Source organism: Halobacteriovorax sp. HLS, from assembly GCF_004006665.1.
Classification (GTDB): domain Bacteria; phylum Bdellovibrionota; class Bacteriovoracia; order Bacteriovoracales; family Bacteriovoracaceae; genus Halobacteriovorax.
Genome location: NZ_QOCL01000003.1, coordinates 230,466 through 461,151, shown reverse-complemented (window position 1 = coordinate 461,151; position 230,686 = coordinate 230,466). Strand labels below are relative to the sequence as shown.

212 protein-coding genes and 2 tRNA genes (2 of these 214 only partly in view) are annotated in these 230,686 nt (G+C 35.9%); 102 read left to right on the top strand and 112 right to left on the bottom strand.

The features are described from left to right. Window positions 1-825, top strand: the 3' portion of a protein-coding gene (locus tag DPQ89_RS18475; RefSeq protein WP_164848291.1) for a hypothetical protein. Its footprint begins 600 nt before the window's first position; the window shows 825 of its 1,425 coding nt (coding positions 601-1,425); its start codon lies off the left edge, out of view; the stop codon is at window positions 823-825. On the opposite strand, the gene DPQ89_RS06820 is transcribed toward DPQ89_RS18475, so the two are convergent. From DPQ89_RS06820 to DPQ89_RS06810, 3 genes are all read right to left on the bottom strand, one after another. Continuing rightward, a complete protein-coding gene (locus DPQ89_RS06820) occupies window positions 796-1,320 on the bottom strand; it encodes a hypothetical protein (RefSeq protein ID WP_127716174.1) in 525 nt (174 codons plus the stop codon). The genes DPQ89_RS18475 and DPQ89_RS06820 overlap by 30 nt on opposite strands. Window positions 1,321-1,455: 135 nt before the next feature. Continuing rightward, window positions 1,456-2,637 (bottom strand): integrase, encoded by a 1,182-nt coding sequence (locus DPQ89_RS06815; protein ID WP_127716173.1) that lies wholly within the window; start codon window positions 2,635-2,637, stop codon window positions 1,456-1,458. 287 nt (window positions 2,638-2,924) lie between these two features. Next, window positions 2,925-4,307, bottom strand: a complete 1,383-nt coding sequence (locus tag DPQ89_RS06810; protein ID WP_127716172.1) for a hypothetical protein — start codon at window positions 4,305-4,307, stop codon at window positions 2,925-2,927. A gap of 225 nt (window positions 4,308-4,532) precedes the next feature. Between DPQ89_RS06810 and DPQ89_RS06805 the strand changes: the two genes are divergently transcribed. The 3 genes from DPQ89_RS06805 to DPQ89_RS06795 are packed head-to-tail and all read left to right on the top strand — an operon-like array spanning window position 4,533 to window position 8,927. Further along, complete coding sequence (locus DPQ89_RS06805) at window positions 4,533-5,414, top strand: Hint domain-containing protein (protein WP_127716171.1); 882 nt, start codon at window positions 4,533-4,535, stop codon at window positions 5,412-5,414. A 26-nt stretch (window positions 5,415-5,440) separates the two neighbouring features. Beyond that, on the top strand, window positions 5,441-6,085 hold the full coding sequence (locus DPQ89_RS06800) for a hypothetical protein (protein ID WP_127716170.1): 645 nt from the start codon (window positions 5,441-5,443) through the stop codon (window positions 6,083-6,085). 1 nt (window position 6,086) lies between these two features. Then, on the top strand, window positions 6,087-8,927 hold the full coding sequence (locus DPQ89_RS06795; RefSeq protein WP_127716169.1) for a kelch repeat-containing protein: 2,841 nt from the start codon (window positions 6,087-6,089) through the stop codon (window positions 8,925-8,927). Window positions 8,928-8,990: 63 nt separating this feature from the next. Here DPQ89_RS06795 and DPQ89_RS06790 read toward each other — a convergent pair whose 3' ends face one another. Further along, window positions 8,991-9,620, bottom strand: coding sequence for a DUF4360 domain-containing protein (locus DPQ89_RS06790; RefSeq protein WP_127716168.1), 630 nt, complete (start codon window positions 9,618-9,620; stop codon window positions 8,991-8,993). Window positions 9,621-9,872: 252 nt separating this feature from the next. On the opposite strand from DPQ89_RS06790, the gene DPQ89_RS06785 reads away from it, so the two are divergent. From DPQ89_RS06785 to DPQ89_RS06770, 4 genes are all read left to right on the top strand, one after another. Then, entirely contained in the window at window positions 9,873-10,742 is an 870-nt protein-coding gene (locus tag DPQ89_RS06785; protein WP_127716167.1) for a DUF4360 domain-containing protein, read from the top strand. A 122-nt stretch (window positions 10,743-10,864) separates the two neighbouring features. Further along, window positions 10,865-11,629, top strand: coding sequence for a hypothetical protein (locus tag DPQ89_RS06780; RefSeq protein WP_127716166.1), 765 nt, complete (start codon window positions 10,865-10,867; stop codon window positions 11,627-11,629). Beyond that, a complete protein-coding gene (locus DPQ89_RS06775; protein ID WP_127716165.1) occupies window positions 11,626-11,985 on the top strand; it encodes a hypothetical protein in 360 nt (119 codons plus the stop codon). The genes DPQ89_RS06780 and DPQ89_RS06775 overlap by 4 nt, the downstream gene beginning before the upstream one ends. Before the next feature lie 45 nt (window positions 11,986-12,030). After that, on the top strand, window positions 12,031-14,286 hold the full coding sequence (locus DPQ89_RS06770) for a hybrid sensor histidine kinase/response regulator (protein WP_127716164.1): 2,256 nt from the start codon (window positions 12,031-12,033) through the stop codon (window positions 14,284-14,286). On the opposite strand, the gene DPQ89_RS06765 is transcribed toward DPQ89_RS06770, so the two are convergent. The 5 genes from DPQ89_RS06765 to ptsG all read right to left on the bottom strand — a co-directional run bounded on the left by DPQ89_RS06765 (window position 14,287) and on the right by ptsG (window position 20,380). Further along, a complete protein-coding gene (locus DPQ89_RS06765) occupies window positions 14,287-15,240 on the bottom strand; it encodes a hypothetical protein (RefSeq protein WP_127716163.1) in 954 nt (317 codons plus the stop codon). It abuts the gene before it with no gap. A gap of 100 nt (window positions 15,241-15,340) precedes the next feature. Continuing rightward, window positions 15,341-16,438, bottom strand: coding sequence for a hypothetical protein (locus DPQ89_RS06760; RefSeq protein WP_127716162.1), 1,098 nt, complete (start codon window positions 16,436-16,438; stop codon window positions 15,341-15,343). 91 nt (window positions 16,439-16,529) lie between these two features. Continuing rightward, window positions 16,530-18,215, bottom strand: a complete 1,686-nt coding sequence (gene ptsP / locus DPQ89_RS06755; protein WP_127716161.1) for a phosphoenolpyruvate--protein phosphotransferase — start codon at window positions 18,213-18,215, stop codon at window positions 16,530-16,532. Beyond that, window positions 18,215-18,469 (bottom strand): HPr family phosphocarrier protein, encoded by a 255-nt coding sequence (locus tag DPQ89_RS06750; RefSeq protein ID WP_127716160.1) that lies wholly within the window; start codon window positions 18,467-18,469, stop codon window positions 18,215-18,217. Before DPQ89_RS06750 ends, ptsP begins: the two co-directional genes overlap by 1 nt. Window positions 18,470-18,484: 15 nt before the next feature. Further along, window positions 18,485-20,380, bottom strand: a complete 1,896-nt coding sequence (gene ptsG, locus DPQ89_RS06745; RefSeq protein WP_127716159.1) for a PTS glucose transporter subunit IIBC — start codon at window positions 20,378-20,380, stop codon at window positions 18,485-18,487. Between the two features lie 110 nt (window positions 20,381-20,490). Here ptsG and DPQ89_RS06740 point away from each other — a divergent pair, with 110 nt between their 5' ends. Beyond that, window positions 20,491-21,834 (top strand): glycoside hydrolase family 15 protein, encoded by a 1,344-nt coding sequence (locus DPQ89_RS06740; protein ID WP_127716158.1) that lies wholly within the window; start codon window positions 20,491-20,493, stop codon window positions 21,832-21,834. Window positions 21,835-21,866: 32 nt separating this feature from the next. Here the strand turns inward: DPQ89_RS06740 and DPQ89_RS06735 are convergent, their stop codons facing one another. Continuing rightward, on the bottom strand, window positions 21,867-22,502 hold the full coding sequence (locus tag DPQ89_RS06735) for a tRNA-uridine aminocarboxypropyltransferase (RefSeq protein WP_127716157.1): 636 nt from the start codon (window positions 22,500-22,502) through the stop codon (window positions 21,867-21,869). Window positions 22,503-22,579: 77 nt separating this feature from the next. On the opposite strand from DPQ89_RS06735, the gene DPQ89_RS06730 reads away from it, so the two are divergent. Next, complete coding sequence (locus DPQ89_RS06730) at window positions 22,580-22,957, top strand: DoxX family protein (RefSeq protein WP_241558800.1); 378 nt, start codon at window positions 22,580-22,582, stop codon at window positions 22,955-22,957. A gap of 40 nt (window positions 22,958-22,997) precedes the next feature. On the opposite strand, the gene DPQ89_RS06725 is transcribed toward DPQ89_RS06730, so the two are convergent. Then, window positions 22,998-25,016: a hypothetical protein gene (locus DPQ89_RS06725; protein WP_127716155.1), complete on the bottom strand. Its 2,019-nt coding sequence runs from the start codon at window positions 25,014-25,016 to the stop codon at window positions 22,998-23,000. Between the two features lie 151 nt (window positions 25,017-25,167). On the opposite strand from DPQ89_RS06725, the gene DPQ89_RS06720 reads away from it, so the two are divergent. From DPQ89_RS06720 to DPQ89_RS06710, 3 genes are all read left to right on the top strand, one after another. Beyond that, window positions 25,168-26,397 (top strand): hypothetical protein, encoded by a 1,230-nt coding sequence (locus DPQ89_RS06720; protein WP_127716154.1) that lies wholly within the window; start codon window positions 25,168-25,170, stop codon window positions 26,395-26,397. Window positions 26,398-26,519: 122 nt separating this feature from the next. After that, a complete protein-coding gene (locus DPQ89_RS06715; protein ID WP_127716153.1) occupies window positions 26,520-28,430 on the top strand; it encodes a hypothetical protein in 1,911 nt (636 codons plus the stop codon). Between the two features lie 78 nt (window positions 28,431-28,508). Next, window positions 28,509-30,266 carry an acyl-CoA dehydrogenase family protein gene (locus DPQ89_RS06710; RefSeq protein ID WP_127716152.1) on the top strand — a complete coding sequence of 586 codons (1,758 nt, stop codon included), beginning with the start codon at window positions 28,509-28,511 and terminating at the stop codon, window positions 30,264-30,266. A 47-nt stretch (window positions 30,267-30,313) separates the two neighbouring features. Here the strand turns inward: DPQ89_RS06710 and DPQ89_RS06705 are convergent, their stop codons facing one another. Together DPQ89_RS06705 and DPQ89_RS06700 are read right to left on the bottom strand one after the other, a co-directional pair. Then, window positions 30,314-30,931 carry a hypothetical protein gene (locus tag DPQ89_RS06705; protein WP_127716151.1) on the bottom strand — a complete coding sequence of 206 codons (618 nt, stop codon included), beginning with the start codon at window positions 30,929-30,931 and terminating at the stop codon, window positions 30,314-30,316. Window positions 30,932-30,996: 65 nt separating this feature from the next. Then, entirely contained in the window at window positions 30,997-31,731 is a 735-nt protein-coding gene (locus DPQ89_RS06700; protein ID WP_127716150.1) for a hypothetical protein, read from the bottom strand. 125 nt (window positions 31,732-31,856) lie between these two features. Here DPQ89_RS06700 and DPQ89_RS06695 point away from each other — a divergent pair, with 125 nt between their 5' ends. The 4 genes from DPQ89_RS06695 (at window position 31,857) to DPQ89_RS06680 (ending at window position 35,884) form a co-directional block, all read left to right on the top strand. Next, window positions 31,857-32,618, top strand: coding sequence for an MnmC family methyltransferase (locus DPQ89_RS06695; RefSeq protein WP_127716149.1), 762 nt, complete (start codon window positions 31,857-31,859; stop codon window positions 32,616-32,618). Between the two features lie 82 nt (window positions 32,619-32,700). Next, window positions 32,701-34,056, top strand: coding sequence for a hypothetical protein (locus DPQ89_RS06690; RefSeq protein ID WP_127716148.1), 1,356 nt, complete (start codon window positions 32,701-32,703; stop codon window positions 34,054-34,056). Further along, window positions 34,053-35,000 carry a nitronate monooxygenase family protein gene (locus DPQ89_RS06685; RefSeq protein WP_127716147.1) on the top strand — a complete coding sequence of 316 codons (948 nt, stop codon included), beginning with the start codon at window positions 34,053-34,055 and terminating at the stop codon, window positions 34,998-35,000. Before DPQ89_RS06690 ends, DPQ89_RS06685 begins: the two co-directional genes overlap by 4 nt. Further along, window positions 34,997-35,884: a class I SAM-dependent methyltransferase gene (locus DPQ89_RS06680; RefSeq protein WP_127716146.1), complete on the top strand. Its 888-nt coding sequence runs from the start codon at window positions 34,997-34,999 to the stop codon at window positions 35,882-35,884. Before DPQ89_RS06685 ends, DPQ89_RS06680 begins: the two co-directional genes overlap by 4 nt. A gap of 16 nt (window positions 35,885-35,900) precedes the next feature. Here DPQ89_RS06680 and htpX read toward each other — a convergent pair whose 3' ends face one another. After that, window positions 35,901-36,797, bottom strand: a complete 897-nt coding sequence (gene htpX / locus DPQ89_RS06675) for a protease HtpX (RefSeq protein WP_127716145.1) — start codon at window positions 36,795-36,797, stop codon at window positions 35,901-35,903. Window positions 36,798-36,975: 178 nt separating this feature from the next. Between htpX and DPQ89_RS06670 the strand changes: the two genes are divergently transcribed. The 6 genes from DPQ89_RS06670 to DPQ89_RS06645 all read left to right on the top strand — a co-directional run bounded on the left by DPQ89_RS06670 (window position 36,976) and on the right by DPQ89_RS06645 (window position 43,855). Next, window positions 36,976-38,274 carry a cyclic nucleotide-binding domain-containing protein gene (locus DPQ89_RS06670; RefSeq protein WP_127716144.1) on the top strand — a complete coding sequence of 433 codons (1,299 nt, stop codon included), beginning with the start codon at window positions 36,976-36,978 and terminating at the stop codon, window positions 38,272-38,274. Window positions 38,275-38,342: 68 nt separating this feature from the next. Beyond that, window positions 38,343-39,731 (top strand): TldD/PmbA family protein, encoded by a 1,389-nt coding sequence (locus tag DPQ89_RS06665; protein ID WP_127716143.1) that lies wholly within the window; start codon window positions 38,343-38,345, stop codon window positions 39,729-39,731. Then, entirely contained in the window at window positions 39,731-41,068 is a 1,338-nt protein-coding gene (locus tag DPQ89_RS06660) for a TldD/PmbA family protein (RefSeq protein ID WP_127716142.1), read from the top strand. The genes DPQ89_RS06665 and DPQ89_RS06660 overlap by 1 nt, the downstream gene beginning before the upstream one ends. Before the next feature lie 38 nt (window positions 41,069-41,106). Next, complete coding sequence (locus tag DPQ89_RS06655) at window positions 41,107-42,099, top strand: hypothetical protein (RefSeq protein ID WP_127716141.1); 993 nt, start codon at window positions 41,107-41,109, stop codon at window positions 42,097-42,099. Next, complete coding sequence (locus DPQ89_RS06650; RefSeq protein WP_127716140.1) at window positions 42,087-42,845, top strand: hypothetical protein; 759 nt, start codon at window positions 42,087-42,089, stop codon at window positions 42,843-42,845. Before DPQ89_RS06655 ends, DPQ89_RS06650 begins: the two co-directional genes overlap by 13 nt. Further along, entirely contained in the window at window positions 42,842-43,855 is a 1,014-nt protein-coding gene (locus DPQ89_RS06645; RefSeq protein WP_127716139.1) for a hypothetical protein, read from the top strand. The genes DPQ89_RS06650 and DPQ89_RS06645 overlap by 4 nt, the downstream gene beginning before the upstream one ends. On the opposite strand, the gene DPQ89_RS06640 is transcribed toward DPQ89_RS06645, so the two are convergent. Together DPQ89_RS06640 and DPQ89_RS06635 are read right to left on the bottom strand one after the other, a co-directional pair. Further along, window positions 43,856-45,190, bottom strand: a complete 1,335-nt coding sequence (locus DPQ89_RS06640; RefSeq protein WP_127716138.1) for a KamA family radical SAM protein — start codon at window positions 45,188-45,190, stop codon at window positions 43,856-43,858. A gap of 156 nt (window positions 45,191-45,346) precedes the next feature. Then, on the bottom strand, window positions 45,347-46,909 hold the full coding sequence (locus tag DPQ89_RS06635) for a hypothetical protein (RefSeq protein ID WP_127716137.1): 1,563 nt from the start codon (window positions 46,907-46,909) through the stop codon (window positions 45,347-45,349). A 139-nt stretch (window positions 46,910-47,048) separates the two neighbouring features. On the opposite strand from DPQ89_RS06635, the gene DPQ89_RS06630 reads away from it, so the two are divergent. The 5 genes from DPQ89_RS06630 (at window position 47,049) to DPQ89_RS06610 (ending at window position 53,382) form a co-directional block, all read left to right on the top strand. Then, the gene (locus DPQ89_RS06630) at window positions 47,049-47,285 is read left to right on the top strand and encodes a hypothetical protein (RefSeq protein WP_127716136.1); all 237 of its coding nucleotides are present in this window, start codon (window positions 47,049-47,051) and stop codon (window positions 47,283-47,285) included. A 137-nt stretch (window positions 47,286-47,422) separates the two neighbouring features. After that, window positions 47,423-48,385, top strand: coding sequence for a site-specific integrase (locus DPQ89_RS06625; RefSeq protein ID WP_127716135.1), 963 nt, complete (start codon window positions 47,423-47,425; stop codon window positions 48,383-48,385). Between the two features lie 127 nt (window positions 48,386-48,512). Continuing rightward, entirely contained in the window at window positions 48,513-50,351 is a 1,839-nt protein-coding gene (locus DPQ89_RS06620) for a hypothetical protein (protein WP_127716134.1), read from the top strand. 83 nt (window positions 50,352-50,434) lie between these two features. Next, window positions 50,435-51,160 carry a 1-acylglycerol-3-phosphate O-acyltransferase gene (locus DPQ89_RS06615; protein ID WP_127716133.1) on the top strand — a complete coding sequence of 242 codons (726 nt, stop codon included), beginning with the start codon at window positions 50,435-50,437 and terminating at the stop codon, window positions 51,158-51,160. Between the two features lie 8 nt (window positions 51,161-51,168). Next, window positions 51,169-53,382 (top strand): penicillin acylase family protein, encoded by a 2,214-nt coding sequence (locus DPQ89_RS06610; RefSeq protein WP_164848290.1) that lies wholly within the window; start codon window positions 51,169-51,171, stop codon window positions 53,380-53,382. On the opposite strand, the gene DPQ89_RS06605 is transcribed toward DPQ89_RS06610, so the two are convergent. Then, window positions 53,379-53,918, bottom strand: coding sequence for a hypothetical protein (locus tag DPQ89_RS06605; RefSeq protein ID WP_127716131.1), 540 nt, complete (start codon window positions 53,916-53,918; stop codon window positions 53,379-53,381). The genes DPQ89_RS06610 and DPQ89_RS06605 overlap by 4 nt on opposite strands. A 144-nt stretch (window positions 53,919-54,062) precedes the next feature. Between DPQ89_RS06605 and DPQ89_RS06600 the strand changes: the two genes are divergently transcribed. After that, entirely contained in the window at window positions 54,063-55,019 is a 957-nt protein-coding gene (locus DPQ89_RS06600; RefSeq protein ID WP_127716130.1) for a tyrosine-type recombinase/integrase, read from the top strand. Here the strand turns inward: DPQ89_RS06600 and DPQ89_RS06595 are convergent. Further along, window positions 55,016-55,414, bottom strand: coding sequence for a response regulator (locus DPQ89_RS06595; RefSeq protein WP_127716129.1), 399 nt, complete (start codon window positions 55,412-55,414; stop codon window positions 55,016-55,018). The two genes, DPQ89_RS06600 and DPQ89_RS06595, sit on opposite strands and share 4 nt — an antisense overlap. A gap of 625 nt (window positions 55,415-56,039) precedes the next feature. Between DPQ89_RS06595 and DPQ89_RS06590 the strand changes: the two genes are divergently transcribed. From DPQ89_RS06590 to DPQ89_RS06580, 3 genes are all read left to right on the top strand, one after another. Beyond that, on the top strand, window positions 56,040-57,008 hold the full coding sequence (locus tag DPQ89_RS06590) for a ribonucleotide-diphosphate reductase subunit beta (protein WP_127716128.1): 969 nt from the start codon (window positions 56,040-56,042) through the stop codon (window positions 57,006-57,008). Between the two features lie 2 nt (window positions 57,009-57,010). After that, window positions 57,011-59,368, top strand: coding sequence for a ribonucleoside-diphosphate reductase subunit alpha (locus tag DPQ89_RS06585; protein WP_127716127.1), 2,358 nt, complete (start codon window positions 57,011-57,013; stop codon window positions 59,366-59,368). 252 nt (window positions 59,369-59,620) lie between these two features. Further along, window positions 59,621-60,766 carry an ATP-binding protein gene (locus tag DPQ89_RS06580; protein WP_127716126.1) on the top strand — a complete coding sequence of 382 codons (1,146 nt, stop codon included), beginning with the start codon at window positions 59,621-59,623 and terminating at the stop codon, window positions 60,764-60,766. Here DPQ89_RS06580 and DPQ89_RS06575 read toward each other — a convergent pair. Continuing rightward, window positions 60,763-61,350, bottom strand: coding sequence for a FecR domain-containing protein (locus tag DPQ89_RS06575; RefSeq protein ID WP_127716125.1), 588 nt, complete (start codon window positions 61,348-61,350; stop codon window positions 60,763-60,765). The genes DPQ89_RS06580 and DPQ89_RS06575 overlap by 4 nt on opposite strands. 116 nt (window positions 61,351-61,466) lie before the next feature. On the opposite strand from DPQ89_RS06575, the gene DPQ89_RS06570 reads away from it, so the two are divergent. Continuing rightward, window positions 61,467-61,913 (top strand): hypothetical protein, encoded by a 447-nt coding sequence (locus DPQ89_RS06570; protein WP_127716124.1) that lies wholly within the window; start codon window positions 61,467-61,469, stop codon window positions 61,911-61,913. Here the strand turns inward: DPQ89_RS06570 and DPQ89_RS18470 are convergent. After that, window positions 61,910-62,071: a hypothetical protein gene (locus DPQ89_RS18470; protein WP_164848289.1), complete on the bottom strand. Its 162-nt coding sequence runs from the start codon at window positions 62,069-62,071 to the stop codon at window positions 61,910-61,912. The genes DPQ89_RS06570 and DPQ89_RS18470 overlap by 4 nt on opposite strands. 80 nt (window positions 62,072-62,151) lie before the next feature. Between DPQ89_RS18470 and DPQ89_RS06565 the strand changes: the two genes are divergently transcribed. Further along, window positions 62,152-62,727 (top strand): nucleoside triphosphate pyrophosphatase, encoded by a 576-nt coding sequence (locus DPQ89_RS06565; RefSeq protein WP_127716123.1) that lies wholly within the window; start codon window positions 62,152-62,154, stop codon window positions 62,725-62,727. Here DPQ89_RS06565 and DPQ89_RS06560 read toward each other — a convergent pair. The 5 genes from DPQ89_RS06560 to DPQ89_RS06540 form a co-directional block, all read right to left on the bottom strand. Next, window positions 62,714-63,205: a dihydrofolate reductase gene (locus DPQ89_RS06560; RefSeq protein WP_164848288.1), complete on the bottom strand. Its 492-nt coding sequence runs from the start codon at window positions 63,203-63,205 to the stop codon at window positions 62,714-62,716. The two genes, DPQ89_RS06565 and DPQ89_RS06560, sit on opposite strands and share 14 nt — an antisense overlap. Beyond that, window positions 63,205-63,999: a thymidylate synthase gene (locus tag DPQ89_RS06555; protein ID WP_127716121.1), complete on the bottom strand. Its 795-nt coding sequence runs from the start codon at window positions 63,997-63,999 to the stop codon at window positions 63,205-63,207. Before DPQ89_RS06555 ends, DPQ89_RS06560 begins: the two co-directional genes overlap by 1 nt. 160 nt (window positions 64,000-64,159) lie before the next feature. Next, a complete protein-coding gene (locus tag DPQ89_RS06550) occupies window positions 64,160-64,951 on the bottom strand; it encodes a LysM peptidoglycan-binding domain-containing protein (RefSeq protein WP_127716120.1) in 792 nt (263 codons plus the stop codon). A gap of 70 nt (window positions 64,952-65,021) precedes the next feature. Then, complete coding sequence (locus DPQ89_RS06545) at window positions 65,022-66,047, bottom strand: hypothetical protein (RefSeq protein ID WP_127716119.1); 1,026 nt, start codon at window positions 66,045-66,047, stop codon at window positions 65,022-65,024. 4 nt (window positions 66,048-66,051) lie between these two features. Further along, window positions 66,052-69,840 carry a FecR domain-containing protein gene (locus DPQ89_RS06540; RefSeq protein WP_127716118.1) on the bottom strand — a complete coding sequence of 1,263 codons (3,789 nt, stop codon included), beginning with the start codon at window positions 69,838-69,840 and terminating at the stop codon, window positions 66,052-66,054. A 97-nt stretch (window positions 69,841-69,937) separates the two neighbouring features. Between DPQ89_RS06540 and DPQ89_RS06535 the strand changes: the two genes are divergently transcribed. Beyond that, entirely contained in the window at window positions 69,938-72,391 is a 2,454-nt protein-coding gene (locus tag DPQ89_RS06535) for an ATP-binding protein (protein WP_127716117.1), read from the top strand. A gap of 20 nt (window positions 72,392-72,411) precedes the next feature. Here the strand turns inward: DPQ89_RS06535 and DPQ89_RS06530 are convergent, their stop codons facing one another. Then, a complete protein-coding gene (locus tag DPQ89_RS06530; protein ID WP_127716116.1) occupies window positions 72,412-72,816 on the bottom strand; it encodes a response regulator in 405 nt (134 codons plus the stop codon). Window positions 72,817-72,941: 125 nt separating this feature from the next. Between DPQ89_RS06530 and DPQ89_RS06525 the strand changes: the two genes are divergently transcribed. The 7 genes from DPQ89_RS06525 to DPQ89_RS06495 all read left to right on the top strand — a co-directional run bounded on the left by DPQ89_RS06525 (window position 72,942) and on the right by DPQ89_RS06495 (window position 79,358). Beyond that, entirely contained in the window at window positions 72,942-74,117 is a 1,176-nt protein-coding gene (locus DPQ89_RS06525; protein WP_127716115.1) for an exo-beta-N-acetylmuramidase NamZ domain-containing protein, read from the top strand. Between the two features lie 90 nt (window positions 74,118-74,207). Next, complete coding sequence (locus DPQ89_RS06520) at window positions 74,208-75,338, top strand: ABC transporter substrate-binding protein (RefSeq protein ID WP_164848287.1); 1,131 nt, start codon at window positions 74,208-74,210, stop codon at window positions 75,336-75,338. A gap of 59 nt (window positions 75,339-75,397) precedes the next feature. After that, the gene (locus tag DPQ89_RS06515; protein WP_127716113.1) at window positions 75,398-76,297 is read left to right on the top strand and encodes a branched-chain amino acid ABC transporter permease; all 900 of its coding nucleotides are present in this window, start codon (window positions 75,398-75,400) and stop codon (window positions 76,295-76,297) included. Beyond that, window positions 76,297-77,181: a branched-chain amino acid ABC transporter permease gene (locus tag DPQ89_RS06510; protein ID WP_127716112.1), complete on the top strand. Its 885-nt coding sequence runs from the start codon at window positions 76,297-76,299 to the stop codon at window positions 77,179-77,181. Before DPQ89_RS06515 ends, DPQ89_RS06510 begins: the two co-directional genes overlap by 1 nt. After that, window positions 77,178-77,951, top strand: a complete 774-nt coding sequence (locus DPQ89_RS06505; RefSeq protein WP_127716111.1) for an ABC transporter ATP-binding protein — start codon at window positions 77,178-77,180, stop codon at window positions 77,949-77,951. Before DPQ89_RS06510 ends, DPQ89_RS06505 begins: the two co-directional genes overlap by 4 nt. 9 nt (window positions 77,952-77,960) lie before the next feature. Then, window positions 77,961-78,680, top strand: coding sequence for an ABC transporter ATP-binding protein (locus DPQ89_RS06500; protein ID WP_127716110.1), 720 nt, complete (start codon window positions 77,961-77,963; stop codon window positions 78,678-78,680). A gap of 102 nt (window positions 78,681-78,782) precedes the next feature. Beyond that, window positions 78,783-79,358 carry a murein L,D-transpeptidase family protein gene (locus tag DPQ89_RS06495; protein ID WP_127716109.1) on the top strand — a complete coding sequence of 192 codons (576 nt, stop codon included), beginning with the start codon at window positions 78,783-78,785 and terminating at the stop codon, window positions 79,356-79,358. A gap of 39 nt (window positions 79,359-79,397) precedes the next feature. Here the strand turns inward: DPQ89_RS06495 and DPQ89_RS06490 are convergent, their stop codons facing one another. Further along, window positions 79,398-82,898 (bottom strand): DUF2852 domain-containing protein, encoded by a 3,501-nt coding sequence (locus tag DPQ89_RS06490; protein ID WP_164848286.1) that lies wholly within the window; start codon window positions 82,896-82,898, stop codon window positions 79,398-79,400. Window positions 82,899-83,060: 162 nt separating this feature from the next. Between DPQ89_RS06490 and DPQ89_RS06485 the strand changes: the two genes are divergently transcribed. Then, window positions 83,061-85,529: a hypothetical protein gene (locus DPQ89_RS06485; protein ID WP_127716107.1), complete on the top strand. Its 2,469-nt coding sequence runs from the start codon at window positions 83,061-83,063 to the stop codon at window positions 85,527-85,529. On the opposite strand, the gene DPQ89_RS18745 is transcribed toward DPQ89_RS06485, so the two are convergent. Further along, window positions 85,530-85,664 carry a hypothetical protein gene (locus DPQ89_RS18745; protein WP_255411304.1) on the bottom strand — a complete coding sequence of 45 codons (135 nt, stop codon included), beginning with the start codon at window positions 85,662-85,664 and terminating at the stop codon, window positions 85,530-85,532. 227 nt (window positions 85,665-85,891) lie between these two features. On the opposite strand from DPQ89_RS18745, the gene lysS reads away from it, so the two are divergent. Beyond that, the gene (gene lysS / locus DPQ89_RS06480) at window positions 85,892-87,478 is read left to right on the top strand and encodes a lysine--tRNA ligase (protein ID WP_127716106.1); all 1,587 of its coding nucleotides are present in this window, start codon (window positions 85,892-85,894) and stop codon (window positions 87,476-87,478) included. 2 nt (window positions 87,479-87,480) lie between these two features. Here lysS and DPQ89_RS06475 read toward each other — a convergent pair whose 3' ends face one another. The 3 genes from DPQ89_RS06475 to DPQ89_RS06465 all read right to left on the bottom strand — a co-directional run bounded on the left by DPQ89_RS06475 (window position 87,481) and on the right by DPQ89_RS06465 (window position 89,936). Beyond that, window positions 87,481-88,248, bottom strand: a complete 768-nt coding sequence (locus DPQ89_RS06475; protein ID WP_127716105.1) for a matrixin family metalloprotease — start codon at window positions 88,246-88,248, stop codon at window positions 87,481-87,483. 4 nt (window positions 88,249-88,252) lie between these two features. Then, a complete protein-coding gene (locus tag DPQ89_RS06470; RefSeq protein WP_127716104.1) occupies window positions 88,253-88,810 on the bottom strand; it encodes a hypothetical protein in 558 nt (185 codons plus the stop codon). A gap of 88 nt (window positions 88,811-88,898) precedes the next feature. Further along, window positions 88,899-89,936, bottom strand: a complete 1,038-nt coding sequence (locus DPQ89_RS06465; RefSeq protein WP_127716103.1) for an alkene reductase — start codon at window positions 89,934-89,936, stop codon at window positions 88,899-88,901. A gap of 124 nt (window positions 89,937-90,060) precedes the next feature. Here DPQ89_RS06465 and DPQ89_RS06460 point away from each other — a divergent pair, with 124 nt between their 5' ends. Then, window positions 90,061-90,414 (top strand): helix-turn-helix domain-containing protein, encoded by a 354-nt coding sequence (locus DPQ89_RS06460; RefSeq protein WP_127716102.1) that lies wholly within the window; start codon window positions 90,061-90,063, stop codon window positions 90,412-90,414. Between the two features lie 10 nt (window positions 90,415-90,424). Here the strand turns inward: DPQ89_RS06460 and DPQ89_RS06455 are convergent, their stop codons facing one another. The 4 genes from DPQ89_RS06455 to DPQ89_RS06445 all read right to left on the bottom strand — a co-directional run bounded on the left by DPQ89_RS06455 (window position 90,425) and on the right by DPQ89_RS06445 (window position 93,170). Beyond that, window positions 90,425-91,144, bottom strand: coding sequence for an ABC transporter substrate-binding protein (locus DPQ89_RS06455; RefSeq protein ID WP_127716101.1), 720 nt, complete (start codon window positions 91,142-91,144; stop codon window positions 90,425-90,427). A 58-nt stretch (window positions 91,145-91,202) separates the two neighbouring features. Beyond that, window positions 91,203-92,681: a carboxypeptidase M32 gene (locus tag DPQ89_RS06450; protein ID WP_127716100.1), complete on the bottom strand. Its 1,479-nt coding sequence runs from the start codon at window positions 92,679-92,681 to the stop codon at window positions 91,203-91,205. A gap of 101 nt (window positions 92,682-92,782) precedes the next feature. Further along, window positions 92,783-92,956, bottom strand: coding sequence for a hypothetical protein (locus DPQ89_RS18465; RefSeq protein ID WP_164848285.1), 174 nt, complete (start codon window positions 92,954-92,956; stop codon window positions 92,783-92,785). 1 nt (window position 92,957) lies between these two features. Beyond that, window positions 92,958-93,170: a hypothetical protein gene (locus DPQ89_RS06445; RefSeq protein ID WP_127716099.1), complete on the bottom strand. Its 213-nt coding sequence runs from the start codon at window positions 93,168-93,170 to the stop codon at window positions 92,958-92,960. A 330-nt stretch (window positions 93,171-93,500) separates the two neighbouring features. Between DPQ89_RS06445 and DPQ89_RS06440 the strand changes: the two genes are divergently transcribed. The 3 genes from DPQ89_RS06440 to DPQ89_RS06430 all read left to right on the top strand — a co-directional run bounded on the left by DPQ89_RS06440 (window position 93,501) and on the right by DPQ89_RS06430 (window position 95,978). Beyond that, the gene (locus tag DPQ89_RS06440) at window positions 93,501-94,118 is read left to right on the top strand and encodes a hypothetical protein (protein ID WP_127716098.1); all 618 of its coding nucleotides are present in this window, start codon (window positions 93,501-93,503) and stop codon (window positions 94,116-94,118) included. A gap of 97 nt (window positions 94,119-94,215) precedes the next feature. Then, window positions 94,216-95,538, top strand: a complete 1,323-nt coding sequence (locus DPQ89_RS06435; RefSeq protein WP_127716097.1) for an aminopeptidase P N-terminal domain-containing protein — start codon at window positions 94,216-94,218, stop codon at window positions 95,536-95,538. Then, a complete protein-coding gene (locus tag DPQ89_RS06430; protein WP_127716096.1) occupies window positions 95,508-95,978 on the top strand; it encodes a hypothetical protein in 471 nt (156 codons plus the stop codon). Before DPQ89_RS06435 ends, DPQ89_RS06430 begins: the two co-directional genes overlap by 31 nt. On the opposite strand, the gene DPQ89_RS06425 is transcribed toward DPQ89_RS06430, so the two are convergent. Then, window positions 95,975-96,952 carry a polyprenyl synthetase family protein gene (locus DPQ89_RS06425; RefSeq protein WP_164848284.1) on the bottom strand — a complete coding sequence of 326 codons (978 nt, stop codon included), beginning with the start codon at window positions 96,950-96,952 and terminating at the stop codon, window positions 95,975-95,977. The genes DPQ89_RS06430 and DPQ89_RS06425 overlap by 4 nt on opposite strands. Window positions 96,953-97,137: 185 nt before the next feature. Here DPQ89_RS06425 and ubiE point away from each other — a divergent pair, with 185 nt between their 5' ends. From ubiE to DPQ89_RS06385, 9 genes are all read left to right on the top strand, one after another. Next, window positions 97,138-97,851: a bifunctional demethylmenaquinone methyltransferase/2-methoxy-6-polyprenyl-1,4-benzoquinol methylase UbiE gene (gene ubiE, locus DPQ89_RS06420; protein ID WP_164848283.1), complete on the top strand. Its 714-nt coding sequence runs from the start codon at window positions 97,138-97,140 to the stop codon at window positions 97,849-97,851. Then, window positions 97,852-99,201: an isochorismate synthase MenF gene (locus DPQ89_RS06415; protein WP_127716093.1), complete on the top strand. Its 1,350-nt coding sequence runs from the start codon at window positions 97,852-97,854 to the stop codon at window positions 99,199-99,201. Window positions 99,202-99,210: 9 nt separating this feature from the next. Further along, window positions 99,211-100,926 (top strand): 2-succinyl-5-enolpyruvyl-6-hydroxy-3-cyclohexene-1-carboxylic-acid synthase, encoded by a 1,716-nt coding sequence (menD, locus tag DPQ89_RS06410; RefSeq protein WP_127716092.1) that lies wholly within the window; start codon window positions 99,211-99,213, stop codon window positions 100,924-100,926. Window positions 100,927-100,934: 8 nt separating this feature from the next. Continuing rightward, entirely contained in the window at window positions 100,935-101,816 is an 882-nt protein-coding gene (locus DPQ89_RS06405) for a 1,4-dihydroxy-2-naphthoate polyprenyltransferase (protein WP_127716091.1), read from the top strand. Continuing rightward, complete coding sequence (locus DPQ89_RS06400; protein ID WP_127716090.1) at window positions 101,816-102,649, top strand: hypothetical protein; 834 nt, start codon at window positions 101,816-101,818, stop codon at window positions 102,647-102,649. The genes DPQ89_RS06405 and DPQ89_RS06400 overlap by 1 nt, the downstream gene beginning before the upstream one ends. Window positions 102,650-102,700: 51 nt before the next feature. After that, window positions 102,701-102,976, top strand: coding sequence for a hypothetical protein (locus tag DPQ89_RS06395; protein ID WP_127716089.1), 276 nt, complete (start codon window positions 102,701-102,703; stop codon window positions 102,974-102,976). Window positions 102,977-103,067: 91 nt separating this feature from the next. Continuing rightward, window positions 103,068-103,223: a hypothetical protein gene (locus DPQ89_RS18460; RefSeq protein WP_164848282.1), complete on the top strand. Its 156-nt coding sequence runs from the start codon at window positions 103,068-103,070 to the stop codon at window positions 103,221-103,223. 126 nt (window positions 103,224-103,349) lie between these two features. Next, entirely contained in the window at window positions 103,350-104,504 is a 1,155-nt protein-coding gene (locus tag DPQ89_RS06390; RefSeq protein ID WP_127716088.1) for a hypothetical protein, read from the top strand. Window positions 104,505-104,603: 99 nt separating this feature from the next. After that, the gene (locus DPQ89_RS06385) at window positions 104,604-105,383 is read left to right on the top strand and encodes an ABC transporter substrate-binding protein (RefSeq protein ID WP_127716087.1); all 780 of its coding nucleotides are present in this window, start codon (window positions 104,604-104,606) and stop codon (window positions 105,381-105,383) included. On the opposite strand, the gene DPQ89_RS06380 is transcribed toward DPQ89_RS06385, so the two are convergent. Genes DPQ89_RS06380 through DPQ89_RS06360 form a run of 5 tightly spaced genes read right to left on the bottom strand, consistent with a single transcriptional unit; the run spans window position 105,384 to window position 109,013 of the window. Then, entirely contained in the window at window positions 105,384-105,905 is a 522-nt protein-coding gene (locus DPQ89_RS06380; RefSeq protein ID WP_127716086.1) for a response regulator transcription factor, read from the bottom strand. 1 nt (window position 105,906) lies between these two features. Continuing rightward, window positions 105,907-107,064, bottom strand: coding sequence for a HAMP domain-containing sensor histidine kinase (locus DPQ89_RS06375; RefSeq protein WP_127716085.1), 1,158 nt, complete (start codon window positions 107,062-107,064; stop codon window positions 105,907-105,909). Continuing rightward, window positions 107,064-107,999, bottom strand: coding sequence for a hypothetical protein (locus DPQ89_RS06370; RefSeq protein WP_127716084.1), 936 nt, complete (start codon window positions 107,997-107,999; stop codon window positions 107,064-107,066). The genes DPQ89_RS06375 and DPQ89_RS06370 overlap by 1 nt, the downstream gene beginning before the upstream one ends. Beyond that, the gene (locus DPQ89_RS06365; protein ID WP_127716083.1) at window positions 107,968-108,471 is read right to left on the bottom strand and encodes a hypothetical protein; all 504 of its coding nucleotides are present in this window, start codon (window positions 108,469-108,471) and stop codon (window positions 107,968-107,970) included. The genes DPQ89_RS06370 and DPQ89_RS06365 overlap by 32 nt, the downstream gene beginning before the upstream one ends. 2 nt (window positions 108,472-108,473) lie before the next feature. Further along, window positions 108,474-109,013 carry a redoxin domain-containing protein gene (locus DPQ89_RS06360; protein WP_127716082.1) on the bottom strand — a complete coding sequence of 180 codons (540 nt, stop codon included), beginning with the start codon at window positions 109,011-109,013 and terminating at the stop codon, window positions 108,474-108,476. 99 nt (window positions 109,014-109,112) lie between these two features. Between DPQ89_RS06360 and DPQ89_RS06355 the strand changes: the two genes are divergently transcribed. Together DPQ89_RS06355 and DPQ89_RS06350 are read left to right on the top strand one after the other, a co-directional pair. Further along, the gene (locus DPQ89_RS06355) at window positions 109,113-111,026 is read left to right on the top strand and encodes a hypothetical protein (protein ID WP_127716081.1); all 1,914 of its coding nucleotides are present in this window, start codon (window positions 109,113-109,115) and stop codon (window positions 111,024-111,026) included. Beyond that, on the top strand, window positions 111,026-111,436 hold the full coding sequence (locus DPQ89_RS06350; RefSeq protein ID WP_127716080.1) for a hypothetical protein: 411 nt from the start codon (window positions 111,026-111,028) through the stop codon (window positions 111,434-111,436). The genes DPQ89_RS06355 and DPQ89_RS06350 overlap by 1 nt, the downstream gene beginning before the upstream one ends. A 41-nt stretch (window positions 111,437-111,477) precedes the next feature. Here DPQ89_RS06350 and DPQ89_RS06345 read toward each other — a convergent pair whose 3' ends face one another. Both DPQ89_RS06345 and DPQ89_RS06340 read right to left on the bottom strand, forming a co-directional pair. Then, window positions 111,478-114,492 carry a hypothetical protein gene (locus DPQ89_RS06345; protein ID WP_127716079.1) on the bottom strand — a complete coding sequence of 1,005 codons (3,015 nt, stop codon included), beginning with the start codon at window positions 114,490-114,492 and terminating at the stop codon, window positions 111,478-111,480. 24 nt (window positions 114,493-114,516) lie between these two features. Further along, window positions 114,517-115,488 (bottom strand): hypothetical protein, encoded by a 972-nt coding sequence (locus tag DPQ89_RS06340; RefSeq protein ID WP_127716078.1) that lies wholly within the window; start codon window positions 115,486-115,488, stop codon window positions 114,517-114,519. A 210-nt stretch (window positions 115,489-115,698) separates the two neighbouring features. Here DPQ89_RS06340 and DPQ89_RS06335 point away from each other — a divergent pair, with 210 nt between their 5' ends. From DPQ89_RS06335 to DPQ89_RS06325, 3 genes are read left to right on the top strand one after another with little or no spacing between them, the layout of a single operon-like run. Further along, window positions 115,699-116,823 (top strand): hypothetical protein, encoded by a 1,125-nt coding sequence (locus DPQ89_RS06335; protein WP_127716077.1) that lies wholly within the window; start codon window positions 115,699-115,701, stop codon window positions 116,821-116,823. A gap of 39 nt (window positions 116,824-116,862) precedes the next feature. Further along, window positions 116,863-117,783 carry a class I SAM-dependent methyltransferase gene (locus tag DPQ89_RS06330; protein ID WP_127716076.1) on the top strand — a complete coding sequence of 307 codons (921 nt, stop codon included), beginning with the start codon at window positions 116,863-116,865 and terminating at the stop codon, window positions 117,781-117,783. Further along, entirely contained in the window at window positions 117,780-118,508 is a 729-nt protein-coding gene (locus DPQ89_RS06325; RefSeq protein WP_127716075.1) for a sulfite exporter TauE/SafE family protein, read from the top strand. Before DPQ89_RS06330 ends, DPQ89_RS06325 begins: the two co-directional genes overlap by 4 nt. On the opposite strand, the gene DPQ89_RS06320 is transcribed toward DPQ89_RS06325, so the two are convergent. The 7 genes from DPQ89_RS06320 to DPQ89_RS06290 all read right to left on the bottom strand — a co-directional run bounded on the left by DPQ89_RS06320 (window position 118,505) and on the right by DPQ89_RS06290 (window position 124,721). Continuing rightward, window positions 118,505-119,419 (bottom strand): spore coat protein U domain-containing protein, encoded by a 915-nt coding sequence (locus tag DPQ89_RS06320; protein WP_127716074.1) that lies wholly within the window; start codon window positions 119,417-119,419, stop codon window positions 118,505-118,507. The genes DPQ89_RS06325 and DPQ89_RS06320 overlap by 4 nt on opposite strands. Next, window positions 119,416-121,803 (bottom strand): fimbrial biogenesis outer membrane usher protein, encoded by a 2,388-nt coding sequence (locus DPQ89_RS06315; RefSeq protein WP_127716073.1) that lies wholly within the window; start codon window positions 121,801-121,803, stop codon window positions 119,416-119,418. The genes DPQ89_RS06320 and DPQ89_RS06315 overlap by 4 nt, the downstream gene beginning before the upstream one ends. Next, the gene (locus tag DPQ89_RS06310; protein ID WP_127716072.1) at window positions 121,796-122,503 is read right to left on the bottom strand and encodes a molecular chaperone; all 708 of its coding nucleotides are present in this window, start codon (window positions 122,501-122,503) and stop codon (window positions 121,796-121,798) included. The genes DPQ89_RS06315 and DPQ89_RS06310 overlap by 8 nt, the downstream gene beginning before the upstream one ends. A gap of 35 nt (window positions 122,504-122,538) precedes the next feature. Beyond that, on the bottom strand, window positions 122,539-122,793 hold the full coding sequence (locus tag DPQ89_RS06305; RefSeq protein WP_127716071.1) for a hypothetical protein: 255 nt from the start codon (window positions 122,791-122,793) through the stop codon (window positions 122,539-122,541). Window positions 122,794-122,875: 82 nt separating this feature from the next. Continuing rightward, the gene (locus tag DPQ89_RS06300) at window positions 122,876-123,349 is read right to left on the bottom strand and encodes a fimbrial protein (protein ID WP_127716070.1); all 474 of its coding nucleotides are present in this window, start codon (window positions 123,347-123,349) and stop codon (window positions 122,876-122,878) included. A gap of 269 nt (window positions 123,350-123,618) precedes the next feature. Further along, the gene (locus DPQ89_RS06295) at window positions 123,619-124,122 is read right to left on the bottom strand and encodes a hypothetical protein (protein WP_127716069.1); all 504 of its coding nucleotides are present in this window, start codon (window positions 124,120-124,122) and stop codon (window positions 123,619-123,621) included. Between the two features lie 41 nt (window positions 124,123-124,163). Then, window positions 124,164-124,721 (bottom strand): hypothetical protein, encoded by a 558-nt coding sequence (locus DPQ89_RS06290; protein ID WP_127716068.1) that lies wholly within the window; start codon window positions 124,719-124,721, stop codon window positions 124,164-124,166. Window positions 124,722-124,808: 87 nt separating this feature from the next. Between DPQ89_RS06290 and DPQ89_RS06285 the strand changes: the two genes are divergently transcribed. From DPQ89_RS06285 to DPQ89_RS06265, 5 genes are all read left to right on the top strand, one after another. Then, window positions 124,809-125,612 (top strand): serine aminopeptidase domain-containing protein, encoded by an 804-nt coding sequence (locus DPQ89_RS06285; protein WP_370350691.1) that lies wholly within the window; start codon window positions 124,809-124,811, stop codon window positions 125,610-125,612. Between the two features lie 112 nt (window positions 125,613-125,724). Continuing rightward, window positions 125,725-126,225: an HNH endonuclease gene (locus DPQ89_RS18815; RefSeq protein ID WP_127716066.1), complete on the top strand. Its 501-nt coding sequence runs from the start codon at window positions 125,725-125,727 to the stop codon at window positions 126,223-126,225. Between the two features lie 54 nt (window positions 126,226-126,279). After that, the gene (locus DPQ89_RS06275) at window positions 126,280-127,296 is read left to right on the top strand and encodes an MBL fold metallo-hydrolase (RefSeq protein WP_241558797.1); all 1,017 of its coding nucleotides are present in this window, start codon (window positions 126,280-126,282) and stop codon (window positions 127,294-127,296) included. Window positions 127,297-127,299: 3 nt separating this feature from the next. Further along, window positions 127,300-128,283 (top strand): succinylglutamate desuccinylase, encoded by a 984-nt coding sequence (locus tag DPQ89_RS06270; protein ID WP_127716065.1) that lies wholly within the window; start codon window positions 127,300-127,302, stop codon window positions 128,281-128,283. A gap of 56 nt (window positions 128,284-128,339) precedes the next feature. Continuing rightward, on the top strand, window positions 128,340-129,107 hold the full coding sequence (locus tag DPQ89_RS06265) for a hypothetical protein (RefSeq protein WP_127716064.1): 768 nt from the start codon (window positions 128,340-128,342) through the stop codon (window positions 129,105-129,107). Here the strand turns inward: DPQ89_RS06265 and DPQ89_RS06260 are convergent. Continuing rightward, window positions 129,097-130,356 carry a hypothetical protein gene (locus tag DPQ89_RS06260; protein ID WP_127716063.1) on the bottom strand — a complete coding sequence of 420 codons (1,260 nt, stop codon included), beginning with the start codon at window positions 130,354-130,356 and terminating at the stop codon, window positions 129,097-129,099. The genes DPQ89_RS06265 and DPQ89_RS06260 overlap by 11 nt on opposite strands. Window positions 130,357-130,425: 69 nt before the next feature. Between DPQ89_RS06260 and DPQ89_RS06255 the strand changes: the two genes are divergently transcribed. After that, window positions 130,426-131,178 (top strand): N-acetylmuramoyl-L-alanine amidase, encoded by a 753-nt coding sequence (locus DPQ89_RS06255; RefSeq protein ID WP_164848281.1) that lies wholly within the window; start codon window positions 130,426-130,428, stop codon window positions 131,176-131,178. Here DPQ89_RS06255 and DPQ89_RS06250 read toward each other — a convergent pair. The 3 genes from DPQ89_RS06250 to DPQ89_RS06240 are packed head-to-tail and all read right to left on the bottom strand — an operon-like array spanning window position 131,173 to window position 132,725. Then, entirely contained in the window at window positions 131,173-131,871 is a 699-nt protein-coding gene (locus DPQ89_RS06250) for a penicillin-insensitive murein endopeptidase (protein ID WP_127716061.1), read from the bottom strand. The genes DPQ89_RS06255 and DPQ89_RS06250 overlap by 6 nt on opposite strands. A 43-nt stretch (window positions 131,872-131,914) precedes the next feature. Further along, the gene (locus tag DPQ89_RS06245) at window positions 131,915-132,346 is read right to left on the bottom strand and encodes a YcgN family cysteine cluster protein (RefSeq protein ID WP_127716060.1); all 432 of its coding nucleotides are present in this window, start codon (window positions 132,344-132,346) and stop codon (window positions 131,915-131,917) included. 46 nt (window positions 132,347-132,392) lie between these two features. Continuing rightward, a complete protein-coding gene (locus DPQ89_RS06240) occupies window positions 132,393-132,725 on the bottom strand; it encodes an SWIB/MDM2 domain-containing protein (protein ID WP_127716059.1) in 333 nt (110 codons plus the stop codon). A gap of 199 nt (window positions 132,726-132,924) precedes the next feature. On the opposite strand from DPQ89_RS06240, the gene DPQ89_RS06235 reads away from it, so the two are divergent. After that, a complete protein-coding gene (locus tag DPQ89_RS06235) occupies window positions 132,925-134,220 on the top strand; it encodes an AarF/UbiB family protein (protein WP_127716058.1) in 1,296 nt (431 codons plus the stop codon). Window positions 134,221-134,259: 39 nt separating this feature from the next. Continuing rightward, complete coding sequence (locus DPQ89_RS18810; protein ID WP_206611141.1) at window positions 134,260-134,379, top strand: ORF6N domain-containing protein; 120 nt, start codon at window positions 134,260-134,262, stop codon at window positions 134,377-134,379. Here the strand turns inward: DPQ89_RS18810 and DPQ89_RS06225 are convergent. From DPQ89_RS06225 to DPQ89_RS06205, 5 genes are all read right to left on the bottom strand, one after another. After that, complete coding sequence (locus DPQ89_RS06225; protein WP_127716057.1) at window positions 134,363-134,713, bottom strand: DNA-binding transcriptional regulator; 351 nt, start codon at window positions 134,711-134,713, stop codon at window positions 134,363-134,365. The two genes, DPQ89_RS18810 and DPQ89_RS06225, sit on opposite strands and share 17 nt — an antisense overlap. Beyond that, window positions 134,688-135,038, bottom strand: a complete 351-nt coding sequence (locus DPQ89_RS06220) for a type II toxin-antitoxin system RelE/ParE family toxin (protein ID WP_127716056.1) — start codon at window positions 135,036-135,038, stop codon at window positions 134,688-134,690. The genes DPQ89_RS06225 and DPQ89_RS06220 overlap by 26 nt, the downstream gene beginning before the upstream one ends. 84 nt (window positions 135,039-135,122) lie before the next feature. Further along, the gene (locus DPQ89_RS06215; protein ID WP_127716055.1) at window positions 135,123-135,755 is read right to left on the bottom strand and encodes a transposase; all 633 of its coding nucleotides are present in this window, start codon (window positions 135,753-135,755) and stop codon (window positions 135,123-135,125) included. Window positions 135,756-135,898: 143 nt separating this feature from the next. Beyond that, a complete protein-coding gene (locus DPQ89_RS06210; protein ID WP_127716054.1) occupies window positions 135,899-136,477 on the bottom strand; it encodes a hypothetical protein in 579 nt (192 codons plus the stop codon). Window positions 136,478-136,744: 267 nt separating this feature from the next. Then, window positions 136,745-137,371: a hypothetical protein gene (locus DPQ89_RS06205; protein WP_127716053.1), complete on the bottom strand. Its 627-nt coding sequence runs from the start codon at window positions 137,369-137,371 to the stop codon at window positions 136,745-136,747. 389 nt (window positions 137,372-137,760) lie between these two features. Between DPQ89_RS06205 and DPQ89_RS06200 the strand changes: the two genes are divergently transcribed. Next, window positions 137,761-140,262: an FG-GAP-like repeat-containing protein gene (locus tag DPQ89_RS06200; protein WP_127716052.1), complete on the top strand. Its 2,502-nt coding sequence runs from the start codon at window positions 137,761-137,763 to the stop codon at window positions 140,260-140,262. 4 nt (window positions 140,263-140,266) lie between these two features. Here the strand turns inward: DPQ89_RS06200 and DPQ89_RS06195 are convergent, their stop codons facing one another. From DPQ89_RS06195 to DPQ89_RS06180, 4 genes are all read right to left on the bottom strand, one after another. Continuing rightward, a complete protein-coding gene (locus DPQ89_RS06195) occupies window positions 140,267-141,319 on the bottom strand; it encodes a hypothetical protein (RefSeq protein WP_127716051.1) in 1,053 nt (350 codons plus the stop codon). Between the two features lie 62 nt (window positions 141,320-141,381). Continuing rightward, window positions 141,382-141,723, bottom strand: a complete 342-nt coding sequence (locus DPQ89_RS06190; RefSeq protein WP_127716050.1) for a hypothetical protein — start codon at window positions 141,721-141,723, stop codon at window positions 141,382-141,384. A gap of 74 nt (window positions 141,724-141,797) precedes the next feature. Further along, window positions 141,798-141,879 (bottom strand) — tRNA-Cys (locus DPQ89_RS06185). A gap of 94 nt (window positions 141,880-141,973) precedes the next feature. Further along, window positions 141,974-142,279 (bottom strand): HU family DNA-binding protein, encoded by a 306-nt coding sequence (locus DPQ89_RS06180; protein WP_127716049.1) that lies wholly within the window; start codon window positions 142,277-142,279, stop codon window positions 141,974-141,976. Between the two features lie 329 nt (window positions 142,280-142,608). On the opposite strand from DPQ89_RS06180, the gene DPQ89_RS06175 reads away from it, so the two are divergent. Next, entirely contained in the window at window positions 142,609-144,243 is a 1,635-nt protein-coding gene (locus DPQ89_RS06175; protein ID WP_127716048.1) for a hypothetical protein, read from the top strand. On the opposite strand, the gene DPQ89_RS06170 is transcribed toward DPQ89_RS06175, so the two are convergent. The 7 genes from DPQ89_RS06170 to queA form a co-directional block, all read right to left on the bottom strand. After that, window positions 144,240-144,968 carry a hypothetical protein gene (locus DPQ89_RS06170; RefSeq protein ID WP_127716047.1) on the bottom strand — a complete coding sequence of 243 codons (729 nt, stop codon included), beginning with the start codon at window positions 144,966-144,968 and terminating at the stop codon, window positions 144,240-144,242. The two genes, DPQ89_RS06175 and DPQ89_RS06170, sit on opposite strands and share 4 nt — an antisense overlap. A gap of 4 nt (window positions 144,969-144,972) precedes the next feature. Next, the gene (gene secF / locus DPQ89_RS06165; RefSeq protein ID WP_127716046.1) at window positions 144,973-145,896 is read right to left on the bottom strand and encodes a protein translocase subunit SecF; all 924 of its coding nucleotides are present in this window, start codon (window positions 145,894-145,896) and stop codon (window positions 144,973-144,975) included. A 17-nt stretch (window positions 145,897-145,913) separates the two neighbouring features. Next, window positions 145,914-147,626 carry a protein translocase subunit SecD gene (gene secD / locus DPQ89_RS06160; protein ID WP_127716045.1) on the bottom strand — a complete coding sequence of 571 codons (1,713 nt, stop codon included), beginning with the start codon at window positions 147,624-147,626 and terminating at the stop codon, window positions 145,914-145,916. A gap of 159 nt (window positions 147,627-147,785) precedes the next feature. Beyond that, complete coding sequence (locus tag DPQ89_RS18740) at window positions 147,786-148,076, bottom strand: twin-arginine translocase TatA/TatE family subunit (RefSeq protein ID WP_127716044.1); 291 nt, start codon at window positions 148,074-148,076, stop codon at window positions 147,786-147,788. An 11-nt stretch (window positions 148,077-148,087) separates the two neighbouring features. Next, window positions 148,088-148,429 carry a preprotein translocase subunit YajC gene (gene yajC, locus DPQ89_RS06150; protein WP_127716043.1) on the bottom strand — a complete coding sequence of 114 codons (342 nt, stop codon included), beginning with the start codon at window positions 148,427-148,429 and terminating at the stop codon, window positions 148,088-148,090. A gap of 22 nt (window positions 148,430-148,451) precedes the next feature. Then, on the bottom strand, window positions 148,452-149,570 hold the full coding sequence (gene tgt, locus DPQ89_RS06145) for a tRNA guanosine(34) transglycosylase Tgt (protein ID WP_127716042.1): 1,119 nt from the start codon (window positions 149,568-149,570) through the stop codon (window positions 148,452-148,454). Continuing rightward, the gene (gene queA, locus DPQ89_RS06140; protein ID WP_127716041.1) at window positions 149,567-150,634 is read right to left on the bottom strand and encodes a tRNA preQ1(34) S-adenosylmethionine ribosyltransferase-isomerase QueA; all 1,068 of its coding nucleotides are present in this window, start codon (window positions 150,632-150,634) and stop codon (window positions 149,567-149,569) included. Before queA ends, tgt begins: the two co-directional genes overlap by 4 nt. A 54-nt stretch (window positions 150,635-150,688) precedes the next feature. On the opposite strand from queA, the gene DPQ89_RS06135 reads away from it, so the two are divergent. The 5 genes from DPQ89_RS06135 to DPQ89_RS06115 all read left to right on the top strand — a co-directional run bounded on the left by DPQ89_RS06135 (window position 150,689) and on the right by DPQ89_RS06115 (window position 156,381). Further along, complete coding sequence (locus tag DPQ89_RS06135) at window positions 150,689-150,967, top strand: hypothetical protein (protein ID WP_127716040.1); 279 nt, start codon at window positions 150,689-150,691, stop codon at window positions 150,965-150,967. Further along, window positions 150,968-152,380 (top strand): hypothetical protein, encoded by a 1,413-nt coding sequence (locus DPQ89_RS06130; RefSeq protein WP_127716039.1) that lies wholly within the window; start codon window positions 150,968-150,970, stop codon window positions 152,378-152,380. Next, complete coding sequence (locus DPQ89_RS06125; protein ID WP_127716038.1) at window positions 152,377-154,083, top strand: hypothetical protein; 1,707 nt, start codon at window positions 152,377-152,379, stop codon at window positions 154,081-154,083. The genes DPQ89_RS06130 and DPQ89_RS06125 overlap by 4 nt, the downstream gene beginning before the upstream one ends. Beyond that, window positions 154,061-154,627, top strand: coding sequence for a hypothetical protein (locus tag DPQ89_RS06120; protein ID WP_127716037.1), 567 nt, complete (start codon window positions 154,061-154,063; stop codon window positions 154,625-154,627). Before DPQ89_RS06125 ends, DPQ89_RS06120 begins: the two co-directional genes overlap by 23 nt. 65 nt (window positions 154,628-154,692) lie before the next feature. Further along, a complete protein-coding gene (locus DPQ89_RS06115) occupies window positions 154,693-156,381 on the top strand; it encodes a DUF4105 domain-containing protein (RefSeq protein WP_127716036.1) in 1,689 nt (562 codons plus the stop codon). On the opposite strand, the gene DPQ89_RS06110 is transcribed toward DPQ89_RS06115, so the two are convergent. The 3 genes from DPQ89_RS06110 to DPQ89_RS06100 form a co-directional block, all read right to left on the bottom strand. After that, entirely contained in the window at window positions 156,378-156,638 is a 261-nt protein-coding gene (locus DPQ89_RS06110) for a hypothetical protein (protein WP_127716035.1), read from the bottom strand. The genes DPQ89_RS06115 and DPQ89_RS06110 overlap by 4 nt on opposite strands. Then, window positions 156,628-157,515: a ParA family protein gene (locus tag DPQ89_RS06105; RefSeq protein WP_164848280.1), complete on the bottom strand. Its 888-nt coding sequence runs from the start codon at window positions 157,513-157,515 to the stop codon at window positions 156,628-156,630. The genes DPQ89_RS06110 and DPQ89_RS06105 overlap by 11 nt, the downstream gene beginning before the upstream one ends. A 79-nt stretch (window positions 157,516-157,594) precedes the next feature. After that, window positions 157,595-163,042 (bottom strand): hypothetical protein, encoded by a 5,448-nt coding sequence (locus tag DPQ89_RS06100; RefSeq protein ID WP_127716033.1) that lies wholly within the window; start codon window positions 163,040-163,042, stop codon window positions 157,595-157,597. A gap of 288 nt (window positions 163,043-163,330) precedes the next feature. On the opposite strand from DPQ89_RS06100, the gene DPQ89_RS06095 reads away from it, so the two are divergent. Beyond that, window positions 163,331-164,236, top strand: coding sequence for a hypothetical protein (locus DPQ89_RS06095; protein ID WP_127716032.1), 906 nt, complete (start codon window positions 163,331-163,333; stop codon window positions 164,234-164,236). On the opposite strand, the gene DPQ89_RS06090 is transcribed toward DPQ89_RS06095, so the two are convergent. The 11 genes from DPQ89_RS06090 to DPQ89_RS06040 form a co-directional block, all read right to left on the bottom strand. After that, a complete protein-coding gene (locus tag DPQ89_RS06090; protein ID WP_127716031.1) occupies window positions 164,208-165,020 on the bottom strand; it encodes a fatty acid desaturase in 813 nt (270 codons plus the stop codon). The two genes, DPQ89_RS06095 and DPQ89_RS06090, sit on opposite strands and share 29 nt — an antisense overlap. A gap of 7 nt (window positions 165,021-165,027) precedes the next feature. Beyond that, window positions 165,028-165,912: a fatty acid desaturase gene (locus tag DPQ89_RS06085; protein ID WP_127716030.1), complete on the bottom strand. Its 885-nt coding sequence runs from the start codon at window positions 165,910-165,912 to the stop codon at window positions 165,028-165,030. Continuing rightward, window positions 165,905-166,747, bottom strand: a complete 843-nt coding sequence (locus DPQ89_RS06080) for an alpha/beta fold hydrolase (protein ID WP_127716029.1) — start codon at window positions 166,745-166,747, stop codon at window positions 165,905-165,907. Before DPQ89_RS06080 ends, DPQ89_RS06085 begins: the two co-directional genes overlap by 8 nt. Further along, entirely contained in the window at window positions 166,735-167,739 is a 1,005-nt protein-coding gene (locus DPQ89_RS06075) for a hypothetical protein (RefSeq protein ID WP_127716028.1), read from the bottom strand. The genes DPQ89_RS06080 and DPQ89_RS06075 overlap by 13 nt, the downstream gene beginning before the upstream one ends. Before the next feature lie 158 nt (window positions 167,740-167,897). Beyond that, the gene (locus tag DPQ89_RS06070; RefSeq protein WP_206611139.1) at window positions 167,898-168,845 is read right to left on the bottom strand and encodes an isopenicillin N synthase family oxygenase; all 948 of its coding nucleotides are present in this window, start codon (window positions 168,843-168,845) and stop codon (window positions 167,898-167,900) included. Between the two features lie 190 nt (window positions 168,846-169,035). Further along, window positions 169,036-169,752 (bottom strand): YggS family pyridoxal phosphate-dependent enzyme, encoded by a 717-nt coding sequence (locus DPQ89_RS06065; RefSeq protein ID WP_127716026.1) that lies wholly within the window; start codon window positions 169,750-169,752, stop codon window positions 169,036-169,038. Continuing rightward, window positions 169,745-170,065, bottom strand: a complete 321-nt coding sequence (locus tag DPQ89_RS06060) for a hypothetical protein (protein WP_127716025.1) — start codon at window positions 170,063-170,065, stop codon at window positions 169,745-169,747. Before DPQ89_RS06060 ends, DPQ89_RS06065 begins: the two co-directional genes overlap by 8 nt. Before the next feature lie 2 nt (window positions 170,066-170,067). After that, window positions 170,068-170,493 carry a type II toxin-antitoxin system RatA family toxin gene (locus DPQ89_RS06055; protein ID WP_127716024.1) on the bottom strand — a complete coding sequence of 142 codons (426 nt, stop codon included), beginning with the start codon at window positions 170,491-170,493 and terminating at the stop codon, window positions 170,068-170,070. 13 nt (window positions 170,494-170,506) lie between these two features. Further along, window positions 170,507-171,460 carry a class II fructose-bisphosphatase gene (gene glpX, locus DPQ89_RS06050; RefSeq protein WP_127716023.1) on the bottom strand — a complete coding sequence of 318 codons (954 nt, stop codon included), beginning with the start codon at window positions 171,458-171,460 and terminating at the stop codon, window positions 170,507-170,509. A gap of 121 nt (window positions 171,461-171,581) precedes the next feature. After that, entirely contained in the window at window positions 171,582-171,923 is a 342-nt protein-coding gene (locus DPQ89_RS06045; RefSeq protein ID WP_127716022.1) for a hypothetical protein, read from the bottom strand. 198 nt (window positions 171,924-172,121) lie between these two features. After that, entirely contained in the window at window positions 172,122-172,850 is a 729-nt protein-coding gene (locus tag DPQ89_RS06040) for a PilZ domain-containing protein (RefSeq protein WP_127716021.1), read from the bottom strand. A gap of 166 nt (window positions 172,851-173,016) precedes the next feature. Here DPQ89_RS06040 and pgsA point away from each other — a divergent pair, with 166 nt between their 5' ends. The 3 genes from pgsA to panD all read left to right on the top strand — a co-directional run bounded on the left by pgsA (window position 173,017) and on the right by panD (window position 175,379). Next, window positions 173,017-173,706, top strand: a complete 690-nt coding sequence (gene pgsA / locus DPQ89_RS06035; RefSeq protein ID WP_127716020.1) for a CDP-diacylglycerol--glycerol-3-phosphate 3-phosphatidyltransferase — start codon at window positions 173,017-173,019, stop codon at window positions 173,704-173,706. Further along, a complete protein-coding gene (gene serB / locus DPQ89_RS06030; RefSeq protein WP_127716019.1) occupies window positions 173,699-174,901 on the top strand; it encodes a phosphoserine phosphatase SerB in 1,203 nt (400 codons plus the stop codon). The genes pgsA and serB overlap by 8 nt, the downstream gene beginning before the upstream one ends. 136 nt (window positions 174,902-175,037) lie before the next feature. Next, complete coding sequence (panD, locus tag DPQ89_RS06025) at window positions 175,038-175,379, top strand: aspartate 1-decarboxylase (RefSeq protein ID WP_127716018.1); 342 nt, start codon at window positions 175,038-175,040, stop codon at window positions 175,377-175,379. Between the two features lie 2 nt (window positions 175,380-175,381). Here panD and DPQ89_RS06020 read toward each other — a convergent pair whose 3' ends face one another. Then, on the bottom strand, window positions 175,382-175,789 hold the full coding sequence (locus DPQ89_RS06020) for a hypothetical protein (protein WP_127716017.1): 408 nt from the start codon (window positions 175,787-175,789) through the stop codon (window positions 175,382-175,384). Between the two features lie 250 nt (window positions 175,790-176,039). Here DPQ89_RS06020 and DPQ89_RS06015 point away from each other — a divergent pair, with 250 nt between their 5' ends. After that, the gene (locus DPQ89_RS06015; protein WP_127716016.1) at window positions 176,040-179,219 is read left to right on the top strand and encodes a hypothetical protein; all 3,180 of its coding nucleotides are present in this window, start codon (window positions 176,040-176,042) and stop codon (window positions 179,217-179,219) included. Further along, on the top strand, window positions 179,209-179,781 hold the full coding sequence (locus DPQ89_RS06010; RefSeq protein WP_127716015.1) for a leucine-rich repeat domain-containing protein: 573 nt from the start codon (window positions 179,209-179,211) through the stop codon (window positions 179,779-179,781). Before DPQ89_RS06015 ends, DPQ89_RS06010 begins: the two co-directional genes overlap by 11 nt. Here DPQ89_RS06010 and DPQ89_RS06005 read toward each other — a convergent pair. Beyond that, complete coding sequence (locus DPQ89_RS06005; RefSeq protein ID WP_127716014.1) at window positions 179,778-180,128, bottom strand: Crp/Fnr family transcriptional regulator; 351 nt, start codon at window positions 180,126-180,128, stop codon at window positions 179,778-179,780. The two genes, DPQ89_RS06010 and DPQ89_RS06005, sit on opposite strands and share 4 nt — an antisense overlap. Window positions 180,129-180,216: 88 nt before the next feature. Beyond that, entirely contained in the window at window positions 180,217-182,592 is a 2,376-nt protein-coding gene (locus DPQ89_RS06000) for an ATP-dependent Clp protease ATP-binding subunit (RefSeq protein WP_127716013.1), read from the bottom strand. Between the two features lie 156 nt (window positions 182,593-182,748). On the opposite strand from DPQ89_RS06000, the gene DPQ89_RS05995 reads away from it, so the two are divergent. Beyond that, window positions 182,749-184,473 carry a mechanosensitive ion channel family protein gene (locus DPQ89_RS05995; protein ID WP_127716012.1) on the top strand — a complete coding sequence of 575 codons (1,725 nt, stop codon included), beginning with the start codon at window positions 182,749-182,751 and terminating at the stop codon, window positions 184,471-184,473. Window position 184,474: 1 nt separating this feature from the next. Here DPQ89_RS05995 and DPQ89_RS05990 read toward each other — a convergent pair whose 3' ends face one another. Both DPQ89_RS05990 and DPQ89_RS05985 read right to left on the bottom strand, forming a co-directional pair. Beyond that, window positions 184,475-184,879 carry a response regulator gene (locus DPQ89_RS05990; protein ID WP_127716011.1) on the bottom strand — a complete coding sequence of 135 codons (405 nt, stop codon included), beginning with the start codon at window positions 184,877-184,879 and terminating at the stop codon, window positions 184,475-184,477. Window positions 184,880-184,973: 94 nt separating this feature from the next. Further along, on the bottom strand, window positions 184,974-186,398 hold the full coding sequence (locus DPQ89_RS05985; protein ID WP_127716010.1) for a TonB-dependent receptor: 1,425 nt from the start codon (window positions 186,396-186,398) through the stop codon (window positions 184,974-184,976). A gap of 88 nt (window positions 186,399-186,486) precedes the next feature. On the opposite strand from DPQ89_RS05985, the gene DPQ89_RS05980 reads away from it, so the two are divergent. Both DPQ89_RS05980 and DPQ89_RS18735 read left to right on the top strand, forming a co-directional pair. Next, window positions 186,487-186,768, top strand: a complete 282-nt coding sequence (locus tag DPQ89_RS05980; RefSeq protein WP_127716009.1) for a ferredoxin — start codon at window positions 186,487-186,489, stop codon at window positions 186,766-186,768. Window positions 186,769-186,904: 136 nt separating this feature from the next. Beyond that, window positions 186,905-187,027, top strand: coding sequence for a hypothetical protein (locus tag DPQ89_RS18735; protein ID WP_255411302.1), 123 nt, complete (start codon window positions 186,905-186,907; stop codon window positions 187,025-187,027). Here DPQ89_RS18735 and DPQ89_RS05975 read toward each other — a convergent pair. Beyond that, window positions 187,024-187,551 carry a hypothetical protein gene (locus tag DPQ89_RS05975; protein ID WP_127716008.1) on the bottom strand — a complete coding sequence of 176 codons (528 nt, stop codon included), beginning with the start codon at window positions 187,549-187,551 and terminating at the stop codon, window positions 187,024-187,026. The genes DPQ89_RS18735 and DPQ89_RS05975 overlap by 4 nt on opposite strands. Then, window positions 187,548-188,261, bottom strand: a complete 714-nt coding sequence (locus DPQ89_RS05970) for an MBL fold metallo-hydrolase (RefSeq protein WP_241558795.1) — start codon at window positions 188,259-188,261, stop codon at window positions 187,548-187,550. Before DPQ89_RS05970 ends, DPQ89_RS05975 begins: the two co-directional genes overlap by 4 nt. A 134-nt stretch (window positions 188,262-188,395) precedes the next feature. Between DPQ89_RS05970 and DPQ89_RS05965 the strand changes: the two genes are divergently transcribed. Next, the gene (locus DPQ89_RS05965; RefSeq protein WP_164848279.1) at window positions 188,396-189,328 is read left to right on the top strand and encodes a serine protease; all 933 of its coding nucleotides are present in this window, start codon (window positions 188,396-188,398) and stop codon (window positions 189,326-189,328) included. A 9-nt stretch (window positions 189,329-189,337) separates the two neighbouring features. Here DPQ89_RS05965 and hemB read toward each other — a convergent pair whose 3' ends face one another. Continuing rightward, complete coding sequence (gene hemB / locus DPQ89_RS05960) at window positions 189,338-190,318, bottom strand: porphobilinogen synthase (RefSeq protein ID WP_127716005.1); 981 nt, start codon at window positions 190,316-190,318, stop codon at window positions 189,338-189,340. Further along, window positions 190,318-190,755 carry a SufE family protein gene (locus DPQ89_RS05955; RefSeq protein WP_127716004.1) on the bottom strand — a complete coding sequence of 146 codons (438 nt, stop codon included), beginning with the start codon at window positions 190,753-190,755 and terminating at the stop codon, window positions 190,318-190,320. The genes hemB and DPQ89_RS05955 overlap by 1 nt, the downstream gene beginning before the upstream one ends. A gap of 137 nt (window positions 190,756-190,892) precedes the next feature. Between DPQ89_RS05955 and DPQ89_RS05950 the strand changes: the two genes are divergently transcribed. After that, window positions 190,893-191,723: a helix-turn-helix domain-containing protein gene (locus DPQ89_RS05950; RefSeq protein WP_164848278.1), complete on the top strand. Its 831-nt coding sequence runs from the start codon at window positions 190,893-190,895 to the stop codon at window positions 191,721-191,723. Here DPQ89_RS05950 and DPQ89_RS05945 read toward each other — a convergent pair. Beyond that, a complete protein-coding gene (locus DPQ89_RS05945) occupies window positions 191,715-192,959 on the bottom strand; it encodes a flagellar hook protein FlgE (RefSeq protein ID WP_127716002.1) in 1,245 nt (414 codons plus the stop codon). The genes DPQ89_RS05950 and DPQ89_RS05945 overlap by 9 nt on opposite strands. Window positions 192,960-193,098: 139 nt before the next feature. Next, window positions 193,099-193,314, bottom strand: coding sequence for a hypothetical protein (locus tag DPQ89_RS05940; protein ID WP_127716001.1), 216 nt, complete (start codon window positions 193,312-193,314; stop codon window positions 193,099-193,101). 320 nt (window positions 193,315-193,634) lie between these two features. Here DPQ89_RS05940 and DPQ89_RS05935 point away from each other — a divergent pair, with 320 nt between their 5' ends. The 4 genes from DPQ89_RS05935 (at window position 193,635) to DPQ89_RS05920 (ending at window position 195,332) form a co-directional block, all read left to right on the top strand. After that, a complete protein-coding gene (locus DPQ89_RS05935; protein WP_127716000.1) occupies window positions 193,635-193,976 on the top strand; it encodes a hypothetical protein in 342 nt (113 codons plus the stop codon). 60 nt (window positions 193,977-194,036) lie between these two features. Further along, window positions 194,037-194,120 (top strand) — tRNA-Leu (locus DPQ89_RS05930). A 151-nt stretch (window positions 194,121-194,271) separates the two neighbouring features. After that, the gene (locus tag DPQ89_RS05925; protein WP_127715999.1) at window positions 194,272-194,460 is read left to right on the top strand and encodes a hypothetical protein; all 189 of its coding nucleotides are present in this window, start codon (window positions 194,272-194,274) and stop codon (window positions 194,458-194,460) included. 116 nt (window positions 194,461-194,576) lie between these two features. Next, window positions 194,577-195,332, top strand: a complete 756-nt coding sequence (locus DPQ89_RS05920) for an ABC transporter substrate-binding protein (protein WP_127715998.1) — start codon at window positions 194,577-194,579, stop codon at window positions 195,330-195,332. A 37-nt stretch (window positions 195,333-195,369) separates the two neighbouring features. Here DPQ89_RS05920 and DPQ89_RS05915 read toward each other — a convergent pair whose 3' ends face one another. Both DPQ89_RS05915 and DPQ89_RS05910 read right to left on the bottom strand, forming a co-directional pair. After that, window positions 195,370-197,247 carry a hypothetical protein gene (locus DPQ89_RS05915; RefSeq protein ID WP_127715997.1) on the bottom strand — a complete coding sequence of 626 codons (1,878 nt, stop codon included), beginning with the start codon at window positions 197,245-197,247 and terminating at the stop codon, window positions 195,370-195,372. Further along, a complete protein-coding gene (locus tag DPQ89_RS05910; protein ID WP_127715996.1) occupies window positions 197,248-198,069 on the bottom strand; it encodes a hypothetical protein in 822 nt (273 codons plus the stop codon). 242 nt (window positions 198,070-198,311) lie between these two features. Here DPQ89_RS05910 and DPQ89_RS05905 point away from each other — a divergent pair, with 242 nt between their 5' ends. Continuing rightward, window positions 198,312-200,651: a PAS domain S-box protein gene (locus tag DPQ89_RS05905; protein WP_127715995.1), complete on the top strand. Its 2,340-nt coding sequence runs from the start codon at window positions 198,312-198,314 to the stop codon at window positions 200,649-200,651. Window positions 200,652-200,658: 7 nt separating this feature from the next. On the opposite strand, the gene DPQ89_RS05900 is transcribed toward DPQ89_RS05905, so the two are convergent. The 8 genes from DPQ89_RS05900 to DPQ89_RS05865 form a co-directional block, all read right to left on the bottom strand. Then, complete coding sequence (locus DPQ89_RS05900) at window positions 200,659-201,582, bottom strand: hypothetical protein (protein WP_127715994.1); 924 nt, start codon at window positions 201,580-201,582, stop codon at window positions 200,659-200,661. A gap of 84 nt (window positions 201,583-201,666) precedes the next feature. Then, window positions 201,667-202,377: a 2Fe-2S iron-sulfur cluster-binding protein gene (locus tag DPQ89_RS05895; protein ID WP_127715993.1), complete on the bottom strand. Its 711-nt coding sequence runs from the start codon at window positions 202,375-202,377 to the stop codon at window positions 201,667-201,669. An 8-nt stretch (window positions 202,378-202,385) separates the two neighbouring features. Beyond that, entirely contained in the window at window positions 202,386-202,670 is a 285-nt protein-coding gene (locus tag DPQ89_RS05890) for a polyhydroxyalkanoic acid system family protein (protein ID WP_127715992.1), read from the bottom strand. Window positions 202,671-202,700: 30 nt separating this feature from the next. Then, complete coding sequence (gene dut, locus DPQ89_RS05885) at window positions 202,701-203,165, bottom strand: dUTP diphosphatase (RefSeq protein ID WP_127715991.1); 465 nt, start codon at window positions 203,163-203,165, stop codon at window positions 202,701-202,703. A gap of 72 nt (window positions 203,166-203,237) precedes the next feature. Beyond that, window positions 203,238-205,361 carry a polyribonucleotide nucleotidyltransferase gene (pnp, locus tag DPQ89_RS05880; protein ID WP_127715990.1) on the bottom strand — a complete coding sequence of 708 codons (2,124 nt, stop codon included), beginning with the start codon at window positions 205,359-205,361 and terminating at the stop codon, window positions 203,238-203,240. Window positions 205,362-205,584: 223 nt separating this feature from the next. After that, window positions 205,585-205,863, bottom strand: a complete 279-nt coding sequence (rpsO, locus tag DPQ89_RS05875; protein WP_127715989.1) for a 30S ribosomal protein S15 — start codon at window positions 205,861-205,863, stop codon at window positions 205,585-205,587. Between the two features lie 79 nt (window positions 205,864-205,942). Next, window positions 205,943-206,977: an RNA polymerase factor sigma-32 gene (locus tag DPQ89_RS05870; RefSeq protein ID WP_127715988.1), complete on the bottom strand. Its 1,035-nt coding sequence runs from the start codon at window positions 206,975-206,977 to the stop codon at window positions 205,943-205,945. A gap of 36 nt (window positions 206,978-207,013) precedes the next feature. Next, window positions 207,014-208,711, bottom strand: a complete 1,698-nt coding sequence (locus DPQ89_RS05865; RefSeq protein WP_127715987.1) for a hypothetical protein — start codon at window positions 208,709-208,711, stop codon at window positions 207,014-207,016. A 73-nt stretch (window positions 208,712-208,784) separates the two neighbouring features. On the opposite strand from DPQ89_RS05865, the gene DPQ89_RS05860 reads away from it, so the two are divergent. Continuing rightward, window positions 208,785-210,182 (top strand): lipopolysaccharide assembly protein LapB, encoded by a 1,398-nt coding sequence (locus DPQ89_RS05860; RefSeq protein ID WP_127715986.1) that lies wholly within the window; start codon window positions 208,785-208,787, stop codon window positions 210,180-210,182. Between the two features lie 3 nt (window positions 210,183-210,185). On the opposite strand, the gene DPQ89_RS05855 is transcribed toward DPQ89_RS05860, so the two are convergent. The 4 genes from DPQ89_RS05855 to DPQ89_RS05840 all read right to left on the bottom strand — a co-directional run bounded on the left by DPQ89_RS05855 (window position 210,186) and on the right by DPQ89_RS05840 (window position 216,876). Beyond that, window positions 210,186-212,060 carry a FecR domain-containing protein gene (locus DPQ89_RS05855; protein ID WP_127715985.1) on the bottom strand — a complete coding sequence of 625 codons (1,875 nt, stop codon included), beginning with the start codon at window positions 212,058-212,060 and terminating at the stop codon, window positions 210,186-210,188. Between the two features lie 69 nt (window positions 212,061-212,129). After that, window positions 212,130-213,644, bottom strand: a complete 1,515-nt coding sequence (locus DPQ89_RS05850) for a SpoVR family protein (RefSeq protein WP_127715984.1) — start codon at window positions 213,642-213,644, stop codon at window positions 212,130-212,132. Then, window positions 213,645-214,760 (bottom strand): DUF444 family protein, encoded by a 1,116-nt coding sequence (locus DPQ89_RS05845; protein ID WP_127715983.1) that lies wholly within the window; start codon window positions 214,758-214,760, stop codon window positions 213,645-213,647. A 52-nt stretch (window positions 214,761-214,812) separates the two neighbouring features. Then, on the bottom strand, window positions 214,813-216,876 hold the full coding sequence (locus tag DPQ89_RS05840) for a PrkA family serine protein kinase (protein ID WP_127715982.1): 2,064 nt from the start codon (window positions 216,874-216,876) through the stop codon (window positions 214,813-214,815). A gap of 231 nt (window positions 216,877-217,107) precedes the next feature. Between DPQ89_RS05840 and DPQ89_RS05835 the strand changes: the two genes are divergently transcribed. Beyond that, window positions 217,108-217,851 (top strand): Stp1/IreP family PP2C-type Ser/Thr phosphatase, encoded by a 744-nt coding sequence (locus tag DPQ89_RS05835; protein ID WP_127715981.1) that lies wholly within the window; start codon window positions 217,108-217,110, stop codon window positions 217,849-217,851. Here the strand turns inward: DPQ89_RS05835 and DPQ89_RS05830 are convergent. Next, complete coding sequence (locus DPQ89_RS05830) at window positions 217,845-218,570, bottom strand: ABC transporter substrate-binding protein (protein WP_127715980.1); 726 nt, start codon at window positions 218,568-218,570, stop codon at window positions 217,845-217,847. The genes DPQ89_RS05835 and DPQ89_RS05830 overlap by 7 nt on opposite strands. 102 nt (window positions 218,571-218,672) lie before the next feature. On the opposite strand from DPQ89_RS05830, the gene DPQ89_RS05825 reads away from it, so the two are divergent. The 7 genes from DPQ89_RS05825 to DPQ89_RS05795 all read left to right on the top strand — a co-directional run bounded on the left by DPQ89_RS05825 (window position 218,673) and on the right by DPQ89_RS05795 (window position 229,487). After that, a complete protein-coding gene (locus DPQ89_RS05825) occupies window positions 218,673-218,963 on the top strand; it encodes a thioredoxin domain-containing protein (protein ID WP_127715979.1) in 291 nt (96 codons plus the stop codon). A gap of 44 nt (window positions 218,964-219,007) precedes the next feature. Beyond that, a complete protein-coding gene (locus DPQ89_RS05820; RefSeq protein ID WP_127715978.1) occupies window positions 219,008-221,320 on the top strand; it encodes a fatty acid cis/trans isomerase in 2,313 nt (770 codons plus the stop codon). 62 nt (window positions 221,321-221,382) lie between these two features. Continuing rightward, window positions 221,383-222,678, top strand: a complete 1,296-nt coding sequence (locus DPQ89_RS05815) for a dicarboxylate/amino acid:cation symporter (RefSeq protein WP_164848277.1) — start codon at window positions 221,383-221,385, stop codon at window positions 222,676-222,678. A gap of 114 nt (window positions 222,679-222,792) precedes the next feature. Continuing rightward, window positions 222,793-223,875 (top strand): M23 family metallopeptidase, encoded by a 1,083-nt coding sequence (locus DPQ89_RS18785; protein WP_127715976.1) that lies wholly within the window; start codon window positions 222,793-222,795, stop codon window positions 223,873-223,875. A 33-nt stretch (window positions 223,876-223,908) separates the two neighbouring features. Next, a complete protein-coding gene (secA, locus tag DPQ89_RS05805) occupies window positions 223,909-226,464 on the top strand; it encodes a preprotein translocase subunit SecA (protein ID WP_127715975.1) in 2,556 nt (851 codons plus the stop codon). A 108-nt stretch (window positions 226,465-226,572) separates the two neighbouring features. Beyond that, window positions 226,573-228,108: a heavy metal-binding domain-containing protein gene (locus tag DPQ89_RS05800; RefSeq protein ID WP_127715974.1), complete on the top strand. Its 1,536-nt coding sequence runs from the start codon at window positions 226,573-226,575 to the stop codon at window positions 228,106-228,108. Continuing rightward, a complete protein-coding gene (locus DPQ89_RS05795) occupies window positions 228,087-229,487 on the top strand; it encodes a glycerol-3-phosphate dehydrogenase/oxidase (RefSeq protein WP_127715973.1) in 1,401 nt (466 codons plus the stop codon). The genes DPQ89_RS05800 and DPQ89_RS05795 overlap by 22 nt, the downstream gene beginning before the upstream one ends. Before the next feature lie 31 nt (window positions 229,488-229,518). On the opposite strand, the gene DPQ89_RS05790 is transcribed toward DPQ89_RS05795, so the two are convergent. Both DPQ89_RS05790 and DPQ89_RS05785 read right to left on the bottom strand, forming a co-directional pair. Beyond that, window positions 229,519-230,568 carry a hypothetical protein gene (locus DPQ89_RS05790; protein ID WP_127715972.1) on the bottom strand — a complete coding sequence of 350 codons (1,050 nt, stop codon included), beginning with the start codon at window positions 230,566-230,568 and terminating at the stop codon, window positions 229,519-229,521. Window positions 230,569-230,576: 8 nt separating this feature from the next. After that, on the bottom strand, window positions 230,577-230,686 hold the 3' portion of the coding sequence (locus DPQ89_RS05785) for a hypothetical protein (RefSeq protein WP_127715971.1). Its footprint extends 1,456 nt past the window's final position; the window shows 110 of its 1,566 coding nt (coding positions 1,457-1,566); the start codon falls outside the window, past its right edge; it ends in the stop codon at window positions 230,577-230,579.

Here is a 230,686-nt window from a genome sequence, read left to right as displayed (position 1 = left end):
GGCCCTGATGACATGACTCTAGGAGATTTTAGGGCCAATGAAGACCCTTTAGAAAGAGGGAGTAGGCTAGGCATTAAGGACCCTGAAAATACAACCCTTGGAAACAACAGTAGTCTTCAAAGAGACAACGGCTACACAAATACAGGTAGAAGAAATGTTGATGAAGAGGGCGGTGGATCGACGACCGGTACTCTTCAAAGAGATAACGGATATACGAATACGGGTAGAAGAAATGTTGGTGACGAGGAAGGTGGCTCGACGACCGGTACTCTTCAAAGAGATAACGGATACACAAATACGGGCAGAAGAAATGTTGGAGACGAGGACAATCGAGGGTCAGGAACGCCTTTAACAACAGACTCTTTTGGAAATGATTCTACAATTATGAATTCAGGAAAACCTTTTGATAGTGACCTTGACGATTTAGTAGACAACAATCCACCTGCAAATGATCCTCCTACGAATGATCCACCTGCGAACGATCCACCTGCGAATGATCCACCTGCGAACGATCCACCTGCGAACGATCCACCTGCGAATGATCCACCTGCGAATGATCCACCTGCGAATGATCCACCTGCGAATGATCCACCTGCGAATGATCCACCTGCGAATGATCCACCTAAAAAACCAAGAAACTCATTAGGTGAAACACAAGGTGAGGCAATGGAAAGATACTGGAAGCAAATCAAAGCCTGTCAAATAAGTCCGCGAGGGTGCAAAGAGCCTATAAAACCAAAGGAAAGTGATTTTCAGAGGATATCTCCATTGAGAAATATTGAAAGAGAGGGCGTTCTAGATATTAGAAATATAAGGAATTATTGAATTTATGATCTCACAACCTTTTCTAGCTTTGTTTCTACATGATTTAGAGATAAAGTCTTTCGCCCTTTTTCGTGTTTGAGAAGTTATACCTGTGAGGGATTCATCTCTAAGCTTATAATATAAAAGTTGACTCATTTGACTCATAACTATTTCATTATTCTGTCTAAATTTATTATCAAGAATATTGTAAGCCTCTTCAAAATTATTCAGTCCATCCATTTCATCCACGAGAGCGGAGCAAGAATAACTATGCCCTTGCTCACAGCCTTTTTTAAACAATAAAGTCCTTCTATTTTTTTGAGTATCATGGACTGCTAGACCCATTCCCAACTCAAAACAATCCTCTGTTGACCCTGTCCTGTGACAACTTCTTTCAAGCTTTTTTAAGTCAAACATAGATCCAAATTCCCTGATAGCTTCGGCTTTGCCAAGCTCTTCGACCGAATGAGAGGTTTGAGTGGTAAGTAAGCAAAATAAGAAAAAAATGTACTTCATTATGCCCTCCATGGCTTCCGCTACTATAATACAATTATCTATTGATGAGATAAAGTGTTTTGGTAAGTATTCGATTGTAGACAGCTGTAGGCAACTTTTACCTACCTGTAGTATATCTATCCTAAAGTGCTTAACTCAACTATGCGCGTTTTTATTATTCTCAACAACGGAAACACGAACCTTGTTTTTTAAGTATTTGTTTAGGTGGCTTATCTTTCGGCCCAACTCCTTCTTAAGAAGAATTGGGTTATATTTCATATATTCCCTCTCAAGGTCATATTTTTGCTTTTGTGATAATGCGCTTGATTCCATAAGCCTATGATAAGGAGTTTTTGGTTTATCATACTTTCTTTTATAGCTACTTCCTACTCGATATTTTTCGACAAGCTTAAGTTGTGGCGTAAAAAAATTTAAAAGGGGGTTTAAATAATCCTGATAAATTTCATTCATATATTTAATTAAATTTTCTTCGTCGATTCGTTCATATCCAAACGTCTCTCTAACATGGGTGAAATTCTTTTGTTCAACGTGACAGTTGTCATTTTTTCGATAGGCCCTAGATCGGGTTAAGTTTACACCTTTCATACCGTTGAAGTATTCTACAAAATAACGGTTTAAGAACTCCGTACCATTGTCTACATTAAATGACCTAATAGAGTAGGGTGTGAGCTGCATAATTTTAATGATTCCACTCAACGTCTCATCTGCACCTTTTCCGAAAATCGCTCGATTATTTGTCCAGCCTGAATAAATATCTGTAACAGTAATTGACCATGCAAATTTTCCAGACAGGGAAGTTCCACAGTGAGCAACAGTGTCGCATTCAATAAAGCCAGGAACACTCTCTTTTTCTTCAAAAATTTTTAAGGGAATAATATTTTGAAAATTCTTTGACCCACGAATTGTTCCAGTTCTTTTTCTCCTTGCGAATTGGGCCTTATAGCTTCTAAGATATCTATCAACAGTGGCCGGACTCATTAATAAGAGTTCATTCTTAACATAGGGGCCAAATCCTTTACCTTGATAATAGTTAAGCCATACGGGAAACGCAGCAACCATCTTCTTGGAACACATTCGACCCATGAGATGCCATAATCTCTTCAAATGAAAAATGCTAGTGTCAGAGTATACCTTTGTTCTTCCAGAGGACTTAGGAGTGTTCATATGGCCTTTAGAAAGTATTTTAATAGCGTACTTTCGATGAAAGCCTGTGACTGAGCACAGCTCGTCTAATATTATAGATTTTTGTTTTTTACTCGAATTAAAATATCTCTGTCGAATTTGGGCCAAGTATTCGGTTTTAAATTGTAAGGTCATTACTGTTTTCCTTTTAGTAATATTTTAGTGAGTCATTCATCTAGCAGATTTTATTTAACTTTTAAAATTTGAGTAACATTTGAAAAATGAGAAGAAACAGAAAACTTACATTGATAGAAGGGGTTTTGAACAAGTGCATTAATAACTCCAAGTATGGTTGAGTCAACACCTTACTTAGAGTCTTGTTTCGGTAACTATTTTAATGAGTCATAACGGAGTATACTAATTAACCCCATATAATTACCATTATATGGGGTAGGCTTTGGGGGAGTTATTTCATCCTATTTCTAGTATTTTAGACCATCTCCTAGTGATTTCATACCTTGCAAATTATACCTATACTCAGGTCTTACTGGATCAGTCCAACCTGGATCAAATCTTGGTAGCTCACCTGGTAGATAAAATTGTCTATTCGCATTCTCTAAAATTCTTTTAATTTTTTCATCATCTAACAATGAATATCCTGCAAAAAATAGTTCTTGAGAAAATTGAATTTCTTCTAATATTTGTGCACTAAACGTCTTATGATTTTCGGCCATAAATTGTGTTATTTCTGAGCGTGGATTTAGCGCTGTAAAAATATGCTCGTAGTATCTATCCACTTCAGAAGCTTGATTTTTGAGTGCTTTTTTAAGTTCTTTTTCATCTTCTAAAATCTTTGTAATTAGTATGGTATTTTCAGCACCATAATGACCTTGTTTTGCCATTGCAATACATTTTTCACCCGTAGATGACACATATGAAGCTAGCGGGTTTAAAAGTCTATGGTTTCTATTTTTACACAAATCATATTCAGTAGAAAAAGTTCTAGCGAAAGCATCACAGAAACCATCGTTAAATTTAGCAAATTGAACATCAGCATCTAAGCAATTATCAATCCAAAAAGATTCTGTTCTTTCTACATGCTCATGATAGGCCGAAATAAGATCTACAATTTCTTCGTCAAACTCGCTAGATTTATCATGCTCTGATTCTGTTGCTAATTTTTCTTGTAATATATAGCCCCAATTTGATTCATTAGAATTCTCTAAATTTTCTTCAATTTCATATAATTCAGCTGATCTTGAATAAACTCTTTGGTAGGCCAGGTTAATGATATACGCACTTACTAATGACTTCATATCCTGTGACATTTCAAACTTTGGATATAGAAAGGTATAATTTTCATTTTTAAACACTTCATTTAAGGCGAAGAAATCAAAGTAACTTTCAAACTTCATCACTCGCCTATAATTCACTTTATTTAAGGAATTCAGTCGGATAATACTCATTTCACAACCTAGATTTTGATAGCTGATTCTTTTTGAAAATGCTTTTAGATTTTTAAGTAATATCTCAACACCTTGGTCATCAATTTCATCTACAAAGAAACTTGAATCAAACTTTGTTGCACTAACAAACTCTTCACCGATATTATGAGAGATATCACCTACTAAATTTAGTGCGCAAACTCTCTCTTCTGCAAAGCTTCTCGTCGGTGGCGTTCCTGTAAATGTGTGAGTGCCGACAAGCCTAGCATTAACAAGGACCTCTTTAGAAGATAAGTTATAGTTCTTATCTAGGATTTCAAATTGGTAACTCTTAGTAAGAATTGAGTTATCGACATTTTTAACTTCCACTTGTGCTAAAACATTTGTCATTAATATAAGCGATAATAAAATTTTTTTCATAAATACTCCTTGTTCTTTACAAAGCAATTTGAGTGCCAAAGTTTTTCATCAAAATATTCAATAAACTCTCCAAATGAGTTGAAAAAGTGTTTCACAATCGGAACCTGTTCCAAATATGAACCAGTATACTTCTCCTGATAACAGCTAGTTATACCAAATAAAGATTGGCACAACTTAAGCAATACAACCTGACGAGACATTGATTATTTAAAAAAAGGAGAGAATATGAATATCAAAAATTTAATGACAACACTTTTACTACTTTCAAATGTTCAAGCAATTGCTGGAGGCTTTGTGGAATACAGATGCCAAAATTGGGGAGACAATCTTACTCAACCTCAGGCCCAACAAAGATGGCAATGGGCCATGAGATGTGATCCAGCAAATAAAGGAATTCTGACGACATTCAAGAACTATACAGCACCTGGTGGGGCCGTAAGACCTGCCTACCCTATTTATGGTCTTCTTGATGAAGAAAATTATCTGCAAGGACCTACAAATCCTTTAAGCTGGTTTCCACCTGTAAGTAGCGGTGCCGATTGTTACATTCCAGAAAATTACGACATTGTAGGCTTCTGTGCAGGTGGTTGCTATACGGCCGATCAGATGATTTTAAGTGGGAACAAAGAATTCGCTATAAAAGATATGTTCGATACAAAAGAGTTAAGAGTTACGACTCTTTCAAGTAACTCTACCCTAGACGGACTAAAGCTAAAAGAAGGTAGTGTCTTTTCGTATTCTAAGTCCATTACCTCAGGGTCTCACGACATCGTTAATATTAAAACACAATCTGCCAAAAGCTTATCTGTGACATTAGAGCATCCACTTGTTCTTGCAGATGGAAACTATATAGCAGCACAAGACTTAAAGGTTGGTTCAAAACTACTTAATGAGTTTGGTGAAGAGGAAATCATCGAAGAGCTTTCGATAAATAAGGTTGAAGGAAAGGTTTATAACATCAGAACAAATGGTGAAAAAGAAACAGACCGAGTTATTGTTGCCGGAGGATTACTCAATGGAGACCTAACTATTCAACAAAGAAAAGCTAAAAAGGCCAATCAAGTACTACTAAGAAAAAAATTAGTAAGAGGCGAATTAATCAAGTAATTAATTTTTAAATTTAGGAGAAATATATGAAAAAGAAAATAATCACTTTAGCAGTAATGGCACCGGTATTAGCAATAAGCTATTTGCAAAGTACTAAACCTTCTCAAGACCTTCCTATAGAGAAGGTCGTTAAAGAAAAAATGCCTACTGCTAAGACTTCCGTACTTAATACGAATAAAGCAGTTATGCCTAGAAAAATTCAAGAAGTTGTCATTAAAAAAAGTGAAGCACTTCTAGCATTATCTAATATTAGAAATAAGGCAATTAAGACTGATGCTGAGAAACAAGAGCTTAATGAGTTTTACACTAACTCTAGAAATATTAGGCTGGCCTACTTAACTTTAAGAGCGACGGATTTTAGCGATATGGATCAATCTATGGAGCGTAGAATTGGAGCAACAAACTTCTTAATTGAAGCAATTCAACAAAGAGAAGTCGATCGCACAGATGCAATTAAAGCAGCTCAAATGTTTCTTCTAAGCGAGATAGAAGAGTCTACTCATGACCTAGAAGCAAGAAGACTAATTATTGGAGACAAAGTTGAAATCTTTCATGCCCTTTCTCAATATGCACCAGAAGAAGTTAAGAAATTTAAAGAAAACTATATGAGCGAAAGACTAAAGAAAGTCATCAAATATGTAGAAACAAATATCCAAAGAAGTAGAGGTTAATATGAAAAAGAAAAATATATTTATAGCACTAGCTCTTTTAGCGACTCCAGTAATGGCCAAAGAGCATATCATCACTTCAAGCGAGAAACTATCGGCCGAATTAGGTGCTGGTTACAGTTCTGAGTCAGAAGTATTTACGGGAAAGTGTGTAACAGGACAGCCTATTTACGTTGGTAAACAAGAGTCTAATCTAGATTTCTCTCAGTCAGTAAGTCAAAAAGAGCTTTCTAAAGAACTTGGAATATCTGCTGGTGGACGAGCAAGGATGGGGGCCATCACCTATACGGCCTCTGCAAAGTTTATGAAGAATTCTAAGTCTAATGCCTTTTCGATATCTTCTATCTATACAGGTAATTACTCATTTAGACAGAGAAAGCTTAAAGATCCTCAATTAAATGAAATTGGAAAGAAGCTGATGAATAACCCTATGAGGTTTCAGACAACTTGTGGAGACAACTTCTCACATAAGCAAAGTTTAGGGGCCAAAATATTCTTCAGCATTAGAATAGACTTTACTAGTACCACTGCAAAGCAGGCCTTTGAAGCCAATTTTAGTATGAGTGGCCCTATGGCATCGGCCAGTGCGAGTTTAAAGCAGGCCAAAAATTCATTTTCTAAAGATACAAAAGTAACTGTCTCTGCACTTCAAATTGGTGGAGACGTATCAAAGATATCTGATATTTTTGCATCATCAAATGCTCAAGGATCAAAAGACTTTGTTAGCTGTAGCTTTGGTGATCTTGTAAAGTGTGAAAAAGTCTTAGAGGGTGCAATTGAATATGCCACTAATACTGAAAATGGGTTTCCTTCTCAGATTAGACCAGATTCAGACCCTAATTCGGCCACAGGGCCTGCTGTTCTAAAAACATACGCCTACCCTTATGATCAAATGGGAGAGTATATAAACTTCTCTCCTGCACTTACAAGGGCAATAAAGAAGACTAGACAAGCATTAAATACTGTCTTTGAAAGCGTATTTTCTCAACACCATACAACTTATACTCTAATCAATAATGGAACTATTAGGCTTAGTCCAAGACAGAGAAATAAGTTTGTTCAAATGGAAACTAATCTCTATGATCAATTCTTCACTTTGGCCGAAGGAATCGAGCAATGCTATGACTCTCCTCTTGAGTGTTCTGATATATATGAAGAATTAAAATTTGGTGCTGAAAGTGGAGCAAAACTGTATCCTTTAAGCGAATTTGAAGTAGAAAAAGAGATCTTTGCCCAATGGTGTGACTTCGCAGGGACTCCATTCTCAAAAGATCATACGAAAACAACTGTAAATAAGATGATTGCAGTAGCTAAGGAAATATCTGCAGATTCATTTGCGCCAGCTGGTGCAGGACTTGAAGTTGATACTTGCTATATTGCTGGAAGCGTCTTGGAAAAGCAGAGCTCCCTCAACTTATCTAGTGCAAATATAAGTGATCTAAGACCTTTATCTACCTTAAAAGGACTTACAGAGCTTGATATTAGCTATAACGAAATCATAAATCTTGCACCACTAAGTAATCTAAAGAATTTAGTCACACTTAATGCTAGTGGAAATAAGATTGCTGACTTAAATTACTTAAGCAATCTTATAAATCTTTCAAGACTTGAGCTAGCAGATAATGAAATAGTTATTAGCTCACCATTAAGTAAACTTGATAGAATCGACTTCTTAGATCTAAGAAACAATCATATTGATGTTGAGTGTCCTTTCTCAAACCCAGGAATATGTTTAATCGCTGATTATAGATATAACAACGAGTTTGTTCCTCTTAGCAGAGATCATCTAAATCTCCCTTCAAGATGGGGTCATAGGGTTTCAAAGCTAAAAAATGGTGATCTTATTGTTACTGGTGGATCCGTTGGGAGTCATGGAACGAGAATTGGAGTTCTTTCAAATTATGAAACAGAATTCTACTCTCATTCAAACTTGGTCAACCAAAGATCACATCATACGGCAACAGTTCTAGATAGTGATGAGGTTCTAATCACAGGTGGTTGGGGTGCTAATATGAGCGCAGAGATCTTTAATCACTCGACTCAGTCAGTAGCGACACTCCCATCAATGAATCACCCTAGAGTTGAGCATGCGGCCTTAAAACTAGATAATGGAGACGTTCTCATCACAGGAGGGTGGAAAGGTAGAAATCAATTTTGGACAGGTCGTGATTCTCAGGCCAATGCTGAATTATTTAATGCGAAGAAAATGAAGTTTGAAAGCATAGGCTCAATGAAGGTTCCTAGGGCCGCTCATACGATGACAAAACTAAATGATGGCAGAATTCTCATTGTGGGAGGATTTAAAGTTAATAGTGAATCTGAAGGTGAAGGACTTTCAAGTATAGAAATATATGATCCAAACTTTAAAAAGTTTATAAAGATTCCTTCAAGACTTAGAAATGCTAGAGGAAATCACACGGCAACAAAGTTAAAAGATGGTCGTGTCCTAATTGCAGGAGGATTCAGTAAAGAAAATAGCGCCGTAGCAACAATAGAGATCTTTAATCCAAGAACTCTTACAGTGGAATTACAAGAAACTTTAATGAATGAGCATAGAGCTAATCATCAAGCGGTTCTACTTCCTGATGGAAAGGTATTCTTAGTGGGCGGGCAAACGAAGTTTGCACCTAGTAGGAGTACTTCAGACGCTTGTGATACTTGTAGTAAAACTGCAGAGATCTATGACCCTTATACGAAGCTATCAACAAAGACTTCGTCTGAGATGAATGCGGCCAGAGCACAGTTTTCAGCAACACTTTCAAACGATAATAGAATAATTATTATTGGTGGCAAAGGTGATGATGCAAGATTTAGTGCATCTATGTTTGAGTTTTCTAAATTCTAGGCAATAAAAAAGGGAGACTTAAGTCTCCCTGTTTTTATCTAATGAAAATGCTCCCTCTAAGCATTAAAACCAGAAATCATCTTGTGGCTCTTCTCCTCTACATTTCTTCCACTGCAGCTTGTAAACAATACCTGCATTGAAGTCGGCCGAATCAACAGTTGAGAGGGCCTCATGCTTTCGAGAATTTGTTCTAACAGTCATTGAAGAGTTAACTCTGAGGTTTACATCCTTTCCACAAGGAGACCAGACTTGTCCAACTACGGCCAAAGTGTTTGAGATCATGTAATCATCATCCATCTCACCTCTAAAAGTCTTATTGTATCTAGGTCCTCTTGCTCCTGCGAAGAAGTACTCAGCACTAAATCTAGCATTTGCTCCTCTTGGTAGCATCATATATCCACGGTAATCAACATCAATAACTGACACAGACAGTCCTTGAGGAACATGAACAGGTATTGCAATATTACAACTCTTTCTATCGAGCCTCTTACCTGTCTCTCCCCCAGCTTCTACGAGAAATTCATCAAAGATGATACTCAGTGATTTATTATCAGGGCTTAAAACTGTTGATGCAGTTCCGGCCGGACAACCTGTCCCTCCATATCCTGGCTCACCAAGTTGGATATCTCCTGATGCCATTGCTGGTGCAGCTAATGTTGAAAGTGCAAAAATCGTTGTCATAAGTTTTTTCATTCTTCATCTCTCCGTTCGGTGGTTTTTCACAAGTGGTTTTGTGATCTGTTAAAACCAATCTAAAAAATCTTTCCAAGAAAAAAAACAAAAAAATCGTGTTGATTCTTTTTTGTAAACCACGTGGCGAAGATTGGAACACGGCCTCGCCACGTGGCTTACTTTTACTTTATAGAAGGATTTTCAACTTTCTTTTTAAAAAGACATCATGCAAATTAGCACTTGTGAGAGTAACAATCATTAGAGGAGAGGCAAATGAAACTTACAAAGAATACAATAATACTAGCGGCCCTATTTTCAAGCACCCTTGCGAATGCAAGATCTCTTGAATTTAAAGAAGTTCAACTTTCTGGTACAGGCTGTAAGGAAGGAACGACTTCTACAATCGTCTCTGATGATGGTAATAGCCTATCGGTACTCTTTGATGAACTAATGGTACAAATCCCACAGTTTAGCGCAGACAATGATAATGATGAAATTTCTGATGACAATGAGGAGTTAACTAGTAAGTATGATAAGTCAGTAGATAGAAAAGTCTGTCTTATGAATATCGCAGCAAAGGTTCCAAGAGGATTTAAGATCTCAAATATCGAATTGAGTTTTGACTATAGAGGAGCAAGCTTTACAGATGCAGGTACAACAACTTCATTTAAAACTAAACTTGTTAACTTTCAAGGTCCAAGCGGAAGGCATCAATATCCTGAAAAGCTCCTCGGTACAAAGAGGTTTAGAGCAAATGAAGATACAGACTTTGTGCTCTCACAAACAAGAACACTACCTATTGAGTCTAGCTGTTCTACTGACGGGCAGAATGTATCTAGGTTCGCCTTAAAGAATATTCTTGTGGCCAAAACTATTAGATCATCTTCACACTTTTCTCCTGAGGCATTTCTAGCAGTGGATAGCGCGGACATGCAGGCAAAGGTTAAGTTTAAGCTAGACCTACAAAGATGTGGTGATACGGGAGATCTAGATGACCGTGACGATAGATCAGGGCGCGGTGATAATAGTAGAATTACGTATCAAAGACAACGCTGCGAAAGATTAGGCGGACGTTGGGACCATAGAATGGATGTTTGCTTTGGATTACGTCAAGGTAGAGGGAGTTCACGATCTAGACGGTGATATTTTGGCCCCAAATGTCTTTCATTTTATGACATTTGGGTGCTTTTTTATCAAAGCAAGGCCCATAGTATTGTTTAAGTACGCAAAACTTTCTAAATTCCAAGAAGAGAGAGGAAATTGGAATGAGCTTAAATCAACAGTTACGAGACCAAATAGATTCATACTTAAAAAGGCATAAGCATGCTAGCCTGAACTCGCTGGCAAAGAAATCAGGAGTTGGAGCGACAACCCTAAGAAGAATTCAGTCAAATTCTGTAAAGGGAGCACCTTCTCCTCATACGGTTTTAAATATTATGAGCGCACTCACAAACGAAACGAATCTGAGTAAACTTATAAGTATGAGCGAAGGAGAGATTGGTAATTATCTCAATGATGCTTTTTCTCTATACACCCAGACTGTAACAGAGCACAGTTATAAGGCCGAACTCAATAACACCCTTAGAGATGGCCTTACTTATTTAATATATAAAATGTCAGCTAATAGAACAGGCGTTTCGAAATTAGATATAGTGGAAGAGTTTGGAAAACAAGGATTAAAACGTTTAGAGTCTTTACTCTCCCATGGCTTTGTCATTAGAGAAGGAGACTATTTTCATGCAACAGAGAAGAACTTCTCTGTTGACTACAAGATAGCGAGTGAGCATCTACCAGATCTTGTAAAGTGCTATCGAGCAGAAGAGCTTCATCTAGATAAGAACCTCTTTTATACACTTAGTGAAACAATAAGTGATGAAGGAATAAAGAAGATCAAAGAAATACAAAAAGAAGCAGTAGAGAAAATCTATCAGATATTTAAAAGTCCATATTACGAGGGAGAAAATCACTATTTCACGCTTAATTTATGCGACACACTTACCCACTCTAACGACTTAGGATTAATACAATGAAAAATATCACACTTATAACAATTATAGTTTTTACAATTTTCTCTTCCTTTGGAGGAGAAGTCACTGGTGCAGGAGGCCCTATGAAGAACTTGTTAGAAGCTCATGGTTATACCAGTAACTACTTACAGGGAAACCAATTAAAGGTTACTCTCGGAGAGGTTACAGGCGCAGGTAGAGTACATCTAGATGATATCGAGGCCTTTGTTGGCAATGGTAGAGTTCTCGTAGATAGGGAAATAACACATATAGATTTTGAGGCCACTGGTTCGGCCAAGACAATATCTGACATAAAGAGTATTCATTTTGGTCAGATAAAATTGATCAAGAAACAAATACAGGCGATTATTCACAAATAGTTCAAAAATATTAAAAACTTATGGCATTGTTACCGAAAAAGTAACATGCCAAATTTAACTAAGAAACTACCTAAGCTTGTTCTTCTTCTATCTATCATATTGATAGGTATCATCATATATACATCTTCAGTTCTTAAAAAAGAAATTACTGAATTGCACACAAAGAAAGTATCTGAATCTCTAAATGCCGTTCTACAAACGACCAACGAAGGGTTAAATAACTGGGCAAAAGAGCTAGAAGGCCTAGCAAGATTTATTACACGTAATGATCAAATTCTAGAGCAGGTAATAAACCTAACTGCTTATCCTGTAAAAAAGAATAACGAATCCGCAGAAGAATTAAATAAAACCCTTAGACAACTAGTGGCTACCCATAACTTCTTAGAGGTTTCTATTCTCTCAAAGAATATGAAAATTCTATCCAATTCAACAACTCAGAAGATTGGGATGACAAGCAATACAGATCAGCTATATGAAATTATTTCTAAGCTTAATGAAGGTCATATAATCTTCTCTGCTCCTGAGAAATCCACGGAAGTATTTATAAATGAACAAGGTAAGAAAGAAAAGAATATAGCAAGAATTTGCTTATATGCTCCCATTTCAGTAAATCACGAAATTATAGCTTACCTTATTATCAAAATTAAACCGGCCGATAAATTTAATAATATATTTCAAAGTGGAAGAATTGGAAAAACAGGAGAAACCTACGCCTTAAGAAGTGACGGACTTATGGTATCTGAGACTCGATTTCTTTCAGACCTAAGAAAGAAAGATCCAAATGTCTTAACAAGTGTTCTAAAGCAAAGAATAACTAATCCTGCCAATGAGCGACTAACCGTCATGGCCCAAGGAATCGAGAAGAAACAAGCTGGTAGGAATCTTATCGGATATAATGACTACCGAGGAGTACCAGTCATTGGACACTGGCTATGGAATGACAATTTTAAAATAGGAATAACTACTGAACAAGACCATCTCGAGGCATACAAAGAATTATTTATCTCCATTAAGCATATTAACAATTTTACAATAGTATTAGTAATCGCAATTGTTCTATTAACTATGCTATTTTTCTACGGACAAAGAATTGAACAAGAAAAGAGAAAGATCCTCCTTAATTATAATGAAAATCTTCAAATACAAGTACAGGAAGGGATTCGAGAGGCCGAAAATGCCAATAAAGCAAAGAGTCGATTCTTTTCCCAAATGTCACATGAAATACGTACACCAATGAACGCGATCATAGGCTACGCGGAACTTCTAGAGCAAAGTTCTCTTACGGAAGATCAGACTGAAAATCTACGACATATCTCTGAGTCTGGAACCTTTCTACTACAATTAATTAATGAAATATTAGACTTTTCGAAGATGGAAGCTGGTGAGTTTACACTTGAAGAGCAGCCCTTTGACCTAAGGTTGATTAGTGAAAATGTGGTTGATCTTCTACGTTACAAGACGTCAACTCTTAATGTTATTTTGAAACTAGAAATAGATCCAGAACTCGGAGAGTTCTTTATAGGCGACTCTCATAGACTAAAACAAATTATCATGAATCTAACAAGTAACGCTCTTAAATTTACCGAAAAAGGCGAAGTCATCGTTTACTTAAAAAAGGTTCAAGATGAAAAGAATATTGAGTGGATTGAGATATCAGTGAAAGATACTGGAATTGGTATTGAACATGAAAAGATTGATATTATTTTCGATGACTTCACTCAGGCGAACTCTTCGACATCAAGAAAGTATGGAGGAACCGGTCTGGGTCTTACGATTACTAAGAAGATTGTTGAAGCAATGAAAGGAGAGATAGGAGTGACTAGCTCTCTAGGTAAAGGTTCTACATTCTGGTTTCAAATACCATTAGTTAAAACAAATAGTATCGCAACTAACGAAACTGTACTTGAGTATGACAAAGAATCAATTAAAGATCTAAAAGTACTTATTGCAGAAGATAATTCTGTAAATAGGAAATTGGCGATCAAACTTCTTACTCTCGTAGGCTTTGAAAATTTAAAAACTGCTTCTGACGGTAATGAAGCTGTCGAATTCGTTAAAAATAATCCCGTGGATATTATATTTATGGATGTAATGATGCCAGACCTTGATGGTATCGAAGCAACAAAAATGATTAGGGATCTTGGTTTTGATTCAGAGCAACTTAAGATAATTGCTCTGACGGCCAATGCCTTCTCTGAAGATAGGTCAAATTGTATCAAGGCCGGAATGAATGAACATATAAAAAAGCCATTTAGAAAAACAGATGTTATCGCTTGTCTAAAACAGCTTAATATTTGCTAATTACTTTACACAGTAATACTTAAAACTTCTTGTATTCACACTATGAACATCTCTAACAGGACTAGGGTTTCTTAGTCCTGGATGGTAAACCTTAGCACTTCCCCACTCATTAATGGCCCATACTGCTTGGTTAATACTAACACCACCGTTCCAGTCTCCGTAGCTATCAATAAGCTCTAGCTCATTCGAATTTGGTAATCGTGCCCCCATCGACTCACAGGCCATCTGTGCATTTCTTGGGTGATGAGACGTACTAACAGTTCCTGTAGGACTTCCAACTAATCTGATTCTTCTATTACCTAAATTAAGTGTTGATGGAAACTTTGTTCTTTGAAATTCTTCAAAAACTCTAGAAGCGATATGCGACATTACCACACCAGGATAATCTTCCGCTTGGAATGTCTGAGAGACACCATCTTTATCTACAAGGGTTAGAGTCACGGCAATAGTTCCTCTACAATTTCTTCCCATGCTGTAGGTTCCATAGGCCACATAATCTAAATAATCAAATGTGTTCTCAGGAAGATAGCCCGAGCGTTGCCCGTTACTGGCATCTTGAATAATTCTCTGTATTGAATTGATATGTTTGAACTGAATATTTCTGTTGGCCACACCAAGTTTTCTATAATAGCTATCTAGAAATCCCTTAAAAGTGGCCTCTAATGAAACGTCTATATATCTATGCTGTAGAGCGATCGCTTTTTGTTTGTCATATAAGGCGTCAAAGGTCACAAGCATTTGCAAGGCCTCACTACCTTTAGCACCGCTTTCCATTAACTCACTTGCAATAGAGCTCATCTCACCAATAAACTCTAATCTCGTTCTAGAGAATGCATTATGATACGCACATTCATCCATTCCTCTTATAAATGGAATACTTGGCCAAATATTTGCGCTCTTAGCATTTGCCGGAAAGATTTGAATTAATAGCAATAGCACTAAAAGATGCTTCATGTAGGACTCCTTAAATAATTAATTAAGTCTACATCATGCATAGAATTGAACAATAAAAGTGTAATTATTTCAGATGGTGTCAGTCTTTAAACACCCAATATTAGTCTACAATCTCGGCCAAGACGCTGATTCCATGTGACTCAAGCTTCGCCTTTGCATCGGCCTTAACACCTCTTAAGAACGCAACACTTGGAAAGACCTTCTGATCTAACCCCAAGAATTGAATGATCTGAACAGTCTCAAGTTGCTGATCTAGTATCGTTTTCTTATTTCCAGCATCGACTCGCATATCACTCATAGAGATTGGATGCTTATAGTTTTTAACTTCAACAATTGAATATCTTCCATGCTTTTTTACAATGAGATCAAACTCTTTAGTCTCTAAGAAAGTCTTTGCTTTAGAGAGAATCTCTTCATCAGATAAGTCGCCACTATCTTTGAAAACCTTTGGAAACTTCACCTTTAGATCAGGAATTTGAGAAATATCAAGAGCAGCTAGTTTTTGCTCAAGAGCACTCGATAGTAAATCGTTAACTTCTTGGGATTTTGGATTTAAAAGCTCAGTCTTAGTCAGATAAACACTTTGTGCCTGAAGATCTTCTAACCTAAGCAGAACATCCAACTCTCCTAAATGACCTTTATAATTAGTCCATCCTAAAGAATCAAATAATTGCCTCTGGTTAGAATCACTAATATCAAATGCTTCATTTCTTAGTGAAGCAAATTCATCATCTGCGATATAGCCATCTAGCTTGGCCGCTTTAGAAGGACCTAATTCAATATGAGACGCACTCATTTCTAGGTATTCATCAAGCTCATCATTAATGCCTTTCGCTGAACGAATATGACTGGTTAGATCTAGGTGTGCATCTCTAAAAAAAACAAGGGCCTGGGCCAGCTTTGGTGCCTGCCCATTATTATCTGCTCTATACTTTTTAACAAAATTATCAATAGAAGGTCTCTTATTTAACATGTCACTTCTAAACGTATCGAAAGAAGGAATCTTTGTGCCCAGAGATCGCTGACCGACTAGAATTGGACCGCTCTTTACTGGGTTTGAATCAATAAAAGCTCTGGCAACTTCATAACAGTCATCATCAGCGGCCAAATTAGCTGGAAATCTCGTCAATTTGTATGAAGATGGACTAGAACAGCTCGTAGCAATTGTGACAAGAGTGATCAATAAGAAGTATTTCATTAGGCCTCGTTTTGTTTATTCTTCTATATATCGGTATATATAGACAAAACTTAAACCTAATGAAACGTATATTTAAATACTTACATTAAAACTATAGAGTGAACATCTCAAGAATATGTGACTTATCACTTGAGTTTAAAGCACTTGGAACCAACTCATCACACTTAGAAAAAGAAGTTTCAATTATATTCTTTCTAACTGACAGAATGCTTCCAGAAGTAACACTAAAAGTACTAAGGCCTAAACCTACTAGAAGCTCAGTTAATTGTAACTCACTGGCCATGGAGCCACACATCCCTACTGGAATACCTGCACTCTTTGCGCCATTAATTGTCATGCTAATAAGTCTAATCACGGATGGATCATAGAAAGAATATAAATCATCTAATTTATCATTCATCCTATCAACTGCCATCGTATATTGAATGAGATCATTTGTACCAATACTGAAGAAGTCTACTTCCTTGGCCAGTAAATCTGCCATTATTGCGGCAGCTGGAATTTCAATCATAATTCCAATTTCAATCTCTTGATCAAAATCAAGTCCTTCGTTTGATAGCTCTTGCTTACATTGCTCAAGAATTTCTTTTGCTCTTAGAATTTCTCTATGAGTTGCAATCATCGGAAACATGATCTTTGCATTTCCAAATACAGAGGCCCTAAGAATCGCTCTTAATTGAGTTTTAAATAAATCTATCTCATCAAGGCTAATCCGTATTGCTCTATAACCAAGAAATGGATTATCTTCTTTTTCAAGATTTAAATAGCTAACCTCTTTGTCACCACCAATATCAAAGGTACGAATAGTAACAGGCCTCTTTCCCATGATTTCTAAAATTTCTTTATAGAAGTTAAATTGCTTTTCTTCATTTGGCGCTGCAGACGATTCCATATAGAGAAACTCTGTACGAAGAAGACCAATCCCTTCTCCACCATTTTTTAAAACATTCTTAGCATCTTCAACAGAAGAGATATTTCCTAAAACTTTTAGTTTATGTCCATCTGAAGTAATAGTCTCTTTATCGATATATGTTTTTAAGGCCTCTTTGTATTCTTGTTCCTTTTCAATTTGAACTTTTAGCTCGCCAATAAAGTCATCTGATGGCTTTAAAAATACTTGTCCACTAAGACCATCTAAGGCCAATAAATCACCATTACTTACTTCGCTTAAGAGTCCCTTAGCACCTACAATTGCAGGAATCTCTAAAGTTCTAGCAATAATTGCAGTGTGAGAAGTGACACCACCTAATTCAGTGATGAAGCCTTTTACTTTAGTCTTATCGATTGCAGCTGTTTGAGAAGGAGTTAAATCTCTTGCAACAAGTACAACATCATTAGGCAGGTTTCTTAACGAAGATGTGCTAAGCCCCATTGATTTAGATATAAATCGAGTCGTAATATCTTTAATATCTAGCGCTCTCTCTTTAAAGTAGTCATCCTCTAGTGCTTCAAACTTTGCCATAAAGCTTAGTCCTGTCTCTTTAAGAGCATAACTAAGAGAGAACGAGCTTTCACTTATAAGCTTTAGCACTTCTTTTTTAAAGCTAGGATCGGCGGCCAACATTGAATGGGCTTCAAAGATTTCTTGTTGGTCTTTTTGTAATGCTTCTTTTGACAAAGTCTCAAGTTCACCAACAACTTCTTTTAGGATTGATTCAAATCTTTCAACTTCACTACTAGTATCGTCAATCTTAGTGGCCGTAACCTTGTCAAATATATCTTCAACAATGACGACTTTACCAAAAGCAAGACCTGGAGATGCGCTTTTACCAAACATTACTTCTCGCTTAGAAAATGAGCTATTGCTTTAACAGCAGCGTCTTTATCTTCACCGTCAATTTTTAATTCAATTGAATCACCATTACTAATACCAAGTCCCATGATACTCATAATAGATTTTCCATCAACTTCTTCACCATTATATACAAGTGTAATATCGCTACTAAATCCATTGGCCATCTTTACAAATTCGGCCGCTGGACGAGCATGTAATCCGTGTTCTTTTTCTACTTTAATTACTTCATTAATCATTTATGACTTCCTTCTTTAATTTAAAAAATTAACTACTGACTCTTGTCCAACATTAACAATTCCATTTGCAAGTACTTCAATTTTCTCGTCATTCTTAGTGAAGATAATTGGAGTAATCTCTGATGGAGCGTTAGCAATGACAAAGTCTAAATCTATATCTAAGAGTAGTTGTCCTTTTTTGACAATATCACCTTTTTGAACAAGAGATTTGAAATTCTCACCTTTTAGTTTAACTGTATCAATACCAAAGTGAATTAATACTTCTCTGCCACAATTCGACTTTAATCCAACCGCGTGATTCGTTTTAAAAAGACTAACAACTTCTCCATCAAATGGAGCATAGACTTTTCCTTCAGTTGGCCTAATCGCAAATCCTGGCCCCATAAGTCCTTCTGAGAAGACTTTATCAGGAACTGAATTAAGAGAGAGAATTTCTCCTTTAATTGGATTTACAAAGTTTATCTCACTTGAAGGAATTGTCTGAGCTGAATCTATAATTTGTTCCATTTCAGTCTTTAGAACATCAGAACTAGTTCCAAAGATTGCTTGAATATTATCTCCAAGCATAATTACACCACTTGCTCCTAGACCCATTAGCTTCTCTTTACTTACTAGAGAAGCATCATTAACCGTTATTCTTAATCTAGTGATACAAGCATCAAGTGCCTTGATATTCTGTTTTCCGCCAAAACCTTCTAAAACACTTAAGGCCTTAGAAGAAAGACTTTGACTGTCTAAAGCTTCACCTAAATCTTCTTCTCTACCAGGTGTTAAAAGGTTGAATTTTGTAATAACAAACCTAAATGAGCCATAGTAAAGAATCGCAGTAATTGGCCCTGCAATAAGAACAAGCCACGGCTTTGTATCTAAGCTATAGTAGAGAACATAATCAATTAGACCATGAGAGAAGGTAAATCCTAACTTTGCACCAAACATATTCATTACAGTAAAACAAAGACCTGCAAAGACAGCGTGAATTCCATATAGAACAGGAGCAACAAAGAGAAATGCAAATTCGATTGGTTCAGTTATACCTGTTAAAAAAGAAGTAAATGCAGCAGATATCATTATGGATCCTACGGCAGCTTTATTTTCCTTCTTAGCACTATGCCAGATCGCAATTGCGGCCGCGGGGAGTCCAAACATTTTAAAAAGAAAACCACCACCCAGAAAACCTGCTGTCTGGTCTCCAGCAAAGAATCTAGTTATATCTCCATGAACAACTTCTCCAGCAGCATTTGTAAAGCTTCCTATTTCAAAAAAGAATGGAACGTTCCAAATATGGTGAAGTCCAAAAGGAATAAGTAATCTTTCAACTAGTCCGTAAGTAAAAACCATAGCATTAGGGTTTTCGTTTACAGCATACTGAGACATTGAATCAATTACACTTTGAATTGGAGGCCAAATAAAACTCATCGCTACTCCGACGAAAATCATTGCGACAGCAGTTATGATTGGCACAAACCTCTTTCCGCTAAAGAAGCCTAGGTAGTCTGGTAATTTAATTTTATAGAAACGATTGAACATCATAGAAGCTATTAAACCACTAATGATACCGCCAAAAACACCTGTCTCAATGGACTGAATTCCCATAATGGCCTTTGTTTCAATTCCCATTATTTTAGAAACAACTCCCATCGTTCCAAGAAGAACCACAAAACCAACAGTGGCAGCAATTGAAGCGACACCATCATTCTTTGATAATCCGATTGCAACACCAATTGCAAAGATTAGAGCGAGGTTAGAAAAAATAGCACCACCAGACTGTGCCATTACTTGTGATAACTCAGATGGAAGCCATCCGAAGTTTGCACTACCAATTCCAAGAAGTAGTCCTGCAATAGGTAGAACAGAAACTGGAAGCATTAGAGCTTTACCAATCTTCTGCAGTGTTTCATAGACATTAGACATAAAACGAACCTTATTTATTTTTTTAGTTGACCTTTTTAGTTGTAAAAAAGGATACTGTGCTAAATATTTTATAAAGAGTAAATAAGAAATTACTAAAAAAAGGAACAGTAATGACAAGACGTATCATAATTGCCATATCATTCTTTTTCATGGCCCAAGCACAGACCTTCGCCAAAATAGATTATCTAATTAACAAGTTAATGGATAATATCTCACCTTCAGACACAGTTAGAGGTGTAGTCGTAGCTTCTCCTTCAAAGCATAACCCTAATTACTACTATCACTGGGTAAGAGATGCTGCTCTAGTTATGGACGTAGTAAACTCTCTTTACAATAGAGAACAAGACCCAATTAAAAAGGAAATCTACAAGAATACTCTTATGGACTTCACAAGATTTTCAAAGTCTAACCAAGAAGTTGAAACTCTTGCAGGTCTTGGAGAGCCAAAGTATTACGTAGATGGTAGGGCCTATCTTGAGCCGTGGGGAAGACCTCAAAATGATGGACCAGCACTTAGAGCAATCACTTTAATAAAGTTTGCAAACACACTACTTGATAACGGAGAAGTTGAGCTTGTAAAGTCACTTCTTTATAACTCAAGTATTCCAGCGACAAGTGTTATCAAAAGAGACCTTGAATACGTTTCTCACCACTGGTCAGAGGACTCATTTGATTACTGGGAAGAAGTTAGAGGTTACCACTTTCACACATCATTAGCGCAAAGAAGAGCAATGAAAATGGGAGCAAAGCTTGCTTATAGACTTGAAGACTATAGAGCTGCCGCATGGTACTTCACAAATGCTAAGGCAATGGAACAAATGATTGATTCTCACTGGGACGGAAATATCATTAGAGCAAGTAGAAATATTTCTAATAAGCCAAGTGGATTAGATGTTGCGACAATCCTTGGAGTATTACACTCAAGCGGTGACGATAACTTCTACAACTACACAAACGAAAGAGTTCTTGCGACAAGTGTTGAGATCAAAAAAGTTTTCAAAGAAATCTATACAATTAACTCAAACGAAAAATATGGCGTAGCAATTGGTAGATATCCTGAAGATACTTACGACGGACTTAGAACTGACTCTTTAGGTAACCCTTGGTTCCTTGCAACTCTAGGTTACGCTCAATATTATACTGAAGTGAAAAAAGAATTCCTAAGAAAAGGTTCAATTGAGATAACTGAAGTGTCTGAGCCATTTTTCATAGATCTACTTGGTGAGAATGTATCAACTCAAGTAAGCACAGTTTCACTTGCTAGTGACAATGGACAATCTATTATTAAAGCACTAGATAGAGAAATTTCAGCTTTCTACAAAAGAGTTGAGCACCACAGAAGTAGAAATGGAAATATCTCTGAACAAATGAACAGAGAAAATGGATACATGCAAGGTGCGAGAGATCTTACTTGGAGTTACGCTTCATATATATCTGCATTACTAGCTAAATAATAAAGTCTGTGCCAGTTCTATACTGGCACACCTTACTTCTCAAACTTATCTAAATCACTCAAATCGGCCAGACCAAAACGACTGTAATACATTCTATCTGTAAAAACCTTAAAAGTTTTCTCTAAAGACTTTTGAATTTCTTCTCCATCACAAACACCTATCGCCCTAGCAATAGCTTCATAGGTACAAACGGCATCTTCAAAAGGATTTGTACGGAGTCGATACTGAGACTTCTCCCCCTTAAGAAGCTTTACGGATTGCACTTCTTTAAGAAATGGCTCTCGACGTTTACACTTCTTTGCCTGTCTCCAAGACCCATCAGGAACAATGAGATAGGGAGGTAAATCTAGAGAATTAACAAATTGTTCATTTAACTCAACAGAGTCCTCATCGGGAAAGAGATATAATGGAGTATACTTATTTGAGTCAATAATTCTGTCATATTCAATAGGACTACCTTTAACTCCCCTAATGGCCAGGTCACACTTTCTAATAACCTTCTCGCTAAAGTAGGCCGTATTAGTAGTCAGCTCGAGCTCCGCTTTATGCATAATAATCAGAACAGGGGTTTCGTTTTCTCTTTCATAAAGCTCGTCACAAAAGCATAGATTCTTATTGATCTTACAAGTTAGACAACGTTTATGTGTATTAGCATATCTAGATGACATATTTATAATAGGTTGCAAAAGGTTAAATATTTACTATCATAGATCAATACCTTAAAAACTTAACAATGGAAATAAACATGCAAAATGTAGGATTACTCATTCTCAGACTCGGTGTTGGATTTACGATGCTAATTGCTCACGGCTGGCCTAAGCTTGCCAACTTCTCAGCAGTATCAACAAAGTTTCCTGCACTTTTTGGCCTAAGTCCTGAAATAAATCTATCTTTGGCCGTATTTAGTGAAGTATTCTGTTCAGTAGCTCTCATACTTGGAGTTCTGACTAGATGGGTCTCTATTCCTCTAATTATAACAATGTTAGTGGCGTTCTTTATTGTTCACGGAAGTGATCCTTTTAAATCAAAAGAATTAGCGTTTATGTATATGCTTTGCTACACAACTCTATTTTGTACTGGTGGCGGAGATTACTCAATTGATAGGTTTATCAAAAAGAGCTAGTTTATCTAGGAGAGGCAAAACCTCTCCTCCCTTTTACGCTCTAATCAATTCTCTCGTATATTTCTAAACTCTTATTAAAATCTTTGATCTGGTTATAATAGATATTCTTATGTGGCGTAGCAGTTGCTTTTGTTATCTCTTTAGATTTTCCCATATAAATATAGTGAATATATTCAAATCTATTTTCTGCATTAATTCCTGGGTGAAATTTTTCCTTTGCCTTCAGTTCATCTAAAGCATTTGCCAAAAATCCCATGGTAGCAAGAGCTGCATCTCTAGGTTTTTCCAGACTGCTCTTGGTTACCCCAAACTTAGATTTTATTTTCTTTGGAACTGTTTTAATTTGAGTAGGACCTCTAGAGTTTCTAGAAGTATCGAGGCCATTTCCCTTTAAAACAGAAACTAAGTATGGTGCGGCCTCTTTTAACCAGTACTTATTTGAATCACCAAACTTGGATTCATTACCTAAGATACCGAATGCTAACTTAGACAATTCATTATATTCGTGATTGGTTAGGCCATACATTGAAATGAGTGTACTCTTTTCTTTATCAATTGTTTCCATAAACTTTAAAGAAGTTTTTGTTTGAAGTTTTTTATTTGTTATTACAGACTTTAACTTTCTTACTTCACCATCTTTTTTAGAAAAGTTGTACGGAATATAATCAGATTTCTTTCCCTTCGTTGTAAAATGAATTTTTCCACCTTTAATTTTGAAGTGATGGTCAGCATTTGAAGGAAGAATATATAATGGAGTCTTAGCATAGCGACTATCGAGCTTTACTCCTTCTAACGGTCTAACATTTCCTCTATCATCTTGAATATAGACGATACCATTTTTGACACTATGAAGAGTGTATGAACCGGCACCACCTGATTGAACTTTATCAGCGAGACTACCTAGTAGGTTTACTTTCTTGGACTCAATTAGAGCACCACTTTTAGCATAAATATTTATGATACCATTTACCTTATCAAGGATAATATAATTATCGTTATCCGCATGCTCATGAAAGGCCATAATCTTCTTGTGATCAGAAAGAATATTTAACTTGTCTTCTAACTTCTTTACTTCTTTTTGATTGACCCAATAAGAGTCATGAATGCGTATATCTGCAATAGAAGTATAATCTAGCTTAGGTGGAATAAGACTTAGAGGAGCTTCTCTTTGATATTCTCTATAGCTAGGCTGATCTAGGAGATTGATTTTGTAGAGTCCTTTTAAGTTAAAGATATCCTCTTTTAAACCTACTATTTCTTGTTGATTAATTTGTGATGTCAGACCTTTTAAAGCACTTGAAAAAAGAAAATTTGTATCATTTTGACTGTAGTAACATGAACCCGCAAATAGGGCGCCGTCAAAACATTCTGAATTGAAGTCTACAAGAAAATTTTGATGTAATTGTTCCATCTCATTATCAATTTCTTCTTTTAGCTTTTCAATTTTTTGGAAGAACTCACTATCAGTTAGACTTCTCTTACCTGCAATGGCACCGGTATATTTATTTAATCTATTAGTGAGATTAATCTTATTAGCGCTAACACTTCCTTTGCCAAATCTATCATGGGCCTGTGCTTGAACACTATTCATAAACCAGACAATAGACGCATCTCGCTCTTCCAGACCAAGTGAAGGATCGATCTCCTTTGCAAGTATAATAAAAGCACTTACATCATCATTATAGAATCTTGTTTTTGTGCTCCAGTGATTTGCAGATCTAAAGTTTTCAAGAACTTTTTTTAAATCTTCTTTATGGCCATACTTCTTATATAGCTCATCTATTTTTTTAAGCTTCGGATCATTGGCATCAATATCCTTAGTAACTTTCTTAATATACTCTTCAAGAGTCGCCCTATTTTCTGAAGCACTTGCCCGGGCAAGCTTGAGCATTGTAAGCTCATATTGCTTTGCCAATATATTGGACTCATCTTTAGCAATGGCGTCTTTAAAGTACGTAATTGCTTCATTTTCACAAAACTCCATTCTCGATTGCTCCATAGCAAAAGTTGAATGAAGACATAGATTTAGTAGAAACAAAGTGTATAAAAAGTTTTTCATTATGAATTCTTCGGAATAACCGAGCCTATACATAAACTATTTAATCCTATTTATATAGATTTCAATTACTTACATCATCAAGCTGACCGTTCGCACAATGACGATTTACTATGAATGTTCTAAAACAGTGCTTCACACTGTAGGAGTTTTGATGAAAAATTTATTTCTTATATTTATTAGTTTATTAACCCTAAGTTCATATGCAAGTGTATGGGATGCCACTAACGAATGGGATGAATCTTTTGAAAATGAATATCAACAGTGGATGACAACTCATGCGGTTAAGGCCGATATGTTTGTTTCTAAAGAGTCAAAGTACTACGGTATAAGTGCTGATTGTGCTGATGCTGCCTATGCTCTGCGAGCAATCTTTGCTAGAGAGAACTCACTTCCATTTGCGATTACTAACCCATCTGGTTCTCGTGATCGTAACAACGCTATTTCAAATAAGACTAACGCTTTTGATAAGTATAACGATCTTGATAGAAGATTCGTTGAGTTTATAAACTATATTGGTGACAGTGTTGGTTCGGAGAATCTATCTAGATTAGATACCTACTCTGTAGCTTTAAATTCAATTAAACCTGCAAGCTTATTTACTTATAAAATTAAAGGACGTTTTGGTAGATCAATTCGTCACGTCTATACGATCAAAGATATTCAATCTAATGGAAATTTTGATCTCATTTATTCAACTCAGGCCATAAAAAAGAGTAAACTACCAATGAATTATAGAAAGGCCAAAGAGTTAGTCGATCTGCCTCATGACGTTTGGGGATTTAAGAGATTTATTTGGCCACAGCACTTGGGAATAAATCCTAGTCGCTATCCTGAGCACTATAACTATAGTACAGAACAATTTAGCTTGGCCTCGTCGATGAACTCTAATGAATTTTTCGAAAGAGTAAAGTCACTTCTAAGAACATCTGAAGAATCTGTTAGTCAAATTATTGAAAGGTCTATTGATAATATTTGCCAAGAAGCGAGTGCAAGAATAGTAAATGTGGCCCAAGGTTATGAATACAATAATCAAATCAATGGACGTTGCATGAATTATACTGAGTACGATACATACTCAACACCAGCAAGAGATAAGGCCTTAAAAGCTTCATATGAACTACTTATTTACAATTTTAATAAGTATGAGAATCAAATTGAAGACCCAGAAGTTGAGCATCTTGCCAGAGCAATTGTCTTTAACCTAGAAAGTTCTGAACTTAACTCCTATTGTCCGCTAGTTGTTTCTAGTTCATATACTTTCAATCTAGGACAAATTTGGAATAAAATTAAAAAGGGAGTTATGTCATCTCACCCGAATGATTCTCTAAGTGCTCGCTGGGGTGAGTCTACTGATCGTACCAAGTGCAAAACCTGGTACTAAAGTAGGCAGTAAAAGAACATCTTTTCAGCTACTTAAGACTATAAGTAGCTGAAATTAATCTCTCCTGCCCTAAACCGCCTTTTTTACTCAAGAAAATACCATTTTTAGACGATAATAGAGTTATGTTACGCTTGATTACGACCTCTATTTTTCTACTTCTTGCACCACTGCAAATCAGTGTTATCGCCAATGAACAACCTGAGACGGACACAGAAGATATAGGTAATTACCAAGTTCATAATGAAGAGGTTGATCAACTCGCAAAACTCTTAGAAATTCCTGAAGTAGCAAAAATTAAAGAAAGCTGTGAATCATCATCTAGAACAGATATTTCTGAATGTATCTGGGAAAAAGTTGAGGCCGATGAGGCCATTAAAAATAAAGTCCAGGCCGAAATGGATGCCACCCTAAATCAGGTTGATGGTATTAATCAGTATGAATCAGTGACACCAATTGCTCTAAAAACAAAACAAACAAAATCACTAAAAGCTCTTGAAGAGTTCTATGCAAAGAAAATAAGTAAAGAGATCTTTGGAGATGATCCAAGTGCTAACGGTAAAGTTAAAATTCTCGATCACTCAAAATTTAATAAAATGTATGAGAATCAAATCACTAAAAATATTCTCTCTGCCGTAAGCTCTTATTGTATAGATGCAGAAAATATAAAGAATTATCCTCTCATTTACAAAGACAAAAAAGAAGTTGAAAAGGTTAGAAAGTATAATCTAGATGCGCTCTCCAATACTCAACTGCAAACAGATGCTGATGGAAATCCACTAACAGAGGCCGAAATACAATCAAAGAGTTGGTCCATCTGTCTAAAGAATCTGCAACATGTTTGTCATGACGAATATAGAGAAATTGATCCCGTCACTAAAAAGGCAACACGAGGGGGTCTTTTAAAGAAAGAACTAGAAAATACAGACAGTAGAATACCTAAAATGCCTAAGTATACGAAAGAGGATATCGAGCACTCGTCCAAACGTGCCTGTGAAGTGACAAATTACTTAAAGGTGGCAAAGCAGAATTTAAAAGCAGCAGGAAAAATAAGTGAAGGATATGAAGCCCTTGCAAAAGATGGATCATATAGTGTTCAAGGAACTGATGCTAAGAAAAATACTATAGTAGAAAAAGTCATTCTTAATAAAGAAAAACTAGAGAATATTACAACGACTTCATCAAATGAGTTTGCCGCTGAGTCAGGATTCTCAAAGGAAGTAAGTGCAGACTTGGCCGAGTTTGAAAAGTGTCTTGTAAAAACTGTTGACCCAGATACTGGAAATGTAAAATATGCCTTCTCTCCAGGAGCACAAGAAACTTGTAAGAAGTACTTAAATACCAATAAAGCGGAAGTTGAAAAGCTTAAAGAAGAACATGCCCTTAGACAAAAGAGTTTAATAAGTAAGGTCAATAAATTAAAAAACAGCAATAATGAAGAGGATATAAAAGAGTTTCTTATTGATCAAGGTCGTAGTGAGGAAGAGATTCAAAAGCAATTGCAAACGACAGATATCGATGCACTAAAAGAACAGATTACTCGAAGATATGAAGCGGAAAAAGAGCAACTCATCGAAAGTCTTAATGACAAGCTAGATGCACAGACTTCTCAAAAAGAAGGTGTCATAAATATTTCAGATCAATCTGGAAATACGGATTTAGAGAAATTAAAGAAAATTCATTCAGAGCTTTCAGCTAAGACAGAGAACTATGCCCAACTCATTCATTACAATAATATTGTAACAGGATTTTTAGAAATTAAAGATAGTGATGGAAAAGTCGTAGGACGAAATACATCTTCTATTCAAAAAGAGCTTGGTGGGAATGCTTTTTCCGAGAAGAATATTCAAGCAATCTCAGTTAAAAATGAGGCGGCCTATACTGGTAAGGCCCAGGCCCTGGATGAATCAATTCAAAAAGCTAATATCAATCTAGAAGGAAGCTCTTCTAGTTCTGAAGAGTCAAGTACAACTATTGGTATCAAGAAAATCAATGATGATATCTTAAACTATGACTTTGATACAAATACTCCATAATCACTTTCTATTGTTGGATTTTAATTCTTTTTAAGCTACAATTTTGACTTTAATACCCTGTAAATAAAAGGATTTATTGTGAACTACTATAGCGATGAAAAAGACTGGCAATGGTTATTTCGTAATGCAATGGACTGGGATAAAATTCTCCCTCTCTACTACCCTAGTTTTCCTACCGAAGATGGCTTTAATAACAAAGAAGAAGTCATAGATTTTCTTGAAGAAATTCTAATTAATACTGGAGCGTGGACGGGAACTTCCGTTACAGATAGAGCTGCCGCATTAGATCGTGATGGAGCAGGTACTGTAGTCGATGGAAGAACAATTCCAGGAGAACACTTGCAAGCACTCTATAAAGAAGCAATAGAGCTTGAAATGATTGGACTTCCATTTCCACAAGAGCTTGGAGGAATGGGTGCACCGACTTCCCTACTATTAATTGTCTTGGCACAACTCTCTAGGGCCTGTTTAGGAAGTTCTACTCAATTGGCCTTCTTTACTTCTATTGGAGAGATGATTCATAGATTCTGTGATCATGATACAGCACATAGACTTGTTCCTAAAATTGCCAGAGGAGAAATTTCAGGTTCGATGTGTTTAACTGAACCAGGATGTGGGTCAGACCTAGGAATGATTAAAACTTCAGCAACACCAACAGAAGATGGAAAGTATCTTTTAAATGGTTCAAAGATATTTATCACTAATGGTGGTGGTGGACTTGGTTTTGTACTTGCAAGAATCAAAGGTGATAAAGAAGGTCTTGAAGGGATTTCAATGTTCTTAGCAGAGCAAGAAATTGAAGGAAAAGAAGGACTCAATTATATCGTAGCTAAGAATGAAGAAAAAATGGGAATGCACGGCTCATTTACTTGTGAAGTTGTTTATGAAAACTCAGAAGCAACTCTTGTAGGAGAGGCCGGACAAGGCTTTAAATATATGCTTCACCTTATGAACGAAGCAAGAATTGCTGTAGGTATGCAGGCCCTTGGAACGATTGAAGGTTCTCTAGGGTATGCAGTTAAATACGCACAAGAAAGAGAACAATTTGGAAAGCCTCTAAGTGAGCTTCCACTAATGAAGAGAAATCTTAGCGACTACACGACTGAGAGAGACGCGATCAGGGCCCTTCTGATGGATACGATTTCTCATTTTGATATTTTCCAAAGATTAGATTACAAGAAAAACACAACAAATGACTTAACTAAAGATGAAGAAGTCCTCTTCCAAGACGCTACTCTTTGGACAAGAAAGAGAACTCCTCTAGTTAAATACTATGCTTGTGAAGCAGCAACTCTACTCTCCCAAAGAGCGATACAAGTTCTTGGAGGATATGGATTTATGCAAGAGTATCCAGTTGAACGCTATCACAGAGATAGCTATGGGCCTCTACTCTACGAAGGAACATCTCAAATTCAAGCTCTAATGGCGTTAAAAGATATAATGAAATACGCTATGAAAGACCCTAAGAGATTCTTTAGTAATGTTCTTTTTAAACACCCTACTGCAGATCTTTTGAATGGTTCAAATGATTGGAGCAAGACTTTTAAATCAACTCACTATAGATTTAAAAAGAAAATGTTAGGTCTTCTAATGAAGTGCCTGCGCCCTGAGATCGGAAAGTTATTTGACCCTAAGTCTTGGGCAAGTGATGAAAATGTATCTGAATTAATGGAACATGCTGAGACTCTTTGTCAGGCACTAAGCTACATGGAAACATTAAGAGTTCTTTGCGAGCATGCTAATAAAGACCAATCTAGAAAAGACTTATTTGATCGTTACGTTGTTTTAATTACGCCTAGGCTTGAGGCAATTTACTCTGATTGGTCAATTAGATAGAATCGAAAATACAGGCCAGAACAATTCTGGCCTGTCATATCTTAGTTTTAATTTTCTTTACATGTCTCAACAGTCTTATTCATTGCAGTAGAAGCACTGTATCTACTAGCGTGTGTTGAGTAGAATCTTCTAATGCAACTCATAGACCCAACCTCTAACTCTCTTGCATTTTCGACTGACTTTCTGATCGCACTTGTTGTCGTATATTGTGAACTATGCTTATCAAAAGCAAATTCAATAATGCGAACTTTCCCTAAAACAGAATCATCACTATACTCGGCCGCTCTAGAAAGAGCTGTAGTTGTTGTATTTGTTGATTTTAATTGATTATAGATAAACTCAAGAACCCTAGTATCAGAAACACTTCTACATAATTCCTTAGATTTTTCAATAGCAGTATTTGAACCATATCTTGCTTGATAGATCGGAAGAACAAAGTCTAAACACTGTCCATAATCACTCCCATCCTGTCCAGATAGAGCTCGCAGCGCTTGAGTTAATTGCATCTGAACTTTCCTTAATTCTTCATTAGAAATTTCACTGTCGATAACATCTATTTCAACTCTTCTTGCTAGTCTCGAGATATTATCTTTTATTTGGCCTCTTGGGTTTGCAAAGGTAACTGATGGCAATAGGAGTGCACATAGCACGATTAATGATTTCATAGATCCTCCTTAGATTTATCTAATTAAGATCTATTTATAACAAAGAGTAAAGGAATGTAAGAATATTATAGAATTGAATCTAGAGTTTGAACAAAGCTTGAATTTCCACCGCTTTCACAATCTTCAACTTCAGTAGCTTTGGTAACAGTTCCCAAATATATTTCTTCTTGAGAAGCATCAATTGCGTCATTCGGATCTTCAGATGTTTTAACCTCAAACGACACAACTTTATAGGAGGTATACCCTGTAAGCTCATTTTTATCATCAAATTCAGGTGCCGCGAACTTTATATCTACTCTGTCTACGTGATCAGCAATTTGTAAGAATTCAGTATAGACTCTTTGAGTTTTTTGATAACTGTAGAAGTTGATAGTATTATTTCCAGACAGTACTGTCTTACAAGATTGTGCAATAAGTCCATGCTGATCTGTCTCTACATCTTTTTTATAATCTAGTGAGCTGAGGCTAGCAAAGATAATTTGAGCAGATAGATTTGAAGCGGAGATAACCGTCTCTAAAGAATTTGAATTAGAAATAGTTGTTCCACACTGCTTCGAAGTAACGCTTAAATTGGCCTTCTTTCCAATTATCGAATTCATATGCCAATAGTTACGCTTAGAGCGAAAAGAATTACAAACTCTATAAGCAATACTTAGAGAATTGGCATCAAGTGTTTTAATCTCAGAAGTAAATGATTGCCCTGTAGCAGCTGGAGCCCTACTTTTTCCCTTATGCTGATCACCACAAGAGGCAAGTACAGTAAGGGTAGAAATGAATAATACTTTATATTTTAAACTCATTACCCTACTTTTCGGTAACAATTCCGAATTAATTAAGTTAAGTATTAAGAATAATAATAAAATTAAGTAATTCTAGAGGTTTCGATACTGAAGTATTGAAAGAACTCCTTAAGTGAAGCAGTATCATGAAAGACTTTGACGGAAAATTGGGTAGTTACAAACTAGTAGAGACCGAAGACTCAAGCTTCACACTCTATAGCTCCTACTTTGATGAAAATTGTCACTCTACTTCTGGAGCTGTTGAAGAAACTGAATATAACTACATCTTAGGATGTGAAATTCTCTCCCAATCAAAAATTGCGAACCCATTCACAATATTTGAAGTAGGTTTAGGCCTAGGACTTGGTCCAAAACTAAGCTACGAAAATTTAGAGAGTCAAAACGTAGAAATTAAATTTATTAGTACCGAAATTGATGAAGGTTTAATTCACTGGGTATCTGATAATATTGATTGTCCTATCTTTAAGAACCTAGAGAAGATAAAACTGAATGATCTTACCTATTACTATTCTAAAAATAATAATTTTGAGTTCTATATTTTACTTGGAGATGCTAGACAGACAACTCCTTTGGCCGCAAAAGAAGGCCTACTAAAAGATGTTCTGTCCATTTTTCAAGATCCATTCTCACACAAGAAAAATCCTACTCTTTGGACTTGTGAATGGTTTTCACTATTAAAGGAAGTTGCTCACGACTCAGTTATCATGGCCACCTACTCAGGACATATCAGTGTCAGAAAATCTATGTTCCACGCTGGTTGGAAGGTTTTTAAAAGAGATGGTTTTGGAGTAAAGAGATCGATGACTATAGCTAAACTTCACGGCCAGATGAATCAGGATATTGAGCGCAATATAACAACGGCACCAGATGAATTATTAAGAGACTAATACCAAGCTAATCAGTTATTTCTCAGTAGATATAAAATCCATTTACCTGTAACATATTAATAAGTTCATAAAGGAGCAAAATGTGTCTCAGGTTATTCTCGTTGAGGAAAACGGAAATTTAAGAGATCTTCTCTCTATTAACCTAAAAACTTATGTTGGAAGCGAAGTCATACCTCGAAATAATGCCTCTGAGGTTATAGATCTACTTAATATACTTCCTAATGTCGACTTAATTATTACTCATGCTTTTACCAAAGAAGAGCAAACAGCAAAAATCATTTTTGATTTCATCGTTGAAAATAATTTAGAAGTTGCTCTTATAGTAAACGGAGAGTTTTCACAAACCCATGATCATCTTGTTGTTATTGACAATGATAAGAACTGGGAAGAAGTGATCTCAACTTCCGCGACTATCTTAGGAGTTACTCCAGAAATTTTAGAAAAAAAAGTTCTGCCGGAGTACATCCCTATTGAGCCTCATTATTTTCTTCCTCTAGATACTAGTTGTTGTGACGTGTTTATACGAATAAAGAAGTCGGCCACAGAACATCAGTATATAAAGAGGATTCATGCTGGAGATGTTTACTCTAATGCACTCATATTAAAATATATCGAACAGGGGCTGAAGTTCTTTTATATTCCTAAGGAGTATCAACAAAATTTTACAAATTATATTTCAGATCATCTTTGTCAAAAGTTAGATGACGAAGCCTATGAAACTTTAGATGAGCAGATTGAATTGATTTCTCAAAGTTATGATATAGCACTCAAAGAAATAAAGAAGCTTGGTTTTAACAGTGCCACGATTCAGCTTACTGACAGTATAGTCAACAGTATGATTTCAGCGACAAAGAAGACGCCAGAAGTAAATAATGTCTTACATAAAATAATCAATTCTAAAAGTGGGTACCTATATCAGCACGGACACATGTGCTCAGTTGTCGCCTGCGAGATTGCAAAGAACCTTGGAATAGTGAAAGAATCAACTTTTCAACAAATTGCCTATGCAAGTTTTTTCAAAGATATCTCTTTTTTAGAAAATGAAGACCTCGCTAAAATTACAACCTTTGAAGAGTTAGAGTTAGCGGGTCTATCAGATGAAGATTGGGACCTCGTTTTCAATCATCCTCTAGATGCAGCCTTACTTATTCGCAAGCACCCAGAGTGTCCACTAGATGTTGATACACTTATTAAGTATCATCACGGTTCTCAAAATGGTAAGGGCTTTTCAACCTTGAATGTTTCCAAGATACCAGAAATAGCGAAAGTCTTCGTCATTGCAGCTGAGTTTGTAAAAGAGCTTATGAGCTTTAAAGAACGTGGGGGAAAACCGGCGCCGATAGTAGAAGAGTTATATAAGAAATACTCTACACCAGATATGCTCCTAATCATTAAGGCATTAGAAAAAACACTCAGAAAGAAGGCCCCTAAAAAGTGATTACACCGTTTAAAGATAAAACAATAACAGATCTATTTAATATTAAATATCCAATTATTCAGGCCGGTATGGTTTACGTATCAGGAGCAAAACTGGCGGCCGCTGCTGCCAATGCTGGATGCTTAGGAATTATTGGAGCAGGGAGTATGCGGCCCGATGTATTAGAGCAACATCTGATAAAACTTAAGAAACTTACCAGTGGCTCCGTTGCCGTAAATATACCTCTTCTCTATAAATATAGTGAAGAGCATATTAGAATTTCGCTGGAACATGGAATAAAGATTTTCTTCACAAGTGCAGGTAGCCCAAAAAAGTATACGAGCTATCTCAAAGAAAGAGGATGTATAGTTGTTCATGTAACCAGCTCACCTGAACTTGCGATCAAATGTGAGCAGGCCGGTGTTGACGCTATTGTTGCCGAAGGATTTGAGGCCGGAGGTCACAATGGAAGGGATGAAATTACGACCATGAGTCTCATCCCCCAAGTAGTTAAAGCAGTAGGAATACCAGTTATTGCGGCCGGTGGAATTTCATCTGGAGCCTCTATTGCAGCATGTATTGCTCTTGGAGCTCATGGTGTTCAAATTGGAACTCGCTTTGTGTGCACCCAAGAATCCTCAGCTCATAAGAATTTTCAAGAAGCAATTATTAACTCTAAAAGTGGCGACACTTTATTGTCTATGAAATCCCTCGTTCCAGTTAGACTTTTAAAGAACTCCTTTTTTGAGAGAGTTCAAGAACTTGAATCTAGTTGTGCTTCTAAATCAGAACTACAAGAGCTTCTTGGAACAGGCAGGGCCAGAAAAGGAATGCTTGAAGGCGATCTCATCGAAGGAGAACTTGAGATAGGACAAGTAAGTGCTCTTATTGAAGACTCTCCCACTGTAGCCGAACTAGTAGATAGACTTATTATTGAATATAAAGAGAGTATTAAAAAATTATGAAGTCCCAGATCTTAAAGAATAATGAGCTCGCTATTAACAAGTGGGGTAACTCCCCTAAATTTTCTAAAGGAAAAGATCTTCTCTTCAAAGACAGAATCAGACTGATTTATGAAACTAAGAGATTTTATATAATCAGAAAAATTGAGAAGTATCTAAGTGAAACCTCCAAAAAGTCTATAAGAGTACTAGATTTTGGAAGTGGTCATGGAGGTCTTTCTATTGATATAAAAAAATACTTTCAAGATAGAATAGAAATGCATGGATACGAAGTAAGTCCAAAGGCCTATGCCATTGCCTGTGATCACGCTAAGGATTATTCTCAAGAAGTTAATTTCCACCTCGATGAGGCCTGTAATATTCGAGAAGTTTTTAATGACTTCAAATTTGATATCATTGTATCGACAGATGTTTTTGGACATGTGCCGGACCTTCCAAATGCTTTTATAGAACTTAACGACATACTCATTCCAGGAGGAGAAGTTCACTCATTCAGTGAAACAACAACTGGAAACTTTCTTTTCATTGCAAACTATCTCGCTAACAGGGGGATTGAATTAGATGAATCAAAAGAAGAGCATATTAGCCTTTATCCTAAAAAAGAACTTGAGTATCTAATGAAGAGCGCGAAGTTTATCAATGTTAGCTCATATGGTTTTGATCCAATAAGATTCCCATTCTACCCTGAAAGATATATCAAACACCTAAAGAAAGTTAATTCCCCTTTTCTACTTCTTGGTTATATTTTTTCAATCTTTAGCTTTGGACCACTGAGAAAACCGACATTAATTATTTTTAATTTCGTTAATTACTTACTGGCGATGACTCTTGGTAGATTAATTAATACGGCAGGCTGCTTTATTAGTGCAAAAAAAAAGGTCGCCTAAGCGACCTTGTAATATCCTAGAAATTACCTTGTTGTAAGGCAGAGATTCTCTTTTCAAGCGGAGGATGTGTGCTAAAAAGAAAAGCAATGGACTTAGGGCTTGAAATTTTGAGTGCAGCAAAATTGTCATTCCCCGCATCTAATTCAGGATCTACTACATCAATTGTTCGTTGAAGACCTTGAAGGGCAGCAACCATTTTATGTCTCCCTGCTAATTGAGCTCCACCAGCGTCAGCTCTAAACTCTCTCCACCTTGAAAACCAAGCAACTAAAGGAGCAGCAGCGATACCAAAAACAATATCAAGTACTATAGTTACACCCATACGAGCGAACATTCCTAAACCACCACGACCGTTTTCATCCCTCATCGCATTATCGATAGCAAAAGCGACAAGACGAGAGAAGAACATAACAAATGCGTTCACGACACCTTGAACTAAGGCCATAGTAATCATATCCCCATTGGCAACGTGAGCAATTTCATGTGCCAAAACACCTTCAACTTCATCTTTATTCATTCTATTTAATAGACCCGTCGATACGGCCACTAAAGAATTATTACGACTTGGTCCTGTTGCAAAAGCATTAATCTCTGGACTTTGATAAACACCTACTTCAGGCATTTTAGTCAATCCAGCTTTCTTAGCTAAATGATGAACTGTAGAAACCAACTCACTAAACTGAGGATTTCCATCAACTATCTCAACCCCCATAGCTCTCTTTGCCATAAATTTCGACATCATTAGTGAAATAAAGGAACCAACAGACCCCCAAATTAAACAAAATATAAGTAGAGACTGGGTATTTAGACCTGAGCTCGTTAGATATGGTTGAACATTGAAAACATTCAATATAATGCTCACCATCGCCATTACAAGAATATTTGTCATAATAAATAACAGTATACGTTTCACTTTAAATTCTCCTTAAAAGTTCTACCTACATTTTGCTGTCAATTTAGGCGATGTCAAGGTTATCTCGACGAGTTTACACAAACTTGACTTTTCATGGCCAAAATCTAAGTTTTCCATAAAGATTTAAGCAAATTAGCCGATAATTATTGGGTAGAATAACCTTTCGCATAAGAAGAAAATGATTCATATCCATAAATCTAAATTTACTGCTAAAGAGCTTGGCTGGCATGCCTTGATCTTTCTTGCCGTCTTCTTCACTGCTCTTGAGGCCCCTTTTAGTCTGACTTATAAGACTAATATCCAAACATGGCAACTCTGGTCAGATGCTATTATTTCTCTCATTTTCATGACCGATGTTGTTTTACAATTCAAAGAAAGGTTTTTTAAAAAATATCCAACCCATGCTAGCAAGAAATCCAATAATACAATTTGGTGGATGATGATTGCGGTCGATCTAATGGCATCTATTCCATACGACGTCATTAGTTACAGCTTTGGCCTTCATGGCTATCATGTCTTTGGATTAATCAGGCTATTACGACTTGTTCGTATCGCAAGACTTTACGCACTGATGAGCAACCTTGCTCTTGTGCCAAACTTTCTAAGAGTAAGTGCACTTTTTTGCGTCTCTATCATGGTTATCCACTGGATTGCGTGTGGGTGGTCAATCATTCACCCAGTAATGGAAAAAGATCTTACAACTCACTATATTAAATCACTGTACTGGGCGATAACTACCTTAACGACCATTGGTTATGGTGATATCACTCCTACGACCAATATAGGACGAATATACACAATGCCAATAATGATCTTAGGTGTTGGTGTTTATGGTTTTGTAATTGCTAATGTTACAAGACTCTTTACTACGGCAGATCGCTATAAAGAAAGATCCAAAGAAAAAATTAATGATGTTGCCAATTATATGAAGTACTACAAAATACCTGAGCGCGTACAAGGTCAGGTATTTGGATATTACAATCATCTTATTAATAAGAGATTTACAGATAATGATACAACAATCATCTCTGATCTTCCTTTGGCACTACAGCAAGAACTGCAAACATATATGAATATGAAACATATTAGAACAGTTCCTGTCTTTAAAAATTGTTCTAATTCCTGTTTAAAAGATGTAGCAGGCGCACTTATACAAAAGTCTTACTCTCCTGGTCAGACAATAATAAGAATTGGAGAAATCGGTAATGAAATGTTCATGATCGGACACGGTAGTGTTGAAGTTATTTTTAAAGATGGAACTGTAGTTGCCACACTCCAAGAAGGTCAAATCTTCGGAGAAGCTGCCCTACTTAGAGAAACTAGTAGAAACGCTGACGTTAGGGCCCAGAACTACTGTGATCTCTACATTCTTAATAAGGAAGATTTTGTTGAAATTATTAAAAAACACCCTGATCTTCTAGAAAATATGCAGGCCGTCACATCAAGACGTGCTACTGACCGTAGAAAAGCCGCTTAACAAACCTTTTTTTTCTAACAATCTCATTACTCACAGGTTAAAATATCTCCTAAATCGAGGAGATATTAATGTTAGATAAAACCATTGCCTCAGAAGTTATAGATTACGCTCTTATGCTTGGAGCTGACTTCTGTGAAATTTTTGTTGAAAAACATAACTCAAAAAATTTAAGTATTCTAAATTCATCTGTCCATGAGATAAAATCAGGAATTGATTTTGGGATTGGAATTAGACTAATCTATGGAACAAAAGTTCTCTATGGCTACACAAATATTGCTCATAAAGATGAGCTTCTTCGAATCACTAGAGCACTTGCAGCTCAAGATAAAAGAGATGCCCTAATCACAGCAACTCCCCTTAATTTTATGAAGGTCGTAGAAAAGCACCAGGCCCTTCAAGGCTTAAGTAATACTGCTGTTCAAACGGAAGAAAAAATTCAATACCTTCTCAAAATTGATAAGGCCGCTAGAGCTCAATCTGAACAAATTTCACAGGTAAGTGCAGGACTATTACAAAGACTTCAGAATATTGAAATTTTTAACTCAGAAGGCCTTCATGTAACTGACGAGAGAAATTACTCCCGAGTTATGGCCAATGCAATTGCAACTAATGGTACAGAACAAAGTACAGGATACGATGCTCCTGGTGCTTTAAGTGGGTGGGAGTTTACAAACTCAATTAATCCAACACAACTAGGAGAAGCAGTTTCAAAGCAGGCCCTAGTAAAGCTAACCGCCGATGATTGTCCTGCTGGAAAAATGCCTGTTGTAATAGACAATGGATTTGGTGGGGTTATCTTCCACGAGGCCTGTGGTCACTCCCTTGAGACGACTTCTGTACAAAAGAAAGCATCAGTCTTTTGGGACAAAATGGGTGAACAAATCGCTCATAGTGCCGTCAGTGCTGTAGACGATGGAACGATTAATAATTATTGGGGTTCAATCAATATTGACGATGAAGGTATGCCTACTCAAAAAACGCAACTTATAAAAGACGGAAAGCTAACGAGCTTTCTAGTTGATAAGGTTGGTGCAATGAGAACTGGTTACGAGAGAACTGGTTCAGGTAGAAGGCAAAGTTACAAGTATGCGCCAGCTTCACGTATGAGAAATACATATATTGAAGCGGGTAACTACTCATTGGATGAAATTATTCAAACAATTGATAATGGAATCTACTGCAAGAAAATGGGTGGAGGTTCAGTAACTCCGGCCACAGGAGAGTTTAACTTCTCGGCCCAAGAAAGCTACATCATAAAGAACGGAAAAATTGATAGACCTCTTAAAGGAGCGACTCTTATTGGAACAGGAGCGGGAGTACTTCAGAAGATCAGTATGGTCGGAAAGAACTTAGAAATGGCCGCAGGAATGTGTGGTTCAGTTTCTGGTTCAATTCCAACATCAGTTGGACAACCAGCGGTAAAAGTAGATGAAATTCTTGTAGGAGGAAAAGCGTAATGGAAATGAGTCAATTAGAAAATATCATAGAAGTTGCTCTTAAATCTGGTGCAGATCAGGCAGATATTGTCGTTGATTCGGGAGAGTCTCTACAAGTTAAAGCAGAGGATCAGAAGATTTCTTCATATGAGGTATCCAGTACAAATATTGTAGGACTTAGAGTGATCAAAGATGGAAAAGTTGGTAGTTCATACTGCGAAACAACTGATCCAGAAACAATCCAAATCCTTGTGGATCAAGCTTTAGAGAATGCAAAATACTCTAAGGTAGAAGAACTAGAAAAAATTGAAGTGCTAAGAAGTGAAACACTTGATGGTACAAAGAGTTTTAATTATGACGAATCTAGGGCCAGGCCAGAAGAGTTAATTGAAATTGCACTTAAGCTAGAGTCTGAGCTAATGAAAAAAGATAAGTCACTTAAAACTCCTCCTTATAATGGAGTTGGAGAATATATTGACGAGCGTTTGTATCTAAATCATCTCGGCACAAAGTGTGTAGAAAGAAGTAAGGCCTACTCTTGCTATACTACTGCCCTAGTCGATACTGGTGATAAGCAAAGTATGCATGTTCAATCATCTGTTGTTAGAAAGTTCGACCAAATTGATTACCAAAGTTGTATTGAAAACTCATATTTACACGCGAATGGACTCCTCCTAGGAGAGCCGATAAAAACAGGTAAGTATGATATTGTCTTCTCACCGGACAAACTGGCACAATTCTTTAGCGTGTTTGGCGCTGTTTTTTCTGCCAAGGCAGCAATTAATGGAATGAATCCATTTAAGGATAAGTTGAGCACACAAGTGGCCACTCCTATGCTATCAATCACAGATGCTCCACTTTTAGAAAAAGGTTTTTCGTATTCCATATTTGATGGTGAAGGAAATATAATGAGCGATACTGAACTCATCAAAAATGGTGAATTGAAGAATTTCTATCATAATTCGTACACGGCCAAAAAGCTTGGACACGACAATAATTTCAACGCCACAAGAGGACCTAAGTCAACTCTAGGCGTTGGCGGAACTAATAAGATGATCGCCTCTGTAGAAAAAGATGATTCAAGCTTCGAAAAAGGTCGCTACTTTGAAATTATCTCAGATCAGGGAATGTACTCCGGTGCTGACTATATCAGCGGAAACTTTTCATTTGCTGCTAGTGGCTACCTAGTTGAAGATGGAGTCAGAATATCTCCTGTTAAAGGTGTCACTGTCTCTGGAAACTTCTATGAGGCCCTAAAAGAGATATCAAATATAGGCTCAGAGGTTCATGCCAACACAAGTGCTACGTTCTTCTCTCCAAAGATTCGCTTTAAAGGGCTTACAGTAGCTGGTAATTAACTCTTGAAGCTAAATGAATATGGCCTTATCATTTATCTATGAAATTAAATGATAAGGGCTTTTCATTAGTTCAGATACTCATCACTTCGGGAATGTTAGGTGCGGCGGCCGTCGTTGGCATCAATATGATGAACAATCAACAGAAGGTTGCGGAAAGTACGAACCAAAAGTATGAGATTGCTTATATCTATGAAGAGATCTGGAAAGTTCTTCAAAACCCTCTAACTTGCCAAACAACATTTAAAGACAAATCCATCGATCAATGGAACCAGGATGGAATAAATAGTATTGCCGTCCCTTATAAAGACGGAAAGTTTTATAGATCACTCAATATCTATAAGACCTATGACACTGGTTTTAATTTCTATGGAATAGGCAATCTAAAAATTGCGAAATACGAATTAATAGAGGCAACTTCTGTGCTTGAGCCAATGATGAATCTGGTTATAACTTTTGATAGAGGCAAAAATACTATTGGTGCCCAAGAAATAAAGAAAATAGTTCCGATAAGCTTCATCAACTTTGAAGGTAAGATTGAATCTTGTAATGCTGTAGCTATTAAAGATATTGACGATGAAAATGAGGATCAACAAGAGCTTCCACTCGAAAATGTTTCTCTCGACTCGCCAGCGATAATTGGTAGAGATACGACCCCGGCCTCTAGCTTAGATATTTATGGAAATATAAGTATAACAACTCCTATTTTGGAAGAATGTACTCAAGAACAAGCTTCTCAAATTCGTTTTAACGAGATCAATAGCACTTATGAGTTTTGTACTGGAACTCCACCTTGGAGAGTATGGGGCAAAGATAAGATTAGCTGGAATAACTACACAAAGAGAGTTGTTAACACAGGACAAGAGCAAATTATTGGAGAATTCAAATACTGTGCTTTAACAGAAATTCAAAATGCTAAGGTTGATGCCTGTGCCATTAAGAATACTCCCTCTAATTTTGAAGAGCCTTCTCAGTGGGTATTGGCAAAATCTATGAATTCTTCCGGGAGCTGTGTTTTCTCATGTTACGAATAAATAACAAAGGGTTATCAAGTTTTTCACTCATAGTTGGTGTTATGTTCCTTGCATTGGTTGTTGCCATTGTCATGAGAACAGTAAAAAAACAAAATGATAATTTAAAAAATATTCTTGCTGAAACAGAGATCATAGATTTTACCAATAATTTAAAGAAACAACTATCAGCTCCATTAAACTGCACTGAAACATTTTCAGGGGTATCGCTAAATGATGGAACAGTGGAAAAGATGATCTTTTTTGAACAAGACGATTTCTTAGAAAAGTTTGAAATCCATCCCCTTTCAGGAAAAACAGTTGGCGGACAAAAACTAAAAGTTTTAGAGTATAGAATAACAACTCAGGCAACTGAACAAGATCAAGACACCACAGGCCTGGGTCTCGCAACTCTCGTAATAAAGATAGATAAGAATACAGATCCAAAAGTTAAAAATATTACTTATCACAACATTAGACTCTACGTTACTTCAGAAGATAACACGATTATTAGTTGCGCTTTTGGCGGTCTACCGCAAACGAATAATTTAATTGTTGCCAAAGATAACTACACCTTCATTGATACAGCTTCAATCGGTGTAAACACGCAAGAAACAAAGGCCGTGGTTAATATAAAAGGAACAATGTCTATCGGAAATTCAAATACCAACTGTAATGATTCAACTAAAGGTATGATTCAATTTAATTCTCAGATGAGACAATTCGAAACTTGTTTGACTCCTCCAAACTGGGAGAAAATTCACCAATGATTATTAACAACCAAAAGGGCTCTCTCATACTACAATCACTTATAGCGATGGCCATTTTCGGAGGTGTCATAGCCTCAATTTTAAGATTATTGCAAATGCAAGACAATCTTTCAGTGAAGACTACCGAGGAGTTTGAGACGGTTTATTTTATTAACGAAGTACGAAATGTACTTTCTAACCCAGACGCTTGCAAGGCCACCTTCGCAGGCAAGACAGCAAGAAGTGATAGAACGACAAGAAAGATTCTACAACATTTAACAGAAAAGAATGGAAGCGAATACACATTCCCTATTTTTGAAAAAGAACAATTCTTCAAAGAAACCAAGAACTACTCTTTAAAAATAAAGGATATATATCTTCTTCAACATGATGACGAGGTGAGAGTTGCTGCTGGTTCAACCGGGCTTCATTTTAATATTGAATTCATTAATAATCGTAATAATAGAGTAAAGATTATCGAAAGAAAGATTAAGTTATTTGTTGCAATTGATGAGAATGAGAAGATAACTTCATGCTACTCACTAAGAGGGCTTGGACTTGGCAAGAAGATCACACAAGAAGAATCACAGTGGATTAGAAAGTCTGATCAAAGTGGACACTTCATTCAAAATAATAAACTATTAATTGGAGTCCAAAAAGCAAAAGCCGAACTAACCATTGCAGGAGGTTTCAAACTTATAGATGATAACTCTCCATGTACCTTAGAAAAGAACCATTCTGTAAAATACAACTCTAAAAGTAATCGCTTCGAAAAATGTTCAGGCGCAAGTAGAAAGTGGATTGATATTGATAAAAATTCACTAAATATATCTCGTTATAAAGTTCTAAGAGTTGCCCTCCCCCTTAAGATTGCGAATTCTCACGCAAAATATAAAACGTGTAGGCTTCGTACAAGAGACTCTGTTCTAGGTCAATGTAAACTTACCAGGTCGGAAGATGGCCATTGGTCTTTGACCCAAGAAATTCCTGGGTCAAAGTATGGGACTTGTGAAGCTATTTGTAATAATTAATTACTTAACTTTTTTAAGGGCTTCATCAATCATTGCTTTTTGAGTGGCAGCGTCCTTCCATCTTTCTTGAGCATCTGGTGATAACTTATGAATCGGGTCGAAATAAGTAAAGAACTCTCCAGGTTTAACATGTGGAGCTTTCCACACAGAGATACCATTTTCTTCATCGTAATATTCATATGAGGCAACATGTCTTTTTCCACCACCGCCAGGAAGATCACAAACAAAAGTAGGAGTGTTAAATCCTGCAGTTGTTCCTCTTACGGCCTTCTCTAGTTCTACACCTTCTCTAAGCGTTGTTCTAAAGTGTTCACATCCAGGAACCATATCGTGTAAGTAAACATAGTATGGCTGCACATTCATAAAGCCGACTTGTCTAGTTAAGAGTACCATCTCATCAACATGATTATTTACACCACTCTGTAGAACGGCTTGATTTCTTACTATTATGCCAGATTGAAAAATTCTATCCATGGCCATCTGAGACCATTTTGTAATCTCTCTTGGAGAAGAAAAGTGAGTATGGATCACGACTTGCTTACCAAATGCTTTTCCAAGCTTATGAATTTCTTTAACTGCACCAAACCAATCATCATCAGTTAGAATTTTTTGAGGGAAAATAGCAATCCCTTTAGTCGCCAAACGAATTCTACGAATGTGAGGTATCTTCAAGAGATTCTGTCCAATATATAAGATCTGCTTAGGAGTAAGCATATAAGCATCACCACCAGATATAACAATATCTTCAATCATCGGTTTTGTTTGAAGGTAAGCGAATACATCATCCCATTTCTTTTGGTTTGCACCGTAAGTTTCTTTTTCAATAGATTCAGTAGATCCTCCAATAATTCTCGATCTAGTACAGTACGAACAGTAAACTGGACAGATTGTTGTAGGTAGAAAGAGAGCTTTATCTGGATATCTATGCGTAAGCATAGGCACTGGACTATCCTCATCCTCTGAAAGAGAATCAGACTTATAATAAGGATGGTCTTTTATAAACTGACTTCCCATTGGTAAGAATTGCTTTCTAAGCGGATCATTTAAAGGATCACTCCAGTCTATTAATGCAAAAATATACGGAGTTATTCTAATATTCATCGGCGTGATTTTTTGTCCCGCAAGAATATCTTGATAATGTTCTTTTGCTAATTTCGGCCCAAGGATTTTTTCGACCTGTTCAACTTTACGAATAGAGTTTTTCATCTGCCACTTATGGTCTGCAAACTCACCTCTTGTTACTGAACTCCATCCCGGAATCTCTTTCCAGAAGTCATCATTTCTAAAGTTACGATGTTCTAACTCTCTAATCTTGGAGTGATCAATTACGCTCATAAACGCCCTTTTGCTAATATTTTTATGGTCATTATCCTTAAATCTAACATACTGTAAATACTTAAAACCTTGTGCAATAAGTCCTTACATACAAAGAATTCAACTAAACCTAGCTGAATTCGATTTAAAACATATTACAAGGAAAAGCTTACATCTCTAATTATGAAAATATCGATGAAAGACTGGCCTAGTTTCCTTGATTTCTCTCTTTACTTTCAGAGGTACTTCTCTGCGAGATCTATATGTTCGCGATTTTTTTACAAGCTGCTTATATTTCATATATCTTTGATAATCATTTGTTTTAAATTGATCGAGAACGTCGTAAATTTCAATAGGACTCAAAACTCTTCCCCTTGCGACCTGCTGATCAGAAATAACATCATAGAACTTCTCTCCAACAAGATCGAGGACCAGAAATAACCTAAGTTGAGAACTATTCATATTTAGTGGAAATTTCTCTTCAAGCATTTTTTTTACAAAAGGAGTCCTACGCATTAGCCACGAAAAGCGACTCTTAACTTCAATACCTGCAGGAGGATGCAATTCATATTTTTCATTTTCCATCCACTGAAACATTTTTGTTAAAATAGCATCCTTGAATCTATTATCTTTCATTTTCTTAGGATTTCTCCACTCTGCGACCATATCAAAACTAGGTTCAAACTGAATATCCCCAGGTCCAAAAGTATCAAAGCTATCTACATTCGATTCATTGATCTGAATACCTAAGGTTTGTAAAAACGGAATTAGGCCTTTATTGAATTTAGTTTTATGAAGTGGAAGATCAAGACTTTTTCCATACAACTTCTTGGAAGCAAGATCAAATCCATGAGAAACAACTTCAGAACAAAAGATCCTCTTTCCATTTTTGTAATCCATCGCGAAGTCATATTGAATATTCTTCTTCTTATCTTGTTCTTTTTTAACTTTATGAAACATAATCTTAGCTGCTTCGTGAGCTAGCTTACTATCATGATGTCTAAAGACTACTGAACGCGCATTTTGTTGGTCTACATTAACTTGGATTTTCTTAACAACACTACCAATTTCAATATGTGCTTCAATTGTATATAACTGTCCATCCGTATGTTCATACACGAGAGATAAGTGAGAAAATTGAGTGTCTGTATTTCCAATACGAGCTATCGCTGCACTAGTGTATGCATTCCCCCTAGAGAGAATAACATCTCCAGATTTAAGATCTTGAATACCATTGAATCGATACTTAGGATTTTTTAGAAAAAGAGTGCCCTCTCCAGACAGTGTTACAAACTCCATCTTATCAATATAAGACAGTTTAGTGTACTCTCTTTCAATCATGTAATCCTCGACATATCTAAGTGCTCTAACCATATCTTTTATAGAGTTTAAACAGCCTTCATCTTTTAATAATTCCTTATTGAAAGAAGAAATTTTCTTTTTCAACTCAAGCCTAGTAGCGAATGAGCTTTTTACAATATCTCTCATAGCGTCTTCATCCATGCTTTCCATATCTATGTCATCACCACGAACATTCAAAAGATTTTGATAATAATTAGTTAAATTATCTGAACAAAGAAAGTTCAAAGAATTCTTGGCCGATAACTTAGAAGAGAAACTATCTAACAAGTCCTGCAACTCAATTTTAGTAGAGGCCGGTCTACGACTCGATTTAAAATCGACACTATGTGAACACCCTGTTAGCGCTAAAAAAATTAATGATACTAAGATCGTTTTCATATAATTCACCTAAATAAGTTCTTAATACTTTTCGGTCAATTAACTGAAAATTAAAGGAATTTGCGTACAATTTAAGAATTTACTCAGTTTTTAAACAATCTTTGCCGAAATATTTTACTATCAAGGCGAGAATAATCCAGTGGAAAATAAAAACGAAAAACTCCAGTATGAAGAACTAGAAACTCAAAGAGAGACTACTTCCGCGCAACAGTATCAAGATTCTGGCAGCAACTACATGAACGCTGAGATCAGCTGGTTTGGTAAACTCGTAATCGCCTCCATGGCCATCACATTTATTCTCTCACTATCTTTTCTTATCTATAGCTACACAAGCTATGGGAGAGACACTCTTAGAAGTCTGAAAATTGATTTTTAGGTAGGGTTAACCCTACCTACTATGCTTAAAAGCGTTTTTTCTTAAAAACAATACTTTACAAGTGCAAAACTTCATATAACAATGATTATATGAAGAAACTTGAGGTATTTTAGTTTACACACTGCGAGTCATTACAAGTGAATAAGAAAAATCAGATATGGCTAGATAGCTTTCTAAAAAATTGCGAAGAGCTCAATAAGAGTGAACATACAATTAGAAATTACAAATGTGATCTTGAGAAATATATACTTTGGTATGAAGCAACATATTTAACAGCAATAGATATTCCTCAAAAAAACTGTATAGAACAATACAAATCATTTCTCTTAAATGGAGGCAGTATCTCTAAAAAGACCAACTTATTGACTTGGTTTTTCTCACTATTTATTCTTAGAAATATCTTAATTATTAATCACTCTATTACCTCTAAGGCCTTATCTAATAATTCAGCGAAAAGACACATCAGTAGCATTAAAAGTCTCTATGAATTTCTAAGGCAAACCCATGATGGATTTTCTAAGAAATTTTCGACAAATCCGGTCAAGGACAAGATTCACAAAATTAAAGTCAAAGAAATAGATGTCAACAATACTAAAATCCTTCCAAAAGAAGTCTGGAGAGAACTTATTGAGAGCACTTACCGAACTAAAGAGCGAGTAATTCTTCAATTGCTTTATTGGGGAGGTCTTAGATTAAGCGAGTTAACTCAATTAAAATATAGTCATTTTGACTTTTCGAAAAGAGAGCTATCTTTGCACAGAAAGGGTGGCTATATTCACGAGTTTCGTATTCAAAACGAGGAAGAAATTTTTAAAAATATTCGTTTTTTAAAAGACAACGATCCTCATGGGGGTGAATTTATTTTCACAAATAGTGAAGGAAAATGTCTCTCTACTAGAAGTATGTATAACCTTATAAAGAAACTTATTAGTAGAGTCGCTAATGATGCTCAATTAACTCCTCACAGTTTTAGAAAAGCATGTGCCACTAATCTGTATGATAAAACGAAAGACCTTTTACTGGTACGAGACTACCTTGGCCATCATGACGCTAAGGTAACCCAAACATATATAGAGCGGAAAAAAGGTCCAATCCTGTAGAATAGACTCAACTTATTGGCATCTATTAACCGATGAGTACCTTAGTAAAAACAGAAACTTGGCCTTAAAATTGATCAATATAGCTAATGAATGGGCCTATCACTAGTCTAAGGATATAATAGATATTATGAAAGCATTGATTTTTTCTATATTCATCGCCATTTCTATATTTTCGACTCACGCAGATGAGTTTGAAGATAAGAAAATTGCTTGTCGTGAAGATGCCGCCAGAACATGGTCACTACAATTGAACAGATGTATCTTAAAAACAGAATTCAAAGATAGTTTAAAGAATTATCGATCATGTACAAATTTAGAGACTAAAGAATTAAGAGACGATTGTATGTTCAAGCTTGCTAAGGAAGTTTCTGGTGATGCAAGCCTTGATGATTTTGATGATAATAATGAGTTAATTCTAAACTCACTTTCTTTTTTACTCTCAGGGGTAAATATGTGGTATGTGGGCACAAGTAAGAAGTATACTTCATGTACTTCTTTAAAGTTGTCTTCATTATGTGGCGCAGCCGCTGTAGTTAAAAATTTCGTCATAAGAAGCAAGGGACGTAAGGCAACTAATAGTATAAAAGATGATTTTCTTAGCAGGGCCAAAGATCAAGAAAACTTCGACACTCAAGTGATTGCTTATCAAGCGCAGATTGATCAATTGAATAATATAGCGAAATTTTATGAAATGAAAGAGAAGGCCCATAAAATAACTGCAGCTTGTTATATGGCAACAGTTGCTGTTGCAGTTACAGAAGCCACATATGGCCAGATGAGCTGTGTTGATCAAACCCATGATGGAGAAGGAGAAGAGCTTGATAAAGAAACAATGGGTTCAGGACAAAAAGGTTTTGATGGATTTATGAAAAACTTTGATGGTGCAGCAGCTTCAATACCATATGTTGGTGCAATGATGAAATTCACATCTACTCCATGGGGTATTGCCGCAATAAATACAGTAAACTTCGGCTATCAAATTAAACTTGCAGATGTTTCTGGTGAAGAAGCTGACAAAGCAAAATTGTTAGCCGAAAAAATTGACGTAGCTAAAAATCAATTCGTTGATGGAATGGGACAATATTGTCCTAAGGGTCACGATGATAAATCTGATCTCACTTGTTATTGTTATGAAGATGGAAAGAAGAAATCGAATAGAACTAATTCGGCCAAATGTAAGGCCTTGTGGAATTCTAATGATAGACAACTATATGCCAAATCAAGAGATAAACAACGTGGTTCCCCAGTAAAAGAAAGAATTGGCTGTATTAAAGTTAATGGACAGTTTGACCCAAATTGTGAGTGTAGAAAATTTAAAGACCAACAAGGTAATAATGCATGTAGAAAGGCCAACTTCTCTACGGTAAACCTTGGAGGTTTTGATAAAATGTTAGATATAAAAAAACTTGAAGAAGATATGAATAATATAACTTCAGGTATTGATGCTCCAGGAAAACTAAATCTATCTTCAAATCAATTAACTGCTATTGGTGATGCAGTAAAGAAGCAAGTAATTTCAAAGTTAAAAGTGACAGACAAGAATGGAAAACAAAGACCGATGACTCTAGAAGACTTCAAAAAAGTTGAAGGAAATCTTTCTAAACAGGCACAAAGTATTGCAGCTTCAGGAGGACCTAAGTCTGACATAGGCTCACCTCTTGCTGAAGCAGAAAAATCGTTACAGGAAATTATTGCGAAATCACCAAATAAAGTCGATGGCCTGGTAATGGAAGGCGGCAAAGGAATGGGTAAAAAGAAGAAGAAAAAATCTGATGACTTTAATGTAAGTTTTAATATGGATAATTCAGGGGGCTCAAATGTTCAAACCTTTAAAGGTGGGGACTATATGGATAAAACCTACAATACGGGTGACGCTGACATAAATAATAAGAAAGAAGAGTCTATATTTAGAATATTAACTAATAGATATAATAAATCTGGATATAGAAGACTTTTTAAAGATTAATAAGCTACTTTACGCATCGCCTCTATTGCCTTGAAACTATCACTCAAGTAATCTATTGATTATTTATTACTTTGAGTGAGTTTATGATTCTTAAATACACACGTTTTCTTTTATGCGGTCTACTTTTGGCCATAGTTGGTATCATTGGAACGGCCATAGGGCTATTGCGTCCTTTCAATCCTGGTAATGTTACTATTATGGCGAAGATGGTGAAGCTTGGTACTTACATTCTTGGGTTCAAAGTCATCACTCGTGATGTAGAAATGATGCATGAACATCATCCAGGACTTTTCATATCTAATCATCAACACAATATTGATATCTTTTTAGCCTCACATATTCTTCCTCATAGAACAGTTTCTCTTGGCAAGAAGAGCTTAAAGTGGATTCCCCTATTTGGACAATTTTACTGGCTTAGTGGAAATGTTCTTATTGATAGAAATAATAAAAGAAGCGCTCACGGAACAATGGACCAAGTTGCCGTTGCTATAAAAGAAAAGAATACTTCCATTTGGATGATGCCAGAAGGTACCAGAAGCCATGGACGAGGTGTTCTACCTTTCAAAAAAGGTGCATTCTTTACGGCCATAAATGCGCAGGTTGATATTATGCCAATCTGTATTAGTTCCCTAGATGGAAATCTTGACTTCACAAAGCTAAGAAGTGGAACAGTTATTATTCAAGCGTTACCGGCAGTTTCAACAGCAGGCCTTACTAAAAGAGATGTCGCTCAGCTAACGCAAGATTGCCACACAATGGTCAAAGAACAAGTAAAGAAACTAGATGCTGAAATAGCGTCTATGACATAGGAAAGATTGTGATAAAACTAGATGAGAACAAGAAAGAGTTTTTGGATAATAAAAAAGAAAGCTATACACTCAATCGAAGATCTAGTGGCATTACAGAAATTTCAACTCAGTCCTTAAATACATCTGCCTACGCACAAGCAATGACTCATTGTAATGATCGCTTTGTACAAATCTTTCTTCTTAGAATTATAGGTCAAGGTCGTATCAGCGAGCTACTTAACGATAGTACAGAAACAAATGAAATTGATAAGTTTATGAGGAAGATGAACTTCTATGGCTCATCTAAACAAGAATTAAGTCAACTTGATCCCTGCGCGAGAGCTTTCTTTCAAAGCTACTGTGATGGAATTAATGATTACCTCAAAGAACACGGAACGGTTTGGGAGTTTAAGCTACTAAAAGTAAAACCTGAGAAGTGGAATATTGAAGACTCTTTGATGATCATTAAGATTATGTCATATATTGGACTTGCTCAGACACAACAAGATGCTCAAAAGCTAATTATTCAATTAGTACGAAATAATGTAGATCTAAAAAAGATTAAAAGTCTCTTTTCCCCCCATTTAGATACTCTTAATTTAGAGACTATTGAAGACTTAAAAAAATTGAAATTCTTTGAAGCTCTTATTCCTGAAGAAGTTAAGTTCTTAAATGAATTGCCTAAATTTATGGCATCAAATAACTGGATTCTTTCAGGAAAGAAAACAAACTCTGGCAATGTTATACAATGTAATGATCCTCATTTAGAAGTTAACCGTCTTCCGGCAATTTGGTATGAACAAATCATTCATACTCAAGAAGGAAACTTTCATGGAATGACTATGCCAGGTATTCCTGGAATTATTATGGGCCGTAGTGAGAATATCAGCTTTGGCTTCACTTATGGCTTCATGGATATGGTGGACTACTTTATCGAGGATATAAAAGAAGGAAAGTTTCTCAGAGACTCACAATGGGAAGAGTTCAATATCAGAAAAGAAGTGATTAAGAAAAAAGGCGGGGGCGAAATCAGATGTAACTTCTTTGAAAACTCCTGTGGAACTGTTGAGGCCGAAACGGACTTAGAAGAACTTCCTAATGGAAAGTTCTTAAACCTTGCTTGGTCATGTCGTAATAATGGTGCAGCAGCTTCGGCAAAATCTCTGTATGAACTCTACAAATGCAAGGACGTTCATTCTTTAAAAGAAGTTCTTTCACACATAACAATTTCATGTAATTGGTTGTTAGGAGATATTCACGGCAATATTGCCTATCAACAATCAGGACAATTTCCTAATAGAAAATCTACTGGACTTTATCCACTGAAGGCATCAGATAGTAAAAACCTTTGGAATGGAATGCGGCCTAAGAGTGATCTCTTAAGTGTTTTAAACCCTGAATGTGGCTTCTTGGCCACTGCAAATAATGATCTTGCTGATTATTTGAGTGCAGACTCTCCTCTTTCTATAAATCTACCTATGGGGCCATATCGATATCAACGAATAAAGAATCTTTTAGAATCTCAAGAAAAGTTCGACATTGAACAACTAAAGAAAATGCAGTCTGACCTATATAGCCTACAGGCAGAATTATTTATGCAAGAACTTTCCCCTTACTTAGGCGATGACTCAATTTCAAGTATTTTAAAAACGTGGAACTTCAATTATGACAGAGAGTCGCAAGGGGCAATTGTTTTTGAGCATTATTACTTTGAACTTTTAAGACTTGTCTTTGCAAAAGATTTAGCAGGAACAGATGCATGGGACTACATCGCGAATAAATCATCAATTCTTGTAGATTTTTATTATTTCTTCGACACAATACTACTAGAAGGAAAATCTCCACTGTGGTTTGCCCATTCATCTAAAGAAGACTTTATACAACGGGCCTTAGAAAATACGAAAAAGAATTTCCGCTCGGGTGTCCCAAAGTTAAAAGACATAAGACGTACTCCAATGAAAAATATTCTCTTTGATGGGAAATTACCAAACTTTCTTGGCTTTGATTATGGACCAATAACCATTGAAGGCAGTCGAGCAACAATTGTTCAAGGGGCCCTATATGAAGCTCATGGAAGAATCTCTACTTTCTGTCCATCCATGCGATTTGTTTGTGATCTAGGCGACACTAAGAGTTATACAGTTCTAGCTGGTGGTGTAAGTGATAGAAGGTTTTCTAAGCTCTATACTAGTGAGGTCGAAATGTGGCTGAACTATAAATACAAATCAGTGGAACTTAATTAGGCCGAACAGAAAGTAATATTACCAGGACATATTGCACGTAAGTCAACTCGTACATTAAAAAGGTCATTGAAGTAGTTAGACACATCTAAGTCAGCTTCGCTAATACCACCCATGCTCAGGACATGATGACCATCACTTTTTTCAATATAACAACCTGTCGGGTGAGTATGAATAATCTCAAAACTTTTAAGATCAAGTCCATTTTTACGAACTAGAAAATCAAGTTCTTTAAATTCCTTTTCTAACTGTTTCAAGTTGGCGAACTTATCAAAGCTTCCTTTAAGAATTCGGGAGTCAAACTTAATTCCCTGGCGCGTGATCGCTCTTATAAGAACATGTTCTTTAAAGAGTATAAACTTCTTACTTCTTTTGAAGAGATTAACTTCCTCAACGCTTGAATTTCTAATAATTTGACTTAAGTATGGAGTTCTTTTCACTAGAAATGGTCCGTCCATATTTATTAGTGAAGTTTGCTTTGATAACTCTCTTAGTTGATTGAAATTTAGAATATTCTTTGTTCTGGCCATTAGATTCATACCAATTTATCGATTGAAACTAGCTCTTTGCTTAGAAATTTATAATATTTGTAATTTTGAGAAAGTATTGCCGTTATGAATCTGCGTAACTTGTGGTAATTTCTGAAAGCTCGGATTAAATTCAAAATCGGCCTATAATGAATTATGGATAATGCAAAAAAGATTGATGAAAGCTCTCAACCATTCTTAATTCAAGATGAGTTCTTTTATAACTTCAACTCTGTTCATACTCGCAAGAGTTATTCAATCGACATTAAACACTTCTTTTGTTGGGTCTTTGAGGAGTTTCAAATTAGCTCCTACGCAGAACTAGAAAGGAGTCACATCATTACTTATAGAAACTGGCTACAAGAGGCCGGTGGACGTCATGGCAATCCGTGTGCTCCAAAAACAGTAGCAAGAAAATTGGCCGCGCTTTCGAGCTACAGCGATTACCTTGTTGAAAAAGGACTATTGGAGTTCAACCCTGTAACATCTGTTAAAAGACCTCGACGGGACGTTGTCTCCCCTACTAACGCCTTAAGTGGTGACCAAGTAAAACAACTCCTAGAGGCCATTCCAGGTGAAACTTCCTCTGGTATTTTACATCGAGCACTCATTATCATGTTCTTTACAACAGGACTGCGAAAGAGTGAGATCCTTAACATGAAATTTAAGGACTACCGAGAAATCAACGAATACAAGGTTATCGAATTCATTGGTAAGGGTGGCAAGATTGGACAAAAAGTTCTACATCCAACAAATATTGAAACTCTAGAAATATATCTAGAACATATGCGCTCTTTAGGCAGAGAGCATAATACTGAAGATTGGCTATTTCAGCCTGCTCACAATCCTACTGATCCCACTAACTTAAACAAGCCACTTAATCCTAAGTCTATTAATGAAATTATTAATTACTATGCTAAGAAGATCGGTCTTAACTTTAAGATTTCACCCCATTCTGCGCGTGCGACATTTATTGGAGAGCTTCTTGAACTAGGTGTTGATATTTACACTGTGGCCAGGGAAGTTAATCACTCTTCAGTTAAAACAACTCAAGAATATGATAAAAGAAGAAAGAAACTAAGTGATAGTCCAGTCTTTAAATTAAACTATTAAGCACTCTTAAGCGAAAGCTTCCCTAGATTCTCTTGGATGATATCTATGAAATCTTCTTTCTCAATAGGTTTTGCTATGATTTTTTCAAAACCTAAAGTCATTAATTTAATTTTATCCATTTCACTAAGTTTTTCTGCTGTAAATAACATTACCGAAGTCGTTTGAAATATTAGTCTTTCGCTAAACTTAACAATAAGCTGATGTCCATCGAGACCAGGCATATTATAATCTAAAACAACTAGACGTGGTCTATCCTCTACAATGCGACTTAGGGCCTCTGTTGAATCTTCATAGAAATGAATATTGAGATCAAAACCTTCAAGCATTCTCATTAAGACTTTTCCAATAATCGGATCATCATCTACGATAACCAAATCTACGTGTTGTTTGGACATAACTATTCCTTTAAAGTGACTTAAATTTCATATCGGAAATCATTATAACTGCATTAGAGAAATGCCAAAAATTAAGATTCTCACAAGGTTTTAGTTATATTTGTCTACAAAAAAAACATCCCAAAAAGACAATATAGAGACATTTTAAGTTGGCAAACCACTACATATAGTGCCAACACAATGTGTTATTCACATAAATTTAATATAAGCACTATGCAGTAAAATCAATGTAAGAAACTTTTAGAAAAAAAAGAGCGTTGCTGCAGAGGGTTTGACAAGGCCCAACCATGCGATTGTTAAAGGATGTAACAATTCGTCTAGTGTTAATTATAAAAAAAATTAACTTTTTGACACAATAACTAGCAATTTTAGGCTTGTATATTTAGAAAGTCTTGATAATCTTTTATAAGAGACAAAATGTAATATCAGAAATTCAAGGACACACACAACCCCTTTAATAATGGTATGTTTAGGCAACAGACGAGTCTAGTATGATAAATACTATAGCGAATTTCTGTGCTTATTTTTTATGTTTCAGTTGTGCTTGTAGCACAATATATAGTCCAAAGAATTTTGGCAAAAAATAAACTTGTAAACCACACACACAAACTATTATGGAGGCAATGTGGATCCTATTCTCGCACCAAACGAAGACCGGTTCGTTCTTTTCCCAATCAAATATCAATCGGTATTTGAAATGTACAAAAACCATATGGCAGTTTTCTGGACTGCTGAAGAAATTGACCTAGGGGCTGATTTAGCAGACTGGGAAAAACTAAATAAAGATGAGCAACACTTCATTAAGCACGTGCTTGCATTCTTTGCAGCAAGTGATGGTATCGTTAATGAGAACCTTGCACTAAGATTTTATAATGATGTTCAAATACCTGAAGCTAGATGTTTCTACGGATTCCAAATCGCAATGGAAAATATCCACTCAGAAACTTACTCACTTCTAATTGATACATATGTAAAAGACCCTACTGAAAAGGATGAACTCTTCCATGCAGTAAATCATTTCCCATTTGTTGAAAAGAAAGCAGCTTGGGCCATGAAGTGGATGCAATCAAAGAGATCATTTGCAGAGAGATTAATTGCATTTGCTGCAATTGAAGGAATCTTCTTCTCTGGATCTTTCTGTTCTATATACTGGCTTAAGAAAAGAGGTCTAATGCCAGGACTGTGTACTTCTAACGAATTTATTAGCCGTGATGAAGGTCTTCACTGTGAGTTTGCGTGTCTAATGCATGATTTACTTTCAGACGAAGAAAAAATCAATCACGAAACAATCACGAGCATCATAACTGAAGCAGTTGAAATCGAAAAAGAATTCATCACTGAAGCAATTCCAGTATCTCTTATTGGAATGAATGCAGATATGATGAAACGATATATTGAATACGTTGCTGACTTCTGGCTTGATAGATTAGGTTGTAAGAAAGTTTACAACACAGAGAACCCATTTGACTGGATGGAACTTATCTCTCTAGAAGGAAAGACAAACTTCTTTGAAAAAAGAGTTTCTGAATATCAAAAATCAGGTGTTCTTGGAGATAGAACACAGAACACATTCACACTAGACGCGGAGTTTTAATAATGTATGTCATCACAAGAAGTGGCGAGAGAGAGCCGATAAAATTCGACAAGATCACGGAAAGAATCGATACTTTAACATTCGGTTTAGATCAAAATAATATCGATGCATCTTTAATTACAAGTAAAGTAATTGAAGGTATTTTCGATGGAATAAGCACTAAAGAGCTAGATCAACTTGCTGCTGAAACTGCAGCCTACCTATCTACTCAAAACCCTGGTTACTCTGCACTTGCAGGAAGAATCGCTGTTTCTAACCTACATAAAGAAACAAGAGGGTGCTTCTCAGAAAATATTAAAGAGATGTATAACTTTGTTAATTCAGCGACTGGAGAACATGCTCCTTTAATCTCAAAAGAGTTATATGAAACAGTAATGGAAAATGCTGAACTATTAGACAAGGCCATTGATGACAAGAGAGACTTTAACTACGATTACTTCGGATTTAAAACTCTTGAGAGATCATATCTTTTAAAGATGGATGGAAAGATTGTTGAAAGACCAGGTCAGATGCTCATGAGAGTTTCTGTAGGTATTCACATGAATGATATCGAAGCGGCAATTGAAACATATAACTTAATGAGTGAAAAGTATTTCACACACGCTTCACCTACCCTATTCAACTCAGGAACATCTAAGCCTCAACTATCAAGTTGCTTTCTTTTAACAATGAAAGATGACAGTATCGATGGAATTTACGATACATTAAAGCAATGTGCGCTTATCTCTCAATCTGCAGGAGGAATTGGACTTTCAATTCACAATGTAAGAGCGAAAGGTTCTTTTATCAAAGGAACTAATGGTACTTCAAATGGTATCGTTCCAATGCTTAAAGTATTTAACGACACTGCAAGATATGTTGATCAAGGTGGTGGGAAGAGAAAAGGTGCATTTGCAATCTATCTAGAGCCATGGCACGCTGATGTTTTTGACTTTTTAGAAATGAAGAAGAACACAGGTAAAGATGAGAGTAGAGCGAGAGATCTCTTCTATGCATTATGGATCTCTGACTTATTCATGCAAAGAGTTGAATCAGATGGTATGTGGTCACTTTTCTGTCCGCACGAATGTCCAGGTATGGCAGAAGTTTATGGGGCCGAGTTTGAAGCTCTATACACGAGATATGAAAAAGAAGGAAAGGCAAAGAAAGTTGTTAGAGCACAAGATCTTTGGTTTGCAATTCTTGAATCTCAAATTGAGTCAGGTTCACCATATATGCTTTATAAAGATTCTATTAATGAGAAATCAAATCAAAAGAATCTTGGAACAATTAAGTCTTCAAACCTTTGTACAGAAATCATGGAGTACACAGCTCCTGATGAAGTAGCGGTTTGTAACCTTGCTTCAATTGCACTTAATATGTTTGTAAATGAAGAAACTAATGAATATGACCATAAGAAACTATTTGATGTTGTTTACAGAGCAACAGTTAACCTCAATAGAATTATTGATATTAACTACTACCCTGTAATCGAAGCCGAGAATTCAAATATGAGACATAGACCAATTGGTCTAGGTGTTCAGGGTCTGGCAGATACTTTCTTCAAGCTACGTCTTCCATTTGAAAGTAAAGAAGCATTAGAGCTGAATAACCAGATATTTGAAACTATCTACTTTGCGGCATTAACAGCTTCAAATGATCAAGCAAAAGTAAATGGTCCTTATCAAAGTTACGAAGGGTCTCCAATTTCTCAAGGACAATTCCAATTTGACTTATGGAATGTTAAGCCATCTGGAAAATACTGGGACTGGGCAAAACTTAAAGCAAGTGTTGCTGAATATGGAGTAAGAAACTCTCTATTGGTAGCTCCAATGCCTACAGCTTCAACATCTCAGATTCTTGGTAATAATGAGTGTTTTGAGCCAATAACTTCAAATATCTATGTTAGACGTGTTCTTTCTGGAGAATTTGCTGTTGTTAATAAGTTCCTAGTTAATGATCTGATTGCAGCTGGTCTATGGGATGATAAGATGAGAAACGAGATCATTGCAAATAATGGTTCAGTTCAATCTATTGAAAGAATTCCTGAAGAGATCAAAGAGCTATACAAGACTGTTTGGGAAATCAAGCAAAAGACTGTTATTGATATGTCAGCAGGACGTGCTCCTTATATTGATCAAGGTCAATCACTAAACGTACACATGCAAGAGCCAAACTTCGGTAAGCTAAGTTCAATGCATTTCTACGCTTGGAAGGCTGGATTAAAGACAGGGATGTACTACTTGAGAACAAGAGCAGCAGTAAATGCAGTTCAATTCACAGTAAAAAACGATACTCCTGCTGTAAGTAAGGAACAGGCGCAAGAAGCAATGATCTGCTCGATTGAGAATCCGGATGATTGCGTAATGTGTGGATCTTAAAAAGCTCCACAATTACACAATCGGTTGCCTGGTCGAAGAGTACTAAACTCTTCTCCTGCGGCAACTGCGTAATGTGTGGATCTTAAGAGACGCACAAAAATACTTTAATCAACTTCAATTGGTGTGCGAGCCAATGGAATAGTTTACAAGTGAAGGGTCCAGTTTAGCTGGGCCCTTTTTATTCTACCTATAGATTTCCACAATATTCACACTTCTGTTTTAGCTTAAAATAACTTTTGTCGAAAGTTAGACATGAATGAAAATAGTCTAAATGAACTTTTAGAAAATCTATCCATATCTGTATATGAGTGCTCTATTACGACAGAAAGAAAAGTTCTTTCTAGCAATACCTATATGAAGGATTTCTTATCATTAGAATCAGAGCAAGATATTAATATCTTTGATTTGGTAGACGACGATTCTAAAGAAGAATACTTGCAAGAGTTCGAACTCATGAAGAAGACGAAGAAAAGTCGTAACTTGGCCTACGCAATAAATCTTCTAAATGGAAAAAAGAAATGGGTTCAAGATAATATGACACCAATTCTAGACATAAATGGTGAGATAAAATCAATATATGGAGTCATGACAGATATAACAGTACAAAAAAAAGCTGAGACAATTATGTTTGACTACAATGAGGCACTAAAACAAGGAATACATGAGAAGACATTTGAACTGACTAAAGTAAATACTGAGTTAGAAAATATCAATAAAATGAAAGATAAATTCTTTTCAATTATTGCTCACGATCTAAGAGGACCATTCTCTGGTATCACAAAATATATAGAGCTAATCATTGATGATAAAGAAAGTGTTTCAAAAGAAGAAATATGTGAGGCCCTTCAGAGTATTCACACGGCTTCCAAAGGGCTCTATCAATTAATGGAAAACTTACTAAGCTGGGCGCAACTTCAAAACAAAAACTCTCAGGCGCAAAAGAGTCGTATAAAAGTTGAAAAAATTTTTAAAGAAGTTAAAGAGGCCATAGGCCTAAATGCACAAGTAAAGAATATAGAAATTGCACTTGAGCCGACAAAGGAACTTACCTTACATGGAGACTACTTCATGATCAAAACGGCAATATATAACTTACTAACAAATGCTATTAAGTTCACACCTGAAAAAGGAATTATCAAATTAAAGTCTTCCCTACAAAATGAAAATGTAAAAATTGAAGTTATTGATAGTGGGATAGGAATGTCTAATGAAATAAAAGATAATCTCTTCAATATTGGCTCTAAGAATTCAAGAAAAGGAACAAATGGAGAACCAGGAACTGGACTTGGACTTTTACTCACAAAGGAGTTCATTGAACTAAATCATGGAAAAATAGATGTACACTCTAGTCCAAACTTGGGAACAACATTTGAAATATTGCTCCCAAAATGTAGCTAGAGTTTTAATTGTTTATCAAATGCTTCAACAACATTCTTAGGCAAGCTCAAGATATCACCGATAGTACTACCGTAACGTCCACCAAGACCACCCCACTGACCTTTTCCTACGATGGCCGTATCACTTGGATTATTAATATTTTTAAATTCAACCTCACCATCAATAACTACAATTTCAGATTCACCTAAAAGCTTAGTCACCTTTAAAATATAATCTGTACCTCTTACTCCTACCGAAGCGTTCTTTGTAAAAACAGCTCCCTTGGCCTTCTTATTTAGCGCTGTAACCCAACGACAAGTACCACTTAAGAATGTATATTTCTTCTTCACTTCTTTTGACGAAAGGTCTACTTCCATCACTCCTTTTGGGCCAAGAACGATTGAGGAATTCCAATCCTTGATTGTAATTTTAACAAAGCTCTTCTTTCCTGTCTTAAGAACACCATTTGTAGTTATTTCATCACTGATAGATAGCTTCTTACCATTAAAGAAAACATCCCCTCTAAGTTTTGAAACTTCTGCAGTTGGCAAGGAAAAACAGTTAAAACTCAAAAAGAAAAATAGACTCATAGCAACAAATTTCATAATTATCTCCTATTAGCAAATATTATCCTTCAAAAACAAATTTTATGAAACATTTATTTGACGTATAAAAACTCTAGTTAGAAAATTAAATAACACACAATTTAGGAGACAAAATAATGAGAGCACTAATTTATTTAAGTATGTTCGTTGTAATGATGATGGCATTTGAAGTAAATGCATGGGACAGTTTTGAAGAAGCAAATGTAGATGTTTCACCATGGATCTACAATGAAGAATCACAAATTACAGACTGGCAAGATTTTACAAATATAAGTGCAGGAAGAGTTGTAGCACTTAAAATTCAAGAGAAGAAACTACAGTCTTCGAACACAGTTGTAGCTGTAACTCAAAAAGTTACTAACGTATCGGAAACTCCATATTGTCTTCTTTCATCATTAAATGATCAACAAAACGCAATTAATACATTTAAAAATGGCGGTAAGACGCTAGTTCTTCCAGGAGAAGAAAAGCTTATTGGTGGATACAGAGTTAATAAACTTGGTAAAAGCTGGAAAGTGAACTGGAAGATGATTGCGACTAAGAACTTGGCCCGTTGCTACTAAGCAGCTTTATCATGATCAGAGTGTTCAATTGAAGATGAAAAGTCTTCTGGATGAACACTCTCCTCATGAAGAGATTGTCTTATCAAACCTATAACAAATACTATAGGTATTGAGAGAATTGTATAAAGCAGTATCTCGCCTACTACCTCTTGATTCATATTAACCTCCTGGTAATAGGCTAACAAAGAAATACTCTGTAATAATCTTGGAAAGATTAATTTCTATTAATAATTAGCTTATGAAAATAATACTCGCATCCACTTCTAAATATAGAAGCGAACAACTCTCTAGAATTACGAAATCATTTCAAATGTCTTCACCTAGTATTGATGAAGATAAGTATAAATCTGATGATATTTCGCCATCAATATTGGCCACAAAACTTGCAACACTTAAAGCACTGGATGTTCAGAAGGCCCACCCTAGCGACCTCATTATCGGAGGTGACCAAGTGCTGTCTTTCGAGGGTAAGATTTTTTCAAAGCCTATAACTAAAGAAAATGCCATATCTCAGCTTAGAGAACTCAGCGGAAAAACGCATGAACTCATTACAGCTACTACCTATATCGTAAAAGAAGAAGTAATAGAGACACAAGTCATTGCCAAGATGAAAATGAGAAATCTAACTGACGAGCAAATTGAAAATTACATCAATCGAGATATGCCATTAAATTGTTGTGGGTCCTATATGCTTGAAAATTCTGGAATTGGCCTCTTTGAAGAGATTGACTGTAAAGACTACACTTCAATAATTGGCCTGCCACTGATGAGCACGGCCAATATCCTTTTAAAGTATGGTTTTAAAGTTTTCTAGAATACTTACACAGTTTCCATGCAAGAGTTTTAGGGGTAGCACCATATTCAGCTAATTGTTCTACTGACCAGTCTGCTGAGTCAAAGAGCGGAAAGCGAGTATCACTCGCTCCACTATAATCAACATGACTAATATACATTGTGCATACCCTTGGAAGATATAAATTATATATTTCCCCGCCACCAACAATCATCAACTCCTCAATATGGTTTTCTTTTGCATAAGAGTCGATATCATCTTGATGATGAAAGACTTTACAGCCACTGGCCTTAAAGCTCTTATCCCTAGTAAGAATTATTGTTTCCCTATTTGGTAACGCTTTACCAATAGACTCAAAGGTTTTTCTTCCCATGACCATCGTCTTATTGATTGTAAGGGACTTGAAGTTTTTAAGATCCTCAGGGAGTCTCCATAATAACTTATTCTCAAGTCCTAATTCACCTTCATTACCAATTCCAGCAACAATGATATACTTCACTATACGGCCACAGGTGCTTTAATATGTGGATGTGGCTCATACCCAACCAGTTCAAAATCTTCAAACTTAAATTCAAAAATGTCTTTAACTAGTGGGTTAATTTTCATCGTTGGTAAACTTCTTGGCTCTCTTGAGAGTTGTAATTTAGTTTGGTCAATATGATTTGAGTATAGGTGAGCATCGCCTAATGTATGAATAAACTCTCCAGGCTCAAGACCAGTAACTTGCGCCATCATCATAGTCAATAGAGCATAGCTAGCAATATTAAAAGGTACACCTAAGAATATATCTGCCGAACGTTGATAGAGCTGACATGAAAGTTTTCCATTAGCTACGAAGAACTGAAAGAAAGCGTGACAAGGAGGTAGGGCCATCTTATCAACTTCACCAGGATTCCATGCCGAAACGATAAGTCTTCTCGAATCAGGGTTATTTTTAATTTGATCCACTAGATTAGCAATTTGATCTACGTGACTACCGTCAGGTCTTTGCCATTTTCTCCATTGTGACCCATAAACAGGACCAAGGTTCCCATCAGCATCGGCCCATTCGTCCCAAATTGTAACTTTATTTTCTTTTAAATATCCTATATTAGTCTCACCCTTCAAAAACCATAGTAGCTCATGAATTATAGATCTCAAGTGACACTTCTTTGTTGTGACTAAGGGAAATCCATCTGAGAGATCATAACGAGATTGATAACCAAAACAAGAAAGTGTTCCCGTTCCCGTTCTATCAGATTTCTCTACTCCATTTTCTAAAACATGTTTCATTAAGTCTAAATATTGCTTCATTCGCTCTCCAAATTGTGTGTATTTTATTTTCTAACAATGAAGTTGTATTGGCCATATTCGACGCGTACAAAGTTAGATAATATAAGTAAATTACACAACGCAAAAAGGCCCTGTCGGAGAAAACTCAGCAACAGGGCCTTTTGCAAATAAAATTTAGACACTATAAAGTTTTTTTACTCGTATCTAATTTTACTAGATTCAATTTTGATTTAGATTTTTCTTTAATTTTTGTTACTTTTAATGCTTCTTCCATTCTCTTATAGCGCGCCTCAAGAACTTTCTGATAATGTTTCTTTTCTTCGATTGGTAAATAATAAAGAGTAAAGCCAGCAAAAATTAGGTTTGGATTCTTAACTAGGGGTCTATTATTATCCCATATATATTGCCAATGCTTAGTCGAGTTATAAACAGTTGCTGAAATAATAGAGAGTGAATCATCTTCTTTAACCATATATGGAGTCCCCATAGGCTTCCATACAAATTCGTCATCTGGCTTCTCGTAGCGTAGCTTCATTCCAACTTCGATATTATCATTTACTAGTTGATCTTCATTTAATATGGAAATAGTTCTCCATTTAGATACATCTCCGTAAACTTTAAATGAAATAAGCATTAAGGTATCACCTTTAACCACTTCATAAGTTTCATATTCTATCTGATAGATTGAGTTAGTTGCTGAAGCTATTGATCTGTTGATTTCTTTAAAGTCATCAGCATTGTGAAAAATATTATCTTCTTCTACGATGACTTCATTTCCTTGAACAGAAGCGATTTCATTTTGTAAGTCTGTATCCAGAACAACGATCTCATCATCACTATTTATGACTAGACTTACGTCTTGAGAAGCAGAGCTTGATGCAACAGAGCGCTGCTTATCACTATTATCAGAAGAACCCATCGAGCAAGAAGCAAGAATAAGCAGAGTTGATAATAATAAAGTATTTCTTAACATATAATATCCGACATTTAAGGTTTACTATGTAACCTATCGGATAGTTGACAAAAATACTTTAGTCTCCTAATTAATTGAAAATATAGCCAAATCCAAGGCCAATCCTTGTGGTTGTCAGCTCGTCTGGCCCAGACATAGTATGCATTTTGAATAGTGAATGGAGATAGAACTTCTTAGATATCTTATAATTAAGATAGACCATATATTTAAGGCCATCATAACTTGTCCCAGTATCAACTCCTCCAGCAGCAATCGTCTGCGAGGAGCTAATAGACTTTGAAATACTAAATTTGGTAAACAATTTATAACTTCTAACCTTTAGAAGTTTGGAAACACCAACAGTTGCATAAATTATACTATTTTCATCGACAAGTAGCTTAGCACTATTGTTAACAGCTCCCATATTAAAAGTAGAAAAAGTCTCGTAATCTACTCCACCATAGACAGTGAGATTGTAGCGTTTAAGTCTATATTCATAATAAAGATTGGCACCAACTTCTGCCGGAACAGCAATCTCTCCACTTCCCACATTGCTTACCGCTGCCTTTAAGGTCGAATAATAAATACTACCTGCATAGGAATATAATTTGCCATCGGGATAATAGGAGCTTGCGATACCTACTGAAACAGGTGAATTTTGAAAGAAATTAATCGTGGTACCTATATTATTAACCTGTGAAAACTTTCCAAGGGAGCCCATATAGAAGGCCGATAACTTCAAACCACTAGCGCCTGACTTTGACTTACTGAGAGTTTCTTTCTTTACATCTTTAATCTTAGAGAGCTTCTTTTTAACTTTTTTCTCATATTTCTTATAACGCTTAAGATCCATTAAATCTGCCGATATATAGAGAGTAAGAGAAGTTCCGGGCTCAAGTTTTGCCCAATTATCAACATGAGGATTGGCATTCTTAGTTTTTTGGGTCATTTGTGTTTGCGCATGAACAATTGATCCAGGCCTTACAAACCTTTTAAAAATACCTGCAAAACTATCACCAGTTCTTGTGATATATGTTAAACGGTAATATTTGGCAGCAAACACAGGACCAGTGAACGAAAGAAAAGTAAGAAAAAATAGTATCAGTGTTTTTTGCATTACTTTATTCTAAGTCCGAATTAATTAAAGGGGAAATCGGAAAAATTAACTTCCCTGGTTTAGAAAATTTACTATATCTTCCAATCTTATCTATACCTCTTGCTCGATAGTAGAATTTACCCGACCGATTAGTCACCCATAGAGCTTTAGAGTTTTTAAATTTCTTTTTGAAAATAAGCTTACTAAGGTCCTCATCAGAATAAACTTCAAGTTCAATCATCACGGCCTGATCAGTCTTAGGCAGGATAATCTCGTAAGCAGGAAGATCATTGACTACTCTAAAGTGAATAATCTGCTTCGCTAAGACCTTAGGAACAGGAAGATCAACACCAGTCACAACTTCAAAAGAATTTACACCACTAATATTAGCGGCTCCCTTTCCAATATCCTTAACTCGCCAATAGTACTGGCCATTAGATTTTAGATCAAATTGAGTTTTCAAAACACTAGTATCAAGAACTTTCTCATCAATTATATTCTTAAATTGTGGGTCAGTTGCGAGCTCGACTTTCTTCTGTGCTGTCTTAGTTTTTCTAGTATATCTCCAGCCAAGGTCAACTTTTGTAACAGGAGAATTAACGGATTTAGGAATCACTTTTTTCACAACTTTCTTATCAATTCTAATTGTTGAAGATAGGACCTCTCTTTGTAGTACAGGAGCTTGAGCAGATGCTAATCTCTTAGGAACGACTTTCCAAAATAGTGGACCTTCATATGTGGATGAGACTGTTGCTGAATTTCCTCTAACATCTTTCTTCACTATGAGGCTTTTGAATTCTCTATCTCTAGCAACGCTCAATGTATGCTCTTGATCAGGTAGAGTTGAGTTCCATTCAAAATTTAACTTGGCCTTTTTCTGAAAACGCCTCTTAACTTGTAGACTCTTTTCTTGCTTAGGAATGACAGCAGCTTCAACACTTACCTTTGGAGACATAGGCTCACTCCAAGCAGATATAGCAGGAGAAGCTATTCGAACACGATAAGATAGATCTTCTGGTGTAATAGTACTTGCCACAGGGTCAAGTTTTACATTCATTTTAGATAGATCAAGCTTTGTGCCATTACCAGAAACTTTAAAAACTCTAGAAGTGATTGCTTTGTCTGGTGAGCTACCTTTTTGGCTTACTTCGACTTCATAAATCGCACTCTTAGGTCCTGTCCACTCTATAGGGAAAGAAGAAAATTTACTCATCTCAACAAGACCTGTGCTTGTAGGTTTAAGAGTCGGTGCTGCAGGAGCAACAACAGAGATCTTCTTTACTTTAGAATAAATTTTTGGAGCATCTGTATGTTTAATTCTAAAGCTATCCGCTTCAGATGTACTTGCCGTTTTGGAAACACGATAGTAATAGTCCCCACTTTTAGAAAAACTAATATTGCCAACTTTGTTTTCAATCCTCTTAGCATAAGAGATTTCTTTAAAGTCTTTTGATTTAGAAAACTCTAGCTCATAGTTGCCTTTATCATGAGCAGACTTAGATATGATAATAGACTCTCTCTGACCTGCAACAACAGAGTTAGAAAGAGGCTTCTTTATAAGTGGGCTAGATATAGTAATTTCCTTATTTAAAAAAGAAGGGCCCTTAGGGACTTTTAAAAATGGACGATTAATACCAAGTTTATCCAACTTCTTTCCTAAACTTGTTAAAGAGTCGCGCAATTCCAGTTTATTCCCAGAGAAAGTTGATTCTTGTAAGTGTTGTTGGACAACTTTTGTAGCTTCACCATCTACTGTCAATCCGAGTTCAGCTTGTATTGTTTCGAAAAGTTCTTGCTTATTAACTTCAATATCGTTGGTTAATGAAACGGCCTTTTTTAAATCTCTAGTTTGTTGTGTTGAAAAAACATTTGTCCTTGAGACCAACTTTTTCTTAACTATTTCTTTTGGAGTATTAACTAATATATGCTTGTCAACTTTTATAACTTTAGAAATTTCAGGAGCATAACTTTCTAACTGTTCAAGCTGCAGCTTAGAATATTCGAGATCCTTGTCTTCTCCAATTTTAGCTAGCTTAGATGTCCAAGAGTCTTTATCAGCTCTAATAGGCAGAGAAACACCCAAATCATCTAAACTCTTTGCTGCTTTTTGAAATACCTTATTCGAACTACTTGTCTCAGTGAGATCTATTTCTTCTAGAGCTTTCTTAATTGGTGAAATTTCACTAATCTCAGACAATAGAAACTCTCTTTTTATACTACTGAGAACTAATTCTTTTGGTTCAACTATAGCAGTCGTTTGTGGAGAAATTTTTGAAACTTCAGAGCTAATAGGTTTAAGTGCAACTGTCCAGCCCTTTTTAGGAGAAGTTGATAGAACTTTTTTAATGGAATCTAAGGATAAAAGCTGTTCTTCAACACTTAGGCCCTTTTGCGAAAATGTTGTCCTCTGAATATCTTTTTTAATTGCTTTCAAGTCAGTGGCGCTAACTCTAGTTTTCAATATAGGCCCTAGCTTCTGAATAATTTCTTTATTAACTTCCTTAGATCGTTGCTTAGAGTTAAGTATTTCAGAAAAAGAGTTATCAATTCTTTGTACCTCATTTAATGGAGAACTACCCTTACCATCGGCATAGACTTTTGACATACTTTGCATACTAAGTTTTTTTATTGCAGAATCACCACTTACTCTATTAATTTCCTGGTACTGACGAAAAGCCAACTTACGATTCATCTGCTGTCCAAAATCAGCTATCACAGAACGAAGCTGCATTTGACCAATACTTCTTCGCTCGTCCTTTACGCCCAAAGAGTCGAAGTCCTCACCTATTTTTGCCATTAACTGTTCATTAGACACTATGGCCTTATCTCTACGGGCCAAGCTAACTTTTTCCTTAGCGATCTGAACGAGTACCTCATCACCACCAAAGCGAGAGTCAATATATTTAATGACCGATGATTGTAAAGTTTGAAGATCTCGAATTGTGCGAATTCTCTTAGTACTTCTTCCCAAAGTAGATGGCCTACTACTTTCTTTTTTCAAAATACTAAGTTCCGTAAGAATAATTTCTTTAGGAGAGATATCTAATTCAATAGATTTACTGTAAAGATTTTCAGTGAGAGTATTGTAAGTTTTCTCATTATTAGATTTCTTTACTAGTTCATCTTTTAAAATAATTTCTATTTTCTTCACTTGAGATTCAACAAGTCTCCTGTCAACTCTCTTTCCTACTTTTGACAGCTCCCTTTTCCACTTCTTATCTTCTGAGTTAGAGAACTCGATGTTCTGATCTTTCTTTATGGTAATAGAGTTATTCGTAGGTAATTTCGTTTTGTCAGCGACCTCTGTAACTATCACATCTCCTTTAGAAGAAGAAAGCTTGATTACATTATCATTGTTTTGAATTTTAACAATTGAATCACTTTTATTAAAAGTTACAACTTTTTTGCCAATTTTGAAAAAGACCTTAGATTTCTTAAACTTCGAAAGATCTAAATCAACCAAACCTTTTTGTAGGTCAATCTCTATATTAGACTCTCTCTTTTCAATTTTAATTAACGTATTTTGAGGAATATCAATGGAGCTTGAATCATCAAATACAATGGTAACTTCTGAAGATGTGTCTGTAAAAACTTGATCTCCATTATAAATATCTTCTTGTGACTTAAGTTTGGCCCAATTAAGTGAACCTTCATTCTTTCGCTTCACGCTTGAAGTTAGATTTGAAACGACGGCTATTTTCTCTGAGTCAGTATTAGAAGTTAAAGATGAATCAAAAGTTAAAAATTTATACGCAAAAAATATGCAAAGCACAGCACTAGATAAAACTATAATTTTGTCATTCTTTTGCAACATTCAGGAAATTTCTCTTGTAATAATATTCTAAAGCAAAGTAATCTTATATATTATTAATTGAATTTATTTAACATGCAACTTATTTATTGGAGATATAATGGCTTCGCCCATACAGATTTCACTTAAGATTAAAATCATAGTTTCCATAATCATACTCTTGGCGCTGTCACTTGTTTCTACCCTAAAGTTCTCAATCGATATTTTTGAAGAAGACAAAAAGAGTTATATTTTTGAAAATGCACTTACAACCAGTGAGCAGCTCTCAGAGCAGCTCGAGGATTTATTAGTCAAAGGCACCAAAGAAGCCGCTATCATTACAGAGCTGTTCAAACTCTCTAGACCTCTAGCACTTAAGCAGATTAACTCGAGTGATGTACTAGTGGGTATCAAAGTCGGAAAGTCTTTTCTTTATAATATGAATAAGCTAAAGCAGATGAATATTCAAAGAAACACTCTAGACACGCTTAATATTGAGAATAAATTAAATGATCACCACGATCACGTAAACGCTCCACTTCTATCCGTAAAAAGAAAAGACAAAGTCATTATCTTTGACTACTCTTCTCTTCTAAGTACGATTAATCGAAATAAAGCATTTCAAATCTCCATTTATTACAATAAAACAACTAGAATGTTTAAATCAGCTGAAGCCTCCCCAGAGCTTCTAAATAACGTCAATACATCTGAACTGACAAAAGGTACAAAAGAAGAGTCTATTAATCAAAATGAGATTCTTTACTCTTTTGTTAAGAGTAAAAATGGCATTGTTACATTAGTAACCATACCTAAGAACAAAGCATTTATTGCCACTCAAATGTTAAAGAAGAAGTCTACCTATTTTGGATTAAGCCTTCTTTTTCTTTTCATTGTTATCGGTACTTTCTTTAGTGTCACATTAACAAAGCCAATTGAAGAACTCCTTAAAGGTACTAAGAATGTTGCACAAGGTATCTATAATAAGGAAATATCAGTTAAAAGTAATGATGAATTCGGGGTTCTTTCATCTAGTTTTAATTCAATGAGTAGTAAGATATACCAACTAATTTCTACCTTAGAAGAGTATAATAAGAACTTAGAAAGCATGGTTGAGCAAAGAACAAAAGAACTAAGCGAGGCCAATGAATTTATAAAGGCGATGGTCAACTCATTAGACCAAGGCCTACTCGTTTTTAATAAAGATGGTATTTGTAACGATATTTACACCAACGCATGTGAAAAAATATTTGATAAAAAACCAGCAAACCTACCCTTTTCGGAGGTTCTTGGTTTGGATGATAAAGAAACTAAGAACTTTATCAGTTGGAAAGATGTACTATTCCAAGAGCTACTTCCTTTTGAAAGTAGTGCTGCTCTAGGGCCACAGCAGGTAATCAAAGGAGACTCAATTGATTCTTCAGATTTTAAACATGTTGACTTAAGCTACTATCCTCTAAAAGACACCGAAAATAAACTTGCAAATATCGTCTCTGTAGCAACAGATATAACTAAGCAAGTAAAGTCGCAGAAAGCATTTGAGCAAAAAGAGGCCTACGTAGCAATGGTACTTAAGATCATTAACAACAAAGTTCAATTCTTCTCTTTTATCAAGGAAGTCCAAGCGACTTTAGATAATATCTCTTTAGCTATAAATGAAAATACTCCTAATATTGAGTATATTCTTATGAACTGGCACAGCCTTAATGGTGGAATGGGAATTTTTAAAATTTCTGATCTTCAACAACAGGCCAGAGAAAATGAATCTAAACTAGTTAGTTTTAAACTCGAGCCACCTTCAAATATAAAAGAACAGCTAAAAGCTCAACTAACTAATTTTCAAATGAACTTAGATAAATATCTAGAAAGTACGCAATTATTCTTTGGAACTTCTTGGAAAAATGAACAAGAAAAAACAGTTCTTACTAAAGAGCAAATACAAAAGCTTGAAGACCTTATTCAAAACTCAAATAGTGATTCACTAAAGGATTACTTTAATGAGCAATTCACTAAAACTCCTATCGATGAGTTCTTTAAAGGATATGATGAACTCATTCAAGATAGCGCTTCAAAAGTTGGAAAAGATATTGCTCCTCTAGAAATTCGTGGTGGACAACTTAGGATAAACCCACAAGAGCACGAAGAGCTTTTCAGTGTCATGGTTCACTTATTTAGAAATTGTGTTGATCACGGTATAGAATCTCCTCAAAAAAGGATTGACTGCGCCAAAGAGCAACAAGGAAAAATTGAAGTTGAATTCAAAAGAATAAAGTCTAAAGGTAAACCTTGGCTAAGCATTCATGTTAGTGATGATGGCGCAGGAATTGACCCGGCCAGAATACGGGCCAAACTAAATGAACTACACCCAACTGAAAACTTTGATCAAATTAGCGATGAAGAGATTATATATAAGATCTTTGAGCCGACATTTACGACGACGGAGGTTGTTTCGGAACTTTCTGGTCGTGGAGTTGGAATGTCAGCGATAAAAGATGTAATTGATAAAAAACGTGGTTCAATGAAAGTGACTTCAACAATGGGTAGTGGTAGTCACTTTATCTTCTCTGTTCCAGAATAAAAGAGCAAGGAGAGACTGTTCTAACTCAGTCTCTCTAAAGTTTGATCGATCTTTTCTTTAACAGTATCAGAATCAAAAGGTTTCAAGATATAATTATTCGCACCTTCTTGTATACAGGTCAATATTACATCTTTTTCATTTTCCGTACTAATCATTATTATTGGAGTTGTCTCATAGGATTCAGACTTTCTGACAACTTTAAGTAGTTCAATACCATTACAGTTTGGCATATTAATATCAGAGAAAATCATCTTATATTCAGCGCCACTTTCGCTTGCGGCCTTGAGTTTATTCCAAGCATCTTGACCATCAACGGCCTGCTCGATATTTGTATAACCTATTTGTGTTAAACAGCGGATCACTTCTTCTCTTATCGTAGACATATCATCAACGACTAAAATCTTATCCCCTAGTGCGACGCTCATTTCTTCTCTCCATTTCGATTTATAATACAAATATATATTATAGCGAATTTAGTGAAAATTCATAGAAAGAAAATAACTCTTTTATTTCAAATAGGACTTCGTTAAGATTTAAGCAGGAGACTATCATGACAATTACTGGAATCGAAAGATTAGACGAGCAAACACAACTAGACAAAATTGAAGGAAATGTGGCCCTACTCTGCCATAGTGCATCTGTAGACCGAAACTTCAAACATAGTGTAGAAATTCTGAACTCTTTTATAGGAAACAGACTTAAGAAAATCTTTGGCCCACAACATGGTTTTGTTACAGATGTTCAAGATAATATGATTGAGACTAAGGACTTTATACATCCTTATTTTAAAATTCCTGTGCACAGCCTTTATGGAGAAACGCGAATTCCAACTGATGAAATGCTAGAAGGTATTGATACACTTGTTGTAGACCTACAAGATGTCGGAACAAGAGTTTATACCTATATATCTACTCTAACCTTGGCCATGGAGAAATGCGCACAGCTGGGCGTAAAGGTAGTGGTGCTGGACAGGCCAAACCCTGTTGGTGGACTAAATATTGAAGGAACAATATTAGAAGAAAAGTTTAAGTCCTTTGTTGGTCGCTTTGAGATGCCACAAAGACATGCAATGACAATGGGTGAAGTTGGTCACTTTGCTAAGAAAAATTTTAATATTGATGTTGCTTATGATGTTATTGAAATGAAACATTGGCAGCGTTCTATGAACTGGCATGATTGCAAGCTACCTTGGCTTAATCCTTCTCCTAATTTACCTACTCCAGAAGGGGCATTAACCTTTGTTGGGACTGTTCTTTTTGAGGGAACTAAACTTTCTGAAGGCAGAGGAACAACTAGAAGTCTTGAAGTAGTTGGACATCCAAGTATTGAGCCATTTTCTTTTTTGGAAAAAATTAACAAGAATATAGGCCCAATTGAAGGAGCAATCTTTAGACCTTGCACCTTTCACCCAATGTTTCAAAAACATGCCGGAACAACTTGTGGCGGAGTTCATATCCATGTTACCAACTGGAATACATTTAAATCTTGGACTGCTTCTCAATTGCTGTGTAGAGAGTTCTACGCTCATCTAGGTGATGAATTTCAATGGCAAGATGCTGCATATGAATATGAGTACGATAAATTGGCCATAGACCTAATAAACGGTACTGAAAAAGTAAAACACTGGGTTGAATCTAACGGATCACTTGATGACTTACAAAGAATTGAATCTACCGGCATGGACTTATATTTCTCTAGAAGAGATAACGCGCTCCTATATTGCTAAGTAAAGAATATTTATGAAACTCTCTTTACTTATCATAGCCTTTTGCTAAACTTTATAGTTCAGACACACGGATATTAAGGAGAGATGAACGTGAATTATTCTCAAATCAAAAGAGTTTTTTCAACTCTAATAATGACAACATTACTAAGTGCCCCTACTTTCGCTGCTAAAGAAGTTACGATTGGAGCTGTTTTCCCTCTTACTGGACCTATTGCAACTTATGGACAAGAGTCAGTAAACGGAATTAAATTGGCCTTAAAGAAGATCAATAAGGACAATAAAGTCAAAATCAAACTCATTGTTGAAGACAACAAGGGTGAGCCTCAAGAATCTGCAAACGCAGTAAAGAAACTGATCTCTGGAGATAGAGTTAACGCTATCATTGGTTCAGTTGCTTCATCTAATACTCTTGCGGGAGCGCCAATCGCTCAAAATGCAAAAGTTCCTCTTATGACTCCTGCTTCTACTAATGAGAAAGTTACTCAGACTGGAGACTATATCTCGAGAACTTGTTTTACAGATGCTTTCCAAGGTGTTGTGATGGCCAAGTTTGCTTACGAAAACCTAGGAAAGAAGAAGGTTGCGGTAATTATTGATAACTCTTCAGATTATTCAAAAGGTCTATCAAAAATTTTCAAAGAGAAATTTACTTCAATGGGTGGAAAATTAGCGGCAGATAGAGACTTTGCGTATGTTCAAAAAGATACTGACTTTAGAACTTTACTACGTAAAGTAAAAAGAACTAAGCCAGACGTAGTTTTCCTTCCTGGATATTATACTGAAGTTGGTTTAATTCTTAAACAAGCTCGTCAACTTGGTTTAAATGTTCCATTTCTTGGTGGAGACGGCTGGGACTCTCCTAAGCTACAAGAGCTGGCAGGACCTGCGGTCTCTGGTAACTATATTAGCTCTCACTTTTCCGCTGAAGATAAAGACCCAATGGTACAGAGCTTTGTTAAGGAATATGTCGCAGCTTACGGTCAAAAACCGGGTGCCATGGCAGCTTTAGGTTATGATGGTATTTTAGTTATGGCAGACGCAATCTCTAAAGCTAAGAGCTTAAAGAATTCGGATATTCAAGCTTCTTTATTAGCAACAAAGGGCTTTGTTGGTGTTACTGGATCAATTACAATCGACAAAGATAGAAATGCACAAAAGAGTGCTGTAGTATTAGAGACGACTCCGGCCGGAAATATTTTCAACACTAAAGTTAATCCATAATAAATTACTTTTTACTAAAGGGCCCAATTGATTGGGCCTTTGCTTTTTATAGGATATAAATGAGCGAAGAAACAATGTATTTTTTTTGGGACCTAGGCCAATACTTAATTAACGGTCTAACCCAAGGTAGTATCTATGCCCTTGTGGCCCTAGGCTATACAATGGTCTATGGAATTATTAAACTAATCAACTTTGCCCACGGTGAGTTCTATATGATCGGAGGCTTTATTGGCTTCTACACAATCTCTGCGGGACTTCCACTCTATCTAGCTCTACCAGTAGCAATGATAGGCTCTGGTCTTATAGCAGTGATAGTAGAGAGGCTTGTGTATAAACCAATTCGTCATGCCGGAAGAATTCCCGCGTTGATTACAGCACTCGGTATTTCTTTATTTTTCCAATACTCAGGTCAACAGGTTCTTGGAGCTGATCCAAAAGCATTTCCACAGGCCATAGAGGTAAAAACCTATATGTACGGCGAAATAATGATTACAAATATTCAGCTAATCATTCTTGTTGCAACTTTTATTCTTATGATGATTCTATGGTGGTTAGTCAATCACACAAAGATTGGTAAGGCCATGAGAGCGACGAGTTTCAGTCATGACGCTGCTGAGCTTATGGGTATTGATACAAATAAAATCATCTCTTTTACTTTCTTCATTGGTGCTGCCATGGCCGGTGCTGCTGGGGTTCTCGTTGGAATGTACTACAGTACAGTTGAACCAATGATGGGTCTCATCCCAGGGCTAAAGGCCTTTATTGCAGCGGTTCTGGGTGGTATAGGAATTATTCCAGGAGCAGTGATTGGAGGCTTAACTCTTGGAGTGGCCGAAAACTTAGTCGTTGGATTCTGGGTGTCTACTTATAGAGACGCAGTTGCATTTGCGATTTTAATTATTATTCTACTTATTAAGCCAGCCGGCATTCTAGGTAAGAACAGAAAGGAGAAAGTATAATGTCAGATATTATTCTTCACCTTGTAATACTCTCAGGAATCTATATCATTTTGGCCGTATCGCTGAACTTGATAAATGGTATCTGTGGACAGTTTAGTCTAGGTCACGCTGGTTTTTGGGCCATAGGAGCTTATGCTGGTGCCGCTTATGGTGTCTATGGTGCTCTGCCAATTCCTGATGCTCTAAACCTTCTTATTTCTTGTGCTATTGGATTTAGTGCAGCAGCGCTTGCGGGAATCTTAATAGGTGTACCGTGTTTAAGACTAAGAGGAGATTATCTTGCTATCGCAACTCTAGGCTTTGGAGAGATCATAAGAATTATCATTATGAATACTGATGCGATTGGAGGCCCTAGAGGTTTTACAGATATTCCTCGTTGGTCAAATGTCTACTGGATTTATCTATTCGTTTTTCTAACTATTTTAGTTATCACCAATATTATGAGAGGTACTCACGGTAGGGCCATTATTAGTATTCGTGAAGATGAAATTGCCGCTGATTCAATGGGAATATACACCTTTAAATATAAAACATTGGCCTTTGTCATCGGTGCTGGATTTGCGGGTATTGCCGGTTCTCTATACGCTCACTACACTCAATTTCTCCATCCAAATGGATTCACATTTATGTGGTCAGTAATTATCTTACTTATGATTATCCTAGGCGGACTTGGTTCAATTACTGGAGCTGTTGTTGGTGCAATAATTCTAACAGTTTTACCTGAGCTTTTAAGATTCATGGGAGACACTGTTAGCCAGTGGCGAATGGTTATCTACTCGCTATTACTAATTCTTTTAATGTTACTTAGACCTGAAGGTATTTTTGGAAAGCATGAATTTAATCCACTCGCCTTTTTGCGAAAATTAAAAGGGAGTGAAAAATGAGTACTTCTGTATTAAAAACAAACTCTATTACAATGAGATTTGGTGGACTAACTGCCGTAGATAACTTTTCTCTCGAGTTAGGCAAGACAGACCTAGTAGGAGTTATCGGTCCTAATGGTGCTGGAAAAACAACAATCTTCAATATGATCACAGGGATCTATGAACCTACTGAAGGTTCAATAGAATTAGGTGGAAAGAATATCGTAGGACTTAGACCTGCTTTTATTACTCAACAGGGTATTGCTAGGACCTTTCAAAACATTCGACTCTTTAAAGATCTCACTGTTTTAGATAATATTCGCCTGGCCGGTCACTTTAGAGTTAAGTATGGCCTTCTTGCCAGTATTTTTAGAACAAAGAAATATCATCAAGAAGAAGAAAGACTTAAGAATGAAGCGATGGAGCTTCTGAAGATTTTTAATCTAGAAAAGAAGGCACAACATCTCGCAAAGAACCTTCCTTATGGCGAACAAAGAAGATTAGAGATAGCCAGAGCACTTGGAACCAAGCCTGATGTACTTCTTCTTGATGAGCCTGCAGCGGGTATGAACCCAAATGAAACTATAGAGCTAACGAAGCTAATTAAATGGGTTCGTGATAAATTTCAAATTGCGATTCTTTTAATTGAGCACGATATGAAACTAGTGATGGATGTCTGTGAAAGAATCTATGTTGTAGATCATGGAGAGCAGATAGCACATGGTAAACCTTCTGAAATTCAGAACAACCCAAAGGTTATCGAAGCCTATCTTGGAACAGATCAACCTTAAGGAAAAAATATGAGCGAAGAAATTCTTTTAGAAATAAAAAATATGCATGTTCACTATGGAGCAATTCATGCGATTCATGGAATTGATCTCCATGTTAAGCGTGGAGAAATTGTAACTATACTTGGATCCAACGGTGCCGGAAAAACAACCAGCTTACATACAATATCTGGTCTGATTAAGCCTTCTCAAGGAGAAATTCTTTACAAAGGTCAAAAGATAGACTCAGTTGCTGCGAATAAGATCGTGGGAATGGGAATAGCTCACTCTCCTGAAGGAAGAATGGTTTTTCCTGACTTAACAGTTAAAGAGAATCTAGAGATGGGAGCCTATCTTAGATCGGACAAAGACGGCATTGAAAAAGATTATCAGTATATGTATGACCTTTTTCCAAAGCTAAAAGAAAGATCTTCTCAGCTTGCAGGAACTCTTTCAGGTGGAGAGCAGCAAATGCTTGCCATTGCTAGAGCGTATATGTCTAAGCCAGAATTACTACTCTTAGACGAGCCTTCCTTAGGGATTGCTCCAATTCTCGTGCAGGCCATTTTTGAAGCAATTGTCGATCTAAATAAGCATGGAATGACTATTTTACTCGTTGAGCAAAATGCCTATGCTTCATTAAAGATCGCCCACAGAGGCTATGTTCTTACAACAGGCGAGATCTTCATGGAAGGGCCAGCTAACGAGCTAATTACAAACGAAGAAATTCGCAAGGCCTATCTAGGTCACTAATAGGTGTTCATTCTTTTGATACCTATGTAAATAATTCTTAAATACTCTCTTAGTAGCTATATTTGCACTATAATTTCACAAATATAGCTACATAAGGGATTTATGAAAATCAAACTATTCACAATATTTCTACTATTTACACTACTGTCCAACATGAGTTGGGCCCAGGATATTTCTCACATCATTGTCTTGAAAGACAAAAGAGAGCTGCAACTATGGCAGGGTGATAAATTATTTAAAACCTATGATGTAAAATTATCAATTTCTTATAATAACCCCCTATTTAGAGCGAAGGCCAAAGAAAGAGAAGGTGATAATCAAACACCTGTAGGCTTTTACAAGATTTCTAAAAAAAGACAAAATACGAGATTTCCTAAATCTCTACTTATTAGCTACCCAAATTGGAAAGATAAGCACAATGCAAGAGTGCGAGGAATACCATTAGACCAAATAGGAGGAATGATCCTCATACATGGAAATCCGTATAGGCCAACACAAGCTGTAATTAATTTTGCTGCAAAGTTAGGTATTGAAAAAGATACGGTTGATAGATGGGCCAGAGATTACTTCTACCCTTTCTTTGATTGGACTAATGGTTGTGTAGCAGTAAGTGATGAAGAGATGAATGAAATATTCTCGTTAGTAAAAAAGAACACTCCAATAAATATTTATCCTTAAAATAAAAACGGCCACAATATTGTGGCCGTTTATTATTGATTATTTCTCTTCTTTCTTCTTCGTTTCTAGTAAGAATGGATAAGCTGTTCTTATATATCTCTTAGTAACCTTTTCAAAAATTGAATCACTTTCTTTTGAATCAAATTTTGAATCATCAACATTTGAAAGAATCTCTTCGTTGGCAGAATTTGCACCAGAGTTACTTCCACCATTACTTCCATAAGATCCAGAGTTACTTCCACCGTTTGAACCATTTCCTCTAGAGCTTCCATATCTAGGACGAGATGATCCACCAGTGTATCCGCTTCCTCCAGTTGAACCTTTCCAGCTACCAACTCCAGAAGACTTGCTACCATCTCTGTCTTTTCCACTAAGAGCTGAATTTAGATCATTAACACCAGAAATACCGCTTAGTCCAGATGCTCCAGAAGGAGAAAGGGAAGCAAATTGTCTATCTCTTTTAGTAAGAGTTGCACCTAGAGTACTTCCTAGAGATTTAATATAATTATCTAAATCCTTATCCTTTTTACGATTAATTCTTCTTTTAATAAGTTTAGAAATTCTATCCGCTTCTTTCTTTTTAATAGCGCTTAATTCACTTTCGGCCTTAGCATCTAAGTTAGAACTTCCTGGCTCTCTATTACTTAAGTTATCAAAGAAAGAACCTTCTGGAACACTACCAAATGTTCCTCCCATTAGTGACTTAAGATTTCCTGCAAAACCATTCACAAAACTTCTGTCCTGATTCTGGGCCTTAGGAACAATTTGTTCACCACCAGCTCTTTGAGTTAATCTAAGATCAAGATCTGCTCTACCAGCATTAGGGTCACGATCAGCGTCTAGAGCAATAAGACACTTCTCATTCGCAGAATAGGCTTCAAGGTATAAGTCATAGAACTTCTTAACAACTCTAACCATTTGTAACATTCTTAAAGGTTCAATAGCTTTACCAATTGGTACTCTAACATCGTAATCTTCTTGCTTTTCACAGTAAAGCGGCAGTCCATCTTTATTCTTACCTTCTTTAGACACAGCTAGGTAATTTTTTAAGATTTCATTATCTTTGAAAAGACTATTCTCTCTAAGTGGAAACTCTTGAGTATACTGTCTAAATAAATTTAAAATCTTATCAGCATCTTTTGAAGCTGCTGCATCTCCTTCAACTTCATTCTTAGGAAATGGTACCTTATCTTGTGCTTGATAAGAAAAGAACTGATTCATAATATCAAGATTCGCCATTCCTTTTTGCGATCCTTCACTTTGCTCAAACTTTGAGTAAACATCAGTATCTACAAGTAACTTGTTAACTTTAGAAATCTTTGGAAGCATTCTTCCTCTGGCCTGAACCAATTTAAATGGGTGAGGAGCATCATGAAGGAAGTCTACAACTTCTTCTTTTGATCTATCTCTAATAAGCCAGTTATATTCAGAACAATTTTCATTATGAGCACAGTACCAAGCAAGGTTCTGACCAGCATGAGCGGCCTTTTCTAAATCAGCTTCATACTTCACTAAAGCATTCTTAATCGACATGATATAAGAGATCTGCATATGCTTGGCCAATTTTTGACTTTCATGAGACATCCCTTGAATATCCATTCCCATAAAAATATTACCTTTAATCGCTTCAGTATCTTCTTTTTCAACCTTCTTAGAGTCAACCTTTTTCAAGTATGCAGTATACTGTTCACCTTGTTCTCTAAGATGCTTTTCAGCATCGTTGAATTGACCTGTTTGCTCAGACCACTCAGCTCTAAATCTAACGACAGCGTCATGAACTAGCTTAACAGAGTCATAAGTAGACTTACGGATTTCGGTAGCAGTCTTATCAGCATCCATTTCAAGTTCAGCAAGAGCATTCTTTCTCTTAGTGATCTCTTCTTCAAGTGCTAATACTTTCTCTCTATGAGCTGTTTCTTGAGCTTTTACAAATTCTTCTTTTGCTGCTGCATCAGACATTGCTTCAGCAGTCTTTTCAAACTCAGCCTTTTCTTTATCTAGACGTGCCATTTCAGCTTCTTTCCATTCATCATATTCAGAATTAGCAGCAAGTCTCTTAGCTCTGGCCACAGGTGTTTCAATAGAGCTAATACCATCAGAACTACCATCAATTAAAGTAAACATATTTTCATAGTAACCAAGCTCTACAAAGTATTTATCAACAATACCTTGAGCATCAGCTGGAATCTCAGGACTACAAGCATTTTTTGAATAATCAAGAGCAAGTGCCGCTTCTTCTTCTACTGGACCTGGGTTAAATGCCGGAACATTACATGTTTTCGTAACATTATCAAAGTAAAGTCCTCCACAACAAGTATCACCAGAAGTAGTCTCTTGACCTGCAAGAGTACAAAGCTTTAATTTCCACTTTGCAGTTACTGTAAAAGTCGAATGACACTTATTTTGGACTTCAATCCCCCAGCCTTCAGCATTTGAACCTTTATTTCTAGGACTAAAATCAATCGCACTTCCGTTACCACCTTGGTTACACTTGGCCGCACCAATCTTCTTTCCTAACTTAACATCTGAGATATAAGTAATTTCTTTTCCGTAATCTGGCTCATCAGTCATTTTTCCATCAGTTCCAATTTTCTTTACATGTGCCTTACAGAAGAATTTTCCACCTTCAACTTCGGCCATCTTACCATCACAAACCATATCAAATGTTTGTGTACCTGACTGAGTGATATTATCTGTTTCATGAGGCTTAGGAGAACATGTTGGTCTAAAACCACATTTTGGATCTTTATACTGAATAGCGAATTCACCATGACAAGAGTTATTAACCCACATTTTATTATCGCTATCGATTCCATAGGTAGAACCCTTTACACAAGATGATCTACTCTTCTTTTGTAATAAATAAATATTTCCAATTTTTCTATTCTTAAAATCCTCTTGCGTAACTTCACATGTTTTTCTTATGTAACAATATGAACGACATTCCATTTTAATATTCTTAGTTTGATCATCATACTCACATTTATTAAGAACAGGATTTGATTTTTCAGAAAACTCTTGAGGCTGAGTCATATACTGATAACACTGATACCTAAAATCATTAACACAAGAGTCAGTCATATTATTTTTACAATTATCGTCTGTTAATTGCATCTGCCCAACACATAGGTCCATTGTATGAACAAGTAAGTCTTTTTCAGCTGGCTGGTCGGCCTTACACTCACCCTTCATAGTAGACTCTTTTACCCATGTACTACCATCAGCAACACACTTACATTGTTGAGCAACTAGATTTTCATAGGCTTCAATATCTGCAGCACTCATAGAGTCCTCACCAGATTGCCCCATTTCCGCTTGGATTGTGAACATCATACAACGTTCAAAAACAACCTCTTTTTGATCATCATTTAGCTTTTCTAATTGAGCTTTATAATCAAGCTGAGTTGCAGGGTCGATATAATTATCAAGAGGATCGATAACATTACCACTTGAGTCCGTGTTGGTGCTGTTAGATGTTCCTTGTGCGAAGCTGAATTGGCCAAGCATTACAAGAAGCAATATGCTAATTAGATTTTTCATTACGTCCCTCTTACGTTCTAGTACAATATAAATATGATAAAATTTTAACATTAGATTAAATTTATCGATACTAACCTAATACGGGTGGTTATTTTTTTCCCCTTTCTCGTTTAAATACGAACAGTTATTATTGATTGAAAACAAAATTAATAGGAGATTACAGTGACTAGAAGAATGGGCTATTGCCGTATTATCAGCATGTTACTATTAATTATCAGCACAAAAGGAATCTACGCACTTCAAAGCTTTACTTGCGAGAACACTCTCAATAAAAATGGAGAGTTAGGTGCATTTTCCAAGAATCAACACGTAATCAAAAATAAAGGTAGGGACTTATCCACCTTCTATATAGAGACCGAAAATTCCAAGAAATTTTTCAATAAAGGGTCTTGGTACTGGAGCGACGAGAGCACTGGCCTAAAGAGAATTAACTTAATAGAACTAAGTAATAAGCTTAAGCTAAAAGATCCAAATTTTCAGATTCGTTATAACCACAAAAGTTTACAGCGCTTAGAAGTTTCTCCGATTTTAAAAAATTCAAAGAATTCCTTTTTTCCAAATATCACAATAGAACTTCTAAATAATAACCTCTTTGCACACAAGAGTGAAACACTTCCTAAAAGTCTTAAAGCAATAAATAGTTCAAACTACTATATTGAATATAGTGAAAAATTTCTAATACCAACTAGAATAATATATGTTTTAAATAGTGCTTTTATAAATGAATCCTTAATGTGCCAAAAGGTAGCTGATAGAAAATTAAACATTCCTGCGCTAAGAAATTATGTAGACCTAACCAACTCTCCCAAGGATTGGCCAAAAGAGCTAGATGCTCTAAAAGATAGTATTGCTGTTCTAATTATTGAATCTATATTAAAGAAGAAGAATGACATTTCTATCATCGAAAAATTTTCAGATTATCTCAATAGAGATAACCTATACGAAGTTCTACTAGATAGATCACTTAATTTAGAAAATCATTCCAAAAGTGTTCTAGAAAGCATTATTTCATCTTTTAATTTCTCGGGAGCAAAGGAAGAAAAAGGAAATCTCGCTTATGTAGATCAAGTCAGTATAGATGAAGTTTCTTTAGCTAATATGGACATTGACCACTCTAAGCTAGCTGATGACAAAGACTCCATTAAAATCAATAAATATATTAACAAGAAAGTATTAACACAAGTAGAGCTTACCAAGATCAATGAGACCAATCAGTTCTTCTTCTACTTCAAATCCATGGACTTTGATAAGCTAATAAAGGTAGGCCCTTTTAACTTTAAATCTATATATTGGCAAAAATCAAAGAAAAATATTTCTAGTTGCACTCAAAGAGTAAAAAGACATCTTAGTGAATATGAAAGAAAATCTTTCGTCTTTAAAAGAAATAACTTCTCTGAGTTACAAGTTGATAAGATTCTTTTTGAAAGGGATAATAGGAGATTCCCTCTTGAGGAGTTTATCATCACAAACAACTGTAGAGGTGCAGGTAACTTTGAATTTGAATGGCCAGGTATAATAAAGTCTAACTTTCATGTTCCAGTCAGTGTTGTAAACTCTATTTTAGATCAAACACCATATTACACTGAAGAAAGAATGTCTAAATTCTACGATCAAGGAAAACTAATCTCTAATTTTGGATTCAACCTGAAAGACTTCACTGTTTCACTATGGTCAAATTTTAAAGAAGATGAATACAGCTGGAAATCTATTGGATCATTTTCAAAAGCTACAGACAATTGTTCCATAGAAAAAATCAAAAACGATTATCTTGATAAAGAGGTGAACTTTAAAGAGGTCAAATTTAAGTACGACTTGGGCCGTATTGAATATGATCAATTTCCATCAGAAACCAGAAAGAAGTCCGGGTACAATAGTTTTAAAACACCTATTATTTACGTAAAAACTCCTTGCAATGATAAAGAGCTTAAAAAGTTAGGACCTCCAAAACACTTCTTCCCACCGAAGCCTCATTACTTAAGCAATAGTCTAAAATATTGGGAAAAGAAAACCTGTTCAATTGTTCCTATTAACTTTTTCTATTATGAAGACTTGATAAAGTATCAGGTTCATCTAAGCAAGTTTGAGGTGGACGGTGTCTACGTTGGGCAAAATAGAAAGTCCTCACCTGTTGAAACTACAGAGTATGATCAAGCTTTATTAAAAAATGAAAAATATAGAGTTAAGTATGACTTTTCAAATGTCTATTCTTTTACTAAGGCCAATATTGCTAAAAGTGAAAAGGATGACAAATTGACTATTAACCTTACTTCAAAAGATTTCAACTTAATCATAGGAAATATTTCTATAAGTGAACTTAGATCAAAAATTCAAAGAGAGAAATTCCAAAGTACCCTCAGACCGTGGCAAACTGACAATGTAAAAGGTGTTTACAAATTAGTTGGTATAGAACCTTTTGACTTAAGTAGCTATTACAAAGACTCTCCGATAGATAAACACTCAACATTCTCACTTTTTTATAACTCAAATGGTGAGGTCTTAAATCAGCATGATACTAATATTGGAATTGAGCAATGGTTTTTGCGAGTACAAAATGGAAAGCTAGTTCTAGATCTCATTTCCCACGAAAGAATAACCCCCGTAGCAAGAATCATCCTAGATTACAAAATCTAGTTATTTCTCTTCATTAACAACTTTATACTCGGCCTCAAATACATCTGATGGTCGAGCCTGAGATGTCCTTGCGTGATGACTCTTTTGCGCAGGTGCCTGAGTTACCATAAATTTCTTTAAAATTGCTTTAATCACTACAAATAAACAGTAGAAAAAAATCAGTCTTAATATAAAATGTATAATCATGGCCAGGCCCCCTTGAGAGGAATTTAAGCAAATCTAACCCATTAGGTCAATGTGAGTTAACACTAATTAGGCCTTTAAACACACATATTTATAGACATTTTACTTAACGCATTGAAGAGATAATGCTAATCTAGCTCGCAATAGTTAACAATTTGTAGAAAAAGGATTTTGACAAAATGAGTCAAGACAAGAATCAAAATACATTAGTTCATTGGGCAGATTTTACTGCAGACAGAATAATCAGACAAAGAGGCGACAAAGAAGAGTACACAGTAGCAAGTGGAATCACTCCTTCTGGTGTTGTACACTTTGGAAACTTCCGAGAAGTAATCACAGTTGATTTCGTTGCTCGCGCTCTAAGAGCAAGAGGAAAAAAAGTAAGATTTATTTTCAGCTGGGATGATTATGACACTTTTAGAAAGGTTCCAAAAAATCTTCCAAAACAAGATGAACTAGAAGCATATTTATTTCAACCCATCGTTGATACACCAGATCCTTTTGATGAAGCTGAGTCTTATGCGGCCCACCACGAACAAAGCTTCGAAGCACAACTTGGAAAAGTTGGAGTTGAAGTTCAACCAATTTATCAAGCAAAGAAATATAGAGCAGGTGATTACAAAGAAGAAATCAAGAAAGCTCTTAACATGAAAGCTGATATTGCAAAAATTTTAAATGAATATAGAAGTACACCATACGGAGACGAATACTACCCGATCAGTGTTTACTGTGAAAAGTATAAGACTGATGAAACAGAAATAACTGGTTGGGATGGTGTTAGTAAAATTACATATAAGCATAAGAAACATGACTACACAGGCGAGATAGACCTAATGACAACTGACAAGGTAAAGCTTCCTTGGCGAGTTGATTGGCCTATGCGTTGGGTATATGAAAACGTAGACTTTGAGCCAGGTGGTAAAGATCACTCTTCGCAAGGTGGTTCATATACAACAGCTAAAGAGATCGTGAAGTTATTTGGTGGAGAGACTCCAGTCTACCTACAATATGACTTCGTATCTATTAAAGGCGCTGGTGGGAAGATGTCTTCTTCAAGTGGAAATCTAATCACTGTAAATGATATTTTAAAAGTCTATGAGCCAGAAATGGTCAGATGGATTTTTGCTTCATACAAGTCTAACGTAGACTTCGCTGTTAGCTTTGACCTAGATGTACTAAAAACTTACGAAGACTTCGACAGACAAGAAAGACTTGCATATGGTCTAGAGGCCGGTAACGAAAAGAAAGTAAATATGGCCAAGAGAGTTTATGAACTCTCTCAAATTAGCGAGCAACCAGAGCAGTGTCCGTTTCAGCCGTCTTTTAGACATCTTTGCAATATCTTACAAATTAATGACGGAAATATTGATCAAGCAAGAAACTATTACAAAGATGAAATCAAAACACAACGTGATCAGAGGCGCTTTAACGAAAGAAGTACATGTGCACTATTTTGGCTTGAAAACTATGCTCCAGAAGAGTTTAAATTTCAGATTAATAAATCTGCAGTAGAATACTCTGTTGATGATAAGCAAAAAGAATTTATGAATAAGTTTACTAGCTTTATGGAAAGTGATTGGGATTCAATATCAACAGACAAAGAACTTCATGAAAAGATGTATGAAATCATTCATGCCGTTGAAGTTCAGCCAAATGATGTATTTCCTGTTATGTACCAAAAGTTAATCTGCAAAGAGAAAGGACCTAAATTAGCAGGCTTCATTCGAACCATTGGTAAAGACAGAGTTCTACAACTATTTAAATAGTTTTATGCCTCCATTATGGAGGCATTTTTTTTGTCAAAACGAGCGAATCTCATGAGTAATAAAAATCCAAGAAGAGTTAGCAATAAACTGCTAGGGCCTCCTCCATTATCGCCACTGTATGAGACACTCCCACAACTAGCAGCAATAGCATCTTCGTTCGGGTAGAGATAAGTTAGGCCATCCTTATCATCCATAGTTAATCTCTCTTGTGTTTTAGAACTGACAGAGTAGTACATTAGAGCAATAGGGTCAGACGAATGACCTAGACCTAAAGCATGACCAAGCTCATGTGCGATGACAGCTAAGCGCTCAGTTTGTCCTTGATTCACAAAATTACCATTAGCATTCACGAGAAAGGCACCCTTTACTCCACTTGAGTAAGATCCAATTCCTCCTACACCAAGAGTGTTATCACTCCCAGGAGTTGGAAATAAAGTCGTATTTGTAGAACATCCAACTATAATGGTATTTGCTGTAGTCTGAGAGGCCGCAGCTCCTATAGAGGTTACTCCATTCAATGTTGTCGACACAAGAGTACCTCTTTTAAGAACTAGTGCACTTGTTGTGACACTATTCCAAAAATCATTGGCCGCTGTTTCGACTAAATCAAGTAGACCTTCATTCGTAATACCAGCTCCTGAACAACTGTCACTAGATACATTAACTACTACTTCCATCACCGGAAACTTTGTAGGAGGACTAGAGACAAGAGTAAATGCATTAGAATTAAAACAACTCATACAAATAATAAATACTGCAATGGCCTTCATAATTTTACCTATAATAAGAAATTGAAAGAGAATAACTAATATCTCTTTGAGAAGAAATTGGTTCAAACAGATATGTCTGAAACTTTAAAGAATAATTTGAGTTAAATGAATGTTCAAGCCCTAGATTCCAAGTTGTATTATAACTAGTTGAAGAATCACTCGCTTTATAAAATGTTGAAGTTCCAGAGCCATTATTTAATATAACAGCGCCACCATCAGAGCTGATCGAAGTTCTAAACAAACCTAGCCCATACCTTAAAATCAATGCAGGTGTAAATTTGTACCCAACATCTAAGAGCAAGAATATTGTGGACTTACTATAGTCGTCAAACTTCTCAGCTGTATGAATAACCAGTCCAACCTCAGGTAAGAATAGATGATTATAGGGAGCTGACAAGATTGTATTAGCATAGACATAAGGCTCAAAAGAGAAGGTTCTTCTTGATCCATCAGATTCACTTTGTGTGCTCATACCAAAAGGAACATAACCACCTACTCCAACCAAGCTATAAGAGTTAATAGAATATAGAGATAGTAGGCCTACAAAAAAAAGTTTGATCATTTATAAAGCTCCTTCTTTAAAGGATCAAAGCAAACTCATTTTTTTAAAAGACGCGCACCCCTATATTCCGGTATAAAACTCTTAACTATTACACTAATGAAGTTAACATTGATTCATTATAGTCCACTAAAGAACTATTAGACCTAACACGACTTACATAGTCAGGGTTTGCAATAAATGGCCTCCCAATGGCAACTAAGTCATACTTATTTAAGTGAAGATCTTGTTCGGCAACTTCACTCGTTTTTCCACCTGAAGCAATAAGAACGCCTTTGTACTTTGATCTAATATATTCACTTACAGTTCCACCAAGGTAATCAAAGCTTGCGGTGTCATCGAATATTCCGACATGGACATAGGCCATATTCTTGTCATTAATCATCTCCAATAGAAAATCGAAAGTATCTTCATCACCTTTGACATATTCCATATTGAAATAAGCAGCTGGCGATAAACGAATTCCCACTCTATGTGAACCAATGGCCTTAATCGTCTCATCGATAATTTGTAAAGCAAACCTAGCTCTATTTGCGACACTACCTCCGTATTGGTCATCCCTAAGATTAGTATGTTGATGAAGGAATTGATCAATTAAGTATCCATTAGCACCATGAATCTCAACCCCATCAAACCCTGCTTCAATGGCATTAATCGCGGCCTGTTTAAATTCTTGAATAATTGTTTCTATCTCTGAAATTTCTAGAGCTCTAGGCATTGGGTACTCTAAATCTTCTGCCCTTGGAACTCTTCCTGCGAGCAGAACTGCCGAAGGGGCCACAGGAGCGTTTCCATTTAAATAAATAGAGTGGCTCACACGCCCCACATGCCACAACTGAGCAAATATTTTCCCACCTCTTTTGTGAACCTTATCAGTTACAAGCTTCCAGCCATCGCCTTGCTCCTTGGAAAACAGCCCTGGTGTATTTGGATATCCCTGACCACCTTTAGTGACTATTGTCGCTTCAGTAATTATCAAACCAGCATCGGCCCTTTTCTCATAGTAATCGGCCATAAGTTGTGTTGGAACGAGCTCATCAGTAGCAAAACATCTCGTTAGTGGTGCCATAACTATTCGATTTTGCATTTCAATTGTAGAATTTAGCTTATATTTTTCAAGTAATTTCATAGGTTCTCCAGTATAGTAAAGTATGATAGTATCCAAAAGATACTTAGGTATAAAAGCATACTAAAGATTTTTCCAAAATTTACAAGTACGCACTATTTTGAAACACTGTATCCTCGAGGGAACTATGACCAAGAAGTCTTCTAAAAGATCAAATTGTGAAACTAATACTAGTGAAAAAGATATATTTGATTGCCCAATAACAAAGGCCCTAAGTGTTATCGGCGGAAAATGGAAAGTTATTGTTCTCTACATACTTAGAGAGAAAACCTTAAGGTTTGGAGAAATAAAAAAGAGCATTCCAAAAATTACTCAAAAAATGCTGACTCAACAGTTAAGAGAGCTCGAAAGAGATGGACTCGTTACGAGAAAAGTTTATCCAGAAATTCCACCCAAAGTAGAATACTCACCGACTGAGCTTGCAAAAGAGCTTTCACCTATTCTTGATCAATTATGTGACTGGGGATCAAAACTAGATTAAGAATTACGAGCTAATCTTTTAACCATGATGGATAAGTATTAATTAGCTTCTCTATTTGTCCAGAATTCAATACGCTCTGGTAGGCAATCTCAATCTTTTTTCGTAACTCAGGAGTTACACTAGAGCTTGATAATAATAGCCAAGAACTTTTACGGCTTAGAACTAACGGTCTATCAAAATCACTTGGAGAATGTCCCAAACCTTTTGCAACAGTTAAGATACTTTGATAGTCACCAATCACACCATCAACACGGCCTTTTAAAACAAGAAGAATATTTTGTTCGTAACTATTAGAAGACTGTTTTAAGATTTTATCATCCTTATCAAAGTCAGCATCATAGTGAGTACCTCTTTGAGTCGCTACAGTCTTCCCATGTAAACTTGATAAAGAGTTAAAATGATTTCCTCTCTTTCCCAAAACGACGATCTTTTTTTCCCTAACTTTCCCAATCGCTACAGTGTAAGTATCTACGTCAGCGGACCTAAACATAATACTCATATGAATCGTACCATCCTCTAGGCCGTTCTTTACTCTTAAATAAGGAGTTACCATTATGCGAGACTTAAGCTGCGCTTTTTCGAGAATGAGACGAGATACTTCGCTATAGATATCAGACCATTTCTTAGCAATGGCCACAGTCCCTACCTTTATCACGACAGGAGGTTGCTTGGCGCTAACTTGCAGACAAAATAAAACAGAAAGAATAAAGGATAAGACTAAAGCTTTCACTATTCTATTTTAAAAGTATTTTTGCTTAGAGCAAGAGATTTTACTAACAAAAATAAAATTATAGATATCTTGATACAAGATGATCTTTCAAAAACTTAGGGTTAAGCTCTTCGCCAGTCGCCTGCACAATGAGCTCATTCGTGGTTAATAAACTACCCTTTTCCCATATATTTTTCTTCAGCCAATCAAATGCAGCACTGTAGTCTCCACGAGCAATTGAGTCATGAATAGAAGGGTTTAGTTTCTCTACAGTATTGAATTGTTGAGCAGCATACATTGCTCCTAAAGTATAGGAAGGAAAATACCCGAATGCTCCATCTGTCCAATGTATATCTTGCATAGGTCCCTGAGAGAAATTCCCTTTAGTATCAATTCCTAAATACTTCATCATTAAATCGTTCCAGATATCAGGGATATCAGAGGCCTCTATCTTTCCATTTATCAGATCTCTCTCAATTTCATAGCGAAGAATCACATGAGCTGGATAGGTAACTTCATCAGCGTCAACGCGAATAAAACCAGGTTGAACTCTGCCATAAATTTTAACAAGGTTGTCTAACGAGAAGAAATCTTTGTCTCCAAAACAATCAATTAAGTCTTTATGAATAGACTCAAGAAATGGCCTACCTCTTCCAATCTGCATTTCAAAAAAAAGACTCTGACTCTCGTGAATTCCCATTGAGCGAGCTGAACCAGATGGAAGGGCCAGGAAATCTTTTGGCAAATTTTGTTCATATCTAGCGTGACCTGTTTCATGAACAATCCCCATTAGAGACTGTACAAAATCAGACTCATCATAGCGAGTGGTCATTCTTATATCTTCACTAACTCCTCCGCAAAAAGGATGTGAAGAAATATCAACTCTTCCTTTATTAAAGTCAAAACCAAGCTTGGCCATAACTTTTAAACCTAATTCTTTTTGACTCTCGACACTAAAAGGCCCTACTGGTTCAATGATATTAATAGACTTTTGTTTTTCAACAACGTCTTCAATTAACTTAGGAAGCCAACTTTTAACATCATTAAAAATACTGTCTAAAGTCTTTGAAGTCATACCAGGTTCATAAAGATCAACCAAGGCATCATAAGGAGTTAGTCCTGACTTGTCCGCTCTCAAATTAGCTTCTTCTCTTGAGAGAGAAACAACCTCTTTAAAGTTATCTAAGAAGCCACTCCAATCGTTCTTACCTCTTTGATCACGCCAAGCGTGCTCACACTTAGAACCTGCAAGAGACTTAGCCTTTACTAATTTTTCAGGTAAGATGGTTGCCATTTCATAGCTTCTTCTCATCTCTCTTAAAGTTGCTCTTTGATTACTATCTAAATCTTCATTAGCAGCGAGCTCTAGATTATCACCAATTTTAGGATCAGTTGAAAGTTGATGCATTAAGACACCAAACTCTGCCATGGCCTTTGACCTAGCATCGTTAGATCCTGCAGGCATCATGGTTTGTTGATCCCAACTTACAATAGATCCAAGATGGGCCAAATTATGTAACTTTTCATTTAATGCGACTAATTTATTATATGATTTCATTATTGCTCCAAATTTATGATGTTAATTTTTACCATCTAGAGCAAGTATTGACTACTAGGATAGAAAAAGAAAAGGCCTCGACAATTGCGAGGCCTTCTTCTTTAGCAAGACTGCTTATTAAGATTAGCTCTTAACATATTATCTTCATGGCAAAGTCCTGTATCATCGAAATTCCAGTGTCCTTTGCTGGCATCTTGCCTTGTTTTATATAATTTCCCTTCCCTAGCTACTGTATATTTAAAAAACTTATTAAGAATAAACTTTAAATTGTTCATGTTAAGCTCCTTTGGAGATTTCCTCTCCAAGAATATTTTGAAAAATTTCTTTTTCCTTCTTTAGATCTTCTTCGCTTTGAGACCAATGTCTTTGTAGCTCTAGATAGTCTTTATTATCAGAAGAAACTGACTTCTTTGGTCTTTTTTCAAGTGAACTTTCATTAATTGCTGGCATGTAAAAAACTTTATTTCCTAAGATTAATACATTTTCCATAACGACTCTCCTTTAGAGTTTCAAAGCTTTCATAAGCTCTGTAATCATTCTAAAATAAGTATCGGCGAAGGTTGTCCAAGCAGAGTTAAGGCCTTGTCAATTTTGTGTAAATTCGTATTTTTTCCAAACTGACCCTATGCGCACTTTGACACCAGCAATAAAATCAACAACTTATAAAAAAACGCTCATTCACAAATTTTGTAAAAACTTACATTTCACAAAAAAGTATTACATTTAGCACTTTTTTTTAATTTCTTTCAAAGCTTATTTGCCACTTTTTATTTATTTAGCGAAAACAGTATTAAGCAACCACCAAAGAGGGAGAGAAAAATGAAAAAAATGGTATTCGCACTTATGGCATTAATGGCAATAACAACTTCAGCTCAAGCAGATTCTTGTACAGCTGTTCTTGAAAGAAATGAAAGAGGATATGACTATATCGTTAGAACTTTTACAAACTATGATTACTACAGCGAAAGAGCAGCTTGTGATGAATCAATGAAAGAGTGTAGGCAAGAACTAAGAGAAAGAAGAAGGTATGACTATAATGCAAACTTCAACTGTAAACTAGAAGGAAGAAGAGGCGGAGACAATGGAAGAAATCAATGTTCATTTGATCTAGTTACAAGAAACGGAAGAGTAATTGAAACATTTTCAAGAAGAGCTTGTGTTGCTGCAAATGACGCTTGCTATAGAGAATTAGTATCAAGAAATAGATCAGGACGTAATCTTCATGCACGTTGTGTTCAAAGTAGATATTCTAATCCTGGAAGAGAAGTTACTAAGACTTGTTCAGTTGATAGAATGGGAAGAAGAGGAGTTGTTGAGACTCACATCGCTTCAGCACAAGGTCAAAGAGGTAGTGGCGTTCAAGCAAAAGCATGTCAAAAGGCCATGAGACAATGTGAAAGAAATGTAGTTCGTAGACAATACTGCTCACAGAGATAAAACTAGTATATTTTTAATAAATAAAGGGCCTTTTAGGCCCTTTTTTTTGATCTAAAGAGATATTTCTCCTACAATATATTGATTAGGAGAAATACGAATGGAAAACACTAATTTTAAAAATAGAAGATACACAACTCTATCAAAATTAAAAGATGGAGTCGCCATCATACCAGCGGCTGGATACAAGACAAGATCTAACGACACAGAGTTCACTTTTAGACAAAACTCTAATTTTAAATATCTTACTGGTTGCAACGAACCAGATGCGATACTTGTTCTAACACCTCACCTTGAAAAGAAAGATCACCTCTTCGTTAGGCCAAATGATAGACTTATGGAAATTTGGTCTGGCAGACGTCTTGGTCCAGAGAAGTCAAAAGAAGTTTTTGATATGGACGAGTGTTATTCAATTGACGATTTTCAAAAAGTTTTGCCTGAGCTTTTAAAAGGACACCGCGAAGTATTTTTAGACCTATTCAATGAGACAGAACTTCTTATGAAGGTTAGAAAAATATGCATGGATCTTGATCCAAGAGGTAGATTAAAGACACCTACTCCTAAAGCATTTCGTCACGTCAGCTCTCTTATTGAGCAACAACGACTCATTAAAGATCAAAATGAAATTCTAAAAATGAAAAAAGCAGCTCATGCAACTAATAGAGCACACCGGGCCGCAATGGCAAAAGCGAAAGTGGGCGCCAACGAGGCTGAAATTTTCAACTTAATGGAATATGTCTTTAGACAAAATGGAGCTCACTCAAGTGCTTATGAATCAATTGTAGCAGGTGGAGTAAATGGAACGATTCTACATTACGTTCAAAATAACATGCAGCTAGCTGACGGAGACATGCTCTTAATCGATGCTGGAAGTGAGTTTGATACTTACGCAAGTGATGTAACAAGAACTTTCCCAATAAATGGTAAGTACACAGGGATTCAAAAAGAAGTTTACGAAATTGTTCTTGAGGCCATGAAAAATAGCTTCTCCAAATGTTCTCCAGGGCACACCCTTGAAGAAGTTCACATGGAATCAGTAAAGTCATTGTCCCAAGGACTAAGAGATTTAAAAATATTCAAGCAAAGTATTGATGAGATTGTTGAAAAAAATCTCTATAAAGAATTCTACCCTCATGGAACAAGCCATTGGTTAGGAATGGATGTTCACGATCAAAATCCATATATGGACGATGACTTTCGCCCAATTACATTTAAAGAAGGCATGCTCTTTACAGTTGAGCCAGGTCTCTACTTTCAACCAGATAATTTAGATATTCCAAGTGAACTAAGAGGTATGGCCGTTAGAATTGAAGATGATATTTTAATCACAGAAAGCTCCCATGAAAACTTAACAGCAATGATCCCTAAAGAAGTTAAAGAGGTAGAAAAAGCATGCGAAGAAAATTACGAACAATTCTTATAGTTGCTTTTGCACTTTGCACTCACGTCAGTGCAAAGTCAGAAAGAATATACTACAAGATTAACCATGGTACTTGCAGAGTAAAAGTTTGGGATACCTTTAAGTCTGAAGAAGATTTAAAGTACAAAGAGCTTGTACTCTCTCTTTTAAAAGAGAGAAAGTATCAAGCAAGTATGCTCAAAGAAGATAGGAAGATTATTGCAGGAGACTTTCACTTAAAATTTAGCTGGCAACGATCTGGTGAGAACCTATTCAAAGACTGTTCTGCTGAATTAGTCCTTAAGAAGTCAAAAGTTGACCGTGCAATGAATGATGATGATATCTCTTTTGAGCAGAGTTCAAAAAGAGCATTTCCTCGGCACACACCAAAAGGAAATGAAAGGTGTAGAAGAGCAATACAAGATGTCTTCAATCTTCTACCTCATTGTATAAAAAGATCTTAATGTCTACGTTGTGTTAGATAATCAAAGATATATAAAATAGGCTTCTTGTTCTTTTCAAAGGCCTTAACTTCTTTTTCATTAGAACAGATATCTGACTGAATCTCATCTAGAAGAGAACGAGCGCTATTAATATGACTCATGGCCGTTTGCTTGACTATCTCAACGGCCTTGTCAATTTTCTCACCATTATATATAGAAATTAAACCTTCACCTGCTTTGTACTTTTCATTAAGAGAAGGATTAAGTTGAAGCCATTGGAAGAGAACCGCATTAACAAGCCCATTTTCAAGGTCTAAATTAGCATCTTTTTGAGAGGATTCACTAAAATCTAATGTGTCATCCATTAATTGAAAAGCAATACCAAGATCAATTCCCATCTGCCTAGCTTTCTCTACAACCTCTGCGCTATGTCCGGCCAAGATAGCAGGAGAAAAACAACACCAGCTCATTACTGAAGCAGTCTTCTTTATTGCAATTGTCTCGATAAGTTCACTTGTATAGTCTCTATTTTCAATAGCATCTGACTGAATCCACTCACCCACAGCAAGGTCTTGAATAACCTTTGCCATCTCACCCACTAGCTCTAAATTTCCGGCCTGTGTCAATCCAACAATAACATCTGCTAGTAAATAATCACCTGCAAGTACTGCTTTCTTATTAGAGGCCTGTATATTGATCGAAGCAACATTTCTTCTAGTCGTTGCGTTATCTATAACATCATCGTGGCTTAAACTAGCCGCGTGAACGAGCTCAATGGATTTTGCATAAGGAGCGACTTTTGAGAAGTCTTGTCCAAACAAGCTACCTACTAAATAAGTTAAAAGTGGACGTAACCTCTTCCCACCAACAAGAACACTATTTTGCAATAGATCATTAATGGCCTTATTACAGTTAGGGGAAGATATATTTAAATCCATGTCTTTGACATGCTTTAGAGTCTTCAATGGAATTGTCGATAAAAAATCTTGTAACATATTATTTTTATGGTTTTTTTGATGCATTTTTAACGGCCTAGCACCTCATTGTAAAATAAAAAACCCCATTCTGAAGAAATGATCAAGTTGTTGCGTGTGGCCATTACCAATTTTTTTAGACAATACTTGCAACATTAGGCACAAAAAGTTATATCAAGCCCTTGAATATCTAAATGAGGAAATCTATGAATTCAGCACTTCAGGGTCGAAAAAAAGAATCTTGGAAGATCTTTGACGAGATTGCAGGAACTTATGACTTATTAAACCGCATCCTATCTTGCGGGATAGATGTTTATTGGAGAAGAAAACTTCTTAAGAATCTTCCTCAAAGAAATAACCTAATAGCGCTAGACCTTGCTACAGGAACTGGAGATGTTGCCCTTGTACTTGCGAAGTCTCCTAAGATTGAAAAGATAACAGGTCTTGACCTATCTAGAGGAATGGTTGAGCTTGGAAAAGTTAAGGTAAAGAAAGCTAAAAAAGAAAATAAGATAGCACTACATATTGGTGATGGATGTAATATTCCTGCAGCAGATTCAACTGTTGATGTTGTAACGATTAGTTTTGGAATTCGAAATTTTCCAGACCCACAAAAATCTCTTCGTGAAATTTTTAGAGTATTAAAGCCAAATGGTCGCGTAATGATCATGGAATTTGGTCTCCCAAAGAATAAAATAGTTCATGCAGTTTATATGTTCTACTTTAGACACCTACTTCCTTTTGTAGGAAATCTATTATCAAAACATAGAGATGCTTATACATATTTAAATGAAACAGTCGAAGACTTCGCTTACGGCGATGACTTTACAGCTTGGATGAAAGAAGCTGGTTTTAATAATGCTAGATTTGAAGAGCTCACATTTGGAATCGCAAATCTATATATAGGTGATAAAGAATAAATGATTAATCTTCTAGAACTTAAACATTCAGTTATTAGACAACTTTCTGAACATTGGAAAAATGTAGATTTTGAAGCTATTACTAAAGATAAGAAGAGATTTGTTACATATAAATTTAAAATCGAACAAACTCAATTATCAAATTTACTAGGTCATGTTATTCACAGACCGCTTAATTACTTCAAAAGTAAAGATGGAAAGAAAGAGATCTTAGGTATTGGCTCTCATATCACTTATACAAAGAAGTATGACTACAATAAACTCCTAGGATTAATCGAGCAACATGAAGATCTTATCTTCCTCGGTGCCCAACGCTTTTCACAGTCTACAAAAAGAGATGAAACTTGGACAGGTTTTGACGAGTGCCATTTCTCTTTACCGAAGCTAGTTTTTGAAACTTCTGAAAATCAAACTGTGCTTAAAGTTATCTTTAATAAGAAATCTCTTACGAGTGAAGACAAAAGGGCCAATGCCTTATTTGAACTTGAAGCGTATTTGAATTTTATTCGTCATGAGTTTGCAGTTGTAAATACTTGCTCGACAACAACTTATCCAGAAAAATCACATTGGGATAAGATGATGAAAGCCTGCATGGACAACTTAGAAAAGACTCCACTTGAAAAAGTTGTTCTAGCAAGAAAAGAAATAATAGAGTTTGACAGAATAGTTGATCCGATGGCCATTTTTGAGAAGAATATCAAAAATGCTCCAGATAGCTATCACCTCTACCTTGATCCAGGAGATGGTAAGGTCTTCATGAGTTTTACTCCTGAAAAGCTCTTCAAAGCAAAAGATAGAGAAATATCTCTAGATTGTTTAGCTGGAACAAGACCAAGGTCAAATGATTTTGAACTTGATCTTAAATACCAAAGTGAACTAACGAGTTCACCAAAAGAGCTCGAAGAGCACAGAATAGTTTCTCGCGAAATTCAAGAGAAACTTTCAATGCTTGGAGCTCAGGTAAAAATAGAAGCTCCAGAAAGTGTTCTAAAATTAAAGTATATTCAACATATTCATACTCACATAGTTGGAACTCTTTCAGAAAAGAGTAACTTTGCAGTTCTTCTTAATACACTTCATCCAACACCAGCTGTTGGAGGTAGACCATGGGTAATGGCGAAGAAGTGTATCGATGAAATTGAGCCATTTGACAGAGGCCTCTATGCAGGACCAATGGGTTATATTAGTTCTGATTCTTGCGAGTTTGCCGTTGCTATCAGAAGTGCTCTTAGTGAAGAAACAAAGCTTCATGTATTTGGAGGATGTGGCCTAGTGACTGGAAGTGATACTGATAGCGAGTGGCTTGAGTCAAAGAATAAAATGAAGATCTTTGAGCAACCAACGTTATAGAAGGACTCAATGCGAACCCATAATTTATCAAATTTGTGGTCTTCTATAATAATTGACGAGCTGATAAAAAGTGAAGTTATTGACTTTTATATCTCGCCAGGAATGCGTTGTGCACCTCTTGTAAACTCCCTTATTGAAAACTCTAAAGCGAAACTCTATGTTGGTATTGATGAACGTGCCCAAGCTTACAGGGCCCTAGGATGTTCCAAGGCCACAGGCCGAACGAGTGCTCTAATTTGTACATCAGGAACCGCTCTAGCAAATTATCTACCAGCATTAATAGAAGCGAAAAAATCTGCAGTACCTCTGATCGTTCTCTCTGCGGATAGGCCTGTTGAATTAGCATTGAGTGACGCGAACCAGACAATAGATCAAAATAAATTCTACTCACAACATGTGATGGCCGATGCATGTCTTGGTGCTCCAACAGAACAAATTGCACCCTCGGTGATTAGAAATACAATTAATCACCTACTATTTAGATCCATGTATCCTAATAAGGGTCCAGTTCACTTTAATATACCTCTACGTGAACCACTAGATGATTCAGTAACACCAATTTCTAAAGAATATCTAGATCAATCACAGAAAAGTTTTAATAGAACTATACAAACCGACTACTATGGCCCTATTCAATCACTATCTAATGATCTCATAGACAAAGTAAGTGCCATAGTTTCGAATACTAAGAATGGTATTCTCGTTATAGGCTCTTTACCTAATTCAATGTGCAAAGAAAGTGTTAGAAAGCTCATTGATAAACTTAACTGGCCGATGCATCTTGATGTATCTTCGTCTTTGAAGTTTAGCTATTCGCTTAATGATAAAATCATTCCAACATTTGACCATCCAGAGGTCTATGAGAATATTTCTAAGAATCTTCCTTCGACAATTATTCATTTAGGTGGAAGAACTACCTCTAAGCATTACTACAGACTACTAGAAGAGAATCCAAGTATAGAATATATTACCGTCAACTGGAGTGAGCAAAAAGAAGACCCTGCTCAAAGTGTTGACCTAAGAATTGTCTCTCATGTTGATCAATTCTGTACCCAGCTTTGCGAAAGAATTGAAAACTCTAGCTCTTTACTAGAGATTGATTTCACTAATTTCGTTAAAAAGAAAATTGAGCTTATTGAAGAATCAGAAATTTCCTATCCAGTACTTTCCAAAAAAATAATTGAAAATATTAGAGATAATTCATCTCTATATATTTCTAATAGTACCGTGGTTAGAAGTTTTGATAACTATATCTCACAAGCAACTACAAAGTCGTTAGATATATTCACAAATCGTGGAGTGAGTGGAATCGAAGGATTACTGGCCTCAGCAATAGGTAGTGCTGAAGGTAGCGAAAAATACACAACACTAGTGGTTGGTGATATTAGTCTTCTTCACGACTTAAATTCATTGCAAATGCTTAAGACTTCAAAACAGAATCTTTGCATAATTGTTGTTAATAATTTCGGAGGAGGTATCTTTACTCTCCTACCAATTGCAAAGAATCAGCAATTACTGCCTTACTTAACAACTCCACACCAAGTAAACTTTGAAAACGCTGCAAAGATGTTTGATTTAGATTATCATAAAGTTGATAATACAAGTGACTTCTTAGATTGTTACTTAAAAGCTCAAGAACACATGAGCAAAGTCATTATCGAAGTTACGATAGATAATGAAAAAAATGTTGAACTCTACAAGACATTAAAGACACTAAAGTTATAGGCGAACCTATGAGTAAGAATTTTAAATATTGGATTTTGGCCACAAGACCAAAAACGCTCATGGCCTCAGTTGGTCCGGTAGTTCTTGGTGCAGCAATCGCTCACTATGAGGGCAACAAAATAAATATTCTTATTTTCTTTCTCACTCTTCTAACTGCTGTCTTATTGCAAATTGGAACGAACCTAGTAAATGATTACTATGATGATAAAAAAGGCATAGATGATGAGTCGCGACTTGGACCTACAAGAGTGACACAATCTGGCTTAATCGCAGCTTCCTCGGTAAAAAAGGCCTTCTGCAGTATTTTCATTATTTCTTTTTTACTTGGAATCTATCTCATGATGACGGGAGGTATGCCCATTATTATAACGGGCCTTCTTTCAATATTATTTGCATACGCCTATACAGGAGGACCATTTCCGTTGAGTTACTTCGCATTAGGAGAAGTACTCGCTCTTATATTCTTTGGTCCAGTCCCTGTTTGGGGAACAAACTATTTACTGAGCGGGACGACTTCTGAATTGGCCATTATGGCAGGATTCGGACCTGGCCTAATAGCTGCTGGAATTATGTCTATAAATAATCTTAGAGATATTCAAACCGACTCTAAGACAACCAAGAAAACTGTTGCCGTTCTCGTTGGAGCAAAGGGCGCAAGATTACTAACTCTATTATTGATTAGTGCTTCAAGCTTTATTCCATTTGTAGTTGCGATAAGCTCCAAAGCTTACTGGTCGGCACTAGCAACTATTAGCACTTACCTATTTATAAAAACATGGATGCAAATTGCCTCAGCTCCAATAGATGAGAAATTAAATAATGCTCTTGCAAATACTGGTAAGTATCTTCTTATATTCTGTGTTCTTCTATCTATTGGTCTGAATATCTAATGAAGTTTTCTATTTGCCATTGCCCACTAAAAAACACTATTACAGTTGGTGAGGTAGTAATAAGTGAACGAAAGTGGATCGAGATTGATCTTGAAGAAATTGGAAAAAAAGTAGATTTAGCCCCTTTGCCCGGACTTCATCAAGAGTCTCTTGAAGAGGCCTTAGAAGACTTCCATAGAAAAGTTTCCATTACACCAAGCGCACAATTTGCAAAAGATGTTATAAGAAAAGACTTCTTCAACAATACAGACCGCTCTAAAATTAATAAACTAGATTATATTGATCTTACGCAAGACCCGAAGTCTTATCTTAATAAATGGTCCAAAGGTGACATTATTAAATTAAAGATAGGAAGAAATAGTCTTGAGCAAGAAAAGAAGTGGCTAGATTATTTATTTGAACTTGATTTAACATCTATAAAATTTAGACTTGATGCAAATCGCTCTCTTACAGCTGAGCAACTGGACTATCTTTTACAAGGTATTGATCCTAAGCACATAGAATACCTTGAAGAGCCTCTGATAGATATTGAACATTGGTCTTGCTCAAAAGCTAGCGAGAAGTTCGAATTGGCCTTAGATGAGAATATTTCCAAAAGAAATTTAATTGAATCTTGTAAATTCCTAGTCGTGAAGCCTACCTATAACCTATCGCTCGCAGACACTATAGACGAGATAGAAAAAGCCTATTTTAAAGTTATAATATCCTCTTCATTTGACCCTCCAAATAATATCGACATATTACATCGTCTCGGAAACCTAAGTGGCACAAGTTGCGGCCTAGATACTCTAAAGTACTTCGATTTAGCTATGATCAAAAAAAGACCTCTTTAAATAATTTCGGGATGTAGTAAAATATATCCAGAAACTGAAAAAGGAGATTTCATGAAAAAACTATTACTACTATGCTTTGCTTTATTTATTACGTCTTGTGCACATCACTCAGGTCAAAAACATTGTGGCGGAAAAGACCAAAAGCAGTGCTCGGTTAAGAAGAAATGTGATGGAAAGAAAAAGTGTCACATGGATAAGAGAAAGTGCGACAAGAAGTCTTGTGACATGAAAAAAGGTGACTGTAAAAAAGATAAATGTGACATGGACAAGAAGAAGTGTGACGGCAAAAGCTGTGATATGGATAAGAAGAAAAAGTCTTCTAAGTAGTTGAAATGGCCCTAATTTGGGCTTTTTCTCTCACTTTTACTCAAAGTATGACGATAAGTAATGTGATCGAAAATGTGAAATAGGAGACATGATGAAAAATATAATATTTCTTTTCTTAGCACTAACAATCACTGCCTGCAGCTCTAGTTCAACGAAGAGAACAATAGCAAACGACCCATGTGCAGAAAACTATTACACAGATGAAAATCAGTACTTTGATTTAATAGATAAATGTAGAGGTCGCTAAGACCTCTATGTTATGTAAATAGTCTAAACGCACAACGTCAAAAACAGACCAATAAAGTTCTAACTTTAATAAAGCTTTTTACTATGTTAAATCTGCCTCAAGTTTATTTTAAATTTGGAGCACTTAGTGAAAAACCTCTCTTTTCTTATCCTAGCACTTTTATCATTCAACAGCTTTGCACTTGACACAGAAGTTAAAGGTTTCGTTGCTCTAAATACTCTTACTTTCGAAAAAGTAGATCATAGAGAACAGACTCTAAAAATGGGAATTGGAACAATTGACCTCAAGTTCTATTTCAACCATGAAGATTTCGGGGCAAAAATTAAACTAGACCTAGATGGTAGACTTGAAGAAAGTAATAATCTCTACGAAGAAGCATTAATCACTTGGAACCCTCAAAGAGACTGGAAATTCTCAATGGGTAAAGGGAAGATTAGATTTCACCAAATGAGTTACGGTATATTAGAGTCTCATTATGGTGACGGAGGTTCTATTTTAGGGACTACTCATGGATTAAGAGATCAAGATAGAAAAATTATGACTGAAGTTGCTTACGGTGGTTACAAGAAAGGTTTTAGAAACTACTTCAGTATTTATGCCGACGCAGCTCAACCAAGTGCAACGAATAATAATGTTGGTTATACAACAGATAACCCGACTGATCCAGGAAAAGGGAACCTCGTATATTCTTCAGAAAAAGAGATTGATACAAAACAAGATTGGGGAATATCGAATAAGTTTGAGTTCTACCCTAGAAGAGGATTTACTGTCGGTATCGGTGGACTTTATAGAGACAGAGATATTGATTATAACGAGAACTGGGCCCTCGACTTTTCAGGAAAGTACAAGTCAGGTGACTGGGAAATTATTTGGGAATATGTTTATGCTTACGTAAGTAACAATCCAAATGATAGATTCGCTGTAGAACATCAACATGAACAACTAGGTCAATTTCAGTTCCTATATCAAATGACTAATATAACAAAGTTTCAATTCAACACAGAATTTGCACTTGTTAATACTCAACAATACAATAAAGACAATCTACCAAATGGAATCGGAAATAAGAGTCCTAACTATGGTGATAAAGTGGAGACAAATAACTATAAGGCCGAAGTTGGTGTCTTATGGAAGCTGGCCCAAAGAGTGAACTTTAAAGTAGGATTTCTCTATGAGAGAAAGTACGAATGGAAAGCTCAAGCATCTAATAACTACATTGTAGGATATGAAGGCTTTAAAGATGGTTGGGAAATTGGATCAGGTATTAACTTCTGGTTCTAATTCCTTAAAAATGTAAGCTGCTCAATTGGCAGCTTACAGTCTCTATTCTTATACAAAAATTAAATACGCATTAATAACAATATACTTGATACTTAGTTAATGAAAACTAAAAGTATATTAATCTTCTTTCAATTCTTCTTAATACTGACGACTTTAGCTAATGAAAAAATAAAACTCGTGGCCGACGAGTGGTGTCCTTACAATTGCTCAGAAAAGTCTGAAAAAATGGGTTATATGGTTGAGATAGCAAAGAAGGTTTTTGAATCTAAAAATATTCAGCTTGAATATAGAACACTTAACTGGTCTAGAGCAATTCTAGATGCAAGAAGTGGCAAAATAAACGGAATAATTGGTGCTTATAAAAGTGATGCGGAAGATTTTGTATTTCCTTCAACCCACTTAGGAGAATCATTAGAGGTCTTCGTTGTAAAAAAGGATCATGAATGGAAGTACTCAGGAATAAAGTCCCTTGATGAAGTCACCCTTGGAGTTATCAGAGACTATTCCTATGGTCAAAATATTGATAGCTACATTGCACTTAATAAAACAAATTTCCAAAGAATACAGATTGTCTCAGGTGATATGCCTCTAGAGAGAAATATACGCAAACTTCTAAACAACAGAATAAGTGCTGTTATAGCAAATGAAGCTGTTTTAAAATGGTTAATGAAACGAAAGCCTTATCTAAAAGATAAAATAAAAATAGCAGGACAAAGATTTACCAGCACTAAAGTATATATAGCTTTTTCTCCAAAGAATAGAAAACAGTCGCAAAGATATGCTCAAATCCTGAGTGACGGTATAGAGAAATTAAAAGAGTCTGGAGAACTAGAAGAAATACTAAAAAAATATGGTATATCAATAGAAAGTTTTAAATAGTTAAGAGTCCGGAACCCATTTCTTTAATTTTCTTTGTAAACTTTGTCGATGAAGACCTAGCTTCTTGGCGGCCTTAGAGATATTTCCACTTTCTTGAGCAAGAATATATTCAATATATTCTCTTTCAATTCGATCTAATGATGTCACAGGGCCATTGAGTTTCTCTTCCATATCATCATTATCAAAGAGGGCCCTAACCTTCTCGACTGTTACAGGTTTAGTAATATAATCATCTGCACCTTTTTTGATGGCATCAACAGCTGTCGAAATGGTCCCAAAGCCAGTCATCACAATAATATAGGCTCCTGGCCACAATCGCTTAATATCTACAATTAAATTTGTTCCAGTTAAACCTTTCAATCTCAGATCTATAAGCACGGTATCAAACAGTCCTAACTCAGGGGACAAGTTCGTAATAGTTGGATCTTCAATATAGGTAGATGAGAACCCCTCATCTTTAAAAGAATCACATAGGCTCTCACCAAAAAGCATGTCATCATCAATTATCAAAATATTCTTCATACTAACTTATTAACTCTAACATTACGACGGCTCCATGTTGTGAGTTTGATATCTCTAAAGATCCGCCCATAGCTTCAATATTCATTTTGGTCGAAAAGAGACCAAGACCATGACCTCTGCCCTTGGTTGTTATATACGGAGAGCCTAGGTTTTCCAATATAAAATCATCGAAACCGGATCCATTATCGCTTATAAATAGGTTTACCCTATCTTCAATTCTTAATATATTCACTTCAACAATAGAACTTTTAGCATCGATACTATTATCAATTAGAACGCTTAGTATTATCGAAAGACTTATTTTAGAAAATAAACATCTCGCCTCACGATCCCCAGTCAAACTAATATGAATACCTTTATCATTTCTTGCAGCAAGGAAGTTCTTCACAAAACTTACAATGTCCTGACTCTGAAGTGTCTGTCTCGAGTCATTTTGAATCGAGTTCACTTTACTAATTGTTTCTTCACACTGGGAAAGTGCTTGATTCAATATTTGAAAATCTTTATTACTAGGATCATATAACTTATCTACTTTTAGGCGAACTGTATTAAGTGGTGTACCAAGCTCATGTAGTATCCCCGCAGAGATCGAGCCAATAGACTTAAGTTTTTGGAAATTCATTTCTCGTTGCTCAAAAAGAGATATTTCCCTACTTTGCCTTGACAGTAAATTTCCAACCGCTCTAGTTAAAAACCAAACACTCAAGAGAATAATCCATTGAGGTAACATAGTATAGGTGATAGCAAAGTGATAACTATGTGAAGAGAATTGAATAAAGAACATCGAAAGACAAAGCATAATAAAGAATGAATGAGAACGTACTCTGCCAACAAGTATGGCACCAATACCAGCATGTAAGTAGATCAATGGCCAAAAAGGGTTATGCATTCTACCTGAGAAATAAATTAGAAACGTAAATGATATTAGATCTAAGCAAACATGAAAGAACGATCCTGAGTAGAACGAAAACTTCTTCCAAATAAAATCAATATTAAATATTGTAGAAATACCTATAATTGATAAATAGAAGTAAATTGAATCATTCTCGATATAGCCAAGTTTTATACCAAAGAAATAGGCCAGCAACTGAAAGGAGATGGCCATCCAGCGAAACTTAACGAGCCAACTAATTGTCGAATACTTACTTATAAAATCCACTAGAGATTAACCTTTCTCATAATTTCCATCTTTATTGATCGAGCAAGAATAGTGTTGTAACTCGATCCGATAAGAAAATCATCTATATATGTAATTAAATATGTATACAGCTCTGTGTTATAAGAACCACCAAATGAGGCACTATTTAAGCTAGAAGATAGTTTATTTCTAGATAATGAAGAAGTCGGTAGTTTTGAAATATAAGTTCTTGATATCGCGAAATCTAATGACAATGAATTTGATATATCTAAACTCTGATTAATGGATAAATCATAATTTAAAGAAGAGGATGTTCGTAGCTCACTATCAGATATAAGAGTTCTTTCAAATGTTCTTCCTGGCCTATATGAAAGCCCAAGAGTCACACTAGTTAATCCCTTACTGAATCTTTTAGTAAATATGCTGCCAAGACTAAATAAGTAATGACCAGTTCCAAATGTGTCTAGAGTATCATTTCTCTTAGTTGTAAAAAGAGATGTTCCAGAAGGTATCTGAATTTTTGAATAAATGAAGCCTTGAGATATAAAGGAAGAACTTGAATACTCAGGCATAAATTCATAAGCAAGGTTAAATTCACTATCCCCTAAACCACTCTCACTGTGCCTTTGTTGATTAATCTCTTTTGTCTTTTCTATTACCTTAAACTGAAGACCATATTGAAAATATTCATTAAAACGTATACTGCTAGAGAGATTAATTGATCTAAGAGATTCAAGCTCCGATTCTGATCTTAGTGATAAATATCGACTTTCGCCAGTATCAGCTAAAATAGTTCTATCAAAATAGCTGACCCTAAAGACTTTATCAGTATCACCAAGCATTATTTGAGTAGTTCCTCCGCCTCCGCCACAACAACTTCCAGCAAAAACCTTTAGACAAAAAAAGAAATATATAAAAAGAAATCTATTTAACATGAATACTAAGAATCTCTTCATGAATATAAGGTGAATCTTTAATAGAACTACAATTCATATCGTTGTCGATCGTCCTTATCCTTAATTCCCATCGACCGGCCATAATAAAATAGATATCATCAAAGAAATAAGAGTCTTCATTTTCAATAATACTAATTGGTGAAGAGCCATGTTCATTTCCATCTGGCATTTTCATCCAAAGAAAGGCACATACTTTATCACTCAGTTTCTCGTATGGTCCAAAGAAGTCATTCTGATAGGAGTCCCAAAACTTTATAACCATAGATGACTTACTTCCAAACTCAGGGCCCTCCTTCCACGAAATGGCAAAACTTATTCGAGTGTCACCTGCCCACTTCATCACTTTATTGTTACGTACCTGTTCGATGAATGCTTGATCGTTACTGGTCTTCTCTTTTAAAGAAGAAAAAAGAGGTTCTCCACCACAGCTAGAAAGAAAAAGTAAAAAAAGAAAGGATAATAATTTACTCATACTCAATCCTTTAAAGCGATATAGCACCCTAGAGTTTTCCTCATAGGAGTTCTTGGCATTCGATTTTCTTTTATATCTAATAATGCTGAATCAAGGTAAAACTTAGTAGCATTAAGAGCATTAGATCTGTTAGTAACACCACCTCGATATACGATATTTCCTTGAGCTTGCAAAATATATGCATGCGGAGTCTTAAGTGCTCCTAATTTCTTTGCTAGAGAAGATTCACTATCATGAATAATTGGGAAATTAATTTTCTTAGATTTAAAATACTCTATTGCAACAGACTTAGATTCTGTATAGTTTGAATGAACGCCATAGAATTTAACATTTGAATACTTTTTCTTTAAGCGTTTAATTTCTTCAATATGTGAATCAGAGCATGGACACTGAGCTGAAATAAAAATAAGGACAGTCGTTTTATTCTTTGCTGTATCTATGTCAATCCTTTCACCGCTATGATCGAGCGCATGTATTCTTGCTAAAGATGCCATTGCTTGCTGGCCTAGAAATAACAATATAAGTACGTATATTTTTTTCATAAAGCCTTATAGCAATTTTATTTTCAAATGACGATGCAACAATTTGTTGCAGTTACAACTTGGTAAAAATTGACTAGGTTTTCCTAAAAAGGGGTCAATATGATTAATAAATGTATAGTAATAATATGTGCGCTGATATTTTTTTCGCACTCAAATAAAGCACAGGCAACAGAGGAAGCAACAAGCAGCATCAATTCGATGATACCACTACCACTTAGAATAAATCACAACGGTATGCTCATGTGGGGATATAATTTAGATTTTAGTGGTCACTCCATGGATCATCATTCAACGATGAGTTCAGATGGTATGAATAACAACAATATGTCTGATCATTCAGCAATGAATGACATGCACTCAAATCATATGAATGGCGACCATATGAATGATAATCAAATGAATGGTGACATGCATGAAGACGAACAAAGCATGAATCACCATGGAGATGCAATGGATATGGATCAAGAATGGATGTACTCAGTTATGCCAATGATCTCTCTAGGTGGTGATAAATTTACTAATATCATTAATTTAAACAAATCTAACTCGTCACAACTCGAGTGGGATTATGACTCACATAATCTGGTCGTAGCACAGAATAAGATGATACACGCGGGAGGAGGAATTGGAATAATGGCAATGCCGCCCGTGGATATTCCCCTATTTTCTCTAAAACTAAGTTTAATGCCATATAAGGGCGGACATGTTTATAAACTTAAACATATAGACTCAATTGAAAAGTCAGAACTCGTTGAAAAGATGAGTGTTCCAACAAGCTTAAAAGAGCTTAATGATTGGAAAATTAATGATCAAATATCTTATAGCTCTACAGGTGGAGTGATGTTTGGAGCTGGTGCAGGAATGTCTATTATAGTAAGTGCAATGCAAACCTATATGGCACAGGGGACCTGGCACACAAGCGTGAGAAAAATTGACGAAAATTTTGTTTTAGCAACAATTAGAAAAAGCGAAGTAAAAATGTTCTCAAAAGGTATCTCTAACATGCTGGTTCAGATATCCACATCAAAAATGCTAGATACAGACAAATATTTCAATTTCATTTTTGATCTATCAGATGCAAAAGCATCAATCGCCTATAGAAGATTTTTAAACGGCGACATATTGTATTCACAAGAACTAATAAAAAGTGGTCTTAAGGCCATTGAAATAGTAAAAACTTCGACCTCATCAATGAGTGGAAGTTCACGTAAATTAACTGCCGGTATGCCATTTCTATTTAATTCACAAAATACAAAAGGCGAAATAATTAATACCTCATTCACGCACAATGGATACACAGGTTCAAAGATAAAGTCTTACATGGGTATGTTCAAGAAAACGCACACAACTGACGGGATTTTAAGTAATCATAAGAATGGAGGAGTAGTTTTCATGTCCATGGTGAGCGAAAATCAAGAACACAAGGACATTTCGCCAAGGTATGCAGGATCATTCAAATGGTTTTACTCGAAACAGGACGTGCAAAGGGATACTTTAGTAAAAAAACTAAAAAAAGCAGCAAAGGTTTTAGGTATTGATGAGGTAAGAACATTAGAGCTTCCACAGCAAGAAGAGATTGGTTATATAAAAATTGAGCTAGACCTATCATTGAATCAGGATGAAACAATAAATTTATTGAACTCAAATATAAATAAGTCGACCACAAATATAAAACGTGAAATAGAAAGTTACTTCGCTAGAGGAAAAAATCTTAAAGAATATTGTGCAATTGATCTCTTATTATCGATATGTGAAAAAAGAGTAATAAAAAAGACAAAAAAGATCTTAAAAGAGATTTCTCCATTACTAAAGAAAATGAAGAATGAGCTTATTACAAAACAACACCAGCGTTTCAATGAAAGCTTCACGAAACTGGGAAAACTGTCTCTAGAAAATCGCTTTGTGCTAAATGAAGTAATGAAAGCATCAGGAAAAAAAGTAAAGAAGGCCATTTTAAATATTGAAGGAACAAATATCAAAAGGTATAGAACTTATATAGAAGGAGAATTCTAATGATTAAACTTATTGCCCTAACAGCACTACTCTTTTCCAATGTCGTATTTGCTAGCTCTAGTAATGAAAACTGTGTTGCAATCACAAAGGAAAAACTCTGTATTCAAATTGAGTGGACTCAAGGCCCATATGTAGGATCTTTTTCAAGAAATATTGTACGATTCAAAAATCTATTATTAAGTACTGAAGAAAAAGAAGTTTATAACTCTCCAAAAGAAAGTGTTCAATTCTTTGGATGGATGCTAATGCATGGTCACTCTCATGGAACAAGACCAGTCTCTACTAAACTAGAAAGTGATGGAATATATGAAAATTCTAAAATTTTCTACATGCAAGGCATGAAAGGTAGTTGGCAATTTAAGCTGAAGTTAGGAAGTGAGGAATTTGTTTTACATACTTTAGATGTCTAAAAAAAATGGCCCTCTCAAGAAAAGAGGGCCGATTTTTTATTCTATAATAATGGGCCAATAGCATCTATACAGCTATCAGTTCTTTTAAATTGCACTGGAATATTTCTATTTGGAGAAATATTCGCTCTTCTTCTGGCACCTTCTTCAGCAGCTTCAATTCTAAATTCGTGAGTCATAGTATTCAACTCATCAGCGCTACCAGGTTGCCAAACACGCCCTTCAGAGTTTAAGGCCTCTTCTCTCGCAGCAACGGCTTGTCCCCAACCTCTTTGGTGTGGATGAACTCTCATTTTGTCTTCGAATTTCTCAAAGAAAATTGATTTTGTCGCAAGATCAGTTTCACTTAACCCTTCTGCAACACTTGGTCTAAAGTCATCAGCATTTAATCCAAGTTGTGCACAAAGCTTATCAAGATCATCGTATGCCTTTTGTGGTGTTGCCAAGTAGTCAGTGTGACTAGTATTTTGAACAGTTCCACTTAAAGCATCATCTTCATTCAATGCTTTAGAGAGCATTGCCTTTACAAGTCTGATCTGCAGTGCAGACTCAGCTGCATCTCTAGGAGCATTAAACATTCTAAACTCGGCCTTTCTAATTCTTGGGTCAACTCTAAATTGTCTTCTCCAAGGAACCGTCGGGTTTGCAATATCAAAGTCTTCAGTAATAAATTCTTCTGGTATCACATCTTGAAAATATGCAGACATATCAAGTTGTAAATAACGAGACTTTCTTCCATAGCGAGTATTAAAGTATTCTTCGTTATAAAGAAGCTTCTTAAGATCTTCCTCACTACCTTCAAAGTTTTTAAGCTGATTTCTAAGGTTGTCAGAAATTGCTATTGGCTCTGATGTTTTAACACGATTTACATGTTGAAACATTAACGACATGATTCCTCTATTTTCATGGAAAATTGTTAAGAATCTTGCTAACTCCTTTGGTTTACCTTCAAAAGCAGCTAAGTCGATATTTACGTGCCCACCACCTGAAAGAAGATTTGGAAGAATATTATTCTTCTGGAATGCTTCATACACAGCGCCAATATCTTCAATCGCAGGAGTGAATTTCGGTGTTACAAGCTCAACAGACCCTGCTCTTGCAGAACCATCAATAACTTCACCATTTGGAGTGTAAGTTCTACCAATACCATCCCACTCAACGATCCACTTTCTATTTTGCGGATCTCTAATTTCATAAGATAGCTCTAAACCATGACCATGACCTCCGCCACCTTCAACCTTTGTCGCAGTACCATCACCACCAAGGTTCTTATGTAAATCCTGAGCAATATTTCTAATTGTTGCTTCTCTTTCTTCATCTGTTAAGTCGCCATATGTTTGTATCCACGCTTTCTTATTATCTCCTAATTTATCAGGAGTCATTTCAGCATTTACCATCAAAGGCATCTTACCCGAATATTCGATACCCAAGTCGATATTATTCACATCCGTAACGGCCCTTACAAATCTTCTTCCATCTTCAGGAAGATTGAATTGTAGAAGATCCTGCGCAACATTTATTCCTCTACGTGGTTGGATATATCTTCTGACCTCGTCAGATAGTCTTGTCATCTTAGTCCAAGACTTTAATAAGCTTCTAACATCTCTTTCAAGAACTCCACTGTCTGCATCCAACGCCGCGACTTGCTCTAAGAAGTCCTTGGTTAGAGAGTTTACCATAGCTCTTTTATTTGCCCCAAGAATTGGATTATTTGAATCACCCCAATTCCACAATGGAAGTGTAAATTCATATTTAAGATTACCTCCTCGAATATTATCGAGTGCTTTTTGAGCAACAGTTTCACTCACACCATGTCTTTGCGCTAGAACACTTGCGCTAGGAACATTTCCATCCCATAAGCTCCAGTCAGAGATCTTGGACAGACCACTAAAGTCATTTGATGAGACTCTAGAAGCTAAAACTGTTTGATAAAATCTTGCGAGCTTAATATCTTTTGTACCTGCTCTAAATTCGACCCCATGGGTTCCTTCTTTCCATCTATTTCCTTCAAGTCTGATAACCCCTCTTTGAGTTCTTAAAGAGGCCAGTCCATTGTCTGTTTGAACGCCTTTATAATTGGCCTTCTCGATACCTGTTCCACCTTTGATACCGTCAATCACAATGAGGGCCTGAATACCTCTATAGAGTTCGGCCAGTCTGGCCTCGTCTAATTGTGAATGGGCCTTGAAAACCATTCTTTGGTGACCTGGTGCTTGGAAAATCTGCCCTGCATTTTTAAGCTCTTTTCTAAACCAAATAACCATCTCTTCAAATTCTGCATAACTATTTTGAGGAGTGAAACCTAGCTCCCATCCTCCACCAACACCACCGTAATGACCGTGAGCATCTTCGATATACTTTTGTGGAAGACCAAAGTTTGTTACATATGATCTATAGTTCTTAGGTATAGCAGAACCACCTTGACCAGGCATACTTCCTTTAAAAAGCTTCATCTTCACAGAAGGCTTAATAAAAGACATAGGACGACCATCAGTCATATCAACAAATTTAGAAAATTTTTCATCGAGAACTTCTGTGCTGGCACTTGCGTAATCAACACCTCTAAGTTGATCAAGATCGATTACCTTTGCCACACCATCTATATCTTTAACATCTGAAGCTAGGTCAACCTTAACTCCATCTTCGGTGATATAGGTTCTATACCCATTAGCATTTTTCATATAATTGCTAAGAAAATCTGAGATAAACTCTTTTCTCTGTGACTCTGGTAGACTAAGTACATAGCTTTTAAAATCATCTCCGCTTGGTCCCATTATTCTAGTTATAAGTCCCGAAGATGCTTCTTTCTCAGCACCAAAAGAGACCCCACCCATAAAGCCGTCCATGTTCTGGCCTTCGACCTGAACAGCGTTAGCATTATATTGAGTTGCTCCTTGTTGCAAATATCCCCACATATCATAAGCGGACTTTGGAGCATCGCTATCATCGGCTATATATCGTGGTCCAGTTGAAACACTTGAACAATTATATAGCAATGTCATCATGGCGAGATTTGCAGGTAACTGCCTCCAGCCTTTGTTATTCTTTTTAATAGACATATTTAATCCTTTTTAACTTATATATTATTTAAAAAAACAGTTCTTATTTTTTAGTATCTGAATACGATCTTCAAACTCTGGATTCTTTGCTGCTCTGGCCTCAAGAATTTCGTAGAAAGTATCTTTCTTGCTAGTTTTGCCAGCTGATTTTGATGCCACTTCATCTAATAGCTTCGTCCATCCAGTCATATCACTCTCAGAAATATCTTCACTAAAGAGCTTCCATAACTTATGTGGATTCTTAGGATTTAAAATATTAATCGATCCATGTTCATCTTTAGAAATTTCTTCTATCGCTGCGATCAATTTTTTCTGGTCAGCTGAGCCGATCTCTTTGAGTCCTAGGAACAAACCAAGTGCTCTTTCTTCTTCTGGTGCAACTATATTTTTTGATCCTGCCAGTGAGCCAATATTATGTTTTGCCAGTTTAGTATTGATAAAGTTAGTCAATGACCTAGGTTGATTAGGTAGCATCTTTGTTAGAACTTCTTTAGATTGTTTGTCGCTCATTACTTCTAATGTGAACTTGAATCCTAAACTACTAAGTTTGTCACTTACACACGCAGAACAGGCAAGTACTGTTGCACTTCTTTTCCCATAACGATTAGATAAATAAATTAATGAGTTTACGGCCTTAACCAAGTCACCTTCTGCCATAGAAGATTCTGACTTATTCAGTAGTGCCATAAGGTCTTTCTTATATTTAAGATCTTTTCCTTGTGCAGGTATTTGAGAGATATGCATTCTCAAAGTTTTTGCTGAAGGCGTTGATCCTCCAAATTTATAAAGAGAGTCAATAGAGTTTTTAACATAACTCTTAACTTGAGTCGCACTCGTGCCACGAACACCGTATTTAGACAATGATTGAGACAGTCCAGAATCGTTGATTAAAATATCAATCAATTTAACGGCCGAGGCCATAGACTGACCCGTAATGAGCATTCCAAGAATGAAAGCAAGGGATGCCTTCCTTAGAAATTTTTTACAAAAGAACATTTCTACCTCTTTATTTGTTTTTTACTACCTTTAGTAAAATCGTTATTAATATAGTTATTCACTCAACTTTACGGACACCTGAGTCATTTACTTTAGTATTAAAATAATTAATGCTCTAAATAACTGATTTCACGTTGATTATGCGCACAGAGTCGTGCGTTGAAGCCAAGGTTATCTTACTATTTTCATCCACTAATCTAGGAGAACTACTTGTTAACACTTTTTCTTATTAGCTTTCTTACAGCTAATCCTATGGCCACTGTGAACACAGACCAGAGCCTAATTATTGGGGCCAAATTCCCAAACTCTACATCTGAGGGAACGACTGCAGTTTTCACAAAAGCAATCGTCCCCGACTCTAGCTCGTATAAGGGTGGTTTTAATAAGTTACTAAAACATATACTCCCAGCTCCTGATCAAGAAGATGCCGGAAGCTGCTTATTTATGAGCCATACAGGTAATGTAGAATGGTGGTATTCAAAACTGAGTAACGATAGACAGACTTCTGAAAAGAGAAATTTATCAGAAAGATACTTTATGAATCTATCTAAAGAAGGTCTTGATGATGATCTTGAACATTGGCCTACAGATATGATCTATGCTCTTAACAAGCGTGGTGAAATTTACAAAAATGAAGACTATAGATACACAAAGGGTTGGTATAAGAGTGTAGAAGGACAAAGAGTTCCTGCTTTAAAAGATGAAGAAGGTGCAAAGTACGGTATTTCTTATAGCTGGATTAGCCTTTATCAAGATATTAAAGCACCAATGGTTAAGTTACCTCAGTTTGATAGAGAAATTATTTTTAAAGACCCAAGTGAAAATAGATGGAATGTTACTACTGCTCCTAAAGATATTGTTACAAGAATAAAGAATGCCTTAAAGAAAAGAAATGCCCCAGTTCTCGTAATCTATAATCATGTAGGTTATTGGCATGCAAACTTGATCGTTGGCTACAATGACTACGCTGACTCTAAGGGCTGCCCATTCGTATCAAACTTTGACAAGTTAATGAATAAAAGAGCCGATGAAATTTCTCTAGAGGCCAGTAACGAAGAAGATCCAAAGAAAAAGAGAAAGCTAGAGCGTAAAGCAGCAAAATTTAGATCAAGAGGAAAACAAGTTCAAGACTCTTATGAGAGTAACGGCTCGTGCCGAGGAAAGGGAGTCTTCTACGTGAGAGACTCAATCTACCCTAATAAGAATATGCCTATTTATGATTACGATTTATTAAATGAGGGTGAAGAAAGTCACCTCAATGCACCAGTCATCCTTAGAGAGTATGAGTGGGCCGAAAATCTCCTTAATCATGCTATCCAAATATATCCACTTTAATAAATAGAGGACTTAGTCCTCTATTTTTTTAGGCCTAATATGAGTGAAATTAAAAATAAATTACTTAAAAATTACAAACACAAAAAGAAGTGGGCCAAAAAGAACAACTTTGAGTGCTATAGGCTTTATGACAAGGAAATCCCTCAATACCCATATTTAATTGATATATATGGCAAAGAAGTTATTCTCTACGATAGAAGAATAGATAAAATAGACTCGGACAAAGAAGAACTTTACCTCGAAACAATTTGCGCTATTTGCGAAGTTCTTAATATTGACCAAGACAGTATAATTATAAAAAAGAGAATCATTCAAACGAAAGAAAATAAGTATACCAAACTCGATAAATCCAAAAACAAATTAGTCGTTGCAGAAGGGAGAGCAAAATCAATAATTAATTTACATGATTATATAGACACTGGATTATTTCTTGATCACCGACCAATGAGAATGTATTTAAATACAATCTCCAAGGACAAAAAGTTACTCAATCTCTTTTGCTATACTAGCATGGTCTCCGTTCATGCGGCCCTAGGGGGAGCAAGTACTACGAATGTTGATCTTTCAAACACCTATCTAGAATGGAGCAAGGAAAATTTCCAAGTAAATGAAATTAACTTAGAAAATCACCACTTCATTAATGCCGATGTTTTTAAGTACCTAGAGCAAAACAAGATGAATAAATTTGATATCATTTTTCTTGACCCTCCAACTTTCAGCAACTCAAAGAAGATGACGGATATCCTTGATATTCAAAGGGATCAGAATATTCTAGTTTCTTCTTGTATGAATATATTAAATGAAAATGGTGTTCTCTACTTCTCAAATAATAAGAGGGGGTTTTCTTTAAATGAGATAATTTCACAAACCTATAATGTAAAAGATATTTCACTTAAAACCATCCCTGAAGACTTCAAGGATAAGAAAATACACGTATGCTTTGAGATACGAAATAAATGAGCATCGCAATTACGACACTCCTATTTGTGGCGACCTCTTTAAGTGCAATTATTTCAGCGGTAAGTGGAATGGGAGGCGGAATAGTCCTTCTTTCTATAATGACTTTCTTCCTTCCACTATCAACACTTATACCTATACACGGTGTCGTTCAATTGATGAGCAATATTTCGAGAACATGGCTTCTTAGAGAAAGTGTTATTAAAAATATCTTTCTGTGGTTCGCTCTTGGTCTTCCAATAGGAACCTTTATTTCAATAAAAATAATACAGAGCATAGAGAATAAGATTATTTTATTCTCTCTTATAGCAGCGCTAATCTTCTACAGTATTTTTAAACCAAAGAAGTTACCTGAGTTGAGAATACCAAGTTATTGTTTCTTATTCGTTGGTGTTTCTGTTGGAATACTAGGTCCACTCATTGGTGCAACAGGGCCTACCATCGCACCTTTTTTCATGAGAGAGGACTTTTCTAAAGAGCAAATTATCGCAACAAAGTCTTCCGTTCAAGTCATTGGTCACTTAATTAAAATTCCAACTTTTCTCTACCTTGGTTTTAATTATCTAGACCATGCCTTTCTAATTATTGCTCTCGTTGTAGCTGCAATTTTAGGAACACATCTGGGAGTGAAAATTCTAACTAGAGTAAACGATAAAACATTTAGAATTGTTTTTAAAAGTGCGCTTTTCCTGGCCGGAGTTCGTATCGTTTACAAAGTTCTTACTTAATGAGTACTGATTGCATTAAAGTAGATGTGATCGCGATAGGTTCCGGACAACTTATTAATAACACTATCTATAGTCACATCAATATCAATAACATCTCCATCATTAGGGGAGGCCACTGGTGAATAAAATATTTCATCAGGATTATTCAAAGAACCAATTAAGCTTCTACCAACTCCATTTACACTAAAGGTATAATCAACTGTATTTCCATTAGGCTTATTAACATGTGTAAGCCTTCCGTCATTTTCACTTGAGACAGTTATTCTATAGCCAGAATTAGACTTAACGATTAAATGCATTCCCTTAGTCTGACCACCAACCATAGGTATGAAAGAAAGAGAATAGAAAGTGCTATTCTCATTAAAAGCACCACCCTTTTCTACTAGAGAGATATTTAAGTCTGACTGGATATTTAGATATAGGCTAACTGATCGGCTTACTCCTCCAGTTGTGCCATTCTTAGTAGGTCGAATATTTATTGTGACATTATCCGAATAGAGTCCCGTCTGTAGGTTCCCATTGCTATAAGGGTTAGGCATTCTCGCGTACACAGTAACTCTTTGATAGTAACTATTCTTAAAATTAATAGATACATGCTCACTATTATTCCCATCATCTAAGTCCTTAATCACTTTAGAGGTGCTCTCATTTTCATGAAAGTTATAGCTAACACTATGTTGAGCGTTATAGAGTTTTCTTGAATAAGAACTAGCTGATCCTGTTGTAATACCTAGAGAATACTTTTTACAATCATTATGAGAAGTAAAACGATACAGGTCAATATCAACAGCGACACTTTGGTCGGCCTGCATTTGTACAAAATTAACAGAATTTACAAATGCATACATTGGGCAATTGACCGCCATAGCGTGAGTAGAAAAAAGAGTTAACAGCAATATTAAAAATTTCATTTAGCGGCCCTTACTAGCTTAATATCTTCTAAATTCAGTAATCCAAATTTCTTATTATTGATCCTAATAGTACCTTGATAAACTCTATTACCATCATTAAGCCTTACAGAGTAAACACCACTATTTAGACCTTCAGCAACGAGTCTTCCCTTACGATTAGTAAAGCTTCTTTGCACAAGTTTATTCCTATCATCGTAAATATCAAATGTTTTCAAGGCCGCTCGCTTACCATTTGGTAATACTAAATTTGCAACAACAGACACAGAGCCCTTGCCTTTCAAGTTAATATGAATTCCAGACTTATAGCTTGGAAATAAACTATATTCTTCGTTTTCTAACGAAAGTCCATCATCAAGTGCCGTCGAATCAATTCTTAAATGACGATATCTATAGGCCTGTAGCTTAGAGACCATAATACTATTGAAAAAATCACTTTCATATTCATAATCAAGACCAGATTTATTAATTTTAATATCTTGATTCTCCGTAATTTCATCTCGACTAATTATTGCAAACCCATCAGTAATTGGACGACCTACTGAGAACTTATTTCCAGCAAAAGCAATTGCAGTTCCAAGTTTTAATCTACCGTCATACTGATTCCAATTTGTTCCATTAGATTTTGACTGAGTATGGCGCAGAGAAGTTTCAACTCGATGATGGTTATAGTTAGCATCAATCTCAGCAGAGCTACCCGATTCATCATTTCTAGCTGTAACCTGATACGAGAATTCATCGTGAGACGAAGTTTGCAGCTTTTGCCAAGAGAGCTGAGAGTTATTTCCAGTGGAGTTATAATTACCGTAAATGCTGTGTCCCTCTTCAGCAAGGTACCAATTAAAGAATAATGAAATATCAAAGCTTGAAGTATGACCAAATGTCTCCTTGAGACTAGATGTTAAGTTAACATTTAGTCTTCTTTTAAAGGTACGACTAAGGCCTAAGTTGGCATTTAAAGAATCAGGATTTAGCTTATTCCACTCATACTCAGTTCCAATTCTAAAGTTCAACAAACTAATCGTAGAGTTAAAAGAATAGCTCAACTTAGTACGTGCATAATTAAGAGCACTTTCATCCCCTACAACCTTAAATTTAGGACTTCTCCATTCTAAACCAACCAAGTGTCCTGTTGCAGCTTCCCCCTTAACGGATCTATTAAGGTAGTAGTACTCACCTTTTAGGTTACCACCGTATTCACTTGATGAATTACTTGCATATTGTTGAAATTTAAACTGCCCTATCTCTGATGAGAAAACCTGGTCGGATCCAAGAATTTGAGACTCATCATCTCCTTGAAGAAGTCCACCAAGAGTAAAGGTATTAGAAAAACCATAACGATGAAAGACAGTATAGACCTCTTCATCGTCTGAATAATCCAAATCTCTTTGAGTAAGCGTACTCTTTTTTCCAATTGAGTAATAAAAATCAGATAGACCTTTTTTAAGCAGATCTTGGCTAAAAGAGGCCGGAATAATAATCTCATCAATTCTTCCAAGTTCAGTCTCTATAACTAATTTAACTTCGTTAAGCCCTTGAATCAGAGGAAGGTCCTCCAAATTATGCTTTCCTTCCCTTAGTCTTAAAATCTGTATCAATGAACCATTAACATACACCTTCACTGTTGATGGCTCTGTTAACTCAAACTCAGCATATCCTCTAGGGACTGTTACATCATAAGGACGCAGTGAGAAGTTCTTACCGTAACTCAATCCTAGAAATTGGATTGGTGCTACGAATTCCTTCGATGGGCCAGAGTTATCTCCTAAAACTAGCCTTGTCGAATCTTGAGGTCGATCATAAACAAGACGAGTAAATTTACGAGCAACGAAGTCTTCTTTGTAAGTGTGTGAGCTTTCTACAACAAAGTCGTAGAGCTTTAAATTCGGAGCGAGATCAAGCTCTGAATCTGTTGTCGTCTTATTGTGAGCATAAGGCGCATAAAAAAAGAAATTCGAAAAAAATGATATATCTTCAGGAGTCGATTCATTCTTAACCCATTCAGGTTTATAGTCTGAACTTAAATTCGTTACAATCTCCTTTCTATACTTTATATCAATTTTCGCTTCAAGAAAGAACTTCTCTTCATTTAAAATAAGTTCAACGCCAGACTTTGCTAACTCAGTATTGGTTACTTCATCATCAGTTAAAAGCGAAGAATCCTTCAAAAGGGCCGAAAGTACACTCTTCGTTTTTAGAAAAGATTTGGCCTTGTTATTTTCAAACTTTACTGGTATTTCACCAAGGTCTTGCGAATCAAAAATAATATTTACAGGGACCCAGCGCTCTTTAGTTTTAAAAACCTTGCTAAATATTTCGTCACTACCTTGTGCGTAACTACTAAAGTTGACTAATAAAAGAAATAGAGTGAAGACCAGCTTAATCATTATTTTTAATTCTTACCTTAAATGGTTTTTGAATATTTACAAGAGATGGAGGAGTAACTAAGAATTTACGGTTAGAGCGAGTTAAGATATTTTCTCCAAGAATACCTTCATAATTTTCAACCAAAAAGTCTTTTCCTTCTTGAGTAAAAGTTATCTTAGGACTGCTGAGCACTAAGTGCAAATTACCATCATTACGTACGTCAATAAGAACCTTCTTCAAGTCTTTTGTCGCACTAGACTTAACAACAGAGATATTACTTTGCGCCTTACTTGGGGTGACATACAAGGCAGCAACATAACGCAGTAAGATCTTGATATCAGTCTTAGCACCTTTTTTCTTATTTAGATCAATAGGAAGTTGCTCTGCAATTAATCGAAATGATCTTTCAAAATCTTCAACTTCACCTTTCAACCATCTAACTTTAACAACCCTTCTAGACTTTGGGCCCAAAACTAATTGATCCGGAAAAACAAGAAAGTCCTCAGTCTCAGGAAGTTTTTCACTACCATCGCTCAACATATCTCTAACTTTAACTTCGAGCTGAACAGCAATAGGTGTTTCTCCATCATTTGAAACAGTAAAGTTAGCTATATTATTCTTACCACCACCTATTATGGAATAACTCATTGGAGAGAGTTTAAAGGCATGTATGGATAGAGAGAAAAGAGAACATAAGATTATAATTATTGAATTTTTCATTCAATAATATTATCTAAATTAATTGTGTCTAACAACTAATTCATAGAGATTTCTAAGAGTTTAAGCTTCTTATTTGAGGACACTTTTTTAAGCTTTCCAGAATATTTATAGTTCTTAATTGATTTTTTAATATATGAATTTGTATGGACACGTATTCCCTGATTTTCATCAAAGTACACGTTGATATTTGGACGAACAATAGCTCTTAAGAACAGCTGCTTCGAGCTACCTGCATAACTTGCAGCAGGTGAAGAAAACCAAAGAAACAGACATAGCTTAAATAGTTTCACCGAGAAACCCCCTATTATAAGAGCTTCTCGGTTACATGACCTTCTTACTTGAGTAAAAAGGTCTACTTATTTATTATATCAACTAGTTAGCTTGAATAGTAAAAGTAACTGTATCTGAGTAAGTACCTTGTACTAGTTCAGCAGCTGGACTACCTGTGTATGAGATATCTACATCAGTATCAACATTATATGTACCAGCAGTAGTCACAGATTTAGCAACTTGGTCTGTCGTTGTAAGAGTAAGTGCTCCACTATTTCCATATGAAAGAGTGTAGTCTACTTGGTCCGCAGTACCATTCTTTAGGCTACTTGCATTTGCAGATCTAACTAATATTTTATATCCAGTTTCAGCGTTTGATACTTCATTAACAGACGCAACATTTAAATCTACTGGACTAGCTGTTAAATCAAGAGAGTCATGACCTGCTACCGGATTAACAGTTAAAGATAAAACCTGGTCTACTTGACCTTGTAAAAGTAATGTTCCTTGAGTTGCTGCCATAACTGGAGCAGAAACAACTGATGCTAAAACTGTTGCCATTATTAATTTTTTCATATGTCTCTCCTATTTTAGAGTAAATATTTCTGAACTTTATTATCCAAAAACTATGCCAACTCTATCGCTTAAGGTTTATACAATTCTATCAAACAAATTGATAAAAAAATAGACAGTGAGAAATAGTAACAACCGTTATCAATTTCTTTATCTAAATATATAGTAAGGGATTATTTTGAATAAATACAGTAGTTTATGGTTAATTTACTGTCAGCTTTGTCAGGTTTATGTCGGCAAAGTTAGGCCTTTGCCAACTATCAAAAGTTTAGTCAGTTTTTTAGAGAGCTCGATACATTATATTGACCCAGGACAGGAATGGCGTAGATTGTAATCTCACTTCGGTGCCAACCTAGACTTTCGACGTCAGGATGATACCAGATAGTGGCCTTCCACTTACCATTCTTTGGTAGTATTTGAAACTCGAAACTGTCGTAGTACTGACCAACATCAGTCCTTTTGACAAATTTTATTGTGGCCTTTTCGAGGTCTAACTCTCCATCTCTTTCCAAAGATTCATATCCTTCTAGAGTTGCAAAACTTGTCGGTAACTCCTGAGAGAGTTCTCCTTGTAGTTTAGAGTTGCTAATAGGTATGTAGAACTTTTTAATAATTTTATATTTTAGCTTCGCTACAAATTGATCAGCACTAGAGTCGACAGTCTCTATTCTAACTTCTCCACCCTTATGGTGACGGCCTCTAGAAACTTCATGAACAATCTCTTCAGCACTTGCAAAAGAAATCGTTAGTAAAACAAGCAGTAGTATTTTTTTCATAAGTTAAATTTGGCGAAGAGAAATCTTCGCCAACTCCAAGACTATTGACAGTCGTTATGCTCACGGAAGTATCGACCGCAAACGAGGCTAGCATTTCTACAATCACTTGCAGAACTTGAGTAGTAGCTTCTATATGGACAGTACCTTACAGGCTGAGGATCGACATTCACAGTGAAAGTTCCCTGCTCTGTAACATTTTTACCTTTTAAAAGTTTATAAGATAATTCGTTATGACCTGGCTTCAAAAGAGGTCTTTGCGTTAAAGAACCAATCCATAGGTTAAAGTTTCTTGAGCTCTCTTTATCTTTAACGTTTGAAGACTTAGTCTTAGATCTACCTCTACTATTTGTATAAGTGAGCTCTAGCTTATCCGCTTGTACATCTGAATCATAAACAAACTTAGATCTCATAGAAGGTGTTAAATAACTATCTCTACAAGTTACATAAACTCTGTCCGTCTGACCTCTGTCACTACAAAGAATAGTAATATTACCTTCAAGCCTGTGATTTAGAAATTGATCACCCGCTGACAAACCTGTTTCAGCTGCGACCGAAAATAATAGAGAGAATGCTACAGCGAGCTTAAAAATGCTTTTCATCGAATTACTCCTTAAGTAAGATATTTAAATAGTTTAGGTTTCGAAAATAGAAACGACAAGTGATGTCAGAAACAGTTAGGATACCCAATTAAAACACTCGGCCTTTTAATATTCTTTATTTCATCTAATATATTTGCTCTTAGCTGTAACAACGCTAAACAGACCGTCTTTCCAGAAAAAGATATTACTGGAGTCGTTATTATCGCTCATGGACTTAATTTAAATCCTGAGAAAATGGAAGTAATTGGATCAATTTTTAAGGAAAGAAAAGTTACTCCGATCTATGTCAAGCTAACAGGACACACTAAGAACTCTAACTGGGAAGCAGTGAGCGCGGATCGATGGCGTAAAGATTTTTATAAAGGACTATGCCAAGCATTTCTTATTTCAAAAAACAGTAAAGTTCCCATGTATGCTTTTGGCTATTCTTTAGGAAGTGTTCTTATTCAAGATGCTGTAGAAAAATTTAAAGCTCCATTTGCGAAGGTTTTTCACATTTCTCCAGCATTTAAAACAAGATGGTATGTTGGATTCATAACAGGTCTTTTTAAACTCGGTTTTACCTTCAATATCCCTAGTTCCAATTACGAAGACTATCGAGCACAATCTAATACTTCACTAGTCGCCTATAAAAGTATGTACGAACTCAACCAAGGACTTAAATACTCTGACGAGCTTGAAAATTTTATTTTTATGGATCTCAGAGATGAACTTGTTGACTACACTAATACAAAGCACCTCTGTGAAATGAAAAAAAACTGTAAGTTTACTGAGCTAAAGAACACTCCTTTTGATAGAGGTAAGAAAATCTATCACCTCTCTCTAGACCCTCAGTCAGCTGGTTTAGAGAGTTGGCAGCTTATTAGAAAAACAATCTTAAGCAAATTATAACTCATAAAATACAAAGACTTAGAAGTAAGAATAAGAAAGACTTTCACCGATTGTTTTTTAAACAAAACTTGTGTTAAAATTTAAGTAATAGTGGGAAGTAAAGGAGTATTTTATGCGAACCTTGCTCTTAGATAGCACCTTCTTCCCGGTTAGGATTATTAGTTGGCAAAAGGCCATGATACTCCTTCTGACCGGGCGGGCCGAAGTCGTAACCGAATACGACGATAAACAGATTCGGTCAACAACACAGAGCTTTACGCTTCCAAAGATTCTACGACTTCACAATAAACATCATAAACGACGCCAAGTAAAATTCACCCGACTTAATATATACCTTCGAGATAATTACACCTGCCAATATTGTTACAAGAGTTTCAAGTTTGCCGAACTAACTTTTGATCACGTTCACCCTGTATCAAAAGGTGGTCAAACAACTTGGGAAAATATAGTCACTTGCTGTAAAAAATGTAACTCCCAAAAAGGTGCAAAGCTATTAGCTGAAACTAATTTTAAGTTACTCAATACTCCTAAGACTCCTAATTGGTCAGCGACAATGTGCTTACGCATCAAAGAGAATGACCCTATAGAATGGTTTAATTGGTTGCCTAATTAGCGACAATGGACGTCTAATTTTTTTATGAGTATACTCCACTGCTAAGGAGTATATTTGAAGTTATTTACTACGCTAATTACAATATTAATTTTATCTTCCTGCGTCGGCGGGCCGTCATACAAAGGACCAGTTTCAGATTACTATGATGGAGAGAATTTTCATTATAAGAATCAAAAGATTAACAAGTCTTTTAGTGATTTACTAAAATGGAAATTTTCAGGAAAAAGGCAGCAGTGGCCAGAAGAAATCAAAGTAAACCCAGTTAAAATCAAAGAACAACGGGTAAATAAGGGAGTTGTACTCACCTTTATTAATCACTCTACTTTCTTAATTCAAATTGATGGAGTCAATATACTAACCGATCCAGTGTGGTCTAGAAGAGTTTCCCCTTTTAGCTGGGTCGGTCCACAGCGAACAAGACTGCCAGGGGTAAAGTATGAAGACTTACCTCCTATCGATATTGTTCTGATAGGCCATAATCACTATGATCATTTGGATATTGATACATTAAAAAAGCTAGGCCGCGACCATGAACCAAGGTTTATAGTAGGTCTAGGAGTAGATCTACTCTTAAAAGATAATGGTCTAAAAAATATTACATCATTAGGCTGGAGAGAGTCGGTAACATTTTCAAATATTGAATACCATTTTGTAGAGTGTCAGCACTGGTCGGCCCGCGGCCTCTTTGATAGAAATAAAACTCTTTGGGGTTCCTTTATAATAAAAAACCATTCAAAGAATATCTATTTTGCTAGTGATACAGGTTACTCGCAGCATTTTAAAGAACAACAAGAAGTTTACGGTCCAATGGATATATCACTTCTTCCAATTGGAGCATATGAGCCAAGATGGTTTATGAAGTCTCAACACATGAACCCTGAAGAAGCGGTTAAATCTCATATAGATCTAAAGTCTAAATTTAGCATCGGTATGCACTTTGGAACATTTCAATTAACTGATGAGGCCATTGACACTCCTATCAAAGAGTTAAAGCTGGCTTTGGAAAAATATAAAATTGATCACAAGAGCTTCATTGCTCCGGAGTTTGGTCAGCAGTTTAGGATTGAGTAAGTTATGGATAATTTTTTAAAATGGACACAAGATAATGAACAATCAATTGAGAAATCATTTGTTTGGAAGGACACTGATCAATTTCAATTGATTGTACATGACACTGGAGTTCTCGAATATAAACCAAGGACAGTATCTAACGAACAAGTCATCTTAAGCTGCGCAATTCATGGAAATGAGACGGCACCAATTGAGATTTTAAGCAATATCGTACAAGACTTTTACTATGAAAAGATAAAGTCACAAAAACATATCCTTTTTATTTTTGGTAACCCTAGAGCGATAAATATTGAAAAGAGATTTTGTGAAGAAAATCTTAATCGTCTATTTGCTGGGGCATTAGAAGGAAAATCAAGTAATTACGAAACACAAAGAGCACAAGTGCTGATTAATTGTGTCGAAAGCTTTTTTAAAGAAGGTTCTCGCAAGTTTCACTATGACCTACATACAGCGATAAGAGATTCTGAAATTGAAAAGTTTGCTATATTCCCTTCAGCTATGGATAAGAATGTCGACAAATCACAACTCGCTTTTTTGAGCGACCTAGGAGTTAGGGCCGTTATCTTTAATGATGGAGAGGCCACGACCTTCTCCTATCACAGCGCAAAACTTTTTGGTGCGACTTCCTACACTATTGAACTAGGCAAGGTTCGACCTTTTGGTGAAAATAAAAAAGAGGACTTCGAACAAACTGAGCTAACCCTTAGGCAGTATATAGATGGAACCTATAAACACCATACCGACTTGGACAATATTGAAACTTACATTATTACAGATCTCATAGACAAGAGAGCTGAGAGCATTGAATTTAGCTTCAGTGATACCGCGCCAAACTTTACAAGCTTTGATAAAGAGCAGCTCATTTGTTTTAATAATGATGGAGATTTCATAGCGAAAGAAGATGGATCAAAAATCCTCTTTCCTAATCGTAAAGTTAGAATTGGAGAAAGGGCCGCATTGATTGTGGTCGCAAAAGATTTGCCATAGTAAATCTAAGTAGATAGAATATTTTCACACATACAACTTTTTCTAACAGGGACGTTATGAAAGATAATATTCAAGACATGGTCAAAGAAACAATTGAAGACACACCTCTTGGAGGAAAATCTCTTTCTTCAATTTTACAAAAGAATACACTCGACGCACCGGCAAAGGGACTCTCGAGCCTATTATCAAACGAAATTGGTAAACCTATAAGTCAGACGAAGACACAGTTCCAACAGATTACTACTGAATACTATCCTACAGATGCCTCAATTAATAATGAATTTCTAAGATTAGAGAGACAAAAGAATGAGAAACTTACTCAAACTTTAGAAACTCTCTCAGAGCTTCCTCAACAAATTGAAGGTCTTCAAAAGAAATTAGAAGATTTAACTCACTTTGAAGAAATGAACAAACTTGATCAGGATATTAATGTAGAAATTACGAAGACTCGTTTTGAACTCATTAAAGAAAAACGTAACTACCTATATGTAGTCATGGCCATTTGTCTTCTGTTTGGAATGGTTCTAGGCCCCTTATTATTTTCAGAACCTAAAACAGTAACTATTCAGGCACCAGCGAAAATTAACACAGAAATCAAAGCTATAAAGAAACTAGACCAGTACGTTACGACGAAGTTCGTAAATATTAGAGATTTAAACTCTCCAAAGTCTAAAGTACTAATGACAATTTCTCCTAATCAAGTTCTTACCAAGCTAGATCAGAAAAAAGGATGGATAAAGCTCGAATACACAGACCACTTGAAAGGCAGAAAGGTTCAAGGATGGGGATGGCACGAGAACCTAAAACTTCTAACTAGCCCTTAAAGATATTTAAAAGAGCTTGGCAGTACTCATTTACAAACTTCCCAGAGTATCTCTGGGAAATGGATTTCAAAATATTGCCTATATTAATTTTCCCACCTTTTGCGTGAATCATATCGATACAGAATTCCTCACTTACGATAAAGATATCTGACAACTTAGATATTCCTGAGAGGTTATAACTAAAGCCTACGCCACTACGCTCACCATGATGCTCTCTAACAATCTTACACGTCTGCTGCAATTGTGAAAGACTTGTCTTTTCTAAGAATTCAGCTGTTTTGCTAGCATGCTCGAGTATCTCTATATTCTTGGTCCCCTTTATATTTTTAATGGACTCAAGATTGCGATGAAAAACATCATCACCCTCTAGCTTAATATCATTAAAGAAAGCAGCATTAATAAGGGCGACTCTCATCTCCTTAGTACTCCAGCTAAACTGAGAAAGAAGATTTACACTAACTACCGCGGTCATATACGTTAACTGATAGGACTTACTTGTTGAATTAACATATAGGCTATTTAATAGCTTCTTAGTATCTTTACTAGAGCTAAGTCTATCGGTAATTCCCTCAATAGATTCTTGAGCTAAATTAAGAGCTGACTCAGATAGTCCTACACTTTGCATGAGCCCGTAGACTTCCTCCTGAACCTTAATAAAGTCGACTTCTTTCTTCTTGACAGAAGTGTCATGAAAGATTTTCTCAACACTCTTAAGCATCATTGGTACATCTTCATTATGAACGTAGAGATACTTAATTTTTCGAGCATGTACTTTTGAAAGTGCTTCTTGAAAATCACTATCTGATTTATTTATCACTTTGAGAAATTTCCTATTGTCTCCAATCATGAGATAGTAATCCACGGGAGCGCTCTTTAATATATTGAGATGACTGACAGGAAACTTACAAAAGTCACCCTCAGTAGACTGCTCAGTCTTTTCCTGCTCGGCAATGAAGTCAATTAGATCTTCATTTGTTTCCCATAAAGTACATTTTTCACCTGAGGGTTGCTCTCTAGGAACTATCAATTTAAAATCGAGAGATTCTGTCTTTTTTAGAAAGTACTCCATATCACTTGCTGAAACTGAGGCGAGTAAAAGAACTCCCTTAATATCAGGAAGAATTTCCAACATACCCCTTGCCTGCTCTAGAGTTGTATAAAGTATAATATCGATACTGAACTTAGTTTTTAACTGTAGTGAGATGGCCTTAGAATGGGATTCGTTCTTATTGACTAATATGTAACTCATAGTGATATTATATCATTAAATTAAAATAAAATGTTTCAACAAGTTGAATTTTACATTAAAATAAATCTAATGAAATTCATTACTCTGTTCTTTTTTCTTCTAATTTCCCTGGATAACTCCAGTGCTAAGTCTATACTCATTGACCCTGGTCATGGTGGAGAAGATTGTGGCGCAAAAGGAAAGTACTGGGTAAAGAAAACCCTAAAAATTGTGTGCGAAAAAGATATTGCTCTTTCCATTGCTAAAGAGGCCCACAAGCTTATCTCTAAAAATCACAATGCGTACCTAACAAGAAGTGTAGACAGAACACTTACCCTTGAACAAAGGGCAGCTCTAGCAGACAAAATAAAGGCAGATATCTTTATCTCAATTCATATCAATGGATCAACATCAAGATCATCAAGGGGATTTGAGACATTCTACTTAGATAATCATGATGATGCAGCTGTTAAGAAAGTCGAAGAAGTAGAAAATAAGAACTCACAAGGTGAGCAAGTTATTATAAATAAAATTCTTGCAGACTTAGTTATTGATCGAACAGCACCAAGCTCTCGAAAGCTATCAGGAAAAATTCATAACAGACTATCGAAAGTTCTACCTAAGAAGTATGGTATGATCGACAGGGGTGTTAAACCGGCCCTATTCTACGTCATGGCATTAAGTAAGAGACCGGCCATTTTACTAGAAGTTGGATTTATTTCTAATCAAAAAGAATTAAAAATAATGAGCACAAAGAAATTTCAAAAAGAATATGCTAAAGCAATCGCTCAAGGTGTTGAAGACTACTTCGGCAAAGTAAAGAAGAGACCACCCCTACTATAGAGAATCTACTTCCATATTGTTACAACCTGTATTATTTGCAGGAGGATCTTGCTTTCTGCACTTAGGCGCATCTTTAGGACATTCTAACCTAAGATGAAAGTGAGTCTTATGATACTTAGCAGGCCTTAATCTTCTTAGTGTTTCTTTAACTAAAGGATCCTGACTTGTTCCATGAATTTCGCAAAACTTAGTCTTCACACTCCAATCGACAAAAATACGCCCAACATTTCCCATAGATACGATATTAGTAAAGAGCTTCCAATTTCTCTGGACAGAAAAGTTCTTAGAAACTTTTTTACCATTCGTAAAGTCTTCCCCCCACTCGGGATTAGTTGTACTTTGAGGAGTTTTATTTACCCTTAAATAAACTATATCTATATCAAGTCCATTTTGATGAGAAGCATGGCGAGGAATATTGCCTCCATTAAGAGAAGAAATATCCCCAATCTGCAACTTTTCAACGTCAGAGAAGTTAGATTTAATATCTTCAGCTATAGTAACAACATCACTCAGAAGATACTCAGTAGCATAAAGGTTCGATCTACCTCTAAACAACTTTTCAAAGTGTCCGCTAAATTGGTCTATAGACTGAGAATTTTCAATTTTACCTTTTGAGTAATAGCCAATTGGAGTAGAAGCAAATACAGAGGTCATAAAGGATAAAGGGAGTATTATTTTAGTAAATATTTTCATAAGGAAATTCTAACAAGGATTTTCCTATAAAGACTACTAATAATTAATCTTCAATTTCAACGATGAGATCGACCCAATCTTCTTCAGCGACACGGGAGACAGGAACACAGTAATCCTTAATAGATCTGCCTATTTCATGAATTCTCTGAGCATCACCACAGACAAGATGGTGCCACTCGGGAAGATCCTTTCCTTCATGAATAAGTTTATAAGAGCAAGTACTAGGTAAGTAAGTTAGCTGAGCAATATTTTTAGGTGTAATTTGCAAGCATTCAGGTACTACAAGGCTTCTCGATGCATACTGCTTACATTGAATTTTATCGGTATCAAGCTGATCACAGCTACAGGCGGTATAAGCAATTTCCATAGTGTCAGGGTCTTCAAGCTTTAGTAAACAGCATTTGCCACAACCATCACAGAGAGATTCCCATTCATCATTAGTAAATTGATCTAATTTCTTATCTTTCCAAAACATACGGCCAGCCTACTCTTAAAGAGCTCAACTGGCCCTAGTATTGAAATTATTTCTCGATATTTGCACCAACAACAGCTGCCATTTGCATCATATTGATAGTTTCACCTTCTTTCATATTAGTAAGATCAGTTAACTTTCCAGACTTACTAGTTGATTTAGTGTTCTTGAAGATTGGTAGTAAAGTTGAATCAGCAACAATATACTTTCCTGCATTTTCAGCAGCACCATTTTCAGTTTTAGTTTGAAGCTTATTTGCTTTGATATAATCCCAAAGTCTTTTAGTGATCTCTGTTCTTGGTAATTCTGTTTCACCTAACATTGACGCTAGATCTGATTTTAATTTAACTGGTTTTTTTAAACCTTTTGCTTCTTCTGCCATTTTTTAATCCTTTAAAAATATTCAATTTGATAGATTATTTCATAACTAATTGAGATTAGCTATAAACTCACCCTAGTTTTAAGAAAAGATTTTAGCCACATAGCAGTATTTTTAGGGTTATAGCTATACGCGCGCAGCGATAACTTGAACATTTGTGCTTTTTTGAGCTTGGATTCTTCAAAGATGTTAAATTTATAAAATGAAAAAGCTTAACAAGATCAAGAATGGATTATTTAAAAGAAACGCTTCTATATTAAACTACGGTCTAAAAACAGGACTAAGTATTTTAAAAAATAAGAACGATCCTAAGAAGATCTTGGAATCAATTATTGGAGTTGATCCACAGAAATTTGTTGATGATCTATCCCATTACAAAGGTTCTATTACCAAGGCCGGACAGCTTATTTCTCAATACGGAGAATATTACTTTTCAGAAAGTGTTAATGAGAAACTTCGTCTACTGCAATCATCAACTCACTTTTTAGAGTTTGAAGTTATTAAGAAACAACTATCAGCTACAGCACACTCACACTTTGATATCTCTGAAACACCACTTGCTGCTGCAAGTATTGGTCAAGTACACTCAGCGGTTCATAAGGAAAACCAAAATGAAGTTATCTTTAAAATTCAATACCTAGGAATAGAAAAGGCCATTGGCGCCGATATGTATTTTATTAAAATTCTAGCTAAAATGCTAAATATCTTCCCAAGCTCAATTGATACGAGCGAAGTTTTTCTTGAAATTGAGGATGTGCTAAGAAAAGAGATGGATTACAAAAGAGAGATTAGTCTCATGAATAAGTATAAGTCTCTACTAGACGATTCTTTTTTTAAAATACCCCAAGTTCATGATCAGTATTCTAATAACACTTCAATTTGCATGGATAGAGTTTACGGTATTCATATAAACCAAGTTCCTATTTTAGAAGAAAACAAAGAGCAAAGAAATAAGCTAGGGATGAAGTTATTTGAACTCTTTCTAAAAGAAATTTTTGTCTACTCATTGGTTCAAACGGATTCTCATGGTGGAAACTACCTTGTGAGCGAAGACCTTGCTAGTACTTACCTCATAGATTTTGGGGCATGTCTTGAATTTGATAGTGAAGTACTAAACTTCTACAAAGGATTTTTAACTTCTAGCTATGAATTAGATCGCGAAAGTTTTTTCAAAATACAAGATGAGTTTTCAAAGTATGCTAAAGCAAATTTAGAAATAGATAAGGATCTATTGTGGGAGTATATTACTCTACTTTCATCTCCCTTAAGAAGTAATGACTACGACTGGGGAGAGACGGATCTTCCCGATCAACTAATCAAATATGGCGAAAAGTTACGTAAGACAATTAAGATCGATAAGATCCCATCGCAATTTATCTTTCTGGACCGAAAAATTTTAGGTGTTTTTACCATCATGAAAAACTTGAAATCTAGATTTGATGTCAAAAAGTGTTTTTTAGGGTACACGCCTCCTTTTCGCAATATCAACACCTTGTGATTCTAGCCTCAGATAAAATTCTTTTTTGAGAGTTGGAAAATGAATTCAGAAGCTCATACTGATAGTGATTTAGCAGAGCTTTATGGAGTTGAAACGAAGACACTTAAAAAGACAGTTAGACGTAATATTGGCCGTCGTTCATTCACGGGTTTGTTATAGTCTGTAAAAAATACGTTGGATCATTCTCAATTAATTGAAGCAACCTTCTAGTAGAACCATTTGGAGTATTTTCTCCTCTCTCCCACGATTTAACAGAACTAGGTGAACAAGCAAGAATTGTTGCAAAGACAGGCTGACTAACTTCTAATATTTGTTCTCTTATTTTTTTAATTCTAGTTTTTGAAAACTTCGGTGGCTCCTTTGGAAGTTCGAGAGCCTCTGATTTTAAAGTCACTTTCCCACGAGCGTGATCAAGTGCTTGATTCGCACTTGCAAGAAGTAAGTCTCCAAAGTTATCTTTTGTGATTTCAAGTTTTTTTCTTTTCGCACTCATTTTTTACTCCTTCAACAATCTTCCTTAAGGCCTTCTTTTGGTGTGAAGATATATTTTCAAGCTCATCTTTATTGTATAAAAATAGCAGATAGGTTATTTTACATTTTGGTAAATCAACGTATAGAATTCTAAATCCACCTCTTTTACCTTTTCTTCTACTTTTATCACTTACTCTAAATTTTCTGACCCCGCCAGTTCCAGCTATTACATCACCACGAGAAGGGTCTTCCAAAATATTATTCTTTATCGTAGCTTCAAGGCCCTTATCACCTTCTTGGTCTAGTAAAGCTTTAAAAATATCAGTTTCTACAAATGTTCTAATCATACTATCGGCACCCTAAGTATGACATTAAATATTATATACTATTTAATGTCATAAGCATAGGGTACACGCCTCCTTTTCGCAAAATCAACACCTTGTGATGTTAGCCTCAGATAAAATTCTTTTTTCAAGAGTTGAAATCTTTTGATGTGGTTGGAAAAAAGATTTCTTTAATCCACATCTCATTATTGAATCAAAATCTTGACTATATCTCTTCTCTAGCCAGTTTTTTCCAATTGCCCATTCGATGTGTGGAAGAAAGTTGAATTTCTTACGTTCATGTGATGAAAAATAAATTGAGCTATAGGGATAATCCTCAATTCTTTTTACTATTTTTGCTCGTACTGGATTCTGATAAATGTATCTATAGACATTCAACAAATAGCTTTGCTTATCAATTATTGACCAGCTATAACGATTGCTAAATTTATGATTTATTATATTTACATTCTTCTTAATCAGTCTCCCTATGTGCTGGTTAAAGTACATCATAAATCGATCTATATTTTTATTAGGAGTAGATATTAATAAGTGATAGTGATTATTCATTAGAACAAATGAATGGATAATTACTTCTTCTTTTTCCAAAGAATAAACAAGAGCTTGTTTGCAGATATCCCAAACTTCACAAAGGGGAATTTTAAACCATTCTTTATTATTTGTTCTCGTAGTGACATGGTATGGATAAATATTTTGTCGAATTAGTTTTCTTCTTGGCATCGAAGTCAAATATCATCACACATTAGACATCTTCAAGAAAACCGTTATTTTGATCGTGAGATATTCAGTTTAGAAACGAACAAAGTTAAAGTCTTGATTTCGCGAAAAGGAGGCGTGTACTTTCCGTACTTTCCGAAGCTAAATCACCAACAAGAATCAGGATCAACTCCACTTGAAGCCAATTTCTCAAAAAGCAGTTTCTCAATCTCGGTAGTATAAGATGACATATAATCATCACAAGTAACTGCTACTTTATAATCTAAAAGAAGACGAACTATATGATAACTAGTCTGGGTAGATAAAAGTGTAGTCGAAATTCCATATTGAGTATTTACTTTAACATAGTGAGGGTTCGCCCCGTTTTCCAATAATAGTTTAACTCTTTCAAAGTTACGAACTATAAATAGGGGTGTATCTCCATCCACATTGGCACTACTAAGGTCTGTGCGAGGATTAAGAATAAGACTGTTAGCCAATTTCTTATAGTTTCGATTCAAGTTGCTATCTCCATTTTCGCTATAAAGTGCTGTATGAAGCAGGGGAATATTATGAAACACAGAAATATTAGGATTCATCCCCTTAGAAAGCAGTGAGAGAACAAAGTCAGACTCGCCCCTGCGTAACTCAGAAATAATATTCTTCATTTCTGAGTCGCTAGGCTCAAAGGCAAATGAGTTAAAAACCGTCAGTATAGAAAATAAAACAACTGCAAATTTAAACATAAAATTCATCTCCATAAAGAACAGGTATATTTTAAATATAAGCCCTCAATAAAAAATATCCAGAGTTAACTCCGATAATGTAAAAATTACAAGGAGTGGAATCCTTACTAAACTGATGCATTGTCAGCAAGATTTTCATCCCTCCAAGTATCCAAACTAAAATCTAAACACCCATTAATCTTGTCTTACCGTTATTGAGATTGTGAGAAATTCACTTTAGAAACGAACAAAGTTATGATCTTGATTTCGCGAAAAGGAGGCGTGTACCTAAAAGCCCCAATCATCATCTGCATCGCAAAAATCAACTTTATTCTTCCCAAAATGAAGTAAGAAGAACCTGTCGTAAAGCTCTCGGTTTTCGCGTTTCTCACGAGAACCGCCTCTGTACCAACGAACATTAGCCTCCCTGCAAGTAGGAACAACTCCATAATTAAAAGAAACCTCCAAAACTCTAGGGTTTCTTATATAGCGCTCTGGCCCCTCAATTACTCCAAACCTAGTATTATGATAGATTCTAGTAAAATCAGCCCCAAACTCATCTAAGATACTAGCTACCTCAATTTCTTCCGCAAAATACAACGGAAAACCACCGCTATCACTTGTCGCCTCCACACTCGCCCCAGCTTCAAGAAACTGACGCAAGAGTTTTAAGTCGGACTCAAAAAAATCACTATCTCTTCTTTGTGCAGACAGTGTGGCTACATATGTGTGGTTCTTTGTAGGAAAATCATAATTAGAATCGTTAGGATCGTACCCATCCTTAAGTTTCTCGGCAAGATAAGGGTAGTCTCGACTCTGAAAAGCTTCATAAAATTCTTTTCGCTGATCCTCAGTAGGTGTGTAACCTTGTGCTGAAAAAGTCGCAAATGCTAATAATAAGATTAGATACTTCATAAGAATACTCCTTAACCATAAAGCCTAAGTATAGTAACTATCAAAATAATCACAATAAAATAAGTCTATTTAAGTAAAGATTACAAATGTTAGATTTGGATAAATTACGAATAGTTAACAGTAACAAACTGCCTGTTTGTTAATTTTCCTAACGAATTCGTCTTCTTTTTATAAAGCTCAATTCATTCATTGCTGACATTTCAAATTCTTCTTTTATTTATGGTATCTTCAAGCTTTGTAAGGCACGCCAAATAGCGAACAATCTAAATTAAAAACTCTAGTTATTCTCACTTCTAAAAAAAGTATTTTACTCAACTTTACAACACCTAGTAATTCAGTCTTTCTTTAGCAAAAATTTATGTTTTCTTTACTAAAGTCGATAAGTTGGCATGAACTACTTAAACAAGTTATTAATTTTCCATGCCATTTTCTTATTATTGAGTTCTTGTGGCAAAACACCAGAGGCATCTGCTCCACTTAGTACAGCTCCGGCAGCATCTACTCAGTGGCTTCTTGATCAAAGCTCTGGAAAAGTAAAACTTGTTTCACCCGCAGATGATCGCTCTTCATTCTTTGGTCAGTCTATTGCCGTTGGAGATTTTAACAATGACGGAAAGAATGATCTTGCAGTAGGTGCTCCAAATGGAGACTACAGTGTTTTAGGCTCCGTTGGTCAAACAGATACTGGTGGTGTTTTTATCTATAACTCAATTCAAGATGGAACAGATTTCTCTGTCGCAGACAAAATGATTTCTGCCAACACAAATACTAACAACTTATTTGGAAATGCTCTATTTGCTTTTGACATTAATAGAGATGGTTACAGCGACTTACTCGTAGGAGCTCCTACTGAGGATAGAGTTGGTGCTAATACTGGATCAATTTATATTTATTACGGTAGCGCCAATGGTTTAAACTCCTCCCCATCTCAAATTCTTGATCACCCCACCAATACAGTAAACGAAGGTTTTGGTACAACTATACGAGTAGCAGACCTTGATAAAGACGGATATTACGAAATCATTGCTTCTGCAAAATACGCAGATACACCGAGTACCAATGCTGGTGGCTTTTGGATTATCCCAGGAACTAGTAATATTCTTTATAGTACAGCATCAGCACTTAGAGTTGATATGCCAGCGGCCTTAGTAAGCGCCAGCGATGAATGTGGACATGGCCTTGAAACCGGAGACTACAATGGTGACGGTCTTCTAGATATTTACCTAGGCTGTCCTTACGAAGATACTGGTGGCTCAAATGCAGGAGCTGTATTTGTATATTATGGAAATGGAGTTAATGGAACGTGGGTTGTTAGTAATACTACACCTAGTGCAAATATTTATAATCCAGTCCCAACTGCCAATGATAACTTTGGAGAATCAATTCTTTCGGCCGACTATAATGCAGACTCTAAAATAGATTTAATTATTGGTGCCGTAAGGGCAGATGATAGCTTTGCTGACTCCGGCGCCCTTTACCTTTATAGTGATATACAAACTAATGCCACCGTAGACTCTGTTGTAGGGCCTCCCTACACAAGTGTATCTGCTGAGTACTTCGGATCAAGTCTTACTCTTGCCGATGTTACAGGAGACTCTTATCCAGACTTACTTGTTGGCGCCATTCTAAGCAGAACTGAGGGCTACTCAGGAGGAAGTGTATCAGTACTAGCGAGAACTTACTGGGGAGGAATTGACTTCACAGCGAGATCAAAGAAGATTACTTATGATTATCATACCTCTCCTACATTAAAGAAATTGAATGCCAATGGATCCTTTGGTTCTTCAGTTTGTCATGGTGACATGAATAATGATGGTATGGATGATCTTATTGTCGGTGCTTATCTCGATGATAGTAACTTTACTGACAACGGATCAATTTATATTTACTACAAGCGTACCGGTGGAGAAATATACCAGAGACCTGATGTTAAAATTAGAGCTGATTCTGCAACCGTTTCAACCACAGGCCTTGGACATTCATGTATCGTCTATGATTACAACAGAGATGGATATAAAGACCTTCTTGTTGGCGCAATTAATGATGATACAAGTGGGGCAAATGCAGGTAGAGTAAATATTTACCTAGGAAGTTCAAGTGGTGTTTCACACTCTCCAAACCTAACAGTCCTCGGTCCTGCGACAACGAACTATGGCTTTGGCTCTTCCTTGAGCGTAGGAGATATAGACAATGATGGTTTTGATGATCTGATTGTTGGAGCACATCTCGATGACTCCACTGCCGTAAATCAAGGGGCCATATATATCTTTAGATCAAACTCTACTACTGGAATTGTAGACTTAAATAGCTACACCCGATTCCATAATCCAGCAGGAGCAACTCTCGACTATTATGGTTTTTCAGTTCTAGCATTTGATTATGATAGAGATGGAGATAAAGATCTCTTAATAGGTTCTCCAGGTAATGACACTACAGCTGCTGGAACAGGCATAGTCCATGTAATGCTTAATGGGACAAATGGAGCTAACGCTGGAGTGAATACACTTCTTGACACTACGATAGACTCTAATATTACAGCTCCTACGGCACTAGCAAATGTAGGCTTCGGCTCTGCTCTACATGGAGGTCTATATTATAGCTCAAGTTACCCAGATCTCTTTGTTGGCTCGTACCTAGATGATATTGGAGGAACAGATGCCGGAAATATTTGGATCTATAAAGGAAAATCAACAGGTGTTGAAGTATCACCATACTCAACAGGAACATTCGACGCCCCTTCTTACGATCATGGAGAATGGCTAGGATATTCTATAACAACTTTTGACTTCAATAACGATGGTTCTCAAGATTTAATCATGGGTGCAGCTGCAGATGATGATATTGGTTATAATTCAGGGTCAGTTTATATTCAAATTGAAAAACTACCTTAAAGAATTAAAAAGTAATACCAGAACTTAATGTATGAATAATTGGAGTTTTAAATCCATCTCTCTTTCCTAAGTAACTTAGCTTAAATTTATAATTAATAAAAAATCTATCTCCTTTATATTCAGGTACAACAGATAAGAAACTCTTACTAACGCTAATTGATGTTCTAAAAGAAGAGCGTTGAGAATAGAACCATGAACCAATATAGAGTCCGTCTAGAAGAGGGACTTCGTCTCGGTAATGTAAACCACCAAAGAATTCGAATCTATAATCTTTTAAACTCTTAGTGTGACGCTGATAAAACAGATGAAGAAGTGGCGTGCTAGAAAAAGTTAACGCCTTTTGTGAACTTAGATCAATTAAATCTAAATCATAAACCTCAAGCTTGATTGTTCTATGAATATTTTTAGTATTCCATAACAAATCAGCACTAAGGTTCGACTCCCCTTTATTAAGTGTTCCAAAGTCATAGATCTTAGTATTTCGAAGAAGATCATTAACACTTTGATTAATTAACGTATCATCCTTTCTTGAATAAAATAGATTAAGCTTCCAGAATGATTCACGCTTATCTTGGTGAGTAATGATAGTACTGACTCCTGCCCTAGTCTCCTTATTCATATATACCTTTGTACTAGGAGAAGTAGCTGAGTCAAAAGTCGAAATCGCAAATAAAGATGAAAGATTCAAACTATAGAAAAGAGAAGAAGTTAGGCGATACTTTTTTATATTGATAGATGGAAGAGGAATCGCAAACGCAGAGTTTAGTTCAACAAAATTTTGAGTCGACTGATTTTCATTTAACAGCGCTAAAACAGCTGCTTCTTTTTCAGTACTTGTTTTTGAACTCGAGCTGATTTCATTAATATCTTGTGAAAGTGTATATCCATCTATTGTCGCTGTAATATCTAAATCTAGATAAGACTCATAGAGCGAATTATGAAGGCTTCTCTCGAAAAAAGACTTATCTTTAATGAGTCTATAATTTTCTTCTAAAGAATAATCTGCACTTATACTAAGCGAGTAGAATAAGAAAATTATTTGAGTAAAGTATTTCATTAAATAAATACTAAACTTAGTCTAAAAAGAAAAATAGTCGGCAATTTATACTTTAGAACTCGTTACTTGTGACACTCTAAAATCAAAGTCAATGCAGCGGAGACATATGATAGTTTTAACTGCCCGGAGCTATTAAAACTAGATCTCGAAAGATTACCGTCTGTGTAATTTGGACCAATCGAAATAATCGCCAACACATCATCTCCATCTATTTGAGCTGAGAAATATGACTCTTCTATATCAAGTTCTAGTTTTAGAACTGTCGAATAATTTTGATCAATGAGTTTTGCTTTTGTGACATAGACTTCGCTACCAATCGTCTCCCTTCTTTCTCCAGTACATTCTATGGCCATAGACAAGTTTGTTAGTAAGAGTAAAGAGATGATTTGCATGATTTTTTTCACAGAATTTCCTATTAGTTTTTTCTAATAAGGTATCAAGCGAGAAAGAAAAATGTAAATGAGAAAAAAGAAATTAATGGAGGTCAGGGCCGGATTCGAACCGGCGCGTGGGATATCGGTTTTGCAAACCGACGCATTCGACCGCTCTGCCACCTGACCTCATTAATGAATGTATAATGATTGATTGAAGTAAATATGTCAACCTAGAACTGACTGATTTTTCAGTAGTTCTAGGTTGTTATATAGATATTCTTTATGCTTCGCGAATGACGTACTTATCTTTACCTTGGTCTACCATTTCTCTAAGTTCTTTACCTACTTTGAAAAATGGAACTTTCTTAGGTGGTACTTTTACTACTTTACCAGTCTTAGGGTTACGTCCTTCATAAGCTTTATAATTTCTATTAGCAAATGAGCCAAATCCTCTGATTTCAATTCTCTCATCGTTATAGAGGGATTTGATCATTGAATCAAAACAAATGTTTACGATTGATTCCGCTTGTTTGTGTGTTAAGTTTGCCTGCTTTTCGATAGCAGCTACAAGATCCGCTTTAGTCATACGTCTCTCCTTGTGAAGCATTTATATAAGTTTTGTATGATTAATAAACTTCTCGGCAGTTACGAGTATTTTCTAAACAGTCTAACTCACTTTTTTTAAATAATTCTAATCTATTGAAAATTCAAAGACTAAATAAGCTAAGCTGCCAACTTTTCGTGCCGACTATAGCTTTATTATATTGCAAAAAACTCACATAAAGTACTGAAATCTCGAATAAAGTGAAAAGTCTCAAAGTTTGAGCAGTAATTCAGCTAAAATTAAAGAAACAAATTCAAGTATAAGGATATTTTGACGAAGAGTATTATGAATTATTAAGGATGAATAGACGGATGAAAACACTCAAGTTTATATTAATGGCCCTACTCACTCTCAACTTGGCAAGTTGTGTTACAGGTGATGGTCGTGAAGGTAAACCAGTTATTAAAAGTAGTGCTCAAGGTGCCACAAGTGCTGGCTGCGGTGAAGATCTCTTCCTACTAGATACAGGAGATTCCTGTGTCAATATTTGTCCAGAAGGATACTACCAGCCAACAGGTGACGAACTGGCCACTATTACAGCTGAGCAAAGTGCAGACATTCAAGATATTATTGCTGCTTCTGCAGGTATCTGTTTAGATGAGTCCACTAAAATTGTTAGACCAACTAATGAAGTTTATATCAAAAGAGACTTCTGTGCTTGTAAGGGTAATGTTCCTGATATCATAAATAATTGTGCAAGCTTTTGCTCAACTCAAAACACTGAAGCTGCAACCCTATTTGTATCAACAACTTTAGGCCCTACAATTTCATTAAATGAGAACCTAGGAAACCTATATAATTGGTGTACTAATGAAATTGGTGATGGACTAACTGGACCAGGATGCTTTCTTGAAGTATATGATGGCAGTGGAACTGAAGATCTCTCTATAGAGATAAGTCCTAATTCAAATAGCTTTAAAGTTAATATCTCTTCATTGGCAATGGACAAGACATATGTTGCGACTCTAAAAGAAAAAGGTTCAGGATCAAATGCACAAAGCCAGTCTTTCCAAATAAGAAGAACAGAATATTCATCTACGACAGATCCGGATGAAACTCCTCTAAAGATCATGCCAATATCTCAATACACTTGCTTAACTAGAGCGGGAACACAGGTAGACGCAGGGAATTTATACGACAACGCTGCAAGGTTACACTTCTACTTTGCAAGCAATAATAATCCAACTTCACTACCTCCAGGAAACCCATTCTTATTCTGTCATGATGTAGCAAAGTATGGGGATAACGACTCTCCTCTGTATGATAGACTAGAATTAATTCCGCAACACTTTGCCCTATGGGATCAATCTGATGTTAGATTTGCAGATCAAAATGCTAATTCTAGACCTGATATAAATGAGCAACTACAAGAAAGACTTTTAAATGAACACGGTATTAGTAAAACAATTAATATCTTTGGACTACTTACATGGCCAAATGTTCCTGATTCTAACGGGTCCGCACCAAATCTAGGTTTCTATCTACTTCCTTGGATAGATCAAGTAACTGGTCGCGCTTACTGTCCAGGACAAGCAGAGTACAACGGAACAGATAAGCTATTTAATATAATGAAAGAAGTTATAGGTGTGAGTACAGAAGGTATCTACATGTCTATTAAAGAGCCTGAGTTATTAACAAATAATGATAATACTCCTGTTCTTGCTCCTCAGGATATTCTTATCATAAGAGAGAATCTCTTAAAGAAAATCTGGTTCTACTATGAAAATGGTCAGCACTATGTTCCTGATGAAATAACAGCTTCTCAAAAAACTATTCACTTCTACTGGCCAGCAGATCCAGTGAATCCGTATATCAAAAAGTCTTCTCAAAAGATTTACACTGTAAGAAGGCCAACAGAGTTAAATGTAGATGCTAGTCAAACTGGTCTAACTACAACGGTTACGCCGCCAGATAAGAGATTTGGCTGCGCTCCAGCACTAGATTAGAAAAATGTATTTGAAAAGATTACCCAAGTAGGACCTACTTCATTTGAGAAGAAGTACATGAGAATTCCCACTCTAAGGGAATAAATAATCCCTTTTTTCATAAACCATTTAGTAACTCTTTCAAAGAAAGAAGCTTCTTTTGATTTTTTTAAAATAAAGAACCCAAGAATAAATGTAACAAGGTTTGCTATGAAGAATTGAGTCAGCTTTGCTTTATCTTTAAACATACCTAATAGCGAAATCAAAGCCGTATCACTTCTAAGAAGGTCTGTTATAAAGTCTACTCCCTTAGGAATGAACTTAAAGATTGCCTTAGCTGGAGTCTGGTCAATATTTTCTTGAATCTTGGCACGAGCAGCTGGTCTACTCATACGTGAAAACTGGCCGGTTAACTGCTTGATCATAGCAGGCATTTTCTTTAGCATTTCGGCCCGATCCATTTTTTGCCCAGGCTTCATATTTCCCGCATACATTTGAGCGAGCTTCATTTTTTCTTCTTCTGAGATCTTTCCATCTTTATTCATCTCTTGAAGCATATTTACCATTTCACTATTTTCTTTACGATAGTTTTCGATAACGTTCTCTAACTCTTCACTATCATGATCTTCATTTTCAACATATTCCACATCAGAATTTTGACTATAAGAAAAAGTAGGTAAAAAAGAAAATCCTAGAAGTACAACTCCTAGGATTAGAATATTTTTTTGAAAAGTTTTTTTAATCAAGAGACTATGCCTTAGCAGCTGAGCCCTGCTCCTTACCTTTCATCCTATCAAAGAATAAAGTCACAGGAGCGGCCACGAAGATTGATGAATAAGTACCAATCACAACACCAAGAGTAATTGCTAAGAAGAAATCTCTAATCGCAAGTCCACCAAAAACATACATAACACCAGAAACAAATAAAGTTGTAAGTGAAGTCATAATTGTTCTTGAAAGTGTTTCATTAACAGCATTATTAATATGAGTTCCAAGAGCTAGGGCAGGATTTCTATCTTCATGCTCTCTTACTCTATCATAAACAATAACCGTATCATTCACTGAGTAACCAATAACAGCAAGAAGGGCCGCAACAGTCTGTAGAGTAAATTCAACATGAAAGAATGCAAATACACCAAGAATTATTGTTACATCATGAAAGAGTGCAACGATAGCTCCTGGAGAATACTTAAAATCAAATCTTAATCCAATGTAGATCATGATAGCAATTAAGGCCCAAAGCATTGCTTGAAAACCTGAAATTCTCAACTGGGCCCCAGCTTTTGGTCCAACGATATCTACCTTTCTAACTTCTACTCCAGCTGAAGCGTAAGTATTAGATAGAGCACTTGAAACCTGATCTGTAATTTGGTTTAAATTTGACTCATCACCTTGCACTTTAACAAGGTATTCATTATCTACTGGCTCACCAATACTTTGAGCAGCGATTCCTTTGAATCCGGCGTCAGTTAGAGTCTTTCTAATTCCATCAAGCGCAACTGCATCTCTAAACTTTAGTTGTATTTCTGCTCCACCTCTAAAGTCTACCCCGTAATCCATTTTGGTAACAATTCCAAAAATCGAAACAGCGACAAGAATAAGAGACAATGTTGCAGTTATAGAAAACTTAGATACAAAATTAATTTTTGTGTCACTTTTAATTATTTCAAACACGATAATTCCCCTCGACCTTAGATACTAAGGTCTTCTCCTCTAGTTTTATCCATATAGAACTCAAATAATAACTTCCCAACAAAGTAAGAAGTGTAAACAGTAGCAAAGATACCAATGATAAGAGTTACAGCGAACCCTCTAATTGGACCAGTACCAAAGTTGAGCAGACAGAAACCAGCTAGAGCTGTCGTAATGTTAGCATCAATGATTGTCCAGAAAGCTGAATCAAATCCACTTTCAACGGCCTTGTAGTAACCAACACCTTTACGAATTTCTTCTCGTATTCTTTCATAGATAATAATATTTGCATCGACGGCCATACCAATCGTAAGCGCGATACCTGCAATACCTGGAAGAGTAAGTGTTGCTTCAAGCCCAACTAGACATGCTAGAACAACAAGAACGTTTAAACCAAGAGTTACAATAGCGATTCCACCACTTACTCTATAATAGATAAGGATAAATCCAAATACGACTAAACAAGCAATCATAGAAGCAAAGCGAGCCTTATCAATCGAATCATGACCAAGAGAAGGACCAACTGTTCTTTGCTCTAGAAAGTCTAGTTGCACAGGAAGTGCACCAGCTCTTAGAACAAGGGCCAAGTCTCTTGCATCTTTCATAACAGAATTGAAACCACCAGAACCAAGAGTAATTTGTGCTCTACCACCACCAATTCTTGAATTGATACTTGGTGCACTGTAAACGTTACCATCTAGGATAATCGCTAATTGTCTACCAATACTATTTCCAGTGATCTCTTCAAAGAGCTTTGCTCCACTTGATTTGAACTCTAAAGAAACGTAAGGCTCATTCTTTTGTTGATCAATTTGTACTCTAGCATCTTGAAGAGCTTCACCTGTTAGAGCAGTATTCTCTTCTACTAGGTAAGGTATTTTAGATTCAAGCTCATTAGTTACTTTACTAACTTTCTTTTCAAAAGCTAAAACCCAACCAGCAGGTAGAAGCTTCTCACCTTTTAAGTAATCATTCAGACCATTTAAATAAGTCGAAAAACGATCACCTTTTTTGAAAGTTATACCAGTTGCTTCGGCCTTAGTTATCCATTCCTGAATAGTTACTGGGCTTACTTCATTATTAACAAGATTAAATGTTAACTTAGCTGTTTTACCGATGAGGTCTTTCGCTCTATCGATATCTTTAACACCAGGAAGCTGAACGATAATTCTATCATTACCTTGAGAAATAATTTCAGGCTCAGTTACACCAAACTCATCAATACGGTTACGGATAACTTCAATAGACTTTGATACCGACTGTTCTTCAATTTGTGTTTTTAAAACTTTCGTTAAAGCGATCTGTAGGTTTGTACCAGTATCAGCAGTGATTCTAATATAACCTTGATAGAATTCGTGAATCTTATCTTTTACTTTTGACATATCAGATGCATTCGCTAGAACAAGAGAGATCTTAGGATCAAGCTCATCAGCAACATCTAACTCACCATTTGTTGCTAGGATTCCTTCATCTTTTAAAAGATTAGAAATCTTTCTAGCATAACCTTCTACTTCTTCTTTGTAGACTTTCTTAAAGTCGATACCAAGAATCATGTAGAGACCACCTTGTAGGTCGAGCCCTAGGTTAATCTTAGACTTAACAGGGTAATTAGATTCTTCATGGAAGTCCATTGTCGTAGGTAAGATCATCACTACCGACGTTACAGCAACTAACAATAGGAAAATAAAGCGATACCACCAGCTTCTTTTCATTCAATACTCCTTCATTGGACAAGTCACATCAATACGACTTAACTCCGAACGGTGTCTTATATATAGATACCTAAATTTAAACTGTTAAAAGTATAGTGGAAAACTCAACGAAAATGCAACGAAAGATAAGGCAAACTACCAAAATAATTAGTAGAGTGCCTATGCGTCAGTTTTAGTCTTTTCTTTTTGGTCTTGAATAATGGCAGTGACTTCCTGCACAGTTTGTTCATCAACAGAAATTGCTGACTCTTTTGAAACAGTTATTTCATCAACAGTTTCATCTTTTGGCGCAGGTTTATTCACCTCATCAAAGAGGTCATCTTTAGCTTTTTGAAACTCTCTTAACCCTTTACCTAATCCCTTTGCTAGCTCTGGAAGCTTTTTAGGTCCAATAAAGAGTAAGGCAAAAAGAAAGATTACTAAAAGTTCACTTGCGCCAATTCCAAACATATTATTCTCGATTATTTTTCAGTTTTCTTTTCAAAGATTGTACTGGCCTTTCCACCAATTTGGCTTCTTAGAACTTTAATTTTTGTTCCTTCCGCAACATCAAGAGTTACAACTTTATCTGTAAGACCTGTAATTGTTCCAATGATACCAGACTTAGTGAAGATCTCTTCACCTTTACCAAGTGTTGCAAGAAGTGCTTGCTCTTCTTTAAGTTTCTTAGACTGTGGTCTAATCATTAAAAAGTAAAAGATTGCAAAGATGATGATCATTGGAGCGAAAGACGCTAAACCACCCGGAGCTGCTGCAGCTGTTGCTTCTTGTGCCTGTACTGAAGTAAAAAGTAATTCTAACATGATATATCCTTATTTTATTTAGTTATTTCCATTTCTCAGAAGTGTATTTGTTATAAAAGTTCTTATAATATTCGTCAAATGTTCCTGCGATAATATGCGCTCTTGCGTCCTTCGTCATCTTAATAAAGAAGTGTAAGTTATGATAACTTATAAGTTGTCCGGCCAGGTATTCACCCGTGTTATAAAGATGTCTAATATAAGATCTAGAATAGGTCTTACAAACCTTACACTCACAATCTGGATCTGGTTGAGCTTTATCTTCCTTAAATCGTTCTTTTTTAATATTTAGTGGCCCATCGTGGGTTAAAAACTGCCCATTACGGGCGTTCCTAGTTGGAAGCACACAGTCAAACATATCTAGGCCATTTTTAATCCCTGTAAGTATATCTAGTGGCTTTCCAACTCCCATAAGGTAGCGCGGCTTATCCTTAGGCATTGTGTGGACAAAGTCTGAGCAAAACTCAACCATTTCTTCATTTTTTTCGCCAACACTTAATCCGCCAAGTGCGTAACCTTCAAAATTCATCTCAACTAAACGTTCCATGCACTCACTTCTTAGGTCAAAGTGAAGTCCGCCTTGAATGATTCCAAAGAGATTTTGATGTTCTTTAAGTTCATAGTTTCTACAGCGCTGTGCCCATCTTAGAGTAAGTTCCATACTTTCTCTAAGTCTCTCTTTTGTAGCTGGAAGTGCAGGACACTCATCAAAGTTCATTACAATATCACTGCCTAGGGCCTTCTGGATTTCCATAGACTTCTCAGGTGAGATCATATGATATGAGCCATCAATATGAGATTGAAACCTAACCCCTTCTTCAGTTAGCTTATTTATATCTGACAAAGAAAATACTTGAAAGCCACCACTATCAGTAAGAATAGGCTTATTCCAATTCATAAATCCATGAAGCCCACCACCAACTCTTTCGATGAGCTCGTGACCTGGCCTTAGATATAAGTGATAAGTATTACCCAAAATAATTTGAGAGCCGATCTCTTCTAACTGATCTTGCCACATACACTTTACTGTAGCTCGTGTACCTACAGGCATGAAGATAGGTGTTTCGATATCACCGTGGGCAGTTTTTACAACTCCGGCCCTGGCCTTACCGTCATAGGCAATATTTGTATACATAGTCGTCATTGGTCCCTCAAAATTAACATGGAATCACCATAAGAGAAGAATCTATACTCTCTTGCAATGGCCTCTTTATATAGCTCAAGAGTTTTCTCTCTTCCAATAAGAGAGCTCACCAGCATGAGCAGAGTTGATTTGGGTAAGTGAAAATTAGTCACTAATCCTTTTATGGAATTCACCTCAACACCTGGGTGTAAGAAGATATCTGTCTCGTAATATTTATCTGCCTCTAAATTAAAATCACTTCCATCATGACAACTCTCAAGAACTCTTAGAGAAGTTGTACCAACGGCATAGATCTCACGATTGCCTTTAATTTTATCTAAGTTCTTAGAGTCTATAAAATACTTCTCAGTATGCATTTTATGCTCTTGTAAATTATCGACCTTTACTGGCAAGAACGTTCCAAGACCTACGTGAAGAGTGACTTGTGCTCTAGAGATTGACTTATCTTCTAAAGACTTAAAAACTTCCTCAGTAAAGTGCAGTCCAGCAGTAGGAGCAGCAACACTCCCTACTTCCTTTGCATAAACAGTCTGATAATCTTCGACATCTTTTGCATCACTTTCGCCATTTCTAATATAAGGAGGGATAGGAATTTTTCCATGCTCCTCTAAATAGCTCGCAAGGTTTTCATTATTAAATTCAACAAAGAAGCGGCCATCGCGTATTTCTTTTAATGTGGCCACAAGACCATTTTCAAAGTGAAAAGTTTGCTCAAGCCTTTTTTTAGAAGTTGTTTTAATTAGTACTTCACGTAGCCCTTGCTCATTTGCTTCAATGTCTAGAATGAAGACTTCACATTTGCCACCTGTAGACTTTGATCCAATTAATCGACAAGGAAATACTTTTGACTGATTTACAACTAGTAAGGAGGACTCTGGTAGATAATTTGATAGATTGATAAATTCATCATGAATGATTTCATCAGATTTCACTTTATAGACCAGCATTTTCGAGTGATGACGTCCCGCAACAGGGCGATCAGCAATAAGACTTGCTGGCAAATCAAAATCATAGTTACTAAGTCTCAAATCAACATCATTCATAGTTGCAGCTATTCCAAACATTAGGCATAATAAATATATGTATTTATAAGAATATGATTTGTATATGAGGAATCAATGCTAGTAAAGGCGTCCATACTATTTTTCTTACTTCAAGCTAGCTCTTTTGCGCAAAATTCGTTCCAAAGCGAACTTGAAATGCTGGAGAAGTCATCAAAAGATATTGATATCTCGAATTGGGACATCGCACAACAGGGAGATAATTCCTCCCAAGATAGTATCTCCTTATCCTCAAGCGCTCTACAAAAAGAAGAGCTGCCACCAACTCAAAACAAAGTTCTAAAAGAGCAAACCAAACAAAGTGAAATCAAAAGGATTCGCAAAAGGTCTAGATAATTGATTCAACTTGCAAAAAGTATCATCATTTTCTCAATCACAATTTTTTGCGCTAACGCAATTGATCTTACAGAACAAGCTAGAAAATATATAAAGTGCCATTCTCAATTTTTAAACAAGCGTGTTGATCTCAATGACCCAATCTTAATAGATCTTAACTCAGGCAAGACTGATGCTAAAAAGGCCTGCCTACAAATTATTTCTCATGCAAAATTTAGTAAAAGTGGGCAACTAGAAAATCTTGACTCAAAGTCATTTACAGTTCTTAATACTTTTCAAAATCTCCATTCCTCTTGGTTTAAGCTTTATAACTTTAACTCAGATACACAAGATCACTCTAATACAAATGTATTTGACTCAAATCAGGCCGCTTATCATTTTACGCTCTCACTCTTTGGCCAGTCATATCCACTAAATAATATCTTTCTCTCTTCAAAAACACTTAAGGCAAAGAGAGTTGGAAATGATGAAAATATTTTTCAAAATGATAGAGATATAAGTGCGATAAGGTCTCACTTAGATGGTATGCATAAGAGAAAATGGTCAGTTGGAGGCGTACAAGATAATCCAACCGATTTTGGCGAAACTTACCTATGGAAACCAGAACTTATTGAATTTGGGCAACTATATGCTATCACCGAGCTCGACAGTAGTACTCAATATTTCACAAGGTTAAAGGAGTCCAAAAGAATTGAGGGAATAAACTTAAAAAAATCACGATTCCCCGGAGCTTTTGGTAGTATTTCCTATTTAATGCTAAATGCAGGTCACAATAATCGTACAACGGATGGAGCTGAAAAACTTCATCGCCGTTGGGCCCAAAATCTCTTTTCAGATTTTCTTTGTAGAGACTTGCCCTTAATAAAAACAGAAGACGCTACTTATTCGAAGAATTCAAAAATATCATTTAGGAAAAAAAGCTCCTGTATGCACTGTCATTTAAGTATCGACCCACTCGCTAGCACAATTAGAAATCTCGAAATCTTTAACGCAGGCGAAGTATTCACTGGCTCTTTTACATTTAGGGCCATTCAGGAACATCCCGCCATTCATGATTTTTCAGATAATCTTGATAAAAGAGATAAGTATTTTTTTCAAAGACCACCAACTGGAAAGTTAATATTTAGAGATATCTATGGAAAGCTTATTTCAAAGAAACTAAGCTCTCCTGCCCAAATTGGAAAAGAACTAGCAAAGCTCGATGATCCATATATTTGTACAGCTTCTAGATACTTTGAATTTCTAACTGGCGAAAAAAATCTCATAACGGAGAACTCTTTTTCTATAGAAAACTTAACACAGAAAAAAGAATTCATTCTCGAACTTGCAAAAGAATTGAAAGAAAGTGGAGACCTTTCCAAAGTCATAGGAGAGCTCATCAGCTCAAAATTCTATGTTGGAGTGTCCCCATGAAAAGAAGGAGTTTTCTCTATACCATAGGTGCGATTGGATCTATCTACCCTATTAAAGAGTTATTAAAGCTTATAACTCATGCACCAAACTCAAGCTCATTTTCAAGGTTAGAAAGGTCTGAAACACGCAACTATTTTCAATTTAACATGTACGGTGGTCCAACTAGATGGAACTATGATCACCTACTAAAACCTTTTGATGAGGATATATTTTATCAACACCCTATGGTGGGAAATGAGTTTGTAACTTCTTCATCTGGAGAGATTCAATCACTTGCCTATAATATTAGAAAATATAAACAAGTAAATGTTCCAACACTTTGGCACAATCACATCCCAACAACGAGTAACGACCAAGTAAAAATGACAAACCTTTTAGATAATTGTCTGATGGTCAGAGGAATTCACCACGGGGGACTGACTGGTCACCCAATGGTATGCTCAAAGCTAATAGCCCCATCTCTTGGAGGAATGAGCATCAACGGAGTACTTGCGGATCGAAGTCAAAAACCATTCAAATCAATCTCAATTGGAAATACTCCACTTAATCGTGCCTATAAATCTCATCACTCAAGTGCAACTAATATTAACTCAGACCATGTCAACTATCTTCACTACCTATTAGATCCATTATCCGGCGATGGTAAAAAGGGCCTACCTTCTACAAAGGAAATTGAATCCGCCATAGATGAAGCACTAGATAATCTAAAAACGAGTAACAACTCTCTTAGTAACGATCTTCATAGTGCTAGAAGGTTTTTCAGACAGAGTATAGATGGTCTTCTAGCAGACTATGATTTACTTTTAAAAAAATATAAAGACCTCATCTCTAGAGCTTTAAAGACGAGAATAGAGGGGGTTACATCTAACAAGTTAGTTCCTAAACTTCATGCTGGAAAGATTGAAAATGTAGATCAAGTTTATGGGGCCTATAAGCTTATAGATAAGTACTTATTAGATGATGACTTGCGAACAATTTTAGATGACGTAGAAATTGAAACCATGGCACAAGAATTTGCACTCACTGAATACGTTCTCATTAACGGTCTGAGTTCATCGATAGTTGTCTCCTGTAAAAATGAGATTGGAAATATTCTAAAAAATATTATCTCAAAGAGGGCCTATAGCGAAGAGAGCTTAAAAAGCGCGGATGGAAAGTTTCGCACTAATATTGTTGCCGCCTCATTTGATTCTCATGCAACTGGTTCCTATATAAATCTTTTGACAACTTCTCAATACTACTTATCCTTAGCGAGTTGTTTAAATGAATTAATCTCACGCCTAAAAGAAACTAAAATTGGCAATATTAGTCTGTTCGATGAAACACTCATTCATATAAGTTCGGAGTTTGATAGAATACCAGATGACCTACTGTGTGGAAGTGCTCACAATGAACAGGCCCATAGTTCGACATTCTATAGCGGTGCTATTAAGGGCCCTCAAGTGGTTGGTAATATATTCACTTCACTCAATAGTTCCAATAAAAAATGGGGAACAATTGGAAATAGTGCTCCAATAAAAAGCTTCAATAATCAAAGACTAAATATTGGACATCTATCATCGTCCATAGCTGCAGTTTTAAGAATTAATCCTCTGATAAAAAGAGCAAATCCATTTCTAGAATTGAAAAATGAGCAAGTCCACCTTACTGTCGACAAAGCTCAAAATATTGAGGGGGCCTATGAAGATTTTATTAATTCTTAGTCTCACTTTACTATCCTACTCTAGGGCTAGCTTTGCTAAAGAAGTCATTGGTAATCGTCACTATATTGCAAATACATTGAATGAAATCTTTGGAAAAAAAAGCGTTAAGTACACTGATCAGTTTATAACTTCAAATATCGAAATATTTGGAGCTCCTTGCAATATTTATGATCAAGTAAGAATAGCTCCAGACACTGTAAAAGAAATCAAAAGCTCGTGCTTTGATAGAAAGGGAAATCACAAGGCCCCAATATCGCCAAATTCAAGTATTCTTCGAAGTGGATATATGATTAAAGTTTGTAAACTGATGACTGCAGATGAGCTTTTAATGAATGAATACTTCATGAAAAAAGGACTCGTGAGCACAGATGCTTTTAATACTTCGTACTTTCTTAGTATTTACAACGACTTCTATCCCTATTCGCCCCCAACAGAGCAAGTAATCGAGAGTTTTAAAAAGATTCACAACTCTTCATCAAGATCAATTGCTTGGAATTATGTGACCTACGCTCTTTGTATTTCTAATAAGTGGCAAGTTATCTAACTAAAATTATTACTTATATTCGCATTTCACTAGTCAAAGCTAGGGGCCTATAATAATAAAGAGCAATGAAAGTAATTACACTTCTATTTTTATTCGTAATAGCTGCTCAGGCATCTGATAATGACAATATTGCATTCTTACAATGGTCACAATCTCACCGTGAGATGTACCAGCTAAATAAGAAGTTTGTTAAGCGACTAGAAAAGAAAATTGAAGCAAAGCAGATCATAGGACTCGAACTAATCATCGCTGAGAAGTCAGATATTCGAGTCGAAAGCCGATTTGGTCATGCAATGTTTAGATTCGTTGATAGTGATTCTGATCCTGGTAATGATATCACTGTAAGCTTTGTAGCTGATGTAGATGGACCTGACATGAGTACGGTAGGCGGAATTACAGGAAAGTATACGATCTTTCCTGTTTTTAAGTCTATGCGCTTATATATCAAACAATATATTAAAGACGATGGTAGACCGCTAGAGAGACATATTATTCCGTCTGATAATTCAATGCGAGAAGACCTATTAGCGACCCTGCAAAATTGGTGGAAAGATATAGTAGATGGTGAACAAAGAGTTTATGAAGAGGCCTTAAAAGTAGCAAAAGAAGAGGCCATAAAAAAAGGTCAAGAACTCTACAAGGAAAATGGATTCGAAATTTTTGAAATGAAATTTAAAGATGATCTTCAAGAGAGAGTGTATTCATTTGGTATTGTCGAAAAAGAAAGTAACCCATTTCAAAATGATACCCAAAGAAATGAGGCCCTCTACAGACAAGCCTATAAAATTGCCTATAAGAAGTTATCTAAAAATCTAGCTGAGAATGAAATAATTCTTAATCTAGGTCAGGAGCTGTGGAGTGTAGAAAATGGTGAAAATATTTACTATATGACCTCTAATGACTTTGAATATGCACAAGAGCTGGCCCAAGCATTTTTTAAAGATCAAAAATTTAAACTCTTCACTAGATTCAATGCTTATATGGAGCCCAATGGTTACTACGCCCTAAAAATGGAAGATGAATTATCACCTTATGAGAATCTTTCCGTGAAAAATAAAGAGAAAGTTGAGTTGGTAATAAAAAACCTTGAAGTAAAGGGAATTCTAAGTGAAAACATGGGCAAGTACACATTCTTTTCAAATAATTGTGCTGGAGCAGTTATTAAACTTTTAAAAGATGCAAACTTTCCTCACAAGAAAAGAGTTGGAATCCAAGGTAGAGTCCCTGTCAAGCTAGACAAATGGATGGCCAGGTCATTACTCAATCCTTATCCAGCTTTCAGAATTGATAAGGCCGAGAAGTTAAAGGTCAAACTCTCTAAGCTCTTAGGTCTTAATAGAAAAGAGTTTGAAAACTATAGTTTTCCAATTTACCAGTGGCCTTCATTAGAAAGGAACTTAACCAAAGAAGAAACATTTTTATTTTATAATATCTACGACTCAACTCTAGAACAAGAGTACTTAAGTGTGGTCAGGCAATCTCTTTTAGGAAGAAGCGCACCAAACTACAATATTATTCATGGACTAGAGACAGCAAAGTCTGTCATTTATGAATTATGTACAACAAAACAATGTGCAAAGAGCATTACGAATTTATTAAAGAGCAACTGGACATCAAAAGAAATAAAGAAAGCAAAGAAGCAAATAAATAGAACTGGCAATAATACATTTATATATGAAGGATTGCTAAAACGTGAGTCTGTTCTAAATCACCTTAAACTCATTAAATACATAGACAAAGATTTTGGCCTCTAAATACTTAGAAGAGGCCTAATTTTTGAATAAACTGCTAGAAGCTTCTCAACCAACTCGTCAATAATTTCTTTTACTACACTAAACATTGCATAACTTGAAACTTGTTCTAAAAGGAAGCTAAAAATATCTTCTAGTACAGATAAGGCCGGCGTAAGTCCAAGTTTCTTAATAATTAGCTCTAAGACTCCATCAACTGACTCTACATCCTTACCATCGTTAGAGACATGATAAAGAGGGTTTGATTTTTTAGTGCTCACTATGACTCTCCTTAGACCAATCTTTTATTATTTGGGCCATATCATTAAACTGACCTTGCAATGGTAAAAACTCTTTTGAAGCATAGTCATAAACAGACTTCTTTTGAGACTGACTCTTAACCAATTGTGCTTTATTTAGAAAAGGTGCCGTGACAACTGCTTGTCCACCAAAGTGTTCGTCAAGAGAGTTCTTGATCTTTAAAAGATCATCGCTTTCTTGTTTACGTCTACTATCAACTAAGTTTGGAATATGAGCAAGAACCTCAGGAATCTGCGAAACGCCCATATCTGAAATATCCTCTAAAACTTCATAAAAGTGATTGAGTCCTTTTCTAGAAAAGTCATCAGGCCTAAATGGAACTATCGCCCCATCACTTGCACAGAGAATATTAACAACAATGAGCCCAAGAGTTGGTGGACCATCTATAATTATGTAGTCGTAGACCGTTTTTAAAGAATTTAGTTCAATAAACTTTTTTAGAATAAGCTGTCTTGCTCCATTTATTCCAGCAACCGTTAACTCTAGCCCTGAAAGCTCCTGACCGGCGGGTAATATATCAATATCACCTTCTCTACAGAGTACATCAGTCCAGATGGCGGCCCTATGTAGAGGTTTTAACTCTCTTACTGAGTTTATTAAGAGTTGAAAAATGCTTGTTGCACCTGTTTCATTAACATCAATATTGAAGAGATAACTTAAGTTTGATTGTGGGTCCATATCTATGCAAAGTACTTTAGCGCCACCTTGGGCCAAAGCATGTGCAGTATTGAAGGCCATTGTCGTTTTTCCTACACCACCTTTTTGGTTAAGAAAACTAATGACTTTGCCTTTACCAACAGGACTTTTTTCTCTTTGTTTATTAAAAAAGATTCCCATCTCACCCTCCATAGGTAGAACTTTACAAAAATTCTACCGCATGGGAGTAGTAATTAAAAGTAGAGAATTTGAGTTTTTACTATTCGATATAGTCTGCAACAGGGACTGGCGCAACACATCTAAAACCAATATCTACGGCCTTATTTCTTACAGGATCAACAGTTGGGATCAACTCTAGATGATAAGTACCCGAGCCATTTCCTTTCAAAAAGCTTCCACCAGTTGCCAATGAAGCATAACCACCTGTATTGGCAGCATTATTACCATCGTCAAGCAAGTTCTGATTCACTACGATAGTATCATCATGCATCTGTGTTGAAGTTATACCACTTGAGATACCTATTTGCTCAAAGAACATACTTACTAAGTGAGTTGGATTAGCTGAAGCATAAGTAGTCACAGCAGGTAGACCCATAGGAATAAAGAATCTACTCGCTCCATTACTTTTTTGATCATAGATCCAACTAGTCAAATATCCATCACAAACACCATTTGAGTCTACATCTATACATGGTCCTGAAATACCATCAAGTGCATAGGTTCCAAAAGTATTTCCTATTAATGGTGCTCCTGTGGCCACAAAATCATCACTTGCATTACCAATATAAGCTCCATTAACAGTAGTTAGACCCTGGCAAGTAAATCCAGTACAATCCATTCTATCATTACTCCACTCTGTAACATTTCCAACCGTATCTTGTAGTCCGTACTTTGAAATACAAAGAGCAGTCTTTGAAGACCCTGTCATTAAGGAGCGGATTCCGCTAGAGGCCGTACCAGGAATTGTAAAGATTGAATTCGCAACAGGTGATGAATCATCTGAATAGAATGTCGTAAGGCCATTTGCTGAAGAAGTATTACACTTTGAGTTCGAATTAAGTGATAGACCACCTTCTCTAGTATTAACAGTTGAATCAGAAACTAAATCATAATCCCAGTCAGAATAGGCCACCTGAAACTTTCTTGATGGAAGCTCAGAAGATAAACTTGTTCCTCTTTCTTCCCATGTTCCACCATTATTATAGTAACAAACATTTGTATCCGTATTTAAATAGTAAGTAGAAACTGCACCAGCTGGAGCTCCTGTTCCAGAAGTCGAAAATCTACATAGACCTAGAATTGGACTTGTAGAAACTTCACTACAAAAAGTATTGGCCTTGGCCTGTGACATATGAACAAGTGGAGGTAGTTGAGTTGTAGAATATTTAGCAACCAGATTTGTGAAACTTACTAAACTATCTAGCTCAGTCCAAGTACTCGTTCCTGCTGTTAATTCATAACATTTTCCTGTACTTCTATTATAGTAAACTTGTCCTTGTCCTGAAGTTGAAACTGATACGGTATCCACTGTAGGATCAACCACTCCAATACAACTCCCGTCGTTTGAAATATTTCCAGCTGCACTAGAACAAGAGGATATGACATCAGTCGACTTTGTATAAGGACAACCAGCTTCAAATCTATCAACGATCAGGTCTTGACCTAAGTCATACTTTCCTGCTCCATTATCACCAGGGCCTGCATAGGCACAAGTATAAGTTTTTAAAGTACTATCATAAGAATAGATCTCACCTGTTGAACTTGAATCATTTAACTTCTTACACATCGTGATATTGACAATATCTCTTGGTACTAAACTTTTATTTTCGCCAGGAACAAGAACTCTAATAACCGCCTGTGAATTAAAGTCACTTGTTCTAATCTGGAATTGATCAGATGAACCACTCGCAACAACGACAGGAACCACTTCATAGAAATAAACTGTATTTGGGATAGGCCCAAATTTAGAGTTTGTTGAATTATCAATATACTGAACCGTTATTGCAGAAACAAGACTCTTATTGATTGGTGACTTATAGTCAAATTCTTCATTTGAGAGTCTTCTAAAAATATTGTAACCGGCAATAGAGCCGCTTCCAGTTAGTACCATTGGGTTCCACTTCAAGCTAACAGAGCCAAAAGCATTATATTCTTCCCATGTATTAGGACCAGTAGATCTATAACAAGTTGTGGTTAAGCTTCCTGTTACACTTGGAGCTGTAGGAGCTACATAGAGAATCTTCGTAAAGAGAGAATTTAATTTTTGTGCAGTCGCAGGTGTTGAAGTTCCAATACAACTAGCTTCAGCAGAATTACAACCACTATCAAAGTAACTTGGAGTTACTCCACAGTAAGTATTAAATTCTATCCAAGTCGTCGTACCAAGCCCTGCTGTACTTGCATAGTAGCACTTATTATTTGTTGTTTCGTAGTAAACACTATGAACTTCATCAGCATAACTTGTGCCGAACTCAGCTGATGTCCCAGAACATTCTTTTCCACCACTACATTTGGTTTCGCTATAATTACAAACAAGATTCTCATCTTTAACATCGCCAAAATGATCAACTTTTGGTCCAGAAGCAACAATTGAGCTCCAACCATTATGTTGAATGGCCACATCAGCTATTTTTAAATTAAACGTAGAAGTAAATGAGTTAATGGCCGTAGCACCACTATACTCTGAGAAGTTAATTCTAATATCAGTAACACCTACTTTTGAAGATGTTGGAATAATCTCAATAGATAAGTCTTCAAGATCGAGTGAAGAAGCACCGGCCGCTCCACCAATATTTGGATTTCCACCACAGCTATAAATTGTTGTCGGAGTTGTTCCTGTATTAAGACACATAGGTACGGCAACATCACCATAGTAGAATTTAATATTTTCAGTTTTGATTGGAACAAGATTTTGCCCTGAATCTAATACTTCCACATTTGTGATACGAATAGTATTCGCGTCTTCAGTTGTATCTGCACCACCTTCATCAATTTTAATATTATTAATTTTAATGGAACCATTTTGGTGAACAATTTGATTTGGAATAACTGAAGAATAATCAGTAAAAATACTCCAAGTGTATGCTCCAGTTGTTCCACTACTCTTATAACAAACTGCAGACTGTGAATCATAATAATAAAGGTCAGCTGCTGTTGGAACAAAACCTTTCACTGTTGGCGATCCAGTGTTCACACACCCACTTAGTCCACAATCTTTCACTGTAGGATAAGTTGAATACGGGCATATTACTGGAGTATCATCAACAGGAGTAATATTAATATGATAAGTTCCTCTTGCTGTTAGGCCAGAAGAGTCAGTGACTTGATAGTTAAACTTATGTGCACTTATTTCGGCCCCACTTAAGTTTGTCGTAGTATTTGCAATAACAAGCTGATTTGTACCAACCGCAACAGAAACAAGTTCAGAAGCATATGGATGTGAATCGATTGCAGTTTTCACTGCATTTAAATCACTAACACCTAACTCTAAGTAGACATTAATAATACTATTAGAAGTTATCGTTATATATTCAGTAAAATTAGCAGCTCCCGCATCACCAATTAAATTTACAGTTATATCGTTTCCTGATTCGCCATAGGCCTTGGCAGTAAATGTAATGCTTCCACCATTATGAGCAAGCGTTCCATTAGCAAGAGTAGTAGAGACCCCATTAATATTTCCATCTTTAGGATAGAAAGTACAAGTTGTTGCAATATTAATATTATTTGCACCATCAACACATCCACCTAAAGTCCCTCCATCAATATCACCATCATTTAGATAAGTATAAGTAAGGGTGTCTCCATCTAAATCGAGGCCACTTGCAAAACTAAAACTATAAGGTGTTGTATCAACAGTTGCTGTCGCAGATTCATTATGAGTAGTTGAAAGATATCTTGCAAAAGGAACATCATTAACTGGATTTATTGTCACTACAGCATATTGCGTACTTGTTACCTGTGAGTTTGCATCTGTAATATTCCAAGTAAAATAAGCATTACCAGTAACATTAGGCTTAGGCTTTAATGTCACTGTACAAGTCTGATCTGTTCCAGAACAAGTACAAGTACCTTTTTCAATAAGATTTGATGTAGAAGGAGCACCCACAAAAGTAGCATCAGTTGGGTTTACTGAACAAAGTGCCGCGTTGTCATTTTCTGCATCTGTAATCGAAAGAGTAAGTGTCTTTTCAGTATCTTCAGTAAAAATTAGATCTAAACTTGAAATCGGTACCGCAACAGGAAGATCATCTTGTAGCTCTACATCAATACTTCCATAACCAAGCCCTAAACTTACACCTGACTCGTCTCTTACTCTATAAGTAAAAGTATCAAAAGGAGTATTGCTGGCCGAAAGGTATGCCTTAGTCACTGAGACCTCTTGCATATTAGTATTTTCTGTTGCCGTATTTGTTGAGGTCGCAGTTAAAAAAGAAGAAATATCTTTATCATTATTAATTGCATCAACAATTGCTTTAATTGAAGTATTTTCATTTTCAATATAAATAGTAATTTCACGTCCCGTTTTCTCTAAAAGAACATTATTGCCACTATTTAATAAAGGATGTTGCTTATAAAAGATAGAAATGGCCTCACCCATTGCTCCACCAGTCTTTGCCTGATACAGAATCCCGTCAGTTGCATTATCACCAAGTGTAGTTAACGAAGCAATCTTATTTACGGCCGGAGTCACACCAGCGTTACTATCTGTTGGGATATAGTAACAATTTCTATCGTTAGCCAGAGAGCCATCATTAGCAATAGAGCAGCTTGTGAGTGTTCCATTCACAGGAGGAGTCACGATTTCATATGTTAAAGAAAATGATTGATCACTTTCAACATCACGTCCTAAAGGGATTGTAAAATTAATTGGTAGTGAGCTCGTTGTTGTACTTTCAAGTCCTGTAACATGAAAATCAACAGCGTAAGGTAGGTCATTCACAGGAATAACAGAAACCTGAACTTGACGAGTTACAGATGTTCCATCTACACCTTCAGTAACATTATAAGAAATTCCAAATTCACCACTTATATTTTCGCCAGGAATCAGCTCAGCACTACATTGACCGGCACTACAGTAGCATCTCTTATTTATCCATTCGGCCTTAGTCTTAAGCTCAGTATTTAGATTCTTCGATAGAGTTCCATAGTACTGAAGAATTGGTTGGCCACTAATTGACTCGCAATATGTACCAAGGCTATCAACTCTTGAGGAAAAAAGGTTATATGCAGAATAAAGTCCTACTGTATCTTCTGTCGAAAGGATTGCATCATAGGCCATTTGAACAAAGCTCATTTGTGAAATTGCACTCGCACTCTCAACTGGATGAGTGATTGGATTTACTCCAACAGCGCATGAGTTAATTTCATTAAGAATTGCTAGAGCATCGGCCTTTGTACTAGAAAGGATTGGTGTTCTTATTTCAATATTTGTCTCTGTATCAAAGACCTGACAATCAATTGCTTGATCATTGTTTACATCAGTGTAGTTAAGAGTAAAAAGTGTAGAACCAGAGTCTTCATAGACTTCTAGCGTATTAAGAGTTGAAGTCGGGGCCTGTCTTACGTTGATACATTTTTGAGAAACTTTATTAAACTCTTCGCCGACTCCACACTTTGGAGACTTAGATTTTTTTTCCGCAACACAAGATGCAAAAATACAAATTGCAAATGCGAAAGTTAAAAAATTTGTCAAACGTTTAGTCATAAATTACCCAATACTCTAGCTAACTTATCGAAAACTTAGGACACAACCTTTAAGAAAATCGTAAGCTTTCTTATATTTTGAAAGAATTAAAAATTATAGGGAAAACTTGTTATATAACTTCAATAAACTCGATCACTTAAGGCATTTTTAAGACAAATTTCATCAACTATATTGCGAGATTATTGCCATATAAAATTGTCATTTAACAAAAAAATACAACTGTAACACTCAGGTATCAGGAACCCCTTACCCCTTTCAAATTTTGTTTTTTTGACTAAAATAGTATTAATGAGAAAATCTTTTCTTCTTTTTATTCTATGCTTGGCATTGTCCACTCCAGTTTTCGCCAATGAAAATCTTGTGATCGTGCAATCTGTTTCAAAGCAAGCAAAGACTTTTGTTATCAGAAAAGGAAGAGATGCTGGTGTCTCCCAAGGACAAGTATCACTTTTTTCAACTTCAGATATTTCTTTCACTGCTAGGGCCAAGGAAGTTACGAGACACTACTCTCTTTGGACGATGCTTGATAAAGAAGCAACCGTCCCATTTAAAAGGGATGAAATCGTAACTTTCACCTCTTCACTTGAGAGAGTTTGGAATGAAGTGATCATTACAAAACTTAAAGAGGTTGAAGCTCAAAAAGAAGAGAATTTTCTTAGATCAGTAACAAGATCATACCTCTCATTTAGAACGTCTTACTCACGATCTCTTAGCCAGTCTACATCTGAAGTTCAAGCAGAAACACTAGGACCAAGATCAGGAGTACACTTAGAGGCACTATACTCGAATAGATTAAATAGAAACTTAGAGTTTGGTGCAGGTCTAAGATATGACACAGATTCTTACGAAGGAACAAATCCAGAGAGAATTATTCCCTCTACACGCTACTTCCTAATTGGCGATGTGACCTATCACTTCAATGATTTTAGAAATTCAAGATCTCACCTATATGCTGGTCTTGGAGGTGGTATTGGAAGATCATCTACAGAGGTTGGAGATAATGTTAAAACAGGTAGTGCAACTCTTCTTCCCTACTTCAGATTTGGTTATGAAACCGTTCCAAAAGAGTCTTTCTTCTCCCTACTTATCGAACTACAGATTGAAAGTATCGTAGCAAGTGAAATCTTCACCGAAGGTGAAGAACAGGAAACAGGAATGGTAAATTCTAAGTTGTCTGTTGGTCTGAGATTTTAAATTTTTCACTTTTATTTGATACTAATAAGTCTATTCTTTTAGGATTATAAAGTCCTGGATACTTGTGATGATTCTTATGATAGTAGCCACCTGCCGTCATGAAGTTCATAAAAGTATAGAAAACTCCTCCGTCATGATTAAACATCACCTCGTCTCCCTTATCATCAAGGCCATGTGAGATATAATTAAGGTGAGCAAAACCCAGAAAGTATGTTAAAAAAGTAGGACCATAGAAAAAGAAAAAACCAATAGGCCCAAGCAATAAAAACCAAAATACAAGTTTAAGTACAACTGAGAATTTATAACAGATAAGCTGTTTTTCAATATTAGATCTACTACTCGAAGTATCACCATGATATTCATAATACTTAGAAATAAGAACACTGATTGTTTTATTCTTGGATGTCTTAATGAATTCAATAAATGTTAGTCCATGCGGAGGATGAGGATCAAGAATAGGGTCATCTGAATGTATATGATGTAACATGTGACCAACACGAAAATTTCTCATACCATCAAGGGCAATTGCTCCACAGAGCTCTCCTACGACGGTATTTAATATTCTGGGCCTAATATTGCCATGACTTGCATTATGAAAAGCAGTTGCGACAACAAGACCTAAGAGTAAACCTACGGGAATAAGGAGAAAACTAAGTCCAGTTATATTAAAAGAGAAGTAATCATTTTTAATAAGAATCAAAGCTACTATAAGTATAGAGAAAATAAATATATTATTTATAAAGTAGTCTAAAAAGTAATTTGGATCTTTCTTGTACTTATTCATAATTAACCTATTCTAAATTTAACTTTTTAGAGAGTTGCTCAAGACCATTAACTAATTTTAATTCAAAAATCTTGCTTCTTTTAGGAGTCTTAAGATCAATCTCTGGAACATAACTAATATAATTTTCATCACTTTCAATTATCTTTGAAGGATTAAAAACCTGTGGTCTTAAATGGTGATTCTTATGATAATAACCACCGAAAGACACCAAGTTTACAAACTTATAATATAGGCCGTCTTTAAGATTGATGATCTCAGAGTTACCTTCACTATTTTCAATATGAGTTGCGTAGTTAATATGTGCAAAAACAAATATATTTAATACATAAAGCGGTAAATAGAAAATTAGAAAGTACTTCAGCCCAAAGACTAAAAACCAAAACAAAACCTTTAAAGCAATCGAAACGTTGAAGAATGTTTTTTGCATAGAAATATTGGCCCTAGTTTTAGAGTTATTTCCAAAGAATTTAAAGTATGCTCTTTCTATAATGATTAATGTTGCCTTTACAGGAGAGATCACAAATCTTAGAAACGAATAGCCCCTAGGAGGATGTGGATCAAACTCAGGATTATCAGGATATTTATGGTGAAACATATGACCAAGAGTAAAGCCCCTATAGCCATAGAGCATGAGAGTTCCTAAGAACTCTCCTATTAAGTCGTTAGTAAATCTTGGGCCAACATTACGATGAGCACAGTTATGTAACACACTAGAAGGAAGACCACATAGAATAATGGCCAACAAGACAACAAGAGAATCATATGACTTGAAGTTAACTTCATAAGAAAATCCCTTAAAAGCTGCTAGTAATAAACAAATCACTGCGAAGAATATGCAATGAGCTATACTATAACTTAGTAGATAATTTGGATTTTTTTTGAATTTATTCATTCGCTAAACCTAACCAGTTATCGAGAATTCTATTAAATTGATCCCCACTGCTATGATGTGCCCAATGGCCACCTCGTAAAATTCTTATCTGAGCGTTATCATAGAATTGATTTATTTCATCAGTACTAGGAATATCTAAAAACTTATCTTTGTTTCCCCAAACAAATAGAGCTGGAACCCGCACCTTCTGTCTTGGTGCTCCAATGTAGGTAAAGACCTTTCTAAATAGGTGTTTATAAATCTCAATTCCCTTAAAGACGGAATTATCATTTTGATAGATTTTATTATTTTTATCAATCAATGACATTCTATATATAAGATTCAAAAAGAACTGAGGAAATAACTTTGTTACTATGAAGCGAACAAGACTCAATTGCACAAGAAATACATAGTATGACTTTAATATTTGAGAGAGGTTAAATCTTCTAGAATAAAACTGTTGTAATCCAAGACCATTAATATGGACTAGACCTTTAATATGATATGGAAATGCCTCATAGGTTCCAACCGCTGTAAAACATCCTAGATCGTGACCTACTAAGAAAACCCGTCTCTTCTCTGAAGGGTTAAACTTTTTTAGTAAGGCCTGAACATCGAGTATAATTTCTCTAGGGTGGATTCTCTTAAAGCTGATATCAGTATTATTTAGAGTCCCATGCATAAAAGGAACAATAACATTATACTTCTTTTTAAGCTGAGTGATTTGTTTATCAAAGCCATATGCAGTATCAGGAAAACCATGAAACATAATAACAAGATCTCTTTGTTCGTCATGATTTTCATTAATAAAGTAAATTTTCTGACCACCTCGAATGATCGTATCTATACAATACACTTAATATCTCCTAGAGATGAACTTGGTATTGGTAGCTTTAGGCCTTTATATCGACTTAACATCTCTTTTACATGCTTATGTTCCGATAGATGTAGAGTATGAGAAATATATGGTGTCGAGTTAAATAAAGTATGCATTAACTGGTAGTACGACATATTAGAAATATGATCTATACTTTTAGATAATGTAGCAAAGAACTGATGATGATTCTTATACTTCTTTAATTTCTTAACTTTCAATAGTTGTTTGAATGTCCATGTCATATTTAGAACTTCGGCCGTAATAAAATCAACCTTCTTGAACATTTGTGAAACTGGTCCAGATTCAAATTCTTTATGAACTTCAAGCATCATCTGAGCATAACTCTTATGACGAACTTCTTCTTCAAAGTGACATCTATGAATTTGATAATAAAGCGGATCAACTGAATCTTTTACTTCATGTAGGAAGTGATAAAAAAGAATCGCCTCTTCTTCTACAGCACTTATTAGCCACCACATGGCCATGCCACCCATATTAGAATTGAGAGTATATATTTTTTCGATGCTTGAATTTTCTGAGCTTGGTAAAATAGAACTTAAATCGTCAGGATCAATATTTACTTCACTTGCAAACATATTGATATATCTTTTAAAAGTTCTTGCGTGCTTCTTCTCTTCTTCAAAGAATTGTTCACCTAATGCAAATAGTTCTGGATTCACTGGATGTTTGTTTAGAAACTTCTCCCATACGGGTACTTTCAACTTGCAGGCAACTTCCTCAAGTTGAGAGATCGTAGAAGCTACAATTAGACCCATCAGCTGAGAAATAACTTTAAGCTCCTCTTGTGAGGCATTTGGAAATAGCGCTCTATTATTATCTAGAGGCAATAGAGACTTGTTTAGGTCAATACCCATTTCCCAATGAATATCTTTATCAAAGTCCCATGATTTCTTTTTTTGAATTTGCAATTGACGAGCTAATTTACGCTCGTCATAGATATCAAATTTCATAACTTCCTTTAGTTATAATCACTTTAGCAAGAAAGTTATTTTTATTGACTTAGTTGAGTATTGTTTACAGGGGTGTCAGGAGATTAAACACTAGATAAGTTACTGAAAAGACAATTATAGAACCAGAGGCGGACACACCTCTGGTAGGAATTTTTTAATTAATATAGACCAATTTCTTTTAGTCTTTGGATAAGAAAGTCACCTGCAGTGATATCTTCAAACTTAGCACCATCCCCTATACAACTAGGAACGCAGCTAAGGTTTGCATTTGAATGAGGGTGAACAAAGAAAGGCATAGAGAACCTTCTTGAGCCATCATTGGTAGGATTAACAACCCTATGAGTAGTTGCAGGGAGAACATTATTTGTAAGTCTACTCATCATGTCACCAGTATCTACAACGATCTCACCTGGAGATGATTGAACAGCAAGCCAAGTTCCGTCTTTATCTAGTAATTCTAGGCCAGATTCAGTCGCACCAACTAACATTGTAATTAGATTAATATCTTCATGGGCAGCTGCTCGGATAGAATTCTTCGTATCTTCGCCTTTAGTAGGAGGATAATGAATTGCTCTAAGGATTGAGTTACCATCATTTACCATTGATCTAAAGTAATTTTCAGGAAGGTCTAGGCCTTTTCCAATCGCTTCTAACAGTACAACTGATGTTGCATCCATAGAGTTATAAAGTTCATTAAATGTATTTTTAAACTCTGGAACTTCAGTAGGCCAAATATTTTCAGGGTAGATACCTTTATATGGTGAAGTTGCAGCAAGCTCTCTTCCTACGTGCCAAAACTCTTTAAGATCAGGGTTATCATTATCCTTTGCATGCTCTACTTTAAAAGGCGTATAACCACGTTGACCGCCGTTATTAGCACAGTACTTTTCTTTTACACTTACTGGTAGAGCGTAGAATTCACTTAAATATTCATAGGCCTTATCAACTTTATGCTGATCGACAGTATGATCTTTTAAAACAATAAAACCATACTCTTTAAGTCCATACATGAGGTTATCTACAAAACTAATCTGGTCAGAACTTGATCCATTTATATAATTTAATAGACTTAATTCAGGTACCTTTCTTACTGTTTCGTTTGTCATAACTGCTCCGTTAAATACTAATAACATAAATAATATTGAAGTTTTTTAACCCCATGCTTCATTAATGTCAAACTTATAAAAGGCATAAGAATGAACTTCCAAGAAGAGTATCCAAGTAATATCAAATACTTATGATTGCTATATATGATAAATAGATACATTTGATGGTATTATTAGATGGATTAGATGCTTATTCTGAGAAAATAGTAGAACCAACACGTATGAAATCGGCCCCTTCTTCAATGGCAACAATATAGTCAGCACTCATCCCCATAGAGAGTTTCAGCCCTTCAACGCCAAAGTCTTCAAATAGTCTATGCCTATATTCTTTTAATTTGATAAAGCATTTTCTAGCATCATCAATTTGATTATCAGTTCTAATTTTTCCCATTGTCATCAGACCAGCGAGAAAGAACTTTGAGTCAGTGGCCTCAAGAAATAAATTTAGCGCCCCAGCTAGTGAGTCATAAGTGGGAAAGCCATATTTCTCATCTTCATCACTTGTATTAACTTGTAAGAATAAACCTACTCGATCAGATCGTAGTTGATCTTCTTTAGTTAGAATATTTTGTAGTAGTGATAATGAATCAACAGAGTGAATATATTTGAGGCCTGGAGTTTTAAGCAGCCGAATAACTTTATTAGACTGTAAGTGACCAATAAAGTGCCATTCAATATCTGTTATGCCTTCAGCTGCAAAGCTATCGGCCTTTTCTTGTAAGTCTAGGACTCGGTTTTCACCAAAGGCCCTATGACCAATTTCGTATGAATATTGAATATCTTCAATAGGACTGTACTTTGTCACTGCGACTAAAGTAATCTGTGCTTTTTTTTGCTCGGAATTTACTCCGACAATATTTTTACGTAGCTCATTAAAGCGAGCTGTTAGTAGGTCTTTTCTATTCATGAACTTTTTTCTTCTTAAAAGAAAATTTTGCGCTTACTTCAATATCATAGTCTTCAAGAACTTCTTCAATAACTTTCTTTGGATCAACTTTGCTTAGGTGCTGACTAATTTCTTCTCTTACAGAGTTCGAAAAGTCCTCTTTAGCATTCTTTGCATTTTGAACGAGTCCATTAACTATATCTTTTGGTAGAGGAAGATCTCCCAATAAGTTCTTAACTGTATCTTCAGTCATAAAAGCTGCTCCAACACCAATTGAAACAACTTTCTTAATAACATCTCCAATACCAAGTTCTTTTTCTTTTTTAGAGTTCATTTCTAATGACCTCTTGCTCTATCTTGATAGGCCTTCATCATTGCTGGAAGTGAACTATCAGTTAGTTTACTTATGATTGACTTAGGTACAAAGCCTTTAACGTCAAGATCAAGAGAATAGACCACTTCAGTCTTTCCGTTACCTAAATCAGTTAATTCCCAAGAACCATTATTTCTCTTGAAAAGATCACCACTTTCAAACTCCCAACTAACTTTATTAGGCCTTGTATGAGTAAGTTTTAAAGTATATTTAAACTTCTTTATTAAATTGAGTCCATACTCAACCCTTGCACCTTCTTCACTAAATTCAAGAATATTGATAGTACTAACACCATCAACAAAGTCAGGGTATGACCCATAATCTAGAATTACATTGTAAAGCTTTTCAATTTCTACATCAAAAGTTTCAGTTCTACTTACACTTGCCATTTATCATCCTTTATTAATAGCGTGGTTTAGTATCAAAGTGATGCTCGGCCGTAATCTTTCTAACTGTTCCAGATTTACTTCTCATAACAATACTATGAGTCTTCGCACCCCATGGAGTAAATTGTACACCATCTAAGAAGTTTCCAGAAGTAACACCAGTTGCAACGAACATAACGTGCCCACTAGCAAGTTCTTCAATACTGAAAACTTTATTGATATCACTAATACCCATTTTCTTTGCTCTTTCAATCTCTTCGTCATTTCTAAATTCAAGTTTACCTTGAAAGTCTCCACCCATACATCTAAGAGCAGCAGCAGTTATAACACCTTCAGGAGCGCCACCTGTTCCAAATAGGATATCAATCCCTGAGTCCGGCTCACAACAAGCGATACCAGCAGAAACATCACCATCACCAATAAGTTGAATACGAGCTCCAGTTGTTCTTATCTCTTCAATAAGATCATGATGTCTTGGTCTATCAAGTACAACTGCAGTTAGGTCTTGTAAACGACACTTCTTAGCAGCAGCTAATCTTTTAAGGTTTTCTGTTGCACTTTCATTGATATCAACTACACCTTTTCCAACTCTACCTACTGCTATTTTTTTCATATAAGTATCAGGAGCATTTAAAAGATTTCCTTTTTCGGCAATGGCCATAACAGAAATTGAGTTATAACCACCATATGCACAAACTGTAGTTCCCTCTAGTGGATCAAGTGCGATTTCAAGTTCTGGACCATTACCAGAACCTACTTCTTCACCGATATAGAGCATTGGTGCTTCATCTCTTTCACCTTCTCCAATAACAACAGTCGCACGACAATCAACTGAGTCGAGCATAGTTCTCATAGCATCAACAGCGGCCTGATCAGCAGCTTTCTCATTTCCTCTTCCCATCCATCTTGCAGATGCGATAGCTGCCATTTCAGTAACTCTAACAAACTCTAAGGCCAAATTTCTGTTCATGCCTATTTTCTCCTCTAATATTTAGATATTAGCTTAAATTATAGTAATTATTAGTAAGTATAGGGCCAAATATATTATCTGAAAAGGCACGTTGTTAGACTTCTTTAGAGGCATTGCACAACTATCTATGACTGAATGTGGCCTTTTTTAGAATCGAGCAGTCATTAGGGGATAATAAGTAGACGAAGTGGTTTACGCTGGCCGAGATATCATCTTCGACATAGGATTCAAAGTAGTAAACTGGGAAATGGTAACGATTGATAATGAATTTCTGAATTTTTCTTCTCTCAAAGAATCGCTCTTTTGGGGCCATTATTTTAATAAAGTCTAACCTCATTAATGATTGCGTGGCTGAATTTTGAGCTAATATTTTAGAAAGTAATTTTTCATGACATTCCATGCCATTAGCACATGAACTCGTTAAGAAGAAATAGTATAAGATTTGGAAAAATACTTTCTTCATGAAATCTCCTCAGCAGTATTCAAACATCATGTTGATACAGACTCATTCTTTGCCAATTCTTGAACGGAGTCAAATGTAATAGAGACTTAAGATTGGCCATAAAAGTTTAAGGGGTTTATCCATATTATGAGAATAATATGAGGCATGACGAAATTTAAAATGACAAAAAAAAAGCACTCTTTCGAGTGCTCTTAACTCTTAAGAATGAAGTTTCATTCTTAAAAATTCATTGGCCTCAGTTGGCAGAAACTCAGGACCAATATTCTTTAGTATCTCCAAAGACATACTAATCATTTCACCATTAACACCTTCATCAACGCTAAAAACCAGTTCATCTTCGGTTATCAGAGGTGTGTCTAGATCTCTTTTACTAATTATTCTTCCGGTTTTAACTCCAACGCCATCTTCCCATTCTACGAAATTTTCCATCATAAGAACTTGAAAGCGAGAAAGCTCACCGTCATTGTGACGCCAAACGAAGACTTCAAAAGGACCGTCTGCGCGCAACCAGTATTTTAAATTGGCCGGCATTTCCAACTCAAGGGAGAAGTTATGAATTGGTCTTAAACTATCAACCATATTCTCTATTGAAAGGAAGTTTTTTACACTTTTATCAAAGTCATTTTCACTGGAGAACTCAACTCCAATTCTACTACCACTAACCCATTTAACTGTGCCAATAGTATCAAGAGAAGCTTTTTGCCAATGAACCGTTCCATTGATCTGTCTCCCAGGAGTGAAATCATGTCCACCATCTTTTAAACAAAGTTGCATCCCAGTATATGAAATATCCTTTATTTCGAAGACATTTCTCTCTGAACTTGTACTATCTGCCTTAAATGTTAGATAGCTAAAAGGAAAACGAGGAAATATCCTCTTTTCAGTTTGTTCAAAGTCAGTCTTTATCAAATTTAAATGGCGCTCCATGTAATCTCCTATTATTAATACACAGATAATTCTAGCTCGATTCAAAAATAATTATTAGGTGGAAAACATCACCATATGAGACAAAAATGTAATGATTTCTTTTAATTATCCTCAAAATTCTGGTATAAAAAGCTAAGATACTATTAAATTCAGCTTAGGAACTCTTATGAGTAACGAAAATATTGACCACAACCCTGAAGAATTATCAAATGCGAAAGCGCAGGAATGGGAAATTGATAACCTTCCGAATCGGTTAACTATTTTCCGTGTCCTATTAATTCCCGTTATTATAACTGCGGTACTTCTTATGAGTAAGGACTGGGAAATGTTTCGACCTTATCACTTTCATCTCGGTTATATTGCGGCTTGGACATTTGTAGCGGCTTCCATTACAGACTTCTTTGATGGCTATATTGCTAGGAAGAGAAAAATTGTTACGGTATTTGGTTCATTTTTAGACCCTATTGCAGATAAGTTCCTTGTCGTCACCTCACTCATTTTATTGCAAACTCTTGGAAGAGTTCCACCTCTACTCGTTATTATTCTAGTCTTAAGAGAGGTCTACATTACCGCACTCAGACTCCTTGCTATGGAAAAAGGCTTTACAGTCCCAGTTGATAGTTCAGGAAAATGGAAGACTGCTCTACAAATGGTTGCAATACCTATGCTGCTTGCTAATGATAGACCATTTGGAATACCTTTTCCTGAGATGGGGAAGGCCTTTATATATATCGCTGCTATTCTCTCGCTATATTCTGCTGCCTTTTACTCATTCTCAACAATGAAGAAATTAAAGCAGGCCAGAGCTGCAGCACTAGCTAAGAAGAAAAATCTAAAGAAGGAATCAAATGCCTAAAGAACTAAATGGTAAAGATGTCTTAATAAAAGTGAGCGGACCAGATCATCCTGGGATCACCTCAGAATTAATGAACATCATCAGAAAGACGAACAACCCTTTACTCGATATGGGACAGTCAGTTACCCACGGTCTCTTATCTCTAAGTTTTGTTATTAGAGTAAACGAAGGAAATGATGAAAATGATCACGTACTAAAGGATCTACTTTTCTCAGCGAATAACCTAGGACTTAAACTTAATTACAAAGTTGTTGAATCTCAGGACTCAATGAAAGTTGAAGAAATGGAAAAGTTTATTCTCAACTGTGTTAGTGTTGATGATATTGAAGCTAACTTTGTCTGTGACATTGCCACAGTCTTATCTAATCACGGAATTAATATCAAGAGAATTGATAAAGTCTCACCAAAGGGATTTAGGTCTCTTGAGATATCAACTGAAGTTCCAATTGGACTTGACTGGCAAAAAGTAAAATCAGAACTCATATCGACGTCTAATGGTCACCAAGTTGATGTAGCGTTTTTGAAGGATAATATTTTTAGAAGAAGTAAGAGACTAATTGTTTTCGATATGGACTCTACCCTAATTCAAACAGAAGTCATTGATGAACTTGCTGACGCACATGGTGTTGGCGAAGAAATACGAGCGATTACCGAAGAGGCCATGAATGGAAATATGGACTTCGACGAAAGCTTAATAAAGAGAGTTTCTAAACTAGAAGGTCTTGAAGCATCAAAAATGGATGAGATCCTAAAGAACCTTCCTCTGACTCCTGGAGTTGAAGAGTTTGTCAAAACCATCAAGTCACTAGGTTATAAAGTTGCAGTAATATCTGGCGGCTTTACTTACTTCGCCTATGCTTTAAAAGAGAAGCTAGGTCTGGATTATGCCTTCGCTAATGAGTTGGAAATCATAGATGGAAAACTTACTGGTAAAGTAACTGGCACTATCATAAACGCAGAACAAAAGGCCTTACTAGTTAAGCTTATTTCTCAACAAGAAGGCATCTCTTTAGAGCAAGTCGTTGCAATTGGAGACGGTGCAAACGACCTACCGATGCTGGCAACAGCAGGCCTAGGGATCGCCTTTCATGCTAAGGAAATTGTAAAAAAGAAAGCACAACAACATATGAGTCATGGACCAATGACTAGTATTCTCTACTTCTTAGGGATTCCTGGTCATGAGAATCTACTGTAAATAATTCCTAGAGACATCAAGTTTTCAAGGACTTATACATAAATAGTCCTTGAAAATATGTCTAAATTTCAAAATTAATCTTGGAAGTTTGTCACAAAAGTATTAAAACTCTTACTTTAGTTTTTTGGAGAATGTAATGAGAGAGCTCTTACAAAGTAAAATTCACAAAGCAATTATTACTGAAGCAGATATTTCATATGTCGGCTCTGTAACAATTGACGAAGAACTATTAGAAAAAATCGACTTGTGGCCAGGACAAAAAGTTTTGATCGTCTCAAATACTAGTGGTGCTAGACTTGAAACTTATGTCATCAAAGGAGTTCGAGGTTCGGGCGAAATTTGTATAAATGGTGCAGCCGCTCATCTTATAAAGAAAGGTGAAGAAGTTATTATAATTGGTTTTCAGTTTAGTGAAAATCCAGTTGAACCAAAGTGCATCTTAGTAGACAAAGAAAATAAATTCATTCGTTATCTATAGTCCTAATCAATTTTCTTAACTTCTACACCAGACTCATTATCAAAGTTCCCACCAAATGCTTTGGCCATATCATCGATTAACTTAGAACACTTCTTAGAAAAGTTCTTCTTATTGGCCTTCATGCATTTCGATTGATTTTCAGAAACTAGCTTAGGGTCTTTATCAATATCTTCCATAGTGATAGGACAGTATTTCATGATGTCACTCATACAAAGTGCACCCAGATCATTGGACATATTTTCTAATCCTTGCACATCACTACGACACTTAGCTGGTAATTTAGAAGTGCTATTTTTTATACATTCGGCAAATGAGCCCTTTGCACTAGAGCACAACTTTTCCATTTCCTTTGCACAATCGAGAGCATAAATATTTGTCGTTAAAAAAAAGACCATTAACACAGCTTTCATATAATTCTCCAGTTGTGAATATCTTATCTTAAAAGCTAAGAAACACAAAATCTTTCTAATTTTCAACACAGCCCGATAAATGAGGCGCCTAATTTTTGAGAAAAAGTGTTTTTAAATTAAATATACAATACTTATATATTGGGAATTATTGGCCTAAACAGCTAAGTCGCTAGAAAAACGGTATAATTGGTATGGATAAAAAGTATTTAATAATAAAATAGACCTATAGTTTAAAAACTAGGAAACTGTTATGAAGAAGAACATCTCAAAGCGACTAACTACCTATTTAAACTTGACCCTTTGTTGGTCTTTATTCTTCGTAGATATAAGCTCAATCTACGCTCAAGCAAAGAATGTTACAGTAGATACAACTCAAGAAAATCAAGCGTCACAAACTAAACAGTCCCATGAAGAAAATGATGCTAAACATGGTCTTACCACCAATACATCAAAGTGTGAAACTCCAACATCTGGATTAGAAGATAATCGTCAAGCTGAGAGTGAATATAGAAAAAATCTAATGGAACAAGGTTTCAGTCAAATTGATAATATTTTTACTGATGTTGAGACAAAACGAGCGCAACTAGACTCTAATAGTGAAAGCCTCAACTCGGCAACGGGTGGTATAGGACTGCAAGAGCCTGGACAATCTAATAATATTGAAAAACAAAAGGCCCTTGAAAAAGAACAAAGCGAGTTAGATGGAAAGATTTCGGCCAAAAAGAATGAGCTTCAATCAATTCAATCTAAAATTAATTCTATTACAAGTCGTGATCACTATTTAAGCGCAAATGAGAGAAGCCAGCTCAGTCTTCTAAGAGCAGAGGAATTCAAAGTTGATTCACAGTTACAGCAATTATTAACTAGAAAGGTTCGTATCAGAGCTGAGATCAGAAGAAATGCTCTAGTAGATGGAAGAAACTCGGTTGCAAATGCTGATAAAGCTGTACAAGGAGCTAGAGCAGCTGCAACACCACAAGAAGCAGCTTATCGAGCGCTCATAGCTGCGATAAAGTCACAAGAGCAAAAAGCAAATGAAAGTTTAGCACTTGCCGAACAAAGGATTGCAGATGTTCAATTAGAGTCAGCAAATAATGCAGATTTCATGATTTTTGAAAAGGCAATGATGGCCCCTGATGAATCTACAGATCAAGGAAGAAGTACTATTTCAAATCTCGAAACTCTTTCAATGGCCTCTGCAGGAATGAGTAATTTAAAGTGTGTGGACTTCTCAAGAGTAAAGTCAAGATCTTATGTACTTTTCAAAGCTGCTACAGCCACGTATATAGCGAACCACCTAAATAATTCCAGTGAATACACTCGGCTTGCTAAGGAGTGTATTCTTAAATGTATTTCCTTAGAAGAAATCTCAGCAGATCAAAAAAGAAGTGCAAACGAGAGACAGTATCCACAATTTCAAGATTTAAAAACCGAAGATGCGACTACCAATTGTATAACAGACGATGGCAGAAAAGGTCTTTTTGAAAATGACAATGTTGCTGCTGATGACGAAGACGAACAATTTGCCTCAATCGAAAGAATGGCCAATCTCTATAACAAGTTAGAAGAGTTTACGCAAAGAAAGGTTGCTTCACAACAACAGGCCTTGAAGTTATTTCAAGCTGCACATGCAGCAGCCCTTATGGAAGTAACGTCAAAAAACTCTCTCACAGCTGCAGCCGAGGCCCAATTAAATAAAGCCAAAGCAGAAAAAAAGAAAGCGCAAAGTTCTATAAATATTTACATAGCAATTATTGCAATCTTATATGCCATAAACTCGTCGTGCTATGGCTGCCAAGCCGCGGCCATTGTTGCAGCAATCTATCTACTTAATGGGTATCGAAAAGATCTAAAAAAGGCCAATAAAGATATTGCCAAGTGGAAAAAAGAACTTCAAGAAACAAGAATACACACCCATATGATGTGTAATTATCCAGGTTCGGCGCCCACTATTGATCAATTAAATAACCCTGACTCTGTAGCACTTATCTACCCAAAGAGTGTTATCATGCAAAGGGTAACCGCAGGGCTATATAAACCAAGTGATAGGATTAACTTAAAATTTGCACTCTCCTTTCCAAATCTTGCTGAATTATTCTTTACAAACGCTCACGCTGCAGAGATTAATAAAGGACTTGGTTTTCACTCTCAAGCAGGATCTTTTAGAGAGTATTTGACAATGAAGGCCGGAGCATGGAGTCTGCAAACGCACAATGCTTCATTAAAAGTCGATCTTAGAAAGAATCCTGTAACTATTGATCATCTATTCCCAAATCAATCAATGATGAATGGAACTTATTCATTTATAAGTAAGAATGCTCCAAGCTCAAATGGTAAATTAATTGAACAAAGTGGATTTCCACTTCCAGAAACAAGGCTGGCATATCTCTCAAGTGTTCTTAAAATGTTTGAAAAGAATATCGACAATGGCGCTACAAGTTTAGCTAATGTTCAAAGAATTAATAAAATCTATGCTGAACTTTTAAATAAGGCCAGAGATCACTTTGGAATTTCCAAAGGTGTTACTGACGCCGCAGTGACTGAAGATGGTAGACAACCAGTGTGTCTAACAGGAAATAGTGCAGGAGTCATAGCCGTAGATTCAAGCTGTGCATGTAAGAATACTAATTCTTGTTCACGTTTTGTAATGCCATCATTTGGGTCATTTGCTCCAGGAGATCTAGCTACAAATTCGAAGTTTATAATAGACGGTATTAATGATTTTTCACAAGGGAATTTAAATTCAGGAGAAACCAATTTTAATAAAATAACTGAGTCATCTAGTGCTATTGGTGAGTTAAAGAAACGAGTTCTCGAAACTAAGTTAGCAGGTAACTTAAATGAAGATATTGAGAAGTTTCAAAATAAGAGTTTTAAAAATACGTCAGCTTCAATTAATAAGACTAAGGAAAGTTCAAACTCGAAAAACTCCTCCAATGTAAAAAATCTAAATTCACTAGCAGCTAACTCTTCATCGACAAATATTGAAGATCAAAAAGATGCAGCAGAGAATAACTCAGATAATTCAAAAAATTCAAAAAAATTGAATCCTAATGGAGATTTAGTGGGTCTATCTTCTAAGAAATCTTCAAAATCGGCCCTAAATAACAAGAACTCACTAGCCTCTTCTCTTGGAAAAGTGAATTTTGATAATATGGATGAAACTGACACTGGAGATGTAGACTTAGATCTTTTAGAAAAAGAGCGAAGACAGTTGCAACTTAATAATAGCTCTTCACAAAATCAGTACTCTTCTAGCAACTCCGGGGGGAGTTATACAGGACAAGACGGACAAGTATATACTAAAGAAGAAGGAATATCGCTTGATTCAAAAATTGGTATTTTTAAACAAATTTCTAAACGCTACAGATACTCGGCAATGCCTATTCTTTTAAAGAAGAAAAAGAAGGAAAGTATTGATGGTCTCTAAACTTATTAAATTAAGAAAAGGTCAAGTAAGCTTTCCTTTAAATGATATTCAAGATAGCGGGATTTTAAATCTGGAAATACACTCTCCAACAATTGAAGAGCTACCTAAAGAAATTTCTCACTTGAAGCAACTTCAAAAACTAAGCATCATTTGTCCAGAGGTAAGAGACTTTCCAAGTTTTATTTTTGAACTAACTAACCTCGTTCAGTTAAAGCTTAAAAATACAAAAATAATAACTATTCCAGAATCTAAGACAGTCTTTAAAAGTCTTCGCTTTCTAGACTTAAGTGGAAATAAAATAACTGAGTTACCAGACTGGTTCTTCATTCAAGATTCACTCAGTGAAGTAAATCTTTCGAATAACTCACTTGAAACTATTAGTGAATCAATATTTAATCTAACATCACTTACAAGACTCAATTTGGATAGTAATAAAATTACTCATTTACCAAAATCAATCAGTCTACTAAAGAAATTAAACCATCTATCTCTTGATGGTAATCAATTAAGTGAAGAAGAAAAACAAAGAATATTTGAAGAATTTAAAATTATCATTAATTAAATACGTATTCGTGTATTCGCCTTACGAAGTCTTTCAAGAAGAGTATTTATTAGGGCCTTATACCAAGCTGGTTGGTCTTGGAAATACTTTTCAAACTTGTCGTGAGGAATAACCAGAAGTTTACATTCACCGATGGCCTTAACAGAAGCACTACGCGGTTGTTTATCGAGAAAAGACATCTCTCCAACTAACTCTCCAGAATAGATTGTACCAATTTGCTGTTCAGCTCCACCTTTAAGTTTATAGACAGCAAGTGAGCCACTTTGAAGATAATACATCTGCGTACTTTCTTCTCCATCTCTCATTACATACTCACCGGCCTTGAGCTCTAGAACTTCATTAGACACAATTTTCTCCTAAACAAATTTATAGATTTATTCTAGCAAATCTCAAATTCTTGTAAAGGGCCTACACTAATTGTAGGCCCATAGTAGATTAGTTAAAAATAATATGCGCAGAACTTTCATCCGACCATTTTGCTTTAATATTTTGCGAAAGCTTATCGCCTTTCAAAATCTCTTTAGAAAGAGGACGGATAACAAGTCTATTAAATACTGATTGAAGCGGTCTTGCTCCATATCTTGGATCATAGCCTCTAGCAGCTAGCTCCGTGTAACATAAATCATCTAACTCTATAGAAATTCCTTTAGGTGATAATCGATCATTAAGTAAAGTTACTTGTTTTTTTACAAGACTTACCATTACATCTTTCGATAACTCGTCATATTCTAATATTGAATCGATACGACCAAGAACTTCAGGTTTAAACTCTAGCTCAAGATTTTTCGAGTTTGTAGTCAACATAATGATAGTATTTCTAAAATCAATAGTTCTACCTTTATTATCAGTTAAGCGACCATCATCAAGAATTTGTAAGAGAATATCTGAAAAGTCATGGTGGGCCTTTTCAATTTCATCAAAAAGAAGAATTGCATAAGGCATCTTTCTTACTGCTTCAGTAAGAACTCCACCATTTTCATATCCAACATAACCAGCAGGTGCTCCTATGAGTTTGGCCACTGAATGTTTCTCAGAGTATTCGGACATATCCAATCTAATCATCTGATCTTCATTATCAAAGAGAAACTGACTTAGAGATTTAGCAGTTTCAGTTTTCCCTACACCTGATGGTCCTACTAATAAGAAGGAACCTAAAGGTCTAGACGGGTCACTAAGACCAGCATGTGAAGAAATAAGAGTTTCACTAACTTCATGCAAGGCCTTCTGTTGTCCATAAACCCTAGAGTTTAAATAATCTTCTATCTTAAGAATATTATCTTGTTTAGTCTTTAGAATTTTCTCTAAAGGAATACCTTTAAGTCTCGAAATGACTTGAGCAATATTTTTAACATTTAAAACCCATTCATGCTTAAGACTTTCTAACTGAGCTTCAACTTCAGGAATCAATGAATACTTTAGCTCACTGGCCTTTTCATAATCTTGATTTCTCTCTACTTGCTCAAGATCAAACTTATAACGATCAAGCCTTCCTTTGAGTTCAGATACTTTCTTCATAGAGAGTACATCTTCTTCCCAAGTCTTCTTTTGCTGTTCAAAGTCTTTTTCGAGAATAGCAATTTCTTCAGTTAATTTCTTGGCCTTACTCTTATCTTTTTCAATTTGTGAATATATTTTCTTAGACCTAATGTCTGACTCTAGCTCCACTAACTTTGCAGGCATTGCTTCGGCCGAGAGCTTTAAAGCACTGGCAGCCTCATCTATAAGATCAATTGCTTTATCAGGAAGATTTTTATCTTTGATGTATTGATCAGATAGTACTACAGAGTTGAAGATGGCCTCATCAGATATTTTAATACCATGATGTGCTTCCAATTTTTCTCGAACACCCATCAGAATTTCAATAGCATCTTCTTTAGAAGGCTCCTTAACTGGAACAGGTCTAAAACGTCTATCTAAAGCTGAATCTCCTAAAATATATTTTTGATATTCTTCATCCGTAGTGGCCCCAATACAGTGAAGCTCCCCACGTGCAAGAGCAGGTTTTAAAAGATTAGCAGCATCCATTGCACCATCAGTTTTACCTGCTCCAACTAATTGATGAATCTCATCAATAAACAGAATACACTGGCCGGCCTGCTCCTTTAAAAATGCAATAAGACCTTGGAGGCGTTCTTCAAACTCTCCTCGAAACTTTGTCCCGGCCATCAAAGCGCCCATTTCTAAAGAATAGACGATCTTGCCTTCTAAAACATCTGGAACTTTTCCTTTAACAATTAACTCAGCTAGACCTTCAACAATGGCCGTTTTACCTACACCAGCAGGACCTACCAGAACCGGGTTATTCTTAGCTCTACGTCCAAGAATTTCCATTACCGCTCTAATTTCTTTAGTACGTCCGATAACTGGGTCCAATTTAGCGCTTTGAGCTAGTTCATTAAGGTTAATCAAAAAATTAGGAACTTCACTTTCTTCATTATTAATATCAAACTTTGAGTAATCGATTTCCAAATCAGGAAATATCTGAGGCATAAACTTTAGAAGTTCTTTTTCGCTTACTTCACTTTTCGAATTTTGTACGGCCTCACCACTTGCAAAAGTAAGCCACTCACTAAAAGTAGAATCAGGTCTCATATTTTCAAGAGACACAGCAGTAGATGAAGTCGGTAAAAGATCTAACTTAGCTGATATATCCTTCAACTTATCTTTTAGAACCCTACTTAAAAAGGTTTGCGGATTAGATACAAGCCCCCAAAGAAGGTGCAAGGCGTGTAATTGAGTGTTCTTTCTCTTTAGCGCTTGTGTTTGAGCGATATCGAGAGATCCAGTAACAATGGAATCAAACTTATTCATAATAACTCCTTAAATACAATACTTTACATAAGTATTCTTTCTTACAAACAAGATGTGTTCATTTTCAAAAGAGTCAAGGTATGAGGACATTTTTTTGTTTTCAATAAGAGCTAGGCCGTCTAAAATAGGCAAAAAAGTTTGATTAAGGAAATCTATATGACACGCTTACCAATTATTCTTTTAGCATTATTTTTGAGTTTTTCAAGTGTCGCCGGAGTCTATCCAAAAGCGGACTTTAGCTCTCCACGAAAAACCATGCTCTACTTTCTAAAAACAATGAAAGGTTATAAGCAAGGAGATCAAAGTGGTCTTAGGCTTGCGACACAGGCCCTTAACCTCTCGTCCTTAGATAATGCATCTAGAGTAATATCTGGAGAACTTGCTGCTAAGAGATTAATCAATACCCTTGATAGAATTGAGTATATTGATATTTCTAAAATACCTGACAATACCAACGATTTGAAAATTTGGATCTACAAGCAAGAAAGAATAGTTACTGCTATTGGGGAAAAGCTTCTTGAGATTTCTATCGCTCCCAATAAAGACGGACAATGGAAGTTTACTCCTATAACTATAGACACCATTCATGAGTTTGAGAAAACTGTGGCAAATAATGAGGTGGCAAAAGGTGTCATTGAATTAAAATCCTGGAAGTCTAGGTTAAAGTCTTACTTTCCTGCATGGACTGCTGAGAGATCTTTCATTCTACTAAATGGACAATGGTTTGCTCTCATTACACTAATGTTCTTAGGAATAGTATTTGAAAAAATAGTTCGTTCAATCATTCTCATTCGTATAACGCAATTCTTTTCAAAGAGAAATATTCCATTTATAGAAATTAAGTCTAAGTTCCTCTCTGCTCAGGGAGTTTTCTTCTTTAGTGGTTTTTGGTTATTCGGTCTTAAGTTTTTAGAGCTTCCTGATACTATCCTCAGTACATTAATGAGGCTAGGGATTGTTTCATTCACTGTCGCTTCCGTTTTTACAACATCACAGGTAGTAGATGTAATCTGCCAATTTCTTGAAAGTAAAGCTAAGATATCTGAAAATAAATTTGACGATGTTCTAGTCCCCCTTATTAGAAAAACGGCCAAGTTCTTTGTCTTTGCTATAGGTCTTATCTTTATTGGAGATAGTCTGACTCTGGATATGAAAAATATCCTCGCAGGTCTTGGTATTGGTGGTATAGCCTTTGCCCTTGCTGCTAAAGATACAATCTCAAATCTATTTGGCTCACTAACAGTTCTGATTGATCGTCCTTTTAGTATCGGAGATAGCGTAACTATTGATGGTAAAATTGAAGGGATTGTTACAGAGGTTGGTCTTAGAAGTACAAAGATTAGAACTTTCTATGATTCAATTATCTCTGTACCAAATGGAGCCTTAATTAATGTTCACATCGATAACCTCGGTAAGAGAAATTATAGAAGATACACAACATCTATTGGACTACAGTACGATACTCCAGCAGAGAAAATAGAGGCCTTCTGCGAAGGTATTCGTCAAATTATTCTTGCCCATAAATGGACGCGAAAAGATTCTTTTCACGTGTACTTTAATAATATGGGGGGTTCTAGTTTAGATATTCTGCTATACTTATTTTGGCAAGTTCCAGATAGGTCTGCAGAGCTTCAAGAGAGACACAGACTTCTAATTGATATTCTTCGCCTAGGCAAAGAATTAGAAGTGGACTTCGCTTTCCCTACTCAAACTCTGCACATTTATAATGAAGAGCACGCCCAAAAAGGGCCGCTAGATATGCCATACTTAGAAAAAGGTAAAGTCGCGGCCAATGAGATTACTTCGCATCCATTAAGTACAAAGACTCATAGAAGTAGTGCAGATGCTGAGAGTTTTAAAGAAAATGAGATCTCGCTATAAGCTATTTTTTAGCTTTAGCGAGATTCGCTTTTAGAATAGGAATAACTTTTTCTTGGAATTGAGCTTCAGTAAAAGGTTTAATTATAAAGTTCTTAACGCCTTTTCCTAGAATAGCGCTAAGCTTAGTCTTATCAAGCTCACCAGAAACAACGATGACACTATCAAAACTATTCTTGTGATCACCTTCGAACTCTTTTAGAACATCAAGACCTGACTTCTTTGGCATATTTATATCTAGAAGAATCAATCCAAACTTTTGATTGTGTAATTTATTAGTTCCGACAATACCATCTCTAGCGACAATAATATTTCTAAATACACCTAGATTTTCACAGTATATCTTTAAGACTTCACAAATATCTTTTTCATCATCAATAATTAAACAATCTAACTGTGCATTTGCCATTTTCGTTCCTTTGATTATGACTAATTATAAAAGCACTTTATTTTTTGGGCAACGAGGCAAGGCCAAAAAAGAAAATATTAATCTTCTCTTAAGCTTATACATCACACTTAGTTGCGCCAAATAAACACTTTTTCTTAACTGTCTTAGACACAAGTGGTGGAACCATTGATTCCCATCCGTCTGTTCCATCTTGGATCATCTTTAGAACTGTTCTTGACCATATGGTGCTATAGCTAACGTTGTAATTTTCAACATCTACCATATATCCATTTTCCATCAAGTACATTATTAAAAAAGTCAGCTTAGGATCTACTCTAATTTTTGAAATTGTAATTTTCTCATCAGGATTCTTTTCATCGTGACCTGGATATACGTACAACCTTGTTTTTTGACCAAAGAGAGCACCAATACTAGCAATTGGACCTAGAGCACAGTCCTTGTAGTTTTCAAAGTTGAAGATCTCCTCAAGGTTATAAACACCAAGAATAAATGAAACATTCTTACGAGAAAACTTCTCCAGGTAGTTATTAAGCTCAAAGAAGTTCTCAAAGCTCGTAATTAAAACCTTGTGTCCAAGTGCTGCTAAGATATCTACTCTTGCTAGAAAATCTGTAGTATCAACATTTCCTCTATCTTTCAGTTTACTCATACTTATTTCTGGCAACACAATAATATTTTTATGCTCTTCTTTATCTAGGTCTTTTTTAAACATAGTAAGACCTGTATCGAGCATATCCATATTAACAAATGTCGGAGGCCTAAAGCTTCCTCTACAAACCATTATATTTTTCTTATAGAGCTCATCTGTTGCCTGCATAGCAGAGCCATCAGAGTCAAACATAATGGCCTTACAAAAGTTTCTCTTTACTAATTCTAAGGAAAGTACGCGATTATCGACACCTTTAAATGCAGGGCCGCTTGTTCTAACCATATCGATTTCTATTCTGTCAGTAGAAAGTCGCTCTTCAATTGATGAGATAAAAGTATCAGAAGACTCTGCATGATTAAAACAAGAATAGATGAGATTTACACCAACGACACCTAAAACTTCTTGCTGTTGCAAATTGTCCTTATCAAGTAAGCGCACATGAATTACGCACTCACTAGGCTCTGCACCTTCTTTATGTTGAAATCTAACACCAAGCCAACCGTGGCCATCACCTTTACTCTTATAACTCTTAGCTGCTACTGTGTCGGCGAAAACAAAGAAGCGAGTGTCTTTTCCACGTTGCTCTCTTAGACGAGTTTCTAACTGGTCATACTCACGTCTAAGCATTTTTGCTAGTCGATCTTCACAAACATAGCGACCACTCTTCTCTTTTCCATAAATCGTATCAGACACGACCATATCATAGGCCGATATAGTTTTAGCAATAGTTCCAGCAGCACCACCGGCCCTAAAAAAGAACCTTGCGACTTCTTGTCCAGCGCCAATTTCAGCAAATGTTCCATAGATTTTACTATCTAAGTTAATTGATAGTGCTTTTTGTTCAGGGTTTAACGATAAGTTAAAACTCATGTATATCCTTTGATTTTAATTATTTATTGACTAGAATGATAACAAAACTTATAAAACTCTAAAAGGTTATTTACACTTAAAATACACTATGAATAACAAACTAAAATGCCATGTCTTTATTTGTACCAACTGCTCTTATGATCAGGGCGATGTTACGATTGAACCAAGTAATGAACTTAGAGATACAACCAAAGAACTAGCTAGCAAGCTATGGGACAAGGGCCAAGTGCGAATTAATAAGAGTGGTTGCCTTGGAAAATGCTCAGAAGGCATAAGCTGTGTTATCTACCCTCAACAAGAGTGGCTGACTAAGCTAAAGCAAGAAGACTCGCAAAAAATAATCAACGCCATTGATAAACTCATTAAATAGCCCACTTTCGTAGGTATAGACACCAGTAAACCACTGTAATCACGAAAACAACACCGATTTATTTTCAGCTATTAAAGTTAAATACCGATAATTCACTATATACGCTATAATAAAGGTGCGTATAAGAGGAGTTCATATGGAAATCGTTATTATCGCTGGAGTTCTACTTGGTTCAATGATTGCTATTGAAGTAAAAAGAAGACAAGACCAAGAAAAGAATCTAGTTCCAGTAAAAGTAAGAACAAAGAGTAAAGACTAGTTACACTTTAGTTCGTCTATCATTTTCAAGAGTATTGGTTCAAACTCTTTTAAAAACTCGCCTTTTATTAGTGTCTTAATTTTCAGTGCCTTTTTCTTTCCACATAATTTCTGAGTTTCACTGGCCCTTAAAAACTTCATTGTTCCTAATGAGTAACCCATTTTAAATCGAAGAGTATTCCCGATTGATTGAGGTTCATCAAATTTTAAATTCGTTGCTTTAAGAGTTTTAAGGTTAGTAGACTCTTCTTTTTTATACTTTTTAAAATTAGTTTGAATGGCCTTACTAGAAGCAAAACCTCGTGGTGCTTTAGCGTAAGGAAAGAAAGCAATAGTTGGTCCTTGATGCTTTAGCTTCTTGTGCCACACAAGCACTGGCGTATTCATAAAATTCTTCTTTATTTCAAAATCCTTATATAGATTAAAATCTATATTTACTTTGGCCTTCCCTCTTTTTGCTACAACTGTGGCCGAAAAAGTATTTAAACTAATAAGTGAAACAAAGATAATAAATAGTTTGCTCATAATTGGGCCCCACAAACCTTATTGGCAGGAAGAGCAATCTCAATTTGTTTTGGATGAGACAGGTTTAGGTTATTCATAATAGAACAAAATTGATCAAAGGAATTATCTTCTTTAAGTCTTGGGTTATATTTCTTCTCTTCTAAAATCGATGATGAGAGTTCGCCCTTATAATTGTGACCTGGAAATACACGAGTCATATCAGGTAAGCTAAAAAGTTTAGTACGAACACTTTCAAAGAGCTGCTCATTAGATCCTTGCTGGAAGTCTGTTCTACCACAACCACGAATCAACAAAGTATCTCCACTAAAGAGCATATCGTTGATTAAAAAGGAAATAGAGCAATTAGTGTGCCCCGGAGTTGCGATAACTTCAATTTTGAACGAAGGGTTTATTTCTACTATTTGTCTATCTTGTAATAGAGTAACACCTTCTTTTGAAACTTCTGCAAATGAGCTAATTGCAATCTTGCAGTTATACTTGTCTGAAAGTTGAGAGGCGCTAGTTATGTGATCTGCATGTAAGTGAGTTTCAAGACTCCAACGCAACTTAAGTTCTAAATCATCAATTAGTTTACAATCTCGCTCAATGGTTTCTCGAACAGGATCAATTATCACGGCTTCAAGAGAGTTCTTATCATAAATAATATATGTATAAGTACTCGTTTCTCTTTCAAATAGTTGTCGTAAAATTAGCTCTTTTGAAAAAATCATTTGCAAACTCCGTGAAGCATTAAGTAAAAACCATAACTTACTAGTTCGTCAACAAAAGCCATCGAAGAAAATCTTACACAATGCGTGGATAAAGTGGAATTTGGCCTTATTATATGCCCCTTACGGGAGATATGATGCATAGAAAACTAGTCCTACTACTGCTACTTTTAACTACACAATCGATGGCCCATAGAAAGGTTATCTATGGAGTAGATAATCGTGTTGAAGCAGAGCAGTTTCCGGATCATAGATTCGTTGAGGCCTCTGAGTCAGTTGCAAGTGTCGTCTGGTCAAATAAGTTAATCCAAGATCCTTTGATGCCACAAATTTATAATTTCAAGAAAGTTTCACTTCAGTTCACTTACAATATTTGTAGGGAAGAAAAATTCAGCCAACAAGTGCCTCTAGGAAATTGTACTGCTTTTTTGGTTGCTCCAGACTTAGTGCTTACAGCAGGCCATTGCATTTCTGATCAATCTCAGTGTGAGCAAAGCAAATTCGTATTTGATCATAAAGAAGATACTATTGAACTAGATCAATCCCAGGTCTATTCGTGCAAGAAAATCATCGAAAGAAAGTTAATTAATGATCCATTTAAAGTTAAAGATTTTGCTCTCATTCAATTAGATAGAACCGTTTCAAATCGCTCACCTCTATCTCTAAGGCCAACAGGAAAAGTTGAAAAGAATACTCCTCTTGTCGTTATAGGACATCCACTAGGTCTGCCAATGAAAACAACTGATGATGCTATAGTTAGCAAATTAAGTGCTAGAACTATGTTTACTTCTCTTACAGGTATATTTAAATTTAAAAACTACTTTATCACAAACACTGATACCTATGGAGGCAATAGTGGTTCCCCGGTATTTAATGAACAGACCGGCCTAGTAGAAGGAATGCTTATTCAAGGAGCAAATGATTTCTATGAAACTAAAGATGGTTGTATGCGATCAAATATAATCAAAGATAGTAGAAAAAATAGAGACGAAAAAGTTTTAAGAATTCTAAGTGTAGATAATTTATCTAATCACATAAGGGACTCCTATCACAGGGCCCTTAGTGAGTAGTAGATTGCATTAGTGATTTAAAATCTTAGCGGCTTCTTTAGCAAAGTAAGTAAGAATCATATCGCTTCCTGCCCTTTTAAAAGACATAAGCATTTCCATCATTACTTTTTCTCCATCGATCCAGCCCTTTTCAGCAGCAGCTTTAACCATGGCATACTCCCCACTAACATTATAAGCAGCAATCGGAAGCATTGTATTTTCTCTCATTTTAGAAATTATATCCAAGTAACTAAGCCCTGGCTTGACCATAAGAATATCAGCACCTTCATATTCATCAAGATAGGTTTCTCTTAATGCTTCACGCTTATTAGCAAAATCCATTTGGTAAGAAAGTTTATCTCCACTTTTTGGAGCAGAATCAAGAGCGTCTCTAAAAGGTCCATAGAATGCAGATGCATACTTTGCGGTGTAGGACATAATTGAAGTTTTACTGAAACCCTCTTCGTCTAGAGCATCTCGAATATAGCCCACTCTCCCATCCATCATGTCTGAAGGACCGATGATATCACTTCCTGCCTTGGCCTGAGAAATAGACATTTTGGCGAGAATATCTAGTGTTTCATCGTTTACTATCTCTCCAGTTTTTGGGTCCACGATTCCATCATGTCCATCACTAGAGTATGGGTCCATGGCAACATCACTCATGATGATCATGTCAGGACAAGCGTTTTTAACTTCTTTAATGGCCCTTTGAAAGAGTCCGTCGTCATTATATGACTCAGTTGCCATAGAGTTCTTTAAAGTGTCATCTAGTGCAGGAAATAGAGATACACATGGAATACCAAGAGACTGAAGCTCTTTAACTTCTTTAACTAATAAATCGATAGAAAATCGAGATTGGCCTGGCATTGATGCAACAGGAATTTCCGTATTACTTCCTTCAATTACAAATAGAGGTGCAATAAGATCATTAACAGTGAGAGAATTTTCTCTAACTAGTTTTCTAATACCTTCTCTATATCTATTTCTTCGTGGTCTCGAGATCATCATTATATTAGCCCCATTTGCATTTTAGTTTTATAAGCAAGCGCGTACATTGAAATCTGTTTCAACATAGAGCTTAGTCCATTTGCACGACTCATTGATAAGTGTTGCCTTAGGCCAATCTCTTCTAAAAACTCAGGCTTAGTTGCCAGAATTTCATCAGGTGTTGAGTCTGAGTAAACATTTAGAAGAAGGGCAATAATCCCCTTCACGATAGATGCATCACTATCTGCATAGAAAATAACTCTTCCATCGCTAAAATCAGAGTGAATCCATACCTGACTCTGACAGCCCTTTACCTTATTCTCTTCAGTTCTATGCTCTTCAGGAAAATCTCCAAGATCTTTACCCATTGCAATAACTGACTTGTACTTATCTTCCCAATTTGCATGAGAGGAGAACTTGGCCTTAATATCACTTATTCGCTGCTCAATAGAACTCATATTATTCCTTTTATTATGTAAAATGAGCCAAATTTTTATCAAATTTCTCATATTTTGTCTAAATACCATTGATTTTACTTAGAAATACTATATATTATATGTATAGTACATTTGTACTATATAAATCGGAAAGCATTATGAAAATCGACGAAATACGACTCTCAAAACTTATTTTTACCGCCAGAAAGCGAAAGGGCTTCACTCAGGCCTATATCTCCAAAGAAACTGGAATAACTCAAGGAACACTCTCAAAGATAGAGTCAGGAGTATGTTCCGTCTCTGCTAAGCATTGGTTTCTTCTCAGCAAGCTTCTAGATATACCTTCAGAGTCAGTTTGGAGCGGCTTAATCGATAGAGGAATAAAGCCGGCCAGAGAGACAGAAAAGAATACTTATAAGCTTCCTAAGAAATATTACCAGAATGCGCACTCAAGTGTTAAGGAAATAATATCCATATTGGAATATGTTCAACGAAAAGAAGGTGTTCTTAAGTTTGAAGCCTATTTAGCAGGCCTTGGTATACCTGAATATTTCTTTTACGATCTAAATAATAAAATTAACTTTCTCTTTGCAGTAGATTTATTAAATCACTTCTATCCTGGAAAAGTTGATGAAAAGTTATATGAAGAAATTGCTGAACTTTCAAAAGAAGAAGTATTTCATGGAGTTCACAGTATCGAGTACAAGAAAAAGAATACTGCTCTAAATCTACTGAAGGCCTATATAGATAATGCTTCTTACTATCAAGACGGCTACAAGTATAAAATAGTAAAAAGAAATAATGAGTCTATTGAGTTTGTCTTAGAGTCTACTTCTGCTGAAAATGATCAATTTGAAGATATTCTTATTCCGTTTAAGAAAGCTTATTTAAAGAGCTTAACCAAGATGGATGATAACTCTTCATTAAATTTCACAGTTTCTAAGCAAGATAGTACTTATACTTTTAAAGCAACCACTGTTCTATCGTAGAGCAATAACTTTCTGTAATAGTCCATCAGCTGCACTTAGAGCTTGAGCATTTGCTGAAAAGCTCTTCTGAGTAGTCATTAGGTCTATAAAGTTATTAGTTAAGTCTACATTTGATTGCTCAATCACGCTTGTAAGTACATCACCTCTGCCATCTTCACCACTTTTACCAAGACTTGCTTGTCCACTAGATGCATTTTCGGTGTAAAGGTTTTGGCCTACTCGTCTAAGGCCTTGCTCACTAGTGAAGCTGGCCACAGCGATCTTACCAATTTGTTCACTTTCTCCATTTGAAAATCTAAGAGTCATTGCTCCACCCTGATCGAAACCAAGGCCAACAACACCTGCGGCTTCGCTACCGTCTCTCTTATTTGAGTGAACATTTGAAGTCGTTCCTAATTGTGTTGTTTTATTTCCATTATTAGTTAGAGAAATATTAATTTCTTGATTTCCAGTATCTTTAAAATTAGCAGAAATATCCATTGAAGAGTCACCAATCATATTTCCTTGAGCATCAAAATTTACTGCTCCTGTCCCAACAATTTGTTTTCCATCAACAGCAGGGTCTAGATCTGCACCATCCACCATTGCATTATATGTCCAAGTATTGTCGGCCGTTTTTGTAAAGTAGACATCAATATTTCTTTGCTCACCTTTACTATCTAAAACAGTCATTGAGCGTTGATAGCTGCTTGTTTCATTTGGATCTAGAGGATCAAAAACCTTATTATTTTCTCTAGCGTCTAGGTTCATATGCATACTTACATTTGTCGTTGCTTTTGCCGGAAGTTCTTTTCTTGAAATTTTAAGTGGAGCTACAGCTGCTGATTCTTGTCCCTCTTTGCCAGCAAAGCCCAATACCTTGTGACCGTCACTATTTACCAAGTGACCTTCTCTATCAAAATGAAAAGATCCATCTCTTGAATAGGCCTTACCAAACTTTGTTTCAACAACAAAGAAGCCTTTTCCATCAATAGCTAAATCAGTCATTGAACTAGTACTTTTAAGGGTCCCCTGAGAAATATCTCGAGTAGAATCATCAATAACAGCACCCATTCCCTGCTGCTGGCCTCCATCTACGCCCATGGCTTGGCTAGAGAGCACTTCTGAGAACTCTGCTCGAGAACCTTTAAAGCCCGCTGTTCCAGCATTATTAATATTGTCACCGACAATTTCCATTTTCTTAGAAAGGCTATTAGATGTGTTGCTTGAGATATTTATTGAATTTAAAAGACTCATTTAGAACTCCAGGGTCAAGTTTCATCAACTCTTAGGAATATTCTATAAAAAATTTCAACTGATAAATAGGTAGTAAAAAAGTACAACGCATTGCGCATCACCAGATATTTGGGACTTAGCCCACTATGATTTAGAAATATTACCAAAGAGATTCATCATTTAAGTCTAGTCCCTTCTCTTTATTGAAATGGGCCTTCTTTTTATAGCCCTGGCACTCAATACCAGTCTCTCTCTTGACTACGCTTGATGGGATAGATTTAGTAGTAAAGCCATAGAGCTTGCAGCTACGAGGGTTTCTAGGGTCCCAAGAAGCTTGATAATGAACACATTGAAGGCACTTTGGTTTTTCTGACATAGACTACTCCTAAATATATTTTCAACTATTCGAGTTCATAATTCTAGCGTAGGAATTTCATTCCTAATTTTTGTCTATTTTTTATTCACTAGCTTTTGTAAATAGTTCAAATGAATACACTCAAATAAAAAAAAGAAATAGAATAAGTTCAGAAGTTAAACATAAGCCTAAATAAATATGTGCTAAATGTTTAAATTTATTACACTTTTTTTATAATTAACACTTTAACAATATATAACTAACTAATAAAAGGACGATCACAGAGAAAATTAATGGCACAGATTTCGCTATATAATTTTTGTGAGGAGAACGGCAAAACCATGAAAGAAAGCATCCAAGAAAAGAGCAACAACTTAGTACTATTTCCAGCTTCTAAGAATTATCCCTTAGAATCGTCTGGGGCTTTTGATCATGCAGATCCGCTAGAAGATCTATTAAATGAATTCAACGACGCCCACGACTGTTGTGATGAGTCTGAAATTGAACTTGAAATGAAGGCCCTTGAAAGTGAGCAAAAAGAGCTAGAACAACCAAGACTAGGCCAATTAGATAGAATGGTAAGAATGACAGAACAGCTAAAAAAGCTGCAAGATACGACCAATAGAATGAGCTACTTAATGGATGAAATCGAAAACTTTCTTCCAAAAAGAAAGAGGCGATAAACCAATTTTCTATTGCCAATCCAAGTAAATTCCACTACTTTAATCATCATCCAATTTTATGCCCGGGTGGTGAAATGGTAGACACGCACGCTTGAGGGGCGTGTGTCGCGAGACGTGCTGGTTCAAGTCCAGTCCCGGGCACCATTAATTTTCAGTGATCCCCAAGACCAATTTCAATATCCAAGATAAATAAATTAAACATAAATTACTATAAATACTCTAATCCCTCATTTTCATACCCAGATACCCGACTATTTAGCTAAAGTTAATATATATTCAGGCCGAAGAGATTTATATGAAAATTTCTAACGACACACAAAACAAACTTAAACAAATTACAAAAGCAGGTTCACTAGCGACCAAAACTCAAATAGCTGTCAAAGCAGACGAGAAGATTGCAAAAGAGTCTAATGACCTTCTGGCCAAGCCTTCGCGCTATATGCAGAAATTTGCTTCAGCAATTAAGAGGCTTAATACCTTCTAAAATATACCTTTAGCTAAGCTCACACTATTGGATATAAGAGATTATTAATTCTTTTGAAAAATTCTTTACGAAATTTCTCTAAAAGCTCATAATAAAGATTAATTTCTTGAGGGTATATGAAATTTCTTTTTACAATTCTATTCATTTCTTTTTCTTTCAATATTCATGCATTGAAGATTATTTCTGAAATTGACCCGCCTTATAATTATAAAGATAAAAATGGAAAACCTGTAGGCCTCGCTGTTGAAATTGTTCAAGAGATACAAAGAAGAGTTAAAAATAATGACCCTATTCAATTTTACCCATGGGCAAGAGCATATCGAACAGCGGAAACGACACCGAATGTAGTATTGTTTTCCATGGCAAGAACTAAGAAAAGGCAAAACCTTTTTAAGTGGATTGGTCCCTTTGTAGACAATTCTTGGATCTTAGTAACGAAGAAAAACTCAAGCCTAAAAATTGATAACCTCGAACAAGCAAAACTCATTCCTACTATTGGGGTTTACAGAGACGATAGTCGTGATCACTACCTAACCCAACATGGATTTAAAAACCTCTCAAGAACAAATCTTAATGAAAATGGTTTTAGAATGTTATTTGCTGATAGAATTGATGCCTACGCGGCCGTGGACATTACACTGGATAAATCTCTATCAGAGATTGGATATAAGACAGATGAGCTAAAGACACTACTAACCCTTAAAACCGTTCAGGTTTTCATTGTAATCTCTAAGAAAACGGACCCTTCAGTAATAAAGAAATGGAAAGAGACATTTGAATCTATGAGAAATGATGGAACCTATGAGAAGATCTTTCGTAAATACTTCCCAAAAAGAAAGCTGCCTTCGACTGAGTTAGAAAGCTTGGATTAATTCTAGTTTTTTTACTTGATGATTAAAAATGAAAGTCTTATTCGCTACAATTAAATGCCGGCTGAATAATCGAACGTATATGTCTTGGATAAATCTTAGTTCCTGTATTCATTATAGAGTCATCTTCACCTAGAGAGTTAATTGGATAGAAGTCTGCAGTGTATTCATCTGATAGTCCAAGCTGATGACCCATCTCATGTGCCAATGTTCGATTATCTAAATCAAAAGTAAAATTACCTGCATCCTGCCAGTTCCCGATCCCCGACTGATTAACCGTATCACAGCGATACTTCAGCTCATCTGGTAATTCTCTATTATAGCATTTAGAAACATTAACTATAGGTTGCTCTGATCCAGTTCCAGCAATATATTCAAACTTAACATTCGGCTTCATATTAGAGGAGAGATTATTAAAGTATTTATTTGTCTGCTCTTGCCATTCAATAATCTTCTTATTAAACAGGGCCTGCTGTTCTTCTTTTGTTTCTTGTGCTGAAGGGTCATAGATAAAGTTGAAATTAATTGTAGAGCTAACAACGACACCTGCTCCATCTTTTCTCACAGAATAATTCTTATTCCCACCAAAGGGAAAGCTAGATTGAAATCTATTTATACGTACACCATCTTTTGAACTAAAACTGCCTGATACACCTTCACAAGAGTTCATTTGAGTATCTTGGACTAATTCATTTAGTGATTTCTTACACATGAGTTTCTTCGCCTGAGAAAACTCAACAGGGCTAAGATCTAGAAGTAGTTGTCGCAACACTTGCGGATAGCGACTAGAAAGCTCTGTAGTTGTTAATGCAGCCTTTTTTCCATTTGAACATAGCAACTCAGCTTCAACTTCTGTATGCTTATTATACTCATCAATAATAGATGATGCCGAACTCTTAATAGAACTTAACGCTTCTTTTAAATCGCCTTGAGGTGGTACGATCTTACCTGCTTCAGAGTCATACTCTCCATACTTTGCTGCTTCAAAGGCCTGATTAAAGAGTGTATCAACACTCTGGTCAGACCAACCAATGCCAAAGTCATCAGTGATAGAACTAATATAGAAGCTCTCACCTCTTTTGATTTTATCTTTATCACTCATCTCTTGTGGAGCATTATGAGAACCAATAAGAAAAAAGCTGGCCGTTTTTAACTTTTCAATTTGGGACTGACTCTCTGGCGAGTTCGAAAAAATAACGGGAAAAGAGTTCTTAACTTTTTGCTTGAGATCAGCAACTTCCAAGCAAGTCATTTTTGTAGTATGTTCTTCACTTGGGCATCCATACTTCGCAAGCATTGCCTCGTACTGATCATATAAGAAAATTGCTTGAACAAGTTTTTTTTCAGATTGATTATCTTTAATAGCATCAAGCTTTACCAATTCAGAAAGCTTAGCTCTGGACTTTCGTCTTACATCGTGACGTCTATTTAACTTAACTCTTCTTTCAAGTTTTTTAATTTCTTCTAGTCTTTCAGATCGAGAATTATTAAGTGTGGGCATATTACTAAGCTCTCTTTGCTCACTAATACAGCTAGGTTTCTTTATTTGTAGAGGCCTTATTGAAGAGTTGGCCGCACGTTGCATCGTTAGATATTCGAAGACCTTATTTCTAAGGGATTGATCAAAAACTGATTCATTCATGTCAGATGATAGCTTACTTATATCTTGAAAAAAACTCGAATAAAGTTCAGGATGACATTTCTGAGCATTGATAATATCTTCACTCCCCTTTGGGCAAATAAAATTTAGCTGTTCATGTGCTTGTGCTTCCGAGGAAGTTGATAGATATCCATACCCTGCATGATTAGCAGGTCTATTATCTCCTGAGCCACTAATTGGATCAACTGGCGTATGTTTAACATTATGAGCTAACGTTTGGAGATTTGCTAGAAGAAGAATAAGTATTAATCTAAACATTTAAATATCCCCTTCAATCTGTGAACATAAACGCAAGTCCATAGACTTCTTAGGTCCATTTATTTCTTTGTTAACGAAGATGACTCTCTGTTTATCTAAAAGGATATCCTTATCAGCAATGAGATTAAGACTAAACTTTTGATTAGGTCTTATTAAATGCTCATACTTCTTGAATTTTTTTGGATACTTTAACTTTATACTGGAGTCACTATGACCTATCACTTTAAAGGAATAATTTGCATTCTTATCAAGTGTTATAAGCATGTCTAGTTTTCCAATATTAGATAATTCAACTGCCAAGCTATTTTTTGAAAGTCGTACAGCCGAAATCTCAAGAACATTTACTCTATTTTTATCCGTCAAAAACGAGCTTTTAAGATTCTCATTCATTTGTTTTAAGAAAGTTCTATGTTCATCAATATGGCCATTAGATATTCTTGTGTTTATAAAATGACTTCCATACTCGACGTTTAAAGAAGAGCCATATGCACTTCGTGTAGGTTTGGTATCGTTAGATTTTTGCCGGCGTGCACTTTCATAGGCAAGTTTAACAATACTCTTAATCTTATCGTCGCTTAGTTTTGAAGAGAAATATCCTGCCGACTTAGAGCAGGCCAACTTATTTTGATCAGTAGTATTTGCATACCAGGTGAATCTTCCATTTGGAAAAAGACTGACATTCCATCTAATAGATCTACCATCAATCGATTTTATCTTTTTTTCATATTTAAAACCAAAAAGGTCATTGCTTTTAGACGCATCAATAGAATAAGCGCTAAAGCTAGATAGTAGTAAGTATATAATCATTGAATTACGAAACATTCTCGTCCTTATAAACACTGCCAATATTATATCAGCAATATATATAATTATGTAACATAGGATAATTTTGATCACCTATTATTAGCAAGATCAATCACTTAAGTCTTAATAGATTATCCAAAAATAAATAATTTACTGCCAACAATACCCGAGCGCCAACCTCTACTATATTCCCTTTAAGAAAAACATAAGCTTGAAATGAAAACTATATAAATTGGATCAAAAAACCGAAAATATTATATATGAAAAATATTTTTGACTCTCTCCATACACAACTTTTTGAAACACTAAAAATGGGTCTCGCCATCTGTGACATGGAAGGGAACTTAGTTTTCATCAATAGTGCATACGCAAACTTACTTGGAAAGAGCAAAGAAGAAGTACTCAAACTTACTTATTGGGAAATAACTCCAAAAAAGTATGAACAACAAGAGCAAGAACAATTAAAGAAATTAGAAGAAACTGGAGAATATGGTCCCTATGATAAGGAATATATTCATGCCAGTGGGAAGTTAATCCCAGTAAGACTCAATGGAAAGATTATACAAATTGATGAGGTAGACTATATTTGGTCCTCGGTAGAAGATGTGACCTTTTCTAAGTCCAAAGAAGTCCTTGTTGAGCTTCAATCAAAGGGCCATTTAATAGAACATGCCTTAAACGAGATTTTTGTCTTTGATGCCCACAGCTTAAAATTTGTATATGTAAATGAAACAGCTAAGAGAAATATCGGCTACTCAACAAAAGAACTTCTTAAAATGACCCCTCTAGATATTAAACCTCAGTATAACCTTGAAAGTTTCAACGAGGCCCTAATTTCACTTCGTAATGAAAGTTCCGAGAGCATTAGCTTTGATACAATTCATCAAAGAAAGGACGGAACTAAGTACAATGTAGAAGTTAGAGTTCAAAGAGGTACCTACTCCGCTAAAGATGTCTTCATTGCATTCATTATTGATATTACAGAAAAGATCAAGATGAAATCAATTGAAGAGAAAATTATTAAAGAACTTGATAGGGCCTATACTTTTCAAACGGTCATACAAGATAATGCTGCCTATTCTATCATCGCGACGACAACTAAAGGTCTCATTACTAACTTTAATAAAATGGCACAAGAGCTTCTAGGTTATAGTGCAGAAGAGATGCTAATGAAAGAGACTCCTGCTAAGTTTCATGATATGGACGAGATCGTAGAAAAAACGAAAGAGTTTTCTAAATTAGTTGGAGAAGAATTTGAACCTGGATTTAGAACCCTTACAATCCTAAGTGATCGAGGTCTGCCAAACTCTTATGAGTGGACTTACATTCGAAAGGATGGGACTCGTGTTCCCGTTCAGCTTAATATAACTTCACTTAAGGACAAAACTGGAAAAGTTACCGGCTATCTTGGAATTGCTTATGATATTTCAGAACAAAAACAAAGAGAAAAGGAATTACGTCTTGCAAAGGAACAAGCAGAAAGGGCCGTAATAGCTAAAACCCAATTTCTAGCAAATATGTCTCACGAGATACGAACGCCACTTAATGGCATAATTGGTATGACAAATTTGCTAAAGGATTCAATTATAGACAATAAGAATCTTGAAGATATCGAAACTCTTCAACAAAGTACGAACTCCTTACTTGAAATCGTTAATGATATTCTTGATATTTCAAAAATTGAGGCAGGAAAAGTTAACCTAGAATTAAAACCATTTAATCTAAAAAAAATGATTCAAGATTTGAGAGCTATTCATGCAACAGCAAACTTGGAAAATAATAATTCCTTAAAACTAAACTATGATAAAAATATACCAAAGTATATTATTAGTGATGAACTAAGAATAAAACAAGTTCTAAATAACCTAATTAGTAACTCAACAAAATTCACAAAATCAGGAGAAATAAATTTAGAGATTGAATTAATTTCTAAGGAAGAGACCAAATGTAAAATTTGCTTCAAAATCAAAGACACCGGTATAGGTATAAAAAAGAGTGATCTCAAAAAGCTATTTCAAAACTTCTCTCAGGCAGATGCTTCAACGACGAGAAAGTTTGGAGGAACTGGCCTTGGTCTTTCAATAACAAAGAATCTTGTAGAGCTACTCGGAGGAAATATTGAGGTAGATAGTAAATATAACGTTGGGACGACTTTCTCTTTTGAACTAGAATTAGCTTATAAAAATACGGTAAAGGAACAAGATAAAGAACAAGCTCTGTCTCTTAATAGAACAGATCTCAAAGTTCTAACGGTTGATGATAATAATATAAATAGAAAGGTCGCTAGCTCAATTTTGAAGAAGATTGGACTTACTACTGATCTGGCAGTCAATGGCCAAGAGGCCTTAGAACGATTAGAGCAATCTAGTTATGATCTTATTCTAATGGATTGTCATATGCCGGTACTTGACGGCTTTGAGTCAACGAAGAAAATTCACCTCAGATATGAAGGCAAGAAAAGACCTATTATTATTGCAGTCACGGCAAGTGCTATGCAAAGTGATATCGATAAATGCTTTGCTAGTGGTATGGATGACTTTATCTCAAAACCCATACTCAAAGAGAGTCTAATTAAATCAATCAATAAATTCTTTAAGTAAGGCGAGCTTACTTTATACTTTGGTGACCTTCGCTGTTGATAAGAGTCTCACTAAGCTCGTTATACTTTAGTTTTGCTATATCTAATTTCTCTACACTGAGAGGGCAAGTTAATTCAATTCCAGTTTCTTGAGAATACTTCTCTAAGTTCTTCTTAACACTTTTTAATAATCTCTTTGTTCTAAATTTTGAGCAATTAATACCTTCATCCCAAGCATGATCCATATAATTTAACCAATCGATTGGTTTTGCTTCAACCCATTTATTATCTACACATTGAACATAAGGACCAAACTCCTCACCTAGGATATCTTCATTTTCTGAGAGGATATGATTCCAAAATCTCATACCATTAAAATTTGCGACCATATCAGCATATGAAATAACACCTGTCGTGGTCGCTCCCATAAAGCCAAATTCTGCCTTTACTCCAATATTTAAAACTTTCTCAGTTGACCAGCCTTTCTTATACTTCTTAGTAAAGTATTTAAAACCTGTTCCAAGAAAATGTTCGAATTTATCTGTTCCGACGTAATACTGACCAAATCTAATATTATGTCCTGTTGAGTCTGAAATAAACTTTGAAAGTAGACCTACGATAGGGGCCTCAAACCATCTAAAGTCTGCATAGATAGTTTCTCGAACTAGCCCTACATTCTTTTCAATTTCGTCTGTTGCAATGATCCAAGGAGTAAGTTGACCAAAGACATGGTTTCTAAAATTCTTCCTAAGTGACTTATAAAGAACTTTTTCGTTACAACCCTTGCCTTTACTATTTGCTCTATTTAGAGAGTCTTTTAAAAAGAAATGAGTTTTTTCGTTGATGGCATCTCTTGAGTCCTTAAGCTTATTTTCTCTTTTTAGAAAACTATCAACTTCACTTGCATAGACACTTGAGATAACACAAAACAATAGAACAATGACCTTTCTCACAACAACTCTCTTTCATTAAATTATAAAAAAGAGTTTATATCAAAGTATCTACGCAAAAATAACGCATCATGTAAAAAAGATAGGCTATTTTCTAAACTTCTTGCGATCTTTCACCTCTTTAGGTGCAGAGTTTTTATCAGCATAGGACTCATTGAAAGTCTTCGGCTCACGTTTAGCTATCGCCTCTGGGGACTTTTCTCTAGCTTCACGTCTTACTCTGGCCTCTTCTCTAAGCTTAGCGTCTCTTTCATGATCGATATGGTCAGTTCTAAACTCACGAGGTCTTTTTCCACCACCAAGCTTCTTCTTAGGGTTCCCTTCAGAGTCTTTTTCCCAGTGCTTGTGCCAACCATCATCTGTAGTTTGTTTAGCAAGGTATTTTTCCTGCCTTTCATTTTTGATTTCTTCGACTTGTTCCTTGCTTCTTACACGAACTGCCTTTGGCTTTGACTTTGAAGCGGAGAAAGCTGAAGTTTTTGCCTTGAGTTTTTGTTCATCACTAGACTTGTCATGAGCTGAGAGATCAATTGTAATGTCACCAGTTAATTTAGTCTGACAAGCAAGTCTCTCTTTAGTAATGTGAAATACATTTCCAATAAGTTGTAACTCATCAAACTCAGGAGGAGTCACCTCATCAACTCCGACCAAAACCTTAACAATACAATCACTACAGGTAGCATGTCCGCCGCAAGAAGACTTTACATAAACACCAGCTTCTCTAAGTGCAGTGAGAAGAGATTCTTCTTTATTAACTTCTATTACTTTTCCCGTAGGCTCAAGCGTAACTTTATACATAACTTCCTCTAGACGTGTTTACTTAGCTTCTTCTCGATTTTTTCAAGAATTTTCTTTTTCAAGGGACGAAGTAGCATAGATAACTTTAAATTCACATCACATTTACTATCATCAAACTCTAAAGTTAGAGTAAATCCCTTGCCAGTTGCTTCCATAATACCGCTGGCCTCATCATAATTAATCTCGGCCTTTACATTAAACTTATCAACATACTCAGGAGTAATCTGGGCCTTTGCTAAGGCAAAAGCGTCTTGCTGAGTACTTGCAATTTTATAAGATACAGATAAATCCATTTTTCTCTCCTTATACGAAAACTTATTAAACTAGTTTACACCAGTTGAGCCAAATCCGCCTGCGCCTCTTTGTGTTTCACTTAATTTATCACTAAGTTCAAAACTTGCTTGAGTCACTGGGGCCAAAACCATCTGGGCAATACGGTCACCATGGTTTATCACAGCATCTTCATTTCCAAAATTTCCAATTATTACTTTTAACTCTCCTCTATAGTCTGAGTCAATCGTCCCTGGACTGTTTACAATCAATAAATTTGTTTTAAGACTCAATCCAGACCTTGGGCGCACTTGAATTTCATAACCCACTGGAATCTCGTAAGAGAGGCCAGTTGGTACTAAAACCCTCGCTCCTGCAGCGATCTCCAAAGACTCACCTTTACCTAGACATGCTCTCAAATCGGCTCCAGCGGCCCCTTCTGTCTCGTAGCTAGGCAGTGCTAGCGAGTCGTCAAAGTTATCTAATTTAAGAATTTTTACACCAACTTTGTTTACCATTTTCACTCCGAACAAAAAAAGAGGGAATACATAAGTATTCCCTCCATCTAAATTGAAATTTACTTTATTTAATTAAGCTTTCTTTTCAACTGGCTTAACAGCTTTTGCAGAAAGTTTAAGTCTACCCATTCTATCAACTTCAATAACTTTAACAGCAACAGTGTCACCTTCGCTTAGATATTCGTTAACATCTTTAACTCTATCATCAGCAAGTTCTGAAATATGAACAAGACCAGATACACCTGGAATAATATCAACAAATGCACCGTATTCTTTTATTGTTACAACTTTTGCTTGGTAAACAGATCCAACTTCTGGACCATTGATTTGTAAATCAATTGAAGCAACACAGTTATTAAGAACTTCTGTATCAGATCCAAGAACTTTTACTAAACCTTCTTCAGTAATCTCAACCATTACGTCGAAATCTTCTTGAAGCTTTTTAATATTCTTACCACCTGGACCAATTAGAGCTCCAATCTTATCAACAGCAATATTAGTTGTTACAATTCTTGGTACACCATCTTTAAACTCAGCTCTTTTAGAAGAGATTGTTTTTGCCATCTCTCCAAGAATATGAAGTCTACCTTCTTTAGCTTGTTCAATTGATTTTTCAACGATTTCACGAGTAAGACCAGTGATCTTGATATCCATTTGAATTGCAGTAATACCTTCAGCAGTACCAGCAACTTTAAAGTCCATATCACCTAAGTGATCTTCGTCACCAAGAATATCTGTTAGTACCTTAAATCTATCACCATCAGTAATTAAGCCCATTGCAATACCAGCAACTGGGGCCTTAACAGGAACACCAGCATCCATAAGTGCCATAGAAGCAGAACAAACTGATCCCATTGAACTTGAACCATTAGATTCCATAACTTCACAAACTACTCTTGTAGTATAAGCGAAGTCTTCTTGAGATGGCATAACTGCTTTAACAGCTCTTTCAGCTAGGTTACCGTGACCAAGTTCACGACGTCCAACACCTCTAACACCTCTTGCCTCACCTACTGAATAAGGAGGGAAGTTGTAGTGAAGGTAGAATTTTTCAAAAGTCGTTCCTCTGATAGAATCTTCCATCTTCTCACCAACTTTACCACCAATAGTAACAGCGGCCATTACCTGAGTTTCACCTCTAGTAAATAGTGAAGACCCGTGAACATTAGCTAGAATATTTGCTTCAGTTTCGATTTCACGAACTTCGGCCATTCCTCTTCCTGCAATACGTTTTTCTTCATCAAGAATATCGGCTCTCATCATTTCATAAAGTAGTTCATCAACTGCTTTATATGCTTCTTTTCCAAAGCTATCATTTTCAGTTAATCCAAAAGACTCTGGAGAAGCGGCCATTGCAGCTTTAACTTCAGCTTCAATTGATTTTGTAACTTTCTGTCTCTCCATTTTATCAATAGTAGAGATAGACTTTCTTGCATGAGAAGCGAAGTCACTTCTCATTTTTGCCATCATAGTTTCATTAGCAGCAGAAGAGATGAATTCTCTCTTTGGCTTACCAATTTCTTCTCTCATAGTATTTAATAATTTTACGTATTCTTTAATGTGATCGTGTCCAAAGTAGATTGCTTCTAGAACATCTTTTTCTGGAACAATATTAGCTTCACCTTCAACCATTAAGATAGCATCAGAAGAAGCAGCAACTGCAATTTCTAGATCTGATTCTGCCCATTGTGAATGAGTTGGGTTAAGAACGAATTCCCCAGCAATTCTACCAACCTTACAAGTACCAATTGGTCCATTGAAAGGAATATCAGAAATTGTTAGTGCAGCAGAAGCTCCAAGTCCAGCTAGAACTTCAGCATCACCTTCTTCACCGTATGAAAGAACAGTACAAGACACAACAGTGTCGAACATATATCCATTTGGAAAAAGAGGTCTTAAAGGTCTATCAATTAGACGTGCATTTAAAGTTTCAGATGTAGCTGGTCTACCTTCTCTTTTTAAGAATCCACCAACAAACTTTCCAGCTGCATAGAACTTCTCTGTATACTCTACTAGAAGAGGAAAGAAATCCTGACCATCTTTTACTTCCGTAGCAGAACAAACTGTTACAAGAACTTGTGTACCATTACATGATACTAGAACAGAACCATCTGCTTGTTTAGCAAATCGTCCAGTTTCAACGGTAACTTCCTTACCACCATAGTTTAACGAGTAAACTTTTTTATTGTTTAACATAAACATACTCCATACCTTCTAATAGAAATTAGAGGCGAAAAAATTATAGGAAGTTTTTTGAGGTGGAAATTTAAAAGATATTTCAAATAGTAGAGTTATGTGCGCCAATATTTCAAATATCCTCTAATTTCCTTGCGCCAAAAATCCTTCCAGGGATTATTAATATTTTAAGGGTAAAAAAATAAAAGGGGAACACTTTGGCTCCCCTTTTTTAACTTTTTTTTTACTTTCTTAGTCCAAGCTTCTTAATAAGAGTCTTGTACTTATCTTGGTCTTGCTTAAGCGCATATCTTAATAGCGCCTTTCTAGAACCAATCATCTTTAGAAGACCACGGTTTGAGTGGTAATCATGGATGTGAGTTGCAAAGTGAGTCTTAAGTGCATTAATGTTGTGAGTAAGAAGTGCTACTTGTACGAAAGCATTTCCTGAGTCATTAGCACCTTTTCCAAATTCTGTACCGTATTCAGATACGATAGACTTCTTTTGTTCAGTAGTTAACATTTTATTCTCCTGTTCCAAAATCCCAGTGATAATCTTATTATTAAGACCGAGAAAGAGGTAATATTCTTATGGGCGCAATTTATCTAATAAACTCAGACATGTAAACCTTTAAATTCTTTAAAAGACGCTCTTCGATCTGGCGAATTCTCTCTCTTGACACGCCGTACTGATCCGCAATGGCTTGCAAAGAGAGTGGAACCTCACTAAGTAGCCGATTTTTAAAGATTTCTTGGTCTCGCTGCTTAAGGCCAGAGACGAAGTCTTTAAGGTTATTTTGTAAGATCTCCAGACTTTGAGCGTCTGAAATTTGTTCAGAGATATCTTGCGCAGAGTCATCCTCTAGAATATCCGAAAGTCTTGAAGCTCCAGAATCATCACTTAGAGGTGTGTCTAAACTAACCTCACCACCGCTAGAGCTTAGTCTCTTATCCATTAAGGTTACGGCCTTTTGAGAAACTCCAAGGTTTTCAGAAATTCTCTTGGCATCTGGTTCAATTCCAAGCTTGGCCAGTCTGTCTTTCTCTTTTAGAAGATTATAAAATAGCTTCTTCTGTTCGTTGGTTGTTCCTATTTTTACCAATCTGAAGTTGTCTAAAATATATTTAAGAATATAAGAGCGAATCCACCAACTTGAGTAGTAAGAAAGCTTGGCCCCTTTATCAGGATCATATTTAGATACGGCCTTCATCAAGCCAACATTCCCCTCTTGAATAAGATCCATAACATTCTGAAAAGCACTCTTGTATTCCATCGCAATTTTAACGACAAGTCTTAAGTTTGCAGTTACAAGCTTCTTAGCGATTTCAATATCACCAGTTTCAACAAGTTTTTGTGTAAGTTCTTTTTCCTCTTCAATAGTCAATAAGTCATACTGTGCAATTTCTTTTAAATAGAGGGATAAAGGGTCATTAGGACCAGATTTATAGGTATCTAGCTCTCTTGATGGCGCTAGAATTGGTAGTAGAATATCGTCTAAATTTTCTTGATCAGAATGGTCTACAACGATTTCAATATCGTCCAAGGCCTTTTGCTGTGCCTGCTCTAACTCCCGATCTAAGATCTCGGGAGAGAGCACCTTCTTATCACCTGTAGAATTTTTCTTAGAATCATTCATTTCAATTGCTCATAAGTTTCAGATCAAGCTAAATTATCACATATTACCTTGATCATCTACCTCTTTAAGCTTGAACAATTTATTCTCTCGAGCGGTTTTTTCCTGATTTTCTTTAACTCTATACTCATAGCGTAAGTACTTGAGTGCATAGGGAGCAAAATTGATAATTACTGGTATATTCTTAATTCCTTTATCATTATCTAAAAAGTATCGCCCTTGGTAATTTGAAATTTGCTCCAAAATCTCATTACGAATAATAACATCTAAATCTCCTTCCCACGGACTTACAGGAAATTTCTTTTTAACTTCATCAACAATTGGCTTAATTCGAACCTGCAATTTATAAAAGAGGTCATCTCGTCTTTTAGTATCTCTAGGGTCTAGTTTGATCCACTCTCTTCTGGCCCAATTAAGAAATTTATTAGAGATAGGAATGTCAAACTTAGTCGAAATTTTTCCAAGCATTTGATTTGCTCTATCTATTTCACCTAAGTTGACATCAAACACGACTTTAAAATCATCATGGTAATTCTTGTAATAAAGACTTCTATCAACCAGCTCCATCGTAAGTGGTTCTTCGTAGAATACTTCACCTTTAAATTGATCTATTTGATTTTGGGCCCAATTATCCCATGTTTCATCAACATTAAATCGTAAGAAATCCTGTGCTGTTTTAAAATTATTTGCCCTAACAAAGAAGGCAGGAATACCTGTTTGAAGAGCAATGAACTGAGAGATCAGAAAGTTCTCTTCATCAAAAGTCATAGATTTAATATCTTTTTCAATCTTCTTAGCTTGATTCTTTATGGTGTAATCAATATCTCTTATCTCGTTACAATAAAGTCTCGAAAGATCATTTTCAAGAGTCTTATGACCAATAGATATAGGAAATTTCTTTTGAAATTTTTCTCTATCAACCTTTCGACATATAAGTCCTTCACAAAGAACATTAACTGTTTGCTGCTGCTTCTTTTTTAAGATTTTTCGACTAGAAGGCTCCCAATCAAGTAGCTGTGCACTCAATTGTCTAGAAAGCATTGCGAATATAACAGGGTGTTTTAAAAATGGAACCATTAGTCTGAGGTTTTCAATATCTCCGCCCCAGCTGCAAAAGCTCTTGAACATTTTTATGGTCTTCAAAAATTCTCTTTCTTTTGCATCATCTTGACTAACCATCGTCGACATTTTCTTAGGAAATAGTGGATTATCACTCACGCTTGGCAGCGGAAAGCTAGTTTCTGAGTTAAATTTTGATAGTAGATTCTTTTTCAATTGTTTAACAGAGATAATACTTAAATTACGTGAACAGTAATTTCCGACCAATCCATCTACAAGGTTATTATACTCTTCATTTGTAAACTCAAAGTACTTTGCATACTGAGGAATTGCTCTAATTGATATATCTAGTCCGATATACTGAAGTGTTGCGTAAATACTTCTCTTAACTTGATCTCTTTGCCATAGGGTTGCATATGAAATTTTCTGTCTTTCTTTACACGAATTCTTTAAATTCTTCCCCTCTTCGTAGTATCCACGATAGATCGACAACTGCCTCTTAAAAGCCAAATTTCCTTCCAGTTCCGTTTTCTTTAAAAATAAATAATCAAAAGGATCCTTATCTTCTTGGGAATATTTCTGCGTAAAATCACCTAAGAGAATACTCTCAAGAGGAACCAATGCCATCACATTGCTAGCGCATAAGAGAATGAGAAAAATTGTCCACATTTTGAACATATTGGGCCTCTAGTTTGTTTCTACTTAAGATATCGGATGCAAATGTCGAAAAGTTAAGTACATGAAAGTATTAATGATTGCATTCATTCTCACCTGCCTATTTTTGCCTAGCTCTTGGTCAGCTCCTCCTATTATTGATGTTAGTAAACTAAAGGAATTGGACGTTGACTGGGAACTGCTTAGTGAATTAGAGATCAAAGAACTTAATCAAGAAAATGACAAAGACAAGAGATTAAAAAATATTGAACTACTTATCAAAGCGAAGCAGTTCATTATAGTTGGAGATATTGAGGCAGCGGAGTTTTACTTAAATCGCGTGCAAGAAACAAACAAAGGTATAGAGTTTATTAAAACAAGATATCTTGCTCTTATCGCCTTTATAAGTGAGGACTATAAAAGATCTCAATCTTTACTTAGTCCTAGTAAGTATAATGAGAATAAGTATTATAAAAATATCTGTGTAATGAAAATTATCAATTCTCTTTCTCTAAATGATAAAAGACAGCTATACTATGACTTAGATAATTGCACCAAGATAACTTTAAACTACACCAATAACGATCACTTCTGGCTCAACAATTTATACAACTTAGAATTTAACAGAAAAGAGACATTCAAAGGTTCTACCCTTTCAGATAGTCTCTACGTATTACAAAACCAAGAATTTACAAGAATATGGCTAAAGAGTGGTCTCTATGTAAATAAAGAAGGACTTCTACTAAATCTGATCAAATCACTTCCTGAGAGTTATTATCGATCAAAGCGAATACGAGAGCTGATAGGCCTACTGTACTTTAGAACTGGAGATCAAGAGAAAGCGATTTCATTCATTGAGGATATAGAGAGTGCCAATTCAGAAAATATGAAAGGTAATTATAATCTAAGACAAAAGAAATATGAACTTGCCTTTGGTCACTATCAGCTGGCCCTTATGAAAAAGAAGAACTCACTAAATGCACTCGAGAGATCTCTTCCTCTTGTTTGGAAGTTATCTCAATGGGATAAAGGATATGACCTACTTGATCGACTAATAAAGCCTGATCTACAGGAGAGAAAGAAGATCACTCTTAGCTCTGTCTTTAAGTTAAAACAAGAAAGATATAAAGAATCACAAAAAGAATTGGATATTCTGAATATATTATTTAAAGAGCAAATTCCATTAGAGCTAGAGCAAATGATGACTTACGTAGGTCTTAGATTACATAATGTCGATCAATATGAAAGATACTCTGCCGATTCTTGCAAGGCAATGGATGGTGTGGGTTGTTGGGTTCTAATGCAGTCACTTTCTTGGGAAAATATTGGAAAAACAATTGATAGAGATGACACAATTCAGAGTGAAAAAGAATCTATTGATACATTAAAAAATAAAGTTAGAATTTCTAAAATTGAAGAAATCCCTAGCGTCGATCAAGATGATATAGAAGAGTTAGACAGCCAGCTCGTTAGAATTACTCCAGGTGTTGATTAACAACTAGAGTACGTATCCAATCTCAAGTCCAAGGGCCGAATTAATTATCTCATTGGTTGCACTAAAGTTAGTTCCTGAAATATCATGCTTTGAAGATTTCGCACTGAAATCAAGCTTCGTCCACCAATTTCTCTTTACCCAATACCTAGCACCAAGGCCAGCTGATGCACCTAGGCCGCTTTCAAAGTCAACATCCCTAGCAGTTTTCTTTAAGCTATATGTTAAACCTAATCTCAAATCTAGATCATATCTTCTAGACTTAACAAAGAACCACTGACCAGTAAAATCAATTACAGGAACTGTCACTTTTCTTAAATCATAACTCGTTATACTGCCCGACGTTGAGGAAGCTGTTATAAAATTCTGATTCAGTCCTATACTTGAGCTAAGATTAAAACGATGGTTAATATATCGTCGTACACCTAATTCCATCCCATACAAAGAAGAAGTTGCTTGATTAAACTCTCCGAGCTCCGCACCATTAAAACGGATACGGCGATAGCTGATATTTGTGATAGGTTGCCATTTCCCACCAGAAGAGTGATCCCAACGCAATACAATCCCCTTCCCATCAGTTTTTAAATCACGAGAGTTCACTTGAGGACTATCATAAAGTTTTAATGTTGAGCCAATTCCATCAACTTTTAGAGCAATACTATTTTTAGAAAAAAGTTCCAATTGATTATAGTATTTTTCAATCTTCTTCCTATCCATTTTTTTCAAAACTACTTTCTTATCAATAATATTGTTTAGAATGAGGGCCTGAGTCTTTTTGCTCTTAAGCTCTTGAGGTGATTGATTCTTAGTTCTTTGTGCTACGAAACCTTTTTGAGAATCTAAGACAAGACCTTGTGGCGCGATGTACTGCCCTGTCGCTAGATCGAAATTTCCAACTTTTTGAGCAATATAAACTTTTTTAGTATTTGAAAACTGAGATGTTTTTTCAGGTGGTATATACAGACCAGTCTTTACATCAATGAAACCACCTGACTTTTGAGCATATGCTCCCGTATCAGAGTTATAGACACCTTCTGAAGGTGTATCTGAGACAATTGGCTCCAAAAAGTTTTTCTTAGTTTCCAGTGCATTTAACTTACTTGGCCTTAATGTCTTTCTATCAACATCTTGTAAATCTACATTAGAATAAAGTGCATTTAACTGTGAAGGAGAGATATTTACTGGCAAGGTTGCCTTGTCAACACTATCAAGTGCTCCAGAGAATTGCCCTGTTTTAACAACAACTGCATTTTTGTCTGCCAAAGCATCTTCCATAGCAATATGTAGATTATTCTTTATTCTAATAGATGAAGACTTACTAAGTTTATTTGAAGAAATATTATCAACGACTTCTTCATAGTTTAAATCCTTACTCCCTACAGAGTCGATTTTAGCAATGGCCACCTCACCATTATACGTAAGTAAATTCGTTATATTATTTTCTGGATTATAAATTGTTTGAAACTCAGTTCCACGAACTCCTAGTGCAGCAGACTTTGTTTTTACTAAGAACTTATGATTCTTCGTTTTTTCTGCTGAGGCCCCATTAATCTTAGATCTCATTTGCCCTTTTAAAAGAGTTAAAATACCACTACCTGCTTGATTCATTTTAGAAACGACAACTTTACCATTAGGGCCAAGGGAGATATTTGATCCATCAAAGAATTCTATTCGAACAAAACTCTTATCTCTAGTAACAATAGAAGTGTCTTCGACAAGCTGGTCTCCAAACTTCAACTTAACAGCGCTGACTTTTCCCGGAACAAGCTGAGTGGCCTCGCCTCTTAATTTAACAATTTTTGCAATATATGTTTTAGCGAAACAGTTTTGTGATAATGAAAATGTTGAGATAAAGAGAATAAGCTGAAATAAAAATTTCATTAAGAATCCAAGGAAAATATTAATTACTAATATTTTCCTTCAAAGACTTATTCTCGTCAATAATAGATTCTATTTAACTTCTTTTAATTCATTACCATCGTATGAGTAAAATACTTCTTTTTCTTCAACGATAGTCTTGATGTTTACAGGTCTTTTCCATATAAGATAGATATTTCTCATCGTTGCCGTTGCAAAGTTCATATCAAGATCAACTCCTCTATGAACGTGGCGCAACAAGAGTTCACTTCTATTATTATGATTACTAGATTCAATCTCTATCAATGGTTGACCAAAATTAGAAAGTTGATTTAATAGCTTTTCTTTAATTTCTTTAAACTCTCTAGAGTCAATTTCATTACGACCAGTTCTTGGGTTAAACTTGTAAGTGAATATTTGCTGTCTATCGCAAAACTCCTCTGTAAAGTACTCATCTAGAAATGTAATATCATTATGAGATTTTCTTACTTCAAAAATTTTCTCTCTTCCAAGACCAAGTTTCTTATCCCAATTGTGCTTCTTATTCATGTCAGTACAGTCTTGGTATTCTTTCCCAAACTTTCCCGTATCCCAACGATGTTCAATATCTCTAAAGAGCTCAATACCAATTTTATAAGGATTGATATTCTTTGGACTCATGGCCATCACCCCAGAGTGAACATCTGCAAAGTCAATAATCTCACTAGACTTCAAGGCCTTTTCAGTCATGATTTTAGAGTGCCAATAGCTTGCCCACCCTTCATTCATTATCTTAGTCATACGTTGTGGTAGAAAATAATAAGCTTCTTCTCTTAGGCAACCAATAATATCCGCCTGCCAATCTTCTAGTGGTGCGTTCTGCATAAGGAACTTCATAATGTCACGAGTTCCATCTACATTTTCATCAATCGCTTTATAATCAAAATCTCCAACAACTTCGTCACCCGTTAGATCATCTGAAAACTCATTTCTTTTCTTTGAACGCATAAATGACTTAAGAGCAGTTGAACGACCATCATCGTCATCTCCACGTAAAGCTTCTTCAACAGCAGTTTTCTCTAACTCTTCTCTCTTTCTTCTAACTTCAGCTGTTTCAAATAGAACATTCACATCTAAGAGGTTTTCAAGAGATAAGGCAGCATCAATAAAGCTTTCAACCTTATCTTGCCCATGACGGTTCATATACTTTCTAATCTTAGTCCCATGATTTGCCATTACATCCATCATGCGCTTATCAGTAGTTCTGAACCATGCATTATTTTTAAAGAAGTCAGCATGCCCATAAACATGCGCCATAACAAGTTTTTGATCAACGATTCTATTAGAACTTAATAGATAGGCGTAACAAGGATCAGTGTTAATAACCAACTCATAAATTTTTTGGAAACCATAAGTATTTCCTTTTGAGAGCTGATCATAGTCCATCCCAAATTTCCAGTGGGGATACCTAGAAGGGAAACCGCCCTGAGCGGCAAGAATACAAATAGTATCGTAATTACACACTTCAAATACTACTGGATAATAAGTTAATCCAAAATTGATCGCATATTGTTCAATTTCTTCTTTTAAGCGAAGTAATTCGCCAGACAAGGCCTTTGTTCTATTCATCTATTTCCCCTTCCCTAGAAAGTCTTTAATAGAATCTAGTATCGCTTCTTTATTTTTTATTTTACTGAGAATGACATCATCATTATCAGTTCCATACTTTTGGTCTAAATCTTTATAAAACTGACCCGAACCGTAACGACTCTCAACTTGTCCATAACAAAAAACATTTGAGTTTGGTAAAATATCATTATCTAAAATATCTAAACAAAGTTTTGTATCATCGGTTGACCAATTATCTCCATCAGAAAAATGAAAAGGATATATATTCCACTCACTTGAATTATAATCAGCATCGATAATTTCTTTACATAATTTGAAAGCAGATGAAATCAATGTTCCACCACTTTCACGTGTTCTAAAGAAAACATCCTCATCAACTTCCTTAGCTGTAGCATCATGAATAATATATCGAACTTCAATATCTTTATACTGAGACTTCAACCATAAATTGATCCAAAAACTCTCTGTTCTTACAATTTCTTTTTGTTCATCACCCATAGATCCTGATACATCCATCATATAGATAACAACAGCTGAGTTCTCATATGTTACAGTAGTATTTGCAGCTCGGTAGCGCATGTCACTTTTAATCGGAACAACAACAGGATTATTAAAATCGTAGTTCCCTGTGGCAACTTGTCTTTTAAGGGCTTCACGATACGATCTCTTATAATGCTTCAGAGAGTTGGGGCCAACTGTACCTATAGAAGTATACTTGTTAGTAGTAGACTCCATACTCTTCTTACCCTTAGGCTCAATATTTGGAAGCTCTAACTCCTCCCCAAGAATGCTTGCTAGCTCCTCAATGCTAAGTTCAACCTCAAGCTCTTTCTTACCTTCACCCTCACCGGCCTCACCTTGACCAGGTTCACCTTCGCCTGGTTGTCCATCTACAGGATCACCTTGCTGACCGTCACCTTGTCCAGTTCCACCTTCTTGCTTTCCACCAAATTTAAATCTTGGAGTTTCAATTTGGGGCATAGGAACTTTAAAAACTTCCTTTCCCTTTGGGATGGGCATTTCCCCACCAGAGACGTATTTTTTTAGGTTCTCGCGAATACGACCTTTAACAATTTTTCTAAATCTAGCGTGATCACGTTTTACAGGATGATCCATGGAGTCTCCTAGTGGGAGTTATGAGCGACCAGAAATCTGGTCGCTTATAATTTTATGACTTGGCCGAGTCACCTTTTGCAAAGATACTGGCCACATAATTAAGGGCATCTGTTGCTGATATTTCACAGTATCCATAACTCTTAATTAGTCTTGATTTGATAACTTCAATTTTCTCTTGTGTCTCTTTGTCCACAACTTTTGAAACTATGCTTGATAACTTGATTGAATCTTTTTGATCTTCAAATAACTTAAGCTCTAGAGCTCTATGAAGTCTCTCATTCATTTTATAATCAAATTGCTTTCCTTCGATTGCAAGTGCACCAATATAGTTCATGATCTCACGTCTAAAATCATCTTTTCTTGATTCAGCGATATCAATTTTATCCTCGATACTTCTCATGAATCTTTCATCAGAGTCTTCTAGTTTGTTAGTGTACTTATTTCTAACTTTTTCTTTTTGAGTATAGGCCTTTACGTTATCAATGTAGTTCGAACATAGAGTTTCAATTGCACTTTCATCAAGGCAGATGGCCTTTTGAACGTCATTTTTAACGATATCTTCATACTCTTGTCTCGTAACAGCAAGCATCTCTCTGTAATGATCTAATTGATCAGAACTATTGATTAAACTATGATGCTTTAATCCTGACTCAAGCTCATTAAAGATCATAAATGGATTTAAAGAACCAGTATGTCCGTACTTAACTAAAGCATTTGATAATTTATCCTGAATATATCTAGGAGAAATACCTTCTAAACCTTCTCTAACAGCTTCTTTTCTAAGCTCTTTAACATTCTCTTCATTATAACCTGGCAATGTTTTACCATTATACAATTTTAGTTTTTGAATCTTCGTTAAATCAGCTTTCTTAGGTTCCTCCATTCTTGTTAGTACGGCCCACATTGCGGCCATCTCTAAAGTATGAGGTGCAATATGAACATGAGGAATTTTTTCAGCATTAAAATCTCTTTCGTAGATTTTAACTTCATTATCTAGTCTTGTAATATAAGGGACATCAATCTTTACAGTTCTATCTCTAAGGGCTTCCATAAACTCATTATTTTGAAGCTTTCTAAATTCAGGCTCATTTGTGTGACCAAGAATAACTTCATCAATATCAGTTTGTGCAAATTTCTTAGGCTTAATAGAATGTTCCTGAGATGCTCCAAGAAGATCATATAAGAAAGCAACATCAAGCTTTAACATTTCGATAAATTCAACAATACCTCTATTGGCAATATTAAATTCTCCATCAAAGTTAAAAGCTCTAGGATCAGAATCCGAACCATATTGAGCAATTTTTCTATAATTGATATCACCTGTTAATTCAGTCGAATCTTGGTTTTTCTCATCTTTTGGCTGGAACGTACCAATACCAATTCTATCTTTTTCAGAAAGAACTAATCTCTTAATTCTTACGTGATTTTCCATCACCTTCATCCAGTCACCGTTATACTTAATCATATATTGATTTAGAATATATCTATCAGCTGGATTTACTTCGCCTTTAACACTTATTTTTAATTCACCGTCTTTTCGACCTTTATTAAAGTCTTCGAAGAACTGCTTTCTTACTTCGACAGGAATTAGTTTGAACGGTTCTTCATGCATTGGTGAAGGAAATATTTTTTGACCACCAAGAATGTCTGATTCATTTTCATCATACCATTCGAAAGTAAACATTCTTCCATCGTCAGTTTTAGAATAATGCTCTAAACCTTTTTTAAGATTTCTAGCAATCGATGACTTTGCTGACCCAACTGGACCATGAAGTAAAAGAACTCTTTTTTCAGTACCATAACCAGAAGATGCTGCCTTAAAGAAGTTTACAAACTTCATCAAATGAACGTCTATTCCAAATACAGCGTCCTTACCATTATTGATAGGATCATCAAAAAAGTGATATCTAACAATATCCTTTTTGTATTCAGTGTAATTAGAAGTTCCAAAAGACATAATCATATCGTGAACACGTTGAAATGCATTTCTGGCGACACGAGGATCTTCTGAAACAATGTTTAAATAATCTTGAAAAGAACCACTCCAAGTTAAATGAGTGAAGTCCTCAATCTTGTAGTTGTTCTGCATGAAATCTTTGATGTTTATTTGGGCCATAATTTACTCCCATCCTTAGAAATTGGGTCCAATCTTATTTATATTATATCCCTAGCTTGCACTTAAGTGAAAGAATTATATTGAGAAATTACAAGAATTTACATAGTGCTAACTTGACCCCAGCACTCTGGTATATTTTTGTATGTCATTGATTTCCTATCAACTAAAATTTGACAAATATTTTGAACCTTTTAGAATTTAACTAATACTTAATTATTTAGGAGTTTTTTAATGGGTCTAATTTCTTCAGGACTAACTGATATTGGTAGAAAGAGAAAAACCAATCAAGATTCAATTTATCTAAACCCAGAGAAGAACTTATTTGTTGTAGCTGATGGTATGGGTGGTCATAATGGAGGTGATATTGCTTCTCAAATGGCCGTTGAATGCATTCCAGAGTTTATGCTACAGAACTTAGACAAAGATCCTAAAAATATTTTTCCTCAATCTGTTCAACACGCGAATAAGAAAATTAAAGAACGATCAATGCAAGATCAACTACTCCATGGAATGGGTACGACAGTTGTTGGATTCTATTTTAAAGCAGACACACTTTATATTTCTAATGTTGGAGATTCTAGAGCTTATTTAGTGAATAGAAATAAACTCTACCAAATGTCTAAAGACCACTCTCTTGTACAAGAGAAACTTAATCTAGGGATATATAACAGAGATCAGGCAGCAGCGGATCCGCAAAAGAATGTCCTTGTTCGAACAGTTGGTTTTGAAGATGATATTGAGATTGATTTATTTACATATAAAGTAAGTAAGAATGATATTTTTCTCATTTGCTCTGATGGACTTCATGGAAAAGTCTCAGATGCTGACATTCTTTATATAATTAATAAGTATATACCGGACCCGGCTAAAGCTACGGCAGAATCAGTACAGCAAACGGCCACGACACTTGTTGCTCAGGCAAATGCCAATGGTGGTAACGATAATATTTCAGTAATTGTTGTGGTTGCTCAATAAAAGTGATCAATGATCATCTTGTTTAGATCATATTGAGCAATACCCGAATTAAGAATATTAAGATATTTTTCGTAGTCAGGATATTTCTTAGAAATAATCATATAAACATCAAATGATGGCCACGGACCATTTGAAAGAACATAATCTTCAAGACCTACCACATTACTCTCTCTGGCCAAATAATTCCAAGATGTTTTTTCAAAAACGATGATGTCTAGGCTTCGACTAGAGATTTTTGAAACAAGTTCTTTTGCACCACGAACTGTTTCTAGGTTTAGCTTTGGAACGGCCTTTACCTGGTTATAAACTAAATCAGAAGTTAGAATCCCAATTTTAAACTTACTAAGCCCTTCGTAGGTTTGAAAATTTACTCCCTTTGTATCAAGACCTTTGCGATGAATGAATACGTACTGGGCCGTTAAAAGAGAATTACTATAGACAACATCAGTACTGCGGGAGCTATTTTTAAGAAATGGAAATACACCGAAGTATTTCCCTGAGTCAATCAAATCCCCCTGAAGTGCACCCCTTCTATGAGAGCTAATTGCAGTATCTACTCCACCTTTTTTAAAAATATAATCAACAAAGAAGCCTATTAAACCATTACCTTTAAAGGTAGTTGATACAAATGGTGGAAACTCATGAATTCCAAGTGGTAAAGAAGCCGAGTATGAATTAAGCGTGAAAAGAAATAGTAGGGAAATTCCAATTTTGAACATAAAAAAATCCGTATAATGTTATCGATTTAATCTATTTCACCATCAATTATTGCTATTAGCAAATCATTTTCATTTGATTTATCCTTTATATAGGAGGTAAGTATGAACAAAATAGTGAAATTTACAAAACCCAATTGTCCTCACTGCGTGATCTTTGAACCTATCTTTAAAGAAGAAATTAAAAAGTTTAAAGATGAGCTGGAAATATTTGAAGTTGACTTGTCCCAGGCCCCGCACTTAATTGAGGTATTTAATGTTAAGGGAGTCCCAAGCTTATACAAGTTTAATTCAGAAGACTTTAAAGACTTCTCAAATATTGAGCAACTCGTTATTGGTCACAGCCATCAGGGATATAATGAACTAAGTTCAAGTTTAAACGATCTCGTTAAGTAGTTTTTTATTTAAGTTTGATTATTTTTTTCATATACTTCGTAGTTATGAAAATAATATATCTGATAATTCTACCACTGCTAATGATAATGACCTCTTGTTCTGTTGGACAGGACAAGAAGTTCAATATTTTAAATAATGACATTATAAACACTGATGTACTCAGTTCTATACCTACCGAGAAAGTAAGTTATAATAAGAAAGTGAGACCTATCTTAGACAACAGGTGTGTAGTTTGTCACGGTTGCTATGATGCTCCTTGCCAGCTAAAGCTCTCCAGCATGGAAGGAATAAAAAGAGGTGCTACCAAGGAAGTTGTATACGATGGAGCACGCATTACAGCAGTTCCCCCAACAAGACTTGAAGTCGATCATAAGTCTACAAAACAGTGGAGAGACAATAAATTCTTTCCGATTGTCAATGAAGGTCCTGTAGAAAGAGTTGAAGACAACTTAGAAAACTCCCTACTCTATAAGTTTTTACAACTCAAACAAATTTACCCTCAACCAAGATCTGGACTGATCTCTTATGAGATAGACACTTCTATTTCACGTGAGCAATATTGCACAGAGCGAGAGGACTTCGACGACTTTGCAAGTAAGCACAAAGCTCTTGGAATGCCTTTTGCTATGCCAAACCTAACCCATGACGAATTCTTCACTCTAGGACACTGGATCGCCCAAGGAAGTCATGGGGATGATTCTAAAGATGAAGACCAATCCACTCTGAGTCAAATTAGAAAGTTTGAGAAATTTCTAAATAATAAAGACCTTAAACATAGACTTGTCGCTAGATATATTTATGAACATCTCTTTCTTGGTCATATTCACTTTAAAAATGACAAATTTAAAAACTTCTATCGTCTTGTGCGCTCTAATACAGCAAAAGGAGAGATCGAAGAAAATACAGCAATTCGACCTTATGACGACCCTAAGCAAGAGATTTATTATCGATTTAAAATCTACACCCCATCTATAGTTGCCAAGTCACATAACGTTTATGAATTAAGCGATAGAAAGCTTGAGAGATTTAAAGATCTATTTATTAGACAAAAATACGCCGTAACAAAATTTCCTAGCTATCAAGCTGAACTTGCCTCTAATCCTTTTAAAACTTTTATCGAAATACCTATAAAGTCTAAGTATCAATTTCTGCTGGATGACGCTCGATTCTTTATCGAAGGTTTTATTAAAGGGCCTGTATGCAGAGGTCAAATTGCACTCAACGTAATAGAAGATAGATTTTGGGTTTTCTTTACAGATCCAAATAACACAGGCTTTTCAAGTAGCGATAAACTGCTTACACACTTAGACAAATACCTTGATCTTCCTGCTGCTAAGGAAAGCTCCTTTGAGTTTATTAGCTTATGGTCAAAGTATTGGTCACAACAAAAAGCTTATCTAACCGAAAGAAACAAACACTTCGTAAAACTTCCTAAAACATCTCTAGATGGTGCCATGAACTACATATGGGATGGAGATACTCACAATCCAAATGCAGCGCTTACTATATTTAGACATCTCGATAGTGCTTCAGTTAGGCAAGGGCTCATAGGAACAAAGCCCGATACAACTTGGGTCTTGAATTACCCTATTTTTGAAAGAATACACTACCTACTCGTTGCAGGTTTTAATGTTTATGGAAATGTTAGCCATCAGCTTAAAACGAGAATCTATATGGACTTTCTAAGAATGGAGGGAGAAGAAATCTTTCTAAGTTTTCTACCTCCCATGCAACGTAAAGAAATGCATACTAAGTGGTTTGGAGGTAATCGCAACCACTTAAAGTTCTTTAGTAATGAAGATTTAACGTGGCTTAATAAAGAGTTTGTTCAAGGCTACAAAAAAGAAGACAAAGAACGAGAGTTACTTGAAAACCTGTCAAAGCGTGTAGCGAGAGCAATCAGAAGCACTCATAACAAGATTCCAAAAGAATTAGCAAAAATAGAACTCATGCAAGGGGAATTCTTTAAATTCTTCCCTGAGACAATTTTTCTAAAAGTAGATAATAATGTTTTCACTCTTGTTCATAACAAGACTTATAGACATGTCGACTCATTCTTATCTGACGCAAAAGACAGAGAGCTTGAAGATATTAAAAATGATACTCTAACTGTAGTCAGTGGTATTGAGGGAACCTATCCGAATTTATTTATCGATGTTCCCTCTGAGAAACTTTCAAAATTTATATTCGATATGGCAAAAATTGTAAGTGAGAAAGATTACAATGAGTTTATCTCGAAATATGGAATTCGAAGAACACAGTCTAATTTTTGGAAATATTCAGACTGGTTTTTTAATAAGTATAAAAGTATTGAACCAAAACGAGCGGGTATTCTTGACCTAAACAGGTATAACTAAAATATCTGCCAAAAAAAGTTTTTTCAGATATAATTTTACACAAATTATAAAAAGGAAAAATTGTGAAAAAACTTAAACTAAATTTAGCAGTTTGGGTCGCTATATTTGGAGTCTTTGGTTATATAAGTGCTACAGTATTTGGTGACAGTAATTGGACTACATCTGAAGAAATTCCTGAGTTCTACAAACTGATACTTCTGGTAAAAGATATTTTCATACAATCACTTAAGATGTTAGTTGCGCCACTGATCTTCTTTTCTCTAATTGGTGGATTGGCCAGTATCAAAGAGGCAACCAAACTTAAAAGCCTCGGCTCTGTTGCAATTAGCTACTATCTTTCAACAACTTTTATAGCGATACTGATTGGCCTGGCCGCTGTGTTCTTTGTTCATCCTTGGAAAAACTCAGGCGTAAAAATAAATGTCACGAAAGATTCTACAATCTCTACAGATCTCAGTTATAAAAAGCCTAACAAAATCATTGATGCTAAAGATAACTCAGTTATCACTGTGGTTCACAAGATTTTGAAAACTTCGTTCGTGAACCCGATTGCCTCATTGGCCAGTAATAATATATTAGGGATTGTAATGGCAGCAATGCTCATCGGCCTGGCCATGATTACGTCTTTGAGTGGAGACAGCCCTCTTTTTCTACTCATTGAGGATATCAATCGAATCTTAGCAAAGATTCTCGGTTGGTTTATACTGTTTAGTCCCGTAGGAATCTTTGCCATCGTCTTCGATTTCAAATTAAAAGTCTCCGGAGATATCTTTTCTCAACTACTTTCGTTTGCACTTGTTGTTCTTGGTGCAACACTTATTCATGGAGCGATAGTCCTACCGACTCTTGCAAGAATATTCGCAGGAATATCTCCTCTTCAATTATTTAAAAAGATTGCCAATCCTCTTTTAATTGCTCTGGGAACGAGCTCGTCATCTGCCACTCTCCCAGTAACAATGAGAACTTGTGAAGAAGAACTAGGAGTATCTAAGGCCGTTAGTGGATTTGTCTTCCCACTTGGTGCGACGATGAATATGGATGGAACAGCGCTATTTGAAGGTATAGCCGCAGTCTTTCTTGCTCACCTATACGGTATCGAACTAACAAACTTCACTATCTTCTCAATTTTCTTTATGAGTATGATATCAAGCGTTGGAGCACCAGGAATGCCAAGTGGATCCATGTCAGGTATGCAAATGGTCCTTTTGGCCGCAGGTATCCCCCTAGAGGCCATTGGAATTTTACTGGTTATAGAAAAGCCCTTAGACACTTTCAGAACTGCTGTAAATGTCGAAGGAGATATAATTGGAGCTCTTATTGTGCAAAAAACAATGGAGCGACGAAATATAACGCTGTAGACATTGACGCACGTCCCAAAATAAAAATGTCAGATAATGCTTCTGGCATTTGCCATAGAGACTGTAGACCATTAAAATTGTGAGATAATTTTACACGAATCCATGGAGTTTTAGTTGGATAGGTATTTTACAGTAATGGTTGTTCCAGAAAGGGAAAAAGGCGTTAAGTCTTTTAGAATCCCAAAACTGGCCTTTCATGCAATAGTTTTTCTATGTGTTTTAGCAATATTTGCGCTTGGTATTTTGTCCTATGATTATTGGAAAATTCTAAGGCAAGTTCATCAAAATAAACATCTAACGTTAGAGAATCGACAGCTTAAAGAGCAGATACAGCTTTTTCAAATGAAAATTAACACTTTAACTAGTGATATTGAAAGAATTGAAGTCTTTGAAAAAAAGCTGCGAGTTATTTCTGGGTTTGAAAAGATAGATCAAACTAATCCTGTAATTAAGGATGAAACGACTCCAGAGGCCTTAAAGAAAACAGACAAGAACACAGAAAAAATACAAACATTCTTTAATGGTCACGACACTATTCGTGACAAACTTAAAGATGAAAAAAAAAATGATAAGTACGTAGAGCTAAAAGATCTTTATGAGCAAAAGATTGCAACAAACTTTGGTTTACAAACTGGTTACAACTTTACAAAAGAGTGGTCAGCCTTAACAAAGCAAAGTTTCGCCCTAGCAGAAAACTTCGCCGACTTTGATTATAAATTCAATATAATTAAAGGACATGTTAAAGAGCTAGAATTAAGTGTTCACGACCTTGATCAATTTCTACTAGACCGTCAGAGTTTTCTCAGATCTACTCCGACACTTTTGCCTGCTCGTGGATGGGTAACTTCTTACTACGGACCAAGAATATCTCCATACTCGAATCGTCTTAAGATGCACGAAGGCCTAGATATTGGTGCAACTATTGGAACTCCAATTCTTTCTCCTGCAGATGGAACTATTACTTTCTCGGGACAAAAGGCAGGCTTTGGCTACTTCGTTCAAATTGATCATGGTTATGGAATAGAATCTGTATACGCTCACAACTCATCAAACCATGTTCGTAAAGGTGATATTGTAAGCCGGGGGCAATTAATTGCCAAAGTAGGAAATACTGGTAACTCGACCGGACCTCATTTACACTATGAGATTAGAGTTAACGGAACACCAGTCGATCCATTCTACTATATTTTAGATTAAAATTTCTTATTTACTAAGAGGAGATATATACAAATGTTTAACCCTATAAAAGCGATATTCGGAACTAAGAATACTCGTGACCTAAAAGCACTAGTGCCTTTTGTCAAAAAAATTGCAGAGCTTGAAGAGAAAATGAAGTCTATGACTGACGAAGAGCTCAAGGCCCAAACTCCTAAACTTAAGGAGATGATCAAAAATGGTGCTACTCGTGAACAATTAATCCCTGAAGTTTTTGCTACAGTCAGAGAGGCTTCAGTAAGAGTTCTTGGGATGAGACACTACGATGTCCAAATGATGGGTGGTGTTGTTCTGACAAAGAATACTATTGCAGAGATGAAAACAGGTGAAGGTAAAACTCTCTGTTCGACACTTTCACTTTACCTAATTGCTCTTGAAGGAAAAGGTGCTCACATTGTAACGGTTAACGACTATCTTGCTTCAAGAGATGCACAAGAAATGGGTGTTCTCTTTAACTGGCTAGGGCTTAGTGTTGGATGTATTATCGCCGATATGGATGATGAAGATAGAAAAGCTGCTTATCGTTCAGATATTACCTATGGAACAAATAATGAATTTGCCTTCGATTATCTAAGAGATAATATGAAGTTTGATCTAGAAGATTATGTTCAAAGAGGTCATCACTACTGTATTGTGGATGAGGTTGACTCAATTTTAATTGATGAAGCAAGAACTCCCCTTCTAATCTCTGGCCCTAGTGAAGGTAGAACTGATCTCTATCATGTTGCCAATGAAATCATGCCTAAACTTACCAAAGATAAGCACTTTACAATTGATGAAAAAACAAGAGGCGCAATCTTTACTGAAGATGGTGTAATGGAAGTTCAAAAGCTTCTTAAAATTGAGAACCTATATGATATTGAACATTCAGAAACTCTTCATCATTTAAACCAAGCTCTTAAGGCCCACCAATTATTTAAAATCGATGTGGACTACGTTGTAAAAGAAGGTCAAGTCATTATCGTTGATGAATTTACAGGAAGACTTAAAGATGGTTCAAGATGGTCTGACGGTCTTCACCAGTCTGTTGAAGCAAAAGAAGGTGTTGAAATCAAGTCTGAAAACCAGACTCTTGCATCAATTACATTTCAAAACTACTTCAGACTTTATGGAACTTTAGCTGGGATGACAGGAACGGCCGATACGGAAGCTGAAGAATTTAGCAAGATTTACAACTTAGATGTTGTTGTAATCCCTACAAATGTTCCTATCCAAAGAGTTGATGAAGCAGATGTAATTTATAAGTCTGATGCAGCTAAGAAAAAGGCCATCGTAAAACTTATCAAAGAACTTCATGCCAAAGGTCAGCCCGTTTTAGTAGGGACAATCTCTATTGATGGATCTATGGAACTCGCTGCTGAACTTACAAAAGCAAATATTCCACATAATGTTTTAAATGCGAAACAACATGGTAAAGAAGCTGAAATTATCACTAATGCAGGAAAAAAGGGTGCGATAACAATCGCCACCAACATGGCCGGCCGTGGTACTGATATCAAACTCACAGAAGAAACAAAGAACTTAGGAGGTCTCTACATCCTAGGAACTGAGAGACACGAATCAAGACGTATTGATAATCAGCTAAGAGGTCGTTCAGGTCGTCAAGGAGATCCAGGAAAATCAAAATTCTTCCTATCTTTAGAAGATGACTTAATGAGAATTTTTGGTTCAGATAGAATCAAAGGATTTATGAATACTCTTGGTATGGAAGAAGATGAGCCTATAGAGCACAAGATGATTTCAAATGCTATCGCTAAGGCCCAAAAGAAAGTAGAGACTCATAACTTTGAAATAAGAAAGCATTTACTTGAATATGATAACGTTATGAATGAACAAAGAAGAGTTATCTATAGAGTAAGAAAAGACATTCTTGGTGATGTTGATAACCTTGGATTTATCAACGAAATGGTTGAGGACGTTGCAGACGTATTGGCCAACACTTATACTCCAGAGAGAAAAGTTCAGATCGAATCATGGCCGTGGGAAGATATGGTTAAGGGATTCCAGCTAACTTTTAATTGTGAATATGAAGTGTCAGCTCAGGAGTGCAATCAAAAGTTTGATGGTTCAATTTCGGCATACTTTGGTTCCATTGCAAAAGAAATTCTTGCAAAGAAACTAAACGAGTACAATCCAGAGCAAGTAAAGTTGGCAGTAAGAGAAATACTTCTAACAATTTTTGATCAACACTGGAAAGATCACCTCCTCTCAATGGATCACGTTAAAGAAGGTGTTAACCTACGCTCTTATGCTCAGAAAAACCCACTGACTGAGTACAAGCGAGAGTCTTTCAACCTATTCGAAAATATGCGAATGGATGTAAAGAAGTCTGTAGTTGAAAATATCTTCAAGGTTCGTCTCTATACTGAAGAAGAAATTGAGATAATGAAGCAAAGACAGCAAGAAATGCTTGAGCAACAACTTGCGCAAGCAAAAATGCAACAAGAAGCTTTAGAGAAGAAAGAACAAAGTGACGCTGCTCCAATAGCAAGAAGATCACAAAAAGTAGGTAGAAATGATGCCTGCCCATGTGGTTCTGGAAAGAAATTTAAACACTGTCACGGTGCTTAATCACATACCACCTCTTCGCTCAGAAGAGGTGGATATTTTACCTACCCGCAAATTCATAACTCTGATATAATTTTCTTATAATTATTATAATATAAAAGGTTTTATTGCATGAGTGGTGACGACGATATCGGAGAAAAGACAGATCTAACAAGAATCGAGGACCTTTCTGAATTTCTACATCAAAATGATCCAGAAATTGATGCACAACTAGACTCGCCACTAGGAAATGATGAAGAAGATACGCCTCCTCCCTTCGAAGATCTATCTGATCTAAATGATCTAGAAGATGAGAATGAAGAAGCTTTTGGTTCTGAAGAGCTTGAACAAGATGATCAATTCGCAGACTTTGAAAGTGAGAACAGTGAGTTTGATGAATCCACACAACCGGATTTAGAAACAGACTTTACTAATTCTGATAGTGAAGATGACTCTGAAGATGAATTTCCATCTTTCGATTCCCAAGAAGACAACGAAGACGACATAGAAGAAACCTCTGATGACGATAATAGCTTTGATAGCTTTTCAGACCAAGAGGAAGAAGACTCAACAGACTTTCTCGCCTCTCAAGACGATGAAGAGCAAGAAGATGATGAAGAATTCAACTCTTTTTCCGAAGATCTTGAAGACCTTGATGACGATAATGAAGAGGTAACCTCCTTTTCTAGCGATTCAGATGATTCAGACGATTCAGACGAAGATAATGATGACCAAGATGATGAAGACAACTCATATCCTGAGCAAGAAGAAGAAACCACACAAGGACACTTCGATTCTTCAACTAATACAAATGAACAAGTTACTCAAGCCGCAGCGACTTCTCCAACTCTAACAAGAACGTATATTGATAAATCTGAAAAATTTGATGATGTTAAAAAGTTTGCCCAAAATATCACATATGGAAAAATCGCTCATGGAGGAAATCCGGCCTATAGTATTATTCTTAGAAATATAAAATTTGAAGAAGATGCAGATGATATTATGATCCTTCTAAACGAGCATGGTCTAGTTGATCCAGAAAATGAACAAAGCATGAGGGACTCAGTTGAGGGTGGTAGCTTATTAATCTCACAGATTTCAGAGTTTGCTGCAATTTATTTAACTCATAAGTTTAGGCGCTTTGAACTCGATATTCAGATGGGATTATCTGATGAGCTACATCCTTCAAAATCATACGATCGTGACAGTGTAGGACTAGTATCTAAATATAGAACTAATCAAAACAAATCGGAAAGTGTCAGGCTTGAAAAGTCTAAAGTTGATGTAGATTCTATTATTCTATCAACTACTCCGTCGCTTGAGGATTATAAGATCTTAGAATATCTAGGTGTTATATCAGAGTTCACAATAGTCTCACAAGACGAGCTTACGGCAGACTCACAATTAAGTGAGGCCCATGCAAGAGAAGCAAAGGGACATTTAGATGCTATCTCTCAAGATGACATCGAGGAAGAGCCAATTGCTGAAATAACTCTAGGCCATAGCGACGTATACAATGATTTACTAGAAAGATTAAAACCTAACTGTATTAAACTCAATGCAAATGCCGTTGTTGGTATTAACTTTCAAATAACTCCAATTAATAATGGTGATCAATATAAGATAACTTGTTCAGGAAGTGCAGTATGGGTGATGGATCTCAATTAATTCACAATATATCACCACTAGATGAGCTTTCAAAGTCTCACTTTAACAGTCTCATTGTTGGCGGCGGTATTGTTGGTGCAGGTATTTTACGAGACCTCGCACTCCATGATGTAGATACTCTCCTATTAGAAAAAAAAGATTTTTCAAGTCAGACTTCTCAGAGTAGTTCAAAAATGCTTCACGGAGGAATTAGGTATTTAGAGAACTTAGACTTCGCGCTAGTTTATGAAGCTCTTCATGAGAAGAATCTATGGATAAAGCTAGCTCCACACTTAGCTAAGGCCGAAAAGTTTTATTTGCCTGTCTATAGTGACTCCTTAAGACCTTTATGGATGGTTCGCGCCGGTATTTTTCTTTATGATTTCCTATCGAGCTTTCAAAACCTGTCTAGAGGTTTTGCAACTAAGGATGAAACGCTAGATGCTCTTAAGTTTATCCGTTCAAAGGGACTCAAAGGAGCTGGAATATACTCAGATGCCATAGTAGATGATGGCAAACTCACTTTAGAAGTAATAATGGACTCCCTTGAATGTCCAAATGCTTTGGCCATTAGCTATATAGATGTATCAGTTACAAAGAAGCTAAGTGATGGTCACTATGAGTGTCTTGCCACAGATGAATTAACTGGTGTCCAAAAAGTTTTAACATGTGAAAACTTAATTATAGCAACTGGTCCCTTTACCGATCATTTCATGAATAAGATTAACTTCTTAGAGTGGGAGGATGTTTTACTTCCTTCTAAGGGCAGTCATATATGGCTAGATCGTAAAGACTTTGATCTCCACTCTCCTGTGCTTCTAACACCAAATGATGGCAGAGTTATTTTCGTGATACCTCATGACAACAGAGTCCTTGTAGGTACTACTGAAGTTGCTGTTGAAGAAGATTACTTTGATGTTAAACCAACGCAAGAAGAAATAGACTATCTTCTAGAGAACTTGATGGACTTTTTTCCAGATGCAAATATCACTAAAGATAAAATTCTAGGAAGCTTTGCAGGCATAAGGCCACTTGTAAAAGAAGATTCTACACTTAATAAAGGTAAAACCGCTCGAGAACATAAAGTTATTCAACCAGATAATGGTATGTTTGTAATAGTTGGAGGTAAGTATACAACCTTTAGAACAATGGCCCAGGATATCACGGCCCAAGTTATTAGAAGGCAACACCTTAGCTACAATCCTAACAAGACAAAGCAGCCGCTTAGGAAAAAATGCCAGCATAATTTCTTTAATAGACCTGAAGTAACAGTCGAAGTCCTTGAAGATATAATCAGTAATGAGCTTCCAAGAACATATGAAGATATTGAAAAAAGAAGAATGCTAACTAATGACTTTAAAGAAGTGATGCAGAAGTATTATCAAAAACATACTCTATAAAAAAAGGCCCTAATTTTAGGGCCATCACACTTTACCATCTATACGAGAAACCTACTCTAATTCTAAAACCACTCAAGGCCACGGTCAGGTTTTCATCAGAGTCAAACTCAAAAGTAGATCCAGAGCTAAAGTAATCGGCCGTAACTCTTGCACCAAAACCATTTCTTAGATAGTACTTCGCTCCACCGCCAAGAAATATAAAATTACTAGACCCAGAAAGTGGATCACCAGAACTAGTTGTAGAAGATGCAATAGTCGTCTCACTAGAAGCCGTTCCAATTCCACCTCCAGCTGTCACAAATCCTATAGGTCTTGAGTATGTCAAAGGTTTATTATAAAAGTGCCAATTAACACCGGCGCCGTATTCAAACCACGAAGTCGTAGAGTTTGCAAAAACTCCCGAGCTTGAACTACGACTATTTATGAGAGCAAAAATAGAAATATCTTCTAGAAAAGAACCTGGCTTATCAAAGTACTTCTCCATCCCTAAGGAGAAATCTAAATTACCGATACTTGAATCCCCAGATGTATCACCTTGTTCATAACTTCCTGAAAGGCTATTTAGAGACAAGACACCAAAAACTTCCAATGTTTTCTTTGATGTACCTGACATAACAACTGGCGCTTGCTCATCGATCATACCATCAAGCTCTTTTCTATCCTCGTTGGAAAGCTCACTAATCTTTTCTGTGCCCCCTCTTGCCATAACAGGTATTGAGCTACTCATATCATCAACTTTTAACGCTCTAGAAGCATCTTCTGTTAATTTCAATGCAGAAGAGATTTTTATATTCATAACCTTATCATTGGTAATACTGTCGGCGTCAATTATTCTATAAATAGACCATATAGAACGACTAGGAGAGGCCTTAATAACGACGCCTCTTGCAACAACACCTGTCGTTAAAAAGAACTTTGCATGATCACCAACTACTAATCCATCTTCAATCCCTCTATTAGTTAATAAGGTCTTCTTCGTTGAAGAAAGTCCTAGAACACGAACAGTGAGCTTCTCATCTAACTCTAGGCCTAAACTACTCCAAGTAAGAGATAAAAAGATAAATGTAAAAATTAACTTCATAAAAAATCCTAAAAATAAAAGCTCATCCCTACGGTAAGCTTGATATCATTTAATGTTAAACTTGAATTTATATTGTCTTCCACAGATGTTATTGAAGAGAGCTGCATTCTTTCTCCAG

Coding starts and splice junctions, on each gene's coding strand:
- DPQ89_RS06820 (WP_127716174.1), bottom strand. CDS start 1,320: ATGAAGTACATTTTTTTCTTATTTTGCTTACTTACCACTCAAACCTCT.
- DPQ89_RS06815 (WP_127716173.1), bottom strand. CDS start 2,637: ATGACCTTACAATTTAAAACCGAATACTTGGCCCAAATTCGACAGAGA.
- DPQ89_RS06810 (WP_127716172.1), bottom strand. CDS start 4,307: ATGAAAAAAATTTTATTATCGCTTATATTAATGACAAATGTTTTAGCA.
- DPQ89_RS06805 (WP_127716171.1), top strand. CDS start 4,533: ATGAATATCAAAAATTTAATGACAACACTTTTACTACTTTCAAATGTT.
- DPQ89_RS06800 (WP_127716170.1), top strand. CDS start 5,441: ATGAAAAAGAAAATAATCACTTTAGCAGTAATGGCACCGGTATTAGCA.
- DPQ89_RS06795 (WP_127716169.1), top strand. CDS start 6,087: ATGAAAAAGAAAAATATATTTATAGCACTAGCTCTTTTAGCGACTCCA.
- DPQ89_RS06790 (WP_127716168.1), bottom strand. CDS start 9,620: ATGAAAAAACTTATGACAACGATTTTTGCACTTTCAACATTAGCTGCA.
- DPQ89_RS06785 (WP_127716167.1), top strand. CDS start 9,873: ATGAAACTTACAAAGAATACAATAATACTAGCGGCCCTATTTTCAAGC.
- DPQ89_RS06780 (WP_127716166.1), top strand. CDS start 10,865: ATGAGCTTAAATCAACAGTTACGAGACCAAATAGATTCATACTTAAAA.
- DPQ89_RS06775 (WP_127716165.1), top strand. CDS start 11,626: ATGAAAAATATCACACTTATAACAATTATAGTTTTTACAATTTTCTCT.
- DPQ89_RS06770 (WP_127716164.1), top strand. CDS start 12,031: ATGCCAAATTTAACTAAGAAACTACCTAAGCTTGTTCTTCTTCTATCT.
- DPQ89_RS06765 (WP_127716163.1), bottom strand. CDS start 15,240: ATGAAGCATCTTTTAGTGCTATTGCTATTAATTCAAATCTTTCCGGCA.
- DPQ89_RS06760 (WP_127716162.1), bottom strand. CDS start 16,438: ATGAAATACTTCTTATTGATCACTCTTGTCACAATTGCTACGAGCTGT.
- ptsP (WP_127716161.1), bottom strand. CDS start 18,215: ATGTTTGGTAAAAGCGCATCTCCAGGTCTTGCTTTTGGTAAAGTCGTC.
- DPQ89_RS06750 (WP_127716160.1), bottom strand. CDS start 18,469: ATGATTAATGAAGTAATTAAAGTAGAAAAAGAACACGGATTACATGCT.
- ptsG (WP_127716159.1), bottom strand. CDS start 20,380: ATGTCTAATGTCTATGAAACACTGCAGAAGATTGGTAAAGCTCTAATG.
- DPQ89_RS06740 (WP_127716158.1), top strand. CDS start 20,491: ATGACAAGACGTATCATAATTGCCATATCATTCTTTTTCATGGCCCAA.
- DPQ89_RS06735 (WP_127716157.1), bottom strand. CDS start 22,502: ATGTCATCTAGATATGCTAATACACATAAACGTTGTCTAACTTGTAAG.
- DPQ89_RS06730 (WP_241558800.1), top strand. CDS start 22,580: ATGCAAAATGTAGGATTACTCATTCTCAGACTCGGTGTTGGATTTACG.
- DPQ89_RS06725 (WP_127716155.1), bottom strand. CDS start 25,016: ATGAAAAACTTTTTATACACTTTGTTTCTACTAAATCTATGTCTTCAT.
- DPQ89_RS06720 (WP_127716154.1), top strand. CDS start 25,168: ATGAAAAATTTATTTCTTATATTTATTAGTTTATTAACCCTAAGTTCA.
- DPQ89_RS06715 (WP_127716153.1), top strand. CDS start 26,520: ATGTTACGCTTGATTACGACCTCTATTTTTCTACTTCTTGCACCACTG.
- DPQ89_RS06705 (WP_127716151.1), bottom strand. CDS start 30,931: ATGAAATCATTAATCGTGCTATGTGCACTCCTATTGCCATCAGTTACC.
- DPQ89_RS06700 (WP_127716150.1), bottom strand. CDS start 31,731: ATGAGTTTAAAATATAAAGTATTATTCATTTCTACCCTTACTGTACTT.
- DPQ89_RS06695 (WP_127716149.1), top strand. CDS start 31,857: ATGAAAGACTTTGACGGAAAATTGGGTAGTTACAAACTAGTAGAGACC.
- DPQ89_RS06680 (WP_127716146.1), top strand. CDS start 34,997: ATGAAGTCCCAGATCTTAAAGAATAATGAGCTCGCTATTAACAAGTGG.
- DPQ89_RS06670 (WP_127716144.1), top strand. CDS start 36,976: ATGATTCATATCCATAAATCTAAATTTACTGCTAAAGAGCTTGGCTGG.
- DPQ89_RS06665 (WP_127716143.1), top strand. CDS start 38,343: ATGTTAGATAAAACCATTGCCTCAGAAGTTATAGATTACGCTCTTATG.
- DPQ89_RS06660 (WP_127716142.1), top strand. CDS start 39,731: ATGGAAATGAGTCAATTAGAAAATATCATAGAAGTTGCTCTTAAATCT.
- DPQ89_RS06655 (WP_127716141.1), top strand. CDS start 41,107: ATGAAATTAAATGATAAGGGCTTTTCATTAGTTCAGATACTCATCACT.
- DPQ89_RS06650 (WP_127716140.1), top strand. CDS start 42,087: ATGTTACGAATAAATAACAAAGGGTTATCAAGTTTTTCACTCATAGTT.
- DPQ89_RS06645 (WP_127716139.1), top strand. CDS start 42,842: ATGATTATTAACAACCAAAAGGGCTCTCTCATACTACAATCACTTATA.
- DPQ89_RS06640 (WP_127716138.1), bottom strand. CDS start 45,190: ATGAGCGTAATTGATCACTCCAAGATTAGAGAGTTAGAACATCGTAAC.
- DPQ89_RS06635 (WP_127716137.1), bottom strand. CDS start 46,909: ATGAAAACGATCTTAGTATCATTAATTTTTTTAGCGCTAACAGGGTGT.
- DPQ89_RS06620 (WP_127716134.1), top strand. CDS start 48,513: ATGAAAGCATTGATTTTTTCTATATTCATCGCCATTTCTATATTTTCG.
- DPQ89_RS06615 (WP_127716133.1), top strand. CDS start 50,435: ATGATTCTTAAATACACACGTTTTCTTTTATGCGGTCTACTTTTGGCC.
- DPQ89_RS06605 (WP_127716131.1), bottom strand. CDS start 53,918: ATGAATCTAATGGCCAGAACAAAGAATATTCTAAATTTCAATCAACTA.
- DPQ89_RS06600 (WP_127716130.1), top strand. CDS start 54,063: ATGGATAATGCAAAAAAGATTGATGAAAGCTCTCAACCATTCTTAATT.
- DPQ89_RS06595 (WP_127716129.1), bottom strand. CDS start 55,414: ATGTCCAAACAACACGTAGATTTGGTTATCGTAGATGATGATCCGATT.
- DPQ89_RS06585 (WP_127716127.1), top strand. CDS start 57,011: ATGTATGTCATCACAAGAAGTGGCGAGAGAGAGCCGATAAAATTCGAC.
- DPQ89_RS06580 (WP_127716126.1), top strand. CDS start 59,621: ATGAATGAAAATAGTCTAAATGAACTTTTAGAAAATCTATCCATATCT.
- DPQ89_RS06575 (WP_127716125.1), bottom strand. CDS start 61,350: ATGAAATTTGTTGCTATGAGTCTATTTTTCTTTTTGAGTTTTAACTGT.
- DPQ89_RS06570 (WP_127716124.1), top strand. CDS start 61,467: ATGAGAGCACTAATTTATTTAAGTATGTTCGTTGTAATGATGATGGCA.
- DPQ89_RS18470 (WP_164848289.1), bottom strand. CDS start 62,071: ATGAATCAAGAGGTAGTAGGCGAGATACTGCTTTATACAATTCTCTCA.
- DPQ89_RS06565 (WP_127716123.1), top strand. CDS start 62,152: ATGAAAATAATACTCGCATCCACTTCTAAATATAGAAGCGAACAACTC.
- DPQ89_RS06555 (WP_127716121.1), bottom strand. CDS start 63,999: ATGAAGCAATATTTAGACTTAATGAAACATGTTTTAGAAAATGGAGTA.
- DPQ89_RS06550 (WP_127716120.1), bottom strand. CDS start 64,951: ATGTTAAGAAATACTTTATTATTATCAACTCTGCTTATTCTTGCTTCT.
- DPQ89_RS06545 (WP_127716119.1), bottom strand. CDS start 66,047: ATGCAAAAAACACTGATACTATTTTTTCTTACTTTTCTTTCGTTCACT.
- DPQ89_RS06540 (WP_127716118.1), bottom strand. CDS start 69,840: ATGTTGCAAAAGAATGACAAAATTATAGTTTTATCTAGTGCTGTGCTT.
- DPQ89_RS06535 (WP_127716117.1), top strand. CDS start 69,938: ATGGCTTCGCCCATACAGATTTCACTTAAGATTAAAATCATAGTTTCC.
- DPQ89_RS06530 (WP_127716116.1), bottom strand. CDS start 72,816: ATGAGCGTCGCACTAGGGGATAAGATTTTAGTCGTTGATGATATGTCT.
- DPQ89_RS06525 (WP_127716115.1), top strand. CDS start 72,942: ATGACAATTACTGGAATCGAAAGATTAGACGAGCAAACACAACTAGAC.
- DPQ89_RS06515 (WP_127716113.1), top strand. CDS start 75,398: ATGAGCGAAGAAACAATGTATTTTTTTTGGGACCTAGGCCAATACTTA.
- DPQ89_RS06510 (WP_127716112.1), top strand. CDS start 76,297: ATGTCAGATATTATTCTTCACCTTGTAATACTCTCAGGAATCTATATC.
- DPQ89_RS06505 (WP_127716111.1), top strand. CDS start 77,178: ATGAGTACTTCTGTATTAAAAACAAACTCTATTACAATGAGATTTGGT.
- DPQ89_RS06500 (WP_127716110.1), top strand. CDS start 77,961: ATGAGCGAAGAAATTCTTTTAGAAATAAAAAATATGCATGTTCACTAT.
- DPQ89_RS06495 (WP_127716109.1), top strand. CDS start 78,783: ATGAAAATCAAACTATTCACAATATTTCTACTATTTACACTACTGTCC.
- DPQ89_RS06490 (WP_164848286.1), bottom strand. CDS start 82,898: ATGAAAAATCTAATTAGCATATTGCTTCTTGTAATGCTTGGCCAATTC.
- lysS (WP_127716106.1), top strand. CDS start 85,892: ATGAGTCAAGACAAGAATCAAAATACATTAGTTCATTGGGCAGATTTT.
- DPQ89_RS06475 (WP_127716105.1), bottom strand. CDS start 88,248: ATGAAGGCCATTGCAGTATTTATTATTTGTATGAGTTGTTTTAATTCT.
- DPQ89_RS06470 (WP_127716104.1), bottom strand. CDS start 88,810: ATGATCAAACTTTTTTTTGTAGGCCTACTATCTCTATATTCTATTAAC.
- DPQ89_RS06465 (WP_127716103.1), bottom strand. CDS start 89,936: ATGAAATTACTTGAAAAATATAAGCTAAATTCTACAATTGAAATGCAA.
- DPQ89_RS06460 (WP_127716102.1), top strand. CDS start 90,061: ATGACCAAGAAGTCTTCTAAAAGATCAAATTGTGAAACTAATACTAGT.
- DPQ89_RS06450 (WP_127716100.1), bottom strand. CDS start 92,681: ATGAAATCATATAATAAATTAGTCGCATTAAATGAAAAGTTACATAAT.
- DPQ89_RS18465 (WP_164848285.1), bottom strand. CDS start 92,956: ATGAACAATTTAAAGTTTATTCTTAATAAGTTTTTTAAATATACAGTA.
- DPQ89_RS06445 (WP_127716099.1), bottom strand. CDS start 93,170: ATGGAAAATGTATTAATCTTAGGAAATAAAGTTTTTTACATGCCAGCA.
- DPQ89_RS06440 (WP_127716098.1), top strand. CDS start 93,501: ATGAAAAAAATGGTATTCGCACTTATGGCATTAATGGCAATAACAACT.
- DPQ89_RS06435 (WP_127716097.1), top strand. CDS start 94,216: ATGGAAAACACTAATTTTAAAAATAGAAGATACACAACTCTATCAAAA.
- DPQ89_RS06430 (WP_127716096.1), top strand. CDS start 95,508: ATGCGAAGAAAATTACGAACAATTCTTATAGTTGCTTTTGCACTTTGC.
- DPQ89_RS06425 (WP_164848284.1), bottom strand. CDS start 96,952: ATGTTACAAGATTTTTTATCGACAATTCCATTGAAGACTCTAAAGCAT.
- ubiE (WP_164848283.1), top strand. CDS start 97,138: ATGAATTCAGCACTTCAGGGTCGAAAAAAAGAATCTTGGAAGATCTTT.
- DPQ89_RS06415 (WP_127716093.1), top strand. CDS start 97,852: ATGATTAATCTTCTAGAACTTAAACATTCAGTTATTAGACAACTTTCT.
- menD (WP_127716092.1), top strand. CDS start 99,211: ATGCGAACCCATAATTTATCAAATTTGTGGTCTTCTATAATAATTGAC.
- DPQ89_RS06405 (WP_127716091.1), top strand. CDS start 100,935: ATGAGTAAGAATTTTAAATATTGGATTTTGGCCACAAGACCAAAAACG.
- DPQ89_RS06400 (WP_127716090.1), top strand. CDS start 101,816: ATGAAGTTTTCTATTTGCCATTGCCCACTAAAAAACACTATTACAGTT.
- DPQ89_RS06395 (WP_127716089.1), top strand. CDS start 102,701: ATGAAAAAACTATTACTACTATGCTTTGCTTTATTTATTACGTCTTGT.
- DPQ89_RS18460 (WP_164848282.1), top strand. CDS start 103,068: ATGAAAAATATAATATTTCTTTTCTTAGCACTAACAATCACTGCCTGC.
- DPQ89_RS06385 (WP_127716087.1), top strand. CDS start 104,604: ATGAAAACTAAAAGTATATTAATCTTCTTTCAATTCTTCTTAATACTG.
- DPQ89_RS06380 (WP_127716086.1), bottom strand. CDS start 105,905: ATGAAGAATATTTTGATAATTGATGATGACATGCTTTTTGGTGAGAGC.
- DPQ89_RS06370 (WP_127716084.1), bottom strand. CDS start 107,999: ATGAAGAGATTCTTAGTATTCATGTTAAATAGATTTCTTTTTATATAT.
- DPQ89_RS06365 (WP_127716083.1), bottom strand. CDS start 108,471: ATGAGTAAATTATTATCCTTTCTTTTTTTACTTTTTCTTTCTAGCTGT.
- DPQ89_RS06360 (WP_127716082.1), bottom strand. CDS start 109,013: ATGAAAAAAATATACGTACTTATATTGTTATTTCTAGGCCAGCAAGCA.
- DPQ89_RS06355 (WP_127716081.1), top strand. CDS start 109,113: ATGATTAATAAATGTATAGTAATAATATGTGCGCTGATATTTTTTTCG.
- DPQ89_RS06350 (WP_127716080.1), top strand. CDS start 111,026: ATGATTAAACTTATTGCCCTAACAGCACTACTCTTTTCCAATGTCGTA.
- DPQ89_RS06345 (WP_127716079.1), bottom strand. CDS start 114,492: ATGTCTATTAAAAAGAATAACAAAGGCTGGAGGCAGTTACCTGCAAAT.
- DPQ89_RS06340 (WP_127716078.1), bottom strand. CDS start 115,488: ATGTTCTTTTGTAAAAAATTTCTAAGGAAGGCATCCCTTGCTTTCATT.
- DPQ89_RS06330 (WP_127716076.1), top strand. CDS start 116,863: ATGAGTGAAATTAAAAATAAATTACTTAAAAATTACAAACACAAAAAG.
- DPQ89_RS06325 (WP_127716075.1), top strand. CDS start 117,780: ATGAGCATCGCAATTACGACACTCCTATTTGTGGCGACCTCTTTAAGT.
- DPQ89_RS06320 (WP_127716074.1), bottom strand. CDS start 119,419: ATGAAATTTTTAATATTGCTGTTAACTCTTTTTTCTACTCACGCTATG.
- DPQ89_RS06315 (WP_127716073.1), bottom strand. CDS start 121,803: ATGATTAAGCTGGTCTTCACTCTATTTCTTTTATTAGTCAACTTTAGT.
- DPQ89_RS06310 (WP_127716072.1), bottom strand. CDS start 122,503: ATGAAAAATTCAATAATTATAATCTTATGTTCTCTTTTCTCTCTATCC.
- DPQ89_RS06300 (WP_127716070.1), bottom strand. CDS start 123,349: ATGAAAAAATTAATAATGGCAACAGTTTTAGCATCAGTTGTTTCTGCT.
- DPQ89_RS06295 (WP_127716069.1), bottom strand. CDS start 124,122: ATGAAAAAAATACTACTGCTTGTTTTACTAACGATTTCTTTTGCAAGT.
- DPQ89_RS06290 (WP_127716068.1), bottom strand. CDS start 124,721: ATGAAAAGCATTTTTAAGCTCGCTGTAGCATTCTCTCTATTATTTTCG.
- DPQ89_RS18815 (WP_127716066.1), top strand. CDS start 125,725: ATGCGAACCTTGCTCTTAGATAGCACCTTCTTCCCGGTTAGGATTATT.
- DPQ89_RS06270 (WP_127716065.1), top strand. CDS start 127,300: ATGGATAATTTTTTAAAATGGACACAAGATAATGAACAATCAATTGAG.
- DPQ89_RS06265 (WP_127716064.1), top strand. CDS start 128,340: ATGAAAGATAATATTCAAGACATGGTCAAAGAAACAATTGAAGACACA.
- DPQ89_RS06260 (WP_127716063.1), bottom strand. CDS start 130,356: ATGAGTTACATATTAGTCAATAAGAACGAATCCCATTCTAAGGCCATC.
- DPQ89_RS06255 (WP_164848281.1), top strand. CDS start 130,426: ATGAAATTCATTACTCTGTTCTTTTTTCTTCTAATTTCCCTGGATAAC.
- DPQ89_RS06250 (WP_127716061.1), bottom strand. CDS start 131,871: ATGAAAATATTTACTAAAATAATACTCCCTTTATCCTTTATGACCTCT.
- DPQ89_RS06245 (WP_127716060.1), bottom strand. CDS start 132,346: ATGTTTTGGAAAGATAAGAAATTAGATCAATTTACTAATGATGAATGG.
- DPQ89_RS06240 (WP_127716059.1), bottom strand. CDS start 132,725: ATGGCAGAAGAAGCAAAAGGTTTAAAAAAACCAGTTAAATTAAAATCA.
- DPQ89_RS06235 (WP_127716058.1), top strand. CDS start 132,925: ATGAAAAAGCTTAACAAGATCAAGAATGGATTATTTAAAAGAAACGCT.
- DPQ89_RS18810 (WP_206611141.1), top strand. CDS start 134,260: ATGAATTCAGAAGCTCATACTGATAGTGATTTAGCAGAGCTTTATGGA.
- DPQ89_RS06225 (WP_127716057.1), bottom strand. CDS start 134,713: ATGAGTGCGAAAAGAAAAAAACTTGAAATCACAAAAGATAACTTTGGA.
- DPQ89_RS06220 (WP_127716056.1), bottom strand. CDS start 135,038: ATGATTAGAACATTTGTAGAAACTGATATTTTTAAAGCTTTACTAGAC.
- DPQ89_RS06215 (WP_127716055.1), bottom strand. CDS start 135,755: ATGCCAAGAAGAAAACTAATTCGACAAAATATTTATCCATACCATGTC.
- DPQ89_RS06210 (WP_127716054.1), bottom strand. CDS start 136,477: ATGTTTAAATTTGCAGTTGTTTTATTTTCTATACTGACGGTTTTTAAC.
- DPQ89_RS06205 (WP_127716053.1), bottom strand. CDS start 137,371: ATGAAGTATCTAATCTTATTATTAGCATTTGCGACTTTTTCAGCACAA.
- DPQ89_RS06200 (WP_127716052.1), top strand. CDS start 137,761: ATGAACTACTTAAACAAGTTATTAATTTTCCATGCCATTTTCTTATTA.
- DPQ89_RS06195 (WP_127716051.1), bottom strand. CDS start 141,319: ATGAAATACTTTACTCAAATAATTTTCTTATTCTACTCGCTTAGTATA.
- DPQ89_RS06180 (WP_127716049.1), bottom strand. CDS start 142,279: ATGACTAAAGCGGATCTTGTAGCTGCTATCGAAAAGCAGGCAAACTTA.
- DPQ89_RS06175 (WP_127716048.1), top strand. CDS start 142,609: ATGAAAACACTCAAGTTTATATTAATGGCCCTACTCACTCTCAACTTG.
- secD (WP_127716045.1), bottom strand. CDS start 147,626: ATGAAAAGAAGCTGGTGGTATCGCTTTATTTTCCTATTGTTAGTTGCT.
- DPQ89_RS18740 (WP_127716044.1), bottom strand. CDS start 148,076: ATGTTTGGAATTGGCGCAAGTGAACTTTTAGTAATCTTTCTTTTTGCC.
- yajC (WP_127716043.1), bottom strand. CDS start 148,429: ATGTTAGAATTACTTTTTACTTCAGTACAGGCACAAGAAGCAACAGCT.
- tgt (WP_127716042.1), bottom strand. CDS start 149,570: ATGACGACTATGTATACAAATATTGCCTATGACGGTAAGGCCAGGGCC.
- queA (WP_127716041.1), bottom strand. CDS start 150,634: ATGTTTGGAATAGCTGCAACTATGAATGATGTTGATTTGAGACTTAGT.
- DPQ89_RS06135 (WP_127716040.1), top strand. CDS start 150,689: ATGCTAGTAAAGGCGTCCATACTATTTTTCTTACTTCAAGCTAGCTCT.
- DPQ89_RS06125 (WP_127716038.1), top strand. CDS start 152,377: ATGAAAAGAAGGAGTTTTCTCTATACCATAGGTGCGATTGGATCTATC.
- DPQ89_RS06120 (WP_127716037.1), top strand. CDS start 154,061: ATGAAGATTTTATTAATTCTTAGTCTCACTTTACTATCCTACTCTAGG.
- DPQ89_RS06115 (WP_127716036.1), top strand. CDS start 154,693: ATGAAAGTAATTACACTTCTATTTTTATTCGTAATAGCTGCTCAGGCA.
- DPQ89_RS06105 (WP_164848280.1), bottom strand. CDS start 157,515: ATGGGAATCTTTTTTAATAAACAAAGAGAAAAAAGTCCTGTTGGTAAA.
- DPQ89_RS06100 (WP_127716033.1), bottom strand. CDS start 163,042: ATGACTAAACGTTTGACAAATTTTTTAACTTTCGCATTTGCAATTTGT.
- DPQ89_RS06095 (WP_127716032.1), top strand. CDS start 163,331: ATGAGAAAATCTTTTCTTCTTTTTATTCTATGCTTGGCATTGTCCACT.
- DPQ89_RS06090 (WP_127716031.1), bottom strand. CDS start 165,020: ATGAATAAGTACAAGAAAGATCCAAATTACTTTTTAGACTACTTTATA.
- DPQ89_RS06085 (WP_127716030.1), bottom strand. CDS start 165,912: ATGAATAAATTCAAAAAAAATCCAAATTATCTACTAAGTTATAGTATA.
- DPQ89_RS06075 (WP_127716028.1), bottom strand. CDS start 167,739: ATGAAATTTGATATCTATGACGAGCGTAAATTAGCTCGTCAATTGCAA.
- DPQ89_RS06070 (WP_206611139.1), bottom strand. CDS start 168,845: ATGACAAACGAAACAGTAAGAAAGGTACCTGAATTAAGTCTATTAAAT.
- DPQ89_RS06065 (WP_127716026.1), bottom strand. CDS start 169,752: ATGAATAGAAAAGACCTACTAACAGCTCGCTTTAATGAGCTACGTAAA.
- DPQ89_RS06060 (WP_127716025.1), bottom strand. CDS start 170,065: ATGAACTCTAAAAAAGAAAAAGAACTTGGTATTGGAGATGTTATTAAG.
- DPQ89_RS06055 (WP_127716024.1), bottom strand. CDS start 170,493: ATGGCAAGTGTAAGTAGAACTGAAACTTTTGATGTAGAAATTGAAAAG.
- glpX (WP_127716023.1), bottom strand. CDS start 171,460: ATGAACAGAAATTTGGCCTTAGAGTTTGTTAGAGTTACTGAAATGGCA.
- DPQ89_RS06045 (WP_127716022.1), bottom strand. CDS start 171,923: ATGAAGAAAGTATTTTTCCAAATCTTATACTATTTCTTCTTAACGAGT.
- DPQ89_RS06040 (WP_127716021.1), bottom strand. CDS start 172,850: ATGGAGCGCCATTTAAATTTGATAAAGACTGACTTTGAACAAACTGAA.
- pgsA (WP_127716020.1), top strand. CDS start 173,017: ATGAGTAACGAAAATATTGACCACAACCCTGAAGAATTATCAAATGCG.
- serB (WP_127716019.1), top strand. CDS start 173,699: ATGCCTAAAGAACTAAATGGTAAAGATGTCTTAATAAAAGTGAGCGGA.
- panD (WP_127716018.1), top strand. CDS start 175,038: ATGAGAGAGCTCTTACAAAGTAAAATTCACAAAGCAATTATTACTGAA.
- DPQ89_RS06020 (WP_127716017.1), bottom strand. CDS start 175,789: ATGAAAGCTGTGTTAATGGTCTTTTTTTTAACGACAAATATTTATGCT.
- DPQ89_RS06015 (WP_127716016.1), top strand. CDS start 176,040: ATGAAGAAGAACATCTCAAAGCGACTAACTACCTATTTAAACTTGACC.
- DPQ89_RS06010 (WP_127716015.1), top strand. CDS start 179,209: ATGGTCTCTAAACTTATTAAATTAAGAAAAGGTCAAGTAAGCTTTCCT.
- DPQ89_RS06000 (WP_127716013.1), bottom strand. CDS start 182,592: ATGAATAAGTTTGATTCCATTGTTACTGGATCTCTCGATATCGCTCAA.
- DPQ89_RS05995 (WP_127716012.1), top strand. CDS start 182,749: ATGACACGCTTACCAATTATTCTTTTAGCATTATTTTTGAGTTTTTCA.
- DPQ89_RS05990 (WP_127716011.1), bottom strand. CDS start 184,879: ATGGCAAATGCACAGTTAGATTGTTTAATTATTGATGATGAAAAAGAT.
- DPQ89_RS05985 (WP_127716010.1), bottom strand. CDS start 186,398: ATGAGTTTTAACTTATCGTTAAACCCTGAACAAAAAGCACTATCAATT.
- DPQ89_RS05980 (WP_127716009.1), top strand. CDS start 186,487: ATGAATAACAAACTAAAATGCCATGTCTTTATTTGTACCAACTGCTCT.
- DPQ89_RS18735 (WP_255411302.1), top strand. CDS start 186,905: ATGGAAATCGTTATTATCGCTGGAGTTCTACTTGGTTCAATGATTGCT.
- DPQ89_RS05975 (WP_127716008.1), bottom strand. CDS start 187,551: ATGAGCAAACTATTTATTATCTTTGTTTCACTTATTAGTTTAAATACT.
- DPQ89_RS05970 (WP_241558795.1), bottom strand. CDS start 188,261: ATGATTTTTTCAAAAGAGCTAATTTTACGACAACTATTTGAAAGAGAA.
- DPQ89_RS05965 (WP_164848279.1), top strand. CDS start 188,396: ATGCATAGAAAACTAGTCCTACTACTGCTACTTTTAACTACACAATCG.
- hemB (WP_127716005.1), bottom strand. CDS start 190,318: ATGATGATCTCGAGACCACGAAGAAATAGATATAGAGAAGGTATTAGA.
- DPQ89_RS05955 (WP_127716004.1), bottom strand. CDS start 190,755: ATGAGTTCTATTGAGCAGCGAATAAGTGATATTAAGGCCAAGTTCTCC.
- DPQ89_RS05950 (WP_164848278.1), top strand. CDS start 190,893: ATGAAAATCGACGAAATACGACTCTCAAAACTTATTTTTACCGCCAGA.
- DPQ89_RS05945 (WP_127716002.1), bottom strand. CDS start 192,959: ATGAGTCTTTTAAATTCAATAAATATCTCAAGCAACACATCTAATAGC.
- DPQ89_RS05940 (WP_127716001.1), bottom strand. CDS start 193,314: ATGTCAGAAAAACCAAAGTGCCTTCAATGTGTTCATTATCAAGCTTCT.
- DPQ89_RS05935 (WP_127716000.1), top strand. CDS start 193,635: ATGAAAGAAAGCATCCAAGAAAAGAGCAACAACTTAGTACTATTTCCA.
- DPQ89_RS05925 (WP_127715999.1), top strand. CDS start 194,272: ATGAAAATTTCTAACGACACACAAAACAAACTTAAACAAATTACAAAA.
- DPQ89_RS05920 (WP_127715998.1), top strand. CDS start 194,577: ATGAAATTTCTTTTTACAATTCTATTCATTTCTTTTTCTTTCAATATT.
- DPQ89_RS05915 (WP_127715997.1), bottom strand. CDS start 197,247: ATGTTTAGATTAATACTTATTCTTCTTCTAGCAAATCTCCAAACGTTA.
- DPQ89_RS05910 (WP_127715996.1), bottom strand. CDS start 198,069: ATGTTTCGTAATTCAATGATTATATACTTACTACTATCTAGCTTTAGC.
- DPQ89_RS05905 (WP_127715995.1), top strand. CDS start 198,312: ATGAAAAATATTTTTGACTCTCTCCATACACAACTTTTTGAAACACTA.
- DPQ89_RS05895 (WP_127715993.1), bottom strand. CDS start 202,377: ATGTATAAAGTTACGCTTGAGCCTACGGGAAAAGTAATAGAAGTTAAT.
- DPQ89_RS05890 (WP_127715992.1), bottom strand. CDS start 202,670: ATGGATTTATCTGTATCTTATAAAATTGCAAGTACTCAGCAAGACGCT.
- dut (WP_127715991.1), bottom strand. CDS start 203,165: ATGGTAAACAAAGTTGGTGTAAAAATTCTTAAATTAGATAACTTTGAC.
- pnp (WP_127715990.1), bottom strand. CDS start 205,361: ATGTTAAACAATAAAAAAGTTTACTCGTTAAACTATGGTGGTAAGGAA.
- rpsO (WP_127715989.1), bottom strand. CDS start 205,863: ATGTTAACTACTGAACAAAAGAAGTCTATCGTATCTGAATACGGTACA.
- DPQ89_RS05870 (WP_127715988.1), bottom strand. CDS start 206,977: ATGAATGATTCTAAGAAAAATTCTACAGGTGATAAGAAGGTGCTCTCT.
- DPQ89_RS05865 (WP_127715987.1), bottom strand. CDS start 208,711: ATGTTCAAAATGTGGACAATTTTTCTCATTCTCTTATGCGCTAGCAAT.
- DPQ89_RS05860 (WP_127715986.1), top strand. CDS start 208,785: ATGATTGCATTCATTCTCACCTGCCTATTTTTGCCTAGCTCTTGGTCA.
- DPQ89_RS05855 (WP_127715985.1), bottom strand. CDS start 212,060: ATGAAATTTTTATTTCAGCTTATTCTCTTTATCTCAACATTTTCATTA.
- DPQ89_RS05850 (WP_127715984.1), bottom strand. CDS start 213,644: ATGAATAGAACAAAGGCCTTGTCTGGCGAATTACTTCGCTTAAAAGAA.
- DPQ89_RS05845 (WP_127715983.1), bottom strand. CDS start 214,760: ATGGATCATCCTGTAAAACGTGATCACGCTAGATTTAGAAAAATTGTT.
- DPQ89_RS05840 (WP_127715982.1), bottom strand. CDS start 216,876: ATGGCCCAAATAAACATCAAAGATTTCATGCAGAACAACTACAAGATT.
- DPQ89_RS05835 (WP_127715981.1), top strand. CDS start 217,108: ATGGGTCTAATTTCTTCAGGACTAACTGATATTGGTAGAAAGAGAAAA.
- DPQ89_RS05830 (WP_127715980.1), bottom strand. CDS start 218,570: ATGTTCAAAATTGGAATTTCCCTACTATTTCTTTTCACGCTTAATTCA.
- DPQ89_RS05825 (WP_127715979.1), top strand. CDS start 218,673: ATGAACAAAATAGTGAAATTTACAAAACCCAATTGTCCTCACTGCGTG.
- DPQ89_RS05820 (WP_127715978.1), top strand. CDS start 219,008: ATGAAAATAATATATCTGATAATTCTACCACTGCTAATGATAATGACC.
- secA (WP_127715975.1), top strand. CDS start 223,909: ATGTTTAACCCTATAAAAGCGATATTCGGAACTAAGAATACTCGTGAC.
- DPQ89_RS05800 (WP_127715974.1), top strand. CDS start 226,573: ATGAGTGGTGACGACGATATCGGAGAAAAGACAGATCTAACAAGAATC.
- DPQ89_RS05795 (WP_127715973.1), top strand. CDS start 228,087: ATGGGTGATGGATCTCAATTAATTCACAATATATCACCACTAGATGAG.
- DPQ89_RS05790 (WP_127715972.1), bottom strand. CDS start 230,568: ATGAAGTTAATTTTTACATTTATCTTTTTATCTCTTACTTGGAGTAGT.